The sequence below is a fragment of the Granulibacter bethesdensis CGDNIH1 genome (assembly GCF_000014285.2).
GTDB classification, from domain to species: Bacteria; Pseudomonadota; Alphaproteobacteria; order Acetobacterales; family Acetobacteraceae; genus Granulibacter; species Granulibacter bethesdensis.
Genome location: NC_008343.2, coordinates 57,672 through 288,357, shown reverse-complemented (window position 1 = coordinate 288,357; position 230,686 = coordinate 57,672). Strand labels below are relative to the sequence as shown.

The window sequence follows — 230,686 nt, the reverse complement described above, 5'->3', positions numbered from 1 at the left end:
GCCATGCACCGAGAAACCGCACCCGCGCTTCTACGCCCAGCGCACGCGCCAGATCACGCAACCCGGGCAGCAACGGCCCCTTCCCGATAATGTCCAGCCTGACATTCTCATGCCGGCCATTCAGGCGGGCAAAAGCGCGGATCAGAGAAGCGGTGCCCTTGACTTCCACCAGCCGGGCGACATGCAGAATGGTTCTGGTTTCCTCCTCCGGCGCACGAGGCGTGATTCCGGCACAATCCACGCCGATATAGTGAACCCGCGTGCGCTCGGCAGGGAAACCCAGCGCCAGCACTTTCCGGCGAATAAACGCGGAGGCACAGAGAAACAACGCGCCCTCCCGCGCCAGCCTGTGCCGCATCAGCGCGTACCAGGCCCAGGGGGGAGAGGTCATCAGCCCGGCCAGAGACAGGGTCGCATCGAAGCCATGAAATGTCGTGACCAGCTTCACACCGAGCCGCCTGGCCAGCGGCAGGGCATAGCTGCCATCAACCCCGAAATGGGCATGGATCAGCGCCGGCCTGCGCTTACCCAACCGCCGCAGATAGGGGCCGGGATCGCGGGACAGCATCTGCCAGCCTACCGCAGCAGAAGGACGCGTCCCGGCACAACGCCCCAGCACAATGGACTCCGCCCCCGACGGAGCCTCCCCATAGCGCAGCCAGCCCATGTAAAGCGGGCGATAGCGCGCCAGCGCTTCAGCCGGTTCGGTGACGAACGGCTCCGAAACACGGAACAGGTTATGGCGGAAAATCAGGATCTGACGCATTTCATGCCGGAGGACGTTTCTCTTCTTCCGCGACTCTCTCCTACGATCGGCTGGCCTACAGTCGGCTGGACTTGACCGTTCCATGCCCGTACAGCCTGCTCACGCAGGAATACCCGGCATGATGGGAGATGGCGATCCGGCAGACCTAACCGGAAGTCGCACTTCATCACAAGACTGACAGGAAGCAGCCGTCATGGATCGGAACAGACCACCCATACTGAAACGGCTTTTTAGTATTATAATCCTGCTGAGTCTGGCAGTCTGGCCTTGCCACGGTCACGCAGGGACCGCTCCGTGTCAGCCGGCTGATCCGCACCAGACCCGCCTGTTGATCTCTGTCCATGGCATGAATTCAGCATCAGGCGTGATCACCATCACCGTCTATCCGGATGAGGCCACGCATTTTCTGGATGGGAAATACAAACTTGCCCGTGTCAGCCTGCCGGTTTCCCTTCCTGTGACACATGCCTGCATCGCATTGCCCGCATCAGGATTTTATGCCGTCGCCCTGTTTCATGACGCCAACCGGAACGGTCATTTCGACACGAGCATGCTGGGCCTGCCTGCCGAAGGGTTTGGTTTCTCCCGCAACCCGGTTCTTCTGCTGGGGCCACCCGACCTGTCGGCTGTCAGATTTGCAACCCACCCCGGCGATAACGTGGTCGATATCAGAATGAAATACTACTAAACCGCGCTTCGGACTTGACGGATTGCCTTCAAACCCCCTGATAGTCCTGCCTTTCATGGGGCTGATCCTGTCACCCCGCCGCCCGACCAACCTGCACCTACCGCCACCGGGAGTGGCGCGTCAGCACTCAAGGATGTGGACCACCCGTGCATCATTCCGTCACCCCCACGCCGTCAGACGCTGGCACTCCCCGTCGGCTTGCTGATTTTCCTACCCTGCCCGATGCGCTGGATTATGCCGCCACCGGTCAGGCCGGGCTGAATTTCTACTCCGGGCGCGGGGTGTTGCAGGAAGCCCTGCCCTATCGGGAACTGCGTCGTCAGGCACAGGATAATGCCCGTCGTCTGCTGGCGCTGGGTCTCAATCCGGGTGAGCGCATCGCGCTGATTGCCGAGAATGATGGCGATTTCGTCCGCCTCTTCTGGGCCTGCCAGTATGCCGGACTGGTGCCAGCCCCCCTGCCGCTGCCGGCTGCCTTTGCCGGACGGGAAGGGTATATCGCCAATATCCGCCGCATGATCGAAAGCGCACAGGCCAGCGCGGCCTTTGCACCCGATCTGCTGAACGAATGGTTGCAGGAAGCGACTGAGGGTCTGAACCTCGTCTTCACCGGCACCGCCACCATGCTGCATACCATGCCGGTCCCAGCTATGGACCTGCCCGTAATTGATCCGGATGCGCTGTCCTATCTGCAATTTTCCTCCGGCAGCACCCGGTTTCCGCTTGGTGTGGCCGTCACACAGCGCGCCGCCATGGCCAATGCCGCCGCCATCAGCCAGCACGGCCTGGCATTCAGGGATGGGGATCGGGGTGTTTCCTGGCTGCCGCTCTATCACGATATGGGGCTGGTCGGCTTTTTGCTGACCCCGCTGACCTGTCAGATTTCAGTCGATTTTCTGCCAACGCGGGAATTCGCACGCCGTCCGCTGGTCTGGCTGGATCTGATCAGCCGCAATCGCGGCACACTCTCCTACAGCCCTTCCTTCGGCTATGAGCTGTGCGCCCGCCGGGCCGAAAGCGCTCCGGAAACGCTTGACCTCTCCAGCTGGCGCATTGCCGGGATTGGCGGGGACATGATTCGACCGCAGGTTCTGCGCGATTTTGCCGCGCGCTTCGCAACCCGCGGTTTCAGTGATCGGGCTTTTGTCCCCAGCTATGGCATGGCCGAAGTCACACTGGCCCTCAGTTTCTCCCCCCATGGTGGAGGGTTGCATACCGATGTCGTGGCGCGCGGACCGCTGGAACATCAGGGTCTCGCCCTTGCCAGCGTGCCGGAGGAGCAGACCGGTCAGAGCCGTGACTTCGTCCTGTGTGGACCGGTTCTGCCGGGCTACGCCATTGAGGTGCGTGGCGAGGATGGAACTGTGCTGCCGGAACGCCGCGTGGGCGTGATCTATGCACGGGGGCCGAGCATCATGACCGGCTACTTCGCCCAGCCGGAAGCAACCTCCGCGGTACTCTCCGCTGATGGATGGCTCAATACCGGTGATCTCGGCTATCTGCTTAACGGGCAGATTGTCGTCACCGGACGCGCCAAGGATCTGATCATCGTCAACGGTCGCAATATCTGGCCGCAGGATCTGGAATGGTCCGCCGAGAGCCATATTCCTGCCCTGCGCAGCCGTGATGTGGTCGTTTTCTCGATCGAGAATGACACGCAGGAGAAAGTTGTGGCGCTGCTGCAATGCAGGCTCAGCGATCCGGCTGCCCGGGAGGCCCTTCAGCAGGAAGCAGCTTCCCTGTTCCTGCGCCAACATGGTGTAGAGGTCTCCGTCATTCTGGTACCGCCGCGCAGCCTGCCGCAGACTTCATCCGGCAAGCTCAGCCGCGCACGGGCAAGGCAGATGCTGCTGACTGGCGCTTTCGAGAGCGATCCTGTCTCCTCCGTCGCCTGAACGAGCTGAATGATGGCCCGAAAACCCATTGCGGCGGTAACAGGGGCCACCGGGTTTTTGGGCTGCCATACCGTGGCTGCCCTGGCAGAGCGCGGATTTCACGTCCGCGCCCTGATCCGCAGACCTGAACCACATCCGCTGTGGCAGGACAGAGGGATCGAAACTGTTCCGGGCGATCTGGCGGATGAAACCGCGCTGCAACGGCTGCTGACGGGCGCTGATGTGGTCCTGCATCTGGCCGGGCTGGTGCGGGCGCGCTCACCCAAGGCATTTCTGGCCGTCAACCGGGATGGCGCTTTCAGGCTAGCCTCCATGCTGCAACGCTGCGCACCGGCGGCACGGTTGATCGGCATCTCCTCCCTTGCCGCACGGGCACCCCATCTATCCGCCTATGCCGCCAGCAAATCCGCCGGAGAACAGGCTTTGAGGGACGGGTTCGGGGGCAAACTGTGCATTGTGCGTCCTCCGGTCATTTATGGTCCGTGGGATACCGCCACCCTGTCCATTTTCAGAAGCGCCGCGGCAAGGATCGTGCCCGTCGCGGGTCATTCCCGCTCCAGAATCGCCATGATCCATGTTGCCGATGCCGCCGATGCGATCGCGGCTCTGGCCGTTCACAAAACGCCACCCTCTCTCTGCACGCTCGCTGATGGCAACCCACAAGGTTATACGCCGCAGGAAATCATGCAGACCGCCGCGCAGGCGCTCGGCCACCATCCCCGCTATGTCCGGCTGCCGGCAGTCTCCATATGGGGGGCCGGGCTGGCGGGCAGCCTTTACAGTCTGCTTTCCCGGCGACCTGCCATTTTCAATGCAGGCAAGGCGCGGGAGATGCTGCATCCCGACTGGTCGGTCTCCCCGGCTGAATTATTGCCCGATGCCATTGCCCGACCCCGTATCACCCTTGATCATGGATTTTCCGGCGCGGTCGCATGGTATCGTGCCGCGGGTTGGCTGGCCCCGGCGCACGCTCCCCGCTAGAGACATGATCCAGATATCAATCCACCCCACTGATCGCCCACGGAGCCTCTCATGAGCACCGATCTGCCCTCCATCAAAGCTCTGATCATTGATACGCTGACTGCCCGCTCCAAGACGGCAAAGCCGGTGAATGGAGAAACGGTGATCGTCGATGATCTCGGGCTGGACTCGCTCGCTGTCATGAATTTCGTCATGGACATCGAAGATCGCCTCGATGTCTCCGTGCCGCTCGACCGGCTGGCAGGGATCCGCACCATCAACGATCTGGCCGCCTGTCTGGCCGAGTTGACTGCCGCGCCTTGAAGACACTCCCCTCTTCCTTATCTCCAGCGTTCCCGGATTTCTTATGAGCTGTTCCATTCTCGCCAAATTTGCTCCCCTCGCCGAAGCGCGGCGCGCCCTGACCTCCGCCGGTCATGATCCGTTCAGCGTGGTGATCGAGCCAGGCCCCTCGGCCAGTGAAGGCATGATCAATGGACAGCCGACCCTGCTGTTCGGAACCAACAACTATCTGGGTCTCAATCTGGACCCGGCCGGGATAAGCGCTTCCGCCGAGGCCGTGCGGGAGCATGGAACCGGCACCACCGGCTCCCGTATCGCCAATGGCACCACAGCACTGCACACCGCCCTGGAACACGAGCTGGCTGCGTTCTATGGTCGCAAACATGCCATGGTGTTCAGCACCGGCTATCAGGCCAATCTCGGCATTCTCTCTACACTGGCCGGCAAGGATGACTATCTGCTGCTGGATGCTGACAGCCATGCCAGCATCTATGATGGCAGCCGCCTTGGTCAGGCGCAGGTGATCCGTTTCCGTCACAACGATCCGGAAGATCTGGCCCGCCGCCTGCGCCGTCTGGATGGCACACCGGGCGCAAAGCTGGTGGTGGTCGAAGGTATTTACTCCATGCTCGGCGACAGCTGTCCCCTTGCCGAGATTGCCGCTGTCAAACGCGAAGCGGGTGCATGGCTGCTGGTGGATGAAGCCCATTCGCTCGGGGTGCTCGGTGCCCGTGGGCGTGGGCTTGCGGAAGCTCAAAACGTAGAGGCCGATACCGATTTCATCGTCGGCACATTTTCGAAAAGTCTCGGCAGTGTCGGCGGTTTCTGCGTGACCGACATAGACGGCTTCGACATTCTGCGCGTTGCCTGCCGCCCTTATATGTTTACCGCTTCACTGCCAGCCTCCGTGATTGCCTCCGTGCAATCCGCTCTACGGCAGATGCAGCAAAGGCCGGACTTGCAGGCAACGCTGCGACACAATGCCGAAGCACTTCATGGCGGGCTGAAACAGGCCGGTTTCACAGTGGGACCACAGGTCAGCCCCATCGTGGCGGTCACGATGCCGGATATTCCCACCGCCATCGCTTTCTGGAATGCGCTGCTGGAGCATGGAGTGTATGTCAATCTGTCCTTACCGCCCGCAACGCCGGATGATCATCCTCTGCTGCGTTCCAGCGTGACGGCCAGCCATACAGAAGGAATGATCAACGACGCTATCGCTCGTTTCAAAGTAGCGGCTTCCGATATCGGTTTTCCGCTCTGAGGGTTCGCGAGGCCTGTCAGGCTGACAGGCTGGAAGAACGGATCATCTCCACGAACGCGGCGCGACGACGACGCTGGGCACGCAGCATCATTGCACAGACCATGCTGAAGCCGATGATCTCCATCAAAAAATAGCCTGCTGGCAGGCCAATCAGACAGAATATAAACAGGCTGATTGTCCGCCAGTTGGCCGACATTACACCCCAGCGGCGTACAGGGGCTGCAAAAATCTCCTGATAGCGGGACTGCAAAAGTGAAGCCTGCGCGGGATCGCAACTTATGGCATCTGCCATAACCCGATCCAGTGCCACGATATCCCCCGCCACCATTAATTGCAGACGCAGATAGGCTGCATATAACCAACCAGCCTCTGACGAAGACATCGTGAAGCGTTTATGGAGCAAACCTTTGCCCCACGCATCATAATCCTGCCGCTGTGCCTCATACGATGCCGCCTGCACGGCATGGGCAATGCCAGCCAGCGCAATCAGCCCCCATATCCAGCCGCCATAAAGCGGTGCCAGCACGTAACCGATCCCGACATAAACTGCGATAAACGTGATATAATCGCAGATTCCATCCAGTAATTTTCCAAGTGCGGACTGTTTCGAGGTCAGGCGAGCAAGCTGCCCGTCTACTCCGTCCAGGATATGCCATGCCCCCATCAGCAAAAAACCACAGATGATGAAAGGCAGGCGCGGATACTGCGCATACGCAAAACCGGCAGTCACACCGCAGATCATGCCACTGAGCGAAACAACATTCGGATGGATGCCAAGGCGCGCACAAATCGGCACCAGTCTTGCGGAAAGAGGATGCACGATCCAACGATTGGTGGCTTCCTCGATCTCGGTCGTCCGGCGCACTGGCTCAGCCTGTGTGTGCGCATAAATCGAGGGGGGTGGTATGGCGTTCAGAGCCGCCCCTCCGCCAGTAACTGTTCCGCCTTTCCGAAAGCCAGCGGGTCATCGACATCAACCCAGACCCGGTCGCCTATATCAAAGACATGCGCCCGGCCCCAGCCGGCCAGAACGTTCATCGCCCCCGAAATACTGTCATCCCCCGCGGCCTGACTTTCTTCCAGCGCAGCGAACATGACCGGTGTACACAGGAAAACGCCTGTATCGTAGGCATTATACGTGCGGATCACCTTGCCGATATGGATGATGCGGCCATCCTCGACCTGAACCCTCGTCACATCGTCGGGATCGTTGAGCGGGCTGTCCAGATTGTAATCGACCGCCAGCGTCACCGTATCCTCCGGCGTGCCATGCGCGATCAGGGCACGGATCAGAGCCGGATCTACCAAATGATCGCACATCACCAACAGAAACGGCTCATCCAGAAACTGCCGGGCCATGGTTACGGAATAACCATTGGCCCGATCCCACTGACGATTGATCACATGCGTGATGCGAACGGTTTCCCGTGCTGCATAGCTGTTAAGGAATGCTCTCAGCTCATCCCCACGATAGCCGCTGACAACAAAAAATTCATCAACGCCCGCCTGCATGGCGCGAGTCATCACAGATTCAATCAGCGGAACTCCGCGAAGCGGGATGAGCGGTTTCAATGCCCCCTTCGCACGCAGTCTAACGCCTTGACCAGCCGCAACAATCAGGCATTTCATGCGACGACAGAGACCTTCACCTTTGCCTTCGCCCCTGCGTAATCCAGAATGAACTGCTCGGTCGCCTGGAAGGCTTCGTCATCGGTCAACTGCACGGGCGGATGTTTGCAGAAATAGGCGCTCGGCCCTTCCAGAACGCCGCCAACCCCGGCGTCCAGCGCCAGCTTGCAGCAGCGGATCATATCGATCACCACACCGGCCGAATTGGGAGAATCCTCGACCGACAAACGCATTTCCAGATTCATCGGCACATCCCCGAACAGATGGCCTTCCATACGGATGAAGCAGACCTTGTTGTCATTCTGCCAGGGCACATAATCGCTCGGGCCAACATGGATGTCGGTATCCTCCATACGCTTCTTGGCCACGGCCTGCACGGCTTCGGTTTTCGATTTCTTCTTCGAGACCAGACGATCCTGATTTTTCATGTTCAGGAAGTCAGTATTGCCGCCGGTATTGAGCTGATACGTCCTCAGCAGCTTGACCCCACGCTTGGCAAACAGATCGGTCAACACACGATGGGAAATCGTGGCTCCCAGCTGGGATTTGATGTCATCGCCGATGATCGGGAGGTTTGCAGCCTTGAAACGCGCCGCGAAAACCGGGTCAGAGGCGATAAAAACCGGCATGTTGTTGATGAAGCCGATCCCGGCCTCCAGCGCGCATTCGGCATAGAACCGTGCCGCCTGCTCCGACCCCACCGGCATGTAGTTGAGCAGCACCTCCGCCCCGCTGCGACGCAGTTCCGCGATAATCTCAGCCTTGCTCAGTTCAGGGACATCGGCGCGCAGGAACGTCCTGTCATCCGCATAATGGGCCATGTGGTCGGAGATTCCATCCAGCACCTGTCCCATCTGCACGATCACGCCGCTATCCGGAATGTCTGCCTGGAAAATGGTGGTACAGTTCGGCTTGGCAAAAATCGCCCGGCTGACATCCTGTCCAACCTTGCGCGCATCAATGTCGAACGCCGCAACGACGTGGATATCACAGGGACGAAACCCGCCGATCTCGGTATGCATCAGGCCGGCAACACCCTGCTCACAACGCTCAGGCGTGTAATAATACAGCCCCTGAATCAGCGCACTGGCACAATTGCCTATCCCTGCGACCGCAATGCGGATGGATTTTTCGGACATAATCGTAAATTCCCTGTTCACGGCTGCAAGTGTAGGAGAAATTGATATGTCCACCCGGCTTGCAGAATTTTAGGCAACCAAGACGGCAACAATACTTCCATCCTATGACCGGATTTATCATGCTGGAAAGCATCGTGGCCTAAAAATATTCTTTAAGTGGCCTGCCGCAGAATTTTCAAAACCCACCTGCTGGCATGCGACATTGTCCGCTTACTCCTCCATAAGCGATTTTCGATAGACACGATAGGTCTTGTAGATCCTGCCGCCCAGTGCTTCGTTCATACGCCGCATGGGATCATTATTTTCCAGAACCCATGAAAGCTCAACCGAACACATTCCCAATTTCGCGGTTTCCCGGCGCACCGCATCAACCAGCAGAAAAGGGATCAGACTGCCCAGCAACCCATGACTGAAGCTGCGCCTGATCCCCATCAAGGGCACACGGGCAGTTTTGACACCGCGTATTTTCAGACGCCACAGCAATCTGACAAGGCCAAAAGGCCATAATTTTCCGCGAAGATCGCGGATTGCCTCGTTCAGATTCGGCAGAGCCACGATAAAAGCAATGGGTTTGCCTTCATACTCTGCAAACCATATCATTTTGGCATGCAGCAGCAGTTTGAGTTGCTGCGCCATGGCATCGGTCTCATCCTCGGTCAGGGGCACGAACCCCCAGTTATCCGACCATGCATCATTGAAGATCGCCGTGATCGAGGCCACTTCCTCCCTGTAACGCGACCAGTCGAGATGCCTGATCGACAGACCCTGTGGCAAAGGCCGGTTCAGCATCCTGCCGGCAAAAGGCGGCAAAGGGGCTGCCGTGTCATAGAGATAAGCCAGCAGATCCCGGGCCTTTTCATAGCCCTGTTCTTCCAGCCTTGATCCCACATAAGGCTGGTCATGGCCCATCATCAGCATGGGCGGCGTCTCAAAACCATCGACCAGAACACCCGCGGTTTCATTGATCGACAGATTGAACGGTCCCTGTATCTCCCGGACACCGCGTTGCCGGTGCCATGCTTCCACCGTTCTGAGCAAAGCTGCAAAAATAGCTGTATCATCTTCGGCAGCCACCATGCCGAAATGCCCAATCCCGTTTGGCTCCAGCGAGTCATGTTGCGCACTGATACGGCCCACATCGCGCCCATGACGGCTGGCCAGCCAGAACGCAGCCTCCGCATGGCGGAAATACGGATTCCGGGACTGCGACAGCAGCGTTTTCTGATCAATCCGGAGTGGCGCAATATAATGGGGATCAGCAGCCGCCAGCCGGTCGGGAAACGCGATGAAACGCTCCCTGTCCGCCTTGCTGCGTACAGGGATAACCTCAATCTCTGAACCCGGATTGATGAAAGGAGAGGTCATACCCGTTTCGCCATCGCCGATGGAGGCGGAGGCCGGTCACGCGGGGGAGCGCCCGTGGCTTGCATCACCCATGGATAGCGGTGTGCCTCCTGCATATCATAACCCAGATTGAACACATGCGGGCTGCGTGGCCGGGCCCGGGTATCCCGGTAATAAGTGCCCGCCAGAATATCCGGCAGAAAGTTGATGATGCCGTAATTGCCGCTTTCATCGTGGAAATGATGCAGCAGATGTACACGCTTCATGTACTGGAGAATACGTGACTTTGGCTTGTAGTTCAGATGCTGGATGCAGTGAAAGAACTCGTAGACACATGTCATCATCATCGCCCCGCCCAAAGCCGAGGCGCCGCCTGCGATACCGCCCAACCATGCGCCGACCGGTACCGTGATCACGGCCATGGTCGGAATGGTATTCAGAGGATCACCGAACAGCACTTCCAGCCGATGCGGATCCTGGTGATGATCGAAATGCACCCGCTTCCAGAGCCGGGCTGTCCAACGCATGCGATAGAGCCAACGGCCATGCAGGATAAAGCGATGAATGCCATACCAGACAAAAGGATAGATCAGGATCGCCGCCATCACGCTCAGCAATATGCCGCCAGCGCCTTGATAAAAGATGGCCGCCAGCAGGGCACAGCCTGCCATCAGGGCGAAGTAAAGCTGTATCGCAGGATAGGTTAAATAGGCGACCCATAATTCAGGCAAGGTCATTTTGCCCAGATCATAGCTTCGCCCGCCCCACAGCCTGCCCCATCCCACCGATCCGTCCCCCTTCAATCCCTGCCTGCCCACATCCGGCCGACAGAATGGCCATCAGCACAACATGCCCTGTTCGCCGAGCAATGCGTTGGCGCTCCATTGCTCTGACCGAGCGGTCAGCAGACAGGTAATAAGCTGTGTCCCTTTCAGATGACAGTCTCGGGTCAATGCATTCTGCGCATATGACATAAGCCTGTCACATGCACCAAAACAGGTTTGACGTACACCAGCCACCAAGTATCCGGACGCAGAAGGTGGAGGAGCAGATGCCCCTGAAAACCCGGGAATGTTCACTCTCGATACCATCTGGCCATACCATCTGCTTCGATAGCGGGGCCGTTTCAGAATCGGTGCTATGGATTTGGCCTCCCGGCCGTACTCCTGTTAATAGTCAGGACATCATGTGCATGATGCGCCCGTAACGGGCGCCTGCCTTTCCCGCCCCCATCCGCGGATAACGTCCGGCGTCAGGAGTCTCTCGCCCGCATGTCCCTTTCCGATCTTTCTCCTCCGCCCAGCGGTCTCAAGCTTGCCAAAGGGGGCGTAGACGATGCCGGGATCATCGCTGCTGCCGATCAGGCTGCCCGGCATTGGGTCAGCCCCTTCAAGGGAAAGCTCACCCCCGGTTCTGAAGCCCATAAACAGGCAACGCTGCGCATGTTTCTGGAGACCTTCAACCCCTACAAACCAACCATCATCGACTGGCCGAAGCTGAGCGATGAGGAACGGGACAGGCTGACCAGCCTGCCGATCTGGGACATCGCCGTTCAGACGGAGGGCAAGGCGCGCATCCGCATGATATCCTATGCCGAGAGCCTCCATGATCCGGCCTGGCGGGAAGCCATCGCCCTGAACGGCTGGGAGGAAGGCCGGCACAAGGTCGTGCTGTCCAACCTGGTGCAGGCATACGGTATCGTGCTGGAGCCGGAGCCGCCCTACCCCCCGCCGAAACATACGGAATGGGCCTATCTGGTCACCGGTTTCAGTGAATGCATCGACAGCTTCTTCGCGTTCGGTCTGTTCGCGGTCGCCCAGCGATCCGGCTTCTTCCCGCCCGAGCTGGTCGATACGTTCGAGCCGGTCATGCAGGAGGAATGCAGACATATCCTGCTGTTCGCCAACTGGTTGGCGGCACATCGCCGTAACCTGCCCATCTGGCGCCGGATATGGTTTGAAATGCAGGTGGCTGCCGTGTGGGTGTTCCTGGGCTGGGAGCGGATCGGACTGGCGCGCGGCATGGATGGTGACGGGAAAGCCAGCAAAGCACAGGATAATAATTTCACCGTCACCGGCACCAAAGCCGTCAGCGACGTCGATGTCAGCGTGCGGGAGCTGATGGAGCTGTGCCTGTCCGAAAATGACCGCCGCTTTGCCGGTTATGACCAGCGCCTGCGCCGCCCCACCACCATGCCAACCCTGACCCGGCTGGCCTGCCGCTTCATACGCAAACCAAAGCAGAAAGCAGCGGCTTAGCCGGACCGCCATGAACATCCCCGTCCTTCTCGGCCTGCTGGCAGGGCTTGCCATCGTTACCCTGCTGGTACTGGAGCAGAATGCAGGCGCGGTCTGGCACAGCCTGACTGCCATCGGCTGGGAAGGCTTCAGCATCATCGTCCTTTATCATCTGAACCTGATCGGTCTGATGGGCCTTGCATGGTGGATGCTGGGGCGGAACAAAGGACGGCCATGGTGGTTCACATGGGGGCGCCTGATCCGCGATTCAGCCGCCGAAACCCTGCCCCTGTCACAGCTGGGCGGCTACGTGCTGGGCGGACGGGCCGCAACACTGGCCGGTATTCCCGGGGCTTTTGCCGCGGCATCCACCGTCGTCGATGTCACGACAGAACTGGTCGCACAGCTGGTCTACACCCTGATCGGCCTCACCCTGCTGTCATGGAACCGCCCCGATAGCGGGCTGGTTACGCCCTTGCTCTACGCCGTATCGGGCATGGGCGTACTGGTATCCCTGTTCATTATTCTGCAAGCCAGAGGATTAAAGGGCACCGATCGGCTCGGGGCATCCCTCTCCCGCCATCTGCTGGGGCAGGCACTGGCCCGCTCCGCCATGGTGCAGGATGATATACGCCGGATTTATGCCACACCTTCCAGCCTGTTTCTGGCCGGAGCACTGCATCTTTTGTGCTGGATCATCAGCGGGCTGGAAACATGGCTGACCATCCGCCTGCTCGGCATTAATCTGCCCGTTACCAGCGCCATTGCCATCGACAGTCTGCTCTATGGCATACGAAGCGTTGCCTTCATGATCCCGAACGCAATTGGCGTGCAGGAGGGTGGCCTGATCTTTTTGGGCGGCCTTTTCGGCCTCGGCGGAGAAGCCGCCCTTGCCATATCGCTGATCAAACGCGGGCGTGATCTGGCCATCGGTATTCCCGCCCTGCTGCTATGGCAATGGGCTGAAGGCCGACGCGCCTTGCTCCAGCGTAACCACCTTCCCCCCGATCAAGGCGCCCCTCCGACCATTCGATCTGCAAAAGACTTGCATTAAGACGATAATCGTTCTGATATCGCGTCGATGATTCTATAGAAGCTCACCAATAGCGTATCGTACATTCAAGTAAACAATTTGCCCTTTCTTAGGTATTTATTCTTATCAAAAAACAAATCATCCTCAATTATAATGACAGTAAAAATAACTTTTGTTCATTGCTTGCGAAGGCAATCTTAAACACGATTTTAGTTACTCATTTGATTACTTTTATGCAGAACTCCATGCGAGCTAAGGAAAAATAACATGCACTGCCTGCAACTATTAATGTCTTGTCATCTGCCTGCCTTGACTTCTCTGCGGAATCATCGCCCCTTTGGCTCTCAGGATAGAAAATTTCACGAGAGCAAAACAGATACAGCCGGACGTATTCCGGCATAAAGGCAACCGACCGACTCTACGTGAGGAAAGCTTCCCACTATGAACGACCGCCGGGATTAGACGAATGAACGCACTCGTTCTTGTTGCTCTTAAACGACCATATACTTTCGTTGTTTTGTCGATTGCCATTGTTTTCTTTGGTATTCTGTCCATCCTCAAAACACCCACCGACGTATTTCCGACCATCCGTATCCCGGTTATCGCCGTCGTATGGACGTATGGGGGCCTGCTCCCTGATGAAGTTGCAGGCCGAATTATCTATAATTTCGAGCAGGGCGTTACCTCGACCGTCGAGGGAATCGAGCATATGCAGTCCGATTCCTACTACGGTCGCGCGGTTGTTAATATTTTCTTCCAGCCCGGAACCGAAATCGGCTCTGCTGAAGCAGACGTGGTCGCTATTTCCCAAACCGTGCTGATACAGCTGCCGGAACATACACCAGCGCCGATGATCATGAAACTGGAAGCCTCCTCGGTTCCGGTGATCACGCTGAAACTGACATCCGACAATATGACGCCCTCGGATCTGTTCAAACTGGCGCAGATCCGTATCCGCCCCATGCTGGTGACCGTTCCAGGCGCAATCGTCCCCCACCCTTACGGTGGTATGGACAGCTTCGTCATGATCAGCCTGAATCAGGAGCAGTTACAGGCGCACCATATCTCGGCCATGGACGTGCAAAAGGTTCTGGATACCCAAAACGTCGTGCGTCCGGCGGGTGACCAGAAAATAGGCCCGACAGACTGGATGGTGCAGACCAACGCAACCCCCAGAACGGTCGAGGAAATCGCCAATATCCCGGTTAAACGTGTCGGCAACGCGGTCGTTTATATTCACGATCTCGGCGAAGTTTATCGTGGCGGCCATCCACAGACCAATCTCGTCCTGGTGCATGGAAGACAAGCCGTTCTGCTGGTCGTCATGAAAAGCGGTGAAGCCTCAACCCTGGACGTGATCAACGGTGTCCGTGGTCTTCTACCGCGTCTGGAAAAAGTCATCCCCGCCAGCAGCCATATCAGCGTGTTCAGTGATGCCGCCGGTTTCGTGAAAGGCGCCATCACGGACGTGTTGCGGGAAATGACTACCGCAGCGGCACTGACCGGTTTCGTGGTCATCATGTTCCTTGGCTCATGGCGTCCTACGGTCATCATCGCGACCTCTATTCCGCTAGCCATTCTCTGCTCCCTGATCGGACTTGGCTGGCTCGGTCAAACCATCAACGTGATGACGCTTGGTGGTTTGGCGCTGGCGGTCGGCATCCTGGTGGACGACGCCACCGTGATGATCGAAAATATCGATACCCATCTTGAAATGGGGAAAGATCTGGAAACAGCTATTGTCGATGCTGCCAACCAGATCGTAATCCCTACCTTCGTCTCTACAACCTGTATCTGCATCGTCTGGCTACCCCTGTTTGCCCTCAGCGGCGTGGCAGGCTGGCTGTTCATGCCGATGGCTGAAGCCATCATTCTGGCTATGGCGGCCTCGTTCATCCTGTCCCGAACACTGGTGCCAACCATGGCAAAGTATCTGCTGGCCGGGCATGGACATCAGGGAAGTCATGGCCATGAAGAAGGCCATGGTCATGCCCATCCGCCCAAACCACCGGGTTTCTTTACCCGCTTCCAGAAAGGCTTCGAGAAAGGGTTCAGCTCTTTCCGGGAAGGATATGGACGATTTCTGGAAGTCGCTATCCGGCGGCGGGGAACAGTCGTTCTCTCTATGCTGGCGTTTTCTGTCGCCTCGCTCGGGCTGTTCGGAATTATGGGCCGAGACTTCTTTCCGGAAGTAAAAGCCGGTCAGTTGCAGATGCATATGCGTGCACCGCTTGGCACACGTATCGAGGTCGCCGGACGCATCGCCGCACTGGTCATCGACCGGATGCATGAACTGCTGCCCGGCCAGGTTGCAGATGCCGTCGCCAACTGTGGTATGGCTGAAGCACCGCATAACCAGGCCTTTATTCCGACCCCCACCATCGGCACTCAGGATTGTGACTTCACAGTCATGCTGAACAATCCTGAATCTCCGGTCTGGGATTATCGCAGACTCCTGCGCAAGGAACTGTCCGCCAGTTTCCCCGGCACGGTCTTTACCTTCCAACCTGCCGAACTGACAGCAAAAATCCTGAACTTTGGTTCTCCTTCTCCGATCGACCTGAAAGTGCAGGGACCGGAACTGGCAAAGAGCTATGAGTACGCCCGAATGCTCGTGAACAAACTCCGTCGCATTCCAGGCGCATCAGATGTGGTTTTGCAGCAGACCATGCGGAATCCTACGCTCTTCGTTCGGAATGACCGAACCTTCGGTAGCGAGACCGATATTACCGCTGGCGATCTTGCCGACAGTGAACTGATGACACTGTCCGGCAGCTCGACGGTCGATCCTCAATACTGGTTCGATCCACATTGGGGTGTCACCTTCACCCTCAACACCTATGTTCCACAGCCGCAGCTGACTCACTTCAACAATCTGCTGACTGTTCCAGTTGGCGGATCGGCAAAAGACCCGCATTCCCAGATCCAGCTGCTGGGTGGCGTCAGCCATGTCGAGCCAATCGGCACGCCCGGAGAAGTGACCCGCTACAACTCGATGCCCAGCTTCGACATCTATGTTTCTACAGAAGGGATCGATCTGGGCACGGTTCTGAAAAATGTTGACAAAATCGTTCAGGAAAATGCCAGCACACTGCCCCGTGGGGCCATTGTGCAGATACAGGGTCAGGCCCCCACAATGCGGGAAGCCTATGCTCAGCTGATCGGTGGCCTGTTCGTCTCGGTTGCCGTGATCTATCTGCTGATCGTGGTCAATTTCCAGTCCTGGATGGACCCGTTCATCATCATCACAGCTTTGCCGGGTGCACTGGCCGGGATTGCATGGAGCCTGTTCCTGACTAAAACCAATATCTCGGTGCCTGCCCTGACAGGAGCGATCATGTGCATGGGCACAGCCACCGCCAACTCTATTCTGGTAGTGTCCTATGCCCGCGAACGCATGGAAATACACGGCAAGGCCCTGACGGCAGCGCTGGAAGCAGGTTACGGGCGTATTCGTCCGGTGATCATGACAGCCAGCGCCATGATCGTGGGTATGATCCCAATGGCAACCAGCAACTCCGAAAATGCTCCGTTGGGTAAAGCCGTGATTGGCGGCCTGATCATGGCCACGATCTCCACCCTTGTGTTTGTCCCCTGCATTTACGCGATTGTTTATAGCCGGCGTTCTGCTTCCAAAGGAGCGGCATAATGAAAATCAGACTTCCCTACGTCATTGTCCTGCTTGGCGGCTGTGCGCTTGGTGTCTATGCGTTCACCCTGTTCAAGGAACAACTGACCAAGGTCTCATCCCTGAAGGATGAGACCGATTATAACGCAGTTCCCGATGTCACAGTGGTCAAGCCGAAACTGGCATCAAACCAGAAAAAACTGACGCTGCCCGGCACTCTGGACGCATGGTATCAGGCCAAGATCTATCCGCAGGCCACCGGCTATGTGAAAATGTGGTACAAGGATTATGGCGCCGTCGTCAAAGCGGGCGATGTGCTGGCCGAGATCAATACCCCCATGCTGGATGCCGAATATAATCAGGCAAAGGCTGATTACGAAGCCAAGGTGGCCAAATACAATCTGGCCAAGATCAGCGCAGAGCGCTGGCACAATATGAAGAAGGCCAATGCCGTCTCCGGCCAGTCCGTCTCGGTTGCTGATGCCAATCTGCAATCCGGTTACGCGGAAATGCAGGCATCCGCACATACTGTTGCCAAGTATGAAGCACTGGAACGGTTCAAGACCATCGTGGCACCGTTTGATGGCATTGTGACCTCCCGTAACATCAATGTCGGCGACTACGTCCGCTCCGGCACCGGTGAACATGGTGAAGAAGACGAAGCGACACAGATGTTCACTGTCTCAGACATGCACAAGATGCGTCTGTTCGTGTCCGTGCCACAGAACTTCGCCGCCATTCTTCAACCTGGCATGACAGCGAACATCACCCTGCCTCAGGATCCGGGCAAGGTATATAAGGCTGACTTCCTGACAATCGCCCGCAGCTTCAATTCCGACACCAGAACGGCGATTACGGAATTCGTACTGGATAATCCTGATCATGCGCTATGGCCGGGTACTTTCGCCTCTGTGAATTTTACAGCTCCCGTGCCTTACAAAAGCTTCGAGATTCCTACGGCAACCCTGGTCTTCCAGGAGCCAGGGCTACAAATTGCGGTGATCGACAAGAACAATCATGTTCATTTCAAAGACATCAAAGTCGGCACGATGGCGGATACATCGACAACCGTGACCGAAGGCGTGAAAGAAGACGATGTGCTGGTCAAAAATCCTCCCTCCGATCTGCTGGAAGGACAGACAGTTCGGATTACCAAGCCTATGAACGGATATGAGGGCAATAACTCCCCGGCGGATGAAGAGGTTTCCGAAGAATGATGCCCTCTCTCCAGACATTGCAGAAGGGACTTCGGTCCCTTCTGAAGGCAAGTAGCGCCTTTATTTGTTCCGGGATCGTCGCGGGCTGTAATCTCGCACCGGATTATAAAGTGCCGAATTTCATCGTTCCGGCTTCCTGGCACGGTCAAGGGCCGTTCAGGGAAGCCACACCAGCCGATACGCAAATTCCACAGAAATGGTGGGTTCTGTTCCAGGATCCAACCTTGAATGATCTGGAGGAGCGCGCCGTCGTCAACAATGCCGATCTTCAGGCGGCAGCCGAACGATTCCTGCAGGCGCGCTCGATGATCATGAAAGTGCGGTCAGAGCTTCTGCCGCATGTCGGGATTCAGGCCGGTGCCTCTAATAACAGACAATCGGCTGACAGCCTGTTCTATGCACCAGGCAGCGCACTCAACCAGAGCGACACGTTCTATGGAGCGGTGGCATCATGGGAACCTGACTTCTGGTCCAGAATCCGCAACCGTATTCGTGCCACAGAAGACTTCGTGCAGCAGCGTGCCGCGGACTATGCCGGGGCAAGACTGAGCATGGAAGCCGAACTGGCGTCAGAATACATTATGCTGCGCGGACTGGACGCGCAGGAAGAAATTCTGAATCAGGCAATCGCCTATTATAATAAAGCGATTGAAGTTACAGGTGCCCAGGTCAGCAATCAGGCAGCGCCACCGCTGGATCTGATCCGTGCCAAAAATCGTCTCTATGTCACGCAGGCTCAGGAACTTGATATTCGTGCAGAGCGGCAAGTGGTGGAACATGCGATCGCAATTCTGACCAATGCCTCACCCAGCACGTTCCACATTCCTGCCAAAGATCATTTTGACTTTCCGAATGTGAATGTGCCGGTCAGCGTACCGTCTGTGCTGTTACAGCGTCGCCCGGATATTGCTTCCTCGGAACGCAAAATGGCTGAAGCCAATCGCATGATCGGTGTGGCGAGGGCTGCCTTCTACCCGGATGTATCCCTGGCGGCCAATGGTGGCTTTGATGCCAGCGGTTTCAATCTTGGGACGCTGCAAAACAGCCTGTGGTCCTATGGTGCAGCCGTGAACATCCCGATTTTCGAAGGTGGCCTGCGGCGGGCCGAGCTGCAAAACTCATGGTCCGTCTATCGCGAAACACGGGATGATTATCGTTCCAAGGTGCTGTCTGCGTTCAAGGAAGTGGAAGACGGTCTTTCCAAAACCACCCTCTACAAACAGGAAGTCGTCAAACTGGAAGAAGCTGTCAAGACAGCTTCACAGATGCAGGCGATCACCATGACACTGTATACGGGTGGTCTATCCAATTATCTGGATGCGATCATCGCCCAGGAAGCAAAGCTTGATGCGCTGATGTCCAAAGTGCAGGTGCATGTGAAGTATGAAAAATCAGTGGTGGAACTGATCAGATCTGTCGGCGGTGGCTGGAGCACGAGCCAGATTCCGCCTAAAGACCAGCTCCAGTCCTTCGATGTTTTCCAATATGACGGGCTGCGTCATCCCAAGGATATTGGCGGCATTCCGGTGGAAGCAAATCCAGAAAAATTTGAAAACCTGACGGCGCCTTATATGCCTTCAGCAAATACACACTGAACAATAAAATCCGCCCGGCCATAAGGTCGGGCGGATTGATATAAATGAACAGAATTTTTATTCTACCAGCAATCTATTTACAGATCATTCTCTTGCAAACCGGCAGACACAAAAGCCGCTTTTATTAAAGCATCGATTCGATCACGCGAGCAGTTTTTCTGAATGTAAGAAAGACAGCGCTCTGAAATTTTAGTGTAAAGTTCGGGATCATTGTGCAGATCGAGTATCACCTTGACGAGGCTTTGCGTATCCCCTGCCAACAGGGCATTCATGGATAATGGCAGGTCCATCCCTTCCGCAGCAATCGGAGTGCAGACGCAGGGAATGCCAGCGGCAAAACTATCGAGAACCTTTCCTTTCAGGCCAGCCCCATAGCGTAAGGGTGCGACTGTCAGCCGCGCAGTCATAAAAACATCCCGAAGATCAGGGACAGGTCCGATAAAATGAACCCGGCCATGGCGTACACCAACCAGATGTTTGGGAAGGCCCGTACCATATATCCGACAATCAATAGTCGGATCGATCGCCCATATCTGTGGCATCACCTCATTGATAAGATACTCTGCGGCATCACGATTGGGCGCATGCTTGTAGTTGCCAATGAAAGCAATGCCCTGGCGCTGGTAAAAGGTAGCGGATACCGGGTCTACATCAACCGCCCACGGAATAACATGAACATTGGCGGCTGGCATATGAGTGCGAAGAAGATCGCGTTCGTAAGAAGAATGCGTGATAACGGTGTCAACCTGCCAGGCTGCTGCCAATTCAGCTTTCTGCGTACGAAAAGCATCCTGCCATAACGGTTCATCCTGTGTCATCTCAGCCTGCCGCATCATGCGTACAGCGTGAAGATCAGCGACCAGATAAACAATGACGGCATGCGGATTCCAGTACCGTATCAACGGAATATATCGTATCGCCATTGAAGTGCGATGGATGTAAACCGCATCGAACTGGCCAACATTTCTACGCAATACATCCTCAATACTGCGAAAAAGTGGCGGTGCATAGAAGTGAACCCCTATACCCGTCAGGAGATCAGGCGCAGCCTCGTATTGTACAGCTGCAAAACTGACTTCCATCCCCAGACGCTGGAGAGATTCAATATGCGATACGATCGCGTTGGAGCCGGCATCACGATTTTTTGCTGGAACCACTTCATCCAAAACAAGCACCCGGCATCCGGTGAAAGGATGAATTTTCTCCACAGGTAAGCGATCCAGAAAATCATCTTCCCGGCAAAGAGAATCCGTTTCAACCATACGCTGGGCAAGCTGCTCTGCCTGATCCAGCAGAAAACCGGCGGCCTGTTCCTGTCCCTCCCTGCTTTCAATACTGCGGAGAAGACCGGACAGGCCGTTTTTGAATTCCTCGTCGAAACAGTTTTCAGCCTCCAGCATATGGGGCGAGTTTTTAAGCTCCTGCCCGCTGGCTTCATCAATCAGGCTGATGACATGTCTTTTGACCGGATCAAGGGCGATGTCCCATTCCAGCTCAAACCCATGATAGCCAGTCCCGATACCGGCCTGCTCAAGATCAGGGCGATAACTGTTGGCAACAATAATGGAAATGAACTCTCCATTGCAGAGACACCGTAATTTTGGCGGCACATGGGGATCATCCGGATTAAAGGCCCAGCCCTTGACCTTCCTTCGGGTCACTGAGTCGACATGGCCGATCATCTTGCTATCCTTCCCACCTGACCCAGACTCAGGCAGTGCCCCCCGGGCTGCGACAAATCAGCAGAATCATATTGCAGATACCGGACGCTGATTCTGGATCGTCAGAGATTACGGCAAGCTTTTTTCCTGATTTCAGATGACCGGCCAACATTTCCACATAGTGTTTGGGAACCACGACAGGGGCATCCCCCTCTTTTGCCAAATACCAGTAACGGTCTTCCTTAAGCATTTCCGGGTTCTGCTCATCAGAATTCTGCAGCAGTATCTTGAACGGCATATCATCAACCCAAGCGGGTGACAGATCCGGACCATCCCCTTCAAGCCGGATACCTTCTCCATCATATAAACTGCCAGTGATCATCAAAAAATCCCTTCAAGTGTAAATTTTATTAATATTACTTGTATTAAAAACACATTCTTTAAAAAAATGCGTGAATATCTCCGGACTATCATGCTCAAGAGTATCATTAAAGCATTTATATTAACTCTGAGGATTAAAGAACGATTAGGGATACAGCTTCTCCTGCCCCCAGTTTTTCCCCTGACGCCTGAACACCAGCCGGTCATGCAGCCGGAACGGCATCTGCTGCCAGAACTCTATCACTGTAGGAGTGACCCGATAGCCAGACCAATAGGCCGGACGGGGAATATCGTCTCCCGGATAGCGCGCCTCTTCCTCCTCCACACGCTTCTGCAATGTCTTGCGATCAGGAAGGGGACGTGACTGATCCGATGCACGTGCACCCAGACGTGAGATGCGAGGGCGCGTATGGAAATAGGACTCTGCTTCCTCCACTGCAACCGGGATGGCCTTGCCCTCGATACGGATCTGCCGCCCCAGAGATTTCCAGTGAAACAGCAGGGCGACCTGCGGATTGGCGGCAATCTCCACTCCTTTCCGGCTTTCCGTATTGGTAAAAAACACGAAGCCGCGCTCTGGATGCTCCGCCGCATCAACACTCCGCAGAAGTACGATACGGGCGGAAGGAACACCAGATGGCGACGCCGTCGCCAGGGTCATGGCATTGGGATCATTCGGCTCGGCCCCTCTGGCGTCCTCCATCCATTGGGAAAAAGCAGCAAAAGGATCGTCAAAAGCCAACTCAGCTGTCTGAAATGGGGATTTTGCGTCACTATCCATGCTCATGAGATCTTTCCTCCCCGCCCATGCCCTTGCCGAAAGCAGCGGCCCTGTGCCACCACCATACGGCGCAGGATCGTACCACACTGTCCTTCCGCCTTGCCCTGCAGTTTCGTCAAGTCCAACCGCCCTGCCCCTATGCCAGACGGTATCAAGATCCGCCTGTTTTTACTAACCATGGCTTCTTTTGCCAGAATTGACCGTCCCATGATGAGGAACCTGACACCATGACACAGAGCGGACCCCGGACTGGAACTTTGATGCAGGGGAAACGCGGTCTTATCATGGGTGTCGCCAATGACCGCTCCATTGCCTGGGCCATCGCGCAAGCCTGTGCCGCACAGGGGGCGCAACTCGCCTTCACCTATCAGGGGGATGCTTTGGCCAAGCGGGTCATTCCGCTTGCGGAAAGTGTTGGCAGCTCTCTGATCGTTCCATGTGATGTTGGTGATGATGCCTCGATGGATCAGGCGTTTGACCAGGTTTCCGATCATTTCGGCGGCAAACTGGATTTCCTGGTCCATGCTATTGGCTGGGCGGACAAGAATTTTCTGCGCGGCCGGTACCTGGATATTCCGCGCGATGCATTTCTGCAGGCGCTGGACATCTCATGCTACAGCTTCACCGCTGTCTGTCGCCGTGCGGCAGAGCTGATGGGCGATGGTGGCTCCATGCTGACGCTGAGCTATCTGGGGGCGGAGCGCTGGATGCCGCATTATAACGTCATGGGCGTGGCCAAGGCAGCACTGGAAGCCAGCGTGCGTTACATGGCCGCCGATCTGGGCGGGAATGGCATCCGGGTGAACAGCCTGTCTGCCGGGCCGATCAAAACACTGGCCGCCAGTGGAATCGGCGATTTCCGCTATATCCTGCGCTGGAACGAACTGAACGCGCCGATGGCCCGCAATGTTACTCTGGCCGAAGTCGGCAGTGCCGGTCTGTATCTGGTATCTGATCTCAGCAGCGGCGTGACAGGGGAAAACCACCATGTCGATTGCGGTTATCACATTGTCGGCATGAAAAATCCTCTCGCCCCCGACATTGCGGTGGTTTCAGACTGAAAGCCTCACGGTCAGCCTCATGTCCCATAACAGTTTCGGCCATCTGTTCCGCGTCACCACCTGGGGGGAAAGCCACGGCCCCGCCATTGGCTGTGTCGTAGATGGCTGCCCCCCAGGCATTCCACTGACTGAAGCCGATATCCAGCCCGCGCTGGACCGCCGCCGGCCCGGCCAGTCACGCTTCACGACCCAGCGCCGGGAAGCCGATCAGGTACGCATTCTTTCCGGTACGTTCGAGGGCGTTACAACCGGCACCCCGATCGCACTGGAAATCCAGAACACTGATCAACGATCGAAGGATTACGGAGACATCGCGCAGCGATACCGCCCCGGCCATGCCGACCTGACCTATGATCTGAAATACGGCATCCGGGACTATCGCGGTGGTGGTCGCAGTTCGGCCCGTGAAACCGCCTGCCGGGTCGCCGCCGGCGAAGTCGCTCGTAAAATCCTTGGTGCAGGAATCACTATTCGGGCGGCTCTGGTCAGGATAGGGCCCCACGGGATCGACCGCTCACGCTGGGACTGGTCCCAGATTGAGGCCAATCCGTTTTTTTGTCCCGATCCGGTCGCCGCTGAGCAATGGGCGGTCTATCTGGATGAGATCCGCAAACGCGGCTCCTCGGTCGGAGCGGTAGTGGAAGTCATTGCCGAAGGGGTGCCGGCCGGTCTCGGCGCGCCGCTTTACGGGAAGCTGGACAGCGATCTGGCCGCAGCCCTGATGAGCATCAATGCCGTCAAAGGCGTGGAAATCGGGGATGGATTCGACGCCGCCACCCTGACGGGTGAAGACAATGCCGATGAAATCCTCGCCGCCCCCAATGAAGCCGGAGGACCCCATATTTTCGGCTCCAACCATGCAGGCGGCATTCTGGGTGGCATTTCCAGCGGACAGCCGGTCGTCGCGCGGTTCGCGGTTAAACCGACCAGCTCCATCCTGATCCCCCGCCGTTCGGTCGGGAGGGATGGACAGCCGGTCGAGGTCATCACCAAGGGCCGCCACGATCCCTGCGTCGGCATCCGCGCAGTGCCGGTTGGTGAAGCCATGGTCGCCTGTGTGCTGGCTGATCATCTGCTGCGTGATCGGGCACAGAACGGTCCGCGATGAACTGAAATCACCTTGACCGGGCACGACACGGGCAAGCCATATCCCGATAAGCACCTGCACTCTTGATTCAGATTTAATATTATTGCTTCAAAACAACATTGCTTCCTGTCATCAGATACCGTGAAATGATCTCAGCTTTCTGCGACAGGTTATCGCTTGCCATTTCATCATACCCAGCCCGCACCGGTCATGATGCCCGGCAGGTACATTATTAAGCACCCGGAGCCTGCGCGGCGGAATGACAAAGTCCACCGCCTGTCCCCGTGTAATGGAGAGTCGGTTTGAACGACATGCGTGATATCCTTGCTCCGGTCACACCGGACCATGGCTCTCTGGCAGATGTTTTCCGTGTTACCGCCGCTCGTTTGCCTGAAAAAATCGCCATCCGCTTTCGCGGGCAAGCCATCAGCTATGCAGAGCTTGACGCACTCAGCAGCCGCTGGGCAGCCGTTCTGGCAGCACGCGGCATCGGGCCGGGTCGTTTTGTCGGCATCTGGATCACACGCTCCATTGCCCTGCATGCCGCCATTCTCGCGGTTCTGAAAACCGGTGCGGCCTATCTGCCTTTTGATCCCGAAGCGCCGCGTGAACGCGTGGATATCAGCGTCGAGGACTGCCAGGCCGCCGCCGTGCTGGTCGATGCCGCCCATCTGACACTGGCCGATGGGCTGAGCGTTCCCGCAATAACGACCGATACGCTGGATGAAACCGCACCCGCCATCGCGCCCGGTGCCGATGCATTTCAACCGCCTGCTTCAAACGATCCGGCTTACGCCATCTACACATCCGGTTCGACCGGCAAGCCGAAAGGCATTGCCGTCTGCCAGAGCAATATCCGCCATCTCCTGCACTCCGAAAACGCCGTTCTGGGCATCCGCGAGGATGATATCGTCTATCAGGGTTTCTCCCCTGCTTTCGACATGTCGCTGGAGGAAGTGTTCATCTCCTATCTCGCCGGCGCGACACTGATCGTCGCACCGCCGGAGCTGGTCCGCGCCTCCGACGCACTGCCGGATGTGCTGACCGAGGAGAACGTGACGGTCCTGCACTGTGTGCCGACCCTGCTGGCCATGCTGGACCGCGATGTTCCCTCCCTGCGTCTGATCAATATGGGGGGTGAGGCCTGTCCGGCCGCACTGGTGGATCGCTGGTGGAAGCCGGGGCGTCGTCTGCTCAACACCTATGGCCCGACTGAAACCACTGTCACCGCTACCGCGGCAGAGCTGGAGCCGGGCGATCCGATCACCATCGGCTATCCGCTGCCCGGCTATACCGCTTATATTCTGGACGAAACGACGCTGGCTCCTGTTCCTGCCGGTGAGGGCGGGGAGTTACTGATCGGTGGCCCCGGTGTGTCCCTCGGCTATATCGGCCGCCCTGAGCTGACCGCTGAAAAATTCATCCGCAATCCTCTGGTGGCTGCGGATGCATCCGATATTCCCGACCCCGTCCTGTATCGCACCGGCGACAAGGCAAGCTTTGATACCGAAGGCCGCATCGTTTTTCATGGCCGTATTGACGATCAGATCAAATTCCGTGGCTACCGCATCGAAACCGGGGAAATAGAGGCCGAACTCGGCAAGCTGGACGCGGTGCGGGCGGCAGCGGTCGTGCTGCGTGAGGACAGCGCCGGCACACAGCATCTGGTGGCCTTCATTTCCTATGCCGAGGGCGCGACACCCGATGCCGGGACGATCCGCACCGCACTCGCGGCCAGATTGCCCGCCTACATGCTGCCGACCGTGTTTCTGGCACTGGATGAAATTCCCCGCCTGCCCAGCGGCAAGATCAACCGCAAGGCACTCCCCGCCGTCATCGAGACCATTGCACCGGAAAAACGCGATATCGTAGCACCGCGCAACCCGGCTGAGGCAGCATTGGTGGAGGCGGCGCAAGCCGTGTTTCCACATATTCAGGTCAGCACCATCGACGATTTCTTTCAGGATCTCGGTGGCCATTCACTCTCGGCAGCCGGGCTGGTCTCGCGGCTGCGACAGGATGAGCGATTCCGCTCTGTCTCCATTCAGGATCTGTACGAGTGCCGCACACTGGACCGGCTGGCAGCCAAATTTGCCGACACGGCAACCGGGGATACAGAAGCCGTACTGCCTCCTTTCCAGACCGTACCGCCATGGCGTCATCGCCTGTGCGGGGCAGCCCAGTCCGTCGCCCTGATCCCGATTTTCGGACTTCAGGCCATTCGGGACATCGTGCCGTACCTGGTCTTCTCCGCCCTGATGGAATTCGACTGGACTCTCCGTCAGGCGATTCTAGGCACATTATTGACCTTCGTGCTGACTCCGCTGGTCATTACCGCCATCGCCATTGCCGCGAAATGGCTGGTGATCGGGCGCTATAAGCCCGGCAGCTATCCGCTATGGGGAAGTTATTATTTCCGCTGGTGGTTCGTATCGCGGATGCTTCAGGTCGTGCCGGCAGCTTTCATGGCCGATACACCTGCCTACAGTATTTATTGCCGTCTGCTCGGGATGAAAGTCGGCAAGGATGCCCATCTCGGCTCAGTCGGATTCGGGGCCGCCGATCTGATCGAAATCGGCGCCGATACCAGCATCGGCAACGAGGTGTTCCTCAACAATGTGTCGATCGAAGGCGGTATGCTTCATATCGGCCACATCCGGATCGGCACGGATTGCTATGTCGGCTCCCGCGCTGTGGTCGAACGCGATGCAGTGATGGAAGACCGGGCCGAATTGGGCAATCTGTCTGCCCTGTCCGCAGACCATACGATCCCGGCCGGCGAGATATGGAACGGCTCCCCCGCCAGCTTCACTGCGAAAGCCGCACCGGAAACACAGCCGGAACACATCACCCCACTGCGTCGCGTGGTATTCGATACCGCGCTGTCACTGGTGATGGCCGTATTCCCGGTTATCGCCTTCGTGCCATTGCTGCCCGGCATGGTGATCTATGATCAGCTCCATGATGGTCGCTGGAGCATTGGCACGGTGCCGCTCTATGCCCTGATCCCGCTGCTGTCGGTCATGTATATCAGCTTCATGCTGGCCGAGATCGTGATCCTCCGCTGGCTGCTGCTCGGGCGGGTCAAGGAAGGCGTGTATGATGTGCGCTCGGCTTTCTTCCTGCGCAAATGGTTCGTCGATCATTTGATGGAGTTGGCGCTGGGGGCCGTCCATGCCATTTACGCAACACTGTATGTTGTACCCTGGATGCGGGCACTGGGCGCCAAAATCGGCGAATATACCGAGATTTCTACAGCGACCTCTGTCACGCATGATTTGCTGGATATCGGGCCGGAAGCTTTCATCGCCGATGGCGTGATGCTGGGGGACGCGGATATCCGCCATGGCAGGCTATACCTGCGCAAGACCGTCATCGGCCGTCGCAGCTTTGTCGGTAACTCGGCTCTGTTGCCGGATGGCACCTCCATCCCCGATGAATGTCTGGTCGGGTGTCTGTCCGTGCCTCCCGCAACCGACAAGGCACCCCTCAAGGACGGTCAGACCTGCCTCGGCAGCCCCTCCTTTATTCTTCCTACACGGCAGAGCTTCACCTGCCATGCCGAGACCCTGACCTTCCGTCCCGGCCCGATCCGCATCGGCATGCGCCTGTTAATCGAAGGTATTCGGGTGCTGCTGCCGCCTGCACTGTTCATCGCCATGCTGGGTCATGCGATGACCTGTTTCGACTGGACCTATGACCATTACGGATTGCTGGCTTCCTACGCAGCGGTGCCGTTTATCTACTTCGCGGTGATGGGTATCCCATCCCTGCTGAGTGTTGCGCTGATGAAATGGGTGCTGATCGGGCGCTATCAATCGGCGGAAGTGCCGATGTGGACGCCGTTCGTGTGGCTCAGCGAGGCGATTACCGCCACCTATGAAGGGCTGGCGGTACCGTTCCTGCTTGATCCATTCCGCGGCACGCCTTTCCTGCCATGGTCATGGAAACTACTGGGCGCGAAGGTCGGACGCCGTATCTGCGCCGACACCACCGACCTGACCGAATTCGATATGGTGGAAATCGGTGACGATGCCGCACTGGATACGAATTGCGGCCCGCAGACCCATCTGTTCGAGGACCGGGTCATGAAAATCGGTCTGGTCCGGCTGGGTGCGCGCACCTCGCTCGGTACCATGTCCATCGCGCTGTATGGCAGCACGGTGAATGAGGATGCCCGGATCGGGCCGCTTTCGCTGGTCATGAAGGGAGAATCCATCCCGGCCGGCACAGTCTGGTCCGGTTCTCCAGCACGGCGGCAAAGCTGACATCCGGGCTGGATCACCAAAAAAAGCCGGGGTGCAGCAGCATCCCGGCTTTTTTTATTCCTTGACGGCCGCAATCAGAAATTCACGATTGCCTTCCGGGCCGGTGATCGGGCTTGGCTCGATCCCGAGCACGCGCCAGTCGGGCAAAGCCTGCCACCAATCCTGGATCATGCCGCAGACGGCCTCATGCACGGCAGGATCGCGCACCACTCCCTTGGCACCGATCGCCTCTCTGCCGGCTTCAAACTGAGGCTTGATCAGAGCAACAGCCCATCCACCGGGAGCAACCATCTCCAGCGAGGCGGGCAGAACCGTCCGCAGGCCGATGAAGCTGGCATCGCACACAACCACTTCAATCCGGTCGCTGCCGAGACTATCCGGTGTCAGATGACGGGCGTTGGTTTTTTCGAGCACGACAACACGGTCATCAGACCGCAATTTCCAGGCCAACTGACCATGGCCCACATCCACAGCATGGACTTTGAGCGCGCCATGGGTCAGCAACACATCGGTAAAACCACCTGTAGAAGCCCCGACATCAAGACAAATACGTCCCTGCGGTGACAGGCCGAAATGCTCAAGACCATGGGCCAGTTTCAGCCCCCCGCGTGAGACCCAGGGATGATCCTGCCCACGCAGTTCCAGCGGCGCCTCTTCCGGCAGCATATCGCCAGCCTTGGCGATCCGACGCTCCTGAGAGAAAACCAGCCCGGCCATGATCACGGCCTGCGCCCTGGACCGGCTTTCCGTCAGACCGCGCTCTACCAGAAGCTGGTCGGCACGCTTCTTCGCCATCAGGCGGGCTGCGCCGCCGTGACACCGACATCAACCAGTTTCAGGACGGTATCTCGAATGGCCTGGTGGTCAAGTCCGGCCTGTCTGATCTGGTTTGGCTGGGTATCATGGTCGATATAGCGATCAGGCAGGATCATGGAACGGAGTTTCAGCGCATGGCCATCGCGCGCATCCAGCAGGCCGGCTTGCGCCAGATGCTGCATCACGTGGCTGGCATAGCCGCCGATCGAGCCTTCCTCAACAACCACAAGAACGTCGTTCTCCCGCGCCAGACGCTCCACCAGCGCCGTGTCCAGCGGCTTCACGAAGCGGCCATCCGCAACCGTCACCGTCAGCCCATGCGCGGCAAGATCATCCGCAGCCAGCAGAGCATCCTGCAACCGGGTTCCAATGCTCAGGATCGCGATCCCGCTCCGGCCCTCCCGCACGATGCGGCCCCGGCCGATCGGCAGAACATCCCCGCGCAGACGGCCTTTCTCATCACGCGGCAGCGCAACGCCTACGCCTTCACCACGCGGATAGCGCACCGCACTCGGCCCAGAATCATAGGCCGCAACCGTCGCCACAGCATGCACAAGCTCCGCCTCATCGGACGGAGACATGATCATCATCCCGGGCAGACAGCCCAGATACGCCATGTCGAAGCTGCCGGCATGCGTTGCGCCATCGGCCCCCACCAGCCCCGCACGGTCAATCGCAAAGCGCACCGGAAGGTGCTGGATCGCAACGTCATGCACCAGCTGGTCATAACCGCGCTGCAGGAAGGTCGAATACAGCGCGCAGAACGGAACCATTCCCTCCACCGCCAGACCAGCCGCAAACGTCACCGCATGCTGCTCCGCGATCCCTACATCAAAGCAACGATCCGGGAAGCGCTTCTCGAACGCGTCCAGACCCGTGCCGGACGGCATCGCCGCATTGATCGCCACAACACGAGGATTCTCCTCCGCCGCGGCAATCAGCGCCTCCGCAAACACTTTCGTGTAGGTCGGCGGGGCGGGCTTCGCCCCCGGAACAGGCGCAGGCTTGATCTGCTCGCCCGTCACCACGTTGAAACGGCTCACCGCGTGATATTTGTCCGCAGATGCCTCCGCCGGCGCATAGCCATGACCCTTCCGCGTGATCGCATGCACCAGAATCGGACCCGTCTCCTCCGCATCCCGCACATTGCGCAGAACCGGCAGAAGATGATCCAGATTATGACCGTCAATCGGACCCACGTAATAGAAGCCAAGCTCCTCAAACAGCGTCCCGCCCGTCAGGATGCCGCGGGCATATTCCTCCGCTCGACGGGCCGTCCGCTCGATCCCGCGCGGGAAATGGCGCGCCATCTTCCCCGCCAGATCCCGCAGGTTCAGGAAGCTCCGCGAGGACAGCAGACGAGACAGATACGCCGACATCGCCCCAACAGGAGGCGCGATTGACATGTCATTGTCGTTCAGGATCACCACCAGGCGCGACTTCAGGCTGCCGGCATTGTTCATCGCCTCATACACCATCCCGGCGCTCATCGCACCGTCGCCGATCACCGCGATCACATGCTCCGGTCCCGCACCGACCTCGCCCGCCGCACGACGCAGATCGCGCGCCACCGCCATCCCGAGACCAGCCGAGATCGAGGTCGAGCTATGGCCCGCGCCGAACGGGTCGTATTCACTCTCCGAACGCTTCGTGAAGCCGGACAGACCGCCTCCCATCCGCAAGGTCCGGATACGATCACGACGGCCCGTCAGGATCTTGTGAGGATAAGCCTGATGACCGACATCCCAGATCAGACGGTCGGACGGCGTGTCGAACACCGCATGGATCGCAACCGTCAGCTCGATCACCCCAAGCGCCGCGCCAAGATGCCCGCCCGTTACCGAAACAGCGTCCACCGTCTCCGCTCGAAGCTCATCCGCAACCGCGCGCAGTTGCTCCGATGACATGTTCCGTAAGTCAGACGGGTAACGTACTCGGTCCAGTGTCGGAGTCTCATGGCAACGGACAGGGGTTGTTTCAGTCATAAAGTCAGTCTCACTCACACCGACGCGTCTATTCCGGCAGGCCGGAACGGCGCCTCATCAAAAAGCGCTTCAGCTACGGCGCGCCAGAACATAATCGACCAGAGCGGTCAGAATCGCCGCCCGGCCCCCGAACACGGACAAAGCCGCCTTCGCACGGTCGGCCAGAGCCTGCGCCTCGCGCTTTGCACCCTCGATGCCAAGCACGGCAACGAACGTCGCCTTGCCCGCGGCTGCATCCTTACCGGCGGTCTTACCGAGCTCTTCCGCCGTACCTTCGGTATCCAGAATATCGTCGACAATCTGGAAAGCAGCCCCAAGATCACGCCCGTAAGAGGCCAAAGCTTCCTGCTGGGCCGGCGTAGCCGCGCCGAGAATACCCCCGGCCTCGGCACTGTACTGAATCAGCCGTCCGGTTTTCAGGGCGTGCAGACGCCCCACCTGCTCCGCCGTCAGTGCCCGCCCTTCCGATGCCATATCGATCATCTGGCCACCGACCATGCCATCTGCGCCCACAGCCCGGGCCAGAGCCAGCACCAGCGCACAGCGTGCGGCAGGATCGGGATGCGTGGCCGCATCCGCCAGCAATTCGAACGCGCTGGTCTGAAGGGCATCACCGGCCAGAATCGCGGTTGCCTCATCAAAGGCACGATGGGCAGAGGGTTTACCCCGACGCAGATCGTCATCATCCATCGCCGGAAGATCGTCATGCACCAGAGAATACGCATGCAACATTTCGACCGAGGCCGCGGCACGCACACCGGATTCAGCGGCTGCGCCATCGAACAGGGCCGCACTTTCCAGCACCAGAAACGCGCGCAGACGCTTGCCGCCATTCAGAACCGCGTAGCGCATCGCCTCCACCACCCGCGACTCCGGACCGGGGGGAACAGGCAGCAGGCGATCCAGCGCCGCTTCGACCTCATGGGCGCGACGGGTCAGGGCCTCCTTTAAGGCTGAGGCCGGCAGCGTATGGGCAAGCTCAGGCGTCGCCACAATCATATCCGCTTCATTCCCATATGGATAATGGTCATCACAATCCGTTTCCGGCTGTTTCCGGTCGAACTCTCAATCGCTCAGAGGACGGGTACCGGTGACGCCATCCGCTGATTCCACAATCGCCGCCACCCGCGCCTCGACATCTGCAAGCTTCGTCTCGCAGTGGCGACGTAGTGCATTGCCCCGCTCATACGCGGCAATAGCGTGTTCCAGTTTCTGCTGGCCGCCTTCAAGGGCACGCACAATCTGCTCCAGCTCGGCCAGCGCATCCTCGAAAGACAAGGACTCGATGGGAGCGGAAGACACAGATGACGGTCCGCTTTTCGCGTCGCTCATGCCAATTCCTGCCTCTATCCTGCCGCGGGCATTGAAGGGCCAGTCTCGTAGCGGCTGTACGGCGTTTTGGATAGAGCCTTCAGCCCCCGCCGCATGCGTCTCTGATCAGCCGGAAACGATGTCCTGCCCCTCGGCCCGATCCGTGGATGATCCGGGAGGAGAAGGATCGCCGCGGCGTCTGATCACAAAACTGAACACGCCGCCTTCCTCGCTCCAGGCTACCAGAGCATGGCCGGTCTCTCGACAGAAAGCATGGAAATCCGCCACAGAGGCACGATCGGTCGCCTGCACGCGCAGACGTTCCCCCGCCGCCATGCCGCGTAGGGCACGGTTGGCACGGAGCACGGGCAGCGGGCAACTGAGGCCCCTGACATCCAGAACAGTTTCGGCCATGACCCAATTCTCCGCTCTTCTGTCCAACAGGACAAGCCCGCAAACAGGATTGGCGCTTGAGCATGGCCGATAGCTGCGGCATCACGTGATCATGGCGCATGGCATTCCTGATTTCCGCATCGGCATTGATCTCGGCGGCACCAAGACGGAGATCGTCGCTCTGGGACGGGATGGCGATATCCTGTACCGTCTTCGCGCCACAACCCCATCATTTTATGGCTCTTCACTGCAACAGATTGCCTCCATGGTCGAGGCGGCAGAACAGGCGTTGGGCGGGCATGGCAGTGTCGGCATGGGCATTCCCGGCACGATCGACGCCCGGACCGGACTGGTGAAGAACGCCAACTCTACCTATCTGATCGGTCATGCTCTGGATCGTGATCTGGCAGAGCTTCTCCATCGCCCGATCAGGGTGGAAAATGATGCCAACTGCTTTGCACTCAGCGAGGCCTCAGATGGGGCGGCTGCCGGAATGAGCGTCGTGTTCGGCGTGATTCTGGGCACGGGTTGTGGTGGCGGAATTGTGGTCAATGGCCACGCCCTGACCGGACGCCACCGTATTGCCGGAGAATGGGGGCATAATCCGCTGCCATGGCCCGATGCAGAGGATTTGCCCATGCCTGCCTGCTGGTGCGGGCAACATGGTTGCCTGGAAACCTATCTCAGCGGACCGGCTCTGGCCGCCTCCTGCGATGGTCCCGGCTCCCATGATGCTCATGCCCTGCCCGAGCGTGCGCAGACGGGCGATTTCGCTGCGCAACAGGCACTGGATAAACATGCCGATCGGCTGGCCCGCGGGCTGGCGGCGATCGTCAATGTGCTGGACCCGGATGCCATCGTGCTGGGCGGGGGATTATCGGCCATGGACCACCTCTATAGCGCTCTGCCCGGCCTGATGGCCCGCCATGTGTTCAATGACGGTTGCGATACGCCCGTGCTGAAAAATCGCCACGGCGACAGCTCCGGCGTGCGCGGTGCGGCATGGTTATGGCCTGCGCCAGAACCTCTGCCGGGATGACGGCAGCAGAGACCTCGTTGTGCCGGGACTGTCTGGCTGCGCCGGAAGGGTCGCGCTGCGCCTGTGGCTCCCGCAGGATCGTCCGTCATCCGCAACTTCATCAACTGACCGTAGCCCATGTCGATTGCGATGCTTTTTATGCCAGTGTCGAGAAACATGACCGCCCGGAACTGGCAGCGAAGCCCGTTCTGGTCGGCGGAGGCAAACGAGGCGTCGTTGCAGCCGCCTGCTATATCGCCCGGATGCAGGGGGTGCGCAGCGCCATGCCGATGTTTCAGGCCCTGAAAGCCTGCCCGGACGCGGTTGTTCTGCCACCTGATTTTCCGAAATATCGTGCCGCCGCGCATCGTATCCGGGAGATGATGCTGGCCCTGACACCGCTGGTGCAGCCTTTATCCATTGATGAAGCCGCCCTCGACCTGTCAGGCACAGAGGCGCTTCACGGCATGTCTCCGGCCCGTGTGCTCGCACGGTTCGCTCAACAGGTGGAAGCGGCTTTGGGCGTAACAGTCTCCATCGGACTGGCCGCCAACCGGTTGATGGCCAAGATCGCTGCCGGTCGGGACAAGCCACGCGGCTTCAGCGTCATTGGGGCAGACGCCGCGCAGATTCTGGCATCGGAACCCGTCCGCCTGCTGCCCGGGATCGGGGCCGCACAGGCCAGTCGTCTGGCTGCTCAGGGCATCGTGCTGCTGGGGCAGTTGCAGGCACTGGATGACCGGGAAGCACGACGACGCCTCGGCGATGACGGGCCAGCCTTGGTACGAAGGGCACGCGGAGAAGATTCCCGTCGCATCTCCCCTGAGCACGACACGAAATCCATCAGTGCCGAAACCACCTTTGAAGCCGATATCAGCGACCGGGAGACATTGGAACGGCATCTCTGGCGCATGGCTGAAAAACTGGCACGCCGCCTGCGGGAGCAGGATCTGGCTGCATCCGGGATCGTGCTGAAGCTGAAAACCGCCGGTTTCACCCAGCGCACCCGCAGTCGTCGGCTGCACAGGCCGACCGGCCTGCCGGAAACTTTGTTCGAATCCGCACGCAACCTGTTGGAAAAAGAAACCGACGGCACCTGTTTTCGCCTGATCGGGCTGGGGGCTGCACCGCTGGTCAGTGCTGCATTGGCCGATCCCGGTGATTTAATGGACCAGACCAGCACCAGACGCGCCGCCGCCCGGAAAGCGCTGGATCAGCTGCGTGATAAATTCGGAGACCGTGTTATTCAGCACGGACGTGGAATGATATTACCCCCGCCAGTTCCAGGGAGACGATCCTGATACCTTTTTCATCCGAGACGGCTGCCAGAAACCGCCTCAGTTATCTATGGGGACTTCTGATCGGCATCCTGCTGACCAGCACCCTGTTCCCGCTCTCCGCTTTTCTGGGACACTATCAGTCGCCCGCACCGACATCGGCCGATGTAGCCCAGCATATTGTCGGCCAGTGGTATTTTCTGGCTGAGCCCTGGAACTGGCCTCCTCTGGTCTCTCACAGAATGGCCGATACGGCTGTCAGCCTGACCGACAGTATTCCTCTGACCATTTTACTGGCCAAACTGTTTCAACCATGGCTGCCGAAAGGATTTGAGACCGTCACAATCTGGCTGACGCTGTGCTGGATCCTGCAACCGGTTGCCGCCATATATGCCCTGCGCGGTCTGGGGGAAAAGCGGCTGCTGCCTGCGCTTGCCATCGCGGTGATGGCGGTTTCCATGCCGACCTTCATCTTCCGCATCGGACATGCCGCCCTGTGCGGGCATTTTCTGATCCTGCTGATGGTCGGACTGTATTTCAGACTCTGTACCGGACCGCGCCTGTCGCTCCTGGTCGCAGGCTGTGTGCTGACCGTGCTGAGCCTGCTGATCCATCCTTATCTGATGGTCATGGTGGCAAGCCTGTTTCTGGCGGTTCCCGTCACACTCAAGCTGCGTGGAGACAAAGGCTGGCGCCAATGCGCCGCTGCCGTCGCGCTGACAGGTGGACTTGTTGTTTTGACCGGATATGGGGCCAGTCTGTGGGGAGCCAAGTCAGACGGGGGATACGGGTTATACTCCATGAACTGGCTGGCACCTTTCTACCCCACAGGCTCCGCCCTTTTTCCCAACCATGAGATGGCCACCATTGATGGAACAGGTGGTCAATATGAAGGCTTTCAGTATCTGGGCGCAGGTCTGTTGCTGCTGCTGTTTTTCACAATCCTTCCACGGCTCGCTCCATCCTGCCTGCGGCGCCTTGTACGGGGTGGGTGGCGCCGGCATGGTGGCCTGATCGCTGCCTGCCTTGCCCTGACGATCCTCGCCCTATCCCATGAATGGTATGTTGGGCACCATCGGATCGCCATATTGCTGCCCCATCCGCCCGCAGTCCTTCAACAGATCAGGGCCAGCGGACGCCTGTTCTGGCCGGTGAGCTACACCTTGCTGCCGGTCAGCATCGCAGCCATTGCAGCATGGAAAGGCACCTGTCGGCCTATGTTCGGCATGGCTCTGATCGTACTGGCGGCCGGACTTCAGTTTCTGGATACCACCCAGTTGCGAGCAGGTGTGCGTGCCGAATCGCACCAGCAAGTGGCCTCACCGTTTGACAGTACGAAACTGCGCACCATTCTGGCCGGGCAGAGCAGGCTCAATATCTATATGCCTGCCCGTTGCTGGAACAACGACATCAGTGATCTGATGCAGGTTCTGTGGGTTGCCGCCCAAACCCCCATTGCCGTGAACACGATGTATACGGCCCGCACCAACACTGCCGCCGGATGTTCACTGGACGCTGCCGGGGGAAGCACGCTGGCACGGGGTGAGGTCAAGCTGTTCCTGCCCCATCATCAGGCGGCTGCGTTTCTGGTCGATCACGCGGCGGAGCAATGCAGGGCCCTGGGTACACTCGGGGTCTGCACTGCCGATACAGCAAGGATAGAGGGGCTGCCTGCCATCGAGTTGCCTCATGCCACCAGTGGAGAGCGCCTGCCTGCCAGCGCCGGGCATATGCTATCCACTCTGCTGGTCCAGGGCTGGCTTGAACCGGCCGGATGGGGAACATGGAGCGTCGGCCCGCAAGCCGATCTCCTTCTTCCCGCCATCGGTGATGGCGCCCTGCATCTGGTTGTTCAGGCTCAGGGCTTTGCCCCCGTCAGTGGAGGCAGCCAGCATGTCACCGTTTTACAAAACGGTGCGTCTGTCGCGGAATGGGATCTGACCGATATGCAGATCAAAACCTATCAGGCAGAGTTGCCACCCGTCACCGGCCTGCGCCGCCTGACCTTCCGGATTGCCCACCCGATCTCGCCCACGGAACGCAAATCCTGGCCTTTTGACAGTCAGATCGGGTTTGGACTGGAAGCGGTGACCGTTTCAGAAAGATAATAAAAAATTTTCTCTCCATAAAATATCAGGGATATCCTTATAAGATTATGATATTTTATAAGGATATTTTCCTTGATCTTGAATGAAGAACTGGAATTAAGAAAAAACTTCACCGTATAATAGAACGATGAAGGCACGTATCATCCAAAAATCGCTTACAGATTTTCTGGAGTTGTCAATTGCAGCGTTGATATCGCTTTTTTTGACTGTCTCCATTGCCATTTATGTCCGCCTGATCCCGCTCAGCCGATGGCAGGCTGATGAATTCATTACATTTGCTCATAATCGGGATACAGGTCTGCCGTTTATTCTGGATCGTTTTTTCCACTGGAGTCCCAGGCCGGTCTCCGAGTCGATTCTCTGGCTGTATTATCTTGCATCAACTGCTTTGCATCGCCCCCTGATCACCGCGATCATCGGCAGCTTATGGGCGGTTCTGATCATCAGCGGGCTATCCATCCTGAGACACCGCAGCAACAAAAAGCTGCTCCAACTTTGTTTGTGTCTGGCACTGCCCGCCTTCTATCTGCTCGATACCGATCCGACCGAGGTATTTTTCTGGCCTCAATCAGCCGTTGCTTATGTCACGACACTGGCAGCCATCACCTTGCTATTCTGGGAGATCGCCAGCAACACACCTGTTACCTCCACCCGATCCATCGTTCTGTTGATCATTGCCGCATGGAGCAGTGAAACCGGCGCGTTTTTCGTCTTCCTCTTCACCCTCCTGAACGTTCCATCCGCCTTTTCCGAGCAACCGCTGCTGCCCGCATTTTTTCGCTGGAGTCTGCCTCTGCTGGGATCAGGAGTGATCCTCTTTCTACTATTGCTGGGAAGGGTTGGTACTCCCGAACTTCCTATCCAGACAGGTCACTATATTCACCATGTTCTTCCCAGCGCACAGGCAGCTACAGGCGTAATGATGGATGAGCTTGGCTTTTCAACACAGAACCAAATGCCGCTTGGCTGGATTCATCTGCTGTTTTTTCTGGGAGCACGCTGGTGCTGGCGCAGTATTCACCGCGATGGAACCCGGATTCGAGCCGGGCTTCTGACAGGGTTTGCACTTGCCCTTTTATCAGCCGCTTATATCTCCATTCTTGCGGCCTATTATCAATTTGATTACGTCTGCTGCGCCCGGCATGGCACGATCCGTGAGAGCTATATTCTGCTGGCGGTCATGGCCCTCGGATTTGCGTCAGCCCGCTGGCCCCTGATCGACACACGATATTTACGGGCCGTGTCAGCATTGCCATTCGCATTAGCGCTTCTGCTCGCTCTGCCTGTTCGCCTGCCAGCGCTCCAGCATGATCATGCCCTCATTGATCAAGTCACTGCGGCGAAAGCAGCGACATGGGCATCCGGCACAGCCCACGCTGAAGCGATGACTTTCTATCAACAGCCGGATGGCATGATCGTCCATAATGGCTATCTGCCAGCAGGCGATTACGTAATGGGGCAAACGCGGAACTGGATTCCGGTCGGGATCATGCAGTTCTTTCACAAGCAGAAGCTGAGCGTCACTACCGCACCACCGCCATAAGCGATGGACAAATCAGCATTTATGCGGGAGTGACTTGAAGGATGCGATGCCGCCCTTCAGCTTGAAATCGCCGAAATTCATGGTGAGATCATCCGCCACGCCATTCAGCCAGTATCGCATACCGGCCTGATAAGCAGGCTCTATCCTCGCCTTGTCGGTGTCGAAGAACGACACCAGCACTTTGGCGCTCGGCATGTCCTTCAGCAGGTCAATCTTGACCGGAACCGATTTTTTCCAGTCGAGCGCTACGACAAATGTATCCTGCACGCCATCCGCCGATGTTCCATCAAACAGGGGCAGGGCCGAAAATTTGATCCCGTCCTCCGCTGCGGCCAACAATGCCGCCGTATGCATCATCGGGAAGAACGTACCGGCCTGGATCGGCTTGGTCATCGGACGCGGCAGATCGTAACGGATCGTCCCGCTGTGGCCGAAACCATCCATAGAGGCTTCACCCGCCGTTTCCTGCGACACGGCGGTATCAGTCGTCTGTCGCATGTGAAAGCGCATGCGGGTGCCGTCTTTGGATTCCCAGGTGGTGTAATCCGAAACCATCTGGATATCCTGACCATCCCGATTGGAAATGGTCATCTCCAGACGCTGCCGTGTGGCCCAGCCGTCACAGGCATCAATGACCTCGTAATCCATACCACCGCGAGCGCCAATTACATCCCCGGTCGGCGTACCATCCAGCGTCAGATCGTAATGGATGCGATGCGCCGCCATCCCGGAGGCAATCTTGAGAATCTGCGCCTGATCCGGGCGGGCTGTTGACGTCATGGAGGAGGCGGACTGGGCCACCTGCACGATATCGTGAGAAGCAGGTTTTTCTGTTGCATGCTCTCCGCCGGCTGCCAAGGCAGGGAGGACGGAGAGTGAGACGCTGCTGACCCCGCCGAGCATCAACCCGGCCAGCGCCAGAGAAAAGCGCGTGATTGAGGGCGCTTCCCGGATAGACCCGGTCCCTTGATCTACATGGATACGAGAAGGAACAAGAAAATCGCGGATACGTGCCATGCGGGAAGGATAAGAGCCTCCCCCCATGCTCGCCAACCCCCGCCAGAGCGGAAAATGCTGCTCAGGCAGAGGGGAAGGCCGATATTACCCCTTTTTAACCACAGGCGGTTTCTCGATCCGTAAGGACAGTTCTTTCAAACGGGCAGGCTCGACCTCGGCCGGGGCACCCATCATCAGATCCTCGCCTTGCTGATTGAGCGGGAACAGGATCACCTCGCGGATATTCGGCTCATCCGCCAGTAACATCACCATGCGGTCAATGCCCGGCGCGGCACCACCGTGTGGGGGTGCGCCGTAGCGAAACGCATTCAGCATGCCGCCGAACCGTGCCTCCACCTCGCTGGCCGGATAGCCCGCGATCTCAAACGCACGGATCATCAGATCGGGACGATGGTTACGAATAGCCCCCGATGAAAGCTCAATCCCGTTGCACACGATGTCGTACTGATACGCCTTGATCGTCAGCGGATCCTGATTGTCGAGCGCATCCAGCCCACCCTGCGGCATGCTGAACGGGTTATGACTGAAATCGATCTGGCCGGTTTCCTCGTTCAACTCATACATCGGGAAGTCGATGATCCAGCAGAAGCGGAACTCGTTCTGAGCGATCAGGTTCAGCTCCTGACCCAGCCGTGTCCGGACGGCGCCCGCGAATTTGGCCGCTTCCAGCTTTTGTCCTGCCGCAAAGAACACCGCATCTCCCGCCTGCAATCCGCAAGCCTGACGGATGGCTTCCGCACGCTCCGGCTCCAGATTGCGGGCAATGGGGCCTTTCGGACCCTCCGCATCGAAAATGATGTAGCCGAGGCCACCGGCCCCTTCCGCACGCGCCCAATCATTCAGCTTGTCGAAGAAGCTGCGCGGGTTTCCAGCAGCGCCCGGTGCCGGAATAGCACGGACGATCCCGCCCGAAGCCGCGATCTTGGCAAACAGCCCGAAACCGGAACCGTCGAACTGAGCCGTCACATCGGTGATCCGCAGCGGATTGCGCAGGTCCGGCTTGTCGGAGCCGTATTCCAGCATCGCGGTTTCATAGGGAATGCGCGGGAAAGGCGGCTTGGTCACCTCACGACCGTTGGAGAACTCCTCGAACACCTGCGCCATCACCGGTTCCAGTGCAGCAAACACGTCTTCCTGCGTGGCGAAGCTCATCTCGAAATCGAGCTGATAGAATTCACCGGGGGAACGGTCAGCGCGGCTGGCCTCATCACGGAAACAGGGGGCGATCTGAAAATAGCGATCAAAGCCCGCTACCATCGCCAGCTGCTTGAATTGTTGCGGCGCCTGCGGCAACGCGTAGAACTTGCCCGGATGCAGACGGGCCGGCACCAGAAAGTCGCGCGCACCTTCAGGGGAGGATGCCGTCAGGATCGGGGTCTGAAATTCGGTAAAGCCCTGCTCAATCATACGGCGACGCAGGCTGGCGATGACCTGGGCACGCAGCATCATGTTCCGATGCACGCGCTCCCGCCGCAGGTCGATATAGCGGTATTTCAGCCGCAATTCATCGGGATAGGATTCAGTGCCCGCCACCTGCAGAGGCAGCACCTCGGCCGAGGACTGAACATCCAGCGCAGTTACCCGGAGTTCGATCTCACCGGTCGGCAGTTTCGGGTTCACCGTCCCTGTTTCACGTGCAACAACCTGCCCGGTCACGGTGATGACGCTTTCGGGGCGCAACTTTTCAACCGTCGCGAATATGTCAGTGCCGGAGGCGAACACACACTGCGTCAAGCCGTAATGATCACGCAGATCAATGAACAGCAGACCGCCATGATCGCGCTTGCTGTGAATCCAGCCGGACAGACGGGCTTCCGTTCCGGTATCGGCGGCGCGCAGGGCGCCACAATCATGGCTGCGATAGGCGTGCATCGGGTCAATCCTCGCGGCGTCCACCTCCGCCGGCCAGGCGGAAGCGGCACATCTTTTCAGGCAATCCCCGAAAAAGCCGGGGCGCGACTGAGTAGCCGATGGCCGCCATCAGGCAAAGCCCATAATGCCGCGAAAAACCGCTTCAGAACCATCCCCGTATCCGGAACCACGCTATCGTCAGCAGGATACTCAGCACCATCAGCCCGAGACTCATCGGATAGCCGTAATGCCAGTCCAGCTCCGGCATCAGCTTGAAATTCATCCCATAAATGCCGGCAATCAGCACTGGCGGGATACCAGCGACCGACACGATCGTCAGCACCTTCACGATCCCGCTCTGCTCGATATTAATAAACCCGAGTGTCGCATCGAGCAGGAAATTGAGCTTCATGTTCAGATGATTCTCATAGTCGTTCAGAGATGCGATATCGGCTTTCAGCGACTCCAAACGTGCCGTGAGCGTGTCCGACAACCAGTCCTGCGCGTTCGTGATCACATAGGGCACAATCCGCCCTACCCCAAGCAAAGTGTCGCGAATCTTGCCCAGCCTGTCGCCCAGCTGGCCGATCCTGCGCAGAGATGCCTGCAACATACGATCCGCACGGGCCGGCCTGCGGGACGTCTGACGGCTTTCCCTGAAAATTGTGCCGGAGACACGATCAATATCGGTCGCCGTCATTTCCAGCACATCGGCCAGCCGATCAACCAGCGCCTCGATCAGGGCGACCATCAAGCGGAAACCGGAACTGCCGCCCGCCTGTCTGGCCGCGAGCGCTTCATGCAGTCGATCAAAAACCTGCGCTTCCTGAAACCGGATCGTGATCAGGCGCTCCCGGTTCACCACCATACCCAACGGTCCTATGACCGGTTCCTCACTCGACCGGCTGACCAGCGGCATGCTGAGATACAGGGTTTCCTCATGCAGGCGCAGACGGCTGGAATTTTCAATCTCCTCCAGCGCCTGACGTGAAGGAATAGACTGCCCGGTTTCCTGAGACACCAGACGGATTTCCTCTTCCGTCGGATTATGCAGATCAATCCAGCCAGCCTGCGCCAAACAGTCAGGGGCAATATGTCCCGCCTGGTCTTCCGCCTCATGGGCCGCCGGGAATACCCTCAACATGGCAGCATGCCTTCCAGCCTCTCAGTTCCATCGTATTCCGGCTCATCAATCACGCCATTGGTCCTTCCGCCCCCGCACACACGGGTATAAAAGCAGCCCTATGTCCCGCCAGTCCCGCTCCAGATTTCCCAGCCCCACCTTGATTACAAAAAGCGAAGACCTCGCAGCGTTATGCACGACGCTGCGCAGGGAGCCATACGTCACCATTGATACCGAGTTCATGCGAGAACGCACATACTGGCCGGAACTTTGCGTCGTGCAGCTTGGCGGGGCGGATTGCGTCGCCGTGATCGATACGCTGGCACCGGAACTGGACCTCGCCCCGGTGGGAGAATTGCTGGCTGATCCGGCGGTGATCAAAGTGTTTCATGCCTGCCGGCAGGATATTGAAATTTTCCTGCTGCGCTTCGGCTCCATCCCGCAACCGATGTTCGACACACAGGTCGCCGCCATGGTGGCGGGGTTTGGCGATCAGGTCGGCTATGACACGCTCGTTTCCTCCCTGACCGGAGGACATATCGACAAGGCACACCGGTTCAGTGACTGGTCCCGCCGTCCCCTGTCTCAGGCCCAGATCGACTATGCCGCCGCCGACGTCACCCATCTGCGTGGCGTGTATGAGACCCTCCGTGACCGGCTGGAAAAAGAAGGCCGTCTGGCCTGGGTGTCCGAGGAAATGGCGGTGCTGAACGATCCCGCAACCTATCGCACCGATCCGGTCACGATGTGGGAAAGGCTGCGCCCCCGCACCAATAACCGGCGCTATCTGGGGTTGCTGCGGGCTATCTGTGCATGGCGTGAGGTTGAGGCACAGCGCCTGAACATTCCACGGCAGCGTCTGATCAAGGATGAAAGCCTGCTGGAAATCGCCGCGACCTCCCCTGCCGATGCAGAGTCTCTGGCGCAGGCCCGTGGAGTCGGGCGCGGCTTTGCGGAAGGCCGGTCAGGCGCCACCCTGCTGGCGGCCATTGCCGAGGCCAGGGGCCTGCCCGACGCTGATCTTCCCGCGATTCCACGCAGCCGGGAGAGTGGGGCGCGCCCTTCTCCCGCTCTCGTTTCATTGCTGAAAGTGCTGCTGGCGGCCAAAAGCGAACAGCATAACGTCGCTCCGAAACTGCTGGCTTCCTCGGAGGATCTGGACCGGCTGGCGACCGAGGCGGAACCAGACGTGCCCGCTTTGACCGGATGGAGGCGGGATGTCTTCGGTCAGGATGCTCTCGCCCTGAAAAATGGGGAGATCTGTCTTGGGGTGGATGGGAAACAGATCAAACTGATCACCACAGGCTGACCAGACAGCCCAGTCGCTTACCCCTCCGTAATCATAGGTCGCAGGCCCATGATCTGGGCCAGTTGCTCCAGCCTGCGCACCACGCTTTCACCGGCAAAAACACCCCCACCGCGATGCAGCCGCAGTTCCAGTGCTCCATCCCGGGCGTCCAGACCCGCCAGTGCCAGCAGCGCCGGCGTGCCACCGGATAATGTATAGGCCAGCCGAAGGGCATGCCCCAAAATGTCTGCCCGAAGTGCGGCAGCACTATCCAGCAGCAAACGCGCCGGCAGCAGCCAGGGGGAAGCCGGATCGGCCTCATATCGCATGGCAATCGTCAAACCCAGAAAAGCCCGGCCATGATGATCGAGGCCGCTGCCCGGCTGACGCAGCAGATAATGAAACGCCTGCTCTGCCCTGAATTCCGGGTGATCGTGATGCCCGATATCGGACATCAGACAGCAGGCTTCGCGCAGGCGCCTTTGTTCCTCGGTCTCATCGGGGAATAATCCATCCGTCCAGGCGCACAGACGGCCAGGCAGAGCAGGATCACGGCTATAAAGCCGCGCATCTTCCTCGGCGACCGCCCGCAATGGATCACGTGCGGCGATCTCCGGCGGGATCATGCGCATATACCAGCCCTCGCGCAGTCCATTGGCAGAGAATACAACACGACGGCAGCCGGTAGCGCGCAGCAACCGACGCAGTACCAGAGCCGCATAGGGCAGATCTTCCATGCGGCGGCGCGGAACGGCAGGAAGCCGCTCCAGCCCTTTCGGACTGGCGGAAGCGATGACACCGGTCAGATCCCGCGCCTCATCCCGGCTGATCGTGTAATGGTGCACCATATTCAGCGGATAACCGGTTTGAGCCATATGGATACGCGCCATTGCGCGCCATGCCCCGCCCACCAGCAGCAGATCCTGGCCCGGCTCCTGCCCCAGCCACGGTACGGAAGCAAGGTCAGTATCGACCAGTGTCCGCGCCTTGGCCGGATCGCCCCCGGCACGATCCGCCAGCCGGATGACCCCAAGCCGCAGGGTAGCGGCATCTTGGGCCTGCCCCCCATCCAGCCGTACGACTTCCAGCGAGCCACCACCAATATCGGCCAGAATACCTCTTGCCTGCGGCATACCGCACAGCACACCCTGTGCCGACAGCGCGGCTTCTTCATGCCCTGACAGCACCAGAATCGGCACGCCCGGCATGATCCGTTCCAGTGCCGCTACAAAATCAGGACCGTTTTCGGCATCCCTTACCGCGGCAGTCGCCAATACTTCGAACGGATCGGCATGCATCGCGCGGGCCAGCGCGTAATACCGCGCCATGACAACCAGCGCCTGCCCGACCCCTTCATCGTTCAGACGTCCTGTGGTCTGCAATCCGCGCCCGAGCCGGAGCACCGCTTTTTCGTTGAAAATCGGTAACGGATTCCGTGACTGCCCCTCAAACACCACGAGGCGGACCGAATTGGACCCCAGATCAACGACCGCAGCACGTTTTCTGTCAGTCGGAAGAGGAAGAAGCATTCAGCACGTCTCTTCTTTGATGATGATAGGCGTCTTGAATTATGCCGCAGAGACCGCTTTTTCCAAAGAGGCCACCGGACGCTTGTGCAGGATCAGCGTCATCCAGTGTCCCTGCGGAATCGCTTTCCACAGCACCAGCCCCTGGCGGCGATAGGCTGCCAACACCATCCGCATCTGGGTTGCCAGCAATCCGGCCAGAATCACATGCCCACCCGGTTCCAGAGACTGCGCCAGAGGATAGGCCATACCACAGAGCGGGCGCGCCAGAATATTGGCAAAAATCAGATCATAAGGTGCCCTGGCCCGGATCGGACGTCGCTTCCATCCATCCGAGACAAGACAGTCGAGCTGCCTTGATACCCGGTTCAGCACTGCATTCTGCTGTGCGGTACGTACCGACCATGGTTCGATATCCGCCGCCATCACCCGCACCGGATGCGGCTTGATCAGCCGTGCCGCCGCCATGGCAAGAATGCCGGAGCCTGTTCCCAGATCAATCACCCGCCGCTTTGGCGAGGCTTTTGCAGCCAGTTGCTCCAACGCCAGCAGACAGCCACGGGTCGAGCCATGCTCGCCAGAGCCGAACGCAACCCCCGCATCCAGACGCAACGTGATCCGGCCCGGCGTATCGGGGCCATTCAGATGTGTGCCGCGCACCGCAAAACGGCGACCTACGAGCTGTTCGGGGAATGATTCATAGGTGCGGGCAAGCCAGCCATCGGCAGGCGTTTCGGTGCGGATGATCTCCGCATCCGTACCGCTGGCAAGGCGGGCCAGCGCCAGAGCCTGATCGAGGCCCGGTGTGCCACGCTCCCTGACCCCCTCGATATGCCAGAGGCCGGTATCCTCATCCAGCCAGAGACCGACATTGCCGCACACGGTCTGAAACGCCGCTTCATAAGCGTAGACGGCTTCATCGGGAACGATGACGCGCACCGTCTCCAGAGCGGTGGCATGGCGGCTCATTGATCTGTCTTCCTCATCGCGGTTCCACGAAACTGTCGAGAATGCGTTTCGTGCCTGCCTTGTCGAATGTCACGTCCAGACGGTCATCAATCACCGCCGTCACGGTTCCATAGCCGAATTTGTCATGAAAAACCCGGCTGCCGACCGAAAACCGCCCTGCCTGAGATGCCCGGCCCGGCTGTTCCCATGCTTCCCGCACCCGTGGTGCTGCCGCCCGGGGTGCATGACGGGTCGCCAGCATCGGGAACTGAACGCCAGCGCCGAATCCACCCCGCAACCGCTGCTCCCGCTCCATCACTGCCGACCCCTGCGACTGGATGCAGTCCGGCGGCAGTTCCTCGATAAAGCGGCTGGGAATGGCGCTCTGCCAGTTGGCGTAAATGCGCCGGTTGGCGGCATGGCTGATCACGGCTTTTTGTCGCGCGCGCGTGAGGCCCACATAGGCCAGCCGCCGCTCCTCCTCCAGGCTTTTCAGGCCGCCTTCATCCAGCGCCCGTTGATGGGGAAACAGGCCTTCCTCCCAACCCGGCAGGAAAACCATGTCGAATTCCAGTCCCTTGGCGGCGTGCAGGCTCATCAGACTGACCTTGTCGTCGCCCGCATCCTGTTCATTCTCCATCACCAGCGAGACGTGATCGAGAAAACCGGGCAGAGCATCGAACTCGGCCATGGCCCGCAGCAATTCCTTGAGATTTTCCAGCCGGCCCGGCGCCTCGGGTGATTTATCCTGCTTCCACATCTCCGTGTAGCCGCTCTCATCCAGCATGGTGGCCATGGTGGCGACATGGCCTTCGCTGCCCAGCATGCGCCGCCAACTCTCCAGACCCTGCAGGAAGGCAGCGATGCCCTCTTTCACTTTCCCGCGCAATTTACCATCGGCCAGTTGCCGTGAAGCGGCTTCCAGCAGCGGGACAGAATCAGCCCTGGCCCGTTCATGCAGGCCACGCAACGCGACCTCTCCCACGCCACGACGCGGCACATTCACGATCCGCTCGAACGCCAGATCATCGGAAGGTTGGGCCAATAACCGCGCATAAGCGATCGCATCGCGAATTTCGGCCCGCTCATAGAACCTCAACCCACCAATGACACGATAGGGCACGCCCAGGGTAATCAGCCTTTCCTCGAAGGAGCGGGTCTGAAAGCCGGCCCTGACCAGCACCGCGATCTCCGATAACGGGTGACGGTTACGACGCGCCGTTTCGATGCGATCCCCCACCATGCGGGCTTCCTCATCGGAATCCCACAGAGAGATGACATCGACCTTCTCACCTTCCGCATTGGCCCGGCCAGGACGCAGCGTTTTGCCGAGCCGCCCTTCATTATGCGCAATCAGCCCGGCCGCAGCGCCAAGAATGGGGGCGGTCGAGCGATAATTACTCTCCAGCCGCACCACATGCGCGCCGGGGAAATCCTTTTCGAAGCGTAGGATGTTTTCCACCTCCGCCCCGCGCCAGGAATAGATGCTCTGATCGTCATCCCCGACGCAGCAGATGTTCTGGTCCCCGTTCTGCCTTCCCTGCGCCAGCAGACGCAGCCAGAGATACTGGACCAGATTCGTATCCTGATACTCATCGACCAGAATGTAACGGAAAGCCCGATGATACTGGCTCAGCACTTCCGGCCGGGAGCGGAGAATTTCCGTCATGAAAAGCAGCAGATCACCGAAATCAGCCGCATTGAGTGCCCGCAGTCGCTCCTGATAGGCCCGATAGATCGCGACAGCATGGCCGGAGGCATAATCCGTATCCTCAGCCGGGGTCACACGCTCGGGCGTCAGGCCACGATCTTTCCAGCGCTGGATGGCGGCCATCAGGCCGGGCAGCGGCCATCGTTTGGTATCGACCCGAAACGTCTCCGCCACCTGCTTAAGCAGGCGCATCTGGTCATCACTGTCGAGAATCGAGAAATTCGAGGAGAGGCCGACATACTCCGCATGCCGCCGCAGCATACGGGCGCAGAGCGCATGGAATGTGCCGAGCCACAGCCCCTCCACCTTCTCGCCGAGGATCGCCCCGACCCTCTCCCGCATTTCCCGGGCAGCCTTGTTGGTGAAGGTGACGGCCAGAACCTGATTGGGAAAAGCACGCCCGCTTTTCAGAATATGGGCAAAGCGGGTGGTCAGCACCCGTGTCTTGCCCGTGCCCGCCCCGGCCAGCACCAGCAGCGGCCCATCAATCGTCTCCACCGCCGCCCGCTGTTCGGGGTTCAGGCGCGCCAGATATGCCTCCCCCCCCTCAGACGGGACAGACGCAGCAGCAGGAGGAAACGGCGATGAAGGATGATCGGTCACGAAATCCGATATATGTTGTCAGACTACATCCGTGCAGGGCCAGATCCGTGCAGGGGCAGTCCGAGGGTGGAAGCTCACACCTACTCAGGCGATTGGTGCGGCAGGGGGATGAACACCCAGAATACGGGCAATCGCATAGACCAGATCAGGACGGTTCAACGTATAGAAGTGAAATTCGTCAATCCCGTTGGCCTGCAACAGCCTGACCTGCTCTGCCGCGACCACCGCCGCGACCATACGGCGGGTTTCCACATCGTCTTCCAGCCCGTCGAACAGGCGGCCCAGCCAGTCCGGCACGCTGGTACCGATCGCCGTGCTGAAGCGAACCGCCTGCGCATAGTTGGAGACGGGCATGATACCGGGCACGATCGGCGCGGTAATACCCGCGACAAGGCAGCGATCCAGAAAACGCAGGAAGGTATCCGTGTCGAAAAAATACTGGGTGATCGCCCGTGTCGCCCCGGCATCGAGCTTGCGTTTCAGATTGTCCAGATCAAACCCGGCATCCGGTGCAGCCGGGTGAGTCTCGGGATAGGCCGCCACTGAAATCTCGAAATCTCCGATCCGTTTCAGTCCGGCCACCAGATCGGAAGCATAGGCGTATCCGCCCGGATGGGGCTGATACGGGGCACCCCCCGGCATATCCCCCCGCAAGGCGACGATATGCCTCACCCCAGCCTCCCAGTAATGGCGGGCGACCTCATCGACCTCATCGCGTGTGGCACCCACACAGGTCAGATGCGCAGCGGGGGTCAGGCTGGTTTCACGGACAATACGGGCAACGGTCTCATGCGTACGGGCCTGAGTCGAGCCGCCTGCGCCGTAAGTCACGGACACGAAACGCGGCCCCAGCGGCTCCAGACGTCTGATGCAGGCCCAGAGCTGACGTTCCAGGGCTTCCGTTTTCGGCGGGAAGAATTCAAACGACAGCAGCGGCACAGGATGTTCCGCATCCATGGCCGGCAGCCCGGTCACGCGCGGGCCGGTCAGCCAGCGCCGCAATGTCGCGCTTTCACCCTGCTGTTCCTGACCCGCCAGACGATTCATATCCCTCTGTCTCCATCCATCCCCTCGCGCCGGAAGGGAAAAGCCGGTCGGTGTTGTCACCTGACGGCCACAGTGATGGCTAGCTCTTGCCTGATAGCGCCATGATGCACAACCTCATACATCCGGATGCGTTGCAGCCCCGTAACTGCATGCTACAACAGTTCGCAGAGACAGGCTGTCTGGCCATACACCCCCGACCATCGCGGCGGGGCTTAATTCTTCAAGGACCTGCCGCCCATGCGCGCTGATTGTTCTGACACAGTTCCAACCATGCGTCCGTTCGGGCTTTCGTTACGCCGGCTTGCGGCTGCCCTGCTGCTGCCCGGCCTGATAGCCGCATGTGCGACCAAACCACCTGCCAGCGACAAGGAAGCTGTCGCGGAATACCAGCAGGCCAACGATCCGCTGGAACCCACCAACCGGGTCATGTACCAGGTGAACGATGCCATCGATGCGGTGGTGCTGAAACCGGTGGCCCTTGCCTATCATTATGTTGTCCCCTCCCCGGTCCGCACCGGGTTCCGCAACGCGATTACCAATATCCAGACCCCGGTGATCCTGGCCAATGACGTTCTGCAGTGGAACGGAAAGCGCGCCGGCGACACACTGTCCCGCTTCGCTATCAACAGCACGCTTGGCATTGGCGGCCTGTTCGATGTGGCCGGCAATATGGGCATCAAACGCCACGATACCGATTTCGGCGTTACCATGGCGCTGTGGGGCGTACCGGAAGGCCCGTTCCTGTTCCTGCCGATTCTGGGGCCCAGCAATCCGCGCGATGCCTCCGGCTATGGCGTCGATGTTGCCATGTCCCCCACCACATGGTTTGGGCAGGGAGCCACAGTCAACAAGCTGCTCTGGGCACAGTACAGCGTCTCCGCTGCCGACATGCGCGATCAGGCCAATGATGTTCTGAACTCGATCCAGGAAACGTCGTTAGACCCTTACGCCACGTTCCGCAGCCTGTTCCGTCAGCACCGCGCCAGCGTGATCGAAGATGCCCGCAACAAAGGGACGGTAAAGGACGAAGACCTGTTCCCCGCTTCCGGACCGGGACAACCCTGATCCGGACCTGGTTTTCACACCGGCCGCTCCCGCGTGAATGGTAAAACTGAACCTCATGGATGCCATTGTGTTGAATCGACGACTGTTTCTGGCCGCCGCCCTTGCCGGTGCCACATTTCTGCCTCTGCCCACCCATGCCCAGAGCAACGTAGCGGCCGACTTCATCCGTCGTGCCGGGAATGAACTGGTGGCTGCGGTCAATAATTCTCCCAACGAAGCCAGGAAAAAAGCCGAACTGACCCGTATCGTCGACAGCTATATCGATGTCGATAATGTGGGACGTTTCTGCCTTGGCCGTTACTGGACGAGTGCCTCACAGCAACAGCGGCAGCAATATCTGAACCTGTTTCACAAGGTTCTCGTCCGTAACGTCACAAGCAAGATCGGCGAAGCAAAAGGCATGAGCTACACGCTTGGCCGCGTGACGCCACAAGGCGAAAATACGCTGGTTCAAACCATCATTCATCGCCCCGGAAATGCCCCGGCCAACGTCCAGTGGGTTGTGGCGACACAGGGCGGTCCCCCCCGTATTGTGGATGTGCTGGCGGAAGGCACCAGCCTGCGGCTGACCCAACGGCAGGATTATGCCAGCTTCCTGCAACATCATAACCAGGATCTCGATACCCTGATCTCCGCCATCAGCCGGCAGGCCGGGGAATAAACAGAGCGTTTTTTCAGTGCCATCACTGGCGCTGAAAAAACCGATCAAACTGAACCTCGAATTTAAGACTTTTTCTTCTTCATGCGCTTGTTCTGCGGAAAAGAGCGGGCAATATTTGCCGCCCCAACGGGAGATTGTCATGCTTCTTCACTGGCTTACCCCTGCCCGCGCAGCCATGCTGGCTGTTCCGGTTCTTGTATCCTCCTTTGCCGCTTCACAGGCCTCCGCCCATGGCCCGACCCGTCAGAAGGTCGAGGAATCCGTGACGGTCAACGCAACCCCGGACAAAGTCTGGGCCGTCATCGGCAATTTCCACGACATGAGCTGGAATCCCGCCGTGGCAAGCGCCACCGGTGATGGCGGTAACAAGGTTACCTCCCTGCGTACCCTGACGCTGAAAGCATCCGGGAAGCCGATCACCGAGTCTCTGGATAAATACGATGCCACCGAGCATCTGTACAAAACCTTCCTCACCAAGCCCAATCCGGATGCCCTGCCCGCGAACGACCTGTCTACGGAGCTGTCCGTCTCTCCGGCGGCTGGTGGCAAATCCACCGTCGAATGGAACGCGGCTTTCTATCGCGGCTACATGAACAATGATCCGCCGCCGAACCTGAACGATGAAGCGTCCAAAAAGGCGGTCGCCGACTACATGAAAGCCGGCCTCGCCGCCTTGAAGGCCAAATTCGGCGGTTAACCCATGATAAAGACCCTGCTGAGCGCGTTATCAGCCGCTTTCCTTTTCCTTACCCCGCTGACAGGCCGGGCGGAGGAAGCTTTCGTGACCGATCAGCAGGGTCACATGGTCACCATCATTGATCTGGAGAGCACAAAACCGGTCGCCTCCATTCCAATGACGGGGGATGTCGCCGGAATTGCCATAAGCCGGGATGGCAGCCGTGCCTATGTTACTGCCCCTGAAGATCACAGCCTCACCATTCTCGATGCTGTGCAGCGCAGGGTGATCAAGCGCATTACAGTTGGCGGCGCACCGCTGGGTGTCGCTGTTTCACCCGACGGCGGCACTGTGTTTGTGGCGGACTGGTTTGCCAATCATGTCACCGCTCTGGACAGCGTAAGCGGTGCTGTCAAAGCTGTCATTGAAACCGGGAAATCTCCCTCCGGGCTGGCTTTCACACCCGATGGCAAAAACCTGATTTGTGCGGACCGGGAAGATAATCAGATTTCCATCCTTGATCCTGTGCATTTCAAACATCTGGCCTCCATCAAGACCGGGCAGCATCCGTTTGGCGTCATGGTTTCCTCGGATGGTAGACGCGCCTATGCCGCCGATGTCGAATCCAATGATGTCGCCGTCATCGACCTGCCATCACGCACCCTGCTGGCCCGGATTCCGACCGGGCATCGCCCCTACGTCGTCACCGTGCATGGGCAGCGCGGCTATGTGACCAACGAGATGTCTGATTCCGTCACCGTATTCGATACGGTGAGCCTCAAGCCGATCACCAGTTTCGGTGTCGGCTCCTACCCTGAAGGCATCCAGACCAGTGCGGACGGCAAGACCCTGTACGTCGTCAACTGGATGGACGATACGCTGTCTATTCTGGATGCCGAAAACGGCCATCAGAAGGCGCTGGTGAAAGCGGGGAACAGCCCGCGCTCCTTCGGCACGTTCCTGCGCTGACCTATGCTGGCGGACGGCCCATCCGCCAGCTTTCGTAAACCAGCATCCGGTATCCATCCCGCATAAAACTGTCGGCATGCCGCATACCGATACTGCCCAGCACCATGCGGGAACCCCAGTTTTCCTCCCGCGCAACGCCGATGACACGTTCCACCCCTGCAACATCATGGGCATAGCGCAAGGCGGCTCCCGCCGCTTCGCGGGCATAACCACGGCCCCGCGCCTCCGGCCAAAATGCGAAACGAATCGACATGCCACGCCCATCCGGGCGGCCCATCAAACCAGTCAGCCCCTCGAAATGGCCGGTATGGGCATCCCGCACCACCCACATCCCGACATTATGCTGACCCCAGAAGGCAATATCAGCGGCCAGTTCCTCCGCTGCCTGCAAGGAATTACGAACCCCGCCCAGCATGATCGCGAAGACCCCGGGATCAGCCTTGATCCGGCATAGGTCGGGCAGATCGGCATAGGTGACAGGGTACAGCAGCAGACGCCCCGTGCGCAGAATGCGCCCGGCCGGGATCAGATCCGCCAGAAGAGCAGCCGTGGCAAGGGCGGGGGAGCGCCCCGCCCCGTCCTCAACGCTCCAGCGGGCGGTACTTAATACGATGTGGCTCGGTGGCCTCGGCGCCAAGTCGGCGTCGCTTATCCTCTTCATAGGCCTGGAAGTTACCTTCGAACCACTCGACATGGCTATCGCCTTCGAAAGCGAGGATATGCGTTGCAAGACGATCGAGGAACCATCGGTCATGGCTGATGATCACGGCACAGCCTGCGAAATCCGCCAGAGCGTCTTCCAGGGCCCGCAATGTATCGACATCCAGATCATTGGTCGGCTCGTCGAGCAGGATCACATTGGCCTCGCTCTTGAGCATTTTAGCGAGATGCACGCGGTTACGTTCGCCGCCTGACAGCACGCCGACTCTTTTCTGCTGATCGGGCCCTTTGAAATTGAAGGCCCCGACATAGGCCCGGCTGGCCACTGTGCGCTTGCCCAGATGAATCACATCCGTGCCGCCGCTGATTTCTTCCCAGACGGTCTTGTTGTCGTCCAGACTGTCGCGGTTCTGATCCACATAACCCAGCTTCACGGTGTCACCCACGGTCAGGGAACCGGAATCGGGCTGCTCCACCCCGGTAATCATACGGAACAGTGTCGTCTTGCCTGCGCCGTTGGGACCAATGACGCCGACGATACCACCCGGCGGCAGCTTGAAGTTAAGCCCGTCGATCAGCAGACGATTGCCGAAGGATTTACGCAGATCTTCCGCCTCGATCACCGTACCGCCCAGACGGGGGCCGGGCGGAATCACGATATCCGCTACGCCACCGGCCTGTTCCTGCGACTTGTTCAGCAATTCCTCATAACGCTGGATACGGGCCTTGCTCTTGGCCTGACGGGCACGAGGGCTGGACTGAATCCATTCCTGCTCCGCCGCCAGGGCGCGCTGACGGTTGCTCTCTTCCTTTTCTTCCTGGGCCAGACGCTTGCGCTTCTGCTCCAGCCAGGAGGAGTAGTTGCCCTCGAACGGATAGCCACGGCCCCGCTCGATCTCCAGAATCCAGTTGGTCACGTTGTCCAGGAAGTAACGGTCATGGGTGACGACCATCACCGTGCCCGCATAATCGCGCAGCGTGCGTTCCAGCCAGGACACGCTTTCCGCATCCAGATGGTTGGTCGGTTCGTCCAGCAGCAGCAGATCGGGCTTTTCCAGCAGCAGCCGGCACAGTGCGACGCGGCGGCGCTCACCGCCCGACAACCGCTCCACCAACGCCTCCGGTGGCGGGCAGCGCAACGCGTCCAGTGCGATTTCAACGCGGCGGTCCAGATCCCAACCATCCTCGGCGTCGATCTTTTCCTGCAACATGGCCTGCTCGGCCAGCAATTCGTTCATCTTGTCGTCATCCATGGGTTCGGCGAACGCCATGGAAATTTCATTGAAGCGGTCGATCGCCGCTTTCAGCTCCGCAAACGCCTCGCCGACGTTTTCCGCCACCGTTTTGGTGGGGTCGAGCTGTGGCTCCTGAGACAGATAACCGACCCGGGCACCTTCCGCGGCCCAGGCCTCGCCGCCATATTCTTTCTCAATGCCGGCCATGATTTTCATCAGGGTCGATTTACCGGCCCCGTTGACACCCAGTACGCCGATCTTCACGCCCGGCAGGAAGGACAGGGTAATGCCCTTGAAGACTTCCCGGCCGCCCGGATAAGCCTTCGTCACATCCTTCATCACATAAACATACTGGTAGCTGGCCATATCTGGCTCCCGGCGGTTGACCGGTCGGCCGCGTCTGACAAAGCCGCGGCCGACGGAGATCGAAATATGCGCCCGGCAGGACTCGAACCCGCAACCAAACCGTTATGAGCGGTCCGCTCTAACCATTGAGCTACAGGCGCATGAGAGTAGCGCGCCGCCGCCGCCAGTCGGAGAATAACGCCCCCCACCCGGTACGACACGGTGCGAAGGGAGGGGAACCACAACTACGCCATGTTGGCAAGGACAACTCTGGCCGTTACGGTGCGCCGACCTTTTTCTTTAACGAGACGAGTATCCTCTCATGGACGTCAGCAAGCTGGCCATTGGCAAGCAGCCCCCCAGTGACATCAATGTCGTGATCGAAATTCCGCAAGGTTCTGCGGTGAAATACGAAGTGGACAAGGACTCCGGCGCCGTGATCGTGGACCGTTTCCTGTTCACACCCATGGCCTACCCGGCTTCATACGGTTTTATTCCCGGCACGCTGGCCGATGATGGCGATCCGGCGGATGCGCTGGTCCTGACCCCTGCCCCCGTGGTGCCGGGTGCCGTGATTCGCGCCCGCCCGATCGGCGTGCTGAACATGGAAGACGAAAGCGGGATCGACGAAAAGATCATCTGCGTCCCGCATGACAAGGTGCATCCGCAATTCAGCACGGTGGAAAAAATCGAGGATCTGCCGGAAATCACCCGCAAGGCGATCGAGCATTTCTTCACGCGCTACAAGGATCTGGAACCCAATAAATGGGTGAAGGTCACCGGCTGGGGCGACAAGGCTGCGGCCGAGGCTGCCATCACCGCCTCCATCCAGCGCGCAGCGAAATAAAAAAACGGGGCGGACAGGAAAAACGCCTGCCGCCCCTTTTTATATCACGCCTGTTTATATCATGCCTGACAGGGCCTGACGGGTTACAGTTTCTGCCCCGTCATCTCGGAGATCAGCGCGCGGAAATTGGCCAGATGGTCCTCCATACGGAGATGCTTCTCCGCATAGCGCCGGGCATTCCGGCGCAGTTTTTTCTCGAGCTTTTCATCTGACAGCAGACGCAGGACGGAATCCGCCAGCTTGTCAGGATCGAGGCATGGTGTGATCAACGCATTTTCCTCATGCGTCAGAAATTCCAGCACCGGCGCGGTATCGCTGCCGATAATGGCGCAGCCCGTCGCCAGAGCCTCCCTGAGCGACCAGGACAGCACGAAGGGATAGGTCAGATAGACATGTGCGTTCGACCGTTGGAGCAATTTTAAAAATTCCTCATAGTCGATACGCCCCGGCAAACAGACCCGACTCATATCCAGCCGCCCGGCCTGTTCGTTCAGGAAATGCTCTTTCCATGTAGTGTTGACGGGCCGTGCGCCATAGCTGACCCCGTCCCTGCCGACGAGAATCGCTTTCACATCGGGGCGAGCTTCCAAAATCTTCGGCAAGGCGCGTACCATGACGTGATAGCCGCGATAAGGCTCCAGATCACGGGATACGAAGGTGATCAGCTTCTCATCCGGCGCAACATGGAAATCACCTAGCTGATAAGGTTGCTTACGGATCGCCGGATCAGGCGTACAGGCTTCCAGATCAGCGCCTTCAGGAATAACCCGAATCCGCTCCCTGGCCCATTCCGGATATGTCTCCAACTGGAATCGTGTCGGGGTCTGCCCCATGCCCTCCAGCTGCAACGCCAGAAAGTTGACGACATTCTTGTTGCGCACATTGGGCAGGAAATCAGGCCCGCTCGGGAATTCCGGATCGAAATTCACATCCGTACCATAGGTGCGATAAAAAAATTCGAAATACCCAAGCAAGGGGACACCCGGCCAGATATCCTGAAGGTTCAGCAACTCCCCCCAGCCATGGTGGCCGATAATAATATCGGGCCTGAATCCAAGCAGCAGCAGATTACGTGCTGCCGATGCCACCGCCTCGGCCCGGACCGCTGCCAGTTCCATATCTCTGGCATGGAGATGAACATTGGGCTCGGGCTGACGTAGCATCCGGTAGACCATTTTCCGGACACCCCCCAAAAAATTAGGGTTTTCTTCCGTCAAAAAGATAATTTCATGCCGGTTTTCTTCCGCCAGTGAGCGGACGATATGCAAAAATTGTCCCGGAAAATTCTGATGGACAAACAGGAATTTCACATCAAATCCATATCAGGTAATCGCCCGAAAAGGGCAGTACCCTTTTGAGATGGTGCTGCCCCTTTCTATTTCAAATAACGTATACCGGCGTCATACGTTGCGGCGTGCCCCTGTCCGGGCCGAAGAGGCTGCTTTACGGGTTGATGCCTTGGGAGCAGATTTGGGGACAGTGGCTTTTGCTTTTGGGCGCAGAATGATCCGGAATGCTTCCAGAGGAGCCATATTGGTCGCTTCCAGCGTCTCCCCGCCGGCCAACGGTCCAATAGCCGTCCCATCCACGAAACTGCCCTCGTAGCTCAGATCGAAAGCTTCGGCGGCCCTGTTCCGCAACCGCGCCTTCAGTCCCAGCAACGGCAATGCCATGCCCCGGCTGCCGCAAAGCTGGCCGCCTTCCATCCACGGCGACAACCAGCCGCGGCCAAGAACACCCTGATATTCGATATCTTTCGGATCGATCAGGCTTTGCGGCATGATCATAAAGCCCTCGATCCAGCGGGTACTGCCTCGCTCGCCAATCCATTCACCCAGCTGGTCGCCGACATCCCCCTGCATACGGATATGAGCAATAATATCGGGAATAGCACCGGATTGCGTTCTGACCGGTTCAAATGACTGAGCCGGCCCATGGGATGCACCCTGTTGCATACCTTGCGGAATGCCTTGAGGAACGCCCTGTGGTGGTGGCATCGGAGGAACCCCCACCTGCGGCATCACACCCGGCGGCGGCACTGCTCCCGGCTGCATGAAACCGGGCTGAAGAGGAGGGGCTGAGGGAACACCGCCAAAAGGCACCCCATCAGCCAGACGCAGCACCTGTAACCGGGGTGCGGAATCCTGCTGGCCGGGCTGTTGGTAAATTGTGACCAGCACCTGAGCCTGCGGCTGCATGACCCGCACCAGCGCGGCATCGGCGGGGCCGTACAACCAGCCATCTTCCCGGAAAGATGTCACCGAAATGGCATGGGGCCGATGTTCATGTCCCGGCGGCAGGGAAACCCGGATCGCTGGCAGTCCGCTATTGTCCAACGGACGATTTGGGCTTGGCGTCTGGACAAAGCAGAACAGCCCGGGATCCAGCTTCATGACATGCGCGGAAACCTGAATTTCGCTCATGATACGGGAGGCTGTGTTCTGTGCAGCAGCCTGCTGATCCGCACCCGATGGTGCGGCCACATTTCCGGGAGCACCTTGCCCCAGTCGTGACTGGGCCGGATTTTGCCCGGCAAACAAGCCTTCAGACATGCGTAATCTCGCTCTCCATGATGCAAAAGAAACTGGTTTTTATTCGGCTGCTTCTTTTGGCTGTCAGAACCGATTTCACCGTATTCAGCAAAACTGAATCCTGTTTACCCGATTTGCAGAGGGTGCAAAGCCTGTTCTATCCATATTACGTGACAGAAATGTATCGTTTATAATTTCAACAGGCATGCCAAGCGGCATCACAAAGCCGGCATGGCTCTGATGCACCTGAGCTTTTTTAATACGCTCTGCCACCGTACCGAGGTCAAAGGCAACCACGGGAAGCCCCGCCCGCCATGCCTCGCTGAGCGTGAAACACCATGTTTCAGGCCAGATTGAGGGAATCCATGCCATTTTCGCCTTCTGGGCCACAATAAGAGCGGGTAAATCATCATCGCTGTAACGGCCGGTGATTCGGACATAACCTGTCTCCAGCAAGGCTGGATCATCAACACTATGACCGACCAGCACGAAACGAAGCGGGAGGGAACGCGCTGCCGCATCCCTTGCAGCCTCCAGCAGACAGTCGAAACCTTTTTCAGCGCCGATCGCGCCGATAACACAGATCACGCAAATATGATCCGCCAAAGGCCCCCATGCCGCCATATCACTCTCCATTCCGGGGGGCATGGAGACGACATCGGCACCCTCTTCCCATGGGACAATGATGGGGCGAAGGGCCGGGAAATGGCGTTGCATCCGCCGTGCCACATCCTGTGAGGGAGTAACGACCTGCGCAGCCTCCATCAGATCGCGCTGCGAACGGTGGCGCAAGGCTGCAACACTGATTGGCTCCTCCAGATGACTGCCTCCCTCAGCGATGCAGCGTTCACATTGGTCGATCTCCGGCTCCCCGCAATAGCGCCTGGCGGGACTCATCAGGGCGATACGGGGGCAGAACGCGGCATAATCATGCACGTGTATATCCTGCGGCACACCCAGCGCTGCAGCCAGACCGGCCACGGCGTGGTTATGGCCAAGCAGATGATGCAGTTCCACCCGCTCCACCTTGATCTGGCGCAACAATCGCAGCAAGGCGACCCTGTCCCTAGGCATACGGTGCCGCAAATGGGGATACTGATCGGCAAACCCGGTGTCGAGGACGGTCCAGCCCTCATAAGAGGCTGTCTCCTCCATCATGACCGGACGCAGGATAACGACATTGCGGCCTGCCTGATGAAAAAGGGCCATCCGGGTCTCAATCTGTCGCTGCACCCCTCCCCCCCGATCATGGGTAATCATCAGGATGGAAGGCCTGTCAGGCAGGGCAGCCCGGAAACGCAGACCATCCATCGCCCGGCGGCTGGCATGCAGCGGGTTGCGGGCACGCCAGGCCGCCACCATGCCGTGATAGCCCGGATGCAGCGCAGAGAGGATCGATTCATTCCGGGCTGCCAGACGCGACCGGCCTTCTCCGAAGCTGCCGCCCCCCACATGTGCGACGAAAGCACCCGTTGCAACCACATGGCGCCAGCCCAACGCACGGGCACGCAGGCAGAAATCATTCTCCTCGCCATAGCCCTGCGCAAAGACATCATCCCGGAAAACACCAACCTCATCGAGGCAATCCCGGCGGATATACATGCAGAACCCGACCGCAACGGGAATATCAACCACCCGGTTCTTGTTGGCCTGACGAGCAAACCGGGCGAACTGCTCTGTTTCAGCACGATCCGGCAGAGGCCAGCGTCCATCCTCCTGCGGATAGCTCAGGATTGAGGCATCATTCGAAAAAGGCGTGGCCGTCCCGATATTCGTCGCCGCGCAGGCGGCTTTCTGTAATCGCTCCAGCCAGCCTTCCGGCACCAGCGTATCACTGTTCAGCAACACCACGTCCCGCCCGGCCCCAGCCGCCCGCATGCCAAGATTGACCGAGGATGGAAATCCGCGATTGCGGGCCTGGTGCAGCAAATTGATACGCCCCTGCCCGGCAAGAGCCTGCAAATGCACCAGAAGTACGGGGTCGTAACCGGCATCGTCCACGATGATGATCTCGGTCGATTCAGGGACCGTGGCCAGCACAGACTCCAGACAGGCTCGGACAACGTCTCCGCCACCATAAACCGGCATCACGATGGAAACGGGCTGCCCTGTCTCAACAGGGGAGGCGGTCGACAGGCTCTCCGCTACAGGCAAGCAGCGCAACGGGACCAGAGGCTTCATCGCCGGCAGGATATCCGCAGGACAGGGAATGGCCGGTTCAGAAACCGGTAATGCACGGGCCAGAGCACGCACCGATCTGATCGCGCGGGCAAAACCCTCGCCACCGGTCGCATCCTGCCGCTTCAGTTTCAACAGAGGGCTCAGACGGGGATCAAGCGGACTACCCAAAAGATCATTGCCTCGCACATCGCGAACCGAAATCAGCCCGGTGCCATCCCATTCCCCCGCCGGAACATGAATACGCCGGGGACGGGCAAAGGGTGTATCGAGACCCACTTTCTCCGCCGGTTCATGCGCCTTGAACGGACCATACAAGTGTCCGTCAGCAGAAATGACCGACAGCAGCGGATCAGCGTCAGGGCAGCCCGGATGCCAGGCCCAGCCCTGCACATCCCCGTCTTCATTCCAGTCAATCCAGCCCTGCACACGATACATCGCCACCAGATCAAACGGCGACCCCAGCAAAGGCCGGTTCCCGCTGCACACATCCAGAAAACGACCCGCAACCAGCTCCTGTGCGGAAGGCGCCGTTTCCAGCGTTATCCCATCAAGGGTGAAACTGAGACTGGCGGGGTTTACATCACCCGTCCCGACTTCATAGGCGTGAACATGTCCATCGGCTGACAGGCGGCACCAGCCCGGCAATCCTGCTGCCCTGCTCACCGTCATCAACAATTCATGCGCTATCGGCCAGACATCATGCCGGATACGTGAGAGAAGTCGTTGAACGGTAACGGTCGCATGCGTCAGATCACCGCCCAGCACCTGCAAAGTCGCCAAACCGGACAGGATCTCGGTCGTTTCATACTGGCGTGCAAGGGATTCAAAATCGGCCCTTGCAGTCGGATCACCCCGCCGCAGCTTCAGAAGTGCCGATAGCAGCCGGATCGTGTCCTGACGCGGAGACAGACGCGTGGCCCGGGCCAGCCAGAACGCAGCTTCGTGCCACTGCGACTGCTCCATGGCCCGTTCGCCAAGCTTGTAGGCATCTTCAGCCAGCTGACGCCAATATTCCCGCAGTCTCTGTCGCTCAGCCGCAACGGCAGCGCTGCCTAATGCTGCCATCTCGCACCCTGCAACATATCCGGCACGTCAGGAATGATCCGTCAAAGCCGGATTCTGGACTGAAGACGGTTCATGCTCTGCCAAATGTGGGACAGGCTCTTCGGGGAGATTGTCCACTCTGACTGCCTCATAAGGATATGGCATCGTCAGAATCTCCGGGGGCAGAGCCTGAAGATCGCCCTGTGCTTCTGTCAGACCCTGCGACAGGGCCTTTTCCAACCAGAAGCGCCCCTGAAGCTCGTCCTTTTCTCCGGCCAATCCCCGCGCCAGAAACCGGCCCAACATCAGCTGTGCATGAGCATGACCACGCTCTGCTGCCGCACGATACCAGATGATCGCCTTCTCCCGATCCGTCGGCACTTCGTGACCACCGCCCATCATCGCACCAATCGCGAACATGGCACCGATATGGCCCCGCCCGGCAGCACGTTCGAAATAGACCAGCGCCTCCGGATGGTCCTTCGCGCCACCGCGCCCGGTCACCAGCAGTTCTGCAAAGGCAACCTCGGCCTCCACCATGCCGGTAGAAGCAGCCCGTTCGATCCAGGAGCGCCCGGCTTCGGCGTCCACATCGAGACCGCGCCCTTCCAGCAGCATACGCCCATACCAGTACTGGGCATTCACCACCCCATCCGCAGCCTTGCGCAGCCATTGCGCGGCGCTGCGCTCGTCTTTCTCGATTCCCACCCCTTCGGCAAGGCAAACGCCGAAATTGAAAGCCGCGACCAGATCCCCATTCGCAGCGGCCTGTTCAAAAATCTTGCGGGTTCTGATGCTCTCTTCTTCCGCAGCCAGACCAGCCTGCACCAGACTGGCAAGGTCGGACACGGCTTCCTGATCACCACGCTCGGCCGAAATACGGAACCAGCGAGCCGCTTCTTCCGGGTCGCGGCTCATCCCGGCCCCCGTCAGACACATCAGACCCAGCGTACGGGCCGCCTTGCTGTGCCCTGCATCGGAAGCACGGCGAAACCACAGGGCGGCCTCGGCATAATTAGGAGGGACATCCCCACCCCGTGCGTAAAGGTCACCCACCAGTGCCGCCGCCTCGGCATCGCCCTGAAGGGCTGCACGACGCAGCCATGATTCACCCTCCAGCAGATTACGTTTGACGCCTCGTCCTTCGAGCAGCGCCAGACCCCAGCGTGCCTGGGCGGAAACCAGCCCTTTCTCTGCGGCTGTCTTGTAGTAACCGGCGGCCGCTGCCAGATCATGGGGCACACCGGCGGCACGCTCATGCATCACGCCCAGCAGATAGAGCGCCGTCGGCAGGCCACCATTGGCTGCCACCTGCAACTGCTCGGCTGCTGCCTGAGTGGCTTCCGGCGTCACTGCATCCTTGAGCAGGGCCAACCCCACTCCCAGCGCCCCCTGCGGACAGCCGGAAGCGGCTGCTTTCTGATACCATACCAGCGCCTGTTCCAGATCACGCACAGAGTCCGGCCCGGTCGTCAGGATATATCCGACCAGCGCCTGCCCGTCAGAGGAACCAGCTTCCGCCGCCTTGCTCGCCCAGCCCAGTGCCTTGAGCGGATCGGCCTGAATCGTGGAAGCAGAGGTAAACAAGCCTGATCCGACACGGGAGGCAGCTGTTCCGGCTCCCCCGGATCGCGCCTCCAGAGAGGCTTCCACCCCACCCAGCACATCTTCCGATGCAGCCTTTGCGGGATCGGCAGTGGCTGGTTCCCCCTGCTCCCCGACGCCACGCAGATACAGGGTTGCCAACAATGTCTGCGCTTCCACGAAGCCCTGACTGGCAGCCCTTTCCAACCAGCGTTCCCCTTCCCGGGGACTGAAAGGAACACCTGCAGCCTCCAGATAGCAACGCCCAACCCGATATTGCGCTTCGGCCACGCCTTTTTCGGCCACTTTGGCAAAAAGCGGAAACGCTTTGGGCCATTCCCCCGCTTCCGCAAGTGCTGTGGCCTCCTGCATTCTGGCAGCAGGAGAAAACAGGCCGGTTACCCGGTTTATCAGACGTGCCACGGCTGCGTCATACCCCTCTGATCATGATCCCCGTTATTGATCAATCACGGATCAAGGCTCCCGCATGCCTTCTGAAAACGCCGGCAAGACCTTGCCCAGAAGATATTTCAGGATTGTACGCTGCCCAACCTTGATGTCAGCGGTGACAGGCATGCCCGGAACAATGTGAAATCCTTCCGGCGTGTCGTGCAACGTGACCTTATCAATCGTCACCCGCGCTTTGTAGAAGGTCTTCTCGGCTGCCATGGAGGATTGCTGGGTATCTTTCAGCTGCCCATCCCGCGAATCATTCTGGCTGTAGCTGTCCGGGCTCGTCACCCGGACTATTCCCTGTGCTCCGCCATATTGCGTAAACGGAAACGTATCGAACTTGACCGTCACCGTATCGCCAACATGCACGAAACCGGCATCCTCGCCCGGCACATCGGCCTCAACTTCCAGAGGAGCATCCAGCGGGACAATGGTGATGAACTGGGCACCCGACTGAAGAACCGACCCCACGGATACCTTGGCAATGCTCTGGATCACCGCGTCACCGCTGGCCTGCAATTCAACCAGTTTGTGGCGCAGCTGGGCTTTTTTCAGATTTTCGCTTTGCTCGCTATATTTGCGGCCTTCATCCTGAATATCCTGACCGATCTTGGCAGCCCATTCCTTGATGAAACCATCCCTCTCCGCCACCAGTGCCTGCATGTCACGGCGAGCCGTTTCCGCGGTGGAGGTCGCAGTTGCCAGATCGCGGGACATCTCAAGGCGGTTATCAACCGCCGCCAGTGAGTTCAGCTTGCTGCCGACCTGCAATCGCTCCAGCTCATGGCGCATGCTCTCTACGTTCGTTGCAATGGCCAGACGCTGACGATAGTAATTCGCCTCGGCCAGGCTTTTGGCGACCGTATTCTGCAAGCCGCTGATTTTCTGATTGTAATTCTCGACCTTGAATTTCCACTCGGCCTGACGCTGAGCGTAGATCGCCGCCTGCAGCCTGCTGTCCGGATTATCCGCCTGGGTAATATAGGGCTTGCCATCAGCCTCTGCATGCAGCCGCGCCAGTTCCGCCTCCAGACTGCGCACCTGATCACGCAGCTGCCCCATATCTGCGCTGGCAAAGGTCGGATCGAGTTGAGCCAGAAGCTCCCCTTTATGAACCACCTGGCCTTCCGTCACATTGATCGAACGGACGATGGCCGTATCAAGAGGTTGCACAACCTGGATCGGAACCCTTGAAATCACCTTGCCACGGGCGGTCACCACCTTGTCGACCGGCACCAGACCCGCTGCCAGCAGGAGTGTCGTGACCAGCCCGAACACGATGAGGGTGTTATGACGGGCTGTCGGCAGAACCGGGGTGGCAATGACGGCAGAGCTGGGAGATTCAAACTCCAGAAGCTCCGCCGTATCCTTGGCCTGCGCCAATTTAAGCTGTTTGCTGGCCATTGGCCTGCTCCCTTAACGCATTCAAGCGGTGCCACTGCCTTGTTTTTCGCAGTGAATGCCGCCCTGAGACTGAGATGCCTTCCCGCAGTGAAGGCAGCCTGTAACAGGCAGGATCACAGAATCCTGCCTGAATTTCTGTCGTTTCAGTCGCCCTGCGCGAGCATGGACGCAACCGGACCCTGCTTCTGCGCTGCTTCCATATGACGGTTCTGCTGGTTCCACAGCTGGCGATAAATGGTGCACCGTTCCAGCAGCACCTTATGTGGTGCCATATCCTCGACCCGCCCCTGATCCATCACCACGATCAGATCGCACTCTGTCAGGGATGCCAGACGGTGGGACACGATCACCATGGTGCGCCCCTTGCCGATACGCACCAGATTGGCATTGACCAGCGCCTCACTTTCCGGATCAAGCGCGCTGGTGGCTTCATCCAGAATCATCAGACGCGGATCGGAAATCAGGGCGCGGGCAATGGCCAGACGCTGACGCTGGCCACCGGACAGGTTGGCGGAGCCTTCCTGAATGAAGGTTTCATAGCCTTGCGGCATCCGTTCAATAAATTCCTCGGCCCCTGCCAGCCGCGCGGCCCGCACCACGTCTTCCAGTGTCAGGCCGGGCCGCCCGGCGATGATATTTTCGCGAATTGTGCCGCGGAACAGGAAATTATCCTGCAATACCACACCGAAACTGCGACGCAGATGATGCAGATTGATTTCCCGCAGATCAGAACCGTCAATTTTCACGTAGCCTTCATAGTCCCGGTTGATCCCCTGCAATAATCGGGTGATCGTGGACTTGCCCGAGCCACTACGCCCCACCAGCCCAAGCATGGTGCCGGCCGGAACGCTGAATGTGACTCCACATAGAGCAGGGGTTTTGGAACCGGGATACGTAAACTGCACATTGTCGAAGCTGATGGCACCGGCAAATTTGGGGCGCAGGCCATTCTGAAGGGCATTGCTTTCATTCGGATTATTAAGCACGGCGCCCACCTCGCCAACGGATGTCCGCACTTCCTCGAAATCTTCCAGCAGACGCGCCATGCCCACCAACGGAGCAGCCACACGTCCACCCAGCATCATGAAAGCCACCAGCGAACCAACAGCTACGCCACTGTCAGGGTGGGTCAGCGCAAGATAGGCACCAATCAGCAGTACACCCCGGTCAATGAACCGCTCCAGCGGTGTGACAATGGTATTCGGCCAGTTGGACAGCCGCCCGGCTGCAAGCCTCGCCCGTGCCGAAACCGCAGCCCGCACATCCCAGGCCTCTTTCTGCTGCGGCTCCAGTCCCATCGACTTGACCGTCCGGATTCCGTGGACGGTTTCCACCATGACGGTATTCTTGGCAATTTCCGCCACCACAACCTTACCGACAGCGCGCCGCATCGGATTGAGGAAAGTGACAATCGTCAGAGTAATCAGCACCGAGATGCCGATCACCATCCAGGTCAGAGTGGCGCTGAGGTAAAACAGAAAAGGCAGCAGGACAATCAGCGTGAAAAAGTCAAGAAATGTCTGAAGCAGCTTGCCTGTCATGAAGTCCCGGATGCGGAACACCTGATAGAGGCGCTGCGTGGTCTCACCCGCAGGGTGCTGCTCGAAATATTCCAGGGGCAGAGCCAGCAGACGGTTGAAAATATGCAAAGCCAGCTTGGCATCCAGCCGTGCCGCCACGATTTGGGTGATCTCACGCCTCGTATAGCCCAGCACGGTCTCGAACACGACACAGACCAGCAGGATCAGGGACACCAGCAGCAGGGTGGACATGCTCTGATGAGCAATGACCTTGTCGATAACGGTCATCACCAGCATGGGTGGAATAATGGTCAGCACACTCAGAGTGATTGATGCCACTCCGATATCCACCAGATTGCGCTTTTCCTTGAGAACCATCCCCAGCAGCCAGCTGAAATTGAATGGTGCATCTTCCTCTGCCACGCCACGCTGGGAGCGGATCAGCAACGTATCGCCATCCCATGCTTGCGACAGACGCAGTTCATCAATGGCAATCGGATCATCGCTGCGGGGGGCCAGCGGGTCTTTCATGAAGACGATCTTGCGCTGGGGATCGACCCCCACCATCAGCCCGGCACCGCCATCCTTGAACAGCATGACCAAGGGGCTTGTGCCCTTCATTTTCATGAGCTGCCCCCAGCTCAGCCGCAACCCGCGCGCCGCCAGGCCGCAATCCTTGGCCCATTGCCCGAGCATCGCCGCCGAAGGCGTTTCTCCGCTGACGATACGCAGCATGCCCCGGTCCAGGGTTATGCCATGGAAACGGCCAGCTTCCTCAACCGCAGCCAGACGGGCTTCGACCGCCGGAGGCAGGGCCTCGTTCTCGACATCGACAAGAGCCGCTTCCTGTTGCGGTCCCTGCGCTGAGGAGGGCAAAGCATCGCTGTTATTCTGCAAAAGCGTATCCTTTAAGCGAAATCAGCCCCATCACCTGGCACGATGAGGTATATATTATCCAGATCAGATGCCTGTGCCAGCTTGGCGCAGAGCTAAAATAAAAATACCATACTGGCTGTTACAATATCGTGACTGATCCATAACATGCCGTGATCATAAAAGTCACCTCAAAACAACTCATGGTTTACAATGACACCATGACCACTACTCTGAAATTTCAGTAATAGACCCCGATAACATCAAGATCGCTCATCATGACATACCGCCTTCCCGATTTCCGCCCGGCACAGCGTGAGGACAGTGCCTTCATCCAAAGCATTTACGCCCATCACGTGCTCCACGGAACAGGCACTTTTGAGGAAACACCCCCTACCGTTGAGCAGATGGAGCGCCTGGTCCACACCATCAAGAGCGAGGCCTGGCCATTTATCGTCGCCGAAGACCGCACCGGTATCATCGGCTATGCCTATGCAGCACAGTTCCGGGACCGCTCCGCCTACCGTTACTGCGCCGAGGACAGTGTTTACGTGCGTGAGGATGTACGAGGACAGGGCGTTGGCAAGGCACTCCTGACCCTTCTGCTGCATGAAAGCGCCCGGGCCGGTTTCAGACAGATGGTCGCGCTGATCGGGGATGCGGAGAATATTGGCTCGATCGGCGTCCATGCCACGCTGGGCTTCAAATCCGTCGGACGCCTGCGGGAAGTCGGGGTAAAGCTGGAGCGCACACTGGATGTCGTGCTGATGCAGCGCGCCCTGACCGATCTCGATACAGGATCAGGACGGGAGAGTATCCAGTCGCTCTGACCCATCATCATCCCGCCTCTGCTTCTTCATCATCCATCCAGCCGGGGCACGTCAGGAGCGGTGCGGGCCACTGCGGCGGCCATGGCATCGGCCATCTCTGCCAGAGTCGCACTCAGGGCCGCGACCAGAGACGCCGTCTCAGTCGCTGATCCTCCGCCTGCTGTCGAATGACTGATCCGCACTGGCTGGGCCATCAAGGCGGTATGAGAGCGGGAGGAACGGATCGCAAATTGCGCCAACAGCAGCACAGAGCCATCGCCGGGAGATTCAAAACGCTGGAGATCGGCTTCAACAATGACGGTCGGATCGGCAGAAATAGCCCCCGATTCCGAAAAGACCGTCGATCCCGGCAGACGCAGCGACAAATCCTGGCGTAAAACCCGGTCCACCATATCGGTCAGAGGCTCTGCCCAACGCTGGTTGGAGGCCAGAAACACCCTGTACCCATCGCTTGATCGCACGATTTCAGGCCGATCCAGATAGGCCGGCAGACCAACCCGGCGCAGCTCCACCAGCCAGTCACCCTGATAGACACGGGCCGGTGGCACGGTCGCCAGCGTGAAAAGCTGCGGATCGGGGGATGCACAGCCACTCAACCCTGCCAGTCCTGCGGCCAGACCGCCCAGCACGGCGCGGCGTTTCACAATTCCTGCACAGGCATGCCCGGAGCTGAGCATGGCCGGTTGCTTGAATACCATGGATCAGCGCTCTCCTGCTTTGGCACGACCGAGAATCAGGGCCTCCGGGTGACGATCCAGCAGATCGGCCAGAATCCGGATGGAACGGGCCGTATCGTTCAGCTGGGCCATCAGGCGGTCCAGCTCCCTGTTGAAATGAGAATTGGCCCCGTACCCGTTATCCAGCGAGCCGACCAGCGTATTGGCCCGGCTCAATGTCGCCTGCAGATCCTGACTGATTTGAGGCAGGCGACGCAGCAAAGGGGTTGCCCCTTTATTGGCATTGTCCGCCAGTTCCCGCACGCTGGCCATCGTTTTCGAGACATCGCGCAGCGTGTTACGAAGCTGCTCCCCTTTGGCGATTGCGGCCACCCCTTCCAGAGTCTGGTTCAGATTGGCGCCGATCTCTGCGAAAGGAATGGCGTTCAACTTGGCAGCAATCGCCCCGACAGAGGCTGTCAGCCCGGCGAAATCCGTGCCGGTGGCCTGTTGCAGCACGACGGCATCGCCTTCGCGCGTCAGGACGCTATCCTGGCCGTTTTCATCCATCACCAGCTCGATCGCCTGCGCGCCTGTGATATAGCTGGTCGTCGCCAGCCTGGCACGCAGGCCGCGCCTGACCAGTGCCGCCAGCCGCGCCTCGCTTTCCTCCTTGGAAACAGGCGGCCCCTTTATTTTCAGCCGCTCGGGCTGGACGACAAAATGAACCGGGACAATGACCGTATTCGATTTGCTGTCGAATCCGAGATGAACATCGGTCACAAAGCCGACACGGATGCCGTAAATCAGCACCGGAGCATATTTGTCCAGGCCGCTGAGATCGCCCTTGAGATAGGTCACGAATTGCAGCTGCTCATGGTAATGGGAGGAGGAGGCGGTATCCCGATCACGGAACAGGAAGAAATTGGTTTTGTCGGTGGCTTCCGGGGTTTCCAGCGCCTCATTAGGCGTATCAAACGCAACCGCGCCGGACAGAAGGGCCTGAAGGCTTTCGATTTCCACCCGGAAATCCCCCCCGGAGGTGGAAACGCTCATGCCTGAAGCACTCCAGAAAAAGGAGCCTTCATGCACATATTTATCAAACGGAGCGCGGATGAAGATGGTCATGGTCCCCGATTCACCGGGTTTTCCTACATCCAGACTCAGAACTTCTCCCACGGGCCGGTCACGGAAAAAAACCGGGGCGCCGGTGCCGATCTGCCCGACCCTGAACGCCTTCAACGTGAAGGTCTTCCCCGGCTCATCCGACCGCACTGCCGGCGGCGCCTCAAGCCCCGTGAACTGATAACGATAATTCCCGCCGGGCCGGCCCGGATCGAGTTCGATAAAGGCCCCCGAAACAATGGTCTCCAGTCCCGAGATATCCCCTGCCGACAGACGCGGGCGCACCACCCAGAAACGGGCGTGATCGGTCAGAACGTTCTCCGCCTCCTGCCGCATGGCGATCGTGACCACGACATGAGACATATCATTGCTCAGATTGATCGACTGGACCGTGCCAAGATCGACCGCCTTGTGCCGCACCTTGGTCTGGCCCGCGACCAGCCCTTCACCGGTCTGAAAAGTCAGGGTGATGGTCGGACCTTCCTGACTGATGGTGCGGTAACCGATCCAGATCACGCAGATCGCCGCCAGAATCGGCACCAGCCAGATCAGGGAAAATCGACGGCGCGGCAAGCCCTGCGGATAATCCAGCCCGTCATCATCCTCGGGCGGCAAAGGCGGGCGTTCATTATTGCTCATCGGGACAGACCGCCTTGCACGGAAACACCAGAGGATGACACCAGCCTGACTCTGTCAGGACCCTCCTCAGCAGCCTGATCACGGGAACGCCGCGTGCTCCTTTGCTGGTCAATCGCCGCATCCCACATCAGGCGCGGGTCGAAAGTCTCCGCCGCCAGCATTGTTATAATGACCACGCCGGCAAAGGCCAAAGCCCCCGGACCAGGCTGAATAGTCGCAATGAACCCCATATGCACCAGTGCTATCAGAATCGTCACCACGAAAACATCAATCATCGACCAGCGGCCAATCATTTCGATGACATGAAAAATCCTGGTACGCGTTTTCAAACCCTCCACGCTGGGTCTGCGCACCCGCAGGATCATCCAGACCAGCCCGATGACTTTCAGCACCGGCACCATCACGCTGGCAAAAAACACCAGCGCCGCCAGCGGCCACATATCGGCTTCGATCAATTCCTTCACCCCGCCGACAATCGTGTGGGGAGAGGTATCGCCTAATGAAGTGATGATCATGACCGGATAGATATTGGCCGGGATGTATAAAAGCACCGCTGCCACCACCAGCGCGATCGTTCTGGTCACGCTGTCCGGCTTCCGGCGATGGAGGAAACTGCCGCAGCGTGGGCAGGAGGCATCATGATCCGCCCCCTCCACGACCAGCCCGCAGCCATGGCAGCTGATAGCGTGCCGTTCATCGAAACGCGTTGTGGCCGCATTTCGGCGGGCCTCCCCCATCATCACCGGATCGGCGACCAGACCACGCGCCTCCAGCTTGTTCCAGGCATCACGGGGATCAAGCGCCCAATCCATCGCCGCCATCACCAGCATCAGGCCACCCAGAGCGTACAGCGCCACCCCGAACCGCACATGCGCCAGTGCCTCAAGACGGGAATAGGCGACCAGCATGCCGAGCATGAAAACTTCGATCATGGACCATGGCCGAACCCATTGGGCGACACGCAGCAGAATATACAACTCCCGGGGGGGCTTGCGCATTCGAGGTGCCGTAACGGCCGCCAACAGCCCGACAAGACGGAGAAACGGCGCAATCAGGGTCGTGAACATCACGATCAGCCCCAGCACCCACAGACCATATTCCCAAAAGGCCAGTGCTCCCCCCAGCATGGTGCCGACATTTTCCCGGCCCCGCATATCGAAGGTGATATACGGCATCAGGCCGACCAGAATGAACAGCGCCAGCCCGGTTCCGGCCAGCGCCACCGTATCGCGTTCAGGAGAGCGTGTCGTGCGGCGCAGCACGGTGTGGCAACGCGTGCAGTGCACTTCCAGCTGGGATCGCGGTGGTTGACGGTAAAACGCACCACAGCCGGGGCATTCCAGCGCATGACGGTGCACCACGATGGAAGAGGCGGTCCGGGAACGGCCACCATCGACCGCCCCATCAGTCTGCGAGTCTTGCTGCTCGGCATGAACCATACTGGTCGCAGACCCCTTTCACTGAATGCCCTTTACCGGTCTTTAGCGTGTTCCGGTCAGGTGTTCTATAAGAGTTCCGGACATGTATGGTTGCCAAGGCTGACGACCATGCCATTGCAATCATCCGGGCCGCCACGATGGGGAGTGACAGGCGATGACAGTGACGATCTACCACAATCCTGGCTGCGGGACGTCCCGGGCCGTTCTCGCCATGATCGAGGAAGCAGGGCATAAGCCGGTGGTCATCGAATATATGAAAACGCCGCTGACCCGTCCCCAGCTTAGCGGATTACTGCACCGGATGAATGGCACCGCACATGATCTGCTGCGCCGCAAAGGGCCGGTCTATGAACAATCCGGCCTCGACCGTCCCGACCTGACGGAGGAGGATATTCTGACCGCCATTCTGGCGGAACCCGCCCTGCTCAACCGGCCCATCGTCGATACGCCACTGGGTGTCAAACTCTGCCGCCCTGCAGAAACGGTCATGACCATTCTGCCGCCCGCACCGGCCGCAGAGAGCAAAAACTGATCTTTCCGGCTCAGGATGCGGGATATAAGGCCGCTTCTTCTCTTGCCGCCTGCGCCGGCTTTCTGTATATCGGCGCCGCTCAAGGATACACACGACCCGTCACAGGGTCGCAGCCTCGTATGCCTTATGCCGACATAGCTCAGGGGTAGAGCAACTGATTCGTAATCAGTAGGTCCTCGGTTCAATTCCGAGTGTCGGCACCATTTTCCGCCCGATAAGATCGAATTTTTATCGTCAGGCATGCCCCGCATCCGAGCCGGACAGGCATAGCATGCCTCCGGCCAGTGCCATGCCCAGCCCCAGCAGATAGGCCGGGATCAGCGGCTCATGCAGAAATACCACCAGCCATATCGTCGATAAAGCGGGCGCTGCAAAGGCCAGCGCTGTCAGACGGGCGGCATGGACCGATGACATCGCGTAGATCCACAGGATGTAAGAGACCCCGTTGATCAACACTCCGTTCAGCAACAAGGCTGGCCATGCCGAGCGGGGTGGCAGGGTCAATCGGCTGAACAGAAGCAGCGGCACCAGCGAGCATAAAAGCGAGAACAGAAAAACCCAGACCGTGCCGGCAAACGCATCCAACCGCAGAAAACGGGACAAGACTGAAAAAAGCGTAAAGCTGAACGCTCCCAGCAGCACGACGCACAGTGTCGCGAAACCGGCTCCTGCCGTGCTCGCATCCGTCTCTGACCCCGCTGGCAGCACGGCATGCCCCGCGGCAGACGCTGTGACCAGCAGAGCCGCAAAACCCAGCGCCATTCCAACCCAGCGTCGGAGACTCATTCGCTCGCTGAACACTGCCATGCCGAGCAATACGATCATCAGCGGCCAGCTCGATTGTGTGACCAGCACCGCCACACCATTGGCATGACCGTAGCCGTAATAAACCGCCAGATAGAAGAAACAATCGAGCATACCAAGTAACGCAGGCAGCATCAGCAGCCTGACCCGGCTGATATCTGCGCGTTTCGGCAGCAGATTGCGCCAGGCCCGACCACTCAGACGATGCACCACCAGCACGGCCAGCAAAGACAGCAGGTTGGACCAGCTCATCATCTGGTAAAAATCGATCTGCGCCTGGGTGAGCTTCGAGACAGTTCCGATCAGGCTCCACAACAGCACGCAGGCCGTGACAGCCAGCAAAGGACCAGTCCGGGATCCTCGAATAACCGTCCCTGGCGGCCCCGCAGACGGCAAAGCATTGTCAGGAGAAACAGAAGGGGCCGTATACTTTGTCACGGGTCAGAACAATTGCTGCAAAAACCAGAGAAGAGGGATGCCTTTACCTGCCCATATCATCCGCTTCTACCAAGCGATAGCCAATACCAGTCTCGGTGACGATATAGCGGGGCTGTTCCGGATTGGATTCCAGTTTCTGCCTGATCTGCCGGATATAGACGCGCAGTTGCTGCACATCGCCCTGCGCGCCCCATAGTTTAGACATGATATGCTGATGGGTCAGCACTTTTCCGGCATGCTGCACCAGCATCCTCAGAATATCCCATTCCCGCGGAGAGAGTTTGATCTCGTCCCCACCCTTGAAGACATGACGCCGCACAAGATCGACCGATAAATCGCCGGAGACGAACACCGGCAGAGTGCCTTCCGTTTGCAGGGAATGGCGCAGCGCCGTGCGCAGACGGGCCACCAGCTCCGCCATGCCGAACGGCTTGGTGACGTAATCATCCGCCCCCATTTCGAACGCCGCCACCTTGCCGCGTTCATTATCCCGCGCCGAGAGGATCACCACCGGCAGAGTGGGAGCCGTTTTCCTGATGTGCTGCAGCACCTCCAGCCCATCCATATCCGGCAGACCGAGATCGAGCAGCACGAGATCGGGCTTTTGCTCGGCCAAAGCCTGCATTGCCCCGGCACCGCTGGCCGCTTCCGTGATCCGCCATGACTGTGTTCCCAACGTGGTGCGCAGCAAACGACGAATGGCCGGCTCGTCATCCACGATCAGCACGCAGGGATCGCTCATCGGTTTTCCGCCTCCACTGGAAGAGTGATCGTGAATTCAGCACCGGAACGATCACTCCGGTTACGGGCCGCGATCCCTCCCCCCATGGCTTCGATGAAACCCCGCGCAATGGCAAGCCCCAACCCGGTACCCGGGCGGGAACGGTCAGCCGCACGGAAGCGCGTGAATTTCTCAAACACGCTCTCCGTGTCCTGCGTGGCGAGGCCGGCCCCCTCATCCAGCACGCGAATCGTCAGAACACCCGGGCCTTGCCCGATCACAATGCTGATCGGCGTGCCCGGCGGCGTGTATTTGGCCGCGTTATCGAGCAGATTGAACAGAACCTGCTCCAGCAGGACATCATCCAGCAAGGGCATGGGCAGGTCGGGCGCGACCTCCAGCCGCACCGGATGATCCGACAAAATGCGGGCCGCACGGGACAATGCGCTGGCCGCCACCTCCGCAAGGTCCACCCGCTCCCGTCGTGGTTGCAATGCCCCGGCCTCCAGCCGGATCATGTCGAGCAGGTTGGCAACGAAACGATTCAGCCGCTCGGCCTCCTCACGGATGGTCAGCAGCAATTCCCGCCGGTCCTGCTCCGTCAGCAGCGCATCATACTCATGCAGGCTGGAGGCAGCCCCGAGAATAGAGGCAAGCGGCGTACGCAGATCATGCGAGAGCGAGGTCAGCAACGCACCACGCAGTTTCTCCGTCTCAGCCGTAAGCCGTGCCTCATCCAGATCTTTCGCCAGACCGATCCGCTCGATCGCCAGCGCTGCCTGATCGCCCAGCGCATCCAGAAGCTGTTGCTGCTCGGGATATAACAGATGGTCCTCGGCATGGGCATCCAGACCGATCACCGCGACCGGCCCGCGACCCGTGCGCAGCGGGATGAACAGCCAGCCCACGCCCGGCAAGGTATCGGAGCCGCGACCGGCCATACGATCATTTTTCCAGGCCCAGCTTGCCGCCGCCAGGTCATCGGCATCAATCTGCTCATCCGGAGTGTAGGATGCGCGCAGAATCAGCCGATCACCCTCCGGCATCAGGATCACGGCATTGCGTTCCAGCGCGGTGGCAATCTGATGGCACGCCGTCCACAGCAGATCGTCCAGCGTGACAATTCCCGACAGACGACGACTGAACTGATAAAGCGATTGCGTGATATCCGCCCTGTGACGCGCCACCACCGCCTGATTGCGGACCCTCGCCCCCAGATGGCTGGCGATCAGGGCGGTGGTCAGAAAAAAGAACATCGCCACCACGTTCTCCGGGGCGGCAATGGTGAAAGTGTAAAGCGGGGGCAGGAAAAAGAAATTGAAACACAGCATCCCCAGCACGGATGCCCACAGGGAAGGCCATAAACCGTACGCCACCGCCACCCACAGAATGGCGGTCAAAAATGTCAGCGATACATTACCGACTTCCAGAATCTGCCGCAGAAGCATGGCAGCCCCGGTTGCCACGCCGATGATCAGCGTGCTGCTGACATAGGGCATGGCCTGACGCGGTTCCGGGGCGAACGGTGTCACCACGTCCTGATCATCATCGCGGGATCGCGCCACGATATGGATTGGAAAACTGCCGCCCGCCCTGATCAGCCGGTTCGTCATCGAACGGCTGAACCAGCGCGCCACACGTTGATACCAGTGCATCCGCCCTGCATGACCATCCGGATGGGCCGCCACAATCTGCGTCACATTATGGGCCCGGGCATAGGCCAGCGCATCCAACGCCTCATCCTGTCCGGGAATGGTGACGGTCTCCGCCCCCAGCGACTGGGCCAGATGCATCTGGCCTGCCATACGTGCCCTTGCATCTTCCGTGATATCGCGCCCCGTCTCGACATGCAGGACAATCCATGGCGCATGCAGATGATCGGCCAACCGCCTGCCATAGCGCAGAAGACTGACATCCCGATCCTGCAATGTCAGCCAGACCATGATGCGCTCCCCCGCCGCCCATGGGCCGGAAATGGCATTGGCCTTCATGTGATCGAGCAGCTGGGCATCCACCTGCTGCGCCGTCTGACGCAGGGCCAGCTCCCGTAACGCGGTCAGATTGCCGGGCGAGAAATAATGCAGCATCGCCCGACCCGCCGCTTGTGGGGCGTAGATTTTACCATCGCGCATCCGCTGCAACAGATCATTCGGGGTCAGATCGACCAGTTCGATCTCATCCGCTTCACTCAGCACGCGATCCGGCACCGTTTCCCGCACACGGATGCGAGTAATGCTGGCAACGATATCGTTGAGACTTTCCAGATGCTGGATATTGACGGTGGTCATAACGTCGATCCCGGCGGAGATCAGTTCCTCCACATCCATCCAGCGTTTCGGATGCCGTGAGCCAGGCACGTTTCCATGAGCCAGCTCATCCACCAGCACCATCTGCGGCGCACGATTCAGGATTGCATCCAGATCCATCTCCGTCATCGTGCGATCACGATACGGAACAGAGCGAAGGGGAATGATTTCCAACCCCTCAACCAAGGCCGCAGTACCGGCACGGCCATGCGTTTCCACAACGCCGATGACGAGATCAACACCATCGCGCAGAAGATGATGCGCGGTGGTCAGCATCTCGCATGTTTTACCAACCCCCGGCGCCGCACCGAGGAAAATCTTCAGCCGCCCGCGACGACCTTCCTGCCCTTCTTTTTCCGCCTGACGAAGCAAGGCATCGGGATCAGGCCGTTCCGGGCGGATGTCCTGCATTTATTTCAGCGTATCCAGAGCCATGTTGAGTTGCAGGACATTGACCCTCGGCTCCCCCAGCCAGCCCAGAAAAGGCTGTTCCGTCATCTGATTCACAAGCGTAACAATAAGATTTTCCGGCAATTTGCGCACACGTGCAATGCGCTTCACCTGAAACATCGCCGCCTGCGGAGAAATATCGGGATCCAATCCACTGCCGGAGCCTGTCACCAGATCCACAGGAATCGGTAAACCTGCCGCCAATGCCTCTGGATTTTCAGCTTTCAGTGCCGCCGCAGAAGCCGCCACACGATCAATCAACGCTTTGGAGGTCGGGCCGAGATTGGAGGCCGCCGAGGCCGCTGCGTTATAAGGCGCGGATATTGTCACAGCTGCATTGGCTGGATCAGGCCCCATCGTTGCCGACAGGCGTGGATGAAAATAGCCGGGCTGTATGAAATTCTGGCCGATCAGACGGGAGCCGACCAGTTTTCCATGGTCGTACACCAGACTGCCCCCTGCTTTTCCGGGCATCACCAGCGCGGATACTCCGGTGATGGCAAGCGGATAGAGAATACCCGTGATCAGGGACAGAAACAGAAAAACCATGATCGCGGGACGAAGGTGACGCATGATGATCATAACGTGCGCTCTCAAGCGAGGCCGAGGCTGACGACGATCATGTCGATCAGCTTGATGCCGATGAAAGGAACGACCATTCCGCCCAGCCCGTAGACCAGCAGATTGCGCCGCAGCAAGGAGGCCGCCCCGACAGGACGATACCGAACGCCCTTCAGGGCCAGCGGTATCAGCGCAACGATAATTAGAGCGTTAAAGATCACTGCCGACAGAACCGCACTCTCCGGGGTGCCGAGATGCATCACGTTCAATGCGCCGAGCTGCGGATAAAAGCCGATGAACATGGCGGGTATAATGGCAAAATACTTGGCGACGTCATTGGCGATGGAAAACGTCGTCAAAGCGCCGCGTGTCATCAGAAGCTGTTTGCCGATCCCGACGATTTCGATCAATTTGGTTGGATCGCTGTCCAGATCAACCATATTGCCGGCCTCACGCGCCGCCACAGTGCCCGTGTTCATGGCGACACCGACATCCGCCTGGGCCAGTGCAGGGGCATCATTGGTGCCGTCACCGCACATGGCCACCAACTTGCCCGCCGCCTGTTCCTTGCGGATCAAGGCAAGCTTGGCTTCCGGGGTTGCCTGCGCCAGAAAATCATCCACCCCACTCTCCGCCGCAATGGCAGCAGCGGTCAGGGGATTGTCGCCGGTGATCATCACCGTGCGGATACCCATGCTGCGCAGTTCCGCAAAACGTTCCCGGATACCGCCTTTCACCACATCCTTCAGATGAATCACACCTAACAGACGGCCACTATCAATCACCGCCAGGGGCGTCCCACCGGAACGGGCAATCTCATCCGCACTGTTCCGAACAGCCTGACGGGATGAATCGGAGGACGCCGCCTCCAACACACTGTCGACTGCTCCCTTGCGTATGCTGCGGCTGCCAATGTCGACCCCGCTCATCCGTGTCTGCGCCGTGAAGGGCACAAAACGGGCCTCCAGTGTTTGCATCTCCCGTCCGCGCAGCGCGAATTTTTCCTTGGCCAGAACGACGATGGAGCGACCCTCCGGCGTTTCATCGGCCAGAGAAGCCAGCTGTGCCGCATCGGCCAGCTCTTCTTCCGTCACCCCGGGAACAGGAATGAACGCCGCCGCCTGACGATCCCCGATGGTGATTGTACCGGTCTTGTCCAGCAGCAGCGTATCGACATCTCCGGCAGCCTCTACAGCACGGCCAGACATGGCCAGCACATTGAAACGGATCAGCCGATCCATACCGGCAATGCCGATCGAGGATAGCAATCCACCGATCGTGGTCGGAATCAACGTGACGAACAGTGCCACCAGAATGAACACCGAAATATGACCGCCCGCATAAGCGGCAAAGCTGGGAATCGTAGCAACGGCCAGAATGAAAATCAGCGTCATGCCTGCCAGCAGAATGGTCAACGCAATTTCATTCGGCGTTTTCTGACGTTGCGCCCCTTCCACCAGAGAGATCATGCGATCCAGAAACGTCTCCCCCTGCGCAGAAGTAATGCGGACAATGATCCAGTCAGACAATACCCGCGTGCCACCCGTCACCGCCGAACGGTCACCACCGCTTTCACGAATCACAGGAGCCGATTCACCAGTGATGGCGGACTCATCGACGGAGGCAATGCCTTCGATCACTTCACCATCACTGGGGATGAAATCCCCTGCCTCGACCAGCACGACATCGCCGACTTTCAGTTCAGGCGCAGCAGCACCCTGATACATACCGGTCGCCGAATAACGGCCATCACTGTCGGCAATCAGGCGTTTCGCCATCGTATCCGTTTTAGTACGGCGCAAACTGTCTGCCTGTGCCTTGCCGCGTCCCTCGGCAATGGCTTCAGCAAAATTGGCAAAGAGCAGCGTAAACCAGAGCCAGAGATTGATCTGAACCGCAAAACCGACATGGCTTTCGCCAGAGAAGATATCCCTGATCAAAAGAACTGTGGTCAGCAGGGTGACACTCTCAACCACAAACATGACGGGGTTATGCCACATCACACGCGGGTCAAGCTTACGAAAACTGTCGCCAATCGCCGGCAGTATCAGGTCACCCCGCAGAAGCTGGCTGCCACGCGGATGGACCCGCTCCGATGCGGCGGGCGCATGGGATGATAGAAAGGTCATGGACAAAAACGCCTTTCAATACAGGGTGCCGCGGAGCATCGACAGATGCTCGACGATCGGCCCCAGAGCGAGAGCGGGCAGGAAAGTCAGTCCGCCGACGATGATGATCACGCCAGCCACCAAACCGATGAACAGACCGGTATCGGTCGGGAATGTTCCGGATGAAGGGGGAACGATTTTCTTGGCGGCCATGGATCCGGCAATGGCGAGAGCAGGCACGATCACAAAAAACCGCCCGATCATCATGCCGATCCCGAGTGTGATGTTCCAGTATGGATTGGCCGTCAGACCTGCAAAGGCACTTCCGTTATTCGCAGCCGCCGAGGTGTAGGCATAAAGCGCTTCGGTAAATCCATGCGGACCAGTGGCAGACAACGCCGCCAGACCCGGTTTGACCACCACTGCCACAGCCGTAAATCCAAGCATCACAAGCGGCAGACACAACACTGCCAGCATCGTCATCTTGATCTCACGCGCTTCTATTTTCTTGCCGAGATATTCCGGCGTACGCCCGACCATGAGGCCCGCCATGAACACTGCAATGATGGCGAACAGGATGAAGCCATACAACCCGGCACCGACACCACCGATGATCACTTCACCCAGCATCATGTTGATCAAGGGCACCATGCCACCCAGCGGCAGAAAACTTTCATGCATCGCATTGACGGCCCCGCAGGATGCATCGGTTGTGACGGCGGCAAACAACGCTGAAGCCGCAACGCCAAAGCGGGTTTCCTTACCCTCCATATTGCCCAGCGACTGGTCGATCCCGAAAGCGGAAAAAGCCGGGTTTCCGTGCGCTTCCGCCCAGTAGACAGCGGTCACACCCACAAAGAACAGAACGGACATAGCCGAGAACACCGCCCAGCCCTGGCGTTCATTGCCGACCATACGACCGAACACGTTGGTCAGACCGGCACCAATGGCAAAAATGCTGATCATTTCGACGAAATTCGTCAGCGCATCAGGATTTTCGAATGGATGGGCGGAATTCACATTGAAGAAACCACCGCCATTGGTCCCCAGCATCTTGATGGCTTCCTGCGATGCCACCGGTCCCAGCGCAATGGTCTGGTGGATGCCTTCATAGGTAGTAGCAACCACACTGCCCGAAAATGTCTGAGGAATACCTTCGAAAACATAAAACAGACTGAGCACGACAGAAATCGGCAGCAACACATATAATGTTGCCCGCACCATATCGACCCAGAAATTGCCAATGGCTTTTGATTCCCGCCGGGCAAACCCCCTGATGATAGCGGCAGCCACAGCAATACCCGCAGCTGCGGATACAAAATTCTGTACTGTCAGGCCGAGCATCTGGCTGAGATAACTCATGGTCGTCTCACCGCCATAGCTCTGCCAGTTTGTATTGGTAACGAAACTGACAGCGGTATTGTAGGCCAGATCGGGCGCTACGCTCCCCTGTCCCGCCGGATTCAACGGCAGGTAAGCCTGCAAACGAAGAATAGCATAGACGGCCACGAAGCAGACGATTTTAAAGCTGAGCAGCGCCAGCGCATAGTGCGACCAGGACTGCTCCTCCTCCGGTCTCACCCCTGAAAACCGGTACAATGCCCGCTCCACCGGCCCCAGAATGGGCGACAGAAAGGTCCGCCTGCCCTCCAGTACAGAGACCAGAAATCCGCCCAGCGGCCTGGTGAGTGCCAGAACGCAAAGAAAGAAAATGCCGATTGTGATCCATCCTGCCATGGACATGGTTCAGAACCTTTCCGGCCGGATCAGGACGGCGGCAATATAGACCAGCAAAAAAATGGTCACACCACCCGCCAGAACGAAATCGAAGCTCATGGCTCATATCCTCGTGCATGCCGTCACGAAGCCGATACAGACGATAAAGCCTACCAGTCCAAGGCCGACATAAAATCCGTCGAGCATTTCATACTCCTCTGCACATCAGGTTTATCGCGCGACCGGGATAGGAATGAGAGAGGGAGAAACCTACTGCCGGTATAGGAATCTCATAGGCACCGAAAGAAAAGCCTTTTTTGAAAAAGAAATGTTGTTATGCAGCTTCTCCGGATCGGGACGGCCCATCCGGAGATAACTGTTCATCAGGACGAAATTTTTTGATACGGGTTTTCAGTAATAATAAAAGGGTGCCCAAGGCCCCCATGCAGACCATTCCATGGCGTAATCCTGATCCATGGATGCTGTTGCCTGCTGCTCATCCGCCAGGTGCTGCTCAAACACTTCATGCCGATAGTTGCTGTAAGCCTTCTGGTCCCCGACATAGACACAACCGCATAGGGTCGGATCGGAATAGACATACAACATCTGGCCATTCCGTACCTGCCGGACAAATTTATGGGGCGGCAAGGTTTTCATGGATGCAAGCCTGGCAGGGGTATCAGGCAGATGAGGAACGAAACCGGCCGCTGCCAGCTTGTTTTCCTTCTGGGTCACGTTCTGGCCGCATCCTGTAGCAGCAAACAGAATGGCAACCATCGGCAGAACACGGGCTACAAAATTTTTACAAGACATCGCTGATCCCTGTTTTTAAATCAAACTCAGTATAGTGCATTATAAAAAATCTTCATCAAGAGAAATTTGTTAGTTGCAATAAAAAACATTTCTTGAAAAAATATCAAATTATAGAGGTTTTATATAAAAAATATTTATTAAAAAAAGGTATTACAACAATAGAAAAATTAGATTATTTTTTATTTGCTATTTTTCTGATGATCGTTTTTTGTACATTATATTTTAGTACAATATCAAATTTCTTTACGACTCATCAGAATATGGTTCTATATTCTGCTTAAAAGGATTTTCTCTGTAGCATGAACAAAAAAATTACCTCCCAGACATCTGACAGGCAGCCTCCTGCATCTGTCGATGTGCCTTTGATTACCGGCTCCAATGCCCCCCCTGTCAGAACGGAGGCGCCGCCTGCTTCGCTGGAGGCCGCTATTGGCGCGAAAGTGCGCCGCCTGCGCCAGCGTCTTGGCATTACGGCGGCCGATCTTGCGGTGGAAGCGGATTTATCGGCCGGGATGCTCTCGAAAATCGAAAACGGCTCTACGTCTCCGTCACTCGCCACGCTTCAGGCATTGTCCCGCGCTTTGAATACGCCGATCTCAAGCTTCTTCAGCGATTTCGATGAACGACGCGATTGCAGTTATGTGCCAGCCGGCATGGGCCTGAGCATTGAACGGCGCGGCACCAAAGCAGGACATAAATACGAGCTGCTCGGGCATTCTCTAGGCTCCGGCCTGGCAGTGGAGCCATATCTGATCACCCTCAGCAAGGATGCCGCCCCCTACACGCAGTTTCAGCACAAGGGAACAGAGCTGATTTATATGTTGTCGGGCAGCATTCGCTACCGCCACGGGGATGGGCTTTATGCCTTGAATCCCGGTGATATGCTGTCTTTTGATTCGGCAGCGCTGCATGGACCGGAGGAGCTGACAGAACTGCCAGCCCAATTCCTGTCGATCATCGTTTATAACCGGGAATGATCGGGAGCGGATACTGGGTCGCAATCAGAAGAGGCTGGTCCTGGAACCCCTGCCCTACGGACACAGGCGCGGTGGTCCAAGGGGCTGCAAACGCAGCTGCCGGAGCACTCATCAGAAATGCAGCAGACAGGATCTTCATAAAACGGAACGACATCCTGGCATTGATATGTCTCAATCACCCATCCCGTGATCGGCATTGGGGCCGGTCATGGATGATAAGGGTGGCAGCAGCTCCGTTTTTCCTTCACAAACCCAGCCCATAGAACGGCGCAGCCACGGCATGGCCTCAGCCTCCAGCGCCTTGCGCACCCCCTGTGCCAGGGAACGCGGCACTGTTCCAAGCTCCCTCCGCCGCGCGACCAGGGTCAGCTGACGCCGCAGGGATGGTCCCGGCAAAGGCAGGCAGCGTATGCGGCTCAAATCCGTACGTGCCTCATAGAGACAGAGCGGCGTGGTAATCCCCCAGGCAATCCCCTGCTCCACCATCGCCATAACGCCATAAGGCGTATCGAATTCCTGATGACGTGGCAGATCCAGTTGCAGACGGCGCAGATGCCGCTCTATGTCGATCCCCGTGCGGGAACGGGCACTATACCGGGCCAATGGCAGCCGTTCAGACAACGCGGTCAGAGAGGCAGCAGCGGACAATCCTTCCGGCAGATCAATCCCGGCTGGAAGCGCCAGAATATAAGGCTCGTCGAACAGATTCCAGCGTTCCAGCCCGTCCAGATCCTGCAACGCATCCGTGCCGAGGCAGATATCCAGATGCCGCGTCAGCAATGCACTGGCATGGCTGGCGGTCAGGCCGGACAAAAACATGACCTGATCAGCCATCGTCTCCAACTGTTGCGCCAGAGGCCCCAGCACGGCGCGGGACAGGGAATCGACCATCCCGATCCGCAGCAGCGCCAGACGCCGCTGGCGAACCTGACGCAGCAGCGGGGCAATCTGCCGCGCCTCATCCAACAATGCAGCGCCGCGCTGCCGCAACAGCACCCCTGCCGGCGTGGGTGAAAGCGGTCTGACGCCACGATCCAGCAACGCGACACCGCTGCGTTTCTCGATCTCGGCAATGGCCTGCGAGACAGCCGGCTGCGACAAACCCAGCCTGCGCGCCGCACCAGCCATACCGCCAGCATCACAGACCGCCAGAAAAATCTCCAGCACTCTCAGATCAAATGGCAGTCCGGGGCTATGCAGCATGCGCGATCTCCTCAGAGGCAGGAGTATAAGAAAAAATTATACCCTGTCCCATCGCCTCCACCGCTACGTTTTCCCTCATGCGCCCCATGCGCCTGCCGGAGAAGCATTGCCGTGTTGTCAGACCGCTATTCCATTCTGTCCGTGATCTCACAGGCATTGCGTGGACATAAGGGTTGGAAACCCGCCTGGCGTGATGCCGCACCCGCCCCATCCTATGATGTCGTGATCGTGGGAGGCGGCGGACATGGATTGGCCACAGCCTATTATCTTGCCAGCCGTTACGGTATCCGCAACGTCGCTGTGTTGGAAAAAGGCTGGATCGGCGGCGGGAATGTCGGCCGTAACACCACCATTATCCGCTCCAATTACGGGCTGCCGGGTAACATCCCGTTCTACGAACTGTCCATGAAATTGTGGGAGAGTCTGGAACAGGACATCAACTACAACGCCATGGTCAGCCAGCGCGGTGTGCTGAACCTGATCCATTCCGATGGCCAGCGCGACGCCTATGCACGGCGCGGAAACGCCATGCGACTGCACGGGGTGGATGCGGAGCTGCTGGACCGCGAGGCAGTGCGTGCGATGTATCCATTCCTGAATTTCGATCATGCACGCTTTCCCATCAAGGGCGGTCTTCTGCACAGACGCGGCGGCACGGTCCGGCATGATGCGGTGGCATGGGGCTATGCCCGCGCCGCCGACCGTCTGGGGGTAGACATCATTCAAAACTGTGAAGTCACCGGGCTGAAAATCGAACATGGCCGGATTCTCGGGGTCGACACAAAACGGGGCTTTATCGGTGCGAAAACGGTGGCGCTGTCAGTGGCCGGCTCTTCCAGCAAAGTCGCGGCCATGGCGGGTATGCGGTTACCGATCGAAAGCCATGTGTTGCAGGCTTTCGTCAGTGAAGGTTTGAAACCGGTCATTCCCGGCGTCATCACCTTCGGCGCGGGGCATTTCTATATCAGCCAGTCGGATAAAGGCGGCCTTGTGTTTGGCGGCGATATTGACGGCTACAACTCCTATGCCCAGCGCGGCAATCTGCCGACCATCGAGGATGTATGTGAAGGCGGCGTCGCGCTGATGCCCGCCATTGGCCGGGCCAGATTACTGCGGCACTGGGCCGGGCTGATGGACATGTCGATGGATGGCAGCCCGATCATCGACCGTACCCCTGTTGAGGGGCTGTATCTGAATGCAGGCTGGTGTTACGGCGGCTTCAAGGCGGTTCCCGCGGCAGGGCTGTGTCTGGCCCATCTGGTCGCCACCGGCGCGCCGCATGAGGTTGCCACAGCCTATCGCCTGGACCGTTTCGCCACCGGTCATGTGATTGATGAAAAAGGCATGGGCGCACAGCCCAACCTGCACTGACGCGGTTTCAGAACCGGCCTGATTTGAACGACGATCAACGACACTGAAAAGGACCAGGATATGCGCATCGCCTGTCCCTGTTGCGGCCCGCGCGGCCTGGAGGAATTCCTGTATCGTGGCGATGCCACCCGCACTCTTCCGGCGGCCTCGGCCAGCACGGAGGCATGGGCCGATTACACCTATCTGCGCGACAATCCGGCAGGGGTGCATGAGGAATACTGGTTCCATACCGCCGGTTGTCAGAACTGGCTGCGTGTCAGGCGCGATACGCGCGACCACGGCATCGTCAGCGTCATGCTGGCCCGCGATCCATCCTCCTCTGCAACAGGAGAGGCATGATGAGTGCCCCCCTTACCCAAAGCTGCCGTCTACCCTCCGGCGGCATGATCGATCGCACCAGCCCGCTGCATTTCCATTTCGACGGGCGCGCCTATACCGGTCATGCGGGTGATACGCTGGCCTCCGCCCTTCTGGCCAACGGAGTGAAGCTGGTCGGGCGTTCGTTCAAATATCATCGTCCGCGCGGTATTCTTTCAGCGGGCGAGGAAGAGCCGAACGCGCTGGTGCATCTGCGCAGCGGCGCAAGGCAGGAACCGAATACCCGTGCGACGACAATCGAGTTGTTCGACGGGCTGACCGCCACCAGCCAGAACCGCTTCCCCTCGCTGCGTTTCGATCTGCTGTCGGTCAATCAGTTGATCTCACCGTTTCTGACGGCGGGGTTCTACTACAAGACCTTCATGTGGCCTGCCGCGTTCTGGGAAAAGCTGTACGAACCGGCCATTCGCCGCGCCGCCGGTCTCGGTGCCCTGTCGGGCGAGGCCGATCCTGATCGCTATGAAAAAGCGACGGCTTTTTGTGACGTTCTGGTGATCGGCTCCGGCCCTGCCGGGCTGGCGGCGGCGGTCGCGGCGGCACGGACGGGGGCGCGTGTCATTTTGGCCGAACAGGATAGTCGTTTGGGCGGCCGCACCCTGACCGAGCGCCGCGACATCGACGGCCAGCCCGCCGCGCAATGGGCCGCAATGATGGAAGCCGAGCTTGCCGCCTGTGCGGAAGCCCGCATCTTCCGCCGCACCACCGTGTTCGGAGTGTATGATGGCGGCACGTACGGCGCGCTGGAACGCGTGGCCGATCATCTGCCAGTGACTCCGGATCATCTGCCGCGCCAGCGCCTGTGGCGCTTCATGGCCCGTCGCTGCATTCTGGCCACCGGCAGCATCGAACGCCCGCTGGTTTTCGACGGCAATGACCGCCCCGGCGTGATGCTGGCAGGCAGCGTCAGAAGCTATGTCAACCGCTTTGCCGTGCGGCCCGGTCAGCGCGCCGTGATCGCCCTGAATAATGATGATGCCGCCCGCACCGCGGCCGATCTGGCGGCAGCCGGACTCTCCGTCGCCGCCCTGATCGACCAGCGGACGGAAACCTCGCAGGCCGTACGCGACATCGCCCACCGCACCGGTGCAAGGCTGTTTGCCGGTGCCCACATCAAAAAAGCACATGGCGGTGCGAGTGGCATACGCAGCGTCAGCATCGCGGGTACCGATGGCGGAGTCGCCACACTCCGCGCCGATCTGCTGGCCATGTCGGGCGGCTGGACACCGGCCCTGCATCTGACCACCCATCTCGGCGGCAAGCCGCGCTGGGACGATACGGCCAGCACATTCCTGCCCGATACCGACAGATTACCGCCCGGTATGAGCGTGGTGGGGGCTGCTTCGGGCTGTTTCGGCCTCGGTGCGGGGATTGCCGAAGGAATGCATGCAGGGCTGGAAGCGGCCGAATCCTGTGGTTTTTCGGTCCCTTCAGCCCCGGCACTTCCGACCACGGATGATCTCGATGCCGATCCGGCCCAGCCGCTGGGTCAGATCCGCAGCGTCAAGGGTAAGGCTTTTATCGACTTCCAGAACGATGTGACCGCGAAGGATGTGGCGCTCGCGCATCAGGAAGGCTTTGTTTCGGTCGAGCATCTGAAGCGCTACACCACGCTGGGCATGGCCACTGATCAGGGCAAAACGGCCAATATCAACGGGCTGGCCCTGATGGCGGGGATCACCGGCGCGGGCATCCCCGCCACCGGCACCACCGGCTTCCGTCCCCCCTATACACCGGTTTCGATCGGTGCGCTGGGGGGAGCGCATCGCGGGCCGCATTATCGTCCGCGCCGCCTCACCCCGCTGCATCGCTGGGCTGAAGCACGCGGCGGCGTGTTCACCGAGGTCGGACAATGGATGCGCGCCCAGTATTTCCCGCGTCCGGGAGAATCCGACTGGCTGGCCACCGCCACCCGTGAGGTCAATGCAGTGCGGAACGGGGTAGGGTTCTGCGATGTCTCCACGCTGGGCAAGATTGATATACAGGGCGCGGATGTAGCCGAATTTCTCGACCGGGTCTGCGTCAATCGCCTCTCACGCATTCGCAGCGGTCGCGCCGGATATCTGGTGATGCTGCGCGAGGACGGGTTCGTGCTGGATGACGGCACCGCCGCACGGCTCGGAGAAGATCATTATCTGCTGAGCGCTTCCACCGCCCATGCCGGGCAGGTGTTCCAGCACCTCCTCTACTGCCATCAATGTCTGTGGCCGGAGCTGGACGTGCAGATTGCCTCCGTCACCGAGCAATGGGCGCAGATCGCTATTGCAGGTCCACGATCACGCGATGTTCTGCACCGTCTGATCGACCCTGCGTTCGATCTGTCCCGCGAGGCATTCCCGCGCATGAGCGTGGCCGAAACCATGCTCACGGATGGAACGCCTGTACGGTTGTTCGGCCTCTCCTTCTCCGGTGAGCTGGCTTATGAACTGGCCGTCCCCGCCCGTCGCGCAGCCGAAATTGCCGACCGGCTGATGGAGGCCGGGGCCGAGTTCGGCATCACCCCCTACGGCACCGAAGCCATGGGGATCATGCGGGTGGAAAAAGCCTATCCGGCTGGCAGCGAGTTAAACGGGCAGGTCACGCTGCATGATCTGAACGCCGGAGGATTGATGGCCGACAAGGAATGCCTCGGTCGTGCTATGGCTCTGCGCCCGGCCTTGACGGATCCTGGCCGTCCACGCCTGATCGGCCTGCGCCCGGTCGATGCCGGCTTCCAGATCGACCCCGGCATCAGGATGCGGGCAGGCGCCCATCTGCTGCCCCGCGGCGCCGAAGCCAGTTCCGCCCATGATCAGGGATCCATCACCTCTGCCGTCTATTCTCCCACTCTTGGCCATTGGATTGCGCTGGCACTGCTGTGTCGGGGGCCTGAAAGGGCGGGTGAAATCATCCGCGTCTACGATCCCGTGCGCGGAGAAGATTATCTGGCCGAAATCGTTTCCTCCGCCTTCGTCGATCCTGCCGGAGACCGCTCCAATGTCTGAAACACCTTTTGTGATGACGGAACAGAGCCGGGCCATCGCGCTGGTCAACACCAGACGGAATGGCCATTCCGCCCTGCGGGATGTCTTCCTCATCGGGTACGGCATCCCCCTGCCGGAGACCGGAAAGCGCAGCGCCGTACCCGGTATGGAGGTACTATGGAACGGCAACGGACAGTATCTGGTCATCGGTCATGATCCTGGCCTTGCATCGGACATACGGGCTGCCGCCGGTAGCAATGCCTCGGTCACGGAACAGGGGGATGGACGGGTGATCCTCCATCTCTGCGGTACTGCTGTCAGGGATGTGCTGGCGAAACTGATCCCGATTGATCTGCATCCACGCAGTTTCGGTCCGGAGGATACGGCCATCACCACCATGGCCCACGTCACCGTGCAGATATGGCATCCCGACCGGGAAAACGGTTTCCATCTTGCCATACCCCGCAGCTATGCCGAGTACGCCATCGCCATGATCACCGAGGCCGCCCGTGAGTGGCAGGCCGGTTAACCACAACTGAATAATCGGCCATCATCATAATCTCCGTAAAGCGTTGCCATTTAGCAACGCTTTACGATGAACTTTAAATGAGAACGATTATTATAATCATTACCTCTTCCAAAAGGGGAAGCGTTTCCGGTAAGCGCCCTTGCCACGTGAGCCGGAGACTTCAGATGACATTCAAAGCCCTTCTTCTTGCCAATGCCGCCATGACGGCGGGCATGCTGGCTGTCATGCCGCAGGCACAGGCCGACAGCGCGGCACAGAAAATTTCGCAGGCCGAAACATCGGCCTTACCCACCCTGTCCGTACAGGGGCAGAAAACGACCGCCAGCACACCGGTACAGGGATTTCTGGCAACCCGCGATACCAGCGCCACGAAAACCGACACGCCTATTCTGGAAACCCCGCAAGCCGTGACGGTCATTACCCAGGACCGCATGCAGGTCCTCAATACACGCAGTATCAGTGAAGCGCTTCGCTATACGGCAGGCGTCAATGCGGATTCATATGGCGCCGACGTGCGGGGCTTCTATGGCTCCATTCGTGCCTTTACCCCGGATGTCTATCTGGACGGTACGCGCACACCCATTACCACCACCTCTCAGGCATTCCAGATCGAGCCATGGGGTATGGAACGCATCGAGGTGCTGCGTGGAGCGGTCTCTCCCCTGTATGGTTCAGGTAATCTCGGCGGTCTGATCAATGCCGTCAGCAAAACACCCAGGCTGAACCAGCAAAACCAGATGCAGATTCAGGGTGGCTCCTTCGGTCGTATTCAGGGTGCGGTGGATGTAGGGGGAAAACTCAACAAGAGCGGAACATTGCTGTGGCGTTTCAATGCCTTGTTGCGCGATTCAGGCACTGGTTACAAAAATATCAAAAACAATCGCATTTATGTTGCCCCGTCCATCGCGTGGAAACCGGATGCCGATACCAGTGTGACCCTGCTGGCCAGCTACATGCAGGATGATGCAGGATCATCCGCCCAGTTCCTGCCCGCCAAAGGCACAGTCCTGCCCAATCCCAATGGCCGGATTCCGCGTGACTTCCTGAATGGCGATGAACAGTTCGACGTTTATTCCAAGCGCCAGATCGCTGTCGGATATGCAGCGGAACATCATATTCTGTCGAACTGGGTGGTACGCCAGAACATGCGCTTTGCCCATATCGACCTGAATTATCGTTCCATCTACGGAAATGGATATGCCGGCCAAAGCCTGCGTACGCTGAATCGCGTCGCGATGTGGCAACAGCCCATCATGAACACGGTGACGCTGGATACAAATACGGAATACAAGGCCGCCACAGGCCCGATCGGTCATGACATTCTGTTGGGTGTCGATTTCCGTAGCAATGCCAACCAGCAACGTAACGCGAGCCTCAACGGTCCTACGCTGGACGTTTTTGCACCTGTCTATCGCAGCTTCACATGGCCGACTTTCGCAGGCCCGCGCGGTGTCACACTCACCAGCACCAACCAGACACAGACACAGACCGGTGTCTATCTGCAGGATCAGCTCTCCTACCAGAACTGGCACCTGACACTGACCGGACGGCAGGATTTTGCCTCCACCTCCACGGTGAACAATCTGAAAAAATCTACAGCTTCCCAGGATAATCAGGCTTTCACCGGTCGTGCCGCCCTGCTTTATGCATTCCCGAGCGGTGTCTCACCCTACGCAGCCTATTCCACATCGTTCCTGCCACAGGCTGGCACAGATATGCAGGGCAATGGCTTCCAGCCTCTGACCGGAGATCAGGTCGAAGTCGGCATCAAGTATCAGCCGCCCTCGACCAACGTTCTGTTCACGGCGGCGGCCTATGATCTGCACCAACAGAACGTGCTGACTCCGAACCCGATTGCACCCACATTCAGCGTACAGACGGGCGAAATCCGCAGCCGCGGCATCGAACTGGAAGCAACCGGCAAAATCACCCGGAACCTTTCCCTGATCAGTGCCTTCACCTATCAGGAGCCGCTGATTACAAAGAGCAATGTGGCCGGTGCAACCGGATCGCGGCCCGTCGCACAGGCGAGCCATATGGCATCCGTGTTTCTGGATTATACTTATCCGATCAGCGAGGATCTCAGCGTAGGGCTTGGCGCCGGTACCCGCTATACCGGTGAAACAGCCGGTGCCGTACCCAACACCTTCACGGTACCGAGTTTCCTGCTGTTCGATCTGGTAGCACACGCGGATTACAAACAGTGGCGCCTGCAGGTGAATGCCACCAATCTGACCGATAAAACATTTGTCGCCGCATGCAGCAGCCTCAGTGCTTGCGGGTATGGTCAGGGCCGTGCCGTGTTCGCCTCTCTCGGATACCGTTGGTAATCAACAGCCCTTGGCGAAACCGATATAAAAATAGCGCCCGGTCATAAACCGGGCGCTATTTTTTTGGGGCTGCGATATTCAGACAATAAAAAGCGCCTATTCCTGCCGTGAAAAATCAATCCAGGCGGCAAAGCCGGTTGTAGTGCCGAATGCAAGATGACGCCCATCCGGGCTCCATCGCAGCACCGTGATCTCTCCACGACCCGGTGCACAGATCGGCAGAATACGACCGGACTCAATATCGGCCATGACAGCCAGCCCATCGGAATATCCTGCCGCGACCGCCTCATGACGCGGGTGGCAGGCTACGGCCGTGCACAAACCATCCGGGATCGGAGCCAGTTCCATGGGCTGTTTGCCCATCGGCCCTCCACCGAAAAACGGCCACAGCACAATGGCTTCGGCCCCGGAACTCGCCAGCCATTTACCGCTTCTGGAAAAAGACAGCGAGCGTGTTTTGGCGGGATAGCCGCTCATACGCATGTGATGCCCGTCACTCAGCCGCCAGCCATGCAGAGAGTTTTCCTGCATGGATGTCACCACCGCTTCCGCTGCCGGATGCACGGCCACACCGGTATGGCTCCCTTTCCATGCGAGAACACGAGGGTTATCGGTTTTGGACGCCACATACCAGATGCTGACGCCATTATAGTGGGAGGCAAACAAACGCTTGCCCTTCGCATCAAAAGCAAGCCCGGTGACCGTGGACGCATGCTCAAGAGTTTTCAGCAATTTACCCTGTGCATTGAAAACATGCACCGCCCGGCCTGCCGTACAGGCAATCACTCCGAGTTTACGGTCCGGATGCACGGCGATGGTCTCTACCCATTTGCCCTTGAAACCGGCCACTGTCTCCACCGTCCCGTCAGACCGGATCAGACGCAAATGGCCGTCATCGCCGCCAGACAGAAAACCATCCGCCGCAGGAGAAGCACAGAAAGAAAGTAGTCCGTCCTCATGCGTCCTGATCTGATTTGTTTCAGTCGGATCGGACAAAGACAGCACGTGGACACAGCCATCCGCTGCCGCAAAGGCCACATGCGACTGGCTGAATGCCACACCGATTGCGTAGGCTCCAAGCTGTACCTGCCGCCCGCGGGACGTCAGCAGGAAGTCCTCATCCATCTCCCCGCTCATGATACCGCCGCACGGCATGCCTCAAAACCGCGTCGCAATTGCGGGCGGTTCAGATCACGCCCGATAAACACGATCCGGCTGCGCTGCCCCGGCTCTGCCGGGCCAATGTAATCGCCATCCGCCAGCATATGCACGGCTTGAAACGCAAAGCGCTTGTCTTCACCAGCATAGTGTAAAATTCCTTTGGTACGCAGCAGATCCTGCCCTTTGGTCTGAAGCAGCTCGGCAATCCACGCATTGAACTTTTGTGGATCAAGCGGACCATTCACTTCCAGGCTGATGCTTGTCACCCCCTCCGAATGATCATGCGAGTCATGATCGAGGAAATCAGGGTCGTTTGCCAGAATGCGATCCAGACTGAATGCGTCCAGCCCCAGTAATTCCGTGACCGGCACATCGGCGCGATGGGCACGACGGATCACGGTATGCGGGTTGATGGCCTTTATTCTTGCCTCCAGCGCATCCAGTTCTTCCGGCGTGGCCAGATCGGTCTTGTTGAGGATGATGACATCCGCGAACGCGATCTGGGTCATGGCTTCGGTGCTTTCTTCCAGCTGACGCGGCAAATGCCGGGAATCCACCACCGTCACGATCGCATCCAGCCGGGCATTGCGCCGCACATCTTCATCCATGAAGAAAGTCTGTGCGACCGGGGCGGGATTAGCGAGGCCGGTGGTCTCGACAATAATGCCATCGAAACGCCCACGCCGCTTCATCAGCCCGGAGATGATGCGAATCAGATCACCACGCACTGTGCAGCAGACACAGCCATTGTTCATTTCGAACACTTCCTCGTCCGCATCGACGACGAGGTCGTTATCCACGCCCAGCTCACCGAATTCATTGATCACCACGGCAAATTTCTTGCCATGCGGCTCCGTGAGGATGCGGTTGAGCAATGTCGTTTTGCCGGCCCCCAGAAAGCCGGTCAGCACAGTGACGGGAATGTGTGGCGGAGCGGAAGCAGCTGTGTCTGTCATGGTCGTTGTCTTTCCTGTCATGCGGCTTGCACCGGTGCCGTTTTCTATGAAGCAGAGATAACGCGTTCCTTGTCTGATCCAAGAGCCAGCCTTGCCTCCGCCAGACCGAAGCCAAGCAGCAGGAAGAACCAGCCGGAAAGAGGCATGGATGTCACGCTGCTGGCGGAGGCGAGCGGCCATTCCTGAATCACCACCGCTGCCAGCAAACCGACCCGCAGCGGCGTGGGGTGGCGATAAAGCCCTCGCGCCAGTGCCACCACCCATGCGATCACCAGTGCCGAAAACAGCAGCAGCCCCGGATAACCGGCATCCGTCAGCGCCTGCAGATAATGATTGTGCGGATGCTGCACGCAGATATCGGCGCCTCCACCATCGGTTGAGCGATCTCCCAATGCCCGCCCAACAGAGCGCACGCCGAAATAATGCGGATCGTCACAGCCAGTGCGGAATCCGTCAAAACCCCTTCCAGTCAGCGGATTATCCCCCGCCATCACCAGAGAGCGGCTGAGAATCTGCCCATAATGACTGCCGCCAAACGCTCCCATCTGCTGACTGAACTTTTCTACCAGCCGATGGTGCACCTGAGGTGAAATCACCGGAGAAGCCGCCACCAGACATCCGGCCAGCACCACCAGCGCCGCCAGCGGAAGACGCAAACGCCGCAGATAGATGAATGCCACACCAAGCCCCGGCCCCAGAACCAGCAGCAGCGGCATCCGCTCCCCCATCAACACCAGCAAACCGACCGAGCCGGCAGCCAGTACAATGCGCAAAACACCAGCCTTCTGCCACGGTGCGCGCAACGCCTGCATCAGCATCGGCAACAGCACGGGAAACAACAGACGGGAGTAAGGAGGGGCCGCTCGTGGATGCTGATAAGGGCCAGTCAACTCTCCATCGGGGCCACGCGGCCAGCCGAACATGTTATGGCCGGTTACGAACTGAAAAGCCGTCTGGGCGGCCATATAGAAAAACGTGATTTCCAACAGCCGCCGCAGCCACAGCCTCGCCTGCTCCCCACGCAGCAGCAGATGCTCCAGCGCCGCCACGAAAATCAGAACTCTGACTGTCAGCACCGCCTGCAACAGGGAGGAAAATCCCCCCTGCCCCAGACTGCCGATCGGCAGGGAACACAGCACCAGCCATCCCCACCACAAGAGACCGATCTTCAGCCAGCCGGTACGGAACCATCCCCATTCATGGACCAGCGCCGAGCGGATCAGGAACAGGGCTGCAATGCCTGACATCAGACATTCCGCGATCCCGCGCCCATGCGTCAGAAAAATCGGCAGCAGCAGCAACGCCACCACCGAGACACGTTCAATACCGGCGCTGACCGCCGCACGGGAAGCAATGCTCACGGGGATCAGACGATCTGCTCATATTTCGGCAGATGCCAGGATTCAGGTTCGGCCTCTGCCGCCGCATACCATTGCTGCATCAGCGGATGCGCCCGCACTGCGTCCCGGTAAGAGGCAGCCGCTTCGGAAAGTGGCACATTATAAGTCAGAAAGCGTGCCACCACCGGCGCATACATGATGTCGGCGACCGTCAATGCCGCACCGTAAAGATAGGGGCCACCTGCCCCGAACCGCGCCCGCGTTTCGCTCCAGACCTGATCGATACGCGCAAGATCGGCCAACACCGCCTCATTGAACATCAGCCCCGGAAAATGGCGGCAGACATTCATCGGCATGGCGATGCGCAATTCCCGGAAGCCTGCATGCATTTCTGCCGCCACGCTGCGCGCATGGGCACGGATCATGAACTCGGACGGCCACAACGCAGGCTGGATCTCGGCACAATATTCGCAGATCGCCAGACTGTCCCAGATTGGCTGCCCCTCCACTTCCAGCACCGGCACAAAGCCACTGGGAGAAGCCTGCTTCACCTCCGGTGTATGCCCTCCCGCCAGTTTATAGACCACTTCCTCCACCTCGATCCCAGCCAGCTTCACCGCCAGCCAGCCCCTCAACGACCAGGAGGAATAGCGGCGGGTGCCAAGTAACAAACGGGCGCGCGTGGAAGCAGAAAGAGCGGTCATGCTCTGCAATCCCTAAAAACTTAAAAAAGCCATTGAAGCAAACGGGCCTGAAACGATCAGGCATGCTCAGCCGATCTGGCGGCGGAAACGCTCCACCGCTGCCACCAGTGCACGCCTGATCCCGGGTTCCAGCGCGGAATGTCCGGCATCGGGAATCACGGTCAATTTCGCGGCCGGCCAGCATGCGGCAAGGTCAAAGGCGGAATAGGCCGGGCAGATCATGTCGTAGCGGCCCTGCACGATCTCGGCGGGGAGGGTGGCGATACGGTCCATATGACCCAGCAAACCCTCCGGCGGCAGAAACAGCCGGTTGGCAAAATAATGCGCCTCGATCCGCGCCAGCCCTAACGCGCCCCGATCCCGCGCAAACAAGCCGACCGTATCCGGATTCGGCAGCAATGTGCTGCACGACCCTTCATACAAAGACCATGCCTGTGCCGCCGGCATATGAACTGCAGGATCGGTATCATTCAACCGGCTTATATAGCCGGCCAGCAGATCATGTCGCTCTTCAGGAGGCAGGAAATTGGCGAAAGCGGCGTGGGCCTCCGGAAATATCTGGCGAAGACCATAGAGAAACCATGCGACCTCCTGCTCACGGCCCAGAAAAATGCCGCGCAGCACACAGCCCAGCACCCTGTCCGGATGTGCCTGAGCATAGGCCAGCGCCAGGGTCGATCCCCAGGAACCGCCGAACAGCAGCCAGCGTTCGACGCCGAGATGCACGCGCAGCAGTTCTATGTCTTCGATCAGATCCTGCGTGGTATTGCGTGCCAAACTACCCAGCGGGCGGGACCGGCCCGCTCCGCGCTGATCGAAAATGACGGCCCGCCAGTAGACAGGATCAAAGAAACGGCGATGGACCGTACCCGCCCCCGCCCCCGGACCACCATGCAGGAACAGCACCGGGACGCCGTAGGGATTTCCCACCTGCTCCCAATACATCACATGACCACCTGACAACGGCAGGTAGCCGGTTTCGTTCGGACCTATATCCGGAAAGAGATCGCCACGGGGCATGAAGGTATTTTACAGATGTAAGCCCGCGCATGAAATAGGGGTGCTTTCAGGAGGATCGCATAGATGGCCCGCGTTCTGCTCACCCTTGGCGGATTATCCGGCTGCATGGCAGTTGCCATGGCCGCCATCGCTGCCCATGCCTTGCCCGATCCCGATACAATCCGGCTGGTGCAGACGGCGGTGCAGATGCAGGGCTGGCACGCCATCATGATGATCATCTCGGCGCTGCTTGCCACGCATCTGCATACGAAGGCAGGCCGGAAAATCGCTCTGGCTGCCGGAGGCGCTTTTTTTGTGGGCACAGTTCTGTTCTGCGGCGATCTGTATGTCCTGGCCCTGCAGGGAATCAGCCTCAGCCCGCTGGCACCTATTGGAGGTGTAACCCTGATGCTGGGCTGGTTTGGTGTGGCAGCAGCCGGGGCAATCGGACAAAACACCTCTTTCACACCCTGAAACAAAACGGTTTTGGTGCGTGGAAAGCATTGCTCTCATGCCGTGTTTGGCGTTGTTCCCCGCCAAAATCATTCCCATCCTCATAGTTGCAAACCGGACCAAAACAAAACCAGATCCGGTCGCCATTGAGGAAAGCGAATATCATGCACAATACACACGGACCATGTCGGCAGCGAATATCCGGGCGCGCGATCCCGGTGATTCTGGCGCTGGGCCTGCCGTTGCTGATGGCAGCCTGTGCCGGCCAAGTCCCGGAAACCGGCACAACCCATGCCCGGCTGATGAACAACCAGGATCAGACGGCCTGGCTGGGCAGCGGCAAAATCGCCTCGGAGAGTTACGACTTCAACAAGAGCGTCGCGGCACATAACGTTTTGTGCAGCTGGGAGCCAACCTTCAATCCCGATAACTGCCGCTGATCAGCATCCTGATCATCCTCGGTGAGGTCAGGCCAATGAAGCCAGAATCGCATCACACACGCGATGGGCCTGCGTCTCACTGAGATCAGGGTGGATCGGCAATGCCAGAATACGCGTGGCGAGATCCTCGGAAACAGGCAGCGCCGTTCCATCGTGAGAGGGAGCGTAGGCAGGCTGCACATGCAGCGGTCGCGGGTAATAGATGGCTGTCGGCACGCCCCGATCTTTCAGACTGGCCTGCAAGCCGTCGCGTTGGGCCGCATCCTTGAGCAGGATGGCATAGATCGCCCAGGCAGAGCGACTGTCCGGCACACGGGCCGGAGTGGTCAGCCCAGCGACCCCCGCCAGCCTTGCATCGTACAGCGACGCGATTGCTTCCCGCGCTTCCAGTTCCTCCCCGAACACCGTCAACTTGCTGAGCAGCACTGCTGCCTGAAGCGTGTCGAGTCGGCCATTCATGCCGGTACGCAAAACCTCGTATCGTGTCGTGCCCTCGCCATGGGTGCGCAGGCTGCGATACAGCGCGGCACGCTCCGCATCCTCGGTGAACAGAGCACCACCATCGCCATAGGCCCCCAGCGGTTTGGAGGGGAAAAAGCTGGTGGCCGTTGCAACGGCTTCCTGCCCAAGTCTGCGCTCACCCAGGCTCGCCCCGAAACTCTGGGCACAATCATCAAGTGTGAACAGGCCGTGGCGCTCGGCAATGGCGCGGAGCGCGGCCCATGGCGCGGGCTGGCCGAACAGATCCACGCCGATCACCGCACGCGGACGCAATACGCCTGCACGTTTCACGTCCTCAATCCGGCGTTCCAGCGCCACCGGATCAATCTGGAACGTCGCCGGATCAATATCCACGAAAACCGGCACCGCGCCCAGCACCAGAGGTACTTCCGCCGTCGCCGTATAGGTGAAGGCAGGCAGGAACACGGCGTCTCCACGACCGATTCCCTCCGCCATCAGTGCAATCTGCAACGCATCCGTACCGGAACTGACCGAGACGCAATGTGTGGCCCCGCAGAACGCTGCCAGCTCTTCCTCCAGCGCCCGCACCTCCGGCCCCAGCACGAACTGGCAATGCGCGAACACCGCCTCGACACGGGGGCGCAGATCCTCCGCGATGCGGCGCTGCTGCGCTTTCAGGTCAAGGAAAGCGATCGGGGCTGCTGTCTCTGTCATGGGTCTCACTCAGCTGGAAGCCGTTTGTAGCAAAGCCGTCCTGTCATGATTGGGCTGATGCACGAATTCCGGCACCATCTGTGCCAGCACCGCCAGCGCCGCCGCATGGTCGCCACGTCGACAGGCAGCCGCCAGGATGTCGATCGCATCGGCCGCCATCTCCGCCTCCACCACACGCGGACGGGCCATCAGCAGGCCGGGATAGATGGTAGCCTCCGGCGGTTCCTTGCCGTGGAACAGTTCTTCATACAATTTTTCGCCGGGGCGCAGACCGGTGAACCGGATGGCGACATCCTCATCCGGCCTCAGCCCGGCCAGACGGATCAGTTGGCGCGCCAGATCGACGATCTTCACCGGCTCCCCCATATCCAGCACGAAAATGCCGCCTTCGGGCACAGCAGAGGAGGCCGCCCCGGCACTGACACCGACAACCGTGGCCTGCAAGACCAGTCCCACCGCTTCGCGCACCGTCATGAAATAGCGGCGCATATCCGGATGGGTCACGGTCAGCGGGCCGCCGCGTTCCAACTGCCTCCGGAACAACGGCACCACCGATCCGGTGCTGCCCAGCACATTGCCGAACCGCACCGTGACGCAGCGCATGCCGTTTCCATGGCGCTGGGCGAGACGATCCAGAGCCTGACAGTACATCTCGGCCAGACGCTTGGAGGCGCCCATGACGCTGGTCGGATTGACCGCCTTGTCGGTGGAAATCAGCACCATGCCCAGCGCTCCGGCAGCCGCTGCCGCATCCGCCACGATCCTTGTGCCGACTGCATTGGTCAGCAGGCCCTCCAGCGGATTGGCCTCCACCATGGGGACATGTTTCAGCGCCGCGGCATGAAACACCAGCTCCGGTTTCTCCACCTGCATGATCGCATGCAGTCGGCCGGCATCCCGAATATCGGCCACAATCGGCTGACGCGGAACAGCAGGGAAAGATTCTCCCAGCTCCAGATCGATCTGCCACAGCGCATATTCACCGTTATCCAGCAGCAGCAGGCGGGAGGGGCCGAAAGCCGCCACCTGACGACTGAGCTCACTGCCGATCGTGCCACCGGCACCGGTCACCAGAACACGCCGGCCCTGAATCAGTCGGGCCATGCCTTCCCGATCCAGTCTTGCCTGCGGGCGGTTGAGCAGATCCTCAATCGCCACCGGCTTCAGGGTGGCCCGCGCGGAATCCGCATCGGCTGCGGCACTGGTCAGCAATGTGGGATCGGCGGCACGGCGGAGTTGCATACCCTGCTTTTCCGCCACATCCATCAGCATACGCATCCGCTCCCCGCCTAACTCCGACGCGGTGATGACGATCTGCCCCGGCAACTGGCCTTCTGTCCGCAGACGCTCCAGCACTTCATCGGCCTGATCGACCGTGCCGAGAATCGGCTGCCCGTGAATACGCCGCCCTGTCTGGCGGGAGGACAGCGCCAGCAATCCGATCACACGCAGCGAGGCACGGCGATCCTTGGCCGTCGCACGGAGAAACAGATCGGCACCCTCGCCCGCACCGACCAGAAGCACGGTCTGCACCGGCGGGGCTGCTTCCGACGCCTCCGTGCGCGCCCCGAAACGGATATTGCCTTGCGTCAACCGATAGGCCACCCGTGGCGTCCCCAGCACCAGCAGCAAGGTCATGGCGAAAATGACCGGAAAACTTTTGCTGGGCAGCGGCGTGTGCGCCATGACCAGAGCAAGCGTGAACAGGACGGCTCCGCTGATACTGCATGCAGCGACACCGACCAGATCGCCGATTCCTGCAAAGCGCCAGTATTGGGTAGGCAGGCGGAACGGAATGCCCCCCAGCACCACGCTCAACGCACTGAGTAACAGCCACCATGAGGCCGGAACCGGATCAGTCCCCGGCCGGGCAAGCCAGTGCGCCACCGGAACGGCCAGAGCCGCCAGAGAACCATCCAGCAGGATGTTCAGCACGATACGGGAATAAACGCGTCCGGACGCCATGAGCGACCTATAAACAGCTCCAGCCCTCTTGCCGAGGGGGGAGACGGGTGAATTACCGTGTGCCCCGCACGCTTGATACAGGCTGGTGTTGCGGTTCCACGCGGCATCGGCCATGGTCCGCCGCCTTTTCCGGCCCGTTGCGGGAGCCTTGCATGACGTTCACGGCCTTTCTTCACCATCTGCTGTTCTGTGCCGCGCTGGCAGGGCTTTCAGCCATGATCGTGCGGATCATGATCACCGTGCGGGTCATGGATCAGCCCGATTTGCGCAAGGCCCACAGCATCGCCACCCCGAAAGGGGGGGGAGTGGGAATCGTCGCCGCTTTTCTGGCCGGATTGCTGGCCCTGTATATCTGGGCCGATTTTTCCCGGATTGCCGATCCTTATTTCCGGGGGGTCATAATCGCCTCCGTCGCCATCGCGGCCGTGTCGATGATCGACGATATTCGCAGCCGCTCCTTTACCGTCAAGCTCGGCACCCAGATCCTCGCCGCCCTGACCGTCGTCGCCAGCGGGCTGAGCCTGCGCGATCCGAACCTTCCGTTCATCGGCCCGGTTTCGCTGGGATGGATTGCACCGATTGCCAGCATGATGTGGCTGATCTTCGCCACCAATGCGATGAATTTCATCGACGGGCTGAACGGGCTGGCCTCCGGCGTCTCCCTGATCGCCTGCCTGTTTCTGGCCTGGATTGCACAGGAACAGGGCGGATATTTCATTTATTTTGCCGCCCTGCTGCTGGCCTCGGGAATTGCGGGATTTCTGCCTTTCAACTTTCCCAAAGCCCGGATTTTCATGGGGGATGTCGGCAGCCAGTTCTGTGGGTTCGTGCTCGCCATGCTCGGTATTGCCGCCAGCCGGTTCGACAATGTGGACATGTCGTTCCTGCTGGTGCCGATGCTGTTATCCGGCGTGCTGTTCGATGTCGCTTTTACCCTGGTCCGGCGCGGCCTTAATGGCGAAAACGTCACTGCCGCCCATCGTGGACACCTGTATCAGGTCGCCTCCCGCAGCGGTTTCAGCCGGGAAGCCGTCACCCTGATCCATTGGGGTTTCACAGTACTGGGAGGCTGTGCCTGCCTGCTGTTCATGCAGGCAGGGCCGAGCGGAAAACTGCTGATCCCGACGCTGCTGCTGGTGCCGCAGTTGATCTGGCTCGGCTGCGTCGTGCTGGCGGCCAGAAAACACGGAACGTCGTGGCGATAAGCGAAATCAGGATTCCAGCATCCGGCGCAACAGCTCGACATCTTCGGCAAAAGCCGCATCCCGCTCCATCAGCTCGGTGACACGGCTGATGGCATGCATCACGGTGGTATGGTCGCGATTGCCGAATTTACGGCCGATTTCCGGCAGGGAGCGGCTGGTCAACTGCTTGGCGAGGAACATCGCCACCTGGCGCGGCCGGGCCACTGCCCGCGCCCGGCGGGCAGAGGACATGTCCGTCAGCCGGATATTCCAGTGCTCCGCGACGCGGCGCTGGATTTCCTCAATGGTGATGCGACGGTCATGCGCCTTCAGAATATCGTGCAGCACTTCCTGCGCGGTTTCCAGCGTCAGCGCCCGGCCAAACAGATTGGCATGGGCGATCAGCCGGTTCAGCGCGCCTTCCAGCTCCCGCACGTTCGAGGTGATCTTGTGCGCAAGGAATTCTAGCACTTTGGGCGAGACCTCGACGCCGGCTTTCTGCACCTTGGCTTCGAGAATCGAGATACGCAGCTCAAAGGTAGTGGCATGCAGATCGGCCACCATGCCGCAGCCGAGACGGGTCCGCAGACGATCTTCCAGCCCTGACAGATCGGAAGGTGATTTGTCAGCCGACACAACAATCTGCTTGCCCGCATCCACCAGCGCATTGAACGTATGGAAGAATTCTTCCTGCGTATTGTCCTTGCCGATCAGGAACTGAAGGTCATCCACCATCAGCACATCGACGCTGCGCAACTCTTCCTTGAACTCCATGGTGGATTGGCTGCGAATGGCGGCGATAAAGCGATACATGAACTTCTCCGCCGACATATAGGCGACGGAAACCGGGGGCCGTCCCGGACGGTTCAGCTCCCACGCGATGGCATGCATCAGATGCGTCTTGCCGAGACCAACACCGCCATACAGAAAGAGCGGATTGAAGCCCGGGCTGGCCGGGCTTTCCGCCACGCGGCGCGCGCAGGCATAGGCGAATTCATTGGGTTTACCAACCACGAAGGTCTCGAAGCTGAAGCGCCGATCCAGCGCATGCATATCGCCGGCGCGTCCGGCCTCATCCAACGCAGGGCCAGCCAGAGAAGAAGGGGCCAGAGTGTCTGCTTCCGGAAGACTGGCCTGATCCGCGACCGATGAGACCGGCGCTACACGCTCTGCCGGAGCAGATGCTTTCTGGACGATACCGCTTTCGTACAGGCTTTCGGTCAGACCATGGCCACTCTCCGTCACGGAGCCGAGGCGGATATCCACCCGCCTGACCGCAGGATTTTCCGCCTGCCACAGCGTATTCAGGCGATCGGAGTAATGGGAACGCACCCAGTCACGCAGAAAACGGGTCGGCAGGTGAATGGCAACCTCATCAGCCTCCAACCCGGCCAGCGTCATTTGCCGCAGCCAGGTCCGGTATTCAACTTCCCCGACCTCAGCCCGCAGCCTCTGACGTACGCGATTCCATTGCTCGGCCAGCAGGCCAGCCGAAACCGGCCGCCCGGTTGCTGGCGTAACATCGGCAAAGTCATCGCGTTTTTTTGCAGCGTGAACGGAGATATCCTGTTCCGCGCTGCCGCCGTGTTCTGACACTGCCCGCACCTACCCGGATCAAGCGGTCCTGAAGAGAGGACCGATATTCAAACGACATGTTGCTTCGTCTGCCTGAACAGGAACCATGCACGTCCTGTCAGGCCTTCCTCACCACAAACAGGAAGTCGATATCTTAGGTTGCATCGGGGATGATCCGGAAGCAATCCAAAAGTCATGCCCTGTGGTCAGAAAGATTTGAACGATCACGGCACTGAGAACCAAAGTCCCGGAGAAAGGACAACGGCCTTAGACAGCAAAAATACTGCCATCCGTCAAATGGACAGCAGTATTCGTGCAGATTGAGAGTGCCGAAAATCAAAACACTGACTAAAGCCAGCTGTTTGATAACAGAATTACGCAACCAATATTAAAAATATACCGGCTCTGTAATCCGGTCAGGCTCAGGCGGTGGCCAGAGCCTTGATCCGTGCCGTCAGGCGGGACAGACGACGGGCCACCGTGTTGCGATGGATCACGCCCTTGCCAGCGGCGCGCTGCATTTCCGGCTGAGCCTCACGCAGGGCTTCGTTTGCGGCAGTGTGATTGCCGGACGCGATCGCGGTTTCGACCTTCTTGACGAAGGTACGCATGCGGGACTTGCGCGCAGCGTTACGCTCCGTGCGAACCTTGATCTGCCGGATGCGCTTGCGCGCTGAAGCGGTATTAGCCATCGATCTTCAAACCATTCGGTAATGCTAAGGACGGGTCCGGCGGAGTGGCCCGCCTGTGAGGGGCGGATATCTACGCAGCAGCCCGCAGAGAGTCAAGGAAACTTGCACACCCCGCCATTCGGCGCCGGCAACCCTGCCCCCTTCATCCCGCCTGTTTCCCCGCCTGTTGCTGGGTACAGGGACAGAAATACGTGCTTCGACCGCCCTGCACGATCTGGACGATCCCCTGACAGCCGGCGGACAGGCCGGGACAATGTTCGCAAGGCTGCCCCGCACGGCCATAGACTTTCCATGCATGCTGGAAATAGCCCAGTTCACCATCCGGCTGCACATAGTCACGCAGGGAGGAGCCACCTGCGGCAATCGCTTCCGTCAACGTCTCGCGAATCGCGGGGATCAACCGCCGGAGTTCAGCCCGGGAGAGGTCCCCCGCGGCCCGCAGCGGATTGATCCCGGCCCGGAACAGGGCCTCCGAAACATAGATATTGCCCAGCCCGGCCACGATCCGTTGATCCAGCAGAGCCAGTTTCACCGCCGTGCGGCGACCGGCAAATGCCTTTTCCAGACCAGAGAGACAAAATGCATCTTCCAGCGGCTCAGGCCCCATGGAGGAGAGCAGACGATGCGCATCCTCCGCCGCAGTCGGCACCAGATCCATCATGCCGAACCGCCTCGGGTCGACCAGCGCCGCGATCCAGCCATCCTCAGCCATCATGGAGACGTGTTCATGCCGCTCCGGTTCATGCCCCTCCGGCAAGGTCGTGTCGGCGGGTGCACGCAGCACGAAACGACCGGACATGCCCAGGTGAATCAACAGGCTGTCACCGCCATCCAGACGCATCAGGATGTATTTTCCACGCCGACGGAAATCCCGCACATACGCACCCGTCAGCCGGGCCGCCAGACCGGGTGGCAGAGGAAAGCGCAGATCAGGCCGCCTGACCTCCGCCCGCACGATACGACGCCCCTCCAGACGCGCACGCAGGCCACGCATCACCGTTTCAACTTCCGGCAGTTCCGGCATGAAGCGCATTCCTTGTTTCAAGCATCACGCAATCGTTTTACTTCGCCGCGTGACCTCCTATACAGCCTGCATGACAGAGTCACACGGCACCGTCCCCCCGATGAATGATCAGGCAGCTGGAAATGATCAGACAGCTGGCGAAACCGATTTCGGCTTTCGCGCCGTCCCGCGTGGTCAGAAAAAAACGCTGGTGCGCGAGGTCTTCGCCAGCGTCGCCCCCAAATACGATCTGATGAATGATGTGATGTCCCTCGGCATCCATCGCCTGTGGAAGCGCGTGTTCAACACCGTGCTGGACCCGCGCCCCGGCCAGACATTGCTGGATCTGGCAGGCGGCACCGGGGATATCAGCTTCAACTGGCTGCGTTCCGGTGGTGGCGATGCGATTCTGTCGGATATCAACCCGGCCATGCTGGGGGTCGGGCGAGACCGCGCCGCCAGCCGTGGATTGCTGGGCAGTCTGCGTTTTCTGGTGGCCGATGCCGAAACGCTGCCGCTGCCGGACCGCAGCGTGGACCGGGTCTCCATGGCGTTCGGCCTGCGCAACTGCACGGACAAGCTGGCCGTGCTGAAAGAAGCCCGCCGCGTGCTGAAAACAGGCGGCCGGTTCCATTGTCTGGAATTCAGTCGCGTGACCGTCGCCGCGCTGGAACCTGTCTATGATGCCTGGTCATTTCAGGTGCTGCCCCGGCTGGGTCAGGCCATTGCCGGGGATCGGGACAGCTATCAGTATCTCGCCGAAAGCATCCGCATGTTCCCCGATCAGGAAACTCTGGCCGATATGATGCGGGAGGCCGGATTCTCCCGTGTGTCCGTGCGCAACCTGTCTGGCGGAATCGCCGCCATCCACAGCGGCTGGCGGCTGTGACGGACGCCGCCCTGCCTCAGCGCCTGGCCGGAAAAACCGTCCTGCTGATCGTGGGCGGTGGCATTGCCGCCTATAAAACCCTGCCCCTGATCCGCCTGCTGCGCGCCGAAGGATGCAGCGTCTCCACCATTCTGACCAAAGCGGGGAGTGCTTTCGTCACACCGCTCTCCCTTCAGGCACTGACCGAGCAGCCCGTACACATGGACCTGCTTTCCCTGACCGAGGAAAGCATGATGGGTCATATCCAGCTCTCCCGTGCCGCCGATCTGCTGGTCATCGCGCCTGCCACTGCCGATCTGCTGGCGCGCATGAGCGCGGGGATGGCTGATGATCTGGCCGCCACCGTCTTGCTGGCCACCGACAAACCCGTGCTGGCCGCCCCGGCGATGAATGTCCGCATGTGGCAACATCAGGCGACACAGGCCAATATCGACACACTGACCGCACGCGGCCTCACGCTGGTCGGGCCGGAAGAAGGGCCGATGGCCTGTCACGAATACGGACCCGGCCGCATGGCGGAGCCGGAGACGATCCGTGATGCGATCCTCTCCCTTCTGGTCCCCTCCTCTGTCTCCTCCAATGTCCCCTCATCTGCCGACACCGTACCGCAGGATCTGCGTGGGCATCACGCGCTGGTGACATCCGGCCCGACGCATGAGCCGCTGGACCCGGTGCGCTATCTGGCCAATCGCAGCTCCGGGCGGCAGGGTCATGCGATCGCGGCGGCTCTGGCGCGCCGGGGAGCACGGGTCACGCTGGTCAGCGGGCCGGTCTCCATTCCCGATCCGCAAGGTGTCACGACGATCCATGTGGAAACCGGACGGCAGATGATGGCCGCCTGCGAATCTGCCCTGCCAGCCGATATCGCGGTCTGCGTCGCTGCCGTCGCCGACTGGCATGTCGAAGCCGCCGAGCAGAAACTCAAGAAAACCGGCGGCACACCTCACCTCACGCTGCTGCCGAACCCCGATATTCTGGCGACCCTGTCCGCGCCCGGCCCAAGACGCCCGGCTCTGGTGATCGGCTTTGCCGCCGAAACGGAAGCCGTGCATCAGCACGCCCGCGACAAGCGCCTGCGCAAAGGGTGCGACTGGCTGCTGGCCAATGACGTCTCACCCAACACCGGCATCATGGGCGGAGTCGATAACGCCATCCGCCTGATCACCGCCGATGGGGAAGAAGACTGGCCCCGCACCTCCAAAACGGAGGTCGCAGACCATCTCGCCGCCCGCATCGCAGCCTTTATGAACGCATCCTGAGGATCGAGACCGTCATGAATATCCTGATTCAGGTCCTTCCGCATGCGGAAGGACTGTCCCTTCCCGCCTATGCCACTCCCGGTGCCGCCGGGATGGATTTACTGGCCGCCGTCACGGAATCGGTCACCATCCCGCCCGGCGGCCGGGCCCTGATCCCGACCGGACTGCGTATGGCGCTGCCGCCGGGACATGAACTCCAGATCCGCCCCCGGTCCGGTCTGGCCCTGAAACACGGGATCACCCTGCCCAATACCCCCGGCACGATCGACGAGGATTATCGCGGCGAAGTAGGCATCATCGTGCTCAATACGGGTACGGAACCGTTTATCGTCGAACGCGGGATGCGAATCGCCCAAGGGGTGCTGGCCCCTGTTATCCGCGGCACGTTTCAGACAGTTGATTCGCTGGATGACACGGAACGCGGCACGGGTGGCTTCGGCAGCACCGGCTGATCCCGGTCCGTTTATTTCTCTGCCGTCACCAAAACGCAACCAAACAGCGGGGTGACGGCTCCGGCATCATGCTCTAGGAGGCGGGAAGCAGGATATTCCACTGCATCCTGCCGCTTTCAGGCCGCTTTCGCGCGAGGAAGAAACGATGTCCGAAACTGTTTTCCCCGCTCTGGCATCGCGACGCCGTCTTCCGAACCTGTTCGATCTGGTTTCGATTGCCGTGGTGTTCGCCGCCCTGGTGGCCGTCGTGCATGTGACGCGTGGCACGCTGGTGCCGCTGGATGATCGCTACGCGCATGCCGTTTCGCTCGATCCATGGAACCTGCCCGCCTATGCGTTCCGAACCACGTTGCGCATGCTGCTGGCCCTCGCCGCCGCGTTGTTTTTCACTTTCACCTACGCGACCTGGGCCGCCAAAAGCCGCCGGGCGGCCATGCTGCTGATCCCGATGCTCGATATCCTGCAATCGGTGCCGATCCTGGGGTTTCTGACCTTTACCGTCGTGTTCTTCATGAACCTGTTTCCAGGACAGGTGCTGGGGGCGGAGCTTGCCTCCATCTTCGCGATCTTCACCAGCCAGGCCTGGAATATGGCGTTCAGCTTCTATCAGTCCCTGACCACCCTGCCGGGTGATCTGGTGGAAGCGACTCGGGCGTTCCGCCTGTCTCCATGGCAGCGTTTCTGGAAGCTGGAAGTGCCATTCGCCATGCCAGGGCTGGTCTGGAACGCCATGATGTCCATGTCCGGCGGCTGGTTTTTCGTGGTGGCGTCGGAAGCGGTCTCGGTCGGCGACAATACCTGGATGCTGCCGGGAATCGGCTCCTACGTCGCATTGGCCCTTCGTCAGCAGGATATGGCCGCAATCGGCTATGCTATTCTCGCCATGGCGGTGGTGATCCTGCTGTACGATCAGCTTCTGTTCCGTCCGCTGGTGGCGTGGTCGGAAAAATTCCGCTTCGAAACAACGCAGGGTTCAACCTCCGAGGAACCGTGGCTGCTGCGCCTGCTGCGCCGCACTGCCTGGCTGCGTGCCGGAAGCGAGCTGCTGGCGAGCGGTTTCAACGCTTTCACCAATCTGCGAATCGGCTTCCGTCTGCCGCGCCTGATCCGGGCCTCAAACCAGCCTTCCCGTATTGTCGATATGCTGTGGGGTCTGATCGTCTTCGCCATGCTGGTCTGGTGCGCCTGGCATATCTACGCTTTCCTGTCGGGACGCATCGCGCCTTCGGATGTACTGCAAGCCGTGCTGATGGGGTGCATCACCATGCTGCGCGTCATCGTGCTGATGATCGTTGCCACGTTGATCTGGGTGCCGATCGGGGTGGCTATCGGTCTGCGCCCGCACGTGGCGCGTTTTGTACAGCCGTTGGTGCAGTTTCTGGCAGCCTTCCCGGCCAATCTGTTCTTTCCGCTTTTCGTGTTGGTGATCGCCCGTTTTTCGTTGAACCCGGATATCTGGCTGACGCCGCTGATGATTCTCGGTGCACAGTGGTACATCATGTTCAACGTCATCGCGGGGGCCGCCGCTTTCCCCGGCGACATGCAGGAAGCCGCACGTGGATTTCATATCCGTGGCTTTCTGTGGTGGCGGCGGGTGATCCTGCCCGGCATTTTCCCCTATTATATCACCGGTGCGATCACCGCCTCCGGCGGTGCGTGGAACGCGGCCATCGTCTCTGAAGTCGTGACCTGGGGACCGAATACGCTGCAAGCGCACGGGCTGGGCCGCTTCATCGCCGATGCCTCGGCCGATGGAAACTGGCCGCGCACCATACTGGGCGTGGCCGTGATGTCGGCCTTCGTGGTCGGCTTCAACCGTGCCCTGTGGAAACCGCTTTTCAACTTCGCCACACGTCGCCTGACCTACTGATCGAAGGAACGGATCTCATGGCCATGGACACAGCCCTCGCCGCCCCAGCCCTTCTGGAAGTCAAGAACGTCCGGCAGGCTTATCACAAGGACAGCAACGCCGATTTCGTGGTGCTGGACGATGTCGACCTGACGCTGCGGGAAGGCGAGATCGTCGGATTGCTGGGCCGCTCCGGCTCCGGCAAATCGACCCTTCTGCGGATCGTCTCCGGCCTGCTGCCCCCCACATCAGGTCAGGTGACGTGGAAAGGGCGCCCGGTCAATGGCCCCGCCCGCGGGGTCGCCATGGTGTTCCAGAGCTTCGCACTGTTTCCCTGGCTGACCGTGCAGGAAAATGTCGAGCTGGGTCTGGAAGCACAGGGCGTCAACCGGGCCGAGCGGGAACGCCGCGCCGAAATCGCCATCGATCTGATCGGTCTCGGCGGCTATGAAAGCGCCTATCCCAAGGAACTGTCCGGCGGCATGCGGCAACGTGTAGGGCTGGCCCGCGCCCTGGTGGTCCATCCTGATCTGCTGCTGATGGATGAGCCGTTCAGTGCGCTGGACGTGCTGACCGCCGAAACGCTGCGCACCGATCTGATCGACCTGTGGAGCGATGGCAAGCTGCCGCTGAAATCGGTGCTGATGGTCACGCACAACATCGAGGAAGCGGTGCTGATGTGCGACCGTATCCTCGTTTTCTCCTCCAATCCCGGGCGGGTGGCGCAGGAACTGCGCGTGCCGTTCCCTCATCCACGCGATCGGCACGACATCGCCTTCCGCCAGATGGTGGACGATATCTATGCGATCATGACCCGCCGCCCGCTGCCGACCAAGCATGCCGCCGTCACACCGCAGGGCATTGGTCAGGCCCTGCACCCCGTTTCCACCAACCTCATGGCCGGTCTGCTGGAAACGCTGGAGGCACAGCCTTACAACGGCCGCGCCGACCTTCCGCCGCTTGCCGCCGCGCTGCAACTGGACGTGGACGAATTGCTGCCGCTGGGCGAAACCCTGCAAATGCTGCGTCTGGCCGAGCTGGAAGAAGGCGATATCCGGCTGCTGGATGCCGGGCGGGCCTATGTCGAAGCCGAAACCGACACCAGAAAAGAAATTTTCGCGAACGCTCTGCGCTCTCATGTGCCGCTGGTGGCGACGATCTGTCAGGTTCTGGCCAGCCGCCCCAACCATCGCGCCGCCGCCGTGCGCTTCCGCGACGAGCTGGAAGACCATATGAGCGAGGATTACGCCCGTTCCACCCTTCGCACCGCGATTGCATGGGGCCGTTACGGAGAGCTGTTCGAATATGACGAGGAGGAAGACCAGTTCAGCCTCATCGTCGAGGAAAACGAGCCGGAAACAGTCTAGACCTCGATCCCGTCCTGCTTCTCCTCCGGGGGCGCAGGGCGGAACCGGGCAGCCAGTAACGGATCGTTCCTGAGCGTCTCTATCGCCTGTTCTGCCGCTTCCGGACTACCCACGATCACGACAACGCTGTTAAAAGCCGCCTGACCACGCACACGATCCAGAAACAGGACGGATAACGCCTCCGCCAGCGGTGAGCGCAGCGTGCAACAGGCGCAATCGGTGCCATGCCGCCTGTCCTGCGGCGCTGCCGGTTGAAAGATCCGGGTGTCAGCGGAACGATGGTCTGCCGCGATCCCTGCTTCCATCAGCACGGCTATGCCGTCCGCGACCGGTGCCTGCATGACAGCGGTACGAATATCGACGGGAATACGGGCATCCAGAAACCAGGCCATAGTGGACATAAAGATATCTTTATGTCATTTGTCCAGTATGGAGTTGATGCTCACCCAGTTGCGCGCCTGCGCCGAACCGACCCGCCTGCGTCTTCTGGCGCTGATGGCGCTCGGGGATTTCTGCGTGGTGGAGCTGACCGACATTCTCGGCCAGTCCCAGCCACGCCTGTCACGCCATCTGCGCCTGCTGGTGGAGGCCGGATTGCTGGAGCGTACGCGGGAAGGCTCCAATGCGTGGTTCAGCCTGGCCCAGACCGGGCTGGGCCGCGATCTGCCCGCCAAGCTGCCCGCTATCGACGCAACCCTGCAAGCCGACCGCCGTCAGGCTGAGCGTGTGCTGGCGGAGCGTGCCCGCGCCGCGACCGAGCGATTCCGTCGGGACGGTGCGGAATGGGATGAAATGCGCGCGCTCGGCCTGCCCGCTGAAACCGTCGAAGCCGCGCTGGTGGCGGATGTGGAAACGCTGTCTCTGCCTGAGGGCGCCACCCTGCTGGATATCGGCACCGGCACCGGACGAATTCTGGAATTGCTTGCCCCCTTCATCGGCTCCGGACTTGGTATCGATGCCAGCCGCACCATGCTGGCGCTGGCGCGGTCCCGCCTGTCCCGCGCCCGGCTGCGTCATTGCAGCGTCCGTCAGGCGGACATGATGCGCCTGCCACTGCCCGATGCCAGTTTCGACCTGACGATCCTGCATATGGTGCTCCATCACAGCGAAACACCCGGTGCAGTCATCACCGAGGCCGCCCGCATGCTGAAGCCCGGAGGCACGTTGCTGATCGTCGATCTGGCCGCGCATGAACGACAGGATCTGACCCGCGCCCTGCATCACCGCTGGCCCGGCTTTTCCGATGCCGAGATGCGCCGTGCCCTGACCTCTGCCGGATTGCAGGCCATACCTGCCGCCACGATATCCGGACCCATCGACATTGCCATCTGGCGCGCCATCCGCCCTGCCGGTACCACACCGGCCGCATTCACCCTGAAAGCGGCTTCCATCCATGACTGAGCCGCTGCCCGGTCTGCTCCCCTCACGATTCCAAAGCTGGAGACTCTCATGAGCCGCCCCCATCTGCTCGATGCCCTGCGCGATCAGGTTCTGCTGTGCGACGGCGGCATGGGCAGCCGCGTGCAGGCGCTGGATCTCGATGTCGAGCGGGACTATCTCGGCAAAGAGAACTGTACCGAGATCCTGAACCTCTCCCGCCCCGATCTGGTCCGTGAAATCCATCGCGGCTACTATGAGGCCGGGGCGGATATGGTGGAGACGAACAGCTTCGGCGGCTCCCCCGTCACCCTTGGCGAGTTCGAACTGGGCGATCGCGCGCGGGAGATCAACCGGATCGCCGCCGAACTGGCCCGCGAAGCTGCCGACAGCTTCAGCGATGGCCGGCACCGCTATGTGGTGGGCAGCATCGGGCCGGGCACCAAGCTGCCCTCGCTCGGCAATATCGACTATGATCCGCTAGAAGCCGGGCTGGCGGAACAATGCCGGGGCCTGATTGATGGCGGTGTCGATGCGTTTCTGATCGAGACCTGTCAGGACACGCTCCAGATCAAGGCCGCCGTCAACGGGGCCAAAAAAGCGCGGGCTGAGATGGGTGTCGATACGCCGATCTTCGTGCAGGTCACGGTGGAAACCACCGGTACGCTGCTGGTCGGGCCGGACATTGCCGCCGCCGCGACCGTGATCCACGCGATGGACGTGCCGCTGATCGGGCTGAACTGCGCCACCGGGCCGCAGGAAATGGCCGAGCATGTCAAATGGCTGGCCGCAAACTGGACCGGTCTGATCTCCATGCAGCCCAATGCCGGGCTGCCGGAACTGGTGGATGGCCAGACCCACTACCCGCTCTCGCCCGAGGAAATGGCGAGCTGGGTCGAACGCTATATCAGCGAGGATGGCGTCAATCTCATCGGCGGCTGCTGCGGCACCAATGTTCCGCATATCCGCGCGCTGGATGCCATGCTGCGCCGCCGGGCCGGTGCGCGTCTGCGGCCCGAGCCGATCAAACGAAACTCAATCTGGGTTCCCTCCGTCGCCAGCCTGTATGGCCAGACATCTCTGCGGCAGGAAAATTCCTATTTCTCTATCGGCGAACGCTGCAACGCCAACGGATCGAAGAAATGGCGCGAGGCGCAGGAACAGCATGACTGGGACACCTGCATCTCCATGGGGCGGGAGCAGGTCGGCGAAGGCTCCAACGCGCTGGATATCTGCACCGCTTTCGTTGGTCGCAATGAAGGGCTGGAAATGAATGAGGTGATCCGTCGCTTCACCAGCAGCGTGAATGCGCCTCTGGTGATCGACAGCACTGAAACGCCGGTGATCGAGGCCGCACTGAAACTGCATGGCGGCAAGCCGATCATCAACTCGATCAATTTCGAGGACGGGGAACATGCTGCCGAAGAACGCATGATTCTGGCACGCAAGTTCGGTGCCGCCGTCATCGCCCTGACCATCGATGAAGAAGGCATGGCCAAGACGCCGGAACGCAAGCTCGCTATCGCCGAGCGTCTGGTTCGGTTCGCCTGCGAAAAACACGGCCTGCCGCAATCCGATCTGCTGATCGACCCGCTGACCTTCACCATCGCCACCGGCAATGAAGATGATCGGAAGCTGGGCGAATGGACTCTGGAAGGCATCCGCATGATCCGGGAGAAATTCCCGGAGATTCAGATTATTCTCGGCCTGTCCAATATCAGCTTCGGCCTCAATCCGGCGGCCCGTGCAGTGCTGAACTCGGTGTTTCTCGATCATGCGGTCCGGGCGGGTATGACGGGCGCAATCGTGCATGTCAGCAAGATCCGTCCACTGCACCAGATTCCGGCAGAGGAAGCGAAGGTCATGGAAGACCTGATCTTCGACCGCCGCACGGAGGATTACGATCCCCTGCAACGTCTGCTGGAAATGTTTGCGGATCGTAAAGCCGCTGATGCCGTCAAGAAAACCCGCGCCGCCACAGTGGAAGGCCGTCTGAAAGACCGCATCGTCGATGGCGACCGCAAGGGCCTGACCGACGAACTGGACGAGGCGCTGAAAACCCATGCGCCGCTGGACATCATCAACACCATCCTGCTGGACGGCATGAAGGTGGTGGGAGAGCTGTTCGGCGCCGGCAAGATGCAGCTTCCCTTCGTACTCCAGTCGGCGGAAACCATGAAAGCCGCCGTCGCCTATCTGGAACCGATGATGGAGCGCGTGGAAGGCCAGCAGAAGGGCACCATCGTCCTGGCGACCGTCAAGGGCGACGTGCATGACATCGGCAAGAACCTCGTCGACATCATCCTGACCAATAACGGCTATCGCGTCGTCAATCTCGGCATCAAGGTGCCGCTGGCGGATATGGTGGCAGCGGTGAAGGAACATCGCGCCCATGCTATCGGCATGTCCGGCCTGCTGGTGAAATCCACCGTCATCATGCGCGAAAATCTGGAAGAAATGTCCCGTCAGGGCGTCGATGTGCCGGTCCTGCTCGGCGGTGCGGCCCTGACACGGAATTACGTCGAGGATGATTGCGTGGCGGCCTATGCCTCCGGCCGCGTTGCCTATGCGCGTGATGCGTTCGACGGGCTGCATCTGATGGACAAGGTGACGGGCAATGCCTTCGACGATTACCTGTCCGCCATTCAGCAGAAACGCAAAGGCAAGTCACGCAACCAGAGCCGAACGCTGGGCAAGGCCGATGCACGCGCTTTCCAGCCGGTGGATATCAATGCCACGCGGGCGCGGCGTCATCGTCTGACAAACAACGTTCCGGCCATCGAACCGCCTTTCTGGGGGGCGCGCGTGGTGGAAGCCACACCGAAAGCGATCATCCCCTTCCTCAATGAACGCAGCCTGTATCAGTTTCAGTGGGGCTTCCGGAAACAGGGCCGCTCGCTGGACGATTTTCTGGGCTGGGCCAAGCAGGAACTGCGCCCGGTGATGAAGCGGATGCTCGCCCTGTGCGAGGAGCAGGACATCCTGAAACCGCAGGCCGCCTACGGCTACTGGAAAGCAGCGGGGCAGGGCAATGAGCTGATCCTGTTCGAACAGGATGGCAGCACGGAACTGTGCCGCTTTTCCCTGCCCCGTCAGCCGAAGGAAGATGGGGAGTGCATCGCCGATTTTTTCCGCGATGTGGACGATGCGGAACGCGACGTGATCGGGTTGCAGGTGGTGACGGTCGGGCAGAAAGCCTCCGACATGGCACGCATCTGGTTCGAGGAAGACCGGTATCAGGATTACCTCTATCTCCACGGCCTCTCGGTAGAGATGGCGGAAGCCATGGCGGAATACGTGCACAAGCGCATCCGCGCCGAATGCGGTTTCGCAGCGGAAGATGAGCGGGACATGGAAAAGATGCTGGCGCAGGGTTATCGCGGCAGTCGCTATTCCTTCGGTTATCCGGCCTGTCCGAAGCTGGAGGATCAGGAGCCGATCCTGAAACTGCTTCAGGCCGAACGGATCGGTGTCGATCTGTCGGATGAATATCAGCTGCATCCTGAACAGAGCACCTCCGCGCTGGTCGTGCTCAACCCACATGCGAAATATTTCTCCGTCTGAGCAGGAACAGACCCGCTCACACATTCCCGTTGCGCGGGCCTGATGCGCAGGGGCCAGTACGGCCCTTGCGTTCAGACGGCAAACAGACGATCTACTCCGGTAACAGGACTGAAAAAGTCCATATTCCTGACGTCCGGAGATCTGCATGTTCATCGAAACCGAGGGCACGCCCAATCCCGCCACCCTGAAATTCCTGCCCGGCCGGGATGTCATGCCGGGTGGAACGGCGGATTTTGCCTCTGCTGCCACCGCCCAGCGCAGCCCGCTCGCGCTGGCGTTGTTCGAACTGCCGGGCATTGCACGCGTTTTTCTCGGCGCGGATTTCGTCACCGTGACCAAATCCTCCGATGTCGAATGGCCGGAACTGAAGCCGCAGGTCCTGGCCGCGCTGATGGATCATTTCGTCACAGGCCGTCCGGTGCTGAATGATACCCCCTCCGACGTGCTGGAGGAGGATATCCGCCCGGAAGATCGCGAAATCGTCGATCAGATCAAGGAATTGCTGGATACCCGGGTCCGCCCGGCCGTCGCCGGAGATGGCGGAGACATCGTATTCCGCGGCTATCGCGACGGCGTTGTGCTGCTGCATATGCAGGGTGCATGCAGCGGATGCCCTTCCTCCCGCGCGACTCTCAAGCACGGGATCGAGAATATGCTGCGGCATTACGTGCCGGAAGTTCTGGCGGTGGAGCAGGTGGAAGCCTGATCTTCGGCTCAGCGCCGGAAAACGTTACCGCGCCCTGACGGCGTTGATGACGATTTCCGGCGTCAGAAGCTGCGGAAGGGTTACGGGATCACCGCCACCCGCCGGATAGAACAGATAAAGCGGCACACCATCCCGTCCATGGTCGCGCAGAAACGCCGTCAATTTACGGTCCTGACGGGTCCAGTCACCCAGCAGATAGGCGACGCCGCCATTCCGGAACGCTTCCTTGACTGTATGATTACTGAGAGCAACCTGCTCATTCACCAGGCAAGTAACGCACCATGCGGCGGTCAGGTTGACGAAAACCGGCCTCCCTTCCGCCCGTAATGCATCCAGACGCGCCCTTGAAAAAGGCTCGGCCCCCTGCCGCTCTGCCATCGTGGTGCCGGCCACATCGGCTACAGCCAATCCGGACGCCTGATGCAGGCGTTGTAACAGAAGCAGGCTGATTCCAATCGCCAATATCGCCAGCCCACGTCCGACCAGGCTGCGCACGCCACTCCCGAATTGTGCGACTCCCCAGACCCAGGCGGCAAAAGCGATGGCGGTCAGCCCTTCCCCCACAATCAGCACCCCGTTGGCCCCAGCTTCCTGCGCGATCACCCAGACCAGCCAGCAGACCGAGGCATAGACCGGAAAAGCCAGCGCCTGCTTCAAAACCTCCATCCAGCGACCGGGCTTCGGCATGGCGGCAACCAGCTGCGGAAAAATCGCCACCAGCAGGTAAGGCAGGGCCAGCCCCAGCCCCATGGCCAGCAGGATCGTCAGCATGGTCACAGCCGGCGCGTTCAATGCCACGGCCAGAGCCAACCCCATGAACGGAGCCGTGCAGGGCGTGGCCACCACAACCGCCAACAGGCCCGTGAAGAAGCTCCCGGACAGGCCATCCCGGCTGCTCAGTGTATGACCTGTGCCGACCATCCGTGCGCCAATCTGATAAACCCCGGACAGATTCAGCCCCACCGCCATCAGCAGCCACGCCATCCCTGTCACGAAAACCGGTGAGGCGAACTGGAACCCCCACCCCACCGCCGCCCCGGCATGGCGCAGGCCGATCGCCATCATCCCCAGCGCCAGAAAAGCCAGCAGAACACCCGCCGTATAAGCCACAGCATGGCTGCGTACGGCCGCTCTCTCACCGCTGCCAAGGCGGGCCAGAGCCAGCGCTTTCATGGCCAGCACCGGAAAGACACAGGGCATCAGATTGAGGATCAGCCCACCCAGTACCGCAAACAACAGCACCATCGGCAGGGAAGATGTATCACTGGGCTGCGGCTGAGATACCTGTCCGGAAAGGGGACTGGCAGAAGAACCTTCCCCTCCCTGGCCTTCCAGTAAAGTCAGGTGAAAATGGCCCTCTTCCGGCACACAGATGGTCTGACAGATCAGCCAGTTGGCCTGAAGATCAATCTCGATCGGGCCACGCGCTCCGTGCGGATCAATCGTGACCGGCAGCACGACCGTTCCCTGATAAGCATTGACCCTGAGAGGGCCTTCTTTCAACTGCATGGTCGGCGGCCAGTCGACAGGCCCGGCCGTGACGCCGGATGGCAGGGTAAAGGTCAGTTCCGGCGGCAGTCCCGAATCGCCGGGATCCTTGCCATAAATATGCCAGCCGGGAGCCATCCTGAATTGCAGCCCGAGCCGAAATGGATGACCGGACGTGTAGCTGTCCGCATCGCTCATCAGCGTCACCGTCGCATGAGGACTGCTGACCGGCGCGCTTTCCAGCGCATAAGCCGGAGAACTCCCATAAAGCAGCGACAGACAGACACCCAGCACAGACAGAAGAAAGCGCATGATCAGGCCCGGATAACATGTTTTCATGATGCGACCGGGGCTTTGTTTCCCGGCACGCCGTGATATGGGGCGGACCATGAGCGTCTCCGATCTTCCGGTCAAACATGTCCTGCCCGCGTTGCGCGAAACCCTGATCCGGGGCAACGCGGTTCTGGTCGCACCGCCGGGTGCGGGCAAGACCACGACCGTTCCGCTGTTTCTGCTCGGCGAGGAAGGGCCTTTCCAACGCATCGTGATGCTGGAGCCACGTCGTCTGGCCGCCCGCGCCGCTGCTGCACGCATGGCGTCACTGATCGGGCAGAAACCGGGAGAGTTGGTCGGCTACCGCACACGGACCGACAGCGCCGTCTCCGATGCCACAAGGATCGAGGTGATAACGGAAGGGCTGCTGGTCCGCCGTCTGCAATCCGATCCGGGGCTGGAGGGGGTGGATCTGGTCATCCTCGACGAAATCCACGAACGCAGTCTGGATGCGGATATCGCCCTCGCCTTCTGTCTGGACCTGCAACGCGCCTTGCGGCCCGAATTGCGGCTGCTGGCTATGTCGGCCACCGCGGATGGTGCACGCCTTTCGACCCTGATGCAGGCCGGCATCGTCGAAAGCGCCGGACAGGCCCATCCGGTCGGCATCACCCATAGCGCGCGCGACCTGACCCATTTGCGCGACATCCCCGAGGCCACGGCGCGCGCGGTCAGGGTGGCTCTGTCCGATCATCAGGGTGATCTGCTGGCCTTCCTGCCCGGGATGGGAGAAATCCGCCGCGTGCAATCCATGCTGGATGGGTGTGGCGCCACCGTGCTGCCGCTGCATGGCGATCTGCCACCTGCCGAGCAGGATCGCGCCCTTCGTCCACTGGAAAATGGGGGACGGCGCGTTGTGCTGGCGACCTCGATTGCCGAAACCTCCCTCACTGTTCCGGGTGTACGGATCGTGGTGGATAGCGGCTGGCGTCGTGCGCCGCGTCTCGACACTTCGACCGGTCTGACCCGGCTGGCAACCCTGCGCATCAGCCGTGCCGCCGCCGCCCAGCGATCGGGACGCGCCGGTCGTGAAGCGCCGGGTATCGCGATCCGGCTCTGGAGTCAGGCTATGGAGCGGGGCATGGCACCCTTCGACCGGCCTGAAATTCTGGAGGCCGAACTGTCCGGGCTGGTGCTGGATTGCGCGGGCTGGGGCGCATCACCCTCCGACCTGCCGTTTCCGGATGCTCCCCCTGATGGCGCGGTGGCGGCGGCACGGTCGCTGTTGGGTGATCTCGGTGCCCTCGATCCTGAAGGCCGCATCACGGAAGCGGGTCGGCAGATGGCCCGGATCGGCGCTCATCCCAGGCTGGCTGCCATGATGCTGGCTGCCCGCACCCTTCCAGAGCGCCTGCTGGCCGCCGATATTGCCGCCTTGCTGGAGGAACGGGACCCGTTCCGCAACCCGGATGCCCCCGCCGACCTCATGCTGCGGCTGGAGGCCCTGCGCCATGAGGATCCTGCGGCCGATCGCGGAGCGCTGGCCCGTATCCGCCAGACGGCGGCCCAGTATCGCCGCCGTCTGAAAACCGCCAGCCCCGCTATCGCCAGCCCCGCTCCGGCGGAAGCCAGCGAGGCAGGGCCTGATGCCGTGGCCAGGCTGATTGTAGCCGCTTTCCCGGACCGGGTCGCACAGGCACGGGGAGAGGCAGGCAGCTTCCGTTTCTCCGGCGGAGGCGGAGCAAAAATAGCCGTGAATGATCCCCTTGCCCGATGCCGATTACTCGCTGTCGCCTCGCTGGAAGTGAAAACAGCACCGCGTATCCGGCTGGCCGTGCCGGTCGAGGTCGAAACCCTGCGCGACCTTGCCCATGAAACGACCGAAACGATGCATGATTCCACCAGCGGCACGGTCTATATCCGCCGCAAGCTGCGTCTGGGCGCGCTGGTGCTGGAAGATCGTCTGGAGAAAGCCGATCCTGCCGCCCATCCCGGTGCCTCCGACGCTATGGCACAGGCCGCCTTCGCCGCTCTGGTCTGGAGCGATACCGCCCGGCAGCTACGCGCCCGGGTAGAGCTGATGCGCACATTGGAACCGGACAAAGACTGGCCGGACTGGTCCGATGATGCTCTGACCGCCACCGCCCCGGACTGGCTCGGCGGATGGCTGGGACAAGGCGTTAAACCAGCCTCCCTCGATGTAGCCGCCATGCTGCGGGCCGTCATGCCATGGCAACTGGCCCAGCGTCTGGACAAGGAGATGCCCACCCATCTTGCCCTGGCCGGGAATGCCCGCGCAGGCGTGGATTATCTGCAGCCTGTACCGGTTGCCTCCGCCCGGGCGCAGGCTTTCTACGGGTTGCAGCACACGCCGCAACTGGCCGGTGGACGTATTCCGCTGCGACTGGCATTGCTCTCACCCGCCGGCAGGCCGGTGGCCATTACCGCCGACCTGGCCGGTTTCTGGCAGGGAGGCTGGGCCGATGTCCGCCGCGACATGCGCGGGCGCTATCCCCGGCATCGCTGGCCGGAAAATCCGGCAGAAGGTTGAATTTCACCCCCTCCGCTGCAGAGGGAGCGGCAAAACCGATCATAAAAATTTCAGGAAAAATTTTGTCCTGGCGCTGAAGGCTTGACGCCAGGGGATCGAATGTGGGTTACGCTTAGGATGACAGATTCTTAAGGTTTCTGATTGCATGCCGTTTTCCAAGCCTGACCGGTCACGGCTATCTCATAGCCGCCTCAATGGCCGCTCAAATCGCCGCCGTGCTTTCTGCACCGTCATACTGGCGGCAATGCTGCTGTCCACCAGCGCCTGTCAGGCTCGCACGGCACCGGACAGCTTTGCCCCGCTGGTCAAGAAAATCATGCCGGCCGTGGTGAATATCGCCGTTACCGAATCGCTCTCGCCACAGGAAGCACTGGCGCAGATGCCGCCAGAGCTGAAAGGCACCCCGTTCGAAAAGCAGTTTCGCGACAAACTGCGTGGACGGAGGGAACAGGTCATGGGGGCGGGATCGGGCTTCATCCTTGATCCATCGGGCATCATCATCACCAACAACCATGTGGTCGGACATGCCGACCGCATCATTGTTTCCCTCTCCGACGGTTCGGAACTTCCGGCCCGCGTGCTGGGGATTGACGATCTGACCGATATTGCCGTCATCAAGGTGAATACCAGCCGCCCGCTGCCCTATGTCACATGGGGCGACAGCCATGTGGTGGAGGTCGGGGACTGGATTCTCGCCGCCGGGAATCCTTTCGGGCTGGGCGGGTCCGTCACGGCGGGGATCGTATCCGCTCGCGGGCGCGACATCGGGGCAGGCCCGTTCGACGATTTTCTGCAGCTTGATGCGCCCATCAATCCCGGCAATTCCGGCGGCCCGACTTTCAATATGGCCGGGCAGGTGGTCGGGCTGAACACCGCCATCGTCTCCCCTACTGGCGGCTCGGTCGGAATCGGCTTCGCCATCCCTGCCGAGTTGGCCGCCCATGTGGTGGAAATCCTGCGCAGCAAAGGCCATATCGACCGCGGCTGGCTGGGGGTCGCCGTTGAGGATTCCAGCCAGACCGATATGGCAGGCGTGCTGATCGCCAGTGTCGACAAAAATGGACCGGCGGCGCGGAGTGGGCTTCGTGCCGGCGATCTGGTAGAGGCTGTCAACGGTGCTGCCGTGCAGAGCGCCCGCAGTCTGATCCGCGCCATTGCCGCCATCCCCCCCGGCAGCACTGCCCGCCTGACAGTACAGCGTCAGGGACGTGACGTCGACATCGAGATCACCGTCGGTCGCCGACCGGCAGAACACGCAGGCTGAAGAATGCGCATTTTACTTGTTGAAGACGATAAGGACGTAGCCGGCTTCATCGTGAAAGGACTGCGCGAGGCAGGCCATACGGTAGAGCACCGGGATAACGGACGGGACGGGCTGTTCATGGCCGCCAGCGAGAATTTCGACGCCATCGTGCTGGATCGCATGCTGCCGGGCGGCATCGATGGTCTGCGCCTGCTGGAAACCCTGCGCAGCCAGGATGTCAATACACCGGTTCTGTTTCTCTCCGCGCTCAGCGGTGTGGATGAGAGGGTAAAAGGGTTGAAAGCGGGTGGCGATGACTACCTTTCAAAACCCTTCGCCTTTTCGGAGCTGCTGGCCCGCGTGGAAGCACTGACCCGACGCGGCAAGACCGACGCCCCGACCACCAAGCTGGTGGTTGCCGATCTGGAAATGGATCTGCTGTCCCGTGGCGTGAAGCGCGGCGGCCAGAAAATAGACCTTCAGCCACGGGAGTTTCGTCTGCTGGAATTCCTGATGCGCCATGCCGATCAGGTCGTGACCCGCACCATGCTGCTGGAAGGCGTATGGGATTATCATTTCGACCCACAGACCAACGTGATCGACGTCCATGTCTCTCGCCTGCGGCAGAAAGTGGACAAGCCCTTTACCGTCAGCCTGATCCATACCGTGCGCAACGCCGGCTATATGCTCCGGGCGGATGGCTGAAAGGGGGCATTTGCCCCCCATTCCCCGGCGGTCCCTGCTGCGCCGCTGGAGTCTGTGGCTGCGGGCCTTCCGGCGCAATCTCTCGCTGGTGCCCTCCGCCAGCGTGCGCTTCGCCATGCTCTATGCGGGGCTGTTCGCCATCAGCGCCCTGGCTCTGGCGGTTTTTCTCTGGTGGACCACAGCCGGTCTGCTGAACCGCCAGACCGAGACAGCCATTCTCACCGATGCACAGGGGCTGGCGGAACGCTGGAACGATGGTGGACTGCCTGCCCTTGTGCAGGGGATTCAGGAACGTCTCAGTGAAAATCTGGATGATGATGCGATCTATCTGCTAACCGATCCCGAGCAGAGGCGAATCGCGGGTAATCTGGCGCATTGGCCAAGCCAGATGAACACGACCAATACCTGGTTCGAATTATCGATCCAGCGGGCTGGAACCAAATCTCTGGCGCGCATCCGCCGCTTCGACCTGCCCAGCGGCTTTCATCTTCTGGTCGGTCGCGATGTACAGGCGCGGGCACGGCTGCGGGATCTGCTGACCGGGTCTCTGGTCTGGGCCATGGTGGTCGTGGTCGCCCTGAGCGTTGCAGGGGCTTTGGTGGTCAGGGGACTGTTCCGGCGGTCACTGGCCGATATCTCCTCTGTTGCCGCCGCCATCGGGGCCGGGAACTTGACCCGCCGTGTCAAACTCTCCGGGCGGGGGGACGAGTTTGATCGTCTGGCCGAAACCGTCAATGATATGCTGGACCGGATCGGTCGTCTTATGGAGGGTGTGAAGCAGGTCTCCAACGCCATCGCCCACGATCTGCGCACCCCCATTGCCCGGGTTCGCGCCCGTCTGGAAGATGCGCTGACCCATAGCGAGGAAGACACCCAACTGGCAGCCGCGGTCGAGCGCGCCATTGCCGATCTGGATGGTGTCACCGCAATTTTTCAGGGCCTGTTGCGGATCGCGGAAATTGAAAGCGGCGCGCGACGATCAGCCTTTGCCAGCACGGACCTTCAACCCATTCTGGCCGATCTCTGTGAGCTGTACGAACCGCTGGCCGAAGAGAAAAACCTGCTGTTCGTGTTCGACTGCCCCGACCCGCTGCCGATTTTCGGTGATCGCAGCCTGCTGCAACAGGCTTTGGCGAATATGCTCGACAATGCCATCAAATTCCTTCCCACCGGCGGCACACTCCATCTGAGCGGCTGGCGTAATGGAGCAGATATTTTTGCACTGGTTGCAGATAACGGCCCCGGTATTCCGGAAGCCGACCGCAACCGGGCGACAGAGCGTTTTTTCCGCGGCGAAACAGCGCGCAGCACGCCCGGATCAGGTCTTGGTCTCGCTCTGGTGCAGGCAGTGGCTCAACTGCATGGTGGTGTCCTGCGCCTTGAAGATAACAACCCCGGCCTGCGCGCCGTGCTCATCCTGCATGCGGCCACCCCAAAGGTTCTATCGGATGCTGAGCAGATCGTTCTTCTACCGCCTCAAGGGCCATAAAGCTGACAGGGCAGCCCCCCCTGTTCAGACATCATAAAGCCCTGGCATCGTCCCGGCTGAACCTTTTCAGTGTTCATGCGTCATGATCGGTCTGGAGACCTGCATCAAAGGCGCACCGCAATGTTTTCACTTCTATGGACTATTCTCATCGGCCTGATCGTCGGGGCGGTGGCCAAGCTGATCATGCCGGGACGTGATCCGGGTGGTATCATCGTCACCATTCTGCTGGGCATTGGCGGCTCTCTGGTTGCCACCTGGCTCGGCCGCGCCCTGCATTGGTATGGTCCCGAGGATGGGGCCCGCTTTATCGGCTCGGTCGTAGGCGCCATCATCATTCTGGCAATCTACCGCTTCATCGTCGGTCGTTCATCAAATACGGTGTGACCGCTCCTGCCCCGGCCAGCATTTCAAGCCCCGGTCTGTCAGGCCGGGGTTTTTTCATGCCTTGCGCAGCATGAACAGGCCCTGTTCTCCGAACAGATTGGCAAGCCTTGCCGAGCGCCGCCACGGAGAACGCTGACCGGCCTCCCCCGCCGCCAGCCATTGCTCGACCTGATAACCTTCCTGCGCGCACAACTCGAAGAAATCGCGGATGGTGCAGGGATGGATATTGGGGGTCTCATGCCATACGCGGTTCCATGCCCCGGTCATCGGCATTCTGCCCAATGCCAGCAGCTGAAGCCGCACTTGCCAGTGTCCGAAATTGGGGAAGCTGACCAGCGCCCGGCTGCCGATGCGCAACATCTGACGCAACACTTCACGGGGGCGTTCGACGGCCTGAAGGGTGCGGGACAATACGACGTAATCAAACGCATCATCCGGGTAATGCGCCAGATCCTCATCGGCATCACCATGCATCACCGAAAGGCCATGGGCGACCGCCCGCGTTGCCTCCGCCATGTCGATCTCGATCCCGCGTGCATCACAGCCACGGGTGCGCATCAGATGCTCGATCAAGGCACCGTCACCACAGCCAATATCCAGCACACGGCTGCGCGGCTCGATCATCTCCGCGATCAGACGCAGATCAAGCCGCATGTTCCGCCCGCTATGCCGCATGGCGTGCGAAGGCTCGGGCGGAGAGGACAGGTTGTTCATGATGCCTCCACCCGCAGCAATGCGGAGCCACCGCCAAAGCCATTGAACGCCAGCCCGGCATGATCGGCACATCCCTCAAGAAAACCATTCAGCACCCGATGGAAATCCGGTTCATCCAGCAGAAACGCATCATGTCCCTTGTCGGAGGTCACTTCCACGAAGCTCACATTCGCCGCCACCCGGTTCAGGGCGCGGGCGATATGGCGGCTCTCGGCCGTGGGATAAAGCCAGTCGGAACTGAAGGAGATCACGCAGAACCGTGTTTTCGTGCCGGCAAACGCCGCCGCAAGATCCCCACCATATTCTTCCGCCAGATCAAAATGATCCGCAGCCCGGGTAATGGTCAGATAGGAATTGGCATCGAACCGCTTTACGAACGCACCACCCTGATAGCGCAGATAGCTTTCGACCTCGAACATCTCCCCGAACAGATTGGCGGCGGTCTCCCCCCCCATCCCGTCACGACGTACCCGCCGTCCGAATTTCCGCGCCAGAGCCTGCTCACTGAGATAGGTGATATGGGCCACCATCCGGGCCACCGCCAGACCGCGCTCCGGCATGTGTCCGGTGCGCCAGTAGCCCCCCCCGTTCCAGTTCGGGTCACCGAAAATCGCCTGCCGCCCGACCTCGTTGAAGGCAATGTTCTGTGCCGAATGGAAAGACGCCGTGGCAATCGGGATCGCCGCGAATACCGCATCCGGATAGCTCGCCGCCCATTGCAGCGCCTGCATCCCACCGAAAGAACCGCCAATCACCGCAAACAGGCGCGCAATGCCGAGATGCTCGATCAGTTTTTTCTGGGCGCGCACCATGTCCCGGATGGTCAGGCTGGGGAAATCGGTACCCCACAACTCCACACCGGCTGCATCATCCGGCAAGGCCGGATCACGGGGGCTGCGCGGCCCGGTGCTGCCCATACAACCGCCAATCACGTTGGAGCAGATGACGAAATAACGGTTGGTATCAATCGGGCAGCCCGGTCCTACTACACCGTACCACCATCCAGGCTTGCCAGTGACGGGATTGGGATCAGCCACATATTGATCACCCGTCAACGCATGGCACACCAGAATCGCGTTGCTGGCCTCTGCATTCAGCGCGCCATAGGTACGATAGGCAATGCGAATCCCGTCCAGGCTGCCGCCATTATCCAGCGGCAGGCCATCCCGAAAGACGAAAACATCTTTTTGTGGCGCTGTATTCACAGATCGCTTCACCGGTCATGACTCCGGGGGCAGATCCCGGAAAAGGGTGACTATGCCCTCTCATGCCCGTCGTGCAACCACCCTGCCCATGCTCAACCACCATGGCTGATACTGCGATGCTTTGCAGCGAGGCATGCTTCGGCTATCAGGTCGATCTTCATAAGGATTTGGCCCCTGCACAGCAGGCGCCCGAATATTGGCCCGATATCGTCATGCGCCCCATTCTGTCTGGTCTTGCCTCGCCTGTTCTGTCTGCACCGGATGCATCGTCTCCCGCTTCCACCGACGGGGCCGAAGCAGCGCTCGGCATGCTGCGCGCAAAACTGGATATGATCGACGATGCCCTGCACGATCTGCTGATCCAGCGGGCGGAAACAGTCCGTTCCATTGCCACAACAAAGAGCGGTGTCTCGATCCGACCGGGACGGGAAGCAGCGATCATTCGCCGTCTGCTCGGACGCCATCGGGGCCAGTTCCCGGAACAGACCATTATCCGTATCTGGCGGGAGCTATTCGCCGGATCGAACAGCATGCAGCGCAATTTTACCATCTCGGTCTGCGACAGCGATGACGGCTCCGCCGCCATGACCCAGATCGCACGGGAGCATTTCGGAGCCCTGACACCATTGCGCATCTATGGCAGCCCGGCCCAGGCCATTGCCGATGTCAGCAGCGGACAGACCATGGTGGCGGTAGTCCCGGCCCCGGTCGATGACGAATCGCCCCGCGCCGCATGGTGGACCGCCCTGTTGCACCACGATGCCCCCCGCATCCATATCGTCGCCCGCCTGCCAGTCTGGAGCACCCGGCCCGAAGGCGCCCCCCGTACCGATGCCATGGCGGTGGCAGCCATCGCACCCGATCCGTCCGGCGATGACCGCGCTTTGCTGGGTCTTGAAATCGCTTCCGACATCAGCCGGGCAAGGCTGACACAAATGCTGATTAATGCCGGTTTTTCAGTCGGCAATACGATCCTGCGTCGCATACCGGGGGCGGATGACGCCCATGTGCTGGCGGATGTCGCCGGATTTGTTGAGGATTCCGATCCCCGGCTGGCAGCCCTGACCCCCCTTCTGCGTCCACCTGTCGTGCTGGGATGCTATGCGGTTCCTGTCCGTTCCTCACAGGCAGGAAACGCAGCATGAGCAATCCCCGTCCCAATCCCGGTATCGAGGCCATTCACCCCTATATCGGCGGTGAATCAAAGCTGCCCGGCGTCGAGCAGGTGATCAAACTCTCCTCGAATGAAGGCGCATTCGGGCCGCCTCCTGCCGCACAGCAGGCCTATCTGAAGGCCGTGTCCAGCCTGCACCGTTATCCTGATGGCGGCTCCCACGCGTTACGGGAAGCCATCGGGCGTTATTTCGGTCTCGATCCGGCCCGCATCGTCTGCGGTGTCGGATCAGATGAAATGATCGCGCATCTCTGCATGGCCTACAGCAATCCGGATTCGGAGCTGATCATGAGCGTGCACGGATTCAGCGTGTACGAGATGTATGGCCATTATGCCGGGGCCAAAGTGGTGAAAGTGCCGGAGCAGGCCCTGACCACCGATGTCGATGCGCTGCTGGATGCGATAACACCCCGGACCAAAGTGGTCTGCATCGCCAATCCAAACAATCCTACCGGCACCATGCTTCCCACCGCCGAAATCGCACGTCTGCGGGCGAGCCTGCCGTCGGATGTGCTGCTGGTGCTGGATGCGGCCTATGCCGAATATGTCGATGATCCCGATTATGACCCAGGCGTGAAGCTGGTCGATGCGGGCGACAATACCGTCATGACCCGCACTTTCAGCAAGATTTTCGGGCTGGGTGGGCTGCGCCTCGGCTGGGCCTATGCACCGCCTGCCATCGTGGATGTGTTGAACAGGGTGCGCGGGCCTTTCACCGTCAACGCCGCCGTGCAGGAAGCTGCGATCGGGGCGCTGGAGGAACCGGGCTGGGTCGAACGCAGCCGCGCCCATAACAGCGCCGCCCGTGCAAAACTGGCCACAGCCCTGTTCGATATCGGCATTCCCACCCTGCCGAGCGTCACCAATTTCCTGCTGGCGGATTTCGGCAGCGAAGCACGCGCGGGCGCTGCCGATCGCTGGCTGCGCACGCGGGGGCTGATTGTACGCCGCGTCGCCAGTTACGGCTTGCCCGCCTATCTGCGTATCACCATCGGCACAAACGAGGAATGCGATCTGGTAGCCGAAGCCCTGCGGGCTTTCATGGCGCAGGCACCAGCCGACAGCGATGCCGCATCATGACGGAAGCCGCTCCGGTCTTTCGCCGTCTGACCCTGATCGGTCTGGGCCTTATCGGCAGTTCTCTGGCCCGGGCGGTGCGGGAAAACCGGCTGGCCGATGAAATCGTTGCCTGTGACCGGGCCGATATCCTGGAACGTGTTGCCCGACTGGGAATTGCCGATCACTGCGAGGCCGATCCGGCACAGGCTGTGCAGAATGCAGATGCCGTGATTCTCTGCGTCCCGGTCGGCGCCTTTGCCGATATGGCTGAAAAAATCGCCCCTCATCTGGCACCGGGTTGCATCCTGACCGATGTCGGCTCCACCAAGCAATCCGTGATCCGGGATGTCGGCCCCCTGCTGCCCCCCCATGTGCATTTCGTGCCCGGCCATCCGCTGGCGGGCACCGAATATTCCGGCCCGGAATCAGGTTTTTCCACCCTGTTCCGGGATCGCTGGACCTTGCTGACCCCTCCCCCCGATACTGCTGAAGAAGCCATCGAAGCGGTCTCCGCCCTCTGGCGTGGCTGTGGGGCGCAGGTCGAGATCATGGAGCCAGCCCATCATGACCGCGTGCTGGCCATCGTCAGCCATCTGCCGCATCTGATCGCCTTCACTATCTGCGGCACCGCCGACGATCTGGCTGATGAAAGCCGCCAGCAGGTTTTGAAATTCGCGGCTTCCGGGTTCCGGGATTTCACCCGGATCGCGGCTTCGGACCCGACCATGTGGCGGGATATTTTCCTCAATAACCGGGACGCCCTGCTGGAGATGCTGGCCCGCTTTACGGAAGATGCTCAGGCCATGGCACGTGCTGTGCGCTGGGGCGATGAGGATTACATCGTCGATAAAATCGAACGTGGCCGCCGTATCCGGCGCAATCTGATCGAAATCAATCAGGCCTGACGACAGCAGAAAGGGGCACCATGGCCGTGCCCCTTTTGCCATTCTAGCCCGTCATGGTGTGGCGGATCACCCAGTGCAGAAGCTCCGCCACCCCTCCCACGGCCACTACGCCAGCCACCCACAAGCCGGCGAACCAGGCCAGTCGGCGCAGGCTGCTCCGCATCAGTGGTAGCCCTCACCGTGCCGGACTTTCCCTCGGAAAATCCAGTAGGAATAGGCGTTATAGCCCAGCACCATCGGAATCAGCACAACCGCCCCGACCAGCAGGAACATCTGGCTGGCCGCAGGCGCCGCAGCATCAACCAGCGAAAGCGGTGTCGTACCATGGGCTGGTGGAACGATATTGGGAAACAGGCTGATCCCCAGCCCGACATAGCACAGCAAAAACATCCCCATCGCATAGAGCAACGGGGCAGCATGCCGTTTATGTTGCAAGGACCGCCAGAATCCCAGTGCCATCGCCGCCACCAGCAATGGAACAGGGGCCGTCAGAACAATGCCGGGCCAGGAGAACCAGCGTAGCCGATAGGTTTCGTTCAACAACGGAGTCCAAAGGCTCACAGCGGCAATCAGTAACAGAAGAAGAATGAAAAGCGGTTTCGCATAATGGCGGGCACGCACATGCAGCCCGTTCTCGGTTTTCAGGATCAGCCAGCAGGCTCCCAGCAGCGTGTATCCCACAACAACCGCCACCCCGCACAACACGGTGAAAGGGGTCAGCCAGTCGAACCAGCCTCCCGTATAAGCGAAACCATTATGGTGCACGCCCTGCAGGATGCCACCCAGCGTCATGCCCTGACACAGTGCCGCCACCAGTGAGCCGAGGCAGAAAGCCCGGTCCCACCACCTGCGCCCGCGCAGGGTATGGGCCTTGAAACGGAACTCGAACGCGACGCCGCGAAACACCAACGCCAGCAACATAGCGATAATGGTAGGATAGAAAGCGGAAAACAGAATTGCATAGGCAACGGGGAACACAGCCAGCAATCCCCCGCCCCCCATGACCAGCCAGGTTTCGTTGCCATCCCAGACCGGCGCAATGGAATTCACCATCACATCCCGGTCCTCCTCCTCGCGCTCCGCCAGAAACAGGATGCCGCATCCCAGATCGAACCCGTCCAGCAGCACATAGGCCAGCACCGCTACGGCTATGATCATGCCCCAGATATAGGGAAGGTTTTCGGTGATCATACGACACTCCCCGGACGGATGGTGTGGTTATCACGATGCAGATCATCAACGGCACCGGCAGGCCCCGGCACGATACCGGCCGCCCGGATCGGCTCGGGCGCGGGCGGTGTCTCCCCGTGTTCAGGCGGCCTGCCCATCATACGCAGCAGAATGCCGATCCCGGCAGCATAGACGATCAGATAGACGATCACGAACGCGCTCAGTGAAATCGCCATACCGGGCAGGCCGATAGGGGAGGAACTCTCTGCCGTGCGCAACAGCCCGTATACGGTGTAAGGCTGCCGCCCGACTTCCGTGACCACCCAGCCCGCAAGAAGCGCCACAAATCCGGCAGGCCCCAGCGTCAGCACCGCGCGATGCAGCCAGACTGTGTCGAACAGCCGCCCGCGCCAGCGCTCATACAGGCTCCACACCCCTACAGCGAGCATCAGCATACCCAGCGCGACCATAATGCGGAACGCAAAGAACACCACGATCACAGGCGGCTGGTTTTCAGGCGGCACATCGGTCAAGGCCGGAATGGTACCCGTCCAGTCATGCTTCAGATACAGAGAGGCGACATGCGGAATGGCGATCTCGAACCGGTTCTCCTGCGCTTTCTGATCCGGCAGGGCAAACAGGACCATCGGCACACCGGCCCCCGGAGCACCATTGCGCCAATATCCTTCCATCGCCGCGATTTTTATCGGCTGGTGCTTTAACGTATTCCCACCCTGTGCATCACCGACCAGCACCTGAAGCGGCGTGACCAGTGCAGCCATCCACATCGCCATGGAAAACATCGTCCGCACGGCCTCATTGCGACGTCCGCGCAGCAGATGCCAGGCCCCGGTACCACCGACCACGAAAGACACGCTGAGAAAGGCCGCCAGCACCATATGGGCAAAACGGAAAGGAAAGGAGGGGTTGAAAATGACCGCCATCCAGTCCGCAGGCAGGAAACGCCCCGTTGCCGCGTCGATCGTATAGCCGGCAGGGGTCTGCATCCATGAATTCACCGCCAGAATCCAGGTGGCACTGATCAGCGTGCCAAGGGCGACCAGACAGGTGGCGAGGAAATGCAGTTTCCGCCCCACTTTCTCCATGCCGAACAGCATGATGCCCAGAAAACCGGCTTCCAGAAAGAAGGCCGTGAGCACTTCGTAGCCCATCAGGGGACCAATGACGGGACCCGCCTTGGCCGCGAAAGCACCCCAGTTCGTCCCGAATTCATAGGACATCACCAGACCGGAGACGACACCCATGCCGAAACCGACGGCAAAGATTTTCGACCAGTAGCGGAACAGATCCAGATAAACAGGCCGGCCTGTTTTCAGCCACAGCCCTTCCAGCACCGCCAGATAACTGGCCAACCCGATGGAGAAAGCGGGGAAAACAATATGGAAGCCGACCGTAAAAGCGAACTGGAGCCGCGCCAGGAAAATAGCGTCCATACCGGGCATCATGTTTGTCCTTCAACGCTGGGCGAAAGCCGCTACCGTTGGCTATCCGCCCAAGGGGGAGGTGATATTTTCAGAACCGGAACCTGTCCGATCATCAAGACAGTGCCGGCCAGCCGGACAGGCACGGAAACATAAGCAGGATGGCTCCGGGCCGTATCGGCATGATCGACACTGTTCCTTTGTGTCGCACGCCCCGGAGCATCTGTCGCTTGGACAAACAGGCCCAGCATGGTTTTGGCAGCCATATATAATCCGGACGCGATCCAGCCCTGATCACGCAATGATGTGATTGTCTCCTCGGGTGATGCCATCGTCACTACGCCCTGCATGACCGGCTGCAGAAAGTCATCCAGCCCTCCCTGTCCTGCCATACTCGCACGCAGGCTGCCCCATGTCAGAGTGGCATCCAATATTCTGAACACACCGGACGCAGCGCGCCACGCTCTGATTTTTTCCTGGGGCTGAACGTTCGAAAAAGGAAATGGATCAATTCTGGCAGCCACATTTACATGCTGTACCGTTTTTCCGAACGGCCACTGGCGGACAGATGGCAACACGGCATCATCAAGACTGCACTGCACGGCCAAAGCCTGATCCAATCGCAGATGCATCTCCACCCTGCTGATGGTGATGATATCGTATCCTGCAGGCAGTCCCGTATCAGGGTGCGGGGCGGGATCAGCGCTTGTCCAGCCGGAACCATTGGGCCGCAGACGCACATCCTGAGCGGTCACATGAAGATCGAGGGTATGTATGGACGGGTCCGTATCCGGCACCAGTGCAACCGGCCACCACCCATCCCAGGCAAGCCTGACCGGCAAGGTGACACTGGCACTGGCGGGTTGCATCATGATCTTCCAGGGTGATTCGGGAAAAGCAGCCTGCGGTCCCCGTGGCCTCATGAGCAGTTGCAGGGGATGCCACGGCGATACCTCCACTTCCAGCGCCTGTCCCTGCCAGACAGGATATCCGCCGACAAACAGCTCCGGCTCCGGCAGGGTAATCCGCGCCGCCAGCGGCCAGCCGCCGGGTAACGCCGCCGCCCGGGATTTCAGCACCACCCCATCAGGCCGTTGATGTACCCAGAGCAGCGATTGCTCCACCAGACGGTTCACGGTCCACTGCCATATCCCATAATCAGCCGCCGCCAGAACAACGGCAAGAAGGACAAGACGGAACCAGAGACGTCTCATGGTAAGGCTCCGTTTTGCTGGACGGGTGACCAAATCGTTCATCCAAAGCAGTCTAAGGGGATTCCGGATCGCCGTCGCGTCACCATTCATCCCCATCATGCCGCGAATCAGTCAGACCTTGTCTATCAACATAATTTTTTATTTTAAATCAATATCTTATATAATTCAGTTCGATTTTTTCCTGACGATTCCTTCAGACTAAACCACAGACTTATCCACAGCCCTTTCCGAGGTGTGGACAAATGTTGCTATGTCATTGCCAGCACGATGATACAGGCTGCGGAGAGCCTCCATGGTTACGGCCCGGCTGCCAGGGGAGAGGGGCGGATGAATATCGACATTGATCGTGCCCGGATATTTACGAAATGCACGGCGTCCCCAGAAAAGGCCGGAATTGGTCGTAACCGGCACGATCGGCAGCCCCGTTTTCGAGGCCACCGCATAAATACCGGGATGCAGCGGCACCTCCACACCCGGATCCGTGCGGGTGCCTTCCGGGAAGATCACAATCTGCCGGTTCAAGGAAGCTGCCTCCATCGATGCACTGACCAGATTACGCAAAGAGGTCACGCCCCCCTCCCGATCCACCGGAATCATCCCCGTCAGTGGCAGCAACGGCCCGAAAACAGGGATTTTCAGCAGTTGCTTTTTCAGAACATAGACCGGGTAGGAGGCAAGCCCGAACCATACCATGGTATCGAACGCGGATTGATGCTGGGAAGCGATCAGCACCGGCTGCCCGGGCGGCAGGTTCTCCAGACCGCGCACACGGACATGAATACCGCAGATCAACCGGGCCGACGCGATCATGATACGCGACCATAGACGGGCATCGTCGATCAAACGATGCGGGGCGACAAAGCGCAGCACAAATCCATACAGACTCAGCACCAGCGTGACGGCAAAAAACACTGCGTTAAACAGCAGTGAACGAAGAAAAATCATTCCCTTGCAGATCCTGTCAGCTCATCACGTTTCACGGACCGGCGTCAGGCTGGACAGATGCAGCTCTGCACCCAACCATTTCAAATATTCAGACGACAGCAGTTTCAAAATATTGAGCAGACTGCCCCCCTGATCCGGGTGCACTGTCTCCGGATATAGTATCACATCGGGCATGGCGCGCCGCAGCTCGGCCAATGCGCGGGGCATATGATACCCCGCCGTGACGACGATGACGCTTCTCAGGTGTCGCTCATGCGCCCAGTCGGCTGTTTCCAGCGCATTACCGCGTGTGGTGGCGGCCTCATATCCCAGCATGACGCGCCCCTCCAAAGGGGTCGGATCAATTCCCGCCACACGGGCGAGCGTGCCCAGCGAGGCACCCTTGGCCACGCCTGAAATCAACAATACGCTGCCTCGCCCAGCCGCGAGCAACTTCAATCCGGTCGCAACACGCTCCGCCCCGCCGGTCAGAACCACGATACCATCCGCATGGGATGGTGCCCGGAGAACATGCTGGCTTTGCCATGCAAACCATAAAAATCCGCCGGACAGGACCAGCAGAGCAAAACCACCGAGCAGGCCGAACCCGTTCAGCACGCTCACCATGGCCCGGCCCATCCGTCTCGACAGGGGGGAAGCGGTATATCCCATCGCTACGGCAGGCGCCTCAACCAACGGCGAACAGTCATCTGGGTGGTCAGCCAGCCGATACAGGCAGCCCCCATCGGCATAGAGGGTATCGTCATCCAAAGCGCCGGAGGCAACCAGGAGATAATCCCGGCCAAACCACCCTGCACAGGCTCCACCTCATTCAGTCCGCCAAATGGCGCTGTCAGCCGCCCCATGAAGATCAACACCGGCAGAGCCAGCACCCCGCCTGCCAATCCCCCGGCAGCGGCCAGGGCTGTGGTACGCCCCGCAAAACGCCGTGCGATATAACCATCCGTAGCACCCAGCCCATGCACGATTTCAATTGCCTCCCGTCGGGCCATCAGCCCCGCCCGTGTCGCCACCGCAATGACACAGACCGCAACCAGTGTCACGACGATCAAGACCAGACCAGCGCAGAGCTGAAGACTGTGTGCCAGCGCGGTCAGACGGCCCAGCCAGACACCGTGGCTTTCCACAGCGGTGCCAGGGGCAACCCGCTCCAGCGCCGCCGCCAGCGCAGTCATATCCAGCGTCGCACCACCCCCCTGGCCACCCCCCGGACTTCCGGCCGCATTCTGACGCACACGGATTACAGCCGGGAGCGGCAGGGATAATGTTTCGGCATCCGAGCCGAGCCAGGGACGCAGGAGCATGGTCAGTTCCTGATCCGACATCGGCTCGGCCGAAGCGATACCCCGCGTGGCACGCAGCACGGCCAGCACGGCATCACGCCGCGTATCCGCCTGATTCCTTCCAGCCTCCGGCGTAGCTTTATCATCGGCACTGGCTGTCGGCCGTGGCACCTGCACGGTCATGGAGGCCGCAGCGCCTTCCTGCCAATGGCGACCCAAAGCATCAGCCGCAACATAGCCTGCGAATGCCAGAGCCGCCAGAAACGCCATGGCTGCCACCAGCAAAGGCAGCAGCCGGTCCGACAGGGCACGACGCAGCCCCAGATCGTCGAAACGCATCGGGCGCAGCCGGCGGGTGCGGCGTTCCTCTGCCCGACGGCGTTGTCTTTCCTGACGGGTGCTCATGGGCGGCGGGCATCATAACGCATCAGAGAAAACGGCTCCCGGCTGGCCTGTTTCTGAAGGAGCGCTCGACAGCCGCGCCGTTTCTTACCGGTTGCAGCGGTGCAGACCCATGCAGCCCGGCCGGAGCAACCGAAGCATGAGGGTAGGCTACTTCCTCATCCGGTGCTGCGAGACCGTAGGAAAAGCCGGATTCCCGCCCGATCATACCCTGCGTCCATCCGGTATCCTCAGCCAACACATGGCCATGGGCCAGACGCAAGGCGGGTGCGGGATGACGGGCCACCAGCCCGTCATTATGCGTCGCCACCACGATCGTCGTTCCCAACCGGTTCAACTCCTTCAGAAGCTGCATCAGCCGTTCCGCCTGAGCTTCATCCAGATTGCCGGTCGGCTCATCCGCCAGAATCAAGGCGGGACGTCCAATCACAGCCCTTGCAATGGCTACACGCTGCTGCTCGCCACCCGATAACTCAGCAGGGCGGGCGTTCATCTTGCGGGCCAGACCGACCCAGCGCAGCAACTCCGCCACATCGGCCCTGATCTGGCCCTCCGGGCGGCCCGCAATCCGCAAGGGCAAGGCGACATTGTCGAACGCGTTCAGATGCGGCAAAAGGCGAAAATCCTGAAACACCACCCCGATCCGCCGACGCAGGACAGGCAATGCCGCCCGCGGTGTCACAGCCAGATCAGCCCCCAGCAACATAATGCGGCCACGGGTCGGACGGATCGCCGCGTACATCAACCGCAGCAGACTGCTTTTCCCCGCACCGGAAGGACCGAGCAGCCAGCGGAAGCTACCATCGGGCACTGTCAGGGAAACATCACGCAGCACTTCCCCCGGCTCAGCAAGACCGGGCTGATCAGTATCACGCAGAATCGTGCTGCCCGTTGCCCCACGCAATGGTTCATAGCGCAGTCCAACCTGCTCAAACCGGATCATGTCAGCACCCTTGCCTCCACCGCATCCTGCCGACTGAAAAACGATTTTGCCATGATGGGGAGAAGTCTGAAATGCATCGATAACTGTGGATCAAAACTGCTGCAACAACCGGTCGATATAATCCAGTTCCTCCTGCGGGCGGTTACGCTCGGCACCGCGGCGGCGCAATTCCTGCTGCACATCCCGGCTGCGCATCGGCTCCATCTGCCCGGGCAGGCGGACATCGTCGCCATTCTCATCCCCCGCAGCCGATCCCACGGAGCGGCTGCGTCCGAATGGATCGCGCCGATCATGCTGATCACCCGCCCCATCACTGTCATTGTCACCGGCCTGTTCGCCGGGCGTTTGCCCGCCATCCGACTCCCGGCGCTGGCCTTGAGAGGGGGCGCCGAGCGTCACCCCATCCTCATCGCCATCCTCCTGTTCCTCTCCGCCCTGATCCTGACCGGGTCGGCCACCTTTATTGGCCTGCTGCTGGCGATTGATGTCCTGCTGGCCCTCCGCCAGTTTCTGGAGCGCCCGCCGTTCCGCATCGACCGTCTGATCGTCACGGCCACGGCGCATTGCTTCGATCGCCTCGCGCATCGCAGCATCAGCCTGCGCCATCCCGCGTGGAATCTGCCCACCTTTTTCACTCAGCTGCTGCATCAGATCGGCCAGTTTGTGGCGCACATCCTGCTGGGTGGTCTCATCCGCTTTTCGCAAGGCCTCTGCCGGATCAGCCCGTCCGCCCTGCTGGCCCGGTTGTCCTGAGGGAGGTTGTCCCGATTGAGATTGACTGCCTCCCTGCCCCTGCTGATCGGGCGGCCCGTCATCAGGATCATTCTCCGGGCCGAAATCCGGAAAGCGCGGGGCATCCTGCTGAGCCGCCTCAGCACGCTTCTGTGCATTATCCAGTAATCCGGCCTGCCGGCGGGTCAGATCCTGCAACGCTTTCATCTGTTCCTGCGCCTGCCGTCTGGCCTGCTGCTGCTTCGCCCGGCGCGCCTTCTGTTCAGCCGTTAACGGCTTTGCATGCTGCAACCGGTCCAGAGCGCGATCCAGCGACGCCATGGCGCGGCGGGCATCCTCCATCCGGCCCTCTTTCAAAGCCTGCCGCATCTGCTCGTCCAGTTTGCGCAGACGGTCCATCAGGGAGGCGTTCCGGTCCTCCGGGACGGGTGTTGCCGCTTCCCGGCTCGCCTGCTCCGCCATCTGCTTCAGATGATCGGACAGGGCGCGTTCAAGCTGGCTCATCAGCCGCTGCATCTCACGCTGATCCGGGGGCGCGCCGTTTTTTTGCTGATTCAGCGCCTCCCGCAGTTCCTGGCGGGCCGCGGACAGAGCGCGGGCCGTACGCTCGGCGCCCCCTTCCTCGATATGCAGGGCCAGCAGCCACAACCGGTTAAGCGCATCGTTGATCGCAGAGGCGGAAATGTTGCGGGCCAGCTCCGACGTAATGGCGCGCAGATTGAGGTATCCTCCTGGATCATCAGCCAGAATATCGGGCTGAGCCCCCAGCTCCGCCAGCGCACCAACGGCGTTACGCCGGTCTTCCGGCCGGCGTGCCAGAGACTGACGGATCGACAGCAATGCTCTTGCCAGCGGATGACGGAACGGCTTCTGCGGCAAAATCAATGACACAGGCTCCGACTGACCGGTCTGTCCCGCCGTATCATTTGCCGTCAGAGTCAGGGTCACCGGCAGCCCGGCCCATGGATTGGCAGTCAGATCGCTCTCCGTCGCGCCTCCCGCTACACGCGGATGTCCGGCTGGAACCGGCAACGGCACAGTCACCGGAGGCAGATCAGGCCGTTCAGTCAGACGCAGAACCGCGCTCACTCCGGCGATGCCGTAATCGTCCCGTGCCTGCCACGGAATACGCACCGCATAGCCATGCACCGCCTTTTCCGGCAGCGCGGTAAAAGTGACTTGCGGGGGCGCATCGGCCACCATTCTGATGCGCCATGTAGCAAGCACAGCCCCGCCGCCCGCTCGCAATGTCAGAGGTGCATCAGGGCGGACAGCCTGCTGCCCCAACGGAATGCTGGCCTGAAAACTGCCCTTGGCCAGACGGGGCAGAAGGGTCCTGTGACCATCCAGTTCCAGCCCCGGCGGCGTATCGAGACCGGAGACGGTCAGAGACAGCACTGAACTGATCGGAACCACGTAAGGATGATGCGCCGCATCGGTTTCGCCATGCAGGAAGATCGGAGGTAGTCCGGTATAGGCGGGCGGCGTAATCCATGCCTGCACCACTGGCCCCGGAACGGATGGCGCAGGGGGCAGAACCGGCCAGAGTGCATGCGCCAGCCGAGTGGAAAAATCTCCCCCGGCACTGACCCCCAATGCCGCCAATACAATCACCGACAAGGCCCGCAGGGCGAAACAATCCCTGCCAGCAATGCCGGGACGTAGCACCGCCGGGCGGAGTGTCCGCACCTGATCCAGCACAAAGTGTGTATGGGCCTGCCATAAAGCCTGCGCCATGGGGGAACTGCCCCGGGCAGGCCGGTCATCCAGCGTGGCTAAAGGGCGATGGACCAGTCCGGCATCCTGCTCCAGCCGCCGGTCGGCATCGGTCCGGAGCGGCTTCGGCAGAACCCGCCACCGCCATACAATCCAGATGCCAAGCCCGGCCCAGAATACGATCAGCAGAATCAGATGCGGCCATGGCGGCAGCCACGTCCAGACATCCAGCAAAACAAGGCTGATAAATAAGCCGGTGGCAGGCAGAAGCGGCCAGGCGGCACGGCAGAACCGCTCCAGGCGCAGCACGCGCAATGCCTGCCGCCGCCGCTGCGCAAGTATTGGAGGAAGCGTGGAAGGATTCTCCGCCGTCATCCGGCCCGATACTCCATACGGCTGCCCCTCCGTTGCCTGTTGCGGGTTGCTGTCAGCCCTGCCGGGTGAGATGCGGTGGAATCACCTCATCACGCCACAACGCATCGACCGTCTGACGCGGGCGGATCACCGCCCAGTGCCCATCATCAACCAGCACCTGAGCCGCCAGTGGTCTGGCATTATATGTGGAGCTCATCACCGCACCGTAAGCCCCCGCCTCCAGAATTGCGACCCGGCTGCCGCCCTGAAGCGGCGGCAGCGACCGCGACCGCGCAAAGGTATCACCGGTTTCACAGACCGGACCCACCACATCGCAGTCGATCGGCATATGCGCGGCCTCAACCGCGGATAAGGGCACGATTCCGTGCCATGCCTCATACAGGGAGGGCCGCAGCAGATCGTTCATCGCCGCATCCAGCACCACGAAAGGACGCGGACGGGACTGCTTCACCAGGACGACGCTGGACAGCAGCACACCGGCAGGACCGGCCAGCCAGCGCCCCGGCTCCAGCACCAGCTGCACGTCCAGACCGCCCAGCTCTGCCTTCATCGCCCCAGCCAGCGCCGCCGGGGTGGAGGTGACATCGCCGCGATAATCGATCCCCAGACCACCCCCACAATCCACCAGCCTGACTGTCAATCCCTGATCCCGCAGCGCCTGCACCAGAATCGCCATACGGCGGAATGCGGCCAGGAAGGGGGTCATGACATTGATCTGGCTGCCGATATGCATAGCGAGGCCGACCGGTTCGATCCCAGGCAGGGACGCAGCCCGCGCATACAGGGCAGGCACATCCCCGGCCTGAATGCCGAATTTGTTATCGGCCAGACCTGTCGTAATCTTGGGGTGCGTACCGGCATCCACATCCGGATTGACCCGCAGCGCGATCCGCGCCGTGCGGCCCATACCGCAGGCAATGGCGGAGAGCATCTCCAGCTCCTCCGCGCTCTCCACATTGATCTGGGCGATCCCTTCGGACAGAGCCAGTGTCAGCTCTGCCGCGGTCTTGCCAACACCGGAGAACACGATCCGCTCCCCCGGAATGCCAGCGGCCCGCGCACGGCTGAGTTCGCCGCCACTGACCACATCCGCGCCCGCCCCCTCATTGCCGAGCAGACGCAGCACGGCAAGATGGTCATTGGCCTTCACGGCGAAATGGATATGCGGCGCGATCCCTGCCTCCGCCAGCGCATCACGCAACAGCCGGTAACGCCGGCGGAACGTCCCCGCCGAGTAGACCCAGCACGGCGTGCCCTGAGCATCGGCAATGGCATTCAGCGGCACATCATCCAGCAGCAATCCATCCATCGCATGCATGGAAAGGCTCGGGCGTGCGGCAATGAGTTCCATCACCGAAGGGTCCGGTCGGTCCGTATCCGTCACATGCATGTCCATCACAGCAATTCCCTGGTCAGCGGCTCGGGTAGGTATGGGGATATGTAATCTGGTCCGGCGGCCCGGGTGGGGACGGAGCACCACGCTTGCCGCAGGCCGTCAGGCCGAACCCCAGACCCAGCAGCAGTACCATCAGGGAAAATGCCCGCAAACAGGTCATCAAGCCGTCTCCTTCAACTGATCCCGCCACCATGCGGCCTGCTGCGCGACATTTTCCGGTGCGGTGCCGCCTTCGCTTCGACGCGAAGCAATGGAGGCATCGACCGTCAGCACGGAAAACACATCCTCGCCGATGGCTGGTTCTTCTTCCCGCATCTCTTCCAGTGACAGCTCGGCAAGGTCGATTCCCTTTGCCTCCGCTTTCGCCACCAGACGCCCGGTGACGTGATGCGCGGTACGGAACGGCAGATGCAGCGCCCGCACGAGGTAATCGGCCAGATCGGTCGCAGTGGCAAAGCCGCTGCCGGCGAAGAAACGCATGCGATCAGTATTCGGGGTCATGTCCCGCACCATCCCGGCCATGGCGGCAAGGGATAATGTCCAGGCTTCCGCCGCATCGAACACCGGCTCCTTATCCTCCTGCGTGTCCTTGGCATAGGCCAACGGCAGGCCCTTCATCACCGTCATCAGGCCGATCAGATCACCCATCACACGGCCGACCTTGGCGCGGACCAGCTCCGCCGCATCCGGATTGCGCTTTTGCGGCATGATGGAACTGCCCGTAGTATACGCATCGGACAGAGAGACGAACCGCCAGGGCGCACTGCACCAGATGACGATTTCCTCGGCCAGACGCGACAGATGCATCGAGGAAATGGAGGCTGCCGATAAAAACTCCAGCGCGAAATCACGATCCGACACCGCATCCAGCGAATTGCGCGTCGGCCGGTCGAAGCCCAGCGCCGCGGCAGTCATGCGGCGGTCGATCGGGAAGGACGTTCCCGCCAGCGCCGCCGAGCCGAGCGGACATTCATTCAGGCGTTTACGTGCATCGGCCAGACGACCGCGATCCCGTGCCAGCATTTCGACATAGGCCAGCAGGTGATGGCCGAACGTCACCGGCTGTGCGGTCTGAAGATGGGTGAAGCCCGGCATCGGGTCCGCCGCATGGTCGGTGGCGCGTGCGACCAGCGCCCGCATCAGATCGGCCAGCTGCGCATCCAGCCCGTCAATCGCATCCCTGATCCAAAGACGAAAATCGGTCGCAACCTGATCATTACGGCTGCGTGCGGTGTGCAGGCGCTTCCCGGCCTCACCGATCCGCTCGGTCAACCGGGCTTCGATATTCATGTGAATATCTTCCAGTGCGACGGAAAAAGTGAATTGTCCTTCCTCGATCTCGGCAGCGATTCGCTCAAGACCTGAGCGGATGACCTGCGCGTCTTCCCCGGATATGATACCCACATGAGCGAGCATCGCCGCATGCGCCATGGAGCCGCGAATATCCTGCCGCCACAATTTCTGATCGAAACCGATCGACGCATTGATCTCTTGCATGATCGCGGCAGGACCGGCAGCAAAGCGTCCGCCCCATTGCATATTGGCTGATCTCTGCCCTGAATCGCCGGTGGTGGTCGTCTGATCGTTCGTCATGAAGGAAGGCCTGTCGTCATGCCTGTCAGCAAGCATTTAAAAACCCGCCGCACGATGCTGGCGGCCATTGGCGGCACCCTAGCGGGCGGCGTCATGGGGCGCAAACTGGCTCTGTCACAAGCCAGCGGCGCAACAATAGGGGAACTGCCGCACGGGCTGAAACCGGTCGACCCGCCTGCCAGGCTGCCCGCCTTCCGCTTTACCGACGCCATGGGTGATACACGCAGCATGGCCTATTTCAGCGGCAAGGGCGTAGTGCTGAATTTGTGGGCCACATGGTGTGCGCCCTGCGTTGCGGAAATGCCCTCGCTGGATCAGCTTGCCGCCGCAGTGAAAGATGAGGGGATCGTCGTGCTGCCGCTCTCCGCCGATCAGGGCGGCGTGCAGGCGGTGGATAGTTTCTACCGCAAGCACGGCATCGTCCATCTCGGCACATGGCTGGATCATGATGGGGAAGCCCAGACCGCACTGAAGCTGCGCGGAATCCCCACCACACTGATCATCGACCGGCAGGGCCGGGAGCGCGCCCGGCTGGAGGGGGGAACGAACTGGGCCGCCCCCGCCTACCACGATGCCATCCGGGCGCTGGTCGGCTGAGGGAGGGCGTTACGGCCCGTCCAGCCCGACCACGGAAATCGCATTGAAGGGCGATCCTTTCACCAGTTTCGTACTGACCACGGTATAAACCAGCACCGGCCGGTCAGGATCGACCAGCCTGATGATCTGGAACGATTTGAAAAACAGGGAGGAGGAGACGAACGCCACCGTCTCCTGCTTCGGAAGATCCGGCGGCAGCGTGACATGGCCGGTGCGCTGGCAGGCGACCGAAAAACGGCTGGGATCCTCGGCCAACCCGACCCAGCCTTTCATCCCGCCAGTCGCTGCACGTGACAGATAGCAGGAAACGCCCTGCACTTTCGGATCATCGAAACGCTCGACAATGATCCTGTCATCCGGCCCCAGCCAGCGAAAGCTCGTATTGATCGACCCGATCCGCGTCTGGGCCGAAACGGCACTTGCCACAAGGGTGGCAGCCGCCACGACCAATCCGCTGAAAACATAGGCACCACGTATCATCCGGTTTCTCCGTTCAGGCATCCTGTCAGCCCTCAACCACATAGACATGCATGAAGTTCACCGGCGTCACCACCGGATCGGTGAACAGGGCCTCTGCCCCCTGAATACGGGCCGTATGCGGCACGAAAAACAGCGGATTATAAAGCGGCACCCAGGGCTGATCGGCCAGAATGGCCGCCTGAATCGCCTGCCATCTTTTCAGCCTTGCCGCAGCTTGCAATGGGGCCGCCATGGCATCCGCCTCCGCCGCGAGAGCGTCAATGCCGGCATTGCGATATCTGGCCCAGTTCCATCCACCCGGTGCAAAGGCCGCCACCGACAGGATCGGCCCATAAAAATCCGATGGATCAGGAAAATCGGCACTCCATCCGGTATCACCCGACCAGATCAGCGGTGCACCGGTCCCGGAACAGGCGGCCTCGATCATCGCGGGACGGGCCAGCACGCGCAGGGAAGCCCGGATACCAATGGCCTCCAGATCCTGTTGCAGGGCCTGCGCAATACGCGGGTTGGGATCGGTGGCGGCGGTCATGAGGTCCGTCTGAAATCCATCCTTCCAGCCCGCTTCCCGCAACAGGCTCCGCGCCCGCGCCGGATCGTAAGCAGGCCCGGAGAATGAGGGATCATATCCGGGCAGACCACGCGGGAAAATCTGGTCGGTCGGCGCGCCACGACCATTGATCAGCCGCACGATGCGGCTCTTGTCGATCGCATGGGCCACGGCCTGGCGGACCCGCAGCGTATCGAAAGGCGGCCTGGTCACATTCATGGCCAGATAGGTCGTCGCCAGTCTCGGCCGGATGCCGATCAGCCCCTGAAAACGCGGATCACGCCGGATCGCATTCAGCCTGGCCGGGGGAATACCGTCGCCCACCACGTCGATCTCGCCGCGTTCCAGCCGCAGCATGGCCGTCAGAGGCTCCTGCCCTATTTCGGCGATGATCCGGTCGAGATAGGGCAGACCCGGTTCGTAATACGCCTCGTAACGGCGCAGCACGACGCTCTGGCCAATGCGCCATGTGTCGAAACGAAAAGCGCCGCAGCCCACGGGATGACGGCCGAAATCCGCACCGTACCGCTCCACCATGTCCCGTGGCACCACCGAAGCAAAATTCAGCGCCAACGCATGCAGGAACGGCGCATAAGGTCGGGAGAGCCGGATCACCACCGTATGCGGATCAGGTGCGGAGAGACCGGGTAGTTCCTGCGTTTCTCCGGCAACGAAGGGGCCGAAACCTTCGATAGCGGCGTAGAAACTCTGACCCGGGCTTTGCGTCGCCGGATGGATGGTGCGGCGAAGCGAGTAGACGACATCCGCCGCCGTGACCTCCCGGCCATGGTGAAACCGCAACCCCCGCCGCAGGGTAAAACGATAGACCCGCGCATCCGGCGACAGGGAAACAGTCTCTGCCAGACCAGGACGCAGTGTGGTGGTGCCCGGCTCGTAATCCATCAGGCCGCAGAACAGGGCACGAATCAGGGCCCAGTTCTGGAAATCATAGCCGATGGCCGGATCCAGCGTGGCAATATCATCGCGAAACGCGATGGTCAGCGTTCCCCCATGGCGGGGAGAAGCAGCCGCATAGGGCCGGTCCGGCCCGACCAGAGCGGCCGTACCGGCCAGACCGGTGACCGACAGGCAGGCACGGCGGGTCAGCATCATCGCGGCAGCCCTATGCGCGGATCGATCAGCGGGGCCAGAAGATCGACCAGCAGGCTGGTCAGCACCACTCCGGCCGCCGCCACCATCGTCACCCCCAGAATCACCGGAACATCCAGCAACGGGATTGCCTGCCACACCAGTTGCCCCATGCCCGGCCAGCCAAACACGCTTTCCACCACCACCGCCCCGGACAGGAACCCTGCGATATCGGTCCCCGCCAGCGCCAATATCGGCAAAGCGGCATTCCGCAGCACATGATGGATCATGATCCGGGTTTCTCCCGCCCCTTTGGCACGGGCCGTGCGGATGTAATCAGCGGCGACCACATTCAACGCGGCAGCCCGGACCATCCGGGCATACCACCCCGCCCCCAGCAGGCCGAGCGTCACGGAGGGCAGCACCCAGTGCCGTACACCCCCATACCCACCGATCGGAAACCAGCCGAGCCAGACCGAGAACAACATCAACATCCCCAGCGCCACAACGAAAGGCGGCAGCGAAACGCCGATCACCGATCCACCCATCACCATCCGGTCCAGCCACCGGCCCGGAGCGCGAGCCGCCAGCAGACCGGCAGGAAGGCCGATCGCAATCTCCGCCAGCACGGCCCCCACCAGCAGAGAAAAAGTGGCCGGCAGGCGCTCCCCGATCAGCAGCGCCACCGGGACACGCTGCACCAGCGACTGCCCCAGATCACCCTTTACCAACCCGCCGATCCAGCCGGAGAATTGCGCCATCAGCGACCGGTCCAACCCCATGGCGTGACGGATCCTCGCCACCTGCTCCAGCGTTGCCGAGCGTCCGGCCACGCTGCGGGCCTGATCCGCCGGCATCAGATGGATCAGCAGGAAGGCCAGCGCCGCCACCCCCAGCAAGGTCAACGCGGCCTGTACCAGCCGCCGGAGGATGAACAGGCTCACAGGGTATCCTGCTCCGTCCCACCCGGCATCCAGCGGCGCTTCAGCGCGGAGCCGGTCAAATTCGCCCCTGCCGCCAGCAGCAGGATCGCTCCACCCGGTGCAAAGACCAGCCATGGCGCAATCAGCAGATAGGCCTGATTTTCATTGATGATGCTGCCCCAGGATGCTTCAGGCGGCTGCACGCCGGCCCCGAGATAGGATAATGTCGCTTCCAGCAATACCGAGCCTGCGATCCCGAGCGTACCCCAGACCACAATCACCGGCCCGAGCAACGGCAGGATATGCCGCAGCACGATCCTTCCCCAGCCCACCCCCAAAGCACGGGCCGCCCGCACATGCAGGCGCGCGGACAGGCCGGAGGTTTCAACATAAATCACCCTTGCGACCGGCGCCCATCCTGCCAGCGCCACCACCAGCATCACCACCCAGATAGAGGGGCGCAGCACCGCCGAAACCGTTACCGCCAGCAGCAGCACAGGGATCGAGGCCACCAGATCGGTCAGCCGCATCAGCCCGGCCCCGATCCAGCCCCCCACACGTCCTGTCGCCATGGCGGCACACATCCCGATGAGGGTTCCGGTCATGACAGCAACGGTATTGGCCACCCCACCGATCAGCAGCGCATCCCGCCCGCCCCATAACAGCCGGGACAGCACATCCCGCCCCAGCAGATCCGTCCCCAACGGAAAGCGCCAGCAGGGCGGCAGCGGCGCCCCATCAGCATCCAGCCCGTCGGAAAGCTGCAATTCAGGCGGATAAGGGGATAACCAGGGCGCGAAAACAGCCGACAGCACGATCGCCCCCAGCAGGATCAACCCGATCCAGCCCGTTTTATCCAGACGACCCGGATGTCGGGGGGACATGCCCGTCACGGCAGACCGAAAACCGTCAGAACACCGCCAAGCCTTGTATAATTGTTCAGGGCACGGTTCAGCACGGCAGCCCCGGTGCCTTCGCTATCCTCCGTCCCCAGCCCCTCAGCCAGACCGATGCCGGCCCAGCCGCCGACACCGGACAGCACCGCGACATACTGACGACCGTGATGGCGATAGGTCATGACGTTGCCGATAATCCCGGACGGGGTTTTATATTGCCAGAGCAAAGAACCATCCTTCACATCCACCGCCTTGAGCCAGCCTTCCAGCGTTCCGTAAAACGCCACGCCTCCCGCCGTCGCCAGCGCCCCGGACCAGACGGAGAAAGGCTCCGCATCCGTCCAGACGATCCGGCCCTGACCGGCATCATAGCCGATGAACGCGCCGAGATCTTTCGTCCCCAGCGGGGAAGAAGGTGGGGGATACAGGGTCAGGTTTGCCCCTACATAAGGCTGCCCGGCCTGATAGGAGACGCGAAACGGTTCCTCATCCATACAGATGCGGTTGACCGGTACCAGAAACAGCCCAGCCTGCGGTGAGAAAGCAGCCGGCTGTTCGTTTTTCGCGCCCAGAGAACTGGGACAGATGCCTTTGGTCGCTTTATCTTCCTCCTTCGGCTCATAGCGGGGGTTACGCACCGGCTTTCCGGTTGAGAGGTCGATTTCTTTCGCCCAGTTCAGCGATGGATCGAACGGCTTTGCCTGAAGCAGCATGCCGCTGACCCGATCCAGCACATAGGCAAAGCCGTTACGATCGAAATGCACCAGCGCCTTTGTCTGCCGCCCGTTCACGGGAATATCGGCGAGGATCATCTCGTTGATCCCGTCATAATCCCAGGCATCATGCGGGGTGAACTGATAGACCCATTTCGCGATCCCGGTTTTGCGATCCCGCGCAAAGACACTCATGGCCCAGCGATTGTCGCCCGGCCGTTGCAGCGGATTCCACACCCCCGGATTGCCGGTGCCGTAATAGATCAGGTCCAGCGCCGGATCGTAGGAAATCCAGCCCCAGGACGGGCCGCCTCCCAGTTTCCATGCATCCCCGCTCCATGACGACAGCGAAGAATTTGCACCGACCGGCTGGCCCATCTGCGTGGTGTGCAGAGGATCCATCAGCGTGTCGCTATCCGGCCCCACCGCGTAGGCGCGCCAGACGCGATGCCCATCCTTGACCGCATAGGCCGTCATATGGCCGCGCACGCCGAACTCGCCCCCGCTATTGCCGACCAGCACCAGATCACCGGCCACGAGGGGGGCGGACGTGCCGGTTTCCCCTTTGGCCGGATCACCGTCCCTGATCTTCCACAACTCCTTGCCGGTCCGGGCATCCAGCGCCACCAGACTCGTATCCGCCAGATGCAGGAACAGGCGGCCATCCGCATAGGCAGGGCCGCGATTGACCGTGTCGCAGCACATGATCCCGATCACGGCCGGATCCTGCACCGGCGTGTAGCTCCAGCGGATGCGCCCGTCATCGTTCAGATCCAGCGCGAACAGCCGGTTTGGAAAGGGGGTGTGGACATACATCGTATCCCCCACCACCAACGGCCCGCCCTCATGACCCCGCAGCACACCGGTCGAAAAGCTCCAGACCGGGCGCAGACGCTTCACGGTCTGCCGGTTGATCTGTGTCAGTGCGCTGTATCGCCGGGCATGATCGCCACCCAGAGGATGCGGCCAGTCCGTATCCTTGCCGCCCCCCTCCGCCGCCTGTGCTGGCAGGGCCACCCCTATCAACAGAGCAATGCCCGCAAGCCACAGACCCATCCGCCTCAAGACTGTCACCACCGTCGATCCGGTCCCGTTTGCTGTACCGGGACAGTGTAGGCCGGATCGACAGAAGGCGGAATCAGGCTGGCCGTTCTATCATCCAGATTGCTGCCGGTCAGAACGAGTCGTCAGCGCATCGGGATCAGTAATCGAACCCGTAGGACAGACCGACCGCATTGGCTCCCGGCCCCGAACCGGCATCGGCCTTCAGCTTCAATCTGCGGGTCAGGTCGATCTGCACCTCTGCCGCGCTGACGCTGTTTGGGCCACCCACACTCTGCTTGGCACCGACATAAATGCCCCGCGCAACGTATTTACCCGCCTCGACCGAGGGTCCCTGATTGGTACGGCTATTCGGCGTGGTGGCCCCGTTCTGAGAGCCTCCGCCGACCGACAGCCGGTCCAGCCCCAGCGCACTGCGCACCGAGTTCAACGGATCACCACCCCCCGTCGCACCGCTCAACTGTGCCAGCGCCGCCGCGATTTCCGCCATCTGGAACGGGGACAGGCTGGCCATGCTGGATTGGAACAGCAGCCGGGCCAGGACTTCATCCTGCGGCAGTTCGGGCTGGCTGGAGAGGGTGATTTTCGGATCGCTGGCATGACCGCCCACATGCAGGCTGGCCGTCACGCTGCCGGAGGTGGAGCTGGCCGTGAAATCCAGCGCCGGGTCGGTCGTGCTGCCATCGAAGGTCACACGGCCCTCGGTGAAATTCAGCGTCGTACCGGCGACGCTGAACTGGCCGCGCCGCAATTCAAAACCGCCATCGGTCTGCGGATTGCTCGCCGTACCATGCAGATGCAACCGCCCGGCCAGCTCCGCATCCAGACCACGGCCACGCACGAAGATCTGCTCCGGCGCATCGAGCGTCACATCCAGACGAATCACGGGACCGGATGGGGTGGGTGGCGGTGGCGGTTTCTGGCCGGGTTTGATCACATCAAGCACGGCAACGCTGGAGGGCATATGCTCCGGCACCCTGATATCGGCGCGCAGGATTTTGATATGACCACTGGCTGTCAGTTCCTTTGTCATCTGGCCGCGCAGGGTGAGATCGGCATCCAACCGCTCCGTCATCAGATCGCTGGCGATCAGCGTGGCGTTGCTGGCCTTCACCGTAAGATCGACCGGCATCGGCGGCTTGATCCCGACCGAGCCGCCAAGGCTGAGCGTGCCTTGTCCGGCCCCCGCGCTGAACTGATCGATGCGCAGCGTATCCCCTGCCGCACTGATAAGGGCCTCGATCCGGGCAAGGTGCAGACCCAGTGTGACATCCTGCACATCGCCACCCGTCAGCCGTACCGTGCCGGAGGCATTGGGGGCGGCAATGGTGCCACCCACCCTTGCATCGACGATCATCATGCCCTGCACACGCCGCCCCTGCGCCGACAGGATCGGATCGAGAATCCGCAGATCGGCCCTCCCCCGCGCCGCGATATTCAACGGGCCGGAGGCCGCTTCCGGCACCGTGCCCGCGATCGTCAGGGTCGTGGAACCAGCATTCAGACGTGTATCGATCCGGGCCGTGCGGCCATCCATATCGGCTTTCACCACGATCTCAGCCGGCGGCAGAGCACGGGCATCCCCGGTCAACATGCGCAGACCGCGTGCGGTGATGGAGGCGGAGCCGGCCGGATGCGCGGGTTCTCCCTTCAGAACCGCCTGCATATCCAGCCGCCCGGCCGCCTTCACATCCGGTGCTACGACCCGGGCCAAATCGGCGGTCAGATTGGTCAGGGCCACCCGCAGATCGAGCTTCGGCGTCGCCCGGCCCGCTACATCCAGCACGGCCTGCGCCACGCCCAGCCGCAGCCGGTCCATCGTCACGCCATCCTTGTAGCCGATGCGAACCGGGGCCAGCAGCCGCGCCGTCTGACCTTTCCAGCCGGCCTGCAATGCCGAGAGGGCCACTTGTCCGGCCGGCACATCCAGCAGCGCCGCCAGGCTGGCCTGAAGCGGTGCCCCCACCACGCCGTTAAGCGCCGTGTTCAATCTTATAGCCAGTGCACTCTGCCGACCCTGTGCAGAAAGGCTGGCATTACCGGTTATGCCACTGGCCGCGATACCGCGCACCTCCAGCCTGGCATTCACATCGGGATCAGCGACAGGCGATTTGACGGTCGCATCCAGATCGGCCTTTGCGACAGCAGCCTTTCCGGGCAGACCGGCACGCGTGGCAGTCAGATGAAGCGTGGCCAGCGCATCTGAAAAATCCGCCTTCGCCGCGACAGAGCCACTGATCGGCTGACCGAGCAGAGGTCGAAGATCATCAAGCCTGGCAAAATTCAACACCAGCGCGCCATGGGGAATTTTCGCCCCCGCCGCCAGCGCCATGGCCCCATCCAGATGGAGAGATTTCCAGTCTGCCTTGCCGATAGACGCCTGCATCGCTCCATCGGGTCGACGGCCGGCTTTGATATCCAGCGCCAACGGTCCCCTGTCCAGCGTACCGGTGGCGATCAGATGTGCCTCCGGTGCCGAAGGCAGATGCACCGCGTCCAGAGCGAGATGCAATGGACCGGACTTCACCTCCTGCCCCGATTGATGCGCCTCCACGATTCCATCCACGGTGGCATGGGCGGTCAGATCGGTGGTCGGACCGGTCACGCTGCCAGCCGCCTGCATATTCCCCTTGAGCGTCGCCGCCAGTGCATGCAGATCGCTCAGCCCGAGGGTCCAGTCGAGTGCCGCAGTCTGACCGTTCAGGCCGCCTTTCGCCCCGACAGACAAGGTCCTGCCATTGAGAGCAAGGTTGGAGAGAGTGACACGTCGCCCTTCCCCATCCCCTTGCCCCTCCATATGGGCAGACAGGGCCACGCGCGCTTTCTCGCCCAGTAACGCGGGAATGGGGGCCATGCCACCCGTGACCGATACGGTACCATTCAGATCGGCATCAGCCTTGTCCCCCTCCATCGCCGCCTGAAGTTGCAGCGCGGCATCGCCCTTCAGATCGACCCCGCCAATCGCCGCCAACGGTGTCAGATCGGGCAGGGACAAGGCGGCATGGACGGTCATCTTTCCCGCAGTACGTGCATCGCCTTTCAAAGCGAGCAGCGCGTGCGACAGTGCGAACGTCACGGGACGGGATGGATCATCCAGACGCACCGACGCATCCAGCAACAGAGGGGCGGCCTCCAACAGATCCGGTTTCGGGCCGGGAATCCTCAGATCATCCACCCGGCTGCGCAAGGTGACATATCCGGCATTGCCATCGGCATCCGCCGTCAGCACGGAAAACGAGGCTCCGGCCGCACTCAAACCCTTCAAAACGATATGCGCTTTCGCATCGGGCTTGAGAAACGGACCGGCCACATGCGCCGTCAGCGTCACAGAGCGCCATTGCACATCCGGGCGAGGCTCCATGGCCCCTGCATGAGCGTCTACATCCAGCAGCGCGGAACGACCGAGCGTATCGACCGTCCCCTTGACCTCCGCCTGTAACGGCAGGGCCGAGACAGTGGCGGCAACATGGGCCGCCTGCCACGGACCATCGAGTTTGATATCGGCGTTGATCCCCTGAACACCCGGCAGGGCCGCCATGGTGGCGATGAGGCCATGCACTGCCTCCTGCGCGGTGACATGGGCGGCGATACGGGTCTGATCGACCGCCGCATCCAGATGATAATGGTCGGCTCCCTGATCCGGTCCATCCAGACGATGGACATCGAGCGCCAGATCCGCCTGTGCGATTTTGTCGGGTGTTGTGGCGGCCAGATCAAGCTTGCGGATTACTGCCCGCCCTTCCAGCATGGCCACCAGAGCCGTGCCCGCGACCGGTTTGCCAACCTCCAGCCTGCCGATCCGCAGATGATTCAGCACAACCTGCACCGGCAGCGAAAAACCTTGCCCCGATGAGGCAGGCGTCGCTTCCCCGCCCGATGCGGCCTCCGCCAGACGGGGAATGGCGATGCGGTCGGCAGTCAGGACGTCAATCCGGACCTCCCGCCCCAGCAACCTCAAAATCCGCCAGTCCAGCACCAGCCGGTCGATCTCCAGCCAGGTTCCTTTCGCGTCATGTAGTTCCAGACGGGCTATACGCAGACCATCCGGAAAACTGCCGCCAAACCCCTGCATCACGACCATACCGCCAGTCATGGAGTTTGCCAGCCGATCCACCTGTCTCTGTCCGATCCCGGTATTCAACCCGGCCACCAACAACACCAGCGCCAGCACCGGCAGAGCCAGCAGCGTCAGAACGATCCCGAGAAGCCATTTGAGGACACGGCGCATCTCAAAAAGCCTCCCCGATGCCGATATAGGCCTGGAAGCTGCTGTTGCCCCGCTGCTTCATCAGCGGCAGGGCAAAATCCACCCGAATTGGTCCGATCGCAGTATAATAACGTGCGCCGATACCCGCACCGACCCGCAGATCACCCGAAAACGGGCCGCCATTCTGGCTGACCTGACCCGCATCGACGAACAGCGCTACGCCATAGCTGGAGCCGAAACGCTGCCTCAACTCCACCGTCGCCGCATCCACGGCAGTACCGCCCGTCGGGTCATTGTTCGGAAAAGTCGGCCCGACGAACTGGTATTTATAGCCGCGGATCGTATCGCTGCCACCGGCATAGAAACGCTGATCAGGCGGCAGATCCATCAGCGACACGCCCGGCGCCGCCCCCACCAGGGCACGCAGCGCCAGAACACTGCGCCCTTCCCGCCGGGACAGATTGATATAAGTCGATCCCTGCGCCTTCATCAGAACAAAGGTCTTCGAGGTTCCATTGCCGCCGGAAGCCAGACTTTCCGTCGGTGTGGCGCTGATGATGGCGCGATAGCCATGGGTCGGCTCGAACAGGCTGCCGGTATCGTCGTATTTGATCGTCACCGGCACCTGCACCAGCGTGTAATTGGTCCTGACGCCTTGCTGCCCGACCCTTTCCTGAATGCCGGTCAGGCCGATGCTGCCATTCCAGTGATCGCTCAGTTTCCGTGTCAGTGTCGCCCCGACGATAATCGCAGTGCGGTCATAGGAATAAAAGTACTCCCGCACACCGGTGGCATAGAATTGGAGCGACTGATTGCGCCGTAACCAGTCGGGAATCGTATAGACCGCTCCGATATTGTAACCGGGCTGGGAAGCCACCTGCGCTGCAACTTCGGTGGCTGCCGCCGACAGGGCAAGGGTTTCACCGTTGCCGAAAATATTGCGATAGGTCCAGGTCCCGGTCAGGCTGCCGCCGAGATCGGTCGAATACAGCCCATCCAGAGACACGCCATGGCGCGGCCTTTCGGTAAACTCGATCCGCAGCGGCAGGCGCCCCTCGGTATTCAGCCGATCAGCCGCCCGCATACGGACAGAGCTGAAAATTCCGGCCGCCAACAAATCCTGACGCGCCCTGGCGATTTTATCGGCCTGATATTCCTGCCCGGACTTCAGCAGCAAGCGCCGCTCCACATAGGACGCGTTGGTATGCTTCAGACCCGAGAACGTAATCGGCCCCAGATCGACCCGCGGCCCCGGCGTCACCTTGTAGACAACATCAAGCACATTCTGATCCGGACGCTCGAACGCCTCCGGCGCCTGCACTTTCGCAAGGGCATAGCCATTATTCTGCAAGACATTGAGCAAAGCCGACTGCCCCGCCAAAACATTGGCCGCAATAGCAATATCGCCGGTTTTGACCGGCAGCACATTGCGGGCCATATCCGGCAGCGTGGTACCGGGCGGTGTTTCCACGCGAACATGCCGAAGGTGAAACAGAGGCCCTTTCTCAATGGTAATGGTCACCGTCAAAGGCGGCTGTTTCGGCGCCCGTTCGATCAGGGTCGGCAGATCGGGGTCATCAAGGGTTTTTCCGGCGATCCGGATCGTCACCTTGCCTTTGTAATAACCGAAACTGTTCAGGGCCGTCTGCAACCGGTCCAGATCGGATTGCGCCCGCGCGACCAGCGCAAATCCGCCGACCGGAGAGGACGTGCGCAAGCTGATCAGGGTCGCACTGTCCGTCAGGGCCTGATCAATGGCGGCATCACCGGTTTTGGCCAGCTCTACCGTATAGGGTTGCGGGTCGGCCGCCCATGCGGAGGAGACCAGCCTCAAATCCGCTCCATGCATGAAAAGCGCCGGCATTCCGACCCCGGCCATGGCGATCCGGATCAGTAAACGGAAAACCGTTTCCGGGCGAGAAACGGAACCACAGCGGATCGCCGGGCACAGAAGGGCTGGCGCGTCAGAGGGGGCGCGTCTGGTCATCCTTTCTCCCTACCAGCCTGACCGGCTTTGAAAACCCCCAAAAATCTTCAGGAACCAAATGATAACAGGCTCGTGAACAATCATTACCAACCCGACACCGTATGGATGAATGATCATAAGCTTATGCAACGCACCGGGATGACGCCGGTATTCCGATGACAAGCGCGATTTGACGATTTAATGGCAACAGGATGACGCCGTTGCGGTGGAGCCTCTGGGCATATACGTCTGGCTGTGTAATGAATCGCGTGTGATGATTGTGCTTCATGACAGCTGACCAGACGATCCCGACCCGTCCCCTGCTCATCCCGTTTGAGCCGCCAGGCGACAGCCGGACCGCATCCGAACCGGATGAATGGCAGGGTGTTTTCCGGCCCCATGGCCGGATTCTGCGCCGGGTTCGTGCCATTCGCCGGACCGTTTTCCTGATTCTGTGGACGCTGACGGCCATTACCATCCAGTCCGTGCTTGTGGTGTTACCCGGCCCGGCCAAAGTGCGCTTCGCCCGGATTTTCTGGTGGATGTTCGGTCGTCTGATGGGGCTGAAAGTCCGCTGTATCGGGCAGAAGGCCAAACGCGGCCGATTGAAGGACGGCACCAGGGCACGGCCCGTTCTGTTCGTGTCCAACCATTCCTCATGGCTGGATATCGTCTGCCTCGGCTCCACCCTGCATGCCTGTTTCGTTTCCAAGGACGATGTTGCGGACTGGCCGGTGGTCAAGACCGTGGCCCGGCTGGGACGAACCATCTTCGTCAGTCGCCAGCGCGGCTCCACCCTGAAGGAGCGGGATGCCATGACATCCCGCCTCGAAAACGGCGATAATCTGGTGCTGTTTCCGGAAGGCACGACCTCCGATGGCTCCCGCGTATTGCCATTCCGGTCTGCCTTCCTGTCGCTGGCGGTCGGACCCAATCCGCCGCTGGTGCAGCCTGTCTCCATCGTTTACGACCGGCTGGCTTCCATGCCGACCGGACGCTCTACCCGGGCTATATTCGCCTATTATGGTGCGACCTCGATCGGGGCGCATTTCTGGCGGCTTGCGCAATGGAAAGGGCTACGGGCCTCCGTCATGCTGCATCCGCCCCTGGAACCCGCCGATTTTCCGGATCGCAAGGCCCTGACCAATGCGGTTTATGCCGCCGTCACCGCCGGGACCGATGCGTTGAAACAGGGCCGTGTGCCCGATCCACCTCGACCTGAAAAACGCAGTACGCCCTAAAAAATGCGATTGCCATCAGATCGCGCTTGACAGAAATCCCCCTCCCGAGCCGACACTGCGATTATTGCAGGGAGACCTATTCGGCCATTGCGCTTGACCCGACCGCGCCCTGAGGCAATTGCTGTTTTTTCTCGTGCCGGAGCCTTCCGCACCGGGAGGATGGAGAATTGCCCATGACTGGCCTGTTACAGACCACCCTATCCACCGCCGATCAGGACCGGTCCGGACCCGCGGCTACAACCGGGGATACGCCCGCACGCGCCAATACAAAGCGTCTGCACGTCATTACCTGGGGTTGCCAGATGAATGTGTATGACAGCGCCCGGATGACGGATGTGCTGTCTCCGCTGGGCTATACCGCGCATGCCGAGCCGGAAGGCGCGGATATGATCGTGCTCAATACCTGTCATATCCGTGACAAAGCCACGGAAAAGGTTTTCTCGGAACTGGGACGTCTGCGCCTGCTGAAAGAAGCCCGCGCCCGCGAGGGGCAGCCCATGCTGCTGGCCGTAGCCGGATGCGTGGCACAGGCGGAGGGGGAACAGATCCTCGCCCGCGCACCCTATGTCGATATCGTGCTTGGGCCGCAGACCTATCACCGGCTCGGTGGCATGGTGCGGCGAGCCATGAACGGGGAGCGGGTGATCGAGACCGATTTCCCGCCGGAGGATAAATTCGATTACCTGCCCGAGGCCGCCGCCCCTCAGCACGGGCCGGGTCTGGCGGGTGGACGGACGGCTTTTTTGACCATTCAGGAAGGATGCGACAAATTCTGCTCCTTCTGCGTTGTACCCTATACACGCGGTGCGGAGGTGAGCCGTCCGGCCAGCTCCGTGCTGGCGGAAGCGCGGCGCATGGTGCGCGGCGGGGCGCGGGAGATCACCTTGCTGGGCCAGAACGTCAATGCCTATCACGGGCTGGGAGAGGACGGTGAGGTCTGGACACTGGCCCGATTGATCCGGGCGCTGGCGGACATTCCGGACCTGCTGCGCATCCGCTACACGACCTCCCATCCCCGCGATGTCAGCGATGATCTGATCGCCGCGCATCGGGATATTCCGCAGTTGATGCCGTTCCTGCATCTTCCGGTTCAGTCCGGCTCCGACCGTATCCTCGCCGCCATGAACCGGCGCCACACGGCTGAGGATTACTTCCGGGTCGTCGACCGTCTGCGGGAGGCACGGCCCGATCTGGCCCTGTCCTCCGACTTCATCGTCGGCCATCCGGGTGAAACCGATGAAGATTTCGAGGATACGATGCGCCTGATCGAGCGTGTCGGCTTCGCACAGGCCTACAGCTTCAAATATTCTCCCCGCCCCGGCACCCCGGCGGCGGAGCGTGACAACCACGTGCCGGAGCCCGTGATGGATGAGCGTCTGCAACGGTTGCAGGCCCTGCTCCGCACCCAGCAGGAAGCCTTCAATACCGCCTGCATCGGCAAGACCGTCAATGTGCTGCTGGTCACCCCCGGACGGCATCCGGGGCAGATCGGCGGCCGCTCCCCTTGGTTGCAGGCAGTGCATCTTGATGCCCCTGCAACCCTGATCGGACAGGAGGTGCCGGTGACAATCACCGCCGCGCACACCAACTCCCTGTCCGCCACTCTCCCGGATTGCGCACCCCATCCAAAGGAGCTCACCTGCGCGTGACCCAACTTTCCCCGGCTCTCGCCTCCTCCCTGCCGAAAGCAGGGGCTTCCTCCGCCCTTCCACAGGCGGCGCTTGCGCCGGGAAAGACCAGTCCGTATCGCCCGGGTGACCGAGAGCGGGACCACAGAACCGTCACGGTGCAATTCGCCAATAATCTGTTACTGCCGCAGCTTCTGGGCGATCATGACCGTCATCTGGTACGGCTGGAACAGGGGCTGGGAGTGCGGATATCCTGTCGTGGCAACAAAATTGCCATCGCGGGCGAATCCGATCTGGTCGAAGCGGTGAAACTGGCGCTTGCTGCCTTGTGGCAGAAGCTCGAACGGGGCGAGGACGTGACCATGGGTGACGTAGATGCAGCAGTGCGCCTGACCAAAAGCCGTTTCGAGGAAGGAGATCGCTCGCCGCGCCTGCCGCTGGCCGATCTGCCCTCCATCCGCACGCGACGCGGGGCGCTCAGCCCGCGCAGCGCGGGGCAGGCTGCCTATATTGAAATGCTCAGCACCAAGGAAATGGTGTTCGGCATCGGCCCTGCCGGGACCGGCAAAACCTATCTCGCCGTGGCTCAGGCCGTGGCCATGCTTCAGGCTGGGCGCGTGGACCGGATCGTGCTGTCCCGCCCGGCGGTCGAGGCCGGGGAACGGCTCGGCTTCCTGCCCGGCGACATGAAGGAGAAGGTCGATCCCTATCTGCGCCCGCTCTATGACGCGCTGCACGACATGATGCCGGGCGATCAGGCCGCACGGCGCATGGCCACCGGCGAAATCGAAGTCGCACCGCTGGCCTTCATGCGAGGCCGGACCCTGGCCCATTCCTTCGTCATTCTGGACGAGGCCCAGAATACCACCCCGGTACAGATGAAGATGTTCCTGACCCGCATGGGCGAGGGCACACGCATGGTCATCACCGGTGATCTCAGCCAGATTGATCTTCCGGCCGGGCAGCGCTCCGGCCTGCGGGACGCGCTTGACACGCTGGAGGGCATTCCCGCCCTCGGCATCTGCCGTTTCGACAAGCGGGATGTGGTGCGCCACCCGCTGGTCGCGGCCATTGTAGACGCTTACGACCAGCGCTCGGCTGCCCAGCAGGACCGAAGCCGTGATGCGGACACACATGGCCAGACGGAACAGCGCACACGATCAGGAGCACGGTCAGAAATCAATGGACCCGGCAAGTAGTCCCAACCCCGCGAGTGCCTCTTTTGCGCCCGCGGGGTTCCCTTCGGATACGGATGAGGACGGGGTCTCACCCGGTTACATCGTGCCCGAGATCATCGTCACGGAACCGGCCTGGCGGCGGCATATCCCGCATGCCGACAGGCTGATCCGCCGGGTCGCCAGAGCAGCCGGCAGCACGGCCGACTGTGTGGTACTGAGTTGCGACCGTGATGTGCGCCGCCTGAATGCACGGCATCGCGGCAAGGACAAACCAACCAATGTGCTGACTTTCGAACCGGTCGGAATGCCCGGCGCGGAAGGGGGCGAAATCGTTCTCGCGCTCGGCGTCGTGCTGCGGGAGGCAAAGGCCGCCCGCAAACGCCCGGTGCATCATCTGGCCCATCTGCTGGTGCATGGCGTGCTGCATCTGCACGGGCATGATCACCATCACGCCGGAGACGCCAGACGCATGGAAGCGGAAGAAGCCCGTATCATGCGCAGTCTGGGCATGCCCAATCCGTGGAAACGGTCATGAACGACGAGGAACCTTTCCCCATTCGCCTGCCGATCCCACGCGGTAGCGTCATGGCCCGGCTGCGGCAACGCCTGCTGCACAAAGCCGTCGAGCACAGCGTGCGCGACAGCATCGCCGAGCTGGTGCAGGAAGCCGCCAGTCACGCCCAGTTACCGGGAGAACTGCCGGAGCTGGACCGGCAGGAACGCGCCCTGATCGGCAATGTGCTGCGCCTGCGCGGCACCACGGCGGACGACGTCATGGTCCCGCGCGCCGATATCGTCGCCATTCGCGCCGACACCGCGTTCGAGGACGTGCTGGCACTGATCCGGCAGGAAGGCCATTCACGGCTGCCGGTTTACAATGAGGAGCTGGATGACGCGATCGGCATGATCCATATCAAGGACGTGTTCGGTTATGTCGGTGATCCGGCGGAATTCCGGCTGACGGATATTCTGCGCAAACCTTTGCTGGTCGGCCCCCATATGCCGGTTCTGGAACTGCTGTTGCAGATGCGGCAGCACCATATGCATCTGGCACTGGTGATCGACGAATATGGCGGTGTCGACGGGCTGGTGACGATCGAGGATCTCGTCGAAACCATCGTCGGCGACATCAGTGACGAACATGACGAGGCCGCTCCCTCCATCACCGAGCGGCCTGACGGCACGCTCGACCTGGATGCCCGTATTCCGATCGAGGATTTCGAGAAACGCCTCGGTGCCGTCCTGACCGAGGATGAACGGGAAGCGGATATCGATACGGTCGGGGGGCTGGTGTTCACGCTGGCTGGACGAGTACCCGCCCGTGGCGAGGTGATCGGTCATTCCTCCGGTATGGAATTCCGCGTGCTGGAAGCCGATCCGCGCCGCATCCGCCGTTTACGCGTGCGTCCGCCAGCCCGTATTTCTCAGGCCGAGGCCGCGGAATAAGCCGGCCGGTTTATCTTTCGTGGCGGATCCTGTCACAGCGTGGCCCTGCCGGTTCCTGCTGCCTCAAAGCCACCATGTGCTGCGGTGAGTCCGTCAGGATGGCATCCACCCCGAGACAGGCGGCAAGCCTGTCATCGTCGGCATTGTCCACCGCAATCGCCACGATCTTCACATCAGGATGCCGGCGGAAACAGGCAATGGTGGCCGGTGTCCACATCGTTGCCTGGACCGTGGAACGGCCTTCTCCCAATGTGAAATGCTCCACCACAATCAGGGAACGGTGCAGTTCGAACGCCACCCTTGCATGCGCAGGTGGAGGATGATCGCAGCGCTGATCAAGCTGAACACCCAGCAACCGTGCCCGCGTTGCATCGCGTGATTCGAAAAGCCTTGCTTGCGGATAGGCTGCGAAGCTCTGCTGATAGGCTGCATCAGTCGCATAAATCGTGACCCGGCCCCATGCCTGCTCCTCCTCCAGCACCCGCGCCACCGCCCTGGTCTGGGGCGCAGCCGGCAGAGCCTTCATATCGAGAATGATCGGCATATCAGACGGAATGGCCCGCAAAGCCGCCCGCAATGTCGGAATACCAACCGGATGATCGCGCCAGGGATAAGAATCTCCGCGGCGAAACTGCCAACCGGCATTGATCCGGGACAGCTCGGCAGCCGTGAAAGCCGCTGTTTTTCCATCGCCATCCGTCAATGTGGACAGATCAGCCGGGCGATACAGAACCGGAATCCCATCACGGCTGAGTTGCACTGTCAGCCATATGGCATCCACCCGATGCGCCATTGCCTGCCGGATCGCCTCGATCGTGTTTTCAGGAGCATCCCCGGTTCCACCACGATGCGCGATCATGAGCGGCCATGGCATCCGGGCCGGAGCCGGGGTGCAGCCAAACATGCTCACACTCATCAACAGCAAAGGGATGCGTAAAAATCGCGACCGATGCACCATTTACGCTGACATCTCAGCCACCGGACGGAGCAGACCATACCGGTTCAACTCCGCCTCCAGAGCCTCGGCCGAGGTAAACAGCAGCCCATGGCATGCGGCCTGACGGGCACCCTCCACATGCAGCGCCCGATCATCGATGAACAGAGTATGCTCAGGCCTGACACCTATCTGCTTCAGGCAGGCAAGGAACACTGCCGGATCGGGCTTGGCGCTCCCGAACGCGCCGCTGGCATAAATCCGACCGCCGAACAGGGTTGCGACCGGCGGACAGATCATCGCCATGCAGCCGGGCAAAATATCCGCATTGTTGGTCAGCACGGCGCGTCCAATCCGGGGATGGAGCCGCGCCACCAGCGACAGCACCTCCGGTTTCGGCCGGGTGGCAATACGACGGGCTTCCGCCCATTCCTGCACAGAGAGCGGATAGCCCAGCACCTGCCCGAATGCCGTCAGATAGGCTTCCCCACGCAGACGGCCATCATCGCCCTGATCATCAAAGCCTGAGTCCCACAGAGCCTGTTGCACATCCTCCGCCCGGCATCCGGCCAGCGCACCGAGCCATGTGGCACGAGCCGATTTATCGACCTCCGCCAGCACCCCATCCATATCGAACAGAACCAGATCGATCATGGCCTTGCCCTGCCTGATCTGTATCAGGCCGCCAATGCTGCCTTGCGGCTTTCGATGGCATCCCAGATGCGAGCAGCCAGATTGACCCCATCGAACCGGCCAATTTCCTGAAGCCCGGTCGGCGAGGTGACGTTGATCTCCGTCAGCCAGTTCCCGATCACGTCGATCCCCGCGAAAATCAGGCCCCGCTCCTTCAGCACCGGCCCGATCGCGGCACAGATCTCCCGATCCCGCGCCGTCAGCCCCGCGGCTTCAGGACGGCCACCGACATGCATGTTACTGCGGCTCTCCCCTGCGGCAGGCACACGGTTGATCGCACCTACCGGCTCCCCATCAATCAGGATGATGCGCTTGTCCCCCTGCCGCACCGCCGCTTCATAGCGCTGCACCATCAGTGGCTCCCGCGAGCGGGAGAAAAACATTTCCAGCAGAGAGCCTAGATTTTCATCATCTTCCTTGACCCGGAACACGCCGGCCCCGCCATTGCCGTAGAGCGGTTTGACCACGATATCACGATGCTCGGCACGGAAAGCGCGGATCGCCTCCACATCCCATGTCACCAGTGTCGGCGGCATCAAATCCGGAAAATGGGTGACCAGAATTTTCTCCGGCGCGTTCCGCACGCCCGCCGGATCATTCACCACCAGCGTGTGAGGGTGGATATGCTCCAGCATGTGGGTCGCGGTGATATAGGCCATGTCGAAAGGCGGATCCTGCCGCATCAGCACCACATCCATGGTCGCGAGATCGAGAATCTCCGTCGGGCCGAACGTGTAATAGGCCGCGTCGATCCTCCGTACCGAAACCGGATGTGCCCGCGCCAGCAGCCGTGCTCCTGTCGAGCCATCTTGCCACTGTCCCCCTTCCCGCAAGGCCATATGCCTGACTTCGTAGTGCCACAGCGCATGGCCACGAGCCTGTGCCTCCAGCATCAGCGCAAAACTACTATCGCCCGCAATATTGATGCTGTCCATCGGGTCCATCTGGACCGCCACCCGCAAGCCGCCTGCCATCGCCCTGTTCCCTGCCTGCCGGCCCCTGCCGTCCCATGACGAATCGTCGGATACCGGTCGTTATCCGGCCTCATCATGCCGTGAAAACACGCTGCCGCCCAATGCCGTCATCTGCAATTGCAATCTATTTGCATTTTCATACCAACCAAGCTAAGCAGCCTCATTCACACCCGCCTTATTCGAATCCAGGTTTGCCCCATCGATGTATATCTGCATCTGTAACGGCCTGACGGATAAACAGGTTTGCGCCGCCGCCCAGGCTGGCGCCTGCCGTCTGGCAGAGCTGTACCGAGCCTGCGGCTGCACTGCGCAATGCGGCAGGTGCGCCCAAGCTATGCTTAAAATGATACCCAGTATTGCAAATGACGAAAGCATTCTGAGTCTCGAAGCAGGCGACTGAAAGGCCTTGCCAGAGCCGGTTGCGTGAAAGCAATTCATTGAAAAATCATAGGAATATACTTTCCTGTAAATGCATCTTCCTATCATCTCCCGCACAAGCGGGAATGCGAAACAGTTTCACCCCGCCCTAGCTGCGATCTGCTTGCAATCATCAGGCTTTATCAGCGCCCGGCCCCTCGGATAGGGTCCGCCGCAGTTGAAAACGGGAGATGAGACCAATGAAGGCCGATGCCACAACGATCCAGAATCTCAACAAGGTTCTGACCAATGAGCTGACCGCGATTAACCAGTATTTCCTGCATGCCCGCATGCTCGAAAACTGGGGCATGACGAAAATGGGCCGCCACGAATTCAAGGAATCCGTGGAAGAAATGAAGCATGCCGACGAGCTGATCAAGCGCATCCTGTTTCTGGAAGGCCTGCCGAATGTGCAGCGTCTGAACCATGTTCTGATCGGTGAAACGCCGGAAGAAGTTCTGCAGCGCGATCTGGAACTGGAAGTCACCGCCATCGCCGATCTGCGTGAATTCATTGCCTATGCCGAAAGCATCCGCGATTTCCCCACCCGCGATCTTCTGGCCTCCATCCTGCGTGACGAAGAACACCATGTGGACTTCATCGAAACCCAGCAGGACATGATCAATCGCATGGGCGTGCAGAACTGGGTGCAGCTGAACAGCGACGCCCCGGACGGCGATCACTGATCGACTTATTATCCCGCTTGGATACGAAGAAGGGAGGATGCCGCGGGCATCCTCCCTTTTTTCGTATCAGGCCATGGATGCTTAAGCCGTCATTGCCTATGCCATTGCCATCAGGGCGGCATTCCCCCCGGCAGCAGCCGTGTTGATGCTGATCGTGCATTCTGCAACCAAAGCCAGCAACGGGATATCTCTGCCCCGCCTGCGGATACGATAGACTGGTACGATTCTGCCGGATTGATGGGCAAGACGCGTTTGTAAGGCAATCAGGGCCGCATCATCCCCCTCAAACAATACAGTATCCGCACTGTCTTCCTGATCGGGTGCAGCCAAAACCACTGTCGAACGCAATGCATCCGGCAATGTGTTGAATACATATGTGATGTCAGCGGGAATGGAGACCGCAATATGCTTTATACCCGCCGCCAGAGCCGATTGTACCAGATACGATAATCTTTCGAGATCGGAAGCGATGCATAACAGACTGGATCGGGGCGACAGGCGATAAATATTCTGCTCTCCCACCGGCCCGGGCAGCACCATATCCCGATCATACCGCAGGATCGGGAGAGACAAAGGTTCAATTCCCTGCTGCTGTATCCATACCTGCCAGATTTTTATCGAGGCTGGTACAGCGTTTTTTTCTTTCTCAATAAAAAACTGTTTCACCGGTGATAGTGGCTCATGCTCTACCAGCCGGGAAAGATAAAGTGGACCGCCCGCCTTCGGACCAGTCCCGGACAGACCGTGCCCTCCAAAAGGCTGCACACCAACCACGGCGCCGATCATACTGCGATTGACATAGATATTTCCGGCCGTACTTTTCATGCGGGCATGATCGACGGTTTCCTGAATACGGCTATGAATACCAAAGGTCAGCGCATATCCGGTTGCGTTGATCCTGGCGATCACATCGGACAGATCATCCCTGCGAAATCTCAGCACATGCAAAACAGGACCAAAAACTTCCTTGTCGGGGATTGGATGTGATCCAAGTTCTATGATTGTCGGAGCAACGAAGAAACCATCCTCCGTCTCCTGCCGCAAAGCCGCACGATGCATGGTGCAGCCTGCCCGTGCCATGGCTGCAATATGGTCCTCAATCGCGTCTCTGGCAGCAGCGCTGATCACTGGACCGATATCGGTATCCAGCCGGTCAGGGCGTGCCGTCACACGCTCCTGCAAGGCTCCACGCAGCATGGTAATGACCAGATCAGCAATGTCATCCTGAAGACACAGCACACGCAGGGCCGAACAACGTTGACCGGCACTGTCAAAAGCCGACACCAGAACATCAGACACCACTTGCTCCGGCAAAGCGGTGCTATCGACAATCATGGCGTTTTGTCCGCCGGTTTCGGCAATCAGCGGAACCGGATCACCATGCGTATTCAAACGATATGACAAAGAACGCTGAATGAAACGGGCTGCTTCGGTAGAGCCGGTAAAAACGACGCCATTGACGCGTGAATCGGCGACCAGCCTCGCCCCTACTGCGCCATCGCCGGGAACAAGCTGCAACACCGCCGTGGGGACACCTGCACGATGCAGGACAGCAACCGCCTCAGCCGCTATCAAAGGTGTTTCCTCTGCGGGTTTTGCCAGCACAGCATTCCCCGCTGCCAAAGCTGCCGCAACCTGGCCTGTGAAAATGGCCAGTGGAAAATTCCACGGGCTGATACATGTCACCACACCCAGTGGAGGATGCGTCTGTGCATTCCATCCATTCTCAATACCAGCCGCATAGTAGCGCAGGAAATCAACAGCCTCCCGAACCTCTCCAATAGCGTTAGGGATCGTCTTTCCTGCCTCACGCACAGCCAGATTGATGAACAGGGCAACATCGCGTTCCATCGCATCTGCAGCGTCTCTCAGGCAGGCTGCGCGACGGGAGGGAGGCTCCGCAGCCCATGAGGGAGCCGCTTGCCTGGCGCGTGCGATTGCACGATCCGCTTCTTCCGCCGTGGCGAAAACGACGTCGCCGATATGATCCCATGAAGCAGCCGGATTACGGATGGAAATGCGTTCTCTATCCGCGTCCTCCTCTATGGAAACCAGCCATCGTTTTGACGACAGCGTGATGCATGCTTCGGCAAGCTGTGCCATCCTCGTGGCATCTGTCAGATCAATCCCCCATGCATTTTCCCGCTCCGGCCCGTACAGACTTCGCGGAGACCGGATTTTGGGATGAGGTACACCGCACTCCGTTCGCATTGCGAGGATTTGTTGCACCGGATCAGCAATGAGTTGGTCGATGGAAATAGCGGTGTCAGCAACACGATTGACGAAAGACGTATTCGCACCATTCTCCAGCAGGCGGCGCACAAGATAAGCCAGCAAAGTTTCATGGTTACCAACGGGGGCGTAGATCCTGCATGGCCTGTTCAGACCATCCGGTCGCACCACATCGGCATAAAGCGTCTCGCCCATGCCATGCAGACACTGAAATTCATATTGGCCTGGATTGAATGATACGCCGGTTATCTCCTCTGCCATCGCGATAATCGTAGCCACTGTACGGGCATTATGCGTGGCGAATTGCGGGAACACGGCATCGGGTGCTTCCAGCAACATCCGTGCACAAGCGACATACGAAAGATCGGTATAAGATTTTCGTGTGAAAACCGGAAAACTTTCCAGTCCGTCGATTTGTGCACGTTTGATTTCACTGTCCCAATAGGCCCCTTTTACCAGCCGTATCATCAGGCGCCTGTCATGATGGCGGGCAAGATCAATCAGATTTTCGATCACCGCTGGCGCACGGCGCTGATAAGCCTGTACGGCCAAACCGATGCCATTCCACCCCGCCACGACAGGATCAGCACATAAAGCCGCCAGTACATCCAGCGAGAGAGGCAGACGATCCGCTTCCTCCGCATCGATAGTCAGGGCGATCCCGTTTGCCCGGGCCATGGCGGCCAGATTTCTCAAAAGCGGAGGCAGATCCTGCATAATCCGCGCATGTTGCGTATGTTCATAGCGCGGATGCAGGGCTGAAAGCTTGATCGAAATACTCGGTGCCTCAAGCAGGGCAGTCATATCCTCCGCTGGCTCATATCCACGCGCCCGCAAGGTAGCACCAATGCAGTCAATCGCATGTTCATAGGCACGATAATATCGATCTGCATCGGCGCGGGTCATCGCCGCTTCACCCAGCATGTCGTAGGAATGACGAAATCCCTGCGTCCAGAGCAGACTGGTAGCGGCCAGCGCCGCTTCGATCGTCTCGCCCGCGACAAAGCGCGTACCCAGCAGACGAACAACCCGATCCATCGCATGGCGGATCACGGGCTCCCCCGCCCGTCCGATCAATCTGGTTAAGGCCGCCCCCAGAGTGGAGGCAGAGGAAGGGGCGACCAGCCGCCCCGTCAGCACCAGGCTCCATGTTGCCGCATTGACAAATAAAGGGCGTGTCCAACCCAGATGCGTATGCCATTCGCCACGACCGATTTTATCGCGAATCAGCGCATCCCGCGTTCCATCATCGGGTATCCGCAGCAGCGCCTCTGCCAGACACATCAGGGCGACGCCTTCCTGGCTGGACAGATCGTATTCCTGTATCAGCGCCGACAGACCATTGCCTGGTCCATGCTCACGCAACCTCTCTGCCAGCGACCGGGCCAGCGTATCGGCCTGTGATGCCGCATGGTCGGACAGGGAAGCGAGCGGCAACAGGGACGCCACACAATCCTGCTCCGGATGACGGCAGGCCCTGTCCAGACGATGCCGCGCTTCCGTCACCGTGCCAAAAGCCTGCGCCAGATCGATGAACAATCCGCTTCTGGTCATTGCCAGACCCCCATGCTGGATCATGCAGCCTTTGGCAGGCTAAAGCCGGATACGGTGATTGCGCCACGATCTTTCGATGACTCTTGCAGCGATGGCTTTTCTGGCGACATCAGTGCAGGCGTGAACGCAGATCCTGCATCACCGCACGCGCCCGGCGCGCGCTCTCACTATCCGGATCGAGGATGAGAAAACGTTCGAAACACCGCAACGCGGCGGAAACGCGATCCAGCCGCTGATTCATCAGTGCGGTTTCCCGCCACAACGGTGCTTCATCCGGCGCAATCATCAACATCGATTCAGAACAGGCCAGCGCATCCTCCATCGCGCCCAGTTCCAGATACCGTGCGCGCAGATTGTTCTGAAGGCGCAGCAGCACCCCCCGATTGCTCATCGGCCGAAATTGATCGGGCCGTAGCTCGGCAGAGGCGCCCTCGGCCTTTTTCAGCAGATCGCGCAGGGCCGGCACAGTCATCGGTATCCCGCCTTCAAAGACATCCAGCACGATGCGCCGCTCCGCGCTGGCACCAGGCCCGTCTTCCTCCTGAAGACACACCAGAAACCGTCCGGGAAAATCGAGGCCATATGCCTCCCACCCCGCCGCCCGGGCAGTGTGAATCCACAGGATTCCGAGCGCCACCGGCAACCCGGCCCGCCGTTCGATCACCCGTAGAAGATCGGCGAAATCGGGAAAGCGGGTATCATCGCCCGCATAGCCATAGCTGCCCTGCAACAACCCGGCCAGTATCCCCGCCCGTGCTGAAAGGTCTGTTTCCTCCATCCCCGCAGCCAACATGGCGACATCCTGCGCCAGCTCCGTCAGATGCGCCCGCGCTGTTATAATCTGCTCCTCGACCGCACGGGAGGACTCACCTGCCAGCAGCCTGCCCCTGCGGGCAAGCTGCAATGCGGCATCCGCCAGATCGATTTCATCATCCGGAAGCTGGCCAATCGCCTCCAGAATCACGGCAGAGGGATCAAGATCCGGGGAAACAGATCGGTCGGTCAGCGGTCCTCCTTCGCCGGGGCGTGTTCCGGCACATACAGCGTCGCACCCATGTCGCGGAACTCGGCGCTTTTAGACTCCATCCCCGCCATGCGTGCAGCTTCTTCCCTCAAATCCTGCGTGATCTTCATAGAACAGAATTTCGGGCCGCACATCGAGCAGAAATGAGCCACTTTGTGCGCCTCTTTCGGCATGGTCTCATCATGGAAGGCCTGCGCCGTATCCGGATCGAGCGACAGGTTGAACTGATCCTGCCACCGGAAGGAGAAGCGGGCACGGCTGACTGCATCATCCCTCAGCCGGGCCGAGGGATGGCCTTTGGCAAGATCAGCGGCATGGGCGGCAATGCGGTAGGTGATGACACCGGTCTTGACGTCATTACGATCCGGCAGCCCCAAATGCTCCTTGGGCGTGACGTAGCAGAGCATGGCGGTGCCGAACCAGCCGATCATCGCCGCGCCAATCGCGGAGGTGATATGGTCATAACCGGGCGCGATATCCGTGGTCAGCGGCCCAAGCGTGTAGAAAGGCGCCTCCCCGCAGACGGCCAGCTGCTTGTCCATGTTGGCCTTGATCTTGTGCATCGGCACATGGCCCGGACCCTCGATCATCACCTGACAACCATGGTCCCAGGCGATTTTGGTCAACTCACCAAGCGTTTCCAGCTCGGCGAACTGCGCGGCATCGTTGGCATCGGCGATGGAGCCGGGACGCAGCCCGTCCCCGAGCGAGAACGACACGTCGTATTTGCGCATGATCTCGCAAATCTCGTCGAAACGCTCATACAGGAAGCTCTCACGGTGATGGGACAGGCACCAGCGCGCCATAATGGAACCACCGCGCGAGACGATCCCCGTCACACGGGACGCCGTCAGCGGCACATGAGCCAGCCGCACACCGGCATGGATGGTGAAATAGTCGACGCCCTGTTCCGCCTGCTCGATCAGCGTGTCGCGGAACACTTCCCAGCTCAGCTTCTCCGCCTCACCGCCCACTTTTTCCAGCGCCTGATAGATCGGCACGGTGCCGATCGGCACCGGCGAGTTGCGCATGATCCAGCCACGGATATTGTGAATGTTACGGCCGGTGGACAAATCCATCACCGTATCCGCGCCCCAGCGTGTGGCCCAGACCATCTTCTCCACCTCTTCCGCGGCGGAGGACGTCACGGCGGAGTTGCCGATATTCGCGTTGATCTTCACGAGGAAATTCCGGCCGATCGCCATCGGCTCGATCTCCGGGTGATTGATGTTCGCCGGAATAATGGCCCGGCCTGCCGCCACCTCGGCCCGCACGAATTCGGGGGTGATGAAGGCGGGGATGCTGGCACCGAAATCCTCGCCATCGGCGCGACGGGCCTCGGCCCCTTCCAGCATGCGGGCACGGCCCATGTTTTCGCGGTGCGCGACATAGATCATCTCTTCCGTGATGATCCCGGCACGGGCGAATTCAAGCTGGGTGACCAACTGGCCCGGCTTGCCCTCGAACACGGTATGCGGGGCGGGACAGGGCGTCACCAGACGATCCGCCGGGGCATAGCCGTTATCGGCCGCGGTCACCTCGCGCGGGGTGACGCTGGCATAGCCGCGCCGGGCCAGCCACGGTGCGCGCAGCGGCAGCAGACCCTGCTCAAGATCGATATGCGAGGATGGATCGGTATACGGGCCGGATGTATCGTAGACCCGCACCGGCTCCTCCCTGGCGGAAGGATCGAGCGCGATTTCCCGGAACGGGATCGCCATATCGTCCCGTCCCTCGACAGGCACGTAAATCTTGCGGGAACCCGTGATCGGGCCAAGAGTGACAGTGGTGGGTTTGGTCTGAACGGTCATGCGCGTTTCCTCAAGCTCCGCGAACCGACTACAGAACCAACGCGGAGAAAGGGTACCGTTCGGGCGATGCCCGTTTTCGGCGCGATCCCGTCCCTACGCCGGTGCTAACCGGATCAGGTGTCAGGGTCACCATGCGCCTGCCATAATGGCGGCCTGACGGTATCTCAGCCCTCTGCCAGGGCCCCCCTCGGATGCTGCGACCCTCGGCGTAACTGCCCCGCAAGTCAAGCGCACAAACGCGGCTGCACCCTTATTCCCATTCAAGTTCGTGATAGGCTTCCTCGACATTGCGGCCATTATAATCCGCAAACAGCGCCCAGCGGTCCTTCTGCCCGACCGCTACCTGATGCGCGGCCTGACCGATCGGGACATTATCAGCAATAGCCTTGCGCGTTTCGGTCAGCAGCGTGTCCAGATACAGCCGCAAAGCTTCCACCCCGGCGCTCCATCCGGTCAGGGAGGCCGCATCAACCGGGCCATGCCCAGGCACCATCCGTGCAGGGCGGATCGCCGGTAACGTCTTCAAAACGCCAAGCCAGCCCTTGAGGCTGCCATCCAGCGCCGGAACACGGCGGACAAACAGCAGATCTCCGGTAAACAATGTACCAGTGGAGCGATCCAGCACCGACAGATCGGCATCCGTATGCGCCTTCGGATGCGCCGTCAGCGCCAGCACGCGATTGCCCAGATCAATCTCGGCTATGTCTCGGACCGGCATGGTCGGCATCACCACCGGCCCTGCCCGACCTTTGCCGAGAATCTCATCCAGCTTGTCACGATAGAACGTGCCCCGTGCCGCAAGGGCCGCCGTCAGCCTGGCATGGCCGACAATCACCGGATGGTCGTCCAGAAAAGCCCCGGCACCGAAGCCGTGATCGGGATGCACATGGGTGATGATCACATGACTGACCGGCAGACTGGTCCGCGCCCGGATTGCCGCCCGCAGACGCCGCCCGTCCTCAAGACAGCCGCCCGGATCGATCACCGCGACCGAACGCCGGCCGATGACGAAGCCGATATTGGCAATGGCATCCTGATTCTCGGCGGTCGCGTCCTCATCCACGCCATGGCGGACGAAAATGCCCGGCGCAGCCTCCTGAAAAACCCAGTCAGGCGCTGCGGCGCGGGTCGGGCGCAGGCAGCAGAGGCAAAATCCCAGACCAACGCCCGCACCCAGCACGGCACGCCGCCCGAAAGAGACTGACTGCACACGGGCCGGGCCTGTCATCGTCTTTTCCTGCTCCCTCAAGCGTCCAGAGATTAGGCGCGGCCCGTCGTGACATCGTCAAGAGTGCGCCACGACGTCCGTTAGCCGAGCAGAAACCACAGGCGAAACAGCCAGCTTTCAGCCAGACCATGGCGACGCAGGCCGGGGATCAACCACCCGCGGAGCCGGGAGATCGGGCCGCCCTGCATGGCATGCCGCATCCGCGCCAGATCGTTGCGGGCAGAAGGAGTAAGGCAGGTTTCCATCTCCGCCAGCACGGCCAGATGCTGCCGGAACAGGGTCATGAAACGCCGCGGCCCCCGCCGCAAGGCCGCAATAGCCCGCACCAGCGTCGAGGAGGGTGCCCCCACCGTATTATCCTGATGCTGCCGGTAAAGAATGACGGCCTCATCATCAGCCATGAACACGCCGCCACAGCCGGCCGTGAGAATGAAGGCCCACCAGTCATGCATGCCCTCTTCCGGCGGGGGCCTGACCAGCATCAGCGAGCCCAATGCAGGGGTCAGCACCGCCGTGCATCCGGTCACGACATTCTGCGCCAGGGCCCGCGGCAAGGACAGGGTTTGCTCCAGCCCCGGATCAAAGGGGGGAGAAACAGAGAGAAGCTTCAGATCACTATCCACCAGCCTCTGCCGTGCGCAATACAGGCCGGGCATATGGGGATCAAGCCTTTGTATCCGCGCGACTGCGCGTGCCAGCTTCTGCGGCAGCCAGACATCGTCCTGATCGCAAAAGGCCAGCAGGGCCTCCGGCATCGCCGCATGGGCATGGCGCAACAGCCACAGGAAGCTGCCGCATGCGCCCAGTCCGGATGGACCTCCGGCATGGTGGCAGCGCTCCGGGCCGGCCTTTGCCGCAAATGAGTCCATCACGGCAATGGTCGCATCGGTGGAACCATCATCCCGCCAGAACAGCACCCAGTTCCGATGAGTCTGCTCCAGCAGACTATCCAGCTGCTCCGGCAGGTAGCGGGCACCCTGATAGGTCGCCAGCAAAATGGCGACAGGCGGTTCGGCCGTGCTCAATCCGGTCAGCCCGGCGCACCTTCCGTGCTGAGTTGATCGACGATAAGGGCGATGCTGCCCTGCCAGTCCGGCATCCGCACCCCGAACACCGTTTCCAGCCGGGTGCAGTCCAGCCTTGAATCAGCCGGGCGACGGGCCGGGGTCGGCCAGTCAGACGTCTTGATAGGATGCACGGCAGGTCGGGGAGCGCCATGCTTCGCCGCCTGTTCGAACACCGCTTCCGCCAGACCATGCCAGGTGGTGGCACCGGTTCCCGCTGCATGGGTCGGGCCGAAATAGGTGTCGTTCCAGCCTTTTTCCAGCTTCTTCGCGATGTCGAGAATGGCTTCCGCCAGATCGGCCGCACTGGTGGGATTGCCTTGCTGATCGGCCACCACCCGCAGCGTGTCGGTCTTGCGGGCGGCATTCAGCATCGTTTTCACGAAATTCTTGCCGGTATGGGACACGACCCACGCGGTACGCAGCACAATGGCCTGACGGCAGGTGGCCAGCACCGCATCCTCCCCTGCCAGCTTGGTCCGACCATAGACACCGGTCGGATTGGTCGGGTCGGTTTCCACATACGGCGCACCTTTGCTGCCGTCGAACACATAATCAGTGGAGATGTGAATCAGCGGAATCCCCGCCACCGCGCATAGCTCGGCCAGCCGGGCAGGACCGTCGCGATTGGCCCGCTCCGCCGCCGCGACATCACTCTCCGCCGCATCGACCGCCGTATAGGCGGCCGCATTGACCACCAGAGAAGGCGACACCTCACGAAACACGGTTTCAATCGAGTCTGGACGGTCGAAATCGAATTCCGGCCGCCCTACCCGTCGGACAGAAACACCCCGTGCCTTCGCGGCTTCCTCAAGCGCGAGGGCGACCTGACCGCTGCCACCCGTCACCAGAATAGGGCCGCTCATGCTCACTGCTCCCCGTAGGTGAACCAGCCTTTTGCCGCCGAGAAAGGCGGCAACTGGAGATCTTTCTCGGACGTCACAACCTCTTCCGGCGCAACGGGCCAGGGCAGGTCCAGTTCCGCATCGTTCCAGATCACGCCGCGCTCGGCGGATTTATCGTAATCGCCGGTGACCTTGTAAATGACTTCCGTATCCGGCTGGAGCGTGCAGAACGCATGCAGAAAGCCGCCGGGAACCCAGAGCTGCTGCCAGTTCTCCGCCGATAGCTCCGCCGCCACCCACTGGCCGTAGGTCGGGGAGCCAGTGCGCGCATCCACAGCGACATCCCATATCGCCCCGCGCACGCAGCGGACCAGCTTGCCCTGCACATTCGGCGCCACCTGACAATGCAGGCCGCGAATGGTGCCACGCTGGGCAGACAGGCTGTGATTATCCTGCACGAAAGTTCCGGAGATCCCGCCTTCCGCGTATTTGCGATGCTGATAGGTCTCGGAGAAAAATCCCCGATTATCGCCGAAGCGGTCCGGCGTCACCAAAATCACCTCAGGAATAGCCAGCCGTTCGAATTTCATCGCACACCTGAATTATGTCGGTCATCCAGAGAATAAACAGGCGGAAAAAACGCTTACTGCGCCCCTTCCGCCAGTTCGGCCAGCAGGCGGCCCAGCTCGGTTTTCGCAAGCAGCCGCGCCTGCGCCTTCAGCTGATCCGCATCGATAAAGCCCATCCGGAAGGCGACCTCCTCCGGACAGCCCACCAGCAGACCCTGCCGATCCTGAATGGTCTGCACAAAGGTCGCGGCATGCAGCAGGGAGTCGCATGTTCCGGCATCAAGCCACGCACAACCACGGCCCAGACGCTCCACATGCAGCGTATGGCTTTCGAGATACATCCGATTGATATCGGTGATTTCCAGTTCTCCGCGGGGGGAGGGCTTCACCGCCGCTGCGTATTCCGACACTTTTTCGTCATAGAAATACAGACCGGTCACCGCCCAGTTTGATTGAGGGGCCGCCGGTTTTTCCACGATTTCCAGTGCCCGCCCGGCATCATCGAACGATACCACGCCGTAGCGCTCCGGATCCCGCACACGATAGGCGAATACCGTCGCCCCTTCCGGACGGCTGGCGGCGGCGCGCAGCATGACCGACAGGTGATCGGCGAAAATGAGATTATCGCCGAGCGCCAGCGCACAGGCCTGACCTTCCAGCCAATCCCGTCCGATCAGAAATGCCTGCGCCAGTCCTTCAGGCTTGGGCTGCACGGCATAGTTGAACTTTACCCCGAACCGATCCCCGGTGCCCAGCAGGCGCTGGAACTGCGGCAGATCCTCCGGGGTGGAGATGATCAGGATATCGCGTATCCCCGCCAGCATCAGCGTGGACAGCGGATAATAGATCATCGGCTTGTCATAGACCGGCAGCAATTGCTTGCTGGCAGCCAGGGTCATCGGGTGCAGGCGGGTGCCCGAGCCACCGGCGAGAATGATGCCTTTTTTCATGATTCAGCCCGCCGTTCCCAGACGCTGGCCGGCATAGCGGCCACTGCGAATCCCTTCCCACCACGTGCGATGATCCAGATACCATTGCACGGTACGGCGGATGCCTTTTTCGAAATCATGCGGTGCTTTCCAGTCCAGCGCGGCCTCCGCACGGGAGGGGTCGATCTCGTAGCGGAAATCATGACCGGGCCGATCCGTCACGAACCGGATCAGGCGTTCACGCTTTCCGCCCGCATCAGGGACAAGTTCATCCAGCACGGAACAGATGGTGCGCACGACCTCGAGATTACTGCGTGGCTGACGGGCACCGATGGCGTATGTGCCACCCGGCTCGCCCCGCTCCAGCGTCCGCACCAGCGCCTCGGCATGGTCATCAACATAGAGCCAGTCACGCTGGTTGGAGCCGTCGCCATACACCGGCAGTTCTTTCCCCTCCAGCGCATTCAGCGTCACCAGCGGGATCAGCTTTTCCGGGAACTGCCAGGGGCCGTAATTATTGGTAGTGTTGGAAACGAAAGTCGGCATTCCATACGTGTGGTGCCAGGCACGGACCAGATGGTCCGACCCCGCCTTGCTCGCCGAATACGGGCTGCGAGGATCATAGGAAGTCGTTTCCGTAAACGGAGGATCGCCATTTTCCAGCGCTCCGAACACTTCATCGGTGGAGATATGATGGAAACGCCCCCCCCCTTCAGGGCGGTGTGCCGACCAATGTTCACGGGCGGCCTCCAGCATGACGAGGGTGCCGACCACGTTGGTCTGCACGAACTGGGCCGGGCCATCAATGGAGCGGTCAACATGGGATTCCGCCGCCAGATGCATGACCGCATCCGGGCGATGGGTGGCAAACACCTGCGCAATGGCCGTTGCATCACAGATATCGGCCTTCACCAGCGTATGGCGAGGATCGGTCAGAGCCTCCTCCAACGCATCTTCGGAGGCGGCATACGTCATTTTGTCGACGTTCACCACGCTATGAGCGGTATCACGGATCAGATGCCGTATGACGGCCGAGCCAATAAAGCCGCATCCACCCGTAACCAGAATCCGCATGAAGCCCGCACTCCTGAAAAGCCTTATTCAAACGGTGCTAGTCATTGCAGCCCTGACGATCCCCGGCAAGCGAGCTTTCACATTTTTTCATGATCTGGAGGCAGACAGTTATGACAATTCCAAATTTACGGCTCGCCCTCACCGAATGGTTTAAAAGTCTGACGGGTCTTTTCATCTCCGGTATTCTTTTGTCCTTCAGAATTTGTATCCGTTACCAGATGCTGAAAATCATGGAATGCTTTGAAGGAAAAGGATATTATTGTAAATAACGTTAATGTTGCATAAAAATCCCACTCAGAATTGCATAATACTGCCTTACCTTTACGGAAAATTGAATCCGTACCGCCGCATATGCGCTGGCACAGGTGCGCGCACTTTTATGACCGGGTCCAGGGGAAGGCGAATTTCGCATGCCAGCAGACAAAGCGGCGCATCCCTGCCATCGCCATAAACAGGATCGCCCAGAATCGGGCAGCCAAGCAGGGCGCAATGCACACGCAGCTGATGCGTCCGTCCGGTCAAGGGCGACAGTTCCAGCCAGCTAAGACCATCCTGATGCTCCATGATACGCCATGATGTGGAGGCTGACTGACCCTGTGCATCCTCCACCATACGCCAGTGCCCGCGCCCGGCTTCTCCGCTCTCGCTACGACGGCTCAGCTTGCGGTCGATCCGCCCCTCCGCTGCCGGAGGTGCCCCCCGTACCACCGCCCAGTAGCGTTTGCCGGCCTGCCCTTTCGCGAACATGGCCTGCGCCTCCAGCAGCGGCGTCTTGCGCAGCGCGATGATCAGGCAGCCACTGGTATCCGTATCCAGCCGATGCGCCAGCCATGGCCCCTCCTTGCGGCGGGAAAGCAGGGGAAACCAGTCCTCCACACTTGGGCCTCCCGCAGGACCGGCATGCGCGGGCAGCCCGGCCGGCTTGTTAAGCACCACAAAATGCTGGTCCTGATAGAGAATATCCGGCCCCGCCCGGAGCAGATCCAGGCGTGTCATTCCGCCAGCGCCGCGTTACGAAGATCGAGCGGCCTTGCGACACGGCGGATAGTCTCCATACCGCCACCGGTGCCGCGTAACGTGACATCGCCATAGCCCAGCCAACGGCCCACCAGCCCTTGCTCTACATCCACGGATTCAATTCTGACGACATTGATATCCACGGTCCGACGCACCAGCACGCCCTGTTTGTAGATTACACGGCGATCCGTCACCACGATTTCCGTCCCGAAACGCCTCCACCACGCCTTCAGCGCGGCATACAGGCCGAGTATCATAAGAATCAATCCGCCCCCCAGCGCGAGCGTACGCACACCCTGACTCTCCACTGCGCCGGCCACGGTGCCCGACAGAAGCGGAGCCGCCATGATACAGACCATAGCCCGCGCATAGATCACCCAGTGCAAGCGGGTGACGAACAGAATATATTCGTCATCCTGCAGAATTGACCTGACATAAGTCGCCATTATCCGGTCCGCCTGCCATACTGCCCGCCATACTGCCCGATTGGCATACCGTCCCCCGCATGTCACCGCGAGAATCGGAGACGTCTCATGAAGCTATACCGCCTGCCCGGCCCGCACGGAATTGTCCCTCAGGGATTTGACAGTCTTTACACGACCGAGGCCCCGGAACCGAAACCCCGGCGAGGACAGGTGCTGGTACGGTTGAGGGCGGCCTCTCTGAACTATCGTGATCTTCTGGTCGCACGCGGACAGTATCCGCTCAGTCCGGTACCGCCTGATCTGATCCCCCTCTCCGACGGGGCAGGCGAGGTCGTTGAAACCGGGGAGGATGTCACCCGCTTTCAGCCCGGCGACCGGGTAGCTCCCTGCTTTTTCCAGAGCTGGCATGATGGCCCGATCACCGAACGGGACGGGGCCAGCGCACTCGGGGGCGCCATTCACGGCGTGCTGACGGAATATGCGGTGTTCGAACAGGATGGTCTGGTGCGCATCCCGGATCATCTCTCCTGGGAAGAAGCAGCCTGTCTGCCCTGTGCCGCAGTAACGGCATGGCACGCCCTGTTCGGCGGCACACCCGTTCAACCGGGCCAGACAGTGTTGACACAGGGCACCGGAGGAGTCTCCATCTTTGCGATCCAGTTCGCCAAGGCCGCTGGGGCGCGCGTGATTACCACCTCGTCCTCTGACAAAAAGCTGTCACGCGCCCAGGCTCTGGGGGCCGATGAAGGCATTAATTACCGTAGCCGGCCCGACTGGCATAAGGCCGCAACTGCCCTGACCGGAGGTCTTGGCGTCGATCACGTTGTGGAAGTCGGCGGCTCCGGCACGCTTCCGCAATCCATCCGTGCCACGCGGCTGGGCGGCCAGATCCATCTGATTGGCGTGCTCACCGGTCAGAACGAGATCAATCCTCTGCCTCTGATGGCCCGGTCCCAGACTCTCCGCGGCATCTATGTCGGCTCCCGCGCGATGTTCGAGGCGATGAACGTCGCCATCAGCCAGCACCGGATCAGGCCAGTGATTGACCGCGTCTTTCCTTTTGCCGAAGCAGTGGCAGCCTATCGCCATCTGGAAAGCGCCACCCATTTCGGCAAGGTCGTCATCCGCCTGGATGAGTAGCAGCTGCCGGTCAAGCCCTCCCCTGCGTCAAGGTTGCACCCGCCACCTGTCAGCGATCGTTGATACAGAACTGAGGCGTCTGCTAAGGCGCTGCCCAAGGACCAGGGGAAGCAGCTGATGGATCAGGCGGCGCATAACGAGACTTCAAGCCGCCGGACGAAAATGGTCGCCTCAGGCACCATCGTGATCGGGATTGTCGTCCTGGGTTTGAAGCTGCTCGCCTGGCGCATGACGAACAGCACCGCGTTGTTTTCCGATGCTATGGAAAGCATCGTGAATGTCGCCGCCTCCCTGATGGCATTCGCGGCGTTGGTCTATGCGCAGCGTCCGGCCGACGACAACCATCCTTATGGTCACGGCAAGATCGAATTTTTCGCGGCTGTCGGGGAAGGGGCACTGATTCTGGTCGCCGCCATGGCGATTTTTCAGGAAGCATGGCATGCGATTCAGCAACCCCGGATTCTGCTGGATGCTCCGTTTTCCGGCATAGCCCTGAACGGCGCCGCCACCATGCTCAACGGCCTGTGGGGCTGGAGGTTGATGAAAACGGCACGGCGCACCCATTCCCCTTCGCTGAAGGCCGATGCCTCCCATCTGCTGAACGACGTGGTCTCCTCCTCCGGGGTGGTGGCCGGCTTGCTGGGGGCGTGGCTGGTGGGGCAACCGATTCTTGATCCTTTGCTGGCCGGGCTGGTAGCGGTCTACATCCTTTGGTCCGGCTTTCGGCTGATCAGGGAATCAGTCGGAGGGCTGATGGACGAGGCCCCCACCCCGGATGTGCTGGAGCGCATCCGATCCGTAGTCAGCCTGCATGCGGAAGGCGCGCTGGAAGCCCATGACCTGCGCACAAGACGCTCGGGACAGCGGACATTCCTCCAGTTCCACCTCGTCGTGCCGGGCGATATGACGGTTTCCGAGGCGCACACCATATGCGACAAGGTGGAGGCCGCACTCCAGGCGGAAATCGCGCATCTGGTCACCACGATTCATGTCGAACCTGACAGCAAGGCAAAGCATAACGGCATCCTCGTCCTTTAGGACGGGGGCGTCATCATCCTTTAGGACGGGGGCATCATCGTCCTTTAGGACGGGATTTGGCTGGGCGCTGCTGGCCGGGCTGCTGCTGCATCTGCTGTTGCTCGCGGCCCTGACAGCACCGGAATGGCTTCCTGCCGGATGGCTGGCCCCACCGTCACCGCAAACGCCCCCTTCACAGGCCCAGATTGAAATGGTGGTGCAGGACACGCCCAGCGTCGGCGATGCCGCCCGGAAGGCTGGCGGTGCTCCGCAACCCCCGTCTCAACAGCCATCGGATCAAACGACTCCCGCGGCTCCTCCGCCTTCACCACCTCCCCCTTTGGCAATGCCGCAGGCCGATATGGCCGGTGATGTTCCAGCACCTCCTGCCGGCGTGCAGGCCCCTTCCCCCCAGGATGCGCCGAAACAGCCGCAGAAAACCGCCAGCGCCCCTCCCTCCGCAACGCCTGCCCCGTCTTCATCTTCGTCTTCATCGCCGTCATGGGAACAAACCGATCTCGGCAGTACAGAAGTCCGGTTGGGTGATCCCGATAGCGGCACCGGAATCGTAACGGGGCCGGTCATTCCCGCGAAACCGGATGCGAAGTTCCACAACAAACCACCGGCCTATCCACGAGAAGCCGCGCTGAGGGGAGAACATGGCACGGTCGATACCATCATCCACATTCAACCGGATGGCTCGGTTGGAGAGGTTGAGATCATCTCCAGCTCCGGCTACGCGATGCTGGATGTGGCAACCTTACAGGCCCTGAAAAAATGGCGGTTTCATCCCGCCATGCAGGATGGTCACCCTGTCTCGGCAATTTTCCCTTTTTCCGTCAATTTCGTGACGCATTGAAACCTGTCTGCACAGGGAGAGAACAACCATGAGCATCAGAATAGACCGGGTCACGACACGCGGCGGTGATGGCGGCATGACCTCCCTCGCCGATGGCAGCCGCCTGCCTAAAGATGCAGCCAGAATCGAGGCTCTTGGCGCGGTTGATGAACTCAACGCCGTGCTGGGCGTGCTGACGCTGCATGTGCCGGAGGCAGAGCGCATCATTCTGCACGCTATTCAGAACGATCTGTTCGACCTTGGTGCCGTGCTCTGTTTTCCGTCCCCCGAGAACAATGCATCCCCCGCCCGAGGCATAGGGGAAGACGCAGTCGCCAGGCTGGACACATGGTCCACGGACTGGAACCGGAGCCTGCCTCCTCTTCGCAGTTTTATCCTGCCGGGCGGCACCGAAGGGGCGGCTCATGCTCATCTCGCCCGCACAGTCGCCAGACGGGCTGAGCGGCGGGTCATGAGCCTCACCAGAACCGAGGCGGTGGATGGAGAAATCATCCGTTATCTCAACCGTCTGTCCGATCTTCTTTTTATTTTGGCGCGTCGCCTGAACGCAGGCGCTGATATCCTGTGGCAGCCCGGCGGCCAATCACAGAAAACAGGCTGACCAGACAATCAGCCTTTTTTGGAAAGATCAGCAGAGCCGATCTTATGGTTCTGGTCATCGCCTTCAAGTCAGCGAGTTGAATAACCCCGCAGTATTGATGGTTGCACCAATCAATACCCATATCGAAATCAGCGTTGTATCCGTTGATGATCCGGAAGATTTGTTTTGAATAAGCAATTATCTAAACAAGCTAGCAGAAAAGGCTTTATTCACCGAAACTATCCTGACCTTGCCGCGTAGAAGGTACTGGCCTGCCGCATTCCATCCATCACGGATGTCTCACGGCAACGCATTACCGGCCCATTGATACGCAATTGTACGGCCGGACGCATTCTCACCAGCATGGAGAGATCGATGACCGGAAACACCGCAGAAACCTTTTCTGTACAGACACAAGAACCGCCTGGCCGGACTGATGCCATGCGACCAAAGCCCGACCACGGTGAAACCACCTATAAGGGCTCGGGGCGGCTGAACGGAAAAAAAGCCTTGATTACTGGAGGTGATTCCGGAATTGGTCGAGCGGTCGCAATCGCCTTCGCACGCGAAGGGGCTGACGTCGCTATTGCCTACTATAACGAACATGATGATGCGCAAGAGACAGCATCATGGGTGGAACAGGCCGGGCGCAAGGCCATTCTGCTGTCAGGCGACGTAGCGGACAGACAGCATTGTCTTATGCTGATTCAGCGGACAGTGGATGAGTTTGGCGGTATTGATATTCTCGTCAACAACGCTGCCCATCAGAAAAGCATCGAAAAACTCGATGATATTGACGAGGCTGAGTGGGACACCACGTTCCGCACTAATATTTACAGCATGTTCTTCCTCTCGCAGGCCGCTGTACCGCATATGAAACAGGGCGCTTCCATCATCAACACCACTTCGATCAATGCGGATTCCCCATCAGCTCATTTACTGGCATATGCGACGACAAAGGGTGCTATCGCAAATTTCACAGCTGGACTTGGAGAACTTCTTGCACCACAGGGTATCCGTGTAAATGCCGTAGCCCCAGGGCCCATCTGGACACCGCTGATCCCCTCGACAATGCCGCCCGAAGCCGTGCGAACATTCGGCCAGAACACACCGATGGGTCGAGCCGGACAGCCGGCGGAAGTCGCTCCTCCTTATGTTCTGTTGGCATCTGATGAAGCGAGTTACATTACCGCTGCCATTATTCCCGTCACTGGAGGTAGACCCATGCTGTAAATCAGCACACATGCTCCGTCTGCCACATGCTTCCTGTGGCAGACAAATAAATCACGGAAGCATTTTATAGCAGGGCAAAAAGAACATGCGCTGTGAAAGCGTTATCAACCCGGGCATGCAAAGACAGGCCTAAAATGTCATAGCTCTGAAAGTGTACGATCGTATCATCATCGTATGTGCAATGCTTCCCCTATCAAACCAATTTTTATGTTGGGTAAGACCGGATGGGGGCCATTTACCAGCCCCCTGATTTCCGTGATGGAGGGCAGAATACAAGCCAGTATTTGCCTTATGGTTTGTTTCAGACCTCGTAGGAAGGCTTTATGACGACGTAATGAAATTTATTGGATCTGAATTTTAGATTTCCCATATCCAATACATTATAGAAATTCTTAGGCATACGGAGTCGACGAAAATATCATCCCGTAAGTGACATGCCAAAATCATATTTTTTATGATGGCAATTTGATTTCCTCTTTGTTCTCTTACTCGGTCGTTGGATTTTTCCATCAAACTGGCGCTGTCAAACTGACTATTGGAAATTTTTTTTGCAGCGCCAGTTGTTTTCCTTCTTCATATGTTATTTCGTTGTCTGGGAATTGGCCCGTTGATTGCTAAGCTTATTGGCAATTTCGGTTAGCAGGGCATCAGTTCTCTTTTCTTCTTGCAGAGTTTCATCCAACAATTCTTCTGCTTCAGAAAGACCAAGATTAGCTGCCCATGTTTTTAGCGTGCCATACCGGGTAATTTCATAATGCTCAATCGCCTGAGCAGTGCCAATCAACACTGCATCAGACGAATTTGATCCACCGAATTCTTCCAAATCCTCCTCCATCTCGGCAAGAATTCCTTGCATAGCTTCACAAGTTTTCGCACGTGGGGACTTACCTATCAGCTCGAAGATCTGGTTGAGACGCTCTATTTGCTGCATCGACTCACTTCGATGCGTCTCAAAGGCATTCCGCAACTCTGGTTCCTGCGCTACTTGCTCAGATTTTTTCAGCGCCTTTACAATTTGCTTTTCAGCAAAATAGATATCTTTCAGCGTTTCATAAAACGCGTCAGACAAAGTCTTTTCCTTTGTCGGCATGATTTTCTCCATTTCGCTTTTTCGATTTAAATCGTTACAGGGCCCAATTCTGCCCGTATCGCCGCTGTTTTCCCATCCGATCGATACAGGGCCCGCCACTTCTAACAACACCGTCCAAGCGAAGTTGCGTGCCGGCAACCCTTTAGTTTCCGCTCTATGAAACAGGAACGGAAAAAAATATTGTCTGTGTAAATATTCTACTTGTTTTAGAGATCATTTCCTTTATAGATCTTGCATTATTTTATAAAAATAATCTTAATTTCTGGAATATTTTTATATCGCGCACGTCTTCTATCCGGATAGGATGTGAATCGACTGTTTTCTTTCATTTCCAGGTCAATTGCAGCAAAACCACTGCAAATGAATCTGGACAATAAGCAAGATGCTACATTCAGACGCATGAACCCCGCACACAAATACTGGCAGGGAAAAAACCATGATAATGTGCAGGACAATCCTATCCCCGTTTATCACGCGCATGGTCGCGCTTCAATATTCGGTCCTGTGATGCTTTGCCCTCTTTTTTAGCCTGAGCCGTCTGCCCCTTTCTTTCTTTTTCCTTTGTTCTCTTCAGGTTTTGCTTGTTTTTTTGGTCTGACTCCTGGTTCGTTTCGCCGGCTTCATGCAATGCAATTGCGATCGCTTGCTGGTGGGTCTGAACATTCTTCCCACCCTGTGCCCGCGTCTTGAGTTCACCATGCTTGAACTCATGCATTACGCGCCTGATCGTAGCCTGCTGTTCTTTCGATTGCTTTGCCATGATGATACTCTTTTCTAGCCCATATCAGGAAAAATTAATAATTCCCTTAATTTAGCAACATTTTTTAGAATTAAAATAATTATCCTCCTTTGTAAGATTCTACCAAACCGAAATATCATTATTCTTAGATGAAACTTACCGATCTTGGAAATCGTTTATTAAAATGGCTCATGCTATTTATTTTTTGTTTGTTAGGTAAAAGCTGCAAAATATGTGGCAATTCCTATGATACAGACTAGAAAGTAGCGTATTGGTGTCGAAGCTACCAATAAACCCGTGATTGGAACGGCATTTCAGGCAGCACGAAACATCTATTCTGATCAATGCCATAATCGTGTTGAGCGAGAACGTTCCCCTTACAAATACACCTACATGATCTTCAAGAAAGGAGGCATCTTATGCCCACATCAGAAAAAGCCAGAGACGTTTTCATTTTAGGTTTGCGTAATCAACATGCGGTCGAAAACCAAGCTGTAGAACTTTTACAAAGGCAAATTGGCCGCTTGGAGAACTATCCAGAGTTGTCACAGCGTATGGTCGAACATGTCAATGAATCCCAACGTCAGGCTGAGCGCATTGAACAGCTTCTTATTCGGTATGATAGCACCTATTCAATGATTAAGGATGCTGCCATGTCATTAATGGCCAATATGGCTGCACTGGGACATGCCTTTGCCGGAGACGAAATCCTGAAAAATTCGTTCGCCAACCTTGCCTTTGAAAATTACGAAATTGCATCTTACCATGCATTGATCACATTGTCAGAACTTTGCGAAGATCCGCAGGCGACGTCTTCTCTTAACCAGTCACTTGAAGAAGAACAGTCTATGGCGCTCTTCATCGAGCGTCATATTGACCCAACAACCCGTCTGTATATCGCTCGCCTCGAACAGGACCAGACAGCGGGTCGATAAAACAGTTACCGCCGATCACTAGAAAGGCAGCAGTATAAAGAGGCCCCGCCGATTGGTAGGTTGCAGAGGTCGACTGAGCCGTCGCCACGACATAGTGAAGCGGCCATCGTCCTGACGACTTCTATCACTGCATTCGTGAAAACAGTCAGGGTATCTCGTGGGGGCCTTAGGCTGCACCGGCAGACTGGAGGCTCCGTCATGCAAAAGTGTGTCCTGCACGTCGTTACCAATGTTGGGCATTTCAATAATACGGGTCATGATCCGACTGGATTGTGGTTGTCGGAATTGACAGACGCTTGGCATGTATTCGGCGCCAAAGGCCTTCAACAGCAACTCGTCAGTCCCAAAAGTAGCCCGGTACCGCTGGACCCGCGTTCCCTGAGATGGCCTCTGCTCGGCGCCTCCGCAAAAGCGTGGCTGGCCGACCCGGGACATAAGTCGCTCCTGTCAACAACTGCACGGCCAGAGCAAATCGATCCGCAGGATTTTGCAGCGATCTATTTCACGGGGGGCCATGGCGTAATGTGGGATATTCCCGAGAACGAAGGAATTCAGGCCATCACGCGCGCAATCTGGGAAAACGGTGGTCTCGTATCTGCTGTCTGCCATGGCTATTGTGGTCTGCTGAATACTCGGCTGACAGACGGCAAGCTTCTCGTTGCCGGAAAGAAAATAACGGGCTTTTCCTGGACCGAAGAGATAATCAGCGGGCTTGTCAAGAAGCTTCCCTATAGCGCGGAAGCTGAAATGAAGGCGCGGGGAGCGCGTTACGAAAAGGCAGTATTGCCATTTCTTTCCCATGTCGTAGCGGACGGTCAACTGATCACTGGTCAGAACCCATTTTCTGCCAGAGCAACTGCTGAGAGGGTTTCGGGCCTGCTTTCATAAAATTGCAGCGCCTCTGATGAAAAGCAGGGGCGCATAGCAGGACTGTTACCGGTGAAGGTGCCTTTGCAGACTCGGCAATCATCGCCTTCTTTTCCTGCAGAACCTCTCTTAAGCGAGATGCTCCATGGGGAAAACACGTGCCAAGTCCCTGAAACAGTTTTGGCACGGATTTGGCACAGCGGAACAAATCGTGGCAGCGAAGGCCGCGCCAGCGCACACAAGCTATTGATTGATCAGGGAAATTATGGAGCGGGTGAAGGGAATCGAACCCTCGTATGCAGCTTGGGAAGCTGCCGTTCTACCATTGAACTACACCCGCCTGTGTCTTTCCTATACGGCGGAGACGTTGACGACGCAATCCGGTGGGCATTAAGAAGTCCTCTCCCTCGCGATTTGTCCGGCCAGCTTGCGGCGAGGTTAAATAATCGCGCTAAAGAGGCCTGGGGAGCGTTGTTCGCACCCCTATGGCTGTCGAGGCCGGGCCAGTGAAGGAGGCCCGCAAGGTCATGACACAGTTTAAAAACCACTCTGCATCTCATTCCGCCTGGCGTCCCGCCACCACCCTTGTGCATGGCGGCACCGAGCGAAGCCATTTCGGGGAAACGGCAGAGGTTCCTTTCCTCAGCTCCGGGTTTGTCTATGACAGCGCGGAGCAGGCCGAAAACACCTTTCTGGGCACCGAGCAGCATTATCAGTACTCCCGCTTCGGCAACCCGACCATTTCGGTGCTGGAAAAACGTCTGACCCTGCTGGAAGGCGCTGAGGCCTGCCGGGTCACAGCCAGCGGCATGGCCGCGGTGAATGCAGCCCTGCTGAGCCATCTGAAAGCCGGTGACAGGGTTGTCGCCAGCCGTGCCCTGTTCGGCTCCTGCTACTGGATTGTCGCCAACCTGCTGCCACGTTTCGGGATTGAGGCCGTTTTCGTCGATGGCGGAGACCTCGATCAATGGCGCGATGCGCTGGCCACACCAACACAGCTGGTTCTGCTGGAGACCCCCTCCAATCCCATGCTGGATGTGCTTGACCTGCGGGCCATTGCCGATCTGGCCCATGCATCGGGCGCCATCGTTGTGGTGGATAACGTCTTCGCCACGCCCTTGCTGCAAAAGCCGCTGGAGCTAGGGGCGGATGTCGTCGTCTATTCCCTGACCAAGCACGCGGACGGACAGGGGCGCGTGCTGGGGGGGGCTGTGCTCGGCAGCAATGACTGGGTGGAGAACGTGTTGCAGCCATTCACCCGCAATACCGGCCCTACCCTGTCCGCTTTCAATGCATGGGTGATCACCAAGGGGCTGGAAACGCTGTCGCTGCGTGTCCATGCAGCCTCCGCCTCCGCCGCCCGCGTGGCGGATTTTCTGGCCACCCGCCGGGAGGTGGCACGGGTGCTCTATCCGTTCCGCGAGGATCACCCGCACAGCACATTGGCCCGGCAGCAAATGAGCGCAGGCGGCACGCTGGTCACCGCCGATCTGGGAGATAAGGAAACCGCCTTCCGGGTGCTGAACCGGCTGCAACTGATTGCGATCTCCAACAATCTGGGCGACAGCAAATCCCTCGTGACCCATCCGGCCACCACAACCCATATGCGGATCGGGGAGGCGGAACGGGCCAGGCTGGGAATCGGGGATGGCGTCATCCGTCTTTCTGTCGGACTGGAGGATGCAGAGGATCTGTGCGCCGATCTGGCACAAGCCTTGAACGGAGCGGCGTGAAAACCCGCCACGCCTGAGAAAGAGGCCGGATTGTGCGACCCCAATCCGGCCTGGCGCCATTGCGATCAGGGGCGAGGCCCCTCATTCTATAGACATGTCTGTCAGCACCACACGATTGATGATCCTCTCATGAGCGATGATAACACGTATGTCTGCGTGACCCGGCACATCCGGGTGACCGTCCAGCCAATCTATCTGGCCGATCAGTCCCGCCCCGATGGTCACCATTTCGTATGGGCCTATCGGGTCTGTATCGCCAATGAAGGTTCTTCCACGGTTCAGCTGCTTCAACGTACCTGGCATATCACCAATGCGCTGGGCCATACCCAGCATATTCACGGTGACGGCGTGGTAGGGGAGCAGCCTGTGCTGGAACCCGGTGAAGAATTCAACTACACGTCCGGCACGCCGCTCGATACGCCCTCCGGCTTTATGCACGGAACATATCATATGATCGAAACGTCCTCCGGTGAGGCCTTCGACATCACCATTCCGGCCTTCAGCCTCGACAGCCCCCATCAGAACACAAAGCTGCATTGATATGGCTGCCTGACTGAAAACCCGGTTCCGCATCTTCCGGCATTGGCGTAGCGCCCTCATCACCCCATAAACGACCATGACCGCGTCTCATCGCGGTGCCTACATCCCCTGCCCTTACGCAAGAGGACTACCGAGTTGACCGATGCGCCTTCGCTCCGCCCCTCTGATCTCCCTGCCGAGGCGGGCATGCCGGAGACCACTCGCCCGAGCCGCCAGGAAGCCGAACAGGCTGTGCGTACCCTGCTGCGTTGGGCTTGTGATGATCCGACCCGCGAAGGTCTTCAGGAAACTCCCTCCCGCGTGGTTCGTGCTTATGAGGAGTGGTTTGCAGGCTATCACGATGATCCGGTGAAGGTGCTGGAACGGACATTCTCGGAAACCGAGGGATATGATGAGATTATCCTGCTTCGGGGTATCCGCATCGAGAGTTTCTGCGAACATCACATGGCTCCGATCATCGGTCGCGCCCATGTTGCCTATCTGCCGCGCCACCGCGTCGTGGGCATCAGCAAACTGGCACGGGTGGTGGAGGCTTTCTCCAAGCGCCTGCAAATTCAGGAAAAACTGACTGCGCAGATCGCCAATACGATCGACTCAGTCCTTCAGCCGCACGGCGTGGCCGTTATCGTCGAGGCTGCGCATCAATGCATGACGACTCGTGGCGTGCACAAGACCGGCGTCAGCATGGTCACCAGCCGCATGCTGGGTGTGTTCCGCACCAATCCAGAAACCCGGCGGGAGTTGATGGCCATGATCAATAATCCGGTCCAGCCCAGCGCCCTAGGCTGATCACGGCACCAATCCTAAACTAAACATAAAGCGGGCACCCTGATTACTATCAGGGTGCCCGTTTCACATCGAAAGAAACCGCCGATCAGGCAGATCAGACCAGTTCCGGCAGGACGGCCTGATTGCTGCGTCGCTCCAGCCCACTGAACGCCTTGAGAATTTCACCATCATCGCACACACCACGCAGCTGGCCCTGATCCACCAGCAGCACGGGATAACCGGTTGCCTGACGCAGATTGACGACCATCCGCAACCCGGCCGACAGCGGCACAGCCGCGATCCCCTGCGGTACCTGACCATCACTCTCCGGATCAAAAGATTCAATCTGGTAGACCGGAACCTGGACGTCGTTCAACGAAGCGGAGAGAATGACTCCTCCCCCACCCAATGCGACTTTCAAAGTGCGGGCACTATCCAGCAGCACGACATCGCCTTCCCGCGCGAATGTCGATAGTGGCCGCATCAGCGTCTCGGCACACAGCACATTCAGCGGGTTCATGTGCCGGACAAATTCCTCGACATAATGGTCAGCAGGACGCAGGACGATATCCTCCGGCGTACCCGTCTGCACGATGCGGCCACCTTCCATGATCGTGATGTGATTGCCGAGCTTCAGTGCCTCATCCAGATCATGACTGACGAACACGATGGTCTTTTTGACGCGGCTTTGCAGCTGAAGCAGCTCATCCTGCAATTTGGCGCGGATCAGCGGATCCAGCGCGCTGAACGGCTCATCCATCAGCAGGATATCGGCATCGGTGGCGAAAGCACGGGCCAGCCCGACACGCTGCTGCATACCACCCGACAATTCATGCGCGTAGCGATCAGCCCATGCGCTCAGACCGACCAATTCCAGCTTCTCATCCACCACCACACGGCGATCGGCAGTGGAGACGCCGCGTAATTCCAGACCGATACCGACATTTTCCCGCACTGTGCGCCAGGGCAGCAAAGCGAATTGCTGAAAGACCATCGCTACCCGTTCCATACGGGCCTTGCGAAGCGTTCTGGCATCACAACTGGCAATATCGACAACATCGTTATCGCCATGACGCAGCAGGACGGAGCCGCGGGTTACCTTGTTTAATCCGTTTGCCGCACGCAAAAGGGTAGACTTGCCGGAACCCGACAAACCCATCAACACACTGATTTCACCGTGGCCGACCTTCAGATTAGCCCCTGCAACACCGACGACAACGCCGGTGCGTTCGAGAATATCTGCCCGGCTGACACCGGACTCGACCAGACCGATGGCCTCACGCCGGGTTTGCGTTGATCCGCCGAACAGGATGTCAACATCCCGAAACTCGACGGCCGGAACGGAAACAGCATCCGGGCTGCCCTGTTTATCGCTGATCATCATGATTGATCCTCAGACGGGCGGAACACACGATCCAGCATAATGGCCAGCAGCACAATCGCCAGCCCGGCTTCAAACCCGGTATCCACGCGCACCGTATTGAGTGCCCGCACGACCGGCACACCAAGACCGCCGGCACCCACCAGCGCCGCGATCACCACCATGGACAGGCTCAGCATGATGCACTGGGTCAGACCGGCGAGAATCATGGTCTTCGCCCCCGGCAGTTCCACCTTCCACAGCAATTGCCAGCGCGTTGCGCCAAACGCTTCACCGGCCTCGATCAGAGGTCTCGGCACGGAGGAAATACCAAGCTGCGTCAGACGGATCGGGGCAGGCAGTGCGAAAATCACTGTGGAAATCAAGCCCGGCACCGCCCCCAGCCCGAACAGGACCAGGGTTGGAATCAGATAGACGAAGGTCGGCAGGGTCTGCATCAGATCCAGCACCGGCCGCATCCCCTGCGCCAGCCAAGGACGATGCGCCGCCGCAATACCCAGCGGCACCCCGATCAGGGTGGAAACCAGCGCGGAACTCAGGACCAGCGCCAGAGTCTGCATCGTCTCATCCCAATAGCCCTGATTCAGAATGAACAGCAGGGCCGCCGCAGTGAACACGGCAATGGAGACAGATCGTCGCATCACATAGGCCAGCACCGCCAGGAGCACGATCATCAGCGGACCGGGCACGCTCAACAGCAGAGAAGAAAAGCCATTGATAACGGCACTGACCGCAACAGAGATCGCGTCAAACAGGCCCTGACTATGATGCTTTAACAAGTCGATCAGACGAGCAATCCATGCGCCGACAGGAATTTTCCTGTCACTGATCCAGTCGGTAATCCATTCCATCGCCGCGTTTCCTTACTGATCAGTCGCCCAGTTTAGCCTTGACGGCTTCCCAGCCCGGCGAACCATCATAAGTCGTCACGCCATCCAGCCATGTTTTGACAGTGTCGGGATTGCTGCGGAGCCAGGCTTTCGCAGCCTTCGGTGGATCGACATGATGATTCATGATCGCATCCATCATTTTATTCTCACCATCGAGCGAGAAATGCATATTGTGCAGCAGCTTCCCGACATTCGGGCATTTCTCTGAATAGCCCTTCCAGGTGTTGGTGAAGATTTCAGCGCCACCGTAGTTCGGGCCGAATTCCTTGTCACCGCCGGTCAGATACTGGATCTTGTAAAGTGTGTTCATCGGATGAGGCTCCCATCCCAGAAACACGATGGGTTCCTTGTTCCGGATTTTGCGGTCTATTTCAGCCAGCATGCCCTGCTCGCTGCTTTCAATCAGCTTGAACTTGCCAAGATTATTGGCGTTGCTGCCGATCATTTCCAGAATGTGACGGTTGCCGTCATTGCCCGGCTCGATGCCATAAATCTTGTTGCCGAGCTTGTCGGCGAACTTGCTGATATCGGCAAAGTCATGCAGCCCGGCATCATAAAGATATGCGGGAACAGCCAACGTATATTTAGCCCCGGTCAGATTGGGGCCTATAATATCGAGGGACGCCTCATAAGGTTTCCGGTCAGCGGCACCGGAAGGCATCCAGTTGCCGGTGAAAACATCAAGCTGCTTGTCTGCAAGCGACCGGTATGTGACCGGAAGCGACAGAAGCGCCACATCCGGGCGATAGCCGAGATCCTTCAGCAAAGCCGCCGTCACCGCTGTGGTGGCGGAAACATCCGTCCATCCGATATCGGACAGGCGCACCTTACGACAGGAAGAGGGATCAGCCTGGGCCGCAGTGCTGGCAAACAGGCCAAAACTCACACCCGCCATCAAGACCGCACGCAAGCGCGCAGTCACGGAATTCAGCATGTTCATTCCTCCATCGATACAAAGGGCAAGACTATCGCCTACCCCGGCCATGAACCGTCGCAATCGCCATGTTCAGCCGGAAGTCTGAATGCCCCCGATCCCCCCAGGAGAAAGAAGCAAGCTTCATCTTCCGTTTCCTCATCAGCCTTCCATTCGCTTATGCAATGGGAGGCCCCCCTTTTGTTGCAGTCTTTTCCTCCGGTGTATCGGAAAAATCAGGCTGCTTTATTTATAGAAGGCGGTTGTTTTTATGATCCGCCCCTGATGCCGGACTTCATCATCTCTTGGAAACCCGTCGCTTTTATCATTTCAGGAAGATGGCAGGGTCGGCATGCTTATGCACGACAAAAAACATGAATGTTAGCGACATGACGCCTCCGACACAAAAAGGCGTCTGTCGCAATCATTCAATAAAATGTTCTGTTTCATACCTGCATGACGCAACCCCGTCATGCGAATACAGGGATGCACCGCCTCTGCGACCGCGCTGAAACCGCCGATATCGCAAGACGCGCCAGGAGTTCGTCATGCAGAAATTCTCCGCTTTATCCCTGATCCGGAACACACTGGGCGGCCATCGCGGCTGGCAGCGTCAGTGGAGAGACCCCGAACCGAAAGCAGCCTATGATGCCGTGATCATTGGCGGGGGTGGCCATGGCCTCGGCGCCGCCTATTATCTGGCGAAGGAACATGGGCTGCGTAACATCGCAGTCCTGGAAAAAGGCTGGATCGGCGGTGGCAATACCGGCCGTAACACGACGATCATCCGTTCCAATTACCTGTTTGATGAAAGTGCGGCCCTGTACGATCATGCGCTGAAGCTGTGGGAAGGGCTGACGCAGGAATTGAACTATAATGTGATGTTCAGCCAGCGCGGCGTGCTGATGCTGGCCCATAACGTTCACGACGTACAGAGCTTCAAGCGCCATGTTCACGCCAATCGCCTGAACGGCGTCGATAATGAATGGCTGACGGCGGAAGAAGCAAAAGAATTTTGCCCACCCCTGAACATCTCCAACAATATGCGCCATCCCGTACTGGGAGCCGCGTTGCAGCGCCGGGCCGGAACGGCCCGTCATGATGCGGTGGCATGGGGTTATGCGCGGGCGGCAGATGCCCTTGGCGTCGATATTATACAAAACTGCGAAGTGACCGGGATCCGCCGGAATGCATCCGGCGCGGTAGAAGCGGTGGAAACGACACGCGGCCTGATCCGCACCACGAAAATCGGCGTGTCGGCCGCGGGCCATACCAGCATGGTGCTGGGCATGGCCGGTGTTCGCCTGCCTCTCGAAAGTTATCCGTTGCAGGCGCTGGTGTCGGAACCGGTCAAGCCCGTCTTCCCCTGCGTGGTGATGAGCAACACCATTCATGCCTATATCAGCCAGTCCGACAAGGGCGAGCTGGTGATCGGGGCGGGCACCGATGCCTATACCAGCTACACCCAGCGCGGCGGCCTGCATATCGCCACCCATACGCTGGATGCCATCTGCGAGCTGTTCCCGATGTTCCGCCGCATGCGCATGCTGCGTAACTGGGGTGGTATCGTCGATGTGACGCCGGACCGTTCCCCCATCATCGCGAAAACATCGGTCCCCGGCCTGTATGTGAATTGCGGCTGGGGCACGGGCGGGTTCAAGGCCACACCGGGCGCGGCCCATCTGCTGGCCTATACCATCGCCCGTGACGAGCCGCACACAATCAACGCCCCGTTCACCATCGAGCGGTTCCGGGACGGCTTCCTGATCGACGAAGCAGCCGCTGCGGCGGTTGCGCATTAATTCATTCCCATCCCGGCACGGAAGGGCGACACGATGCTGCTGATAACCTGTCCTTATTGCGGTCAGCGACCCGAACTCGAATTCACCTATGGCGGGGAAGCGCATCTGGTCCGCCCAGCCGACCCCGCCATGCTCAGTGATGAGGAATGGACCGCCTATCTCTACATGCGCTCCAACCCCAAGGGAGAGCACGCGGAACGGTGGCGGCACGCTCATGGCTGCGGCCGCTTCTTCAACGCGGTGCGTGATACCCGCACCGACGTCATCCTCAGTACCTATAAAATCGGCGAGTCCCGCTCATGACGAGCCCCAGCATTCATTCCGCGCCCTTCCGTCTGCCGCAGGGCGGCCGCATCCGGCGCGACAAACCGCTGTCCTTCACCTTTGACGGCAAGACCTATCAGGGTGCGCAGGGCGATACGCTCGCCTCCGCGCTGCTCGCCCATGGCGTGCATCTGATGGGCCGGTCGTTCAAATATCACCGTCCGCGCGGTGTGCTGAGCGCCGGAGCCGATGAGCCGAATGCGCTGGTGGGCGTGGGCGCCGAGCAAAGCCGCTACACCCCCAATCTGCGCGCGACGCAGGTGGAGCTGTATGACGGTCTGGTCGCGGAAAGCCAGAATCGCAGCCCGTCTTTGTCTTTCGATATCGGCGCGATCAACAACGCGCTGGGGCCGTTCTTCCCTGCCGGGTTCTACTACAAGACCTTCAAATGGCCGCGCAAAGCCTGGGACAGGCTCTATGAGCCGGTGATCCGTCGCGCCGCCGGTCTGGGCAAAGCCCCGACCGCCCCGGATGCCGATCACTACGCCCAGCGTTACGCGCATTGCGACGTGCTGATCGTCGGTGCCGGACCTGCCGGTCTCGCCGCCGCTCTGGCTGCGGCCGATGCCGGCGCCAGGGTGATCCTGTGCGACGAACAGTCGGAAATGGGTGGCTCCCTGCTGGCACCGAACGGTGCGCAGATCGACGGCAAGCCTGCCGAGCTGTGGCTGTCGGACACGCTGGCGCAGCTTGCGGCCGACCCGCGCGTGACCCTGCTGTCCCGCACCACGGCGTTCGGTTACTATGCCCATAATTTCGTGGGTCTGGCACAGCGCATCACCGATCATCTGCCTGCCATCCTTCCCAACACCCCGCGTGAGCGGATGTGGCATGTCCGCGCCGGACAGGTGGTTCTTGCCACCGGCTCCCTCGAACGACCGCTGGTGTTTCCGGAAAATGACCGTCCCGGCATCATGCTGGCCGATTCCGCCCGTATTTATGCCCAGCGTTATGGCGTGAAACCGGGCACCAAAGCGGTGATCGCCACCGCCAATGACGAAGCCTACAGCACGGCAGTCGCGCTTGCGAAAGCGGGCGTCGAGATTGCCGCCATCGCCGATCTACGTGAACAGGCAGACGGAGAGCGCATTGCCGCGGCTCGTGCTGCCCGTCTTCCGATCCGGATGGGATCGGCCGTGATCGGCACCGGCGGTCATCTGCGCGTGTCCTCCGCCCGAATTGGCGGCAAACAGGGACGTGATGAACATATCCGCTGCGATCTGGTGCTGATGTGTGGCGGGTTTACCCCCACCGTGCATCTGTTCAGCCAGTCCCGTGGCCAACTGGTCTATGATGCGGAACGTCAGATTTACGTGCCCGGCGCACACGCGGAAAATGAACGCTCTGCCGGTGCCTGTGCGGGTCATTTCGGCCTCGCTGTAGCGCTGGAAGACGGATATTCCGCCGGTCTGGACGCTGCGAAAGGCGGCAACAGCCGCATTTTCCAGGTCAGTGCCCCCGCAGCCGGCACGGGCGGCTTCATCGGCGAGGTGCCGCATAACCGCCGCTCCCCCTATGCCAAGGCTTTCGTGGATTTCCAGAACGATGCAACCGCCAAGGACATCAAACTGGCCGTGCGGGAGGGCTTCCGCTCCATCGAGCATGTGAAGCGCTACACCACCACCGGCATGGCCACCGATCAGGGGAAGACCTCCAACATGAACGCGCTGGGCATCGTGTCCGGTGCGCTGGATACGCCAGTGCCGCAGATCGGCCTGACCACGTTCCGTCCGCCCTATACGCCCGTTACGTTCGGCGCGTTTGCGGGCACAGCGCGGGGCGACCTGTTCGATCCGCTGCGCAAGACGCCGATTCATGGTTGGGCCGAAGAACATGGCGCGGTGTTCGAGGATGTCGGCATCTGGAAACGGGCCCGCTACTTCCCCCAGGACGGCGAGGATATGGATGCGGCGGTGCTGCGCGAATGCGCCCGGGCCCGTGCCGCAGCCGGTATTTTCGATGCCTCCACGCTTGGCAAGATCGAAGTGGTCGGACCGGATGCGGCAGAGTTCCTCAACCGTCTGTATGTCAATGCGTGGGACAAGCTGAAACCCGGCAAATGCCGTTATGGCCTGCTGCTGCGTGAAGACGGGTTCATCACTGATGACGGCGTGATCGGGCGCATTGCGCAGGATCGTTTCCACGTCACCACCACCACCAGCGGCGCCCCGCGCGTGCTGGCGATGATGGAGGATTACCGGCAGACCGAGTGGCCTGAACTGAATGTCTGGCTGACCTCCACCACCGAACAATGGGCGGTGATCGCAGTGCAGGGCCCGAAGGCCCGCGACATCATCGCGCCGCTGATCGAGGGTGTGGATCTGAACGACTTTGCGCATATGAGCGTCGCCGACGCCACCATTGCCGGGGTGCCTGGCCGTCTGTTCCGCGTCAGCTTCACCGGTGAGCTGGGCTACGAACTGAACGTCCCGGCGGATTACGGCCGTGCGATCTGGGAAGCAGTATATGAGCGTGGTCAGGACTTCGGCATCGTGCCGTACGGCACGGAAACAATGCATGTGCTGCGTGCCGAAAAAGGCTATGTGATTGTCGGTCAGGAAACCGATGGTACTGCCACACCGGATGATGTCGGGCTGGCCTGGGCCATTGGCAAGGCGAAGAAGGATTTCGTCGGCAAACGCTCGCTTGAGCGCACGTCGATGAAAGACCCGAATCGCAAGCAGCTTGTCGGGCTGTTGACGGATGATCCGGCTATCGTGCTGGAAGAAGGCGCGCAGATCGTGGCCGATCCGGCGCATCCGCTGCCGATGCCCATGATCGGGCACGTCACCAGCGCCTATCGCAGCGCCACGCTGGGCCGCTCCATCGCGCTGGCGATGATCAAGGGCGGACGGTCCAGAATCGGGCAGACCGTGTATATTCCGATGCCCGGTCGAACCATCGCCGCGAAAGTCACCGAGTTTGTGTTCTATGATCCGGAAGGAGTACGGCTCAATGGCTGACGTGACCTTTCCCCAGCGCCACACGCCACTGGCTGGCATCAGCCCAGCTATTGCCGCGCTGAGCGTGACGCCCCCGCAGCGGCGCCTGACCCTGCATCTGCGTGAAACCGACCGCGCCTGCATCAATGGCGCACTTGGCTTCGCCCTGCCGCCGGCGCTGCGCGCTGCCGTACAGGGGCAGCGTGCCGCCTTATGGATGGGACCGGAAGAAACGCTGATCCTCAGCACGGAAATCAATGATCTCGCCCCGGCCCTGGAAGCCGCCCTGCAGGATGTGCCGCATGCGCTGGTCGATGTGTCCCATCGGCAAACAGGCCTGCTGATCGAGGGGGAGCGGGCGGTAGACGCGCTGAACACCGGTTGCCCGCTTGATCTGTCCGAGGCGGCTTTCCCGGTCGGCATGTGCACGCGCACTCTCTACCACAAGGCGGAAATCGTGCTCTGGCGTCTCTCATCCACGCAGTTTCATGTGGAAGTCTGGCGGTCTTTCGCCCCTTATGTGTGGGAATTGCTTGACGAAGCCCGCCGCGAGGCGGCCTGACAACCAGAAGAGATCAGCATGATCAGCGTCTCCGAACTGTTCAAGGTTGGTATCGGCCCATCCTCCTCCCATACAGTGGGGCCTATGAAGGCAGCCTATGCCTTCATTCTGGGGCTCGGAGACCGTCTGGAGCAGGTGGTGCGGGTTCGCGTCGATCTGTTCGGGTCGCTGGCATGGACGGGAAAAGGCCACGGCACTGAAAAAGCCGTGCTGCTCGGTCTGGCCGGGGAACAACCCGATACGGTTGATCCCGATGCCGCCGAAGCCATGATTGCCCGGATTGAGGCTCATCGGATGTTGTCGCTGGACGGACGGCATCCCATCTGTCTGGTGCCGGAGCGTGACGTGATCTTCGACATGCTCACGGAAACGCCCGAACACCCCAACACGCTTGCCTTCACCGCCTATGATGCGGCAGGGGAAACCCTGTGCCATGAACGCTGGTGTTCCATCGGCGGCGGCTTTGTGGTGCGGGAGGCTTTTGCACCGGCAGCGGTCATTGACGGACCTTCCGCCCCCTATGAATTCCGCTCCGGGATCGATCTGCTCCGCATCGGTGAAGAAACCGGGCTGCGTATTCCGGAGATCGTGCGCACCAACGAATATGCCGTGCGCCCGAAAGAAGAGGTCGATGCTCATATCACCCGCGTCATCGACACGATGATGCGCTGCATTGACCGCGGACTGAGCACCGAAGGCATTTTGCCGGGCGGGTTGAACGTTCGCCGCCGCGCCGTTTCCCTGCTGCGTAAAATGGAATCCGAACAGGCCCGCAATGACCGGCCTCCGACCGATACGATGGATCGCGTCAGCCTGTTCGCCATCGCGGTGAATGAGGAAAACGCTGCCGGTGGGCGGGTGGTCACCGCCCCGACCAATGGCGCAGCGGGCGTGGTACCAGCCGTGCTGCGTTATTACCGTGATATGGTGCCGGGTTCATCGGAGGCGGGCATGCAGGATTTCATCCTGGCCGCTTGCGCCATCGGTGCGCTGTTCAAGATGAACGCTTCCATCTCCGGCGCGGAAGTCGGCTGTCAGGGAGAAGTCGGCGTGGCCTGCTCCATGGCCGCCGCAGGGCTGGCAGCCGCGATGGGCGCCGATAATGCCCGCATCGAAAATGCCGCTGAAATCGGCATGGAACATCATCTCGGCATGACATGCGACCCGGTGGCGGGGCTTGTGCAGATTCCCTGTATCGAGCGGAACGCTTTCGGCGCGATCAAGGCGATCAACGCCGCCTCTCTGGCCATGCGCGGCGACGGGACGCACCATATCTCCCTCGACCGCGTTATTGCGACGATGCGCCAGACCGGTGCCGACATGCAGAGCAAATACAAGGAGACCAGCCAAGGTGGCCTTGCGGTTAACTTCACCGAGTGCTGATCCCCCACGCCGCCGGGCGTTGACGGTCGGCTTCGTCATGGCGGACAGCTTTACGCTGGCGCCATTCTCCCTGTTCGTCGATCACCTGCGCCTTGCGGCGGATGAAGGCGATATGAGCCGCCCGATCCGCTGCCAATGGTCCATCATGGGCAGCCGCCCAGGTACGATCACGGCCAGTTGCGGCATCACCATCGGCCCGACCACCGGTTTCATCGATCCCAGACAACTGGACTATATCGTCGTCGTCGGTGGCCTGCTGCATGCAGGGCGTCCATTCGATCAGGAGACGGTTGCCTACCTCCAATCCGCCGCCAGGGCCGGCACGACGCTGGTCGGTCTGTGCACCGGCAGCTTTCTGCTGTGCCGGGCAGGATTGATGAAAGACCGCACGACCTGTGTCAGCTGGTATCATCATCAGGACTTCACCGACGAATTTCCCGATCAGGCCGTGCTGGCCGACCGGCTGTTTCTGGTCGATGGCGACCGCATCACCTGTGCGGGGGGCGGTGGAGCGGCCGATCTGGCGACCTGGATTGTCGAAAAACATCTCGGCCGCTCCACCGCCATGAAAAGCCGTCAGGTGCTGCTGCTGGATGAAGCGCGCGGTGAAACCGCCGCCCAGCCGCACCCGCCGCTGGCCGCGGGTGTGACTGATCCGCGCGTGCGCCGTGCCCTGCTGATCATGGAGCAGAACATGGCGGAACCCCTTCCGGTCAGCGCCATCGCCGAACGGCTGGAGCTGTCGGCACGACAGCTGGAACGGTTGTTTGCCGCCGCGATGCAACAGAAACCAGCCGCCGTATACCGCTCATTACGACTTCGCTTTGCCCGTTTCCTGCTGGACAATACCCAGCGTAGCGTGACGGAAATCGCTCTGGATGCCGGTTTTTCAGACTGCGCCCATTTCTCCCGCCTCTACAAGGCTGCGCATGGCGTGGCCCCCAGCGCAGCCCGGCGCAATGCGCCCCCCGCTGCGGAATCCAATGATCCGCTGCCGGAGCGGGACAGCCTGACTTCTTCCCGGATTTACGCCGATTCCCTGTAAGAAAAACCGTCGCTTTCCATAAAGTGCCTCTCCTGACCGGCAGCAGGAGAACGCATTGTTCCTTCCAATCCTTTCCGACCTCTGCGCAAAATGCATAGATACCGGGATGGATAAAAAAAATGTCGTTTCTAATAAATTGCAGAATAAAATCGGCTTTTAAGTAGGACTGAACGCCACCTCCCTCAAGGTTCGTCCCATGCCCGACGATCTCCGCTTTACCCCGGATTCTCTCCCTTCCCTGCTGGCACGGCGCAAGCCCGGCTATACGCTGGAAGCCCCGTTCTATACCTCACCCGACATTCTGGATGCCGATATCGAGACGATTTTCGGCAAACACTGGATTTATGTGGGTGTCGAACCGGATATTGCCGAACCGGGCGATGTCATGGCCCTGCAGATCGGTCGTTTCAGCGCCATTGTCGTGCGCGGCGACGATATGGACATTCGCGCTTTCCACAATGTCTGCCGCCACCGCGGTGCCCGCATTGTCCCCGAAGGCAAGCGCAGCGTCGGAAATCTGGTCTGCCCGTATCATATGTGGACCTACTCCACCGAAGGCCCGCTGCTGCATGCCGATCATATGGGTGCGGATTTCGATCCGTCCTGTCATGGTCTGAAGCCGGTTCACGTGCGCAATGTCGCAGGGTTGATCTTCCTGTGTTTCGCCGATGAACCGCCGGCCGATATCGAGGATATGGCGCGGGAGATGACACCGTATCTGACCCCGCATGCCATTCCCGACACCAAGATCGCGTTCGAGATGGATATCATCGAACGCGGCAACTGGAAGCTGGTGATGGAAAATAACCGCGAGTGCTATCACTGCGCCGGTTCCCATCCCGAACTGACCGCCTCCATTTTCGAATTCGGGTTCGGCTTTGCGCCTGAATCACTGGATGAGGACGGACAGAAAGCCGCCGAGGAATATAACTGCCTCGTCAACAATAACACCGCCGAGTGGGAAGCGCGTGGCCTTCCCTCCCGCGAGATCGACCATCTTGACGATCGCGTAACCGGTTTCCGCACCCAGCGCCTGCCGATTTCCGGTGCCGGCGAAAGCGAAACTCCCGACACCAGGGTCGCCTGCACGAAATTGCTGGGGGAATTGACGGAACGCAAGCTGGGCGCTCTGTCTTTCTGGACCCAGCCGAATTCCTGGCATCATTTCATGAGCGATCACATCGTCACTTTCGCGGTGTTTCCGATTGATGCCGAAACCGCTTTGCTGCGCACCAAATGGCTGGTGCACAAGGATGCGCGCGAAGGCATCGATTATGACCTCGATCATCTGAAAAGCGTGTGGGAAGCCACCAACCAGCAGGATAGCGATCTGGTCGGTATAACCCAGCAAGGTGTGCGCACCCCTGCCTATCAGCCCGGCCCATACTCCCCTTATACCGAGATGCTGGTTGAGAAATTCAGCAACTGGTACATCTCCCGCATGAAAGCAGCGCAGCAGGGTGGCGCACAGTGAACGCTTTCTCGCCCCTCTCCGCCCTGCCGGCGCAGTGGAATGCCGATGCGGATGATGTGCTGATCTGCCGTGCCGTACGGCAGGAAACACATGATGTGCGAACGTTTTTCTTCTCGCCGGCCAATCCGTGTCTGTTCCGGCATCTGCCGGGACAGTTCGTGACACTGGATCTGGAAATCGGTGGGCAGAAAATCAATCGCTGCTACACCATCTCCTCTGCCCCTACACGCCCGGATCTGCTCAGCATCACTGTCAAACGGGTGCCGAACGGGCCGGTGTCGAACTGGCTGCATGACACTCTGAAACCGGGCATGCGCATTCGTGCCGTCGGCCCGATGGGCGATTTCACGAACGTCCATCATCCGGCGCCGAAATATCTGTTCCTGTCCGGCGGCAGCGGCATCACGCCACTGATGGCCATGGCCCGCACGCAATACGATCTGGCGGCCGAAGCCGATACGGTTTTCGTGCATGCCGCGCGCAGTCCGGCGGACATCATCTTCCGTGACGAGCTGTCCCTGATGGCGCGCACACGGCATGGATTCAGCGTCGCCTTCCTGTGCGAGACGGATTCCGCCGGTGAAATATGGAATGGATATCGCGGTCGTCTGAACACCGCGCTGCTGACCCGGATCGCTCCGGATTTCATGGAACGCGAAGTGTTCGTCTGCGGTCCCGCACCGTTCATGGCAGCCGCAAAAACGATCCTGGCCGAAGCCGGATTCGACATGCGTCGCCATCATGAGGAAAGCTTTGATTTCGGCATACTGGCCCAGGAAGAACCCGAAGCCGCCGCTGAAGCAGAGGCTGTCGCCGCATCGGGTGGTTTTTCCATCACCTTCAGCAAAAGCGACAGGCAGATCGACTGCGATCCGGATACCACCGTCTTGCAGGCCGGTCGGCGGGCCGGGCTGAAACTGCCAGCTTCCTGCTCCAAGGGTGTGTGCGGCACGTGCAAGTCGAAACTGGTCTCCGGCCGGGTCGAGATGAAGCATAATGGCGGCATCCGACAGAAAGAAGTCGATCAGGGCATGTTCCTGCCCTGCTGCTCCAGGCCGCTGACGGATCTGGTTGTCGAGCGATGATCGACACACCTGCACGCCTCCCTGCGGAGATCGGCAGAATCGGTTTTCTGACTCTGCCGAATTACTCGATGATTGCGATGAGTTCCGCCATCGAGGCGTGCCGGATGGCCAATCGCGTTACCAGCAGTGATGCCTATTCATGGCAGGTGCTGACGCCGGATGGCGAACCGGCACAGGCCAGCAATGGCCTGTCGTTGGGACCGACGGTCAGGCTGGCCGATGCCGCGCCGATCGACCTGCTGCTGATCTGTGGCGGCGTTGATATCAGGCGTGCCACTACCCGTCGCCTGTTCCCCGCGCTGCAACGTCATATCCGTCGCGGCGGTGCCCTCGGTGCGCTGTGCACCGGCAGTTTCGTGCTGGCGGAGGCCGGGATGCTGTCCGGCTATGCCTGCGCCATTCACTGGGAAGATCTGGCCGCCATCCGTGAGGAATTTCCCGACATCGTATTCCGGGATGAGTTATTCGTGATCGATCGCGACCGCTTCACCAGCACCGGCGGGACTGCGCCGCTGGACATGATGCTGGCGCTGATAGCCGCCCGTCTCGGTCCGCGTGCCGCCGACGCCGTAGCGCGTCAGTTCCTGATCAAGCCTCGTCAGGGCGGAGAAAGGCAGCATCTGCCCCGTACCGCTGCCCGGCATCCGCGGCTGGCCCATGCCGTGGCGCTGCTGGAAGCCAATGCGCAGAACCCGTCCGATGATCCCCTTTCCGTCGCCGATGCGGCGGCTCTGGCCGGGCTGTCGTCACGCCAGCTGGAACGGCTGTTCAAGCAGCATCTGTGCATGACACCCGCCGCCTATGCCGCCTCCGTCCGGCTGGAGCGCGCCCAGTTGCTGCTGCGCCAGACTGCCATGCCCATCACTGAAATCGGCGTTGCCTGCGGCTTTGCCTCCGGCGCGTCTTTCAGCAACGCCTACCGGCTGCGTTACGGGCATTCGCCGCGCCATGAGCGCGTGAGTGCACCCTGACGCGCCTGAGCCACCGCCGATGCCTGCCCTCCTCCCACCCGCCTGCCCCGGAATGTGCCGATGATCGCCAATGCCGATGCCCTGCTGAAACCGTTAACCATTCGCGGTGTCACCTTCCGCAACCGCGTGATGAGCACCAGCCACGCCCCCGGCTATGGTCAGGATGGCAAGCCCAAAGAACGCTATCAGCTCTATCATGAGGAAAAGGCGAAAGGCGGAATCGGCCTGACCATGTTCGGCGGCTCCTCCTCCGTCTCGGCGGACAGCCCGGCAACGCCGTGGAACCAGATTGCCGTCACGGATGACAGCGTCATTCCGTATTTTCAGGAGTTCGCCGAGCGGATTCACCGCCATGGCGCAAAGCTGATGATCCAGCTGACGCATATGGGCCGCCGCACGAAATGGGATACGGATCAATGGTTGCCGGTCATGGCGCCCTCCGTCCGCCGCGAACCTGCCAGCCGTTCCCTGCCCAAGGCGATGGAGCAGGAAGATATTGATCGCGTCATCGCCGATTTCGCGCAGGCGGCGCGTCGCTGCAAGGAAGGCGGCCTGGACGGGTTCGAGATTTCCGGGGCGCATGGTCATCTGCTGGACCAGTTCTGGAGTCCCGATGTCAACAAACGCACCGACCGTTACGGCGGCTCGCTGGAAAACCGTATGCGCTTCGGCATCGAGGTACTGCGCGCCATGCGGGAAGCCGCCGGAGACGATCTGCTGATCGGCATGCGCATGTCGGGTGACGAGTTGTATGCGCAAGGCCTGTCTCAGGAAGAATGCGTGGCCATTGCCTCCGAATATGCGCGGCAGGGGCTGGTGGATTTCCTGAACATTCTGGGCGGTCAGGCACGCGACGACATGGCGCATGCGGTCAGCCTGCCGAACATGGCTTTTCCGGTCGCACCGTTCCTGCATCTGGCCAGCGCGATCAAGCGGGAGGTCGATGTCCCCGTTTTCCATGCCCAGCGCGTGACCGATCTGGCGACCGCTGCCCGCGCCGTGGCCGAAGGGCATGTGGATATGGTGGCGATGACGCGGGCGCACATTGCCGATCCGCATCTGGTCCGCAAGCTCAGCGAGGGGCGGGAAGACGACATTCGCCAATGCGTCGGAGCGGGATATTGCATTGACCGCATCTATGTCGGTGGTGATGCGCTGTGTTTGCAGAATGCGGCGACAGGGCGGGAGGCCACCATGCCGCATGTCATCGCAAAAGCGGATCGCCAGAAAAAAATTGTCGTCGTCGGCGCCGGTCCCGGTGGGCTGGAGGCCGCACGGGTCTGTGCCGAGCGTGGTCATCAGGTCGTGCTGTTCGAACGCTCCGGCGAAGTGGGCGGCCAGATCAACATCGCGGCCAAAGGAACATGGCGCGAAGCCCTGTCCGGCATTCCCCGCTGGCTGTTGAGTCAGATCCGCCGCCTGAACGTCGATCTGCGCCTGAACACCGAAGCCACCGCCGCGCTGATCCAGGCGGAGCAACCGGATACGGTGATCATCGCCACGGGCGGCCTGCCCAATCCCGGCCATATTCCGGGGGCAGAACATATCATTTCAAGCTGGGACATTCTGACCGGACGGGTCCAGCCCGCCGGCAGTGTCCTGCTGTATGACGAAATGGGCCAGCACAATGCCGCCTCCGTCGCCGAGGTGATGTCCCAGCGCGGCGCGCTGGTGGAATTCGTCACCCATGACCGGATGATTGCGCAGGAAGTCGGCACCACCAATCAACCCGTGCATTTGCGGGAGCTTTACAAACTTGGTGTCATCCTCTCGCCCAATCTGGAATTGATGGAAGTCTACCGTGAAGGCAACCGTCTGGTGGCGGTGCTGCGCAACACGATGACGGATGCCGAGGAAGAGCGTGTAATCGATCAGGTGGTCGCCGATTTCGGCACGCTGCCGGTCGAGGACACCTATTTTGCGTTGAAAGAGCAATCCAGCAATCATGGCGTGACGGATCTTCCCTCCTTGCTGCAAGGCACATCGCAAGCTGACGCACAAACAGGACATTTCAGCCTGTTCCGGATCGGTGACGCGGTGGCTGGCCGCAACATCCATGCGGCGATGTACGACGCGCTTCGGCTCTGCAAGGATCTGTAACCAGTCACGGAAGGAGTCCCCGCCATGCATCCGGGCACACCGTTGCTGCTGGTGATCTGGTTTCTGGTCCTGCTGGTCGTGGTTCAGGCGCTACGCATCGCCCTGCGCTGGCGGGTCGGACAGAAAACACATGTGGATTGGGTTCGCGGGCTGATCGCCATGCCGCGCCGCTATCTGGTGGATGTACATCACGTCGTCGAGCGCCGACCGGAAAACGCCAGGATGCACAAACTGGTGGCGGGTGGCCTGCTGGCCGGATCGGTGTTGACGCTGCTCTCCACCCTCCTGCCAGTGCTGCATCGGGGCGGCATGGTGGCCTCCCTGTTCTGGATCGTCACCGCCGCATTCTATGCATTCGGTCTGAGCGGTGCGCGTCATGTCGCGGCACGACGCAGCCCGACAACGCCACCGCATCTGTCAGCCGGTCGCTTTCTGACTTTGCCGCTCTGGCTTGGACTTTATCTGACCGGTGGGCTGATTGCCGCGATCGGTGCGGCGTTGCATGGCATGCTGCCTGATGTGCTGCCCCACGCGGCAGGGGCCGCGGGAGCAGTGATGACGCTGACCGGCGGGCTGGCACTGGTGGCACATCTGCCGAACGGACCCATGCGGCATGCAGTCGCCGGATCGCTGCATCTGGCGGCGCATCCGCGTCCGGGCCGTTTCGAGGGGGGCCGCGATACAGCACTGCTTGCGCTCGATCTGGAAGCGGGGCAGTCGGGTGTTTCAACACCTGCGGATTTCACCTGGAATCGTCTGGCAAGTTTCGATGCCTGCATTCAATGCGGACGCTGTGAACAGGCCTGTCCCGCCTTTGCCGCCGGACAACCTCTGAACCCCAAAAAGCTGATTCAGGATCTGACGTTCGCCCTGCATGGCGGCGACGCCTATACGGGCAGCCCCTACCCACAGGCACGTCCCGTGGCGGGGCATGGCGGCGCGCATCATCCGATCATCGGCGCGGATGCAGTGATTCATCCGGATACGCTGTGGTCCTGCACCACCTGCCGCGCCTGTGTGCATGAATGCCCGATGCTGATCGAGCATGTGGACGCGATCGTCGATATGCGCCGTTTCCAGACGCTGGAGCTGGGCGCTATTCCGGAAAAAGCAGCCCAGCCACTGCATCATCTGCGTTATGCCGATGATGCGGGCGGACGGGCGCTGGCATCACGGACCGATTTCACTGCCGGGATGACTCTGCGCGTGCTGGAGGAACAGGGAGAAACCGATATCCTGCTATGGCTGGGCGAAGGCGCGTTCGATCTGCGCTATGGAAGGAGCCTGCGGGCACTGATCGCATTGATGCAACAGGCCGGCGTTGATTTCGCCGTATTGGGCGCAGAGGAACGTGACTGCGGCGATCTGGCGCGGCGGCTGGGTGATGAGGCCGGGTTCCAACGTCTGGCACAGGACAATATCGCCACGCTGAAACGCCGTCGTTTCCGCCGCATCGTCACAGCGGACCCGCATGCGCTGCACACGCTGCGCAACGAATACCGCGCTTTCGGAGCGACATGGCCGGTGCTGCATCATACCGCCTTGCTGGATGAGTTGATTGCAACGGGCAAGCTGAATCCTGTGAAATTCGAGACTCGCCCCGTCACCTATCATGATCCCTGCTATCTCGCGCGTTACAATGGTGAGGTGGATGCACCCCGCCGCATTCTGGATCGTCTTGCCACCCATCGTGTCGAGATGGAGCGTCATGGAGAACGCGCCATGTGCTGCGGCGGTGGCGGTGGCGCACCGGTCACCGATATTGCGGGCGAAAAACGTATCCCCGATATCCGCATGAGCCATGCTCAGGGCGTGGGTGCCTCCATTGTCGCGGTTGGATGTCCCGGCTGCACCGCCATGCTGGAGGGCGTCACCGGAGACCGCCCCGAAGTCAAGGATATTGCCGAATTGCTGCTGGACAGCATCGAGCATGCCAAAACCCGGGTGGCACAACCATCGCAAACCATCCTGCCGGAGGGTGTGGCATGACCCGCCCCCGTCTCGATCCCCGCGCCCTGCGAGAGGCGCGCCGTGTGAGCGGAGGGGAGCGGCCACGCTACCAGCTTGCGACGCTCGCGATGGATGTTGGAGCCTCCTCCTCTCTGTCTCCCTTTGGCCGCCGCCGTCGCAACCCGCGGGCCGAGGCGCTGGTGCAGGCCGTGCCCTCCCCGGCTACTCGCCCGCGTCTGGATCGCGCCTGGCATGGAGGAGCTTCCTCCATCGCCTCTCCTGCCGGCCAGAGACAGGAAGCCGCACCGCGCATCCGCATGATCGACGATCCCGCTTTCCTGATCCTCGCCGTGCCTGATGCGGCGGGGGGACGCCTGTCACCGCATGACCGGCAGATACTGGGCGCAGCCCGAATCCTCGCTGACAAAGCGGGTGCCGCCGGACAAGGTGCCGTCGTACTGTTCGGCCCAGCACTGGCCGAGGCGGGTGATAACGGTGCCGACCGCCTCATTCAGTACGAGGATGATTCCGTCGAGTCGCGTGTTGCCGCTCTGGTCGCCGCGATTGCCCACCTGCAACCGAAACACGTTCTGTTCCCGGAAAGCCCTGATGGCGGCGATCTGGCCCGCCGTGTCGCCGCCTTGTCCGGGCTGGACATCGCCACCGATATCGAAGCCCTGTCCGCGTCTCAGGCGATCCGTCCCAGCCATGCGCGCCGCCGTGAGCAACGGATGGTGCCTCCGCCGCTGCTGGCATTGAGCGCCGACCGTGCCGCGCCCCATACCGGCATCCGGCACGAAGCGCGCCCTATCCCGCTGGAACTGCCACAGATGGAGACAGGCGCACTGACGGGCTGGCGCGACGTTCCCCCGGATGCCGGACAGTTGGCCCTGACGGAAGCATCATTCGTCGTCTCCGCCGGGAATGGCATCACCGATTTTGCGGCCTTCCACGCTCTCGCTACAGCCCTCGGCGCGACACCGGGTGCCAGCCGGGTGATTTGCGATGCCGGGCTGATGCCACGCGACCGGCAGGTTGGGGCAACCGGCAGTATCCTTGATGCCACCTGTTATTTCGCACTCGGCATTGCCGGCGCGCCGCAGCACCTTCAGGGTGTGGCGGGCGTGGAGCATGTCGTTGCAGTCAATACCGATCTGCACGCCGCCATGATCGCCCGGGCCGGGCTTGCCATCGTCGCCGATGCGCAGGAGGTCATGCCGGCCATTCTCGCGGCTCTGGCAACGGAACGCGATGCTCATCCGGGAAGGGCCAATCCGGAAGATCACAGCCCCGGCAGGGAAACATCATGACCCAGTCCGACACACCCATCGCCAACCGTCTGAACGTGCTGGTGCTGCTCTCAGCCGGATGCCATCCCGTCTCCGGCCGGTCAGCCCCCGTGATGGAAGAAACACAGGCCATCGCCCTTGCCCGGCAACTAGGCGCGCATGTCTCCGGCCTGCATGCCGGGCCTGAAGCCGCCCCGTTGCGTGATATACCCGGCCATGGGTTGAGCCGGATCGTCATGCTGCGTCAGGATGCCAATGTCGATCCACTGCCCGCGCTGCTGGCTTTCATCCGCTGCAACCCGCCCGATCTGATCCTGACAGGCCGTCGCGCACAAGGCGGTATGGATAGCGGCACATTGCCCTATCGTCTGGCACAGGCGCTGGGCTGGCCGATTGCCGCAGATATTGCCGCCTTTGACCGAGACACGACAGCAGGGAACATCCTTCATCTGCTTCAGGCCAGGCCAAAGGGTGCAAGGCGTGCCGTCAGCATCCAGTTGCCCTGCGTGCTGACCGTGCATCCGGCAGCCCCGAGACCGTTGCCCTTCGCCTTTGCCGCTATGCGGAAAGGCGTGATCGAGACCATCGAAGCCTCCAGCTTGCTCCCGCAGAGTGACAGCACGGTCGTAGTATCCTCATCTGATATCGAGGAACGCCCTTATCGTGCGCGTCCTCGTCTTATTGCGAAAGCCGGCGCACAAGGAAATGGACAGCTGATGGTGCATCCCTCTGCCGACGATGCGGCCAAGGCTGTCATCACCTATCTTCGCGGGATAGGCGTCTTGCAGGCACCGTCATACAACAGCGACGCAACTCCAACCGAGCCAGCCGGATCGTAAGCCCATCATGCAGTTGGCCCTGATCCGCCATACCAGACCAGCCATTGCCGACGGACTCTGCTATGGCCGCCTTGATGTCCCGCTGGCCGATGATCGGGAGGAGACCGCCCGCACCATTCTGGCGCAACTGACAGATATGCGGGATGCCATGATCGTCAGCAGTCCGGCCTTGCGCTGCCAGTGGCTGGCCAATTGGCTGGCCGACTGGCTGGCCGGGCACATCCAGCCCCCCGGAATCATGATCGATCCAAGACTTCAGGAGCTTGATTTCGGCGACTGGGAAGGAAGTCGCTGGGACGATATCGACCGCGCCACACTGGATGACTGGGCGGCATCACCCGATGATTTTACGCCCCCCAACGGGGAAAGCATACGCACCCTGCGCCATCGGATCGATCAGATCTGGGCAGAATGGATGCGGGATCGGCAAAATCGAATCGTTGTGACTCATGGCGGCCCGCTGCGCATTCTCTGCGCGCTGGCAGCGGCGCGGCCGGTTGACCTCTCCGCCCCTGCACCCGGTTTTGGCAGCGTAACCCGCGTGGAGGAGCCGCCGGAATTCAGGACATCAGAAAGCGATTGATCCACTGTCCCAGACGTGGATTATCATGCGGCCCTTGCAAGGACGCCAAAGCCTGATTTCGCTGTTTCTGGTCCACCTGCTCCGGTGGACGGATATGCACCAGTTCGGCTGCAAAATCCGGATCGAATTCCGGATGACACTGGAATGAGATCGCCCCAAGCGACGGATATTCCAGCACTGCAAACGGGGTGAAATGGCTGGATGCTATGATCTTTGCTGCAGGCGGCTTTTCCACTACCTGATCCTGATGAGAAACCGGAATGGCAATGTCCTCCACCGGATCCGTCCAGGCGGTCTGGCAACGCAGCCGATACCGGTGCAGCCCGAGCCCCCAGCCAATCCTGGCCCGCTCCACCCTGCCCCCGAACGCTTCCGCCATGACCTGATGGCCAAAGCAAATGCCGACGAGTTTGCTCTTGCCTGCCCGCTCACGCAGGAAATTCCCCAGCGTTTCTATCCATGGCTGGCCATCATGCACACCGGCCGCCGACCCGGTGATCACATAAGCATCGCAACCGCCGCGATCAGACTCTCTTTCCTGCGGCCACTGATTCCCCTGAACATCGAAAATGGAATAATCGTGCCGATCACCCAGCAGACGACGTAGCATCGCAGGGTAATCACCATATCCGGCCACCAGATGAGCAGGTGGCCGACCGGTCTGGAGAATCCCTATTTTCATACGCTTTTCCAAAACGGGCATACAGCCTTACGCGACCACCAGCCCTACATCGACATTGCCGCGTGTCGCATTGGAATAAGGGCAGATCTGATGGGCTGTTTCCACAAGCTTATGTGCCTCTGCCGCCTCGACACCCGGCAAATGGATCGAAAGCTGGGCCGTAATGCCGAACCCGCCTTCAGAACGCGGGCCAATCCCGATCGTGGCGGTAACAGAAGTATCAGATGGAATCTTCTGTTTCAGTTGTTGCCCGGCCACCTTGAGCGCCCCCAAAAAACAGGCCGCATAGCCGGAGGCAAAAAGCTGTTCCGGATTGGTCCCTTCTCCACCTGCACCGCCCAGCTCCCGCGGAGTCGATAACGCCACTTCAAACCGACCATCTGCCGTGCGGGCACTGCCATCCCGACCGCCAGTTGCAGTTGCCGTCGTCTGGTATTTCACATCCACCGACATTGTGACACCTTTGTCCCATGATAAGAATCACTGCCATCGTATATGGCTTTACATGGTACGCCAGACTGGAAAATCCAGATTGAAATCTTCTGTCTGCGGCAGGATGCCTTTGAGCGCCTCGCCTGTCACGTCGGCATTTTTTCCGCTTTCCATGACAAACGACACCATGGTTGTGGCCACGTTCCCGGTCGAGGCAGCGTTGTGCTTTCTACCATCCTGGCTGAGCCAGCAGGAAATAACGCGCCGGGATATGTACCGGCTTCCAGCGGATCGAAACCGTCATCAGGCAGCGCATACCCTTAAACGCTGGCTGCTGGCCGGATTGCTCGATCTGCATCCGGCAGATCTCGCTTTTAAGGTCGATGCAAACGGCAAGCCCTCCCTCACACATGGCAATCTTCATTTCAACATCAGCCATAGCGGCCAGCATGTGGTGATCGCTGTGCGGGCAGGAAATCCGGTCGGTATCGATGTGGAAGAAAAACCGCCATCGGATACAAGATTGCCATGGTCTATCCTGTGCCATGAACAGGACAATAGAGAAGGCGATATCGATGATTTTCTGGCGCTCTGGACGGTGAAAGAGGCCATTTCCAAATGTTCAGGCGAGGGGCTTGGGCTGGATTTTACACGTCTTTCGCTGCACCGGCATTCCGATATCTTCATGCGCGGCTGTGACGGTTTACGCCAATGGCATGCCCTTCACAGGATGCTGGATGATGGCGCGCATATTGCCATTGCATCAGTCGATCCCTGGCATCAGACATACTGGCTATCCGTCCGTATGCCGGACGACAGGAACAGAACATCCATGATGCTGACAATAAAAAAACTCCAACCCGGGATAGGTGGAGTTTAAATATTTGGTGGAGCCAATCGGAATCGAACCGACGACCTCCTGAATGCCATTCAGGCGCTCTCCCAACTGAGCTATGGCCCCATCCTTGCTGGCTCCATCACGTCCGAACCAGCGGCTGGCGGGCATATAGCTTGGTCATCAAACTTTAGCAAGAGGGGCTTTTCTGTTTCCTGAGAGAGGCGCGTTCCTCATCCGTCAGCGGCCTGCCATTTGCGATCTCTGCCCGGATTTCCGCGGCGAGTTCAGGGTTGGCACGACGAATCTGGTTCACACGCAACGCAAAGGCCATTGCCATGGTGGGAGAGCGCTCCCATCCTTCCAGAAACAGCCAATCCTTGGCCACCTCTGCGGCCGGCATCCGTGCCAAAGCGCGCTGCAAGGCCTGGGTATAAGCCACCACAGGCATCTCCCTCATTGTAGGCAGACCTGGTGTCACCAGCCCGCCCTGAGCCGATGCAGCATGGATCTGCACCGTATTACGTGGCGTATTCATCATCCTGGACATCTCTGTGAGCAATTTTTGCTACACTGTTTATTGGCGACGTTCCTGAGTGGAAGCCTCGCGCAGAACGCAGGACACCACGCGAAAGTCGCATACGGACAGCATTTTATTTTTCATTGCTCCTTACCCTTTTCTCCCGCTGCACGATGCGATTGGGTAAGGCTCTTAAGTCATAGCTTCAGACTGTGCGTGCATCCTTTTGTGAAGATTTATGAAGCAAATTTCCTTATCATTCAATAGAATAAAATTATGATTCTTTCACGTCAAGCCGCAGGTGGCTTTCAAAACAGCTTGAAATAATAAAGGCGACCTCTGAAAGGCCGCCTTTACTAACAATAATCAATAAAAAATATCAGATATTAATAATACTCAGTAACGATACAGATCATGCTTGAACGGACCAGCCTGAGAAACACCAATATATTCAGCCTGTTTGTCAGAAAGCTTCGTCAGCTTCGCTCCTACCTTGGCAAGGTGCAGGGCAGCCACCTTTTCATCAAGGTGCTTCGGTAGCGTATAGACATGGTTCGGCAGATATTGGCCCGGCTTTGCCTGCCAGAGTTCAATCTGCGCCAGAACCTGATTGGTGAAGCTCGCGCTCATCACGAAGCTCGGATGGCCTGTTGCATTACCCAGATTGACCAGACGGCCTTCCGACAGGATGATCAGGCGCTTGCCATCGGGGAACACGACCTCGTCCACCTGCGGCTTCACGTTTTCCCAGCGATAGTTACGCAGGCTCTCGATCTGGATCTCGGAATCGAAGTGACCAATATTGCAGACGATGGCCCGGTTCTTCATCGCGCGCATATGGTCGATGGTGATAACATCCACATTGCCGGTGGCGGTCACGAACAGATCACCGCGCGAGGCGGCCTCATCCATGGTGACGACTTCATAACCTTCCATCGCCGCCTGCAATGCGCAGATCGGATCAATCTCGGTCACCAGAACGCGGCAACCCGCATTGCGCAGCGACGCCGCCGACCCTTTGCCAACATCGCCGAACCCGGCAACGACTGCGATCTTGCCCGCCATCATGACGTCAGTGCCACGGCGGATACCATCCACCAGGCTTTCACGGCAGCCGTACAGATTGTCGAATTTTGACTTGGTAACGCTGTCATTGACGTTGATCGCCGGGGTCAACAGTTTACCGGCTTTGGCCATTTCCCACAGACGATGCACACCGGTCGTTGTTTCTTCCGACAGGCCACGGACATCCTTCAGCATCTCGGGATACTTGTCGTGCATCAGCACGGTCAGATCACCGCCATCATCCAAAATCATATTCGGGGTCCAGCCATCCGGACCACGGACAGTCTGCTCAATGCACCACCAGAATTCTTCTTCTGACAGCCCCTTCCAGGCGAAAACCGGGATACCGGCGGCCGCGATCCCAGCCGCAGCATGGTCCTGCGTCGAGAAAATATTACAGGAGGACCAGCGCACCGTCGCCCCCAGCGCCGTCAGCGTTTCGATCAGCACAGCGGTCTGGATGGTCATGTGGAGACAGCCGGCAATACGCGCGCCTGCCAGAGGCTTGCTGTTGCCATACTCTTCCCGCAGCGCCATCAGGCCGGGCATTTCATCCTCGGCCATCCGGATTTCTTTCCGGCCCCAGTCGGCCAGACCAATATCGCGAACCTTGTAGTCTTCAGCGACCGCTGTATCGGGCATGCTACTCTCCATAATACATAAGGATATATTTATATCTTGAGGTGGACCCTAGCCGTTTGCACCCGGCAGATGCAAGCGTATCCCTGTGTCAGTCTGATAATATTAAAGAGGCAGCGCACCGCCTGGGCTGACGAGGAGTCCGTCTTCGTCGGCATAAACCCAGTCACCGGTTGCAAAGGTCACGCCACCGAAAGAAACAGGCTCATCCAATACACCTGAACCGGCTTTGCCGCTTTTCCACGGATTGGTTCCCAGTGCCTTGATCCCGATCGGCAGGGTTTTGAGCGCCACGCTATCCCGTACCACGCCCCAGGCGACGATGCCGACCCAGCCATTTGTGACCGCCAAGCCAGCAATCACATCGCCCACCAGGGCGGAGCGCAATGATCCACCCCCATCAATGACCAGAACAGCACCCTGGCCGGGGGAAGAGAGGGTCGCCTTGATCAGGGCATTGTCTTCATAGGTACGAATAGTCCGGACCGGCCCGCTGAAACGTGCCTGGCCGCCATAGCTGGCAAACTGGATAAAGCAGGAGCCGAGACGATCCTGATAGGCATCCACCAGATCAGCCGTTGCAAACACCACCATGCTCCTGCCATTGCCATAAGGGCGCACCCACCCTCAATCGTCTAGCCACGCGCCCTATTTGCAGCAAGCCCTTCCACTTCTGATCGGATGTGCAATCGAATCTCAGGGATTACCAATACGATCAAGAATTTTCAGGACATTGGGCATGTATCGAACAGCAATCGGATCTTCAATTTCATTTCTGTTATAGTATTCGAATTCTTCCATTTTACGGATGGCAATATCCGCTGGATACCCGCGATTAACCTTGCACTTCCAATGCGCCAGAGAACGGGTAAAATAATGATTGATTCGCGCCCCCTTATAATCAGGGATGGCTTTCGTTAGCCCTTTCACCACTTCACCCTGATCTGAAACATACCATTCCAGGGAATTGCCGGCTGCATCCACATAAGGCGCATCCGTGTTGAACCAATGTGGATTATCGCAGGATATGACTGACAGTGGACGAACAATCGACTTGATATGCCGATTGGGGAAAAAATCTGCACCGGAACGTCTGGTGAAACTTTCCGTAATCAGCCCGGACGGAAAATCGACTAACCCGCTGGAACCATAAGTGGCCCAGTTGACGCCGATACCCCCTATTTCCCGATCTTTGAAACCATCCAGATATTCCGCTATGTGAACAGGGAATTCCGGCATCAGATACTCATCTGAATCGACAAAAGCGATCCAGTCAAATTCATGCCGATAGACATGACAGGCTGTAAAATAGGCGTCGACTTGATACCGTGAATCGGTACGATCCCAATGATGATAGCGTACATCGAGCACTTTCGATGCCGCCTTGATTATCTCAGGGGTCGAATCGGTGGAGCGATTGTCGAAAATAATCTGTGAGTGAAAGCCAACAGCGCCGTGGAACGCGATCCATTCCGCAATATCACGGCCCTCATCGCGGACATTCATGCATAAGGCAATTCTGCTCATGACCATTTGTCCGTCAGTACCGCGATGATCTCAAAAAACGAACTCCCAACACGTGCGCGCCACCGATGACGGCGATGGGGAGACAGTCAAATACCCATCCCTTTCGTCGCCTCAGAAATTATCTTTACCATTGTTGGATATGGAAACAAGGGGACCACAATTTTACGATAAGAATAAACTCCCCGATCAAGGGTGGGTCACAGTCTCCGCATCATAAGCAGCCTGCCAGACTGTTGCAGCTGTACTGTCCGATGAAACCTGAATAGAGGCTTGCATGCCCGCACTCCCGGCTATACACGCGACATGCATATCTGCGACAGCGCTGGATGGCAGAAAAGGTGTCAGGCTTTGACCATGAATGGTGATCGCTTTGCCTTCCCTTGTGTAGAGACAGCGTAGCTCCCACGCACCTGATTTTTTATTTTCCGGCTGATATGCCTGCACAGTTGCATGCAGAAGCATTTGTGATCTGTCCGGCAATACAACCAGAAGAGAATTGACAGACGGTGATTTTCCATCACGTGTTAACTCAATCGCTGCCTGAGACTGGGTTTTTCCAGTCACTGTGCAATGCTGGCTTTCCTGCCCGACCATCGCCGAACTGGTGATACATCCATTGGCGGCATTTACTTCAAAAGGCCGTTCACCCGTCCCCGCATGAAGGCGAGATTCAGGTCTGACGGAAAAAGCACGTCCTGCTTCCTGCTGTGTCACAAAACTGCCTTCCTGGGGATGCCTGTCCCCGGCATGAAGGAATCCTGCATATACACCGGCATTGCGCCCTGTCACAAACCCTTTGTCCCAGTGATTTTGGGCCAGAAATGCACTGCCTTGAAGATTGCCATCCGCACTGAGATAAATGCCGAACATATTCGGCCTATCAGAATCAGGATTGAATTCATCCCTTTTGACGTCTGGCCCCCAGTTGATATTGGAGCCTTCATAATTGATACAGGAGGGTGGATATTTTTCACGCTGTAAAAAAGCATCTTTCTGACAGCGTGTGATGGTATTGATTCCATAAACCCGACTTGTGATGCCGACACTGATTGGAATAGTCCCGTTCCCCGACACCGGACGGAATCCAATAAGGGTCGTTTTTCCAGTGGATGCCACCCAGCTATCGACATCAAGCCAATGCCCCCCGGGATCCCAATTAACGAGAGCAGCACTCCATCCTTTCCCTGCCTCGACATACATACCGGGCTGTAACTGCCTGACCTGATCTGCTGACAGGCTGGTAACAATTCTTGTTCCCTCCGCCACCGAAGGGGGTATGATTTTTTTTGCTTTGGTTGTCACATCCTTGATATATTTTTTGCTGGATGTGCCATCCATCAGAGTCGGATTGTTCTGATCTTTGAGTTGAGCATCAGGTAAAAAAATCAGTGCCGGTAAGGCATTATTGGTCACATAAATCCCGGCGGTATCCCGGCCACCATATTCTGCACGCATCTCCGGCCTTGAATAAAAACCTCCTGTAATCCCGGCTGCTGTCACAGGAGAACGGGGCTGGTTAGCTATAAAAGCCGCTGCCACACCATAATCTTCAGCACCTGAAACATGCTTCGAGACGACAAAAGGGCCTGATAAAATTCTTATTTCCTCCGGACTTTGGAAAAGCGTATTTTTCTTGTTTTCCAGATCATGTACAATTGCCAGTACATTGGTATTCTCAATCATTTTTGCTAAATCGGAATGACTCTCGACCTGTGCAGCAGAGGCAGGACCAGTCCAAAGCAAAGTTCCGCCACATACCCATACCAGAGCAAAATTTTTCAGCACAGTTTTTACCTGCATGAGACCCATTTCCGATTTTTTTATTTCAACAATTCAAGCAAAGCTCTGCAAACAGGATTTTCAATAAATGAGGCATCATTTTTAAAAAACTGTACTGTTTTATATATATTTTCTTTAAATAAATCTTCGATATTGTTATTTATTTGTCTGATCGATGGAATATTGAGAAGTTTTTCTTTGTTTTGATAAATTTTATCAACAAAATATCCTGTATAATCTGCATCTTTTTGATTATTTGACTTGTATAAAGTCAGATACCTCTGCGCCACTTCAGGATTAACATTTTGTGTTGTTTGTTCTGTTGTCATCGGGCGGTTCCCCCGATTTCTGGAAGCTTTCCAGAGAAACTCTTCCACGGATTTATGCCAGTAATGATTGAGCGAAGCATATCGTTCATGCAGATTTGCATTCGCGGCCGTTGCCTCATCTGACGGAATATACGGCAATTTATTTCCGCCGGCATCCCTTCTCCAGATTGTTCTGTTCCGTTCCACAACAGGAAAATGGGGTTGGGAATGAAAAAATCTGTGAGGCTTAACCAGGGATTTGACAGCAGGCAGTGCCTCAGCCGGGCGTTTTTGAAAACGCTCCATCAGAGGCCGGTTGTTCCATCTGCTCTGGCCGTTGGGGCCAAACTCAACCCAGTTGATCGCAATCAAATCGGTTGGAAATGCCTCCTGCCATTCAAGATAATCCTGCATACCGGAGAAACATTTACGATCCAGAACAAGAAATTCATCAAGATCACATAGCAGTGCCCATCGAAAATCCAGCACATAAGGTGCCTGACTAAGAGCGTGCCCGAATGCTTTTGACTGCGCGCTGCCCCCGGCTCCCAGGACATTATCAATATAGGTAATAATTCCTTCTTTGGCGAGCACTTTAAGAAGCTGCTCTGAGCCATCATCGTTATTGTTTGAATAAAAAAATATATGCTCAAAACCCAGTGCCTGATAATGGGCGATCCATTCCAGAATATAGACGCCTTCATTACGTGCCGTTGTTACCACGCAGGCATTTTTCCGTGGTTCTATCTGCGACCTTGCAGAAAAATTACAAAAAAACCCTACCGAAGTCGGATGAGAATTCTGACCCGTCCGTTGCAAATAATCCCTATCCGGTCCGATACTAAGCGTTTCAGGCAGCAACCGTTGATCGATCTGCCATTTTTTTAAATCCGGCAGTGCCGTCTGCAACCAGAAATCATCGGGAAAAATGGCTCTGACAGCATTGAGAAGATCCAGATCGCCTGCAATCCGACCTGATAATCTATCAATATCATCATAAGGCAGGAGGAAAAATAAAGCCTGAAAAACAGTTCTGACCAGAGCGGTATCAGACGCATCTGCAGGCTCTATACTCTGGATCAGGCGCTCAACAGAAAGCGGTTTGGAGAGGATTGTCTCAAGATGGGCCAAACATTGCACGACATCATCAGGCGGCTGGATGTCGGCAGTTTGTTCCAGCGTATAAATTTCCCATCCACCTCTGGCTGCGGCGCAAGCATTCTGCTTTCCTCCCAGAACGGAGGAGAAATAATAGCCAGGAAAAGAAAAAAGCGTAAATTTCCCTGTATCGGCCTGATAAATTTTTATCCCTACAAGACTGGATTGTTCAGCCTGATTTCCGATAAAGGATAAACTGATTGGCCCGGATAGCCGAAAAGCAAATCCATAAAGCGGTGCATGCGCAAAACGGGCAATATAAACGGGTTCATGTTCAGAACCGGCTATTTTATCAACCGGAAGATGAGACAATTGCCCATTACTGGTGCTGGCGCAGACAATAGTACCATGGGCTGAACGAAGTCTGTAAAATACAACCACTGCGCGAATAACCCCCGTATTTACAGATATACTAAGGGATACTTCGCATGTCGGAATAAAATTAGAAATAAGAAATTTTTCGCAACATTGATGCGGCGTAAAGACAAAAAAAATGGCCCGTTTCCGGGCCATTTTATCAGGTGTTCATTGCATCGAAGAAATCCTGATTCGTCTTGCTGTATTTCAGCTTGTCGAGCAGGAAATCCATCGCATCGGTGGTGCCCATCGGGTTGAGGATACGCCGCAGCACCCACATCTTCGACAAAGTGGCCTTATCCACCAGCATTTCTTCCTTACGGGTACCACTCTTGGTGATATCGATCGCCGGGAAGGTGCGCTTGTCGGACAGCTTGCGATCCAGCACCAATTCACTGTTGCCGGTGCCTTTGAACTCTTCGAAGATAACTTCGTCCATACGGCTGCCGGTATCGATCAGAGCCGTCGCAATAATCGTGAGACTGCCACCTTCCTCAATATTACGCGCCGCACCGAAAAAGCGCTTTGGCCGCTGCAATGCATTGGCATCCACGCCACCGGTCAGAACTTTGCCCGATGACGGCACGACGGTGTTGTAGGCACGCGCCAGACGGGTAATGCTGTCCAGCAGAATCACAACATCCCGCTTGTGCTCCACCAGACGCTTGGCCTTTTCCAGCACCATCTCGGAGACCTGCACATGCCGGGTTGCCGGCTCATCAAAGGTGGAGGCAATGACCTCTCCCTTCACACTGCGGGCCATATCGGTCACTTCTTCCGGCCGCTCGTCGATCAGCAGCACCATCAGGAAGGCTTCCGGATGATTTTCCGCGATGGCGGTCGCGATATTCTGCAACATCACCGTCTTGCCGGTACGCGGCGGCGCCACGATCAGGGCGCGCTGGCCCTTACCGATCGGAGCGATCAGGTCAATCACCCGCGGAGTGCAATCCTTGCCCGGCCCCTTGGCGACGGACTGAAAGTTCTCCACCTCCATCTTCAGGCGCTGATCGGGGTAAAGAGGGGTGAGGTTGTCGAAATTGATGCGGTGGCGCACGGACTCCGGCGCCTCGAAATTGACCGTATCAAGCTTCAGCAGGGCGAAATAACGCTCCCCATCCTTGGGCGCGCGGATTTGTCCACCGACCGTATCGCCATTGCGCAGGCCGAAGCGGCGCACCTGGCTGGGCGAAACATAGATATCATCCGGACCGGGCAGGAAATTCGCTTCGGGGCTGCGCAGGAAGCCGAAACCGTCCGACAGGATTTCCAGCGTTCCTTCGCCATGGATCGCCTGATCATTTTCGGCCAGATTTTTGAGAATGGCGAACATCATATCCTGTTTACGCAGGGATGATGCGTTTTCGATCTGCAGGCTTTCAGCAAAGCTGAGCAGGTCCGCGGGGGATTTAGCCTTTAATTCGGCGAGGTGCATGGGCGCCCGAAGTATATATAAAAGAGGAACAGCATCAGAAGGGGGAATGTCACCAGATCGACCGTCCACACACGCATCGCGCGGTTAGACCGGCGAAGGAGACAGGAATGGAGGATCATGCGCCGGCGTGGAGAATTGCCGGTTTCAGGGTGACCCTAAGCAGTTTATATTCATCCTGTCAAGAAGATCGCCTTTAAATAGTCAAGGAACAGAGTTCCTGCATTCCTGCCCCTGCGAAGTTTTCGCTGCTCCTGATCGACCGGGAGTAGTACGGGCGGCGTCATGCCTTCCGCGCGTCTTTCCGTCCCCCTGATCATCCTGCTGGGTCTTGTTACCTCCGTCGGACCCATGTCCACCGACATGTATCTGCCGGCCTTCCCGCAGTTGCAGGCTGATATTGGCGGCCATTATCAAGGGGCCGCCCAGATTACCCTGGCAGCATGGTTCGTCGGCCTGGCTATCGGGCATCTGACCAATGGAACCCTGTCCGACCGGTTTGGCCGCCGCATTCCGCTGATTGCCGGGATGCTGATCTATACGCTGGCTTCAACGGGGTGCGCCCTGGCCACGGATTTATGGAGCTTTACCCTGTTCAGGCTGATTGCCGCCCTTGGCGGATCAGCCGGCATGGTGACACCACGCGCCATCGTGAGGGACATGTCCGACGGGCATGAAGCCGCGCGCCTGATCTCCCGCCTGATGCTGATCATGGGGGTGGTGCCGTTGCTGGCGCCTACACTCGGGGGGATGATGCTGTCTGTCATGTCATGGCGGGCCATTTTCTGGCTGGGCAGCCTGTATGGCGCGGTCTGCGTGGTGCTGGTGATCATGTTCCTGCCCGACACCCTGGCACCGGAAAAGAGACTGATGCTGTCCCCCGGCAGTATTGTGATCCGCTACGGCACGATCCTGCGCGAACGGGTGTTCATCACCCATGCCATGCTCAGCGGCTTTTGTGTGGCAGCCCTGTTTACCTATCTGGCCGGCTCCCCTGCCGCCTTTATCCAGTATTACCATATCAGCCCGACCGTTTATGGCATGATCTTCGGGATGAACGCGGTCGGCTATATCGGGTGCAGCCAGCTTAATAATCTGGCCCTGCCACGGTTGGGAATGCATCGTGTTTTGCGGATCGGCACCACTCTCTATCTTTGGCTGGTCTCTCTGCTGATCGTGAATGTCTATACCGGCCTGGGTGGTCTGATCGGAATGATGATCCTGCTGTTTCTCGCCCAGTCGATTCAGGGTTTCCTGACCCCGACCGCCGCAGTCGGCGCGCTCAGCCCACACGCGGCCCATGCCGGGAGTGCCTCTGCCCTGATGGGCACACTTCAATATGTGCTGGGCGCTTTATTTGGCACAGGCGTTGCGGTGCTGGCCGATGGCACACCACGCCCCATGGTCGTCTTCATGATGTTGGGAGGGATATGCTCCCTGATCGGCGACAGACTCCGGCCGGGATCACGGCACGGAGGCCCGCGTCTTTTCAGACTGCGCTGGTCTATGCCATCCCGCCATTGACGGAGAGGGTCTGCCCGGTGATGTAGCCCGCGTTCCGGCCGCACAGGAACGAGACAGCCGCCGCCACTTCCTCCGGTTTGCCGGCTCGACGCGCTGGAACGGCCCGGCGAATCATCTCCGGATCCATGCCAGCCGTCGCAGGGCTTTCAATAATGCCCGGTGCCACTGCGTTCACTGTAATGCCCCGCGCCGCTACTTCCATCGACAGGGATTTGACCGCACCGATCAGACCGGCCTTGGCGGCAGCATAATTAGCCTGCCCGCGATTACCGATCAGCGCCGAGACCGATGAGATCGCCACGATGCGTCCCCAGCGCGTTCCCATCATGGGCAACAACAACGGTCTGACGCAGGCGAAAAATCCATTCAGCGAGACATCAAGCACCGAACGCCACTGCTCGATTTCCATCCCTGCCAGCGGAACATCGTCATGCGTCCCGGCGTTGTGCACCAGCACCTGGATGGGTTTACGCTCAACCAGGTCAGAGAATACCGTATTCGCCGTCTTATAATCCGACAGGTCCAGGCTCAGTGCTTCCGCGCTTCCGCCATCCGCACGGATTGCGGCCACCAAGGCCTGAGCCTTATCCAGACTTGAATGTGCATGAACCAGAACGTGATACCCATCTGCCGCAAGCTGACGACTGAGCGCCCGACCCAGCGGACTTGCGCCCCCGGTGACAAGGGCATGGATCGCCTGGTCATTGGCATAATACGTCACACTCTGCTTCCTTGTTTGCAATCGACATAAGCCATACTGATATCACGCCATCTATTTTCAGGAGAGTGTCCCAGCAATGAAGAGTAACGGCCGACTTAAGAGACTGTTACAAGGTGCCAGACATTTCCGGGAACGCGTTTTTCCGATCCGGAAAAGTCAGTTCGAGGCGCTGGCCAAGGGGCAAAATCCGGTAGCCCTGTTCATTACCTGCGCTGACAGCCGCATCAGCCCTGAAATGATCACCCATGCCGAGCCGGGCGACCTGTTCGTCTGCCGCAATATCGGCAACATCGTTCCGAAATATGGCGATATGCTGGGGGGTGTCTCGGCGGTGATTGAATATGCCGTGACGGCTCTAAAAGTAGATACGATCATCATCTGCGGCCATTCCGATTGCGGGGCAATGAAGGCACTGCGCGATCCGGAAGCCAAGGAACTGGATGCCATGCCCACCGTGCGCAACTGGCTGAGCAACGCGCTGGAAGCCCGCGACATGGTCCATGAACATCATGGCGATCTGGAAGGCGATCATTACACGCAGGCTCTGGTTGAACAGAACGTGCTTTTGCAGATGAAGCATCTGCGATCGCACCCCGCCGTTGCTGCCGGAATCGAGAAAGGCAATCTTCAGATATACGGCTGGGTCTACGGAATCGAGGATGGACGCATCGAGGTGTTCGACCACGGCACCACGCGCTTCATCCCGATCGAGAAACTGTCAGCCCGTTTCTCGGGTCGTAATTATCGCATCTGATCTTTCCACGATTCTCACCAGCAAAAATGGCCGGTTCAGTTTGAACCGGCCATTTCCTTTGATAGCAGCGATCAATAATTAGCCGGAGATCTGGTTGGCCTTGGCCAGCAGCGCTTCCGCCATACGGATGGACGCGATATCGATCAGACGGCCATCCAGTGATACAGCGCCACGACCTTCCTTGGCGGCCTGTTCCATGGCTTCCAGAATCCGGCGCGCCTTGGTCACTTCCGCTTCGGACGGAGAAAACACCTCGTTCGCCAGTGCGATCTGGCTCGGGTGGATCGCCCATTTGCCTTCATAACCGAGCACGGCGGCGCGACGGGCAGCAGCGCGATAGCCTTCCGGATCGTTGAAATCGCCGAACGGGCCATCAATCGGGCGCAGACCGTAAGCACGGCAGGCCACCATCATGCGGCTCTGTGCGAAATGCCACTGATCCATCCAGTAATAATCGCGATTACCGCTCTCATCACGATCAGTCAGCACGCCGTAATCGGGATTGACGCCGCCGATCACGGTGGTGCGGGCGCGCGTGCTGGCGGCATAGTCGGCCACGCCGAAGCTCATGGCTTCCAGACGCTTCGAAGACTGGGCGATAGCTTCCACATTCGCCATGCCGAGTGCGGTTTCGATCAGAACCTCGAAGCCGATCTTCTTTTCGCGCTTCTTGGCCTGTTCGATCTGCGTCACCAGCATGTCCACGGCATAGACATCGGCAGCCGTGCCGACCTTCGGGATCAGGATCATATCGAGACGCGGGCAGGCTTCGACGATATCGACCACATCGCGATACATATAGTGGGTGTCGAGACCATTGATGCGTACCATCATGGTCTTGTTGCCCCAGTCGATTTCGTTCAGGGCCTGAATGATGTTCTTGCGCGCCTGATCTTTCTCATCCGGCGCCACCGCGTCCTCGCAATCGAGGAAGATGATGTCAGCGGCGGAGCGGGCCGATTTCTCGAACAGGGCTGTGTTGGAACCCGGCACCGCCAGTTCAGAGCGATGCAGGCGCGGCGTTGCTTGTTCGACCAGCGTGAAGCTCATGGCTTCCTCCCCTTTTTTGGACAATAAGCGACGGGTTCAGCCCGTGGTACCGAAGCCGCCAGCAATACAATTGATGGATAGCAGCAGAGCCGATTTCACCGCATCATCCGGGGCATCCCGGAAGCGCCGCAGCAGCTCCACCTGCTCCCGATTGGCAGCATTGATCACCGGCAGGCGCTCGGTCAGGCGGGTGCGATAACGGTGGAACCGCTCGCCCACCTGCGCATCCCCGCTGATCCGGGTGATCATGGCGCAGGTCAGCTGATATTCAGCCTCGACCAATGGCAGGATGGCCTGCCTCGCCTCCTCTTCCGGCACCAGACCGGCATAGAGACGGGCAATCTCAAGGTCGACGAACAACAGTGCCTTTTCCACCTCATCCGCAATCAGGCGGAACAGCGGATAATCCGCAAACATGCGACGCAGCACCTCTTCGCCGCGCTCACCCCGCACATCAAGGAAAGTGGAGATGGCGCTGCCGACACCATACCAGCTGGTGATCAGATGGCGGTTCTGCGTCCAGGCGAACACAAAAGGAATGGCCCGCAGATCGGACAGCGAACGCGCACCGAAACGACGCGCTGGACGACTGCCGATATTCAGCAAGGCGAATTCTTCCAGCGGGCTGGCCGACTGGAAATACCCGACCATGTGCGGATTGCCGATCAGACTGCGATAGGCCGCATTGGCAGCCCCTGACAGAGCCTCCATCGCATCTTCATATTCAGGACGGACAGAGGCAATGGAATCAGCCAGTCTTTCACTGCGCAAAGCATGATCCAGCACACTCGCCGCCAGCAGTTCCGCCTGATAGGAAGCCGTGCCCTTATTGGCATATTTGGCGCTGACCACCTCACCCTGTTCCGTCACGCGGAAACGTCCGCGGATAGAGCCGGGCGGCTGGGCGGCAATAGCCCGACGGGTCGGTGCGCCACCACGGCTGACGCTGCCGCCACGGCCATGGAAGAACGCGATGGCAATGCCCGCATCCTGCCCGACCTGTGCCAGACGGGATTGCGCACGGAACAGCTCCCAGTTGGCGGAGATGAAACCACCATCCTTGTTACTGTCAGAGTAGCCGATCATGACTTCCTGCACATTGCCCTGCCGACGGGCCGAGCGCCGGATCACCGGAATATTCAGCAGGCGGCGCATGATCAGCGGTGCGGCACGCAGATCGTCGATCGTCTCGAACAGCGGCACGATCGGCAGTTCACACAGCTCCATACCGACGGAATCGAGGAACAGGCCAGCCTGTTTCGCCATCACATAGGCACCGAGAATATCGGCCACCGAACGGGTCATGGACAGAATAAAGCTGCCGAATGCCTCCCGATCCAGCCTGCCACGCATTTCGGCGACCAGCTGAAACATCTCCAGCACCTCGCGCGCATCTTCCGGCCAGTCCTGCGGGGTCAGGCGGGCCAGGCGGGGTTGCTGAAGAGCATCCAGCAGGAATTCTTCCCATTCAGCACTGTCATCTGAGGGCGGCTCGCTTTGTAGTCCCTGCCCGGTCACGTCGCGCCAATAGGCATGCAACGCATTGGTCAGGCGCGTGGAGTTCTGCCGCAGATCCAGCCGTACCGTACTGAAACGGAAGATCTCGGCACTGCACCGTAACGGCCGGATCAGATCGGCGGCGATTTCGGGGCTGCCTGCGTCTTCCAGCGCCTTTTCCATAGCGCGGAGATCGTCGATCAGCGCATCAGCGCTGGGATAGGCATGAGACGTGGCGCCAAAGTCCGCATCGCCCCCCGTCTGAAGACGCAATGTGTCTTCAAGCCGCACATCCATCACGGTCAGGAACTGACGAAACGGCTCGCCCGGATTACGCTGCGCCAGAGAGGGAGCATCCGTCATCGCCTCCACCCGCTCCCGCACCAGCGCCAGGAACCATTGCGGAATGGTCAGCGCATGTTCGGTCACCGACAGGGATTTGATGAGGCGGGCAATCTGTTTGCGATAATGCTCCAGACTGGCCTGCGCATTTTCCCGCAGGGTCCAACGCGTGACGTCATTCGTCACATAAGGATTGCCATCGCGATCGCCGCCAACCCAGGAACCGAATTGAAGGAAGCCTCCCGCATCGCGACGCGGAGAGGGGGCAGGAGCATCCGGATATTGCGCAGCCACGGCTTCTTCGAGCGATGCCGCCACCTGCGGCACGATCTCGAACAGGCTTTCGCGGAAAAAATGGAGACCCCAATGGACCTCCTGCTGCACGGAGACCTTCTCCAGTCGCAGCTCACCGGTCAGCCAGAGCAATTCGATCTGATCGCGCAGACGGCGTACCAGACGCGCATGCTCCCGCTCGGTCCAGCGCGGGTTGTCGAGTTCCAGCAACAGCAGATAAATCTCGCGGTGCTTTTCCAGCACCGTCACACGCTTGGCCTCGGTCGGGTGTGCGGTTACCACCGGCCGGATGCGCAAACCGGCCAGCGTATCGGACAGAGTATCAGCCGAAATACC

The 230,686-nt window shown here is 59.6% G+C and carries 188 protein-coding genes, 4 tRNA genes and 2 riboswitches (2 of these 194 only partly in view); of the genes, 85 read left to right on the top strand and 107 right to left on the bottom strand.

Annotated elements, in window-relative coordinates; all coding sequences use genetic code 11:
- Positions 1-766 carry the 5' portion of a glycosyltransferase gene (locus GBCGDNIH1_RS13590; protein ID WP_043452611.1) on the bottom strand. Its footprint begins 371 nt before the window's first position, so only the first 766 of its 1,137 coding nucleotides appear in the window; the start codon lies at positions 764-766; its stop codon lies off the left edge, out of view.
- Between the two features lie 193 nt (positions 767-959).
- Here GBCGDNIH1_RS13590 and GBCGDNIH1_RS13585 point away from each other — a divergent pair, with 193 nt between their 5' ends.
- The 5 genes from GBCGDNIH1_RS13585 to spt all read left to right on the top strand — a co-directional run bounded on the left by GBCGDNIH1_RS13585 (position 960) and on the right by spt (position 5,876).
- Positions 960-1,454, top strand: a complete 495-nt coding sequence (locus GBCGDNIH1_RS13585) for a DUF2141 domain-containing protein (RefSeq protein ID WP_011630951.1) — start codon at positions 960-962, stop codon at positions 1,452-1,454.
- A gap of 146 nt (positions 1,455-1,600) precedes the next feature.
- Positions 1,601-3,349, top strand: coding sequence for a fatty acyl-AMP ligase (locus GBCGDNIH1_RS13580; protein WP_011630950.1), 1,749 nt, complete (start codon positions 1,601-1,603; stop codon positions 3,347-3,349).
- Between the two features lie 9 nt (positions 3,350-3,358).
- A complete protein-coding gene (locus GBCGDNIH1_RS13575) occupies positions 3,359-4,330 on the top strand; it encodes an NAD-dependent epimerase/dehydratase family protein (protein WP_011630949.1) in 972 nt (323 codons plus the stop codon).
- Between the two features lie 51 nt (positions 4,331-4,381).
- Complete coding sequence (locus tag GBCGDNIH1_RS13570) at positions 4,382-4,633, top strand: acyl carrier protein (RefSeq protein ID WP_011630948.1); 252 nt, start codon at positions 4,382-4,384, stop codon at positions 4,631-4,633.
- Between the two features lie 43 nt (positions 4,634-4,676).
- Positions 4,677-5,876: a serine palmitoyltransferase gene (gene spt, locus GBCGDNIH1_RS13565; RefSeq protein ID WP_011630947.1), complete on the top strand. Its 1,200-nt coding sequence runs from the start codon at positions 4,677-4,679 to the stop codon at positions 5,874-5,876.
- Between the two features lie 16 nt (positions 5,877-5,892).
- Here spt and GBCGDNIH1_RS13560 read toward each other — a convergent pair whose 3' ends face one another.
- The 5 genes from GBCGDNIH1_RS13560 to GBCGDNIH1_RS13540 all read right to left on the bottom strand — a co-directional run bounded on the left by GBCGDNIH1_RS13560 (position 5,893) and on the right by GBCGDNIH1_RS13540 (position 10,725).
- Complete coding sequence (locus tag GBCGDNIH1_RS13560) at positions 5,893-6,741, bottom strand: CDP-alcohol phosphatidyltransferase family protein (protein WP_011630946.1); 849 nt, start codon at positions 6,739-6,741, stop codon at positions 5,893-5,895.
- 47 nt (positions 6,742-6,788) lie between these two features.
- Positions 6,789-7,505 (bottom strand): NTP transferase domain-containing protein, encoded by a 717-nt coding sequence (locus tag GBCGDNIH1_RS13555; RefSeq protein WP_011630945.1) that lies wholly within the window; start codon positions 7,503-7,505, stop codon positions 6,789-6,791.
- On the bottom strand, positions 7,502-8,644 hold the full coding sequence (locus GBCGDNIH1_RS13550; protein WP_043452607.1) for an inositol-3-phosphate synthase: 1,143 nt from the start codon (positions 8,642-8,644) through the stop codon (positions 7,502-7,504). The genes GBCGDNIH1_RS13555 and GBCGDNIH1_RS13550 overlap by 4 nt, the downstream gene beginning before the upstream one ends.
- A 210-nt stretch (positions 8,645-8,854) precedes the next feature.
- Complete coding sequence (locus tag GBCGDNIH1_RS13545) at positions 8,855-10,009, bottom strand: hypothetical protein (protein WP_011630943.1); 1,155 nt, start codon at positions 10,007-10,009, stop codon at positions 8,855-8,857.
- The gene (locus tag GBCGDNIH1_RS13540) at positions 10,006-10,725 is read right to left on the bottom strand and encodes a sterol desaturase family protein (protein WP_050748504.1); all 720 of its coding nucleotides are present in this window, start codon (positions 10,723-10,725) and stop codon (positions 10,006-10,008) included. Before GBCGDNIH1_RS13540 ends, GBCGDNIH1_RS13545 begins: the two co-directional genes overlap by 4 nt.
- A gap of 534 nt (positions 10,726-11,259) precedes the next feature.
- Between GBCGDNIH1_RS13540 and GBCGDNIH1_RS13535 the strand changes: the two genes are divergently transcribed.
- The 5 genes from GBCGDNIH1_RS13535 (at position 11,260) to GBCGDNIH1_RS13515 (ending at position 19,698) form a co-directional block, all read left to right on the top strand.
- Positions 11,260-12,246, top strand: a complete 987-nt coding sequence (locus GBCGDNIH1_RS13535) for a hypothetical protein (RefSeq protein ID WP_011630941.1) — start codon at positions 11,260-11,262, stop codon at positions 12,244-12,246.
- Between the two features lie 10 nt (positions 12,247-12,256).
- On the top strand, positions 12,257-13,279 hold the full coding sequence (locus GBCGDNIH1_RS13530) for a lysylphosphatidylglycerol synthase domain-containing protein (protein WP_011630940.1): 1,023 nt from the start codon (positions 12,257-12,259) through the stop codon (positions 13,277-13,279).
- Positions 13,280-13,724: 445 nt separating this feature from the next.
- The gene (locus tag GBCGDNIH1_RS13525; protein ID WP_011630939.1) at positions 13,725-16,907 is read left to right on the top strand and encodes an efflux RND transporter permease subunit; all 3,183 of its coding nucleotides are present in this window, start codon (positions 13,725-13,727) and stop codon (positions 16,905-16,907) included.
- Positions 16,907-18,103 carry an efflux RND transporter periplasmic adaptor subunit gene (locus tag GBCGDNIH1_RS13520; RefSeq protein ID WP_011630938.1) on the top strand — a complete coding sequence of 399 codons (1,197 nt, stop codon included), beginning with the start codon at positions 16,907-16,909 and terminating at the stop codon, positions 18,101-18,103. The genes GBCGDNIH1_RS13525 and GBCGDNIH1_RS13520 overlap by 1 nt, the downstream gene beginning before the upstream one ends.
- The gene (locus tag GBCGDNIH1_RS13515; protein ID WP_011630937.1) at positions 18,100-19,698 is read left to right on the top strand and encodes an efflux transporter outer membrane subunit; all 1,599 of its coding nucleotides are present in this window, start codon (positions 18,100-18,102) and stop codon (positions 19,696-19,698) included. Before GBCGDNIH1_RS13520 ends, GBCGDNIH1_RS13515 begins: the two co-directional genes overlap by 4 nt.
- Before the next feature lie 77 nt (positions 19,699-19,775).
- On the opposite strand, the gene GBCGDNIH1_RS13510 is transcribed toward GBCGDNIH1_RS13515, so the two are convergent.
- The 3 genes from GBCGDNIH1_RS13510 to pdxH form a co-directional block, all read right to left on the bottom strand.
- On the bottom strand, positions 19,776-21,380 hold the full coding sequence (locus GBCGDNIH1_RS13510; protein ID WP_011630936.1) for a glycosyltransferase: 1,605 nt from the start codon (positions 21,378-21,380) through the stop codon (positions 19,776-19,778).
- Between the two features lie 28 nt (positions 21,381-21,408).
- Positions 21,409-21,741, bottom strand: coding sequence for a hypothetical protein (locus tag GBCGDNIH1_RS13505; RefSeq protein WP_025285802.1), 333 nt, complete (start codon positions 21,739-21,741; stop codon positions 21,409-21,411).
- A 144-nt stretch (positions 21,742-21,885) separates the two neighbouring features.
- Positions 21,886-22,527: a pyridoxamine 5'-phosphate oxidase gene (pdxH, locus tag GBCGDNIH1_RS13500; protein WP_011630934.1), complete on the bottom strand. Its 642-nt coding sequence runs from the start codon at positions 22,525-22,527 to the stop codon at positions 21,886-21,888.
- 221 nt (positions 22,528-22,748) lie between these two features.
- Here pdxH and fabI point away from each other — a divergent pair, with 221 nt between their 5' ends.
- The 3 genes from fabI (at position 22,749) to GBCGDNIH1_RS13485 (ending at position 28,937) form a co-directional block, all read left to right on the top strand.
- Positions 22,749-23,582 (top strand): enoyl-ACP reductase FabI, encoded by an 834-nt coding sequence (fabI, locus tag GBCGDNIH1_RS13495; protein WP_011630933.1) that lies wholly within the window; start codon positions 22,749-22,751, stop codon positions 23,580-23,582.
- Positions 23,583-23,601: 19 nt separating this feature from the next.
- A complete protein-coding gene (gene aroC / locus GBCGDNIH1_RS13490; protein WP_011630932.1) occupies positions 23,602-24,690 on the top strand; it encodes a chorismate synthase in 1,089 nt (362 codons plus the stop codon).
- Positions 24,691-24,980: 290 nt separating this feature from the next.
- The gene (locus GBCGDNIH1_RS13485; protein WP_050748376.1) at positions 24,981-28,937 is read left to right on the top strand and encodes a Pls/PosA family non-ribosomal peptide synthetase; all 3,957 of its coding nucleotides are present in this window, start codon (positions 24,981-24,983) and stop codon (positions 28,935-28,937) included.
- A 54-nt stretch (positions 28,938-28,991) separates the two neighbouring features.
- On the opposite strand, the gene GBCGDNIH1_RS13480 is transcribed toward GBCGDNIH1_RS13485, so the two are convergent.
- From GBCGDNIH1_RS13480 to GBCGDNIH1_RS13460, 5 genes are all read right to left on the bottom strand, one after another.
- Positions 28,992-29,732, bottom strand: coding sequence for a TlyA family RNA methyltransferase (locus GBCGDNIH1_RS13480; RefSeq protein WP_011630930.1), 741 nt, complete (start codon positions 29,730-29,732; stop codon positions 28,992-28,994).
- The gene (dxs, locus tag GBCGDNIH1_RS13475; protein WP_025318061.1) at positions 29,732-31,738 is read right to left on the bottom strand and encodes a 1-deoxy-D-xylulose-5-phosphate synthase; all 2,007 of its coding nucleotides are present in this window, start codon (positions 31,736-31,738) and stop codon (positions 29,732-29,734) included. The genes GBCGDNIH1_RS13480 and dxs overlap by 1 nt, the downstream gene beginning before the upstream one ends.
- 69 nt (positions 31,739-31,807) lie before the next feature.
- Positions 31,808-32,737, bottom strand: a complete 930-nt coding sequence (locus GBCGDNIH1_RS13470) for a polyprenyl synthetase family protein (protein WP_011630928.1) — start codon at positions 32,735-32,737, stop codon at positions 31,808-31,810.
- 66 nt (positions 32,738-32,803) lie between these two features.
- Positions 32,804-33,070, bottom strand: coding sequence for an exodeoxyribonuclease VII small subunit (locus tag GBCGDNIH1_RS13465; protein ID WP_011630927.1), 267 nt, complete (start codon positions 33,068-33,070; stop codon positions 32,804-32,806).
- Positions 33,071-33,175: 105 nt separating this feature from the next.
- Complete coding sequence (locus GBCGDNIH1_RS13460) at positions 33,176-33,463, bottom strand: sulfurtransferase TusA family protein (protein ID WP_025318060.1); 288 nt, start codon at positions 33,461-33,463, stop codon at positions 33,176-33,178.
- A 91-nt stretch (positions 33,464-33,554) separates the two neighbouring features.
- Here GBCGDNIH1_RS13460 and GBCGDNIH1_RS13455 point away from each other — a divergent pair, with 91 nt between their 5' ends.
- The 4 genes from GBCGDNIH1_RS13455 (at position 33,555) to GBCGDNIH1_RS13440 (ending at position 39,388) form a co-directional block, all read left to right on the top strand.
- On the top strand, positions 33,555-34,481 hold the full coding sequence (locus GBCGDNIH1_RS13455; RefSeq protein ID WP_025318059.1) for an ROK family protein: 927 nt from the start codon (positions 33,555-33,557) through the stop codon (positions 34,479-34,481).
- Complete coding sequence (locus tag GBCGDNIH1_RS13450; RefSeq protein WP_232449666.1) at positions 34,445-35,761, top strand: DNA polymerase IV; 1,317 nt, start codon at positions 34,445-34,447, stop codon at positions 35,759-35,761. Before GBCGDNIH1_RS13455 ends, GBCGDNIH1_RS13450 begins: the two co-directional genes overlap by 37 nt.
- Before the next feature lie 218 nt (positions 35,762-35,979).
- Positions 35,980-37,845: a DUF6311 domain-containing protein gene (locus tag GBCGDNIH1_RS13445; RefSeq protein ID WP_011630923.1), complete on the top strand. Its 1,866-nt coding sequence runs from the start codon at positions 35,980-35,982 to the stop codon at positions 37,843-37,845.
- A 202-nt stretch (positions 37,846-38,047) separates the two neighbouring features.
- Entirely contained in the window at positions 38,048-39,388 is a 1,341-nt protein-coding gene (locus tag GBCGDNIH1_RS13440; protein WP_157691952.1) for a hypothetical protein, read from the top strand.
- Between the two features lie 12 nt (positions 39,389-39,400).
- Here GBCGDNIH1_RS13440 and GBCGDNIH1_RS13435 read toward each other — a convergent pair whose 3' ends face one another.
- From GBCGDNIH1_RS13435 to GBCGDNIH1_RS13425, 3 genes are all read right to left on the bottom strand, one after another.
- Positions 39,401-40,405 carry a cell envelope integrity EipB family protein gene (locus tag GBCGDNIH1_RS13435; RefSeq protein ID WP_157691951.1) on the bottom strand — a complete coding sequence of 335 codons (1,005 nt, stop codon included), beginning with the start codon at positions 40,403-40,405 and terminating at the stop codon, positions 39,401-39,403.
- An 84-nt stretch (positions 40,406-40,489) separates the two neighbouring features.
- Positions 40,490-42,277: an aspartate--tRNA ligase gene (gene aspS / locus GBCGDNIH1_RS13430; RefSeq protein ID WP_025318056.1), complete on the bottom strand. Its 1,788-nt coding sequence runs from the start codon at positions 42,275-42,277 to the stop codon at positions 40,490-40,492.
- Between the two features lie 142 nt (positions 42,278-42,419).
- Complete coding sequence (locus GBCGDNIH1_RS13425) at positions 42,420-43,400, bottom strand: magnesium transporter CorA family protein (RefSeq protein ID WP_011630919.1); 981 nt, start codon at positions 43,398-43,400, stop codon at positions 42,420-42,422.
- 100 nt (positions 43,401-43,500) lie between these two features.
- On the opposite strand from GBCGDNIH1_RS13425, the gene rnd reads away from it, so the two are divergent.
- A complete protein-coding gene (gene rnd, locus GBCGDNIH1_RS13420; RefSeq protein WP_043452603.1) occupies positions 43,501-44,688 on the top strand; it encodes a ribonuclease D in 1,188 nt (395 codons plus the stop codon).
- A gap of 17 nt (positions 44,689-44,705) precedes the next feature.
- On the opposite strand, the gene GBCGDNIH1_RS13415 is transcribed toward rnd, so the two are convergent.
- The 4 genes from GBCGDNIH1_RS13415 to metF all read right to left on the bottom strand — a co-directional run bounded on the left by GBCGDNIH1_RS13415 (position 44,706) and on the right by metF (position 50,502).
- Complete coding sequence (locus GBCGDNIH1_RS13415; protein WP_011630917.1) at positions 44,706-46,196, bottom strand: Ppx/GppA family phosphatase; 1,491 nt, start codon at positions 46,194-46,196, stop codon at positions 44,706-44,708.
- 39 nt (positions 46,197-46,235) lie between these two features.
- Positions 46,236-47,162 (bottom strand): 50S ribosomal protein L11 methyltransferase, encoded by a 927-nt coding sequence (locus tag GBCGDNIH1_RS13410; protein WP_011630916.1) that lies wholly within the window; start codon positions 47,160-47,162, stop codon positions 46,236-46,238.
- 13 nt (positions 47,163-47,175) lie between these two features.
- Complete coding sequence (locus GBCGDNIH1_RS13405; RefSeq protein ID WP_011630915.1) at positions 47,176-49,455, bottom strand: ATP-dependent helicase; 2,280 nt, start codon at positions 49,453-49,455, stop codon at positions 47,176-47,178.
- Positions 49,456-49,539: 84 nt separating this feature from the next.
- Positions 49,540-50,502 carry a methylenetetrahydrofolate reductase [NAD(P)H] gene (metF, locus tag GBCGDNIH1_RS13400; RefSeq protein ID WP_050748374.1) on the bottom strand — a complete coding sequence of 321 codons (963 nt, stop codon included), beginning with the start codon at positions 50,500-50,502 and terminating at the stop codon, positions 49,540-49,542.
- A gap of 237 nt (positions 50,503-50,739) precedes the next feature.
- Here metF and GBCGDNIH1_RS13395 point away from each other — a divergent pair, with 237 nt between their 5' ends.
- From GBCGDNIH1_RS13395 to GBCGDNIH1_RS13380, 4 genes are all read left to right on the top strand, one after another.
- A complete protein-coding gene (locus tag GBCGDNIH1_RS13395) occupies positions 50,740-51,567 on the top strand; it encodes an MlaA family lipoprotein (RefSeq protein WP_011630913.1) in 828 nt (275 codons plus the stop codon).
- Positions 51,568-51,634: 67 nt separating this feature from the next.
- Positions 51,635-52,228 carry an MlaC/ttg2D family ABC transporter substrate-binding protein gene (locus tag GBCGDNIH1_RS13390; RefSeq protein ID WP_043453351.1) on the top strand — a complete coding sequence of 198 codons (594 nt, stop codon included), beginning with the start codon at positions 51,635-51,637 and terminating at the stop codon, positions 52,226-52,228.
- Positions 52,229-52,367: 139 nt separating this feature from the next.
- Entirely contained in the window at positions 52,368-52,925 is a 558-nt protein-coding gene (locus GBCGDNIH1_RS13385) for an SRPBCC family protein (protein ID WP_095206530.1), read from the top strand.
- Positions 52,926-52,928: 3 nt separating this feature from the next.
- Positions 52,929-53,873, top strand: coding sequence for a YncE family protein (locus GBCGDNIH1_RS13380; protein WP_011630910.1), 945 nt, complete (start codon positions 52,929-52,931; stop codon positions 53,871-53,873).
- 1 nt (position 53,874) lies between these two features.
- Here GBCGDNIH1_RS13380 and GBCGDNIH1_RS13375 read toward each other — a convergent pair whose 3' ends face one another.
- From GBCGDNIH1_RS13375 to GBCGDNIH1_RS13365, 3 genes are all read right to left on the bottom strand, one after another.
- A complete protein-coding gene (locus GBCGDNIH1_RS13375; RefSeq protein WP_332455257.1) occupies positions 53,875-54,510 on the bottom strand; it encodes a GNAT family N-acetyltransferase in 636 nt (211 codons plus the stop codon).
- A complete protein-coding gene (gene ettA, locus GBCGDNIH1_RS13370; RefSeq protein ID WP_011630908.1) occupies positions 54,455-56,134 on the bottom strand; it encodes an energy-dependent translational throttle protein EttA in 1,680 nt (559 codons plus the stop codon). The genes GBCGDNIH1_RS13375 and ettA overlap by 56 nt, the downstream gene beginning before the upstream one ends.
- Before the next feature lie 67 nt (positions 56,135-56,201).
- Positions 56,202-56,274: transfer RNA gene (locus tag GBCGDNIH1_RS13365), tRNA-Ile, on the bottom strand.
- Between the two features lie 161 nt (positions 56,275-56,435).
- On the opposite strand from GBCGDNIH1_RS13365, the gene ppa reads away from it, so the two are divergent.
- On the top strand, positions 56,436-56,960 hold the full coding sequence (gene ppa, locus GBCGDNIH1_RS13360) for an inorganic diphosphatase (protein ID WP_011630907.1): 525 nt from the start codon (positions 56,436-56,438) through the stop codon (positions 56,958-56,960).
- Positions 56,961-57,043: 83 nt separating this feature from the next.
- Here ppa and GBCGDNIH1_RS13355 read toward each other — a convergent pair whose 3' ends face one another.
- The 6 genes from GBCGDNIH1_RS13355 to GBCGDNIH1_RS13330 form a co-directional block, all read right to left on the bottom strand.
- Positions 57,044-58,270 (bottom strand): glycosyltransferase, encoded by a 1,227-nt coding sequence (locus GBCGDNIH1_RS13355; protein ID WP_011630906.1) that lies wholly within the window; start codon positions 58,268-58,270, stop codon positions 57,044-57,046.
- Positions 58,271-58,360: 90 nt separating this feature from the next.
- The gene (locus GBCGDNIH1_RS13350) at positions 58,361-59,512 is read right to left on the bottom strand and encodes a hypothetical protein (RefSeq protein WP_011630905.1); all 1,152 of its coding nucleotides are present in this window, start codon (positions 59,510-59,512) and stop codon (positions 58,361-58,363) included.
- A gap of 84 nt (positions 59,513-59,596) precedes the next feature.
- Positions 59,597-62,737 (bottom strand): glycosyltransferase, encoded by a 3,141-nt coding sequence (locus tag GBCGDNIH1_RS13345; RefSeq protein ID WP_011630904.1) that lies wholly within the window; start codon positions 62,735-62,737, stop codon positions 59,597-59,599.
- Positions 62,738-62,764: 27 nt separating this feature from the next.
- Positions 62,765-64,723, bottom strand: coding sequence for a tetratricopeptide repeat protein (locus GBCGDNIH1_RS13340; protein WP_011630903.1), 1,959 nt, complete (start codon positions 64,721-64,723; stop codon positions 62,765-62,767).
- A 51-nt stretch (positions 64,724-64,774) separates the two neighbouring features.
- Positions 64,775-66,157, bottom strand: coding sequence for an HlyD family type I secretion periplasmic adaptor subunit (locus GBCGDNIH1_RS13335; protein WP_011630902.1), 1,383 nt, complete (start codon positions 66,155-66,157; stop codon positions 64,775-64,777).
- A gap of 143 nt (positions 66,158-66,300) precedes the next feature.
- Positions 66,301-68,574, bottom strand: coding sequence for a peptidase domain-containing ABC transporter (locus GBCGDNIH1_RS13330; RefSeq protein ID WP_011630901.1), 2,274 nt, complete (start codon positions 68,572-68,574; stop codon positions 66,301-66,303).
- Between the two features lie 254 nt (positions 68,575-68,828).
- On the opposite strand from GBCGDNIH1_RS13330, the gene GBCGDNIH1_RS13325 reads away from it, so the two are divergent.
- Positions 68,829-69,380 carry a GNAT family N-acetyltransferase gene (locus GBCGDNIH1_RS13325; RefSeq protein WP_011630900.1) on the top strand — a complete coding sequence of 184 codons (552 nt, stop codon included), beginning with the start codon at positions 68,829-68,831 and terminating at the stop codon, positions 69,378-69,380.
- A 29-nt stretch (positions 69,381-69,409) separates the two neighbouring features.
- On the opposite strand, the gene GBCGDNIH1_RS13320 is transcribed toward GBCGDNIH1_RS13325, so the two are convergent.
- The 3 genes from GBCGDNIH1_RS13320 to GBCGDNIH1_RS13310 are packed head-to-tail and all read right to left on the bottom strand — an operon-like array spanning position 69,410 to position 73,239.
- Positions 69,410-70,078, bottom strand: coding sequence for a PqiC family protein (locus tag GBCGDNIH1_RS13320; RefSeq protein WP_011630899.1), 669 nt, complete (start codon positions 70,076-70,078; stop codon positions 69,410-69,412).
- 3 nt (positions 70,079-70,081) lie between these two features.
- Positions 70,082-71,800, bottom strand: coding sequence for an intermembrane transport protein PqiB (locus GBCGDNIH1_RS13315; protein ID WP_011630898.1), 1,719 nt, complete (start codon positions 71,798-71,800; stop codon positions 70,082-70,084).
- On the bottom strand, positions 71,797-73,239 hold the full coding sequence (locus GBCGDNIH1_RS13310; RefSeq protein ID WP_011630897.1) for a paraquat-inducible protein A: 1,443 nt from the start codon (positions 73,237-73,239) through the stop codon (positions 71,797-71,799). Before GBCGDNIH1_RS13310 ends, GBCGDNIH1_RS13315 begins: the two co-directional genes overlap by 4 nt.
- Before the next feature lie 154 nt (positions 73,240-73,393).
- Here GBCGDNIH1_RS13310 and arsC point away from each other — a divergent pair, with 154 nt between their 5' ends.
- Positions 73,394-73,771, top strand: coding sequence for an arsenate reductase (glutaredoxin) (arsC, locus tag GBCGDNIH1_RS13305; protein WP_011630896.1), 378 nt, complete (start codon positions 73,394-73,396; stop codon positions 73,769-73,771).
- Positions 73,772-73,899: 128 nt separating this feature from the next.
- Positions 73,900-73,974, top strand: a tRNA-Thr gene (locus tag GBCGDNIH1_RS13300).
- 31 nt (positions 73,975-74,005) lie between these two features.
- Here the strand turns inward: GBCGDNIH1_RS13300 and GBCGDNIH1_RS13295 are convergent.
- The 8 genes from GBCGDNIH1_RS13295 to GBCGDNIH1_RS24960 form a co-directional block, all read right to left on the bottom strand.
- Complete coding sequence (locus tag GBCGDNIH1_RS13295; RefSeq protein ID WP_043452600.1) at positions 74,006-74,917, bottom strand: DMT family transporter; 912 nt, start codon at positions 74,915-74,917, stop codon at positions 74,006-74,008.
- Positions 74,918-75,056: 139 nt separating this feature from the next.
- Positions 75,057-75,755: a response regulator transcription factor gene (locus tag GBCGDNIH1_RS13290; protein WP_011630894.1), complete on the bottom strand. Its 699-nt coding sequence runs from the start codon at positions 75,753-75,755 to the stop codon at positions 75,057-75,059.
- A complete protein-coding gene (locus GBCGDNIH1_RS13285; protein WP_011630893.1) occupies positions 75,752-78,451 on the bottom strand; it encodes a sensor histidine kinase in 2,700 nt (899 codons plus the stop codon). The genes GBCGDNIH1_RS13290 and GBCGDNIH1_RS13285 overlap by 4 nt, the downstream gene beginning before the upstream one ends.
- Positions 78,452-79,072, bottom strand: coding sequence for a potassium-transporting ATPase subunit KdpC (kdpC, locus tag GBCGDNIH1_RS13280; RefSeq protein WP_198353675.1), 621 nt, complete (start codon positions 79,070-79,072; stop codon positions 78,452-78,454).
- A gap of 11 nt (positions 79,073-79,083) precedes the next feature.
- Complete coding sequence (gene kdpB, locus GBCGDNIH1_RS13275; protein ID WP_050748373.1) at positions 79,084-81,180, bottom strand: potassium-transporting ATPase subunit KdpB; 2,097 nt, start codon at positions 81,178-81,180, stop codon at positions 79,084-79,086.
- 15 nt (positions 81,181-81,195) lie between these two features.
- The gene (gene kdpA, locus GBCGDNIH1_RS13270; RefSeq protein ID WP_011630890.1) at positions 81,196-82,902 is read right to left on the bottom strand and encodes a potassium-transporting ATPase subunit KdpA; all 1,707 of its coding nucleotides are present in this window, start codon (positions 82,900-82,902) and stop codon (positions 81,196-81,198) included.
- 3 nt (positions 82,903-82,905) lie between these two features.
- A complete protein-coding gene (locus GBCGDNIH1_RS13265; RefSeq protein WP_043452598.1) occupies positions 82,906-82,995 on the bottom strand; it encodes a potassium-transporting ATPase subunit F in 90 nt (29 codons plus the stop codon).
- A gap of 291 nt (positions 82,996-83,286) precedes the next feature.
- On the bottom strand, positions 83,287-83,688 hold the full coding sequence (locus GBCGDNIH1_RS24960) for a hypothetical protein (protein WP_011630889.1): 402 nt from the start codon (positions 83,686-83,688) through the stop codon (positions 83,287-83,289).
- Positions 83,689-83,987: 299 nt separating this feature from the next.
- Between GBCGDNIH1_RS24960 and GBCGDNIH1_RS13255 the strand changes: the two genes are divergently transcribed.
- A complete protein-coding gene (locus GBCGDNIH1_RS13255) occupies positions 83,988-84,665 on the top strand; it encodes a helix-turn-helix domain-containing protein (protein WP_011630887.1) in 678 nt (225 codons plus the stop codon).
- A 171-nt stretch (positions 84,666-84,836) separates the two neighbouring features.
- Here the strand turns inward: GBCGDNIH1_RS13255 and GBCGDNIH1_RS13250 are convergent, their stop codons facing one another.
- Entirely contained in the window at positions 84,837-85,868 is a 1,032-nt protein-coding gene (locus tag GBCGDNIH1_RS13250; RefSeq protein WP_011630885.1) for a LysR family transcriptional regulator, read from the bottom strand.
- A 111-nt stretch (positions 85,869-85,979) separates the two neighbouring features.
- On the opposite strand from GBCGDNIH1_RS13250, the gene GBCGDNIH1_RS13245 reads away from it, so the two are divergent.
- The 5 genes from GBCGDNIH1_RS13245 to GBCGDNIH1_RS13225 all read left to right on the top strand — a co-directional run bounded on the left by GBCGDNIH1_RS13245 (position 85,980) and on the right by GBCGDNIH1_RS13225 (position 93,436).
- Complete coding sequence (locus tag GBCGDNIH1_RS13245) at positions 85,980-87,239, top strand: sarcosine oxidase subunit beta family protein (protein ID WP_025318031.1); 1,260 nt, start codon at positions 85,980-85,982, stop codon at positions 87,237-87,239.
- A gap of 60 nt (positions 87,240-87,299) precedes the next feature.
- Positions 87,300-87,578, top strand: a complete 279-nt coding sequence (locus GBCGDNIH1_RS13240) for a sarcosine oxidase subunit delta (protein WP_011630883.1) — start codon at positions 87,300-87,302, stop codon at positions 87,576-87,578.
- A complete protein-coding gene (locus GBCGDNIH1_RS13235) occupies positions 87,575-90,598 on the top strand; it encodes a sarcosine oxidase subunit alpha family protein (protein WP_011630882.1) in 3,024 nt (1,007 codons plus the stop codon). The genes GBCGDNIH1_RS13240 and GBCGDNIH1_RS13235 overlap by 4 nt, the downstream gene beginning before the upstream one ends.
- Entirely contained in the window at positions 90,591-91,106 is a 516-nt protein-coding gene (locus GBCGDNIH1_RS13230; RefSeq protein WP_011630881.1) for a sarcosine oxidase subunit gamma, read from the top strand. Before GBCGDNIH1_RS13235 ends, GBCGDNIH1_RS13230 begins: the two co-directional genes overlap by 8 nt.
- A 164-nt stretch (positions 91,107-91,270) precedes the next feature.
- A complete protein-coding gene (locus tag GBCGDNIH1_RS13225; RefSeq protein ID WP_043452594.1) occupies positions 91,271-93,436 on the top strand; it encodes a TonB-dependent siderophore receptor in 2,166 nt (721 codons plus the stop codon).
- Positions 93,437-93,532: 96 nt separating this feature from the next.
- Here the strand turns inward: GBCGDNIH1_RS13225 and GBCGDNIH1_RS13220 are convergent, their stop codons facing one another.
- From GBCGDNIH1_RS13220 to pip, 5 genes are all read right to left on the bottom strand, one after another.
- Positions 93,533-94,561 carry a WD40 repeat domain-containing protein gene (locus GBCGDNIH1_RS13220; protein ID WP_238595335.1) on the bottom strand — a complete coding sequence of 343 codons (1,029 nt, stop codon included), beginning with the start codon at positions 94,559-94,561 and terminating at the stop codon, positions 93,533-93,535.
- Positions 94,562-94,569: 8 nt separating this feature from the next.
- On the bottom strand, positions 94,570-95,553 hold the full coding sequence (locus GBCGDNIH1_RS13215) for a CobW family GTP-binding protein (RefSeq protein ID WP_025285749.1): 984 nt from the start codon (positions 95,551-95,553) through the stop codon (positions 94,570-94,572).
- A 44-nt stretch (positions 95,554-95,597) separates the two neighbouring features.
- A complete protein-coding gene (locus GBCGDNIH1_RS13210) occupies positions 95,598-96,914 on the bottom strand; it encodes an O-antigen ligase family protein (RefSeq protein ID WP_011630877.1) in 1,317 nt (438 codons plus the stop codon).
- Between the two features lie 5 nt (positions 96,915-96,919).
- Entirely contained in the window at positions 96,920-97,597 is a 678-nt protein-coding gene (locus GBCGDNIH1_RS13205) for a glutathione S-transferase (RefSeq protein WP_043452592.1), read from the bottom strand.
- 66 nt (positions 97,598-97,663) lie between these two features.
- A complete protein-coding gene (gene pip / locus GBCGDNIH1_RS13200; RefSeq protein ID WP_011630875.1) occupies positions 97,664-98,617 on the bottom strand; it encodes a prolyl aminopeptidase in 954 nt (317 codons plus the stop codon).
- 63 nt (positions 98,618-98,680) lie between these two features.
- Between pip and GBCGDNIH1_RS13195 the strand changes: the two genes are divergently transcribed.
- Positions 98,681-99,070 (top strand): DUF423 domain-containing protein, encoded by a 390-nt coding sequence (locus GBCGDNIH1_RS13195; RefSeq protein ID WP_011630874.1) that lies wholly within the window; start codon positions 98,681-98,683, stop codon positions 99,068-99,070.
- A gap of 143 nt (positions 99,071-99,213) precedes the next feature.
- On the top strand, positions 99,214-99,489 hold the full coding sequence (locus tag GBCGDNIH1_RS13190; protein WP_025318022.1) for a hypothetical protein: 276 nt from the start codon (positions 99,214-99,216) through the stop codon (positions 99,487-99,489).
- Positions 99,490-99,516: 27 nt separating this feature from the next.
- Here the strand turns inward: GBCGDNIH1_RS13190 and GBCGDNIH1_RS13185 are convergent, their stop codons facing one another.
- Together GBCGDNIH1_RS13185 and GBCGDNIH1_RS13180 are read right to left on the bottom strand one after the other, a co-directional pair.
- The gene (locus GBCGDNIH1_RS13185; RefSeq protein ID WP_043453324.1) at positions 99,517-100,665 is read right to left on the bottom strand and encodes a DegT/DnrJ/EryC1/StrS family aminotransferase; all 1,149 of its coding nucleotides are present in this window, start codon (positions 100,663-100,665) and stop codon (positions 99,517-99,519) included.
- Between the two features lie 9 nt (positions 100,666-100,674).
- Positions 100,675-102,630, bottom strand: coding sequence for a polysaccharide biosynthesis protein (locus GBCGDNIH1_RS13180; protein WP_011630871.1), 1,956 nt, complete (start codon positions 102,628-102,630; stop codon positions 100,675-100,677).
- Between the two features lie 152 nt (positions 102,631-102,782).
- On the opposite strand from GBCGDNIH1_RS13180, the gene GBCGDNIH1_RS13175 reads away from it, so the two are divergent.
- Complete coding sequence (locus tag GBCGDNIH1_RS13175; protein WP_011630870.1) at positions 102,783-103,835, top strand: glycosyltransferase family 4 protein; 1,053 nt, start codon at positions 102,783-102,785, stop codon at positions 103,833-103,835.
- Between the two features lie 6 nt (positions 103,836-103,841).
- On the opposite strand, the gene dnaA is transcribed toward GBCGDNIH1_RS13175, so the two are convergent.
- The 3 genes from dnaA to mutM form a co-directional block, all read right to left on the bottom strand.
- Complete coding sequence (gene dnaA, locus GBCGDNIH1_RS13170; protein ID WP_011630869.1) at positions 103,842-105,419, bottom strand: chromosomal replication initiator protein DnaA; 1,578 nt, start codon at positions 105,417-105,419, stop codon at positions 103,842-103,844.
- A gap of 392 nt (positions 105,420-105,811) precedes the next feature.
- Positions 105,812-106,081: a 30S ribosomal protein S20 gene (rpsT, locus tag GBCGDNIH1_RS13165; RefSeq protein WP_011630868.1), complete on the bottom strand. Its 270-nt coding sequence runs from the start codon at positions 106,079-106,081 to the stop codon at positions 105,812-105,814.
- A 142-nt stretch (positions 106,082-106,223) separates the two neighbouring features.
- Entirely contained in the window at positions 106,224-107,105 is an 882-nt protein-coding gene (gene mutM / locus GBCGDNIH1_RS13160; protein WP_025318018.1) for a bifunctional DNA-formamidopyrimidine glycosylase/DNA-(apurinic or apyrimidinic site) lyase, read from the bottom strand.
- 100 nt (positions 107,106-107,205) lie between these two features.
- Between mutM and GBCGDNIH1_RS13155 the strand changes: the two genes are divergently transcribed.
- The 5 genes from GBCGDNIH1_RS13155 (at position 107,206) to GBCGDNIH1_RS13135 (ending at position 112,900) form a co-directional block, all read left to right on the top strand.
- The gene (locus GBCGDNIH1_RS13155) at positions 107,206-107,973 is read left to right on the top strand and encodes a class I SAM-dependent methyltransferase (protein ID WP_408874642.1); all 768 of its coding nucleotides are present in this window, start codon (positions 107,206-107,208) and stop codon (positions 107,971-107,973) included.
- Positions 107,970-109,232 (top strand): bifunctional phosphopantothenoylcysteine decarboxylase/phosphopantothenate--cysteine ligase CoaBC, encoded by a 1,263-nt coding sequence (gene coaBC, locus GBCGDNIH1_RS13150; RefSeq protein ID WP_011630865.1) that lies wholly within the window; start codon positions 107,970-107,972, stop codon positions 109,230-109,232. Before GBCGDNIH1_RS13155 ends, coaBC begins: the two co-directional genes overlap by 4 nt.
- A 14-nt stretch (positions 109,233-109,246) precedes the next feature.
- Entirely contained in the window at positions 109,247-109,684 is a 438-nt protein-coding gene (gene dut / locus GBCGDNIH1_RS13145; protein ID WP_011630864.1) for a dUTP diphosphatase, read from the top strand.
- Between the two features lie 145 nt (positions 109,685-109,829).
- Positions 109,830-111,554 carry an ABC transporter permease gene (locus GBCGDNIH1_RS13140; protein WP_011630863.1) on the top strand — a complete coding sequence of 575 codons (1,725 nt, stop codon included), beginning with the start codon at positions 109,830-109,832 and terminating at the stop codon, positions 111,552-111,554.
- Positions 111,555-111,571: 17 nt separating this feature from the next.
- The gene (locus GBCGDNIH1_RS13135; RefSeq protein ID WP_011630862.1) at positions 111,572-112,900 is read left to right on the top strand and encodes an ABC transporter ATP-binding protein; all 1,329 of its coding nucleotides are present in this window, start codon (positions 111,572-111,574) and stop codon (positions 112,898-112,900) included.
- Here the strand turns inward: GBCGDNIH1_RS13135 and GBCGDNIH1_RS13130 are convergent.
- Positions 112,897-113,301 carry a hypothetical protein gene (locus GBCGDNIH1_RS13130; RefSeq protein WP_011630861.1) on the bottom strand — a complete coding sequence of 135 codons (405 nt, stop codon included), beginning with the start codon at positions 113,299-113,301 and terminating at the stop codon, positions 112,897-112,899. The two genes, GBCGDNIH1_RS13135 and GBCGDNIH1_RS13130, sit on opposite strands and share 4 nt — an antisense overlap.
- 37 nt (positions 113,302-113,338) lie before the next feature.
- On the opposite strand from GBCGDNIH1_RS13130, the gene GBCGDNIH1_RS13125 reads away from it, so the two are divergent.
- The 3 genes from GBCGDNIH1_RS13125 to GBCGDNIH1_RS13115 all read left to right on the top strand — a co-directional run bounded on the left by GBCGDNIH1_RS13125 (position 113,339) and on the right by GBCGDNIH1_RS13115 (position 118,547).
- Complete coding sequence (locus GBCGDNIH1_RS13125; RefSeq protein ID WP_011630860.1) at positions 113,339-114,301, top strand: ArsR/SmtB family transcription factor; 963 nt, start codon at positions 113,339-113,341, stop codon at positions 114,299-114,301.
- A gap of 48 nt (positions 114,302-114,349) precedes the next feature.
- A complete protein-coding gene (gene metH / locus GBCGDNIH1_RS13120) occupies positions 114,350-117,841 on the top strand; it encodes a methionine synthase (protein WP_011630859.1) in 3,492 nt (1,163 codons plus the stop codon).
- Positions 117,842-117,986: 145 nt separating this feature from the next.
- Entirely contained in the window at positions 117,987-118,547 is a 561-nt protein-coding gene (locus tag GBCGDNIH1_RS13115) for a NifU family protein (RefSeq protein WP_011630858.1), read from the top strand.
- Between the two features lie 24 nt (positions 118,548-118,571).
- On the opposite strand, the gene GBCGDNIH1_RS13110 is transcribed toward GBCGDNIH1_RS13115, so the two are convergent.
- Positions 118,572-120,425: a protein-disulfide reductase DsbD family protein gene (locus tag GBCGDNIH1_RS13110; protein WP_011630857.1), complete on the bottom strand. Its 1,854-nt coding sequence runs from the start codon at positions 120,423-120,425 to the stop codon at positions 118,572-118,574.
- On the opposite strand from GBCGDNIH1_RS13110, the gene hrpB reads away from it, so the two are divergent.
- The 5 genes from hrpB to GBCGDNIH1_RS13085 all read left to right on the top strand — a co-directional run bounded on the left by hrpB (position 120,424) and on the right by GBCGDNIH1_RS13085 (position 126,680).
- Complete coding sequence (gene hrpB / locus GBCGDNIH1_RS13105; RefSeq protein WP_011630856.1) at positions 120,424-122,859, top strand: ATP-dependent helicase HrpB; 2,436 nt, start codon at positions 120,424-120,426, stop codon at positions 122,857-122,859. The genes GBCGDNIH1_RS13110 and hrpB overlap by 2 nt on opposite strands.
- Before the next feature lie 244 nt (positions 122,860-123,103).
- Positions 123,104-124,123, top strand: coding sequence for a trypsin-like peptidase domain-containing protein (locus GBCGDNIH1_RS13100; RefSeq protein WP_232449694.1), 1,020 nt, complete (start codon positions 123,104-123,106; stop codon positions 124,121-124,123).
- Positions 124,124-124,126: 3 nt separating this feature from the next.
- Complete coding sequence (locus tag GBCGDNIH1_RS13095) at positions 124,127-124,807, top strand: winged helix-turn-helix domain-containing protein (RefSeq protein WP_011630854.1); 681 nt, start codon at positions 124,127-124,129, stop codon at positions 124,805-124,807.
- 10 nt (positions 124,808-124,817) lie between these two features.
- The gene (locus GBCGDNIH1_RS13090) at positions 124,818-126,296 is read left to right on the top strand and encodes a sensor histidine kinase (protein WP_232449664.1); all 1,479 of its coding nucleotides are present in this window, start codon (positions 124,818-124,820) and stop codon (positions 126,294-126,296) included.
- A 120-nt stretch (positions 126,297-126,416) separates the two neighbouring features.
- On the top strand, positions 126,417-126,680 hold the full coding sequence (locus GBCGDNIH1_RS13085) for a GlsB/YeaQ/YmgE family stress response membrane protein (protein WP_025285726.1): 264 nt from the start codon (positions 126,417-126,419) through the stop codon (positions 126,678-126,680).
- A 54-nt stretch (positions 126,681-126,734) separates the two neighbouring features.
- On the opposite strand, the gene metW is transcribed toward GBCGDNIH1_RS13085, so the two are convergent.
- Together metW and GBCGDNIH1_RS13075 are read right to left on the bottom strand one after the other, a co-directional pair.
- Entirely contained in the window at positions 126,735-127,334 is a 600-nt protein-coding gene (metW, locus tag GBCGDNIH1_RS13080; protein WP_025285725.1) for a methionine biosynthesis protein MetW, read from the bottom strand.
- A 56-nt stretch (positions 127,335-127,390) separates the two neighbouring features.
- Positions 127,391-128,611, bottom strand: coding sequence for a homoserine O-acetyltransferase MetX (locus GBCGDNIH1_RS13075; RefSeq protein ID WP_011630850.1), 1,221 nt, complete (start codon positions 128,609-128,611; stop codon positions 127,391-127,393).
- A gap of 89 nt (positions 128,612-128,700) precedes the next feature.
- Here GBCGDNIH1_RS13075 and GBCGDNIH1_RS13070 point away from each other — a divergent pair, with 89 nt between their 5' ends.
- From GBCGDNIH1_RS13070 to GBCGDNIH1_RS13060, 3 genes are read left to right on the top strand one after another with little or no spacing between them, the layout of a single operon-like run.
- Positions 128,701-129,744, top strand: coding sequence for a chorismate mutase (locus tag GBCGDNIH1_RS13070; protein WP_050748372.1), 1,044 nt, complete (start codon positions 128,701-128,703; stop codon positions 129,742-129,744).
- Positions 129,741-130,853 (top strand): histidinol-phosphate transaminase, encoded by a 1,113-nt coding sequence (hisC, locus tag GBCGDNIH1_RS13065; RefSeq protein WP_011630848.1) that lies wholly within the window; start codon positions 129,741-129,743, stop codon positions 130,851-130,853. Before GBCGDNIH1_RS13070 ends, hisC begins: the two co-directional genes overlap by 4 nt.
- Positions 130,850-131,737, top strand: coding sequence for a prephenate/arogenate dehydrogenase family protein (locus GBCGDNIH1_RS13060; protein ID WP_011630847.1), 888 nt, complete (start codon positions 130,850-130,852; stop codon positions 131,735-131,737). Before hisC ends, GBCGDNIH1_RS13060 begins: the two co-directional genes overlap by 4 nt.
- A gap of 162 nt (positions 131,738-131,899) precedes the next feature.
- Here GBCGDNIH1_RS13060 and cydB read toward each other — a convergent pair whose 3' ends face one another.
- The 11 genes from cydB to argH form a co-directional block, all read right to left on the bottom strand.
- Positions 131,900-132,928 (bottom strand): cytochrome d ubiquinol oxidase subunit II, encoded by a 1,029-nt coding sequence (gene cydB, locus GBCGDNIH1_RS13055; protein ID WP_011630845.1) that lies wholly within the window; start codon positions 132,926-132,928, stop codon positions 131,900-131,902.
- Positions 132,925-134,373, bottom strand: coding sequence for a cytochrome ubiquinol oxidase subunit I (locus GBCGDNIH1_RS13050; protein WP_011630844.1), 1,449 nt, complete (start codon positions 134,371-134,373; stop codon positions 132,925-132,927). Before GBCGDNIH1_RS13050 ends, cydB begins: the two co-directional genes overlap by 4 nt.
- Before the next feature lie 29 nt (positions 134,374-134,402).
- The gene (locus tag GBCGDNIH1_RS13045; RefSeq protein ID WP_043452586.1) at positions 134,403-135,563 is read right to left on the bottom strand and encodes a DUF2125 domain-containing protein; all 1,161 of its coding nucleotides are present in this window, start codon (positions 135,561-135,563) and stop codon (positions 134,403-134,405) included.
- A gap of 198 nt (positions 135,564-135,761) precedes the next feature.
- The gene (locus tag GBCGDNIH1_RS13040; RefSeq protein WP_011630842.1) at positions 135,762-136,508 is read right to left on the bottom strand and encodes a lysophospholipid acyltransferase family protein; all 747 of its coding nucleotides are present in this window, start codon (positions 136,506-136,508) and stop codon (positions 135,762-135,764) included.
- A 24-nt stretch (positions 136,509-136,532) separates the two neighbouring features.
- Positions 136,533-137,183: a YdcF family protein gene (locus GBCGDNIH1_RS13035; protein WP_011630841.1), complete on the bottom strand. Its 651-nt coding sequence runs from the start codon at positions 137,181-137,183 to the stop codon at positions 136,533-136,535.
- The gene (locus GBCGDNIH1_RS13030) at positions 137,162-138,196 is read right to left on the bottom strand and encodes a cell division protein FtsX (protein WP_011630840.1); all 1,035 of its coding nucleotides are present in this window, start codon (positions 138,194-138,196) and stop codon (positions 137,162-137,164) included. The genes GBCGDNIH1_RS13035 and GBCGDNIH1_RS13030 overlap by 22 nt, the downstream gene beginning before the upstream one ends.
- Before the next feature lie 22 nt (positions 138,197-138,218).
- Complete coding sequence (locus tag GBCGDNIH1_RS13025; protein WP_011630839.1) at positions 138,219-139,136, bottom strand: cell division ATP-binding protein FtsE; 918 nt, start codon at positions 139,134-139,136, stop codon at positions 138,219-138,221.
- 90 nt (positions 139,137-139,226) lie between these two features.
- Positions 139,227-141,959 (bottom strand): DUF4175 domain-containing protein, encoded by a 2,733-nt coding sequence (locus tag GBCGDNIH1_RS13020; RefSeq protein WP_011630838.1) that lies wholly within the window; start codon positions 141,957-141,959, stop codon positions 139,227-139,229.
- A gap of 52 nt (positions 141,960-142,011) precedes the next feature.
- Positions 142,012-143,349: a diaminopimelate decarboxylase gene (gene lysA, locus GBCGDNIH1_RS13015; RefSeq protein ID WP_043452584.1), complete on the bottom strand. Its 1,338-nt coding sequence runs from the start codon at positions 143,347-143,349 to the stop codon at positions 142,012-142,014.
- A 22-nt stretch (positions 143,350-143,371) separates the two neighbouring features.
- Positions 143,372-143,515: a hypothetical protein gene (locus GBCGDNIH1_RS24940; RefSeq protein WP_164504075.1), complete on the bottom strand. Its 144-nt coding sequence runs from the start codon at positions 143,513-143,515 to the stop codon at positions 143,372-143,374.
- A complete protein-coding gene (gene argH, locus GBCGDNIH1_RS13010) occupies positions 143,515-144,948 on the bottom strand; it encodes an argininosuccinate lyase (RefSeq protein ID WP_025317997.1) in 1,434 nt (477 codons plus the stop codon). Before argH ends, GBCGDNIH1_RS24940 begins: the two co-directional genes overlap by 1 nt.
- Before the next feature lie 18 nt (positions 144,949-144,966).
- Here argH and GBCGDNIH1_RS13005 point away from each other — a divergent pair, with 18 nt between their 5' ends.
- Positions 144,967-145,545, top strand: a complete 579-nt coding sequence (locus GBCGDNIH1_RS13005) for a TlpA disulfide reductase family protein (RefSeq protein ID WP_011630835.1) — start codon at positions 144,967-144,969, stop codon at positions 145,543-145,545.
- A 9-nt stretch (positions 145,546-145,554) separates the two neighbouring features.
- On the opposite strand, the gene GBCGDNIH1_RS13000 is transcribed toward GBCGDNIH1_RS13005, so the two are convergent.
- From GBCGDNIH1_RS13000 to GBCGDNIH1_RS12970, 7 genes are all read right to left on the bottom strand, one after another.
- Positions 145,555-146,025, bottom strand: a complete 471-nt coding sequence (locus GBCGDNIH1_RS13000) for a CreA family protein (protein ID WP_011630834.1) — start codon at positions 146,023-146,025, stop codon at positions 145,555-145,557.
- 25 nt (positions 146,026-146,050) lie between these two features.
- On the bottom strand, positions 146,051-147,688 hold the full coding sequence (locus GBCGDNIH1_RS12995; protein ID WP_011630833.1) for an ABC transporter substrate-binding protein: 1,638 nt from the start codon (positions 147,686-147,688) through the stop codon (positions 146,051-146,053).
- Positions 147,685-148,608 carry an ABC transporter permease gene (locus GBCGDNIH1_RS12990; protein WP_011630832.1) on the bottom strand — a complete coding sequence of 308 codons (924 nt, stop codon included), beginning with the start codon at positions 148,606-148,608 and terminating at the stop codon, positions 147,685-147,687. Before GBCGDNIH1_RS12990 ends, GBCGDNIH1_RS12995 begins: the two co-directional genes overlap by 4 nt.
- Positions 148,605-149,471: an ABC transporter permease gene (locus tag GBCGDNIH1_RS12985; protein WP_125910954.1), complete on the bottom strand. Its 867-nt coding sequence runs from the start codon at positions 149,469-149,471 to the stop codon at positions 148,605-148,607. Before GBCGDNIH1_RS12985 ends, GBCGDNIH1_RS12990 begins: the two co-directional genes overlap by 4 nt.
- Positions 149,472-149,476: 5 nt before the next feature.
- Positions 149,477-151,270 carry a methanol/ethanol family PQQ-dependent dehydrogenase gene (locus tag GBCGDNIH1_RS12980; RefSeq protein WP_269766039.1) on the bottom strand — a complete coding sequence of 598 codons (1,794 nt, stop codon included), beginning with the start codon at positions 151,268-151,270 and terminating at the stop codon, positions 149,477-149,479.
- A 127-nt stretch (positions 151,271-151,397) separates the two neighbouring features.
- Positions 151,398-155,486 (bottom strand): translocation/assembly module TamB domain-containing protein, encoded by a 4,089-nt coding sequence (locus GBCGDNIH1_RS12975; protein ID WP_011630829.1) that lies wholly within the window; start codon positions 155,484-155,486, stop codon positions 151,398-151,400.
- A gap of 1 nt (position 155,487) precedes the next feature.
- Entirely contained in the window at positions 155,488-157,452 is a 1,965-nt protein-coding gene (locus GBCGDNIH1_RS12970) for an autotransporter assembly complex protein TamA (RefSeq protein ID WP_011630828.1), read from the bottom strand.
- A 266-nt stretch (positions 157,453-157,718) separates the two neighbouring features.
- On the opposite strand from GBCGDNIH1_RS12970, the gene GBCGDNIH1_RS12965 reads away from it, so the two are divergent.
- The 5 genes from GBCGDNIH1_RS12965 (at position 157,719) to GBCGDNIH1_RS12945 (ending at position 162,924) form a co-directional block, all read left to right on the top strand.
- Positions 157,719-158,672, top strand: a complete 954-nt coding sequence (locus GBCGDNIH1_RS12965) for a lysophospholipid acyltransferase family protein (RefSeq protein ID WP_157691949.1) — start codon at positions 157,719-157,721, stop codon at positions 158,670-158,672.
- Between the two features lie 173 nt (positions 158,673-158,845).
- Entirely contained in the window at positions 158,846-160,321 is a 1,476-nt protein-coding gene (gene miaB, locus GBCGDNIH1_RS12960) for a tRNA (N6-isopentenyl adenosine(37)-C2)-methylthiotransferase MiaB (protein ID WP_050748370.1), read from the top strand.
- 137 nt (positions 160,322-160,458) lie between these two features.
- On the top strand, positions 160,459-161,499 hold the full coding sequence (locus GBCGDNIH1_RS12955; RefSeq protein WP_232449693.1) for a PhoH family protein: 1,041 nt from the start codon (positions 160,459-160,461) through the stop codon (positions 161,497-161,499).
- Positions 161,483-162,013, top strand: a complete 531-nt coding sequence (gene ybeY, locus GBCGDNIH1_RS12950; RefSeq protein ID WP_011630824.1) for an rRNA maturation RNase YbeY — start codon at positions 161,483-161,485, stop codon at positions 162,011-162,013. Before GBCGDNIH1_RS12955 ends, ybeY begins: the two co-directional genes overlap by 17 nt.
- Positions 162,010-162,924, top strand: coding sequence for a hemolysin family protein (locus GBCGDNIH1_RS12945; protein WP_050748369.1), 915 nt, complete (start codon positions 162,010-162,012; stop codon positions 162,922-162,924). Before ybeY ends, GBCGDNIH1_RS12945 begins: the two co-directional genes overlap by 4 nt.
- A gap of 10 nt (positions 162,925-162,934) precedes the next feature.
- On the opposite strand, the gene GBCGDNIH1_RS12940 is transcribed toward GBCGDNIH1_RS12945, so the two are convergent.
- From GBCGDNIH1_RS12940 to gshB, 3 genes are read right to left on the bottom strand one after another with little or no spacing between them, the layout of a single operon-like run.
- Entirely contained in the window at positions 162,935-163,840 is a 906-nt protein-coding gene (locus GBCGDNIH1_RS12940) for a glycerophosphodiester phosphodiesterase family protein (protein ID WP_198353671.1), read from the bottom strand.
- A gap of 42 nt (positions 163,841-163,882) precedes the next feature.
- Positions 163,883-164,512, bottom strand: coding sequence for an HAD family hydrolase (locus tag GBCGDNIH1_RS12935; RefSeq protein WP_011630821.1), 630 nt, complete (start codon positions 164,510-164,512; stop codon positions 163,883-163,885).
- 23 nt (positions 164,513-164,535) lie between these two features.
- Positions 164,536-165,525: a glutathione synthase gene (gene gshB, locus GBCGDNIH1_RS12930; RefSeq protein ID WP_011630820.1), complete on the bottom strand. Its 990-nt coding sequence runs from the start codon at positions 165,523-165,525 to the stop codon at positions 164,536-164,538.
- A 617-nt stretch (positions 165,526-166,142) separates the two neighbouring features.
- Here gshB and bfr point away from each other — a divergent pair.
- Positions 166,143-166,628, top strand: a complete 486-nt coding sequence (gene bfr, locus GBCGDNIH1_RS12920) for a bacterioferritin (protein WP_025285694.1) — start codon at positions 166,143-166,145, stop codon at positions 166,626-166,628.
- Positions 166,629-166,724: 96 nt separating this feature from the next.
- On the opposite strand, the gene putA is transcribed toward bfr, so the two are convergent.
- The 11 genes from putA to GBCGDNIH1_RS12865 form a co-directional block, all read right to left on the bottom strand.
- Positions 166,725-170,438, bottom strand: coding sequence for a bifunctional proline dehydrogenase/L-glutamate gamma-semialdehyde dehydrogenase PutA (gene putA / locus GBCGDNIH1_RS12915; RefSeq protein WP_011630818.1), 3,714 nt, complete (start codon positions 170,436-170,438; stop codon positions 166,725-166,727).
- A gap of 85 nt (positions 170,439-170,523) precedes the next feature.
- Entirely contained in the window at positions 170,524-171,378 is an 855-nt protein-coding gene (locus tag GBCGDNIH1_RS12910) for a SirB1 family protein (protein WP_011630817.1), read from the bottom strand.
- 38 nt (positions 171,379-171,416) lie between these two features.
- Complete coding sequence (gene thiC, locus GBCGDNIH1_RS12905) at positions 171,417-173,249, bottom strand: phosphomethylpyrimidine synthase ThiC (protein ID WP_011630816.1); 1,833 nt, start codon at positions 173,247-173,249, stop codon at positions 171,417-171,419.
- 73 nt (positions 173,250-173,322) lie between these two features.
- A riboswitch (TPP riboswitch) is annotated at positions 173,323-173,447 on the bottom strand.
- 52 nt (positions 173,448-173,499) lie between these two features.
- Complete coding sequence (locus GBCGDNIH1_RS12900) at positions 173,500-174,477, bottom strand: quinoprotein relay system zinc metallohydrolase 2 (protein WP_050748368.1); 978 nt, start codon at positions 174,475-174,477, stop codon at positions 173,500-173,502.
- Positions 174,478-174,557: 80 nt separating this feature from the next.
- Positions 174,558-175,502 (bottom strand): glycosyltransferase family 2 protein, encoded by a 945-nt coding sequence (locus GBCGDNIH1_RS12895; protein ID WP_011630814.1) that lies wholly within the window; start codon positions 175,500-175,502, stop codon positions 174,558-174,560.
- A gap of 5 nt (positions 175,503-175,507) precedes the next feature.
- On the bottom strand, positions 175,508-176,413 hold the full coding sequence (rfbD, locus tag GBCGDNIH1_RS12890) for a dTDP-4-dehydrorhamnose reductase (RefSeq protein ID WP_011630813.1): 906 nt from the start codon (positions 176,411-176,413) through the stop codon (positions 175,508-175,510).
- Positions 176,410-176,976 carry a dTDP-4-dehydrorhamnose 3,5-epimerase gene (rfbC, locus tag GBCGDNIH1_RS12885; RefSeq protein WP_011630812.1) on the bottom strand — a complete coding sequence of 189 codons (567 nt, stop codon included), beginning with the start codon at positions 176,974-176,976 and terminating at the stop codon, positions 176,410-176,412. The genes rfbD and rfbC overlap by 4 nt, the downstream gene beginning before the upstream one ends.
- A gap of 53 nt (positions 176,977-177,029) precedes the next feature.
- The gene (rfbA, locus tag GBCGDNIH1_RS12880) at positions 177,030-177,905 is read right to left on the bottom strand and encodes a glucose-1-phosphate thymidylyltransferase RfbA (RefSeq protein WP_011630811.1); all 876 of its coding nucleotides are present in this window, start codon (positions 177,903-177,905) and stop codon (positions 177,030-177,032) included.
- Between the two features lie 3 nt (positions 177,906-177,908).
- A complete protein-coding gene (gene rfbB / locus GBCGDNIH1_RS12875) occupies positions 177,909-178,958 on the bottom strand; it encodes a dTDP-glucose 4,6-dehydratase (protein WP_011630810.1) in 1,050 nt (349 codons plus the stop codon).
- Positions 178,959-179,279: 321 nt separating this feature from the next.
- On the bottom strand, positions 179,280-179,954 hold the full coding sequence (locus GBCGDNIH1_RS12870; protein ID WP_011630808.1) for an RluA family pseudouridine synthase: 675 nt from the start codon (positions 179,952-179,954) through the stop codon (positions 179,280-179,282).
- On the bottom strand, positions 179,951-180,421 hold the full coding sequence (locus GBCGDNIH1_RS12865; protein ID WP_025285685.1) for a PH domain-containing protein: 471 nt from the start codon (positions 180,419-180,421) through the stop codon (positions 179,951-179,953). The genes GBCGDNIH1_RS12870 and GBCGDNIH1_RS12865 overlap by 4 nt, the downstream gene beginning before the upstream one ends.
- Positions 180,422-180,508: 87 nt before the next feature.
- Between GBCGDNIH1_RS12865 and GBCGDNIH1_RS12860 the strand changes: the two genes are divergently transcribed.
- The 5 genes from GBCGDNIH1_RS12860 (at position 180,509) to GBCGDNIH1_RS12455 (ending at position 185,229) form a co-directional block, all read left to right on the top strand.
- Positions 180,509-181,540 carry a zinc-dependent alcohol dehydrogenase family protein gene (locus GBCGDNIH1_RS12860; RefSeq protein ID WP_011630806.1) on the top strand — a complete coding sequence of 344 codons (1,032 nt, stop codon included), beginning with the start codon at positions 180,509-180,511 and terminating at the stop codon, positions 181,538-181,540.
- A 117-nt stretch (positions 181,541-181,657) separates the two neighbouring features.
- The gene (locus tag GBCGDNIH1_RS12560) at positions 181,658-182,578 is read left to right on the top strand and encodes a cation diffusion facilitator family transporter (protein ID WP_011630805.1); all 921 of its coding nucleotides are present in this window, start codon (positions 181,658-181,660) and stop codon (positions 182,576-182,578) included.
- Positions 182,529-183,416, top strand: a complete 888-nt coding sequence (locus GBCGDNIH1_RS12525; RefSeq protein ID WP_080504472.1) for an energy transducer TonB — start codon at positions 182,529-182,531, stop codon at positions 183,414-183,416. Before GBCGDNIH1_RS12560 ends, GBCGDNIH1_RS12525 begins: the two co-directional genes overlap by 50 nt.
- A gap of 28 nt (positions 183,417-183,444) precedes the next feature.
- Positions 183,445-184,017: a cob(I)yrinic acid a,c-diamide adenosyltransferase gene (locus tag GBCGDNIH1_RS12460; RefSeq protein ID WP_011630803.1), complete on the top strand. Its 573-nt coding sequence runs from the start codon at positions 183,445-183,447 to the stop codon at positions 184,015-184,017.
- A 354-nt stretch (positions 184,018-184,371) separates the two neighbouring features.
- Positions 184,372-185,229 carry an SDR family oxidoreductase gene (locus GBCGDNIH1_RS12455; protein ID WP_025317984.1) on the top strand — a complete coding sequence of 286 codons (858 nt, stop codon included), beginning with the start codon at positions 184,372-184,374 and terminating at the stop codon, positions 185,227-185,229.
- A 580-nt stretch (positions 185,230-185,809) separates the two neighbouring features.
- Here the strand turns inward: GBCGDNIH1_RS12455 and GBCGDNIH1_RS12445 are convergent.
- Positions 185,810-186,457 (bottom strand): ferritin-like domain-containing protein, encoded by a 648-nt coding sequence (locus GBCGDNIH1_RS12445; RefSeq protein WP_011630801.1) that lies wholly within the window; start codon positions 186,455-186,457, stop codon positions 185,810-185,812.
- 319 nt (positions 186,458-186,776) lie between these two features.
- Positions 186,777-187,079, bottom strand: a complete 303-nt coding sequence (locus GBCGDNIH1_RS12440) for a DUF6496 domain-containing protein (RefSeq protein ID WP_011630800.1) — start codon at positions 187,077-187,079, stop codon at positions 186,777-186,779.
- A gap of 398 nt (positions 187,080-187,477) precedes the next feature.
- Here GBCGDNIH1_RS12440 and GBCGDNIH1_RS12415 point away from each other — a divergent pair, with 398 nt between their 5' ends.
- Positions 187,478-187,993 carry a ferritin-like domain-containing protein gene (locus GBCGDNIH1_RS12415; protein WP_011630799.1) on the top strand — a complete coding sequence of 172 codons (516 nt, stop codon included), beginning with the start codon at positions 187,478-187,480 and terminating at the stop codon, positions 187,991-187,993.
- Positions 187,994-188,191: 198 nt separating this feature from the next.
- Positions 188,192-188,881, top strand: coding sequence for a type 1 glutamine amidotransferase domain-containing protein (locus GBCGDNIH1_RS12315; RefSeq protein ID WP_011630798.1), 690 nt, complete (start codon positions 188,192-188,194; stop codon positions 188,879-188,881).
- 245 nt (positions 188,882-189,126) lie between these two features.
- On the opposite strand, the gene GBCGDNIH1_RS12280 is transcribed toward GBCGDNIH1_RS12315, so the two are convergent.
- Positions 189,127-189,200, bottom strand: a tRNA-Gly gene (locus GBCGDNIH1_RS12280).
- Positions 189,201-189,256: 56 nt separating this feature from the next.
- A riboswitch (SAM riboswitch) is annotated at positions 189,257-189,336 on the top strand.
- 51 nt (positions 189,337-189,387) lie between these two features.
- Here GBCGDNIH1_RS12280 and metZ point away from each other — a divergent pair.
- The 3 genes from metZ to folE all read left to right on the top strand — a co-directional run bounded on the left by metZ (position 189,388) and on the right by folE (position 191,922).
- Positions 189,388-190,593, top strand: coding sequence for an O-succinylhomoserine sulfhydrylase (gene metZ, locus GBCGDNIH1_RS12245; protein ID WP_050748497.1), 1,206 nt, complete (start codon positions 189,388-189,390; stop codon positions 190,591-190,593).
- 129 nt (positions 190,594-190,722) lie between these two features.
- The gene (gene apaG, locus GBCGDNIH1_RS12030) at positions 190,723-191,133 is read left to right on the top strand and encodes a Co2+/Mg2+ efflux protein ApaG (protein ID WP_025317981.1); all 411 of its coding nucleotides are present in this window, start codon (positions 190,723-190,725) and stop codon (positions 191,131-191,133) included.
- Positions 191,134-191,319: 186 nt separating this feature from the next.
- Entirely contained in the window at positions 191,320-191,922 is a 603-nt protein-coding gene (gene folE, locus GBCGDNIH1_RS11755; RefSeq protein WP_038515735.1) for a GTP cyclohydrolase I FolE, read from the top strand.
- Between the two features lie 94 nt (positions 191,923-192,016).
- Here the strand turns inward: folE and choV are convergent, their stop codons facing one another.
- The 3 genes from choV to GBCGDNIH1_RS11010 are packed head-to-tail and all read right to left on the bottom strand — an operon-like array spanning position 192,017 to position 195,106.
- The gene (choV, locus tag GBCGDNIH1_RS11750; protein WP_011630794.1) at positions 192,017-193,285 is read right to left on the bottom strand and encodes a choline ABC transporter ATP-binding protein; all 1,269 of its coding nucleotides are present in this window, start codon (positions 193,283-193,285) and stop codon (positions 192,017-192,019) included.
- Positions 193,282-194,133 carry a choline ABC transporter permease subunit gene (gene choW / locus GBCGDNIH1_RS11215; protein ID WP_011630793.1) on the bottom strand — a complete coding sequence of 284 codons (852 nt, stop codon included), beginning with the start codon at positions 194,131-194,133 and terminating at the stop codon, positions 193,282-193,284. The genes choV and choW overlap by 4 nt, the downstream gene beginning before the upstream one ends.
- Positions 194,134-194,152: 19 nt before the next feature.
- Positions 194,153-195,106 (bottom strand): choline ABC transporter substrate-binding protein, encoded by a 954-nt coding sequence (locus GBCGDNIH1_RS11010; protein WP_025317978.1) that lies wholly within the window; start codon positions 195,104-195,106, stop codon positions 194,153-194,155.
- Between the two features lie 527 nt (positions 195,107-195,633).
- On the opposite strand from GBCGDNIH1_RS11010, the gene GBCGDNIH1_RS10785 reads away from it, so the two are divergent.
- From GBCGDNIH1_RS10785 to GBCGDNIH1_RS09175, 14 genes are all read left to right on the top strand, one after another.
- Complete coding sequence (locus GBCGDNIH1_RS10785; protein WP_011630790.1) at positions 195,634-196,887, top strand: sarcosine oxidase subunit beta family protein; 1,254 nt, start codon at positions 195,634-195,636, stop codon at positions 196,885-196,887.
- A gap of 33 nt (positions 196,888-196,920) precedes the next feature.
- Positions 196,921-197,190 carry a sarcosine oxidase subunit delta gene (locus tag GBCGDNIH1_RS10730; protein WP_011630789.1) on the top strand — a complete coding sequence of 90 codons (270 nt, stop codon included), beginning with the start codon at positions 196,921-196,923 and terminating at the stop codon, positions 197,188-197,190.
- Complete coding sequence (locus tag GBCGDNIH1_RS10400; protein ID WP_011630788.1) at positions 197,187-200,174, top strand: sarcosine oxidase subunit alpha family protein; 2,988 nt, start codon at positions 197,187-197,189, stop codon at positions 200,172-200,174. Before GBCGDNIH1_RS10730 ends, GBCGDNIH1_RS10400 begins: the two co-directional genes overlap by 4 nt.
- Entirely contained in the window at positions 200,167-200,715 is a 549-nt protein-coding gene (locus tag GBCGDNIH1_RS10395) for a sarcosine oxidase subunit gamma (protein ID WP_011630787.1), read from the top strand. The genes GBCGDNIH1_RS10400 and GBCGDNIH1_RS10395 overlap by 8 nt, the downstream gene beginning before the upstream one ends.
- 18 nt (positions 200,716-200,733) lie before the next feature.
- Positions 200,734-202,098, top strand: coding sequence for an L-serine ammonia-lyase (locus GBCGDNIH1_RS09820; RefSeq protein ID WP_011630786.1), 1,365 nt, complete (start codon positions 200,734-200,736; stop codon positions 202,096-202,098).
- Positions 202,067-203,143, top strand: coding sequence for a GlxA family transcriptional regulator (locus tag GBCGDNIH1_RS09815; RefSeq protein WP_196768608.1), 1,077 nt, complete (start codon positions 202,067-202,069; stop codon positions 203,141-203,143). Before GBCGDNIH1_RS09820 ends, GBCGDNIH1_RS09815 begins: the two co-directional genes overlap by 32 nt.
- A 196-nt stretch (positions 203,144-203,339) precedes the next feature.
- Positions 203,340-204,617 (top strand): aromatic ring-hydroxylating oxygenase subunit alpha, encoded by a 1,278-nt coding sequence (locus GBCGDNIH1_RS09785; RefSeq protein WP_011630784.1) that lies wholly within the window; start codon positions 203,340-203,342, stop codon positions 204,615-204,617.
- Positions 204,614-205,702, top strand: a complete 1,089-nt coding sequence (locus tag GBCGDNIH1_RS09750; protein ID WP_011630783.1) for a 2Fe-2S iron-sulfur cluster-binding protein — start codon at positions 204,614-204,616, stop codon at positions 205,700-205,702. Before GBCGDNIH1_RS09785 ends, GBCGDNIH1_RS09750 begins: the two co-directional genes overlap by 4 nt.
- The gene (locus tag GBCGDNIH1_RS09550) at positions 205,699-206,673 is read left to right on the top strand and encodes a GlxA family transcriptional regulator (RefSeq protein ID WP_011630782.1); all 975 of its coding nucleotides are present in this window, start codon (positions 205,699-205,701) and stop codon (positions 206,671-206,673) included. Before GBCGDNIH1_RS09750 ends, GBCGDNIH1_RS09550 begins: the two co-directional genes overlap by 4 nt.
- Positions 206,674-206,733: 60 nt before the next feature.
- The gene (locus GBCGDNIH1_RS09540; RefSeq protein WP_025317974.1) at positions 206,734-208,773 is read left to right on the top strand and encodes an NADH:flavin oxidoreductase; all 2,040 of its coding nucleotides are present in this window, start codon (positions 206,734-206,736) and stop codon (positions 208,771-208,773) included.
- 24 nt (positions 208,774-208,797) lie between these two features.
- On the top strand, positions 208,798-210,762 hold the full coding sequence (locus GBCGDNIH1_RS09420; RefSeq protein ID WP_011630780.1) for a (Fe-S)-binding protein: 1,965 nt from the start codon (positions 208,798-208,800) through the stop codon (positions 210,760-210,762).
- Positions 210,759-212,033, top strand: coding sequence for an electron transfer flavoprotein subunit alpha/FixB family protein (locus GBCGDNIH1_RS09355; protein WP_011630779.1), 1,275 nt, complete (start codon positions 210,759-210,761; stop codon positions 212,031-212,033). The genes GBCGDNIH1_RS09420 and GBCGDNIH1_RS09355 overlap by 4 nt, the downstream gene beginning before the upstream one ends.
- Positions 212,030-212,851, top strand: a complete 822-nt coding sequence (locus tag GBCGDNIH1_RS09255; RefSeq protein WP_011630778.1) for an electron transfer flavoprotein beta-subunit — start codon at positions 212,030-212,032, stop codon at positions 212,849-212,851. The genes GBCGDNIH1_RS09355 and GBCGDNIH1_RS09255 overlap by 4 nt, the downstream gene beginning before the upstream one ends.
- A 7-nt stretch (positions 212,852-212,858) precedes the next feature.
- Positions 212,859-213,434 carry a histidine phosphatase family protein gene (locus GBCGDNIH1_RS09175; RefSeq protein ID WP_011630777.1) on the top strand — a complete coding sequence of 192 codons (576 nt, stop codon included), beginning with the start codon at positions 212,859-212,861 and terminating at the stop codon, positions 213,432-213,434.
- Here GBCGDNIH1_RS09175 and GBCGDNIH1_RS09165 read toward each other — a convergent pair.
- Positions 213,412-214,116 carry a glutamine amidotransferase-related protein gene (locus GBCGDNIH1_RS09165; RefSeq protein ID WP_043453280.1) on the bottom strand — a complete coding sequence of 235 codons (705 nt, stop codon included), beginning with the start codon at positions 214,114-214,116 and terminating at the stop codon, positions 213,412-213,414. The genes GBCGDNIH1_RS09175 and GBCGDNIH1_RS09165 overlap by 23 nt on opposite strands.
- A gap of 27 nt (positions 214,117-214,143) precedes the next feature.
- Positions 214,144-214,569, bottom strand: a complete 426-nt coding sequence (locus GBCGDNIH1_RS09075; protein WP_011630775.1) for an organic hydroperoxide resistance protein — start codon at positions 214,567-214,569, stop codon at positions 214,144-214,146.
- Positions 214,570-214,720: 151 nt separating this feature from the next.
- Between GBCGDNIH1_RS09075 and GBCGDNIH1_RS09065 the strand changes: the two genes are divergently transcribed.
- Positions 214,721-215,428, top strand: a complete 708-nt coding sequence (locus tag GBCGDNIH1_RS09065; protein ID WP_157691948.1) for a 4'-phosphopantetheinyl transferase family protein — start codon at positions 214,721-214,723, stop codon at positions 215,426-215,428.
- Positions 215,429-215,433: 5 nt separating this feature from the next.
- On the opposite strand, the gene GBCGDNIH1_RS09045 is transcribed toward GBCGDNIH1_RS09065, so the two are convergent.
- The 8 genes from GBCGDNIH1_RS09045 to rho form a co-directional block, all read right to left on the bottom strand.
- A tRNA-Ala gene (locus GBCGDNIH1_RS09045) sits at positions 215,434-215,509 on the bottom strand.
- Positions 215,510-215,573: 64 nt separating this feature from the next.
- Positions 215,574-215,924, bottom strand: a complete 351-nt coding sequence (locus GBCGDNIH1_RS08980; RefSeq protein ID WP_157691947.1) for a hypothetical protein — start codon at positions 215,922-215,924, stop codon at positions 215,574-215,576.
- A 375-nt stretch (positions 215,925-216,299) separates the two neighbouring features.
- Positions 216,300-217,610, bottom strand: coding sequence for an adenosylhomocysteinase (gene ahcY, locus GBCGDNIH1_RS08890; RefSeq protein ID WP_025317967.1), 1,311 nt, complete (start codon positions 217,608-217,610; stop codon positions 216,300-216,302).
- Between the two features lie 102 nt (positions 217,611-217,712).
- Entirely contained in the window at positions 217,713-218,201 is a 489-nt protein-coding gene (gene rraA / locus GBCGDNIH1_RS08865) for a ribonuclease E activity regulator RraA (protein ID WP_043452568.1), read from the bottom strand.
- A 102-nt stretch (positions 218,202-218,303) separates the two neighbouring features.
- Positions 218,304-219,134, bottom strand: a complete 831-nt coding sequence (locus GBCGDNIH1_RS08740; protein WP_157691946.1) for a glycosyltransferase family 2 protein — start codon at positions 219,132-219,134, stop codon at positions 218,304-218,306.
- 186 nt (positions 219,135-219,320) lie between these two features.
- Positions 219,321-220,934, bottom strand: coding sequence for a hypothetical protein (locus GBCGDNIH1_RS08405; protein WP_125910952.1), 1,614 nt, complete (start codon positions 220,932-220,934; stop codon positions 219,321-219,323).
- A gap of 20 nt (positions 220,935-220,954) precedes the next feature.
- Positions 220,955-222,892 (bottom strand): glycosyltransferase family 2 protein, encoded by a 1,938-nt coding sequence (locus GBCGDNIH1_RS08400; protein ID WP_011630768.1) that lies wholly within the window; start codon positions 222,890-222,892, stop codon positions 220,955-220,957.
- Between the two features lie 4 nt (positions 222,893-222,896).
- Entirely contained in the window at positions 222,897-224,171 is a 1,275-nt protein-coding gene (gene rho, locus GBCGDNIH1_RS08160; RefSeq protein WP_025285646.1) for a transcription termination factor Rho, read from the bottom strand.
- Positions 224,172-224,453: 282 nt separating this feature from the next.
- Here rho and GBCGDNIH1_RS08070 point away from each other — a divergent pair, with 282 nt between their 5' ends.
- Positions 224,454-225,692 (top strand): multidrug effflux MFS transporter, encoded by a 1,239-nt coding sequence (locus GBCGDNIH1_RS08070; RefSeq protein ID WP_011630766.1) that lies wholly within the window; start codon positions 224,454-224,456, stop codon positions 225,690-225,692.
- On the opposite strand, the gene fabG is transcribed toward GBCGDNIH1_RS08070, so the two are convergent.
- The gene (gene fabG, locus GBCGDNIH1_RS08065; RefSeq protein ID WP_232449663.1) at positions 225,673-226,413 is read right to left on the bottom strand and encodes a 3-oxoacyl-ACP reductase FabG; all 741 of its coding nucleotides are present in this window, start codon (positions 226,411-226,413) and stop codon (positions 225,673-225,675) included. The genes GBCGDNIH1_RS08070 and fabG overlap by 20 nt on opposite strands.
- Positions 226,414-226,489: 76 nt before the next feature.
- Here fabG and GBCGDNIH1_RS08060 point away from each other — a divergent pair, with 76 nt between their 5' ends.
- On the top strand, positions 226,490-227,167 hold the full coding sequence (locus GBCGDNIH1_RS08060) for a carbonic anhydrase (RefSeq protein ID WP_011630764.1): 678 nt from the start codon (positions 226,490-226,492) through the stop codon (positions 227,165-227,167).
- A gap of 78 nt (positions 227,168-227,245) precedes the next feature.
- Here GBCGDNIH1_RS08060 and GBCGDNIH1_RS08025 read toward each other — a convergent pair whose 3' ends face one another.
- Both GBCGDNIH1_RS08025 and GBCGDNIH1_RS07965 read right to left on the bottom strand, forming a co-directional pair.
- Positions 227,246-228,217: an HpcH/HpaI aldolase/citrate lyase family protein gene (locus GBCGDNIH1_RS08025; protein WP_025285643.1), complete on the bottom strand. Its 972-nt coding sequence runs from the start codon at positions 228,215-228,217 to the stop codon at positions 227,246-227,248.
- A 36-nt stretch (positions 228,218-228,253) separates the two neighbouring features.
- Positions 228,254-230,686, bottom strand: partial view of a phosphoenolpyruvate carboxylase gene (locus GBCGDNIH1_RS07965; protein ID WP_198353669.1) — the 3' portion only. Its footprint extends 339 nt past the window's final position; 2,433 of the gene's 2,772 nt are visible here — the last part of the coding sequence; its start codon lies off the right edge, out of view — the gene reads right to left on this strand; its stop codon occupies positions 228,254-228,256.

Bases quoted from the DNA above. Each gene is read 5' to 3' on its own strand.
- GBCGDNIH1_RS09175 (WP_011630777.1), top strand. From the start codon at position 212,859: ATGCAGTTGGCCCTGATCCGCCATACCAGACCAGCCATTGCCGACGGA.
- rraA (WP_043452568.1), bottom strand. From the start codon at position 218,201: ATGGTGGTGTTTGCAACGGCTGATCTGGTGGATGCCTATCAGGATCGT.
- dxs (WP_025318061.1), bottom strand. From the start codon at position 31,738: ATGACTGAAACAACCCCTGTCCGTTGCCATGAGACTCCGACACTGGAC.
- GBCGDNIH1_RS09785 (WP_011630784.1), top strand. From the start codon at position 203,340: ATGCCCGACGATCTCCGCTTTACCCCGGATTCTCTCCCTTCCCTGCTG.
- bfr (WP_025285694.1), top strand. From the start codon at position 166,143: ATGAAGGCCGATGCCACAACGATCCAGAATCTCAACAAGGTTCTGACC.
- GBCGDNIH1_RS09075 (WP_011630775.1), bottom strand. From the start codon at position 214,569: ATGTCGGTGGATGTGAAATACCAGACGACGGCAACTGCAACTGGCGGT.
- ettA (WP_011630908.1), bottom strand. From the start codon at position 56,134: ATGGCCAGCTACCAGTATGTTTATGTGATGAAGGATGTGACGAAGGCT.
- GBCGDNIH1_RS13535 (WP_011630941.1), top strand. From the start codon at position 11,260: ATGTCCCTTTCCGATCTTTCTCCTCCGCCCAGCGGTCTCAAGCTTGCC.
- GBCGDNIH1_RS13220 (WP_238595335.1), bottom strand. From the start codon at position 94,561: ATGGATGAGGACTTCCTGCTGACGTCCCGCGGGCGGCAGGTACAGCTT.
- GBCGDNIH1_RS10785 (WP_011630790.1), top strand. From the start codon at position 195,634: ATGCAGAAATTCTCCGCTTTATCCCTGATCCGGAACACACTGGGCGGC.
- GBCGDNIH1_RS13005 (WP_011630835.1), top strand. From the start codon at position 144,967: ATGCCTGTCAGCAAGCATTTAAAAACCCGCCGCACGATGCTGGCGGCC.
- GBCGDNIH1_RS13350 (WP_011630905.1), bottom strand. From the start codon at position 59,512: ATGTCTGAAGGCTTGTTTGCCGGGCAAAATCCGGCCCAGTCACGACTG.
- GBCGDNIH1_RS12460 (WP_011630803.1), top strand. From the start codon at position 183,445: ATGAGCATCAGAATAGACCGGGTCACGACACGCGGCGGTGATGGCGGC.
- metH (WP_011630859.1), top strand. From the start codon at position 114,350: ATGAGCCGCCCCCATCTGCTCGATGCCCTGCGCGATCAGGTTCTGCTG.
- GBCGDNIH1_RS13045 (WP_043452586.1), bottom strand. From the start codon at position 135,563: ATGAGACGTCTCTGGTTCCGTCTTGTCCTTCTTGCCGTTGTTCTGGCG.
- GBCGDNIH1_RS12970 (WP_011630828.1), bottom strand. From the start codon at position 157,452: ATGACCAGACGCGCCCCCTCTGACGCGCCAGCCCTTCTGTGCCCGGCG.
- metF (WP_050748374.1), bottom strand. From the start codon at position 50,502: ATGAATCGTCTGGCGGGTCAGGAACAGCAGGGTGAAAGCGCGACATTG.
- GBCGDNIH1_RS13510 (WP_011630936.1), bottom strand. From the start codon at position 21,380: ATGATCGGCCATGTCGACTCAGTGACCCGAAGGAAGGTCAAGGGCTGG.
- GBCGDNIH1_RS13505 (WP_025285802.1), bottom strand. From the start codon at position 21,741: ATGATCACTGGCAGTTTATATGATGGAGAAGGTATCCGGCTTGAAGGG.
- GBCGDNIH1_RS13520 (WP_011630938.1), top strand. From the start codon at position 16,907: ATGAAAATCAGACTTCCCTACGTCATTGTCCTGCTTGGCGGCTGTGCG.
- GBCGDNIH1_RS13250 (WP_011630885.1), bottom strand. From the start codon at position 85,868: ATGCTGCATAGCCCCGGACTGCCATTTGATCTGAGAGTGCTGGAGATT.
- GBCGDNIH1_RS13470 (WP_011630928.1), bottom strand. From the start codon at position 32,737: ATGATTGTGGCGACGCCTGAGCTTGCCCATACGCTGCCGGCCTCAGCC.
- GBCGDNIH1_RS13310 (WP_011630897.1), bottom strand. From the start codon at position 73,239: ATGGTTCATGCCGAGCAGCAAGACTCGCAGACTGATGGGGCGGTCGAT.
- GBCGDNIH1_RS12525 (WP_080504472.1), top strand. From the start codon at position 182,529: ATGTCGAACCTGACAGCAAGGCAAAGCATAACGGCATCCTCGTCCTTT.
- GBCGDNIH1_RS13240 (WP_011630883.1), top strand. From the start codon at position 87,300: ATGCGCATCGCCTGTCCCTGTTGCGGCCCGCGCGGCCTGGAGGAATTC.
- GBCGDNIH1_RS09355 (WP_011630779.1), top strand. From the start codon at position 210,759: ATGACCCGCCCCCGTCTCGATCCCCGCGCCCTGCGAGAGGCGCGCCGT.
- folE (WP_038515735.1), top strand. From the start codon at position 191,320: ATGCCGGAGACCACTCGCCCGAGCCGCCAGGAAGCCGAACAGGCTGTG.
- apaG (WP_025317981.1), top strand. From the start codon at position 190,723: ATGAGCGATGATAACACGTATGTCTGCGTGACCCGGCACATCCGGGTG.
- GBCGDNIH1_RS08060 (WP_011630764.1), top strand. From the start codon at position 226,490: ATGAAGAGTAACGGCCGACTTAAGAGACTGTTACAAGGTGCCAGACAT.
- GBCGDNIH1_RS13030 (WP_011630840.1), bottom strand. From the start codon at position 138,196: ATGAGCACCCGTCAGGAAAGACAACGCCGTCGGGCAGAGGAACGCCGC.
- GBCGDNIH1_RS13530 (WP_011630940.1), top strand. From the start codon at position 12,257: ATGAACATCCCCGTCCTTCTCGGCCTGCTGGCAGGGCTTGCCATCGTT.
- fabI (WP_011630933.1), top strand. From the start codon at position 22,749: ATGACACAGAGCGGACCCCGGACTGGAACTTTGATGCAGGGGAAACGC.
- GBCGDNIH1_RS13060 (WP_011630847.1), top strand. From the start codon at position 130,850: ATGACGGAAGCCGCTCCGGTCTTTCGCCGTCTGACCCTGATCGGTCTG.
- GBCGDNIH1_RS13085 (WP_025285726.1), top strand. From the start codon at position 126,417: ATGTTTTCACTTCTATGGACTATTCTCATCGGCCTGATCGTCGGGGCG.
- GBCGDNIH1_RS11010 (WP_025317978.1), bottom strand. From the start codon at position 195,106: ATGCTGAATTCCGTGACTGCGCGCTTGCGTGCGGTCTTGATGGCGGGT.
- metW (WP_025285725.1), bottom strand. From the start codon at position 127,334: ATGCGGCTTGATCTGCGTCTGATCGCGGAGATGATCGAGCCGCGCAGC.
- GBCGDNIH1_RS13235 (WP_011630882.1), top strand. From the start codon at position 87,575: ATGATGAGTGCCCCCCTTACCCAAAGCTGCCGTCTACCCTCCGGCGGC.
- GBCGDNIH1_RS13040 (WP_011630842.1), bottom strand. From the start codon at position 136,508: ATGATTTTTCTTCGTTCACTGCTGTTTAACGCAGTGTTTTTTGCCGTC.
- ppa (WP_011630907.1), top strand. From the start codon at position 56,436: ATGGACGTCAGCAAGCTGGCCATTGGCAAGCAGCCCCCCAGTGACATC.
- GBCGDNIH1_RS10730 (WP_011630789.1), top strand. From the start codon at position 196,921: ATGCTGCTGATAACCTGTCCTTATTGCGGTCAGCGACCCGAACTCGAA.
- GBCGDNIH1_RS13020 (WP_011630838.1), bottom strand. From the start codon at position 141,959: ATGACGGCGGAGAATCCTTCCACGCTTCCTCCAATACTTGCGCAGCGG.
- GBCGDNIH1_RS10395 (WP_011630787.1), top strand. From the start codon at position 200,167: ATGGCTGACGTGACCTTTCCCCAGCGCCACACGCCACTGGCTGGCATC.
- GBCGDNIH1_RS13415 (WP_011630917.1), bottom strand. From the start codon at position 46,196: ATGCTTCTTCCTCTTCCGACTGACAGAAAACGTGCTGCGGTCGTTGAT.
- argH (WP_025317997.1), bottom strand. From the start codon at position 144,948: ATGACGAACGATCAGACGACCACCACCGGCGATTCAGGGCAGAGATCA.
- GBCGDNIH1_RS13110 (WP_011630857.1), bottom strand. From the start codon at position 120,425: ATGGTCCGCCCCATATCACGGCGTGCCGGGAAACAAAGCCCCGGTCGC.
- GBCGDNIH1_RS13195 (WP_011630874.1), top strand. From the start codon at position 98,681: ATGGCCCGCGTTCTGCTCACCCTTGGCGGATTATCCGGCTGCATGGCA.
- GBCGDNIH1_RS12945 (WP_050748369.1), top strand. From the start codon at position 162,010: ATGAACGACGAGGAACCTTTCCCCATTCGCCTGCCGATCCCACGCGGT.
- GBCGDNIH1_RS13550 (WP_043452607.1), bottom strand. From the start codon at position 8,644: ATGTCCGAAAAATCCATCCGCATTGCGGTCGCAGGGATAGGCAATTGT.
- metZ (WP_050748497.1), top strand. From the start codon at position 189,388: ATGACACAGTTTAAAAACCACTCTGCATCTCATTCCGCCTGGCGTCCC.
- GBCGDNIH1_RS13230 (WP_011630881.1), top strand. From the start codon at position 90,591: ATGTCTGAAACACCTTTTGTGATGACGGAACAGAGCCGGGCCATCGCG.
- aroC (WP_011630932.1), top strand. From the start codon at position 23,602: ATGTCCCATAACAGTTTCGGCCATCTGTTCCGCGTCACCACCTGGGGG.
- GBCGDNIH1_RS09065 (WP_157691948.1), top strand. From the start codon at position 214,721: ATGACAAACGACACCATGGTTGTGGCCACGTTCCCGGTCGAGGCAGCG.
- GBCGDNIH1_RS12965 (WP_157691949.1), top strand. From the start codon at position 157,719: ATGACAGCTGACCAGACGATCCCGACCCGTCCCCTGCTCATCCCGTTT.
- rfbA (WP_011630811.1), bottom strand. From the start codon at position 177,905: ATGAAAAAAGGCATCATTCTCGCCGGTGGCTCGGGCACCCGCCTGCAC.
- ybeY (WP_011630824.1), top strand. From the start codon at position 161,483: ATGGACCCGGCAAGTAGTCCCAACCCCGCGAGTGCCTCTTTTGCGCCC.
- GBCGDNIH1_RS13130 (WP_011630861.1), bottom strand. From the start codon at position 113,301: ATGTCCACTATGGCCTGGTTTCTGGATGCCCGTATTCCCGTCGATATT.
- GBCGDNIH1_RS12975 (WP_011630829.1), bottom strand. From the start codon at position 155,486: ATGCGCCGTGTCCTCAAATGGCTTCTCGGGATCGTTCTGACGCTGCTG.
- aspS (WP_025318056.1), bottom strand. From the start codon at position 42,277: ATGCACGCCTATCGCAGCCATGATTGTGGCGCCCTGCGCGCCGCCGAT.
- GBCGDNIH1_RS13465 (WP_011630927.1), bottom strand. From the start codon at position 33,070: ATGAGCGACGCGAAAAGCGGACCGTCATCTGTGTCTTCCGCTCCCATC.
- GBCGDNIH1_RS13455 (WP_025318059.1), top strand. From the start codon at position 33,555: ATGGCGCATGGCATTCCTGATTTCCGCATCGGCATTGATCTCGGCGGC.
- GBCGDNIH1_RS13555 (WP_011630945.1), bottom strand. From the start codon at position 7,505: ATGAAATGCCTGATTGTTGCGGCTGGTCAAGGCGTTAGACTGCGTGCG.
- GBCGDNIH1_RS13575 (WP_011630949.1), top strand. From the start codon at position 3,359: ATGATGGCCCGAAAACCCATTGCGGCGGTAACAGGGGCCACCGGGTTT.
- GBCGDNIH1_RS13225 (WP_043452594.1), top strand. From the start codon at position 91,271: ATGACATTCAAAGCCCTTCTTCTTGCCAATGCCGCCATGACGGCGGGC.
- GBCGDNIH1_RS13000 (WP_011630834.1), bottom strand. From the start codon at position 146,025: ATGATACGTGGTGCCTATGTTTTCAGCGGATTGGTCGTGGCGGCTGCC.
- miaB (WP_050748370.1), top strand. From the start codon at position 158,846: ATGACTGGCCTGTTACAGACCACCCTATCCACCGCCGATCAGGACCGG.
- GBCGDNIH1_RS13480 (WP_011630930.1), bottom strand. From the start codon at position 29,732: ATGGCGAAGAAGCGTGCCGACCAGCTTCTGGTAGAGCGCGGTCTGACG.
- GBCGDNIH1_RS12940 (WP_198353671.1), bottom strand. From the start codon at position 163,840: ATGAGTGTGAGCATGTTTGGCTGCACCCCGGCTCCGGCCCGGATGCCA.
- rfbC (WP_011630812.1), bottom strand. From the start codon at position 176,976: ATGAAATTCGAACGGCTGGCTATTCCTGAGGTGATTTTGGTGACGCCG.
- GBCGDNIH1_RS12935 (WP_011630821.1), bottom strand. From the start codon at position 164,512: ATGATCGATCTGGTTCTGTTCGATATGGATGGGGTGCTGGCGGAGGTC.
- GBCGDNIH1_RS13325 (WP_011630900.1), top strand. From the start codon at position 68,829: ATGACATACCGCCTTCCCGATTTCCGCCCGGCACAGCGTGAGGACAGT.
- lysA (WP_043452584.1), bottom strand. From the start codon at position 143,349: ATGCATGTGACGGATACGGACCGACCGGACCCTTCGGTGATGGAACTC.
- GBCGDNIH1_RS13050 (WP_011630844.1), bottom strand. From the start codon at position 134,373: ATGATGCCCGGTATGGACGCTATTTTCCTGGCGCGGCTCCAGTTCGCT.
- GBCGDNIH1_RS12860 (WP_011630806.1), top strand. From the start codon at position 180,509: ATGAAGCTATACCGCCTGCCCGGCCCGCACGGAATTGTCCCTCAGGGA.
- GBCGDNIH1_RS13540 (WP_050748504.1), bottom strand. From the start codon at position 10,725: ATGACCTTGCCTGAATTATGGGTCGCCTATTTAACCTATCCTGCGATA.
- choW (WP_011630793.1), bottom strand. From the start codon at position 194,133: ATGGAATGGATTACCGACTGGATCAGTGACAGGAAAATTCCTGTCGGC.
- rfbB (WP_011630810.1), bottom strand. From the start codon at position 178,958: ATGCGGATTCTGGTTACGGGTGGATGCGGCTTTATTGGCTCGGCCGTC.
- GBCGDNIH1_RS13380 (WP_011630910.1), top strand. From the start codon at position 52,929: ATGATAAAGACCCTGCTGAGCGCGTTATCAGCCGCTTTCCTTTTCCTT.
- rpsT (WP_011630868.1), bottom strand. From the start codon at position 106,081: ATGGCTAATACCGCTTCAGCGCGCAAGCGCATCCGGCAGATCAAGGTT.
- GBCGDNIH1_RS13265 (WP_043452598.1), bottom strand. From the start codon at position 82,995: ATGAGCTTCGATTTCGTTCTGGCGGGTGGTGTGACCATTTTTTTGCTG.
- GBCGDNIH1_RS13545 (WP_011630943.1), bottom strand. From the start codon at position 10,009: ATGACCTCTCCTTTCATCAATCCGGGTTCAGAGATTGAGGTTATCCCT.
- GBCGDNIH1_RS24940 (WP_164504075.1), bottom strand. From the start codon at position 143,515: ATGACCTGTTTGCGGGCATTTTCCCTGATGGTACTGCTGCTGGGTCTG.
- GBCGDNIH1_RS08740 (WP_157691946.1), bottom strand. From the start codon at position 219,134: ATGAGCAGAATTGCCTTATGCATGAATGTCCGCGATGAGGGCCGTGAT.
- cydB (WP_011630845.1), bottom strand. From the start codon at position 132,928: ATGATCACCGAAAACCTTCCCTATATCTGGGGCATGATCATAGCCGTA.
- GBCGDNIH1_RS13450 (WP_232449666.1), top strand. From the start codon at position 34,445: ATGGTTATGGCCTGCGCCAGAACCTCTGCCGGGATGACGGCAGCAGAG.
- GBCGDNIH1_RS12865 (WP_025285685.1), bottom strand. From the start codon at position 180,421: ATGGCGACTTATGTCAGGTCAATTCTGCAGGATGACGAATATATTCTG.
- GBCGDNIH1_RS13515 (WP_011630937.1), top strand. From the start codon at position 18,100: ATGATGCCCTCTCTCCAGACATTGCAGAAGGGACTTCGGTCCCTTCTG.
- GBCGDNIH1_RS13315 (WP_011630898.1), bottom strand. From the start codon at position 71,800: ATGAGCAATAATGAACGCCCGCCTTTGCCGCCCGAGGATGATGACGGG.
- GBCGDNIH1_RS13425 (WP_011630919.1), bottom strand. From the start codon at position 43,400: ATGTTGAGGGTATTCCCGGCGGCCCATGAGGCGGAAGACCAGGCGGGA.
- GBCGDNIH1_RS13175 (WP_011630870.1), top strand. From the start codon at position 102,783: ATGACGTTCACGGCCTTTCTTCACCATCTGCTGTTCTGTGCCGCGCTG.
- GBCGDNIH1_RS08980 (WP_157691947.1), bottom strand. From the start codon at position 215,924: ATGATGAATACGCCACGTAATACGGTGCAGATCCATGCTGCATCGGCT.
- GBCGDNIH1_RS12315 (WP_011630798.1), top strand. From the start codon at position 188,192: ATGCAAAAGTGTGTCCTGCACGTCGTTACCAATGTTGGGCATTTCAAT.
- kdpB (WP_050748373.1), bottom strand. From the start codon at position 81,180: ATGACCTTTCTATCATCCCATGCGCCCGCCGCATCGGAGCGGGTCCAT.
- GBCGDNIH1_RS09820 (WP_011630786.1), top strand. From the start codon at position 200,734: ATGATCAGCGTCTCCGAACTGTTCAAGGTTGGTATCGGCCCATCCTCC.
- GBCGDNIH1_RS13320 (WP_011630899.1), bottom strand. From the start codon at position 70,078: ATGGTATTCAAGCAACCGGCCATGCTCAGCTCCGGGCATGCCTGTGCA.
- GBCGDNIH1_RS13190 (WP_025318022.1), top strand. From the start codon at position 99,214: ATGCACAATACACACGGACCATGTCGGCAGCGAATATCCGGGCGCGCG.
- GBCGDNIH1_RS13460 (WP_025318060.1), bottom strand. From the start codon at position 33,463: ATGGCCGAAACTGTTCTGGATGTCAGGGGCCTCAGTTGCCCGCTGCCC.
- GBCGDNIH1_RS08070 (WP_011630766.1), top strand. From the start codon at position 224,454: ATGCCTTCCGCGCGTCTTTCCGTCCCCCTGATCATCCTGCTGGGTCTT.
- GBCGDNIH1_RS13290 (WP_011630894.1), bottom strand. From the start codon at position 75,755: ATGAGCGATCCCTGCGTGCTGATCGTGGATGACGAGCCGGCCATTCGT.
- mutM (WP_025318018.1), bottom strand. From the start codon at position 107,105: ATGCCGGAACTGCCGGAAGTTGAAACGGTGATGCGTGGCCTGCGTGCG.
- GBCGDNIH1_RS13125 (WP_011630860.1), top strand. From the start codon at position 113,339: ATGCTCACCCAGTTGCGCGCCTGCGCCGAACCGACCCGCCTGCGTCTT.
- GBCGDNIH1_RS13215 (WP_025285749.1), bottom strand. From the start codon at position 95,553: ATGACAGACACAGCTGCTTCCGCTCCGCCACACATTCCCGTCACTGTG.
- pdxH (WP_011630934.1), bottom strand. From the start codon at position 22,527: ATGAGCATGGATAGTGACGCAAAATCCCCATTTCAGACAGCTGAGTTG.
- GBCGDNIH1_RS13115 (WP_011630858.1), top strand. From the start codon at position 117,987: ATGTTCATCGAAACCGAGGGCACGCCCAATCCCGCCACCCTGAAATTC.
- GBCGDNIH1_RS13140 (WP_011630863.1), top strand. From the start codon at position 109,830: ATGTCCGAAACTGTTTTCCCCGCTCTGGCATCGCGACGCCGTCTTCCG.
- GBCGDNIH1_RS09550 (WP_011630782.1), top strand. From the start codon at position 205,699: ATGATCGACACACCTGCACGCCTCCCTGCGGAGATCGGCAGAATCGGT.
- arsC (WP_011630896.1), top strand. From the start codon at position 73,394: ATGACAGTGACGATCTACCACAATCCTGGCTGCGGGACGTCCCGGGCC.
- GBCGDNIH1_RS12455 (WP_025317984.1), top strand. From the start codon at position 184,372: ATGACCGGAAACACCGCAGAAACCTTTTCTGTACAGACACAAGAACCG.
- GBCGDNIH1_RS09165 (WP_043453280.1), bottom strand. From the start codon at position 214,116: ATGAAAATAGGGATTCTCCAGACCGGTCGGCCACCTGCTCATCTGGTG.
- GBCGDNIH1_RS09420 (WP_011630780.1), top strand. From the start codon at position 208,798: ATGCATCCGGGCACACCGTTGCTGCTGGTGATCTGGTTTCTGGTCCTG.
- GBCGDNIH1_RS13485 (WP_050748376.1), top strand. From the start codon at position 24,981: ATGCGTGATATCCTTGCTCCGGTCACACCGGACCATGGCTCTCTGGCA.
- GBCGDNIH1_RS24960 (WP_011630889.1), bottom strand. From the start codon at position 83,688: ATGTCTTGTAAAAATTTTGTAGCCCGTGTTCTGCCGATGGTTGCCATT.
- GBCGDNIH1_RS13135 (WP_011630862.1), top strand. From the start codon at position 111,572: ATGGCCATGGACACAGCCCTCGCCGCCCCAGCCCTTCTGGAAGTCAAG.
- GBCGDNIH1_RS13095 (WP_011630854.1), top strand. From the start codon at position 124,127: ATGCGCATTTTACTTGTTGAAGACGATAAGGACGTAGCCGGCTTCATC.
- ahcY (WP_025317967.1), bottom strand. From the start codon at position 217,610: ATGCCCGATACAGCGGTCGCTGAAGACTACAAGGTTCGCGATATTGGT.
- GBCGDNIH1_RS12560 (WP_011630805.1), top strand. From the start codon at position 181,658: ATGGATCAGGCGGCGCATAACGAGACTTCAAGCCGCCGGACGAAAATG.
- GBCGDNIH1_RS13335 (WP_011630902.1), bottom strand. From the start codon at position 66,157: ATGGCCAGCAAACAGCTTAAATTGGCGCAGGCCAAGGATACGGCGGAG.
- GBCGDNIH1_RS13070 (WP_050748372.1), top strand. From the start codon at position 128,701: ATGGCTGATACTGCGATGCTTTGCAGCGAGGCATGCTTCGGCTATCAG.
- pip (WP_011630875.1), bottom strand. From the start codon at position 98,617: ATGCCCCGTGGCGATCTCTTTCCGGATATAGGTCCGAACGAAACCGGC.
- GBCGDNIH1_RS13345 (WP_011630904.1), bottom strand. From the start codon at position 62,737: ATGGCAGCATTAGGCAGCGCTGCCGTTGCGGCTGAGCGACAGAGACTG.
- GBCGDNIH1_RS12440 (WP_011630800.1), bottom strand. From the start codon at position 187,079: ATGGCAAAGCAATCGAAAGAACAGCAGGCTACGATCAGGCGCGTAATG.
- rnd (WP_043452603.1), top strand. From the start codon at position 43,501: ATGTCCCGCCAGTCCCGCTCCAGATTTCCCAGCCCCACCTTGATTACA.
- gshB (WP_011630820.1), bottom strand. From the start codon at position 165,525: ATGGCAGGCGGCTTGCGGGTGGCGGTCCAGATGGACCCGATGGACAGC.
- thiC (WP_011630816.1), bottom strand. From the start codon at position 173,249: ATGACCGTTCAGACCAAACCCACCACTGTCACTCTTGGCCCGATCACG.
- GBCGDNIH1_RS10400 (WP_011630788.1), top strand. From the start codon at position 197,187: ATGACGAGCCCCAGCATTCATTCCGCGCCCTTCCGTCTGCCGCAGGGC.
- GBCGDNIH1_RS13185 (WP_043453324.1), bottom strand. From the start codon at position 100,665: ATGACAGAGACAGCAGCCCCGATCGCTTTCCTTGACCTGAAAGCGCAG.
- choV (WP_011630794.1), bottom strand. From the start codon at position 193,285: ATGATGATCAGCGATAAACAGGGCAGCCCGGATGCTGTTTCCGTTCCG.
- kdpA (WP_011630890.1), bottom strand. From the start codon at position 82,902: ATGTCCATGGCAGGATGGATCACAATCGGCATTTTCTTTCTTTGCGTT.
- GBCGDNIH1_RS12900 (WP_050748368.1), bottom strand. From the start codon at position 174,477: ATGACAGGCCCGGCCCGTGTGCAGTCAGTCTCTTTCGGGCGGCGTGCC.
- GBCGDNIH1_RS09255 (WP_011630778.1), top strand. From the start codon at position 212,030: ATGACCCAGTCCGACACACCCATCGCCAACCGTCTGAACGTGCTGGTG.
- hrpB (WP_011630856.1), top strand. From the start codon at position 120,424: ATGAGCGTCTCCGATCTTCCGGTCAAACATGTCCTGCCCGCGTTGCGC.
- hisC (WP_011630848.1), top strand. From the start codon at position 129,741: ATGAGCAATCCCCGTCCCAATCCCGGTATCGAGGCCATTCACCCCTAT.
- GBCGDNIH1_RS13155 (WP_408874642.1), top strand. From the start codon at position 107,206: ATGAATGATCAGGCAGCTGGAAATGATCAGACAGCTGGCGAAACCGAT.
- GBCGDNIH1_RS08405 (WP_125910952.1), bottom strand. From the start codon at position 220,934: ATGCAGGTAAAAACTGTGCTGAAAAATTTTGCTCTGGTATGGGTATGT.
- GBCGDNIH1_RS13570 (WP_011630948.1), top strand. From the start codon at position 4,382: ATGAGCACCGATCTGCCCTCCATCAAAGCTCTGATCATTGATACGCTG.
- GBCGDNIH1_RS13445 (WP_011630923.1), top strand. From the start codon at position 35,980: ATGGCCGATACGGCTGTCAGCCTGACCGACAGTATTCCTCTGACCATT.
- dut (WP_011630864.1), top strand. From the start codon at position 109,247: ATGAATATCCTGATTCAGGTCCTTCCGCATGCGGAAGGACTGTCCCTT.
- GBCGDNIH1_RS13585 (WP_011630951.1), top strand. From the start codon at position 960: ATGGATCGGAACAGACCACCCATACTGAAACGGCTTTTTAGTATTATA.
- GBCGDNIH1_RS13285 (WP_011630893.1), bottom strand. From the start codon at position 78,451: ATGCAGGACATCCGCCCGGAACGGCCTGATCCCGATGCCTTGCTTCGT.
- GBCGDNIH1_RS13395 (WP_011630913.1), top strand. From the start codon at position 50,740: ATGCGCGCTGATTGTTCTGACACAGTTCCAACCATGCGTCCGTTCGGG.
- GBCGDNIH1_RS13025 (WP_011630839.1), bottom strand. From the start codon at position 139,136: ATGATCCGGTTTGAGCAGGTTGGACTGCGCTATGAACCATTGCGTGGG.
- GBCGDNIH1_RS13385 (WP_095206530.1), top strand. From the start codon at position 52,368: ATGCTTCTTCACTGGCTTACCCCTGCCCGCGCAGCCATGCTGGCTGTT.
- GBCGDNIH1_RS13410 (WP_011630916.1), bottom strand. From the start codon at position 47,162: ATGAGCCGCCATGCCACCGCTCTGGAGACGGTGCGCGTCATCGTTCCC.
- GBCGDNIH1_RS08400 (WP_011630768.1), bottom strand. From the start codon at position 222,892: ATGGCCCGGAAACGGGCCATTTTTTTTGTCTTTACGCCGCATCAATGT.
- GBCGDNIH1_RS13100 (WP_232449694.1), top strand. From the start codon at position 123,104: ATGCTGCTGTCCACCAGCGCCTGTCAGGCTCGCACGGCACCGGACAGC.
- GBCGDNIH1_RS08025 (WP_025285643.1), bottom strand. From the start codon at position 228,217: ATGAGCTTCACGCTGGTCGAACAAGCAACGCCGCGCCTGCATCGCTCT.
- GBCGDNIH1_RS13435 (WP_157691951.1), bottom strand. From the start codon at position 40,405: ATGGCACGTATCCGCGATTTTCTTGTTCCTTCTCGTATCCATGTAGAT.
- GBCGDNIH1_RS09540 (WP_025317974.1), top strand. From the start codon at position 206,734: ATGATCGCCAATGCCGATGCCCTGCTGAAACCGTTAACCATTCGCGGT.
- GBCGDNIH1_RS12995 (WP_011630833.1), bottom strand. From the start codon at position 147,688: ATGATGCTGACCCGCCGTGCCTGCCTGTCGGTCACCGGTCTGGCCGGT.
- kdpC (WP_198353675.1), bottom strand. From the start codon at position 79,072: ATGATCATCATGCGTCACCTTCGTCCCGCGATCATGGTTTTTCTGTTT.
- spt (WP_011630947.1), top strand. From the start codon at position 4,677: ATGAGCTGTTCCATTCTCGCCAAATTTGCTCCCCTCGCCGAAGCGCGG.
- GBCGDNIH1_RS13205 (WP_043452592.1), bottom strand. From the start codon at position 97,597: ATGACCGCTCTTTCTGCTTCCACGCGCGCCCGTTTGTTACTTGGCACC.
- putA (WP_011630818.1), bottom strand. From the start codon at position 170,438: ATGATCCAGCATGGGGGTCTGGCAATGACCAGAAGCGGATTGTTCATC.
- rho (WP_025285646.1), bottom strand. From the start codon at position 224,171: ATGCACCTCGCCGAATTAAAGGCTAAATCCCCCGCGGACCTGCTCAGC.
- GBCGDNIH1_RS13525 (WP_011630939.1), top strand. From the start codon at position 13,725: ATGAACGCACTCGTTCTTGTTGCTCTTAAACGACCATATACTTTCGTT.
- GBCGDNIH1_RS12985 (WP_125910954.1), bottom strand. From the start codon at position 149,471: ATGTCCCCCCGACATCCGGGTCGTCTGGATAAAACGGGCTGGATCGGG.
- GBCGDNIH1_RS13255 (WP_011630887.1), top strand. From the start codon at position 83,988: ATGAACAAAAAAATTACCTCCCAGACATCTGACAGGCAGCCTCCTGCA.
- GBCGDNIH1_RS13180 (WP_011630871.1), bottom strand. From the start codon at position 102,630: ATGGCGTCCGGACGCGTTTATTCCCGTATCGTGCTGAACATCCTGCTG.
- GBCGDNIH1_RS12415 (WP_011630799.1), top strand. From the start codon at position 187,478: ATGCCCACATCAGAAAAAGCCAGAGACGTTTTCATTTTAGGTTTGCGT.
- GBCGDNIH1_RS12870 (WP_011630808.1), bottom strand. From the start codon at position 179,954: ATGACACGCCTGGATCTGCTCCGGGCGGGGCCGGATATTCTCTATCAG.